Genomic DNA, 225227 nt, shown 5'->3' with positions numbered 1-225227 from the left:
AGCGGTTGGCGATGGCCTGCACGCGCTTGGCGTTGGCGCTGGTCTTGTCCAGTTGGCCCTTGCTGCTGGCCTCCCCCAGGGTCTGCTGGTAGGACTGGGCATACATCTGGTCGACTTCCTGGCTCGACAGCATGCTGAACATGTACTGCTTGCGCTCTACCCCGACAGCGCCGCCGCTGGTGGTATTGACCGACTGACACCCGGCCAGCAGCATCGCCGCGACCAAACCACTTATCACCAATGACTTCTTCATCAACACTCTCCCTGATAGCAAGCCCTTAAACATGGCGCGTATCGTAGGCGCACATTTGTATCGACGCCAGATACACCTGACATGTAACCGCTGACTTTCCGATACATCTCACACGCCAGCGGCGGCGCCGAGCATTCTGTTTGCGACACAGCCCCCTATTTTGCCGGGCGCCCCCCTCATGCCCACCTCGCCCTCGGCCGATACACAGGACAGGCCCTCTCCCCTGCGCCCGGAGCTTTCATGAAATTCAAGTCGATTCAATTTTCTGTCGCGGCCCTGGCCGGGGCCATTGTCCTGAGCGTAGTGGCGGTGCTGGTGCTCTACGCCTTGTTTGCCGGCGCGCGCACCCAGGAGATGGTGCAGAAGCGCACCCAGGTGCAGTTCGAACAGATTATCGAACAGCGCCTCACCGCCCTGGCGCAAACCCAGGCCACGCTGATCCAGCGTGAATTGGAAGCGCCGTTGGTAACCGCCAAAAGCCTGGCCACTACCAACGCACTGCTCGGCATGAAAGACGCGAAGGGTGAACCCGCCCTGCAGCTTGGCCGCGAGCAACTGATCAACCTGCTGCACGAAACCGTGGTACGCAACCCCAAAATCCTCGGCGCCTACATCGGCTGGGAGCCCAACGCTATCGATCACAACGACGCGGCCTACGTGAACAGCCCGATTGTCGGCATGGGCGCCGACGGACGTTTCCTGCCGTGGTGGTACCGCAACGCAGATGGCAGCCTGGGCATGGATAAACTGGCCGATGTGGCCGACCAGAAAATCCTCTCCACAGGCGTGCGCGCCAGCGAGTACTACCTGTGCTCCAAGGAAAGCAAAAAGGCCTGTGTCATCGACCCCGCGCCCTACAAGGTGGGCAACGCGATGGTGATGCTGGCCTCATTTATCGAGCCAATCATGATCGATGGCACGTTCCAGGGCATCGTCGGCGCCGACCTGTCGGTGAACTTCATCCAGGACATGCTGACCGGTGCCGACCAGAAACTCTACAACGGCGCCGGTGAACTGGCGCTGATCTCCAGCAACGGCCGCCTGGTGGCCTACACCCAGGACGCCAGCAAACTCGGCGAAAAGGCCAGCGACCTGCTCGACAGCAATGAACTGGCCAACCTCGGCCAACTGAAAATCGGCGAAGTGCGCTACGACATCGACAAGGAGCACGGGCATATCGAGTTGTTCCTGCCGTTCAACATCGGCCAGACCGATGCGCGCTGGACCCTGATGATGCAGCTGCCTTTGAGTGCCGTAATGGCCGACTCGCAGAAACTGCAAAGCGACCTGGAAACCCAGCGCAAGACCGACATTTTCGGCATGACCATCGCCGGCCTGCTGATCGCCGGTATCGGCCTGCTGGTGATCTGGCTGGTAGGCCACGGCATCGCCCGGCCACTCAAGCAAATGGTCGCGATGCTCAATGACATCGCCCAGGGCGAAGGTGACCTGACGCGGCGCCTGACCAGTGATCGCGCCGACGAACTGGGCGCGATTGCCAACGGTTTCAACACCTTCCTGATCATGCTGCAAGGCATGATCACCCAGGTGGTGAGTTCGGTGCAGAAGGTCAGCGACTCGTCGGAGCACACCGCTGATATCGCGATCCGTACCAACCAGGGTGTGCATAAACAGATGGTGGAGATCGACCAGGTCGCCACCGCCGTGCATGAGATGACCGCCACTGCGCAAGACGTTGCACGCAACGCCACCCAAGCCGCACAGGCCGCCAGCCATGCCGACCAGGCCGCGAGCCAGGGCATGCGTATTGTGCGTGACACCTCCACCTCCATCGGCGCGCTCGCCGAGGAAATCGGCAAGGCAGTCGGTGTGGTGCAAACCCTGGCCAAGGACAGCGAAAACATCAACGCCATCCTCACGGCGATTCGCGGGATTGCCGAGCAGACCAACCTGCTGGCACTCAACGCCGCCATCGAGGCGGCGCGGGCCGGCGAGCAAGGTCGTGGTTTTGCCGTGGTCGCCGACGAAGTGCGCAACCTGGCGCAGAAGACGCAAAAGGCCACTGAAGAAATCCAGACTATGATCCAGCAGTTGCAACAAGGCACGCGGGATGTGGTGCGGGTGATGGAGGACAGCCAGAACCGCACCGATGAAAGCGTGCAACACGCGGCCAAGGCGGCCGAAGCACTGGAGACCATCACCCAGGCGGTGTCGGTGATCAACGACATGAACACCCAGATCGCGAGTGCCGCCGAGGAGCAGAGCGCGGTGGCCGAGGACATCAATCGCAACGTGATCAATATCGGTCAGGTGGCCAATGAAGTGGCGGGCGGCGCGGATGAATCCAGTGCGGCCAGTGCCGACTTGACCAAGTTGGCCGAGCAGCAGCGCCGGCTGATCAATCAATTCAAGGTTTAAGCCGGGGTCAGGCACTCCGGCCCGTTAAGCTTGGGATCATTGACCATGTTGGCCAGGACCCGCTCGCGCAACGCGCTCGGCTCGCTGGCCAGCAGGCCTTGCAACACATGCAACGGCGTCTCGGGGTCGAGCCAGGCTGCCTGTCCGGCCTCATCCAGAATCAGTGGCCGACGCTGGGCCTGCGCAGCCTGGGTCACTACCGCGGTGCTCAGCCACACCTGTTCCTGCACCGGGTAGGCCTCCCAGATCGCGGCAAAAAACAACGTGGAGCCCTCCCCCGGTGTCAGCCAGTACGGGCGCTTGCGCTGGGTGCCACGCCATTCGTAGAACCCATTGGCCGGTAGCAGGCAGCGACGCTGGCGGAACGCTTCGCGAAACATCGGCTGTTCGGCCAGGGTTTCGGCGCGGGCGTGGGCGGGGGTACGGGAAAGATCGGTCAACCAGGGCGGGGTGAGCCCCCAGCGGGCGCGAGCCAGGGTGCGCTGGCCGTCGGCGGCGCGCTGGATCAGCACAGAATCATTCGGGGAAATGTTCCACTGGGCCTGCTGGTCGGCCGGAAAGCCCGGCAGGGCAGCAAAAGCGGGGGTCCAGCGAAACAGGGCATAACGTCCACACATGGGGTAACACGACTCTTGGGTAAACCGACCGACAGCCTAACAGACCAGCACGTCGGGGAAGCTGTCGGGTTCGTCGCCCGGCAACGGTTGTGCGCCGATATAGGCGGTAATCAACTCGCGGGCATACAGGGCGCGGTCATTATCCACCTCCAGGCCCAGCAGGCCGAAGATGGGCAATTCGCCGGTGCCGCCGAGCAAATGACGACCCACCAGGTGCGCCTCGATACCTTCGCTGGCGAGCATCTGTTGCAGCAGCTCGCCCTCCATCAGGTTTTCCGGTTCGTAGATTCGTTGCATCAGCGTCCCCGCTATTCGTTTTCACTACGGGTTTCAAGCATCCATTCTTCGCCATGTACCTGCAGATCGAAAATGATCGGTCGGCAGCACACCTGGCAGTCCTCTATATAAACCTGATCCCCCCCGGACAAATCCACCGTTGTCTCGACCACTTCACCGCAATAAGGACAATCGTACGTCGCGTTTTCCAGCATCGCAGCCTCCAAGGTGACTTGTGCGTATAATCGCCGGTCTATTTACAGGGCTATTTTTGGCCGAGCCCATTACTCGGGCCGCACCCTGGTATTTCCTTTACTTACCCTAGCCGTTTCTAACAAGAGAGCATGATGGGCGAATTCGATACCATCCGACCTTACAACGACAGCGAAGTCCCGGCAGTGCTGGCACGTCTGTTCAGTGACAAGGCCTTTCTGGACATCCTGACCCACTTCCGCTTCCCGCGCTTCGCCGGCGCCCTGGGCTGGCTGCTCAAGCCGATGATCGCCCGCAAACTGCGCCGTGAATTCGCCGGCGTCACCACCGTGGCCACGCTGCAGGACAAAGTCGAGTACTACGTCGACCACACCATTGACCGGGCGACCGACGGCGTGACCTACACCGGGGTCGAGCAGCTCAAGTCCGGCACCGCCTACCTGTTCCTGGCCAACCACCGCGATATCGTGATGGACCCGGCCTTCGTCAACTATGCGGTATACCACGCCGGCCTGCCGACACCTCGCATCGCCATTGGCGACAACCTGCTGCAGAAGCCGTTTGTCAGCGACCTGATGCGCCTGAACAAGAGTTTCATCGTGCACCGCTCGATCACCGGGCGCAAAGAGAAGATGGCGGCGTATCAGCTGCTGTCGGCCTACATCAACCATTCGATCCGCAACGACGGTGCGTCGATCTGGATCGCCCAGGCCGAAGGGCGCGCCAAGGATGGAGATGACCGTACCGAGTCGGCGATCCTCAAGATGTTCCACGTCAGCCGCAAGGACGAGCCGTTTGCCGAGGTGATCCAGTCGCTGAACCTGACGCCGGTGTCCATCAGCTACGAATACGACCCGTGTGATTCAGCCAAGGCCCGCGAGCTGTACATCCGCGCGACCACCGGCACCTACGTCAAGGCGCAGGGCGAAGATGATGTGAGCATTGCCCTGGGCATCACCGGCTACAAGGGTCGCGTGCACATTAACTTCGCGCCGCCGATTACCGAGCGTTTCGAAGACACCAAGTTGCTGGCCGCAGAAATGGACCGGCAGATTCTGGGGGGCTACCGGTTGTTCCCGGTGCATTACCTGGCCTACGCCCAGTGGAACGACGCCGACCCTCAATTGCAGGTGCCGACGGCGGCCGAAGTGTTCCCGGCTGATGAACTGGCCAAGGCGAAGGCGGAGTGGGAGCGGCGTCTGAACGACTGCCCGGCTGAGCACCGGCCGTTCCTGGTGGTGCAATATGCGACGCCGGTGCGCAATCAGTATCGGGTCAAGGCTGGAATACCCCTCTAAACACCGATTCAAAAATGTGGGAGGGGGCTTGCCCCCGATAGCGGTGTATCAGTCAATCAGCTGTCGACTGAAGCTCCGTCATCGGGGGCAAGCCCCCCTCCCACATTTGTTTTGTGGTGTTCTTAAAGGCGGGTGCTGAGCCAGGAGATGGCCAGCGCCACGCCCAGGCAGGCAAACCCGACGCGGTAAGCCAGGCGATGCGCCCGTTCGGTGCGCACATCCAGAAACAACATCGGCTGATCAATTGCGCGATCTTCGCTCTGCGCGGTGAGGTCGGCCATGGCGCGCTGTTCGCGCAGGCGGGTAATGAACAGCAGTGCCGCGCCCGGACAGGCCACGGCCAAAGCAACAACATTGGTCAAAAGTGCGGGCAGCGCCATCGCAAACCTCGGCAAAACAGTGTTTTGGTATCGGTTCAGATACAAACATGAACGATAGTGGCCTCCGGCGCCTGAAATGCTCCCTCCCCCATTGACGGCTAATGTATCCAGTAATTTACGGCGTCACCTGAACGTCACCTTAACAAGCCACTCTGTTGCCCTTTGACGTTTCAGGAGCTTGTCATGCTGCATGCGCACAACCAGGATCGGCTGTATCTGATCGCCCCGAGCGATGAGCAGGAAGCGCTGATCGGCGGCCTGGCCTTCAACGTCCAGGACCGCCACTGGCTGGTGTATTGCGCCCTTGGCGGACACCAGCATGCCGACCTGCCGGAGGCCGATCTGTTGACCGGGGTGAGCCTGCTGGATTTCTGTATCGACACGGCTGCATGAAACTGAAGACGAAAAAAAACCGGGCTCAGTGATGAGCCCGGCTTTTTTAAGGACCGGTTATTGCGCGCTGAGCAACGAACCGATGCTTGGGTCCTTGAACAGGCGGGTCAAGGCATCGCTCAGCACGTCGCTGACCAACTTGGTGTTGGTTTCCTGGTTCGGCGACATGCCGAAACGCTGGTTCAGGGACGCACCGTAGCGGCCGCTGTAGCGACGGGTGCCGGCGGTGACGTCGGACTTGAAGGTGGCGCCGATGGATGCTTCGGTCACGTACAGGCCGTCTTTAGGCGACTGGTACTTCAATTCGGCCAGGGTGATCGTCAACTGCGGAGCACCCGGCGCGTTGGGGCTCGGGGTGAAACCCAGCAGGCGCACGGCAGCTTCGGCCTGGGCCTGCAGCTTGGGCAGTACGTCTTGAGCGTTCACCGAGACCAGGGCGGTTTCCGGATACAGGCCGCCGCGCGAACCGAGCGTAGGCGACGGACGACCATCCACCACACGCACCGACACCGGCTGGCCGTGACCCACGGGGGCCAACTGCGTGGTGATTTTTGGTTCCGGGGTCAGTTGTTGCGGGCTGTTGGCGCAGCCAACCAGGGTCAAACTGGTCACAGTGATCAAACCGAACAACAGGCGTTGCAACATGCTCTTCTCTCCAGAAATCGGGTACCGACAGGCGGGCAGTATAGCGGTGCGCCAGTGCCGGGAACTAGCGCCAGTTACAACCTGAGACCTGCACAGACTGTAGCGGTTCGATGTCACTGATATGTCACGGCTGATACACAGAGCCGTCATGCCCGACAGGCAAGCTTGACCCCAATCCCAAGAGGTCTGTCGCCATGCAATTTCTCTGGTCACTGTTCACGCGCAAACCCGCCCTTCGCCAGTTCGCCCTGCTCGATGTGCAAGGCCGTTGCCAGGCCTTCAAAGAGTGCTGCCAGCCTCCTGTAGGCGACGGCTGGGTGGAAATCGATGAAATCCGCCTGAGCTGGATGCACCACCCGCTGCCGGCCAGCGCCCGTGTCAGCCCACGTGCAGCGCAGCCGTCGCGTCACCAACCGTTGGCCGCCTGACCGAACGCCTAATAAAAGTCATAAAACACGCCCATTTCCCTGGCGTTCTTCGCTACAATCTCCCCCCGATTATAAGGACGTCTCCTGATCGGGCCTCGCAGCATCGTTAATGCCTCGGCATTAGCCCCAAGAATCGCCCACAGAGAGCCGCCCACACAGATCGAGTGAAGCTGGCGCGCTTGCTGTTTTCTTTGCAAACCACCCGCCTTTACCGAATCTGCCAGAGCTGCCATTGCGCTCGGCCACTTGAGTTGTTTGCCCGTTTTGCCGCGTGTCGGCTAGGGGCCAGGTGCCAGGCTGGGGCAGCCCTTTTTTGAGGTTCACGTCTTCAAAAGAGCGTGAAAAAACGGGTTTTCACAACTTCACAAGAGTGTGGCGAGCAAATGAATAGTTTGGCGTTTGTACAAGCACCATCAGCGTCTGGAACAGCCCAACCACACAGGATCGAGTACTCCTCAACAACGGGAGCTTGAGCCTGTCCGCTACGGATTGGTTGCACGAATCGCACGCTTTGACCATAAGTCGAATTGCCACAGGCGCCCATGAATGCGTTCATAGGCAGATTAGCCCGGCAGGAAGCGTGCGCTGAACATGCAAAGAATTGCGAATCGGACATGGCGATCCTGGCCATGGGTAACCTGGGGCAACACGTGAACCGCCCCATCACTCCTGGCAGCCATGCCGTCAATTTGGTGCTGCAGATTTTGGAGACGCGTTAAATGGCGCATAACGAAGCAGTCGACGTAGTACTGGTAGGGGCCGGCATCATGAGTGCCACCCTGGCCGTACTGCTCAAAGAGCTCGACCCCGGCCTGAAGCTGGAAGTCGTTGAGCTGATGGATTCGGGTGCCGCGGAAAGTTCCAACCCGTGGAACAACGCCGGTACCGGCCACGCCGGGCTGTGTGAGCTGAACTACACGCCGCAGGCCGCCGATGGCTCCATCGACATCAAGAAAGCCGTGCACATCAACACCCAATTCGAGGTGTCGAAGCAGTTCTGGGCGTACCTGACCAAAAAGGGCACCTTTGGCTCGTCCAGGTCCTTTATCAGCCCGGTGCCGCACCTGAGCTTCGTGCAGGGCGAAAAAGGCGTGTCCTTCCTCAAGAAGCGCTTTGAAACCCTCAGCCAGCACCACGCGTTTTCGGACATGCACTACACCGAAGACCGTAGCGAGATGGCCGAGTGGATGCCGCTGATGATGCCGGGCCGTCCGCTCGACGAAAAAATCGCAGCCACCCGTGTGATGAACGGCACGGACGTGAATTTCGGCGCGCTGACCAACCAGCTGCTCAGCCACCTGACCAGCTCGGCAGACGCCCAGGTCAAGTACAGCAAGCGCGTCACCGGCCTCAAGCGCAACGGCGCGGGCTGGACCGTAAGCATCAAGGACGTCAACAGCGGCAGCAGCCGCGAAGTCGACGCCAGGTTCGTGTTCCTCGGCGCCGGCGGCGCGGCCCTGCCGCTGCTGCAAGCCTCGGGCATCGAAGAAAGCAAAGGCTTTGGCGGCTTCCCGGTCAGCGGCCAGTGGCTGCGTTGCGACAACCCGGAAGTGGTCAAGCACCACCAGGCCAAGGTCTACAGCCAGGCTGCCGTGGGTTCGCCGCCGATGTCCGTGCCGCACCTGGACACCCGCGTGGTCGATGGCAAGAAGTCCCTGCTGTTCGGGCCTTACGCCGGTTTCACCACCAAGTTCCTCAAGCACGGCTCGTTCCTCGACCTGCCGCTGTCGGTTCGCGCCGGCAACATCGGCCCGATGCTGGCCGTGGCCCGCGACAACATGGACCTGACCAAGTACCTGGTCAGCGAAGTGATGCAGTCCATGGAACAGCGCCTGGAATCCCTGCGCCGCTTCTACCCCGAGGCGAAAGCCGAAGACTGGCGCCTGGAAGTGGCCGGCCAACGGGTGCAGATCATCAAGAAAGACCCGAAAAAAGGCGGCGTGCTGCAATTCGGCACCGAGCTGGTCGCGGCCAAAGACGGCTCGCTCGCGGCGCTGCTGGGCGCGTCCCCAGGTGCTTCGGTGACCGTTTCGATCATGCTGGAGTTGATCGAGAAGTGCTTCCCGGAAAAAGCCGCCGGTGAGTGGGCTGCCAAACTGCACGAGATCTTCCCGGCCCGTGAAAAGGTCCTGGAAACGGATGCCGAGTTGTATCGCAAGATCAACGCGCAGAACAACATCAGCCTGGAACTGGTTGAGCCTGCCGCCGAGACCGAGAGCTACGCTTGAGGCCTTGAGGCAATAAAAAACGCCCCGCTCTCGGCATGAGAACGGGGCGTTTTTTTGTGTATCGGATAATCAGCCGCGAGCGTTTTCGATCAGTTCGATGTACTCGTCCGCGTTGCGCTGGTCCTTGATCAGCTCGACGAAGGTCTGGCCATGCGCATCCTTGCCGTCGAGGTCCAGGCCGGCTTCCTTGAAGAAGCCCAGAAACCGCTCGAAATCGTCGATACGCAGGCCACGGTAGGCCTTGATCAGCTTGTGCAGGGACGGAGAAGTTGCGTCGACCGGCTCGAAGTCCAGGAACAACTTGATCTGATCGTCGCCGATCTCGTCACCAATCACCTGTTTCTTATCTTTACGCATTACCGACTCCAGCCTGCAGACATTTACACGGGGTTTGAAGTCTACCTGCGGGGCGCGGGCTTGTGTAGGCGGGGCCTACCTGGCTTTAACCGCACCCGTATGCAAATCCGCCCAGATATGCCCGTTGGCATAACTGAGGAACTGTACATACACCGTGTCATTGCGCAGCAGGTCGACAATCACCCGGTATTGGGCCAAGGGGTAAGACAGCGTCAGGGTTTTGCTGGAGTCGTCATACACCGGCTTTTTCAGGCTTTTGCTTTCGGCGTCGAAATTGAGCACCACCTGGGCGATGGTCGCACCTTTGTTCAGGGACTTGCCCTTGAGACGGATCATCAGCGGCGAGGTCACCGGGATCGGCTGCTGGCTGGACTGACGCTGGTTGCCCACCACCACCGCGTAGTCGGTGACTTGCAACAGTTGCTGCTGCTCCGGCGCTTCAGCGCGCAGGGTCAGGTCGTCCGAAGGCAGGAATTGGCTGTGCATCGGCGCTGGCGCGGCAGCCAGCGGCAAACTGAGGGTCAGCGCCAGGGCGGCGCAGGTGCGTATCAACAGGCTCATGGGCCGCTCCGGCAAGGTGGGCCCAGCACTGTAGCTCAATCGAACTGGGCAAGCATCCAGCGTTGGTACTCGGCCACACCGGCCTCGCCTTCGCGGGGCGCCCAGTCGGGCTGTTCGCCCTCGCCCACCGGACGATAAGGCCCGGCCTTGCACTCGAACATCACCGTGTCGGGCTCCAGCACCACCAGGCCATGGAACACCCCCGACGGCAGATCGACACCGGCGCATTCACCGCCAGCCTGCATGACACGCCTGGCAATGACCTCGCCGGTTTCGTTGAAGACCAGCAAGCCCAAGCGGCCCTGCAGCACCAGCAAGGTTTCTGCCTTGTCCGCGCTCAGGTGCCGATGCGGCGGTACATAAGTGTCAGGTTGCAGGCCTACCGCCAGGCGATGGCAGGGTTCTTCCATCTGGTGGAAGTTATGGTGGTGCCGGCCACGGGGGTGGGTGGCCGCTTTCTCGGCCAGTTCGGCAAACAGCGTCTGATCAAGAAAACGGGCCATGGCTTACATTCCTTTGACGGCGAAAATCCCGTTGGCGTTGCGCCAGTAGCCTTTGTAGTCCATGCCATAACCGAAGATGTAGCGGTCGATGCACGGCAGGCCGACGTAATCGGCTTTCAGGTCCGGACGCGCCTTGCGGTCGTGGTCTTTGTCGATCAGCACGGCGGTGTGCACTTTGCGCGCGCCGGCGTGTTTGCAGAAGTCGATGATCGCGCCCAGGGTGTGACCTTCGTCGAGGATGTCGTCGATGATCAGCACGTCGCGGTCGATGAAGGAAACTTCCGGCTTGGCCTTCCAGAACAAGTCGCCGCCGCTGGTTTCGTTGCGATAACGGGTGGCGTGCAGGTAGGACGCTTCCAGCGGGAATTGCAGGTGGGTCAGCAATTTGCCGGCGAAGATCAGGCCGCCATTCATCACGCAGAAGACCACCGGGTTGGTGTCGGCCATTTCGCGGCTGATGTGTGCGCCGACCTTGGCGATCGCTTCTTCGACTTGCGCTTCGGTGTACAGGCAGTCAGCCTCGCGCATGATTTGACGGATATGCTCGAGATCAGCGGACATGGCGCTCTCCAAGGGGGTGCTGTGGCAAGAAAAGCGGGCGAAGGTACGCTTCTCGTGCGCTCCGAGCAAGCCTTAATGGACTAACGTACTAGATGTCTATAGGACAACACCCTCGGATAGATTAATCTAGGCCGGTTTTTTTGCCCGCCGCCGGAGCCTTTCCCATGCCCACTCGCGAGATCCGCCACCCGCTGATCCGACACAAGCTCGGCCTTATGCGCCGCGCCGACATTAGCACGAAGAACTTCCGTGAGCTTGCTCAGGAAGTCGGAGCGTTGCTCACCTACGAAGCGACCAAGGATTTACCTTTGGAGAGCTACGAAATCCCTGGTTGGGCCGGTCCCGTCCAGGTCGAGAAAATCGCCGGTAAGAAAATCACCGTGGTGCCGATCCTGCGCGCCGGTATCGGCATGCTCGAAGGCGTCCTCAGCCTGATCCCGGGCGCCAAGGTCAGCGCCGTGGGCGTGGCCCGCAACGAAGAAACCTTGCAGGCCCACACCTACCTGGAAAAACTCGTCCCGGAAATCAACGAGCGCCTGGCGATGATCATCGACCCGATGCTCGCCACCGGCAGCTCCATGGTTGCCACTATCGACCTGCTGAAAAAAGCCGGCTGCAAGGACATCCGCGCCATGGTGCTGGTGGCCGCGCCCGAAGGCATTGCCGCCGTCGAGAAGGCCCACCCGGATGTGCAGATCTACACCGCCTCCATCGACGAGCGCCTGAATGAACACGGCTACATCATCCCAGGCCTGGGCGATGCCGGTGACAAGATCTTCGGCACCAAGCAGAAGGACGCGTGAGCATGCAGGATGAATTCAACGACCCGCTTTGGCGCCAGATCCTGTCTGGCGCACAAATGCTCTTCGTAGCATTTGGTGCGCTGGTGTTGATGCCACTGATCACAGGTCTTGATCCAAACGTCGCGCTGTTCACCGCAGGCCTGGGCACGTTGCTGTTCCAGGTGGTGACGGGGCGGCAGGTGCCGGTCTTCCTGGCGTCGAGCTTTGCCTTCATTACCCCGATCATTCTCGCCAAGGGCCAGTTCGGCCTCGCGGCGACCATGGGCGGGGTGATGGCGGCGGGTTTCGTGTACACCTTCCTGGGCCTGGCGGTGAAGATCAAAGGCACCGGGTTTATCGACCGGTTGCTGCCGCCCGTGGTGATCGGGCCGGTGATTATCTCCATCGGCCTGGCCATGGCGCCGATTGCCGCGAACATGGCGATGGGTAAAACCGGTGATGGCGCTGAGCTGATCCATTACCAGACCGCGATGATGATCTCGATGCCTGCTCTGCTGACCACCTTGATCGTGGCGGTGTTCGGCAAAGGCATTTTCCGCCTGGTGCCGATCATCTCCGGCGTGCTGGTGGGCTTCGCCATGTCGTTCTACTTTGGCGTGGTCGACACGGCGAAGATCGCGGCGGCCCCCTGGTTCGCCCTGCCCCACTTCACCGCGCCGGAATTCAACTGGCAGGCGATCCTGTTCATCGTCCCGGTGGCCCTGGCCCCGGCAATCGAACATATCGGCGGCGTGATTGCGGTGGGCAGCGTGACCGGTCGCGACTACTTGAAGAAGCCCGGCCTGCACCGCACCCTGCTGGGTGACGGCATTGCCACCACGGCTGCCGGTCTGTTCGGCGGCCCACCCAACACCACCTACGCCGAAGTGACCGGCGCGGTGATGCTGACCAAGAACTACAACCCGAAGATCATGACCTGGGCAGCGGTGTTTGCCATCAGCCTGGCGTTCATCGGCAAGTTCGGCGCGTTGCTGCAGAGCATTCCGGTGCCGGTGATGGGCGGGATTCTGTGCCTGCTGTTCGGCTCGATTGCCGCGGTGGGGATGAACACGCTGATCCGCCACAAGATCGACCTGGGCGAAGCGCGCAACCTGGTGATTGTGTCGGTGACCCTGGTGTTCGGGATTGGCGGTGTGCTGGTCGGCACCGGCACCGGCCCGGATGACTTCGGCCTCAAGGGCATCGCCCTGTGTGCGGTGGTGGCGATTGGGTTGAACCTGCTGCTGCCGGGCAATGATGGCTGGAAGAACAAGAAGTCGGATGAGCCGTTGCTCTAACCAGCACTGCGAAACCCAATGTGGGAGGGGGCTTGCCCCCGATAGCAGTGTGTCAGTCAATGCATTAGCTGACTGATACACCGCAATCGGGGGCAAGCCCCCTCCCACATTTTGCTCTTCAGTGTGGCTTAGAGCTCACCGAGCCCATCGATCAACGCCTGGTTCTGCTCCGGCGTACCGATGCTGATCCGCAGGAACTGGGCAATCCGCTCCTGCTTGAAGTGCCGCACGATCACCCCTTGCTCACGCAACTTGGCCGCCAGGCCCGCAGCGTCGTGCCGTGGGTGACGGGCAAAGATGAAGTTGGCAGCCGACGGCAGCACTTCAAAGCCTTTCTCTTCCAGTTGCGCGACCAGCTTGTCGCGACTGTCGATCACCAACCGGCACGTCTTCTCGAAATACTCACGGTCCTCGAACGCCGCCGCCGCGCCAACAATCGCCAGGCGGTCCAGTGGATAGGAGTTGAAGCTGTTCTTGACCCGCTCCAGCGCCTCGATCAAGTCCGGGTGGCCCACGGCCAGGCCCACACGCAAACCGGCCAGTGAGCGCGATTTGGACAGGGTCTGGGTGACCAGCAGGTTCGGGTAGCGATCCACCAGGCTGATCGCGGTTTCACCGCCGAAGTCGATATAGGCTTCATCGACCACCACCACCGAATCCGGGCTGGCCTTGAGGATCTGCTCCACCGCGTCCAGCGCCAGCACGCAGCCGGTCGGCGCGTTCGGGTTGGGAAAAATGATCCCGCCGTTGGGCTTGGCGTAATCCGCCACGCGAATCTGGAACTGGTCATCCAGCGGCACCGGTTCGGACTTGATGCCATAAAGGCCGCAGTAAACCGGATAGAAGCTGTAGCTGATATCCGGGAACAGCAGCGGCAGGTCGTGCTGGAACAAACCGTGGAAGATGTGCGCCAGCACTTCGTCGGAACCGTTGCCGAGGAAGACTTTAGCGGCGTCGATCCCGTAATGCGTGGCCACCGCCTGTTTGAGCAGGTCGCTGTTGGGGTCCGGGTACAGGCGCAGGTTGTCATTCAACTCGGCCTGCATTGCCGCCAACGCTTTGGGCGACGGACCGTAGGGGTTTTCATTGGTATTGAGCTTGACCAGTTTGGTCAGCTTCGGTTGTTCACCGGGCACGTAAGGCACGAGGTCCTTGACGAAAGGGCTCCAGAATTTGCTCATGTCTCAGTTCCCCTTCTCTTCAAGGATGCGGTATTCGGCGCTGCGGGCGTGCGCGCTGAGGGATTCGCCACGGGCCAGCACCGAGGCAGTCTTGCCCAGCTCGGAAGCGCCCTGCGGCGAGCAGAAAATGATCGACGTACGCTTCTGGAAGTCATACACCCCCAGCGGCGACGAGAAACGCGCGGTGCCGGAAGTCGGCAGCACGTGGTTCGGGCCTGCGCAGTAGTCGCCCAGGGCCTCGCTGGTGTGGCGGCCCATGAAGATCGCACCGGCGTGGCGAATCGACGGCAGCCAGGCTTGTGGGTCGGCGACGGACAACTCCAGGTGCTCCGGCGCGATGCGGTTGGCCACGTCGATGGCTTGCTCCATGTCGCGCACCAGGATCAGCGCACCACGGCCATTGATCGATTTCTCGATGATCTCGGCGCGCTCCATGGTCGGCAGCAGCTTATTGATGCTGGCCGCGACCTTGTCGAGGAACTCGGCGTCCGGACTGACCAGGATCGCCTGGGCGTCTTCGTCGTGCTCGGCCTGGGAGAACAGGTCCATGGCGATCCAGTCCGGATCGGTCTGACCGTCGCACACCACGAGGATTTCCGAAGGGCCGGCGATCATGTCGATACCGACCTGGCCGAACACATGGCGCTTGGCAGTGGCAACATAGATGTTGCCGGGGCCGACCACTTTGTCGACCTTCGGTACGCTTTCAGTACCATAGGCCAGGGCGGCAACGGCTTGGGCACCACCGATGGTGAAAACCCGATCGACACCGGCGATGCAGGCCGCTGCCAGCACCAGCTCGTTGATTTCACCACGCGGCGTTGGCACCACCATGACCACCTCGGTCACGCCCGCCACTTTGGCCGGGATCGCGTTCATCAGCACCGATGAAGGGTACGAAGCCTTGCCACCCGGCACGTACAAACCGGCGCGGTCCAGCGGCGTGACCTTCTGGCCCAGCACAGTACCGTCGGCCTCGGTGTAGCTCCAGGAGTCCTGTTTCTGTTTTTCGTGGTAGCTGCGCACACGCGCCGCCGCCACTTCCAGGGCTTCGCGCTGCGGCGCGGTGATGCGCGTCAGGGCCAGCTCCAGGCGTTCGCGGGGCAGGATCAGGTCAGCCATGGACTTGACGTCCAGACCGTCAAACTGGCGGGTGAAGTCCACCAGCGCCGCATCACCGCGCTCGCGCACGGCCTTGATGATGTCGAGCACCCGCTGGTTGACCGAATCGTCGGACACGCTTTCCCAGCTCAGCAGATGATCCAGATGATGGGCGAAATCCGGGTCGGCAGCGTTGAGTCGGGCAATTGCAGTGGACGTGGTCATAGCGAGGGCCTCATAGGATTGGCAAAATGCTCAGGCGCCGAACGTTAGCAGTCGATCCGCTTGGGCACCTGAGAATTCTGGCTATGAGGCGGATAGACGGGCGCGACCCTGGGCCGCGCGGGTAGGTCAACCGCGGTGTCGCGACTCCACTGCCTTGCGCAGCGTGTCGATCAACGCCTGGATACGGGCGTGCTGCATCTTCATCGATGCCTTGTTGACGATCAGACGGGAGCTGATGTCGGCAATGAAGTCCTGCGGCTCAAGACCGTTGGCGCGCAGGGTGTTACCGGTGTCGACCACGTCGATGATCTTGTCAGCCAGGCCGATCAACGGCGCCAGCTCCATCGAGCCGTAAAGCTTGATGATGTCGACCTGGCGGCCTTGCTCGGCGTAGTAGCGCTTGGCGACGTTGACGAACTTGGTCGCCACGCGCAGGCGGCCCTTCGGCTCCACATCACCGACACGGCCGGCGGTCATCAGCTTGCACAGGGCGATACGCAGGTCCAACGGCTCGTACAGGCCCTGGCCACCGTATTCCATCAGCACGTCTTTACCGGCGACGCCGAGGTCGGCCGCGCCATGTTCAACGTAGGTCGGCACGTCGGTAGCGCGCACGATCAACAGGCGCACGTCGTCCTGGGTCGTGGGGATGATCAGCTTGCGGCTCTTGTCCGGATTCTCGGTCGGCACGATGCCCGCTTCAGCCAGAAGCGGCAACGTGTCGTCAAGGATGCGGCCCTTGGACAGTGCGATGGTCAACATGGGAAACGTCAATCCTTTATCAGGCTATTGCGGTCCGGTCGCAAACGGCGCCGGACACAGATCGAGGCCATTACAGCCTCGACTTGAAACAAATCCTGTGGAGAGAGATTACCCTCCCCCCACCGTTACAGCTTCCGGGACTAGCCCGGTACGCGGCGGATTTTCGCGCCGAGCATCTGCAGTTTTTCTTCAATGCACTCGTAACCACGGTCTATGTGGTAGATGCGGTCGATCAGGGTGTCGCCTTCGGCGATCAGCGCCGAGATCACCAGGCTGGCCGATGCACGCAGGTCGGTGGCCATGACTGGCGCGCCCTTGAGTTTTTCGGTGCCGGTGACGATGGCGGTGTTGCCTTCGACCTGGATCTTCGCGCCCATGCGGTGCAATTCGTACACGTGCATGAAGCGGTTTTCGAAGATGGTCTCGATCACGGCACCGGTGCCTTCGGCAATCGCGTTCAGGGAGATGAACTGCGCTTGCATATCGGTCGGGAACGCCGGGTACGGAGCGGTACGCACGTTGACGGCCTTGGGACGCTTGCCGTGCATGTTCAGCTCGATCCAGTCTTCACCGGTCGTGATTTCCGCACCGGCTTCGCGCAGCTTTTCCAGGACCGCTTCCAGGATGGTCGGATCGGTGTCCTTGACCTTGACGCGGCCACCGGTGACGGCGGCGGCAACCAGGTAGGTACCGGTCTCGATGCGGTCAGGCATTACCTTGTAGGTGGCGGTGTGCAGACGCTCTACGCCATCGATGGTGATGGTGTCGGTGCCCGCACCGGAAACCTTCGCGCCCATGGCGTTCAGGAAGTTGGCCAGGTCGACCACTTCCGGCTCGCGCGCGGCGTTTTGCAGGACGCTGCGGCCTTTGGCCAGGGCAGCGGCCATCATGATGTTCTCGGTGCCGGTCACACTGACAGTATCAAAGAAGAAATTGGCGCCACGCAGGCCGCCTTCCGGCGCCTTGGCCTTGATGTAGCCGCCTTCGACGTCGATAACGGCGCCCATGGCTTCAAGGCCACGGATGTGCAGGTCAACCGGACGCGAGCCAATGGCGCAACCGCCAGGCAGGGCGACTTCGGCTTCGCCGAAACGGGCAACCATCGGGCCAAGCACCAGGATCGACGCACGCATGGTTTTCACCAGTTCGTACGGTGCTATCAGGGTCTTGATGGTGCGCGGGTCGATTTCGACAGCCAGTTTCTCGTCGATCACCGGCTCGATACCCATGCGACCGAACAACTCGATCATGGTGGTGATGTCGTGCAGGTGCGGCAGGTTGGCCACGGTCACCGGGCCATCGCACAGCAGGGTCGCTGCCAGGATCGGCAAGGCGGAGTTTTTTGCACCGGAGATGCGAATCTCGCCATCAAGGCGGGCACCGCCGGTAATAATCAATTTATCCATAAGAATCTCGACGCCTTGGGGGCTCAGGTGCGCTCGGCCCAGGCCGCGCGGCTGAAAAATTTCATAGTGACCGCATGGATGCTGCCATCGGTGATCCACGGGTTCAAATGGGCATAGATCTGCTGCTGACGCTTGACCGGGCTGAGTGCCGCCAGTTCATCGCTAATCACGTTCAGCTGGAAGTTGCAGCCTTCGCCTTCAACTTCAACGGTCGTTTCCGGCAGCTTTCCTTCAAGAAAGCTCTTAACTTCTAGGGCCTGCATGCTCAACCTCTATCGGCGCCCAGTGCGCGCGGGTCGCACATCATACAAAAAAGCCCCGCGCCTGCGAACCCCGCATAGCAGGACTCTGACGGGGGGCTTCTTTAATAATGTGTATTAAGGATGCGCCAGCAGCTCGGTCAGACCGGAAACTTCGGCGATTTCGCGCATGTCTTCGGGCAATGCCCGGATGCTGACCGGCTTCCTGGCCGCCTCAGCATCACGCATGAAGCACAGCAGCAGCGACAAGCCGACGCTGCTGGACTTGGTCACGGCAGAACAATCCAGCACCAACGCGGGCGCAGTGCTGGTCTTGATCAGCGCCTGACCCTGCTTGCGCAGCTCAGGCCCGGTGCGGTAATCCAGCACGCCGCTGAGGAACAACTCACCGGCGTCGCCAAGACGAACAGCCGACTCGGTCATTGCACAGGCTTCCCGGCTTCTTTATCGGATGTTTCCTTGGCTTTGGCGACTTCACCGGCCCAACCGTTGATGGTTTTGTCCAGGTCGTTGCCATTACGCTGCATCGCGTCAGCGAACTGATCACGGAACAGCTTGCCGATGTTGATACCGTTGATGATCACGTTGCGCAGCTTCCACTCGCCGTTGACCTTCTCGAGCGTGTATTGCACAGGGTAGACGGCACCGTTATTGCCCTTGACGCTCATGTTGACGCTGGTGCGATTACCCGACTCGTCCCCGGCAGGCGCAACGGTAATGCCCTGGTTGTTGTACTCGAGCAGCGCGTTGCCGTAGAACTGGAACAGGCCTTTCTTGAAGTTTTCCTGGAAGGTCTGCATCTGCGCAGGCGTCGCCTTGCGCGAATACTTGACCGTCATGATGCTGCGGGAAATGCCTTCGGCATCGACCACCGGGCCGACAATGGTGTTGAGCGCGTTGTAAAACTTACTCGGATCTTGCTTGTACTGCTCTTTATTGGCAGTGAGGTCAGCCAGCATTTTGTTGGTCGTGTCCTGCACCAGATCGTGCGCAGAACCTGCCGCGTTAGCCATCAGCGGCAGCGCTGCCAACAGCACCAGCAGGCCGCGTCGCAAGGTAGAGATCATGAACAGATTCCTCATTTGGCGTCTTTATTGACCGTATTAAGCAGGAATTTACCGATCAGGTCCTCAAGCACCAGCGACGACTGTGTGTCGTGGATTGTCGAGCCATCCTTGAGCAGGGCTGTTTCCCCACCCACGCTGATACCGATGTATTTCTCGCCCAGCAGACCCGCAGTGAGAATAGATGCAGTGGAGTCAGTCGGCAGATTATCTACCTTCTTGTCCAGTTGCATCGTCACTCGGCCGGTGAAGCTGTCGCGATCCAGATCGATTGCCGTGACCTTGCCGATGGTCACACCGGCCATGGTCACTTTAGCTCTGACAGTCAAACCGGCGATATTGTCGAAGTATGCGTAAAGTTTATAAGTGTCGGCAGTGGGGCTGGCCGACAGGCCGCTGACGCGCAGGGCCAACAAGAGTAAAGCCAGGATGCCAGCCAGCAAGAAAAGGCCGACACCGATTTCCACAGTGCGGTTTTGCATCAGAAATCTCCAAACATCAAGGCGGTCAAAATGAAGTCAAGGCCCAGTACCGCCAGCGAGGCGTACACAACGGTCTTGGTGGTGGCGCGACTGATCCCTTCTGAGGTGGGCTCACAGTCATAGCCTTGGAATACGGCGATCCAGGTGACAACAAAGGCGAACACGATGCTCTTTATGATGCCGTTGAGCACGTCGCCAGTGAACGTCACGCTGTTCTGCATGTTGGCCCAGTAGGAGCCGTCGTAGACGCCCAGCCAGTCCACCGCCACCCACGAACCACCCCAGATCCCGACCACGCTGAAGATCATCGCCAGCAGTGGCAGGGAAATGAAGCCGGCCCACAGGCGTGGGGCAACAATGTACTTGAGTGGGTCCACGCCAATCATTTCCAGGCTGGACAGCTGTTCGGTGGACTTCATGTTGCCGATTTCGGCGGTCAGCGCGGAGCCCGCGCGCCCGGCGAACAGCAGAGCGGTCACCACCGGCCCCAGTTCACGCAACAGCGTCAGGGCGACCATCTGCCCCACCGCCTGCTCCGAACCATAGCTGGACAGGATATTGAAGCCCTGCAACGCCAGCACCATGCCAATGAACACCCCGGAGACCACGATGATCACCAGGGACATCACGCCCACCGAATGCAACTGCTTGACCAGCAGGCCAAAGCCGCCGCCAATGCCGCCACGGCCGAGCAATGCGTGGAACAGGAAAATCGTCGAACGGCCCAGCACTTCGACGATGTCGATGCCCGAACGACCGAAAAGGCGAACCTTCTCGATAAGAGATGTCTTGCGCATCAGCGCTTCCCCAGAAGATCTGAGCGGTAATCCGCCGCCGGAAAGTGAAAAGGCACCGGGCCATCAGGATCGCCGGTCATGAATTGGCGAATGCGCGGGTTGTCGGCGTTCATCAGCTCTTCGGGCGTGCCCTGCCCCAGCACCTGGCCATCGCCCACTACATAGAGGTAATCGGCAATGCTCGCGGTTTCTGCAAGATCGTGGGAGACCACGATGCTGGTGATGCCCAGTGCATCGTTGAGCAGACGGATCAGACGCACCAGCACGCCCATGGCGATGGGGTCCTGACCGACGAAGGGCTCGTCGTACATGAGAATCTGCGGGTCGAGGGCGATGGCACGCGCCAGCGCCACACGGCGCTTCATCCCACCAGACAATTCATCGGGCATCAGGTCGATGGCGCCGCGAAGGCCTACGGCCTGCAGTTTCAGCAACACAATGTCACGAATCATTTCATCGGACAGCTGGGTATGCACCCGCAGCGGAAAAGCCACGTTCTCGAAAACATCAAGGTCGGTGAACAGCGCACCGCTCTGGAACAGCACACCCATGTGCTTGCGTGCATCGAACAGATCGCTGCGCGACAGCGTCGGCAGGTTCTGGCCGTTGACCCACACCTCTCCCGCACTGGGGCGCAATTGCATGCCCATCAGGCGCAGCAGCGTGGTCTTGCCGCAACCGGAAGGCCCCATGATGCCCGTGACCTTGCCGCGCGGAATGCGGATATCGACGTTATTGAAGATGCTGCGCGTCCCGCGCTTGAAGGTCAGTCCCTTCAGCTCGACCGCGTAGGCGTTATCGGCACTCATCTAAACTCCTTGGGATGCAGCCTCTCACTCAGACACCACGCTTGCTACAAACGTTTGCAACCGTTGTGCAATAGTTGGCCACGTGGGCTGGGCGGACCGAACTGGCGGCGAACTATATCACTGCTGGTACTAGGCGCCCAAGGCCGGAACAGTGCTTGTTCAGATTGGGGACAGGGAAAAATCGTTGCTGGGGTTGAATCTCAAGCACATTGCGAACAAACCCTGACGAACTTGCGTGAGGGAATTGATCATTACCGCTATAATCGCCGACTTTTCGTCAGGCTATACGATTTCAGACATGAGCCAATCCAGCGACCTTATTCAATCCGCACAACGCACCATCCGCCTCGAGCTTGAAGCCGTAGAAGGCTTGCTGGCGCATATTGACGCGGATTTCGTACGCGCCTGCGAGATGATTCTGGCCAGCAAGGGCCGCGTTGTGGTGGTCGGCATGGGCAAATCCGGCCACGTCGGCAACAAGATCGCCGCCACCCTGGCCAGCACCGGAACCACCGCGTTTTTCGTGCACCCGGCCGAAGCCAGCCACGGCGACATGGGCATGATCACCAAGGATGACATCATCCTTGCCCTGTCCAACTCCGGCACGACTAACGAAATCGTGACCCTGTTGCCGCTGATCAAACGCCTGGGCATCAAGATGATCAGCATCACCGGAAACCCGGAGTCGACGCTGGCCAAGGCCGCCGAAGTGAACCTGAACGTCCACGTGGACCACGAGGCCTGCCCGCTGAACCTGGCACCGACCTCCTCCACCACCGCCGCACTGGTCATGGGCGATGCCTTGTCCGTAGCACTGCTGGAAGCCCGGGGGTTTACCGCCGAAGACTTCGCGTTTTCCCATCCAGGCGGCGCCCTGGGCCGCCGCCTGCTGCTGAAAGTGGAAAACGTCATGCACTCGGGCGATGAATTGCCTCACGTCCAGCGCGGCACCCTGCTGAAAGACGCGCTGATGGAAATGACCCGCAAGGGCCTGGGCATGACCGTGATCCTCGAGGCCGATGGCCGCCTGGCCGGGGTCTTCACCGACGGCGACCTGCGCCGTACCCTCGACCGCACGATTGATATCCACACCGCCACCATCGACGCGGTAATGACACCCCACGGCAAGACCGCGCGCCCCGAGATGCTGGCAGCCGAAGCCTTGAAGATCATGGAAGACCACAAGATCGGCGCGCTGGTGGTGGTTGATGGCGACGACCGCCCGATTGGCGCCCTGAACATGCACGACTTGCTGCGTGCAGGAGTGATGTAGATGACCAGCGACCTGTTGCAACGCGGCAAAAATATCAAACTCGCGATTTTCGACGTTGACGGTGTGCTGACCGACGGCCGCCTGTACTTTCTCGAAGACGGCAGCGAATTCAAGACATTCAACACGCTGGACGGCCAAGGCATCAAAATGTTGATGGCGGCGGGCGTGCAAACGGCAATTATCAGCGGCCGGAAAACGCCCGTTGTGGAACGGCGTGCACAAAACCTGGGGATTCCTCACCTGTATCAGGGCCGCGAGGATAAACTGGTGGTTCTGGACGAGCTTCTTGGCCAACTCAACCTAAGCTATGAGCAGGTCGCCTACTTGGGTGATGACCTGCCAGACCTGCCGGTGATTCGCCGAGTAGGCCTGGGCATGGCCGTCGCCAATGCGGCGGCGTTTGTTCGCGAACACGCCCATGGCATCACCAGCGCCCGCGGTGGCGAAGGTGCCGCCCGCGAGTTCTGCGAGCTGATCCTGCGTGCCCAGGGCAGCCTTGAAGCGGCCCACGCCGCCTACTTATAGAGCGTTTTATGCCGAGCAAAAAGATTCGCAACTTCCTGTTATTCGGGGTCATCGCCGCGCTGTTCCTGGCGGTGGGCTACTGGAATATCAGCCCGGAGCGCTTTCTCGACCAGCCTGCTGCGCAGGTTGACGAGGGCGCTATCGACTATTACGCCATCAATGCCAAAAGCGTGCAGTTCCTGCCTGACGGCAAGGTGCAATACGAGATGACCTCGGACAAGGTCGAGCATGTGAAGGCCACCGAAGTCACCCTGCTGACCAACCCGGACATGAACATTTACCGCGGTACCGAGTTCCCATGGCACGTCACCAGCAAGCGTGGCGAGGTCAACCCGGACGGTACCGAGGTGGAACTGATCGACTCGGTGCGCATTGCGCGCACTGACGATAAAAGCCGTGAGACCGTGATCACCAGCAGTCGCATGACCGTATTCCCGCAGAAGCAATATGCGCAGACCGAGCAAGACGTTAGAATCGACGGCGCTGGCGGTGTATCGACTGGCAAGGGAATGAAAGCGTATTTGAAAGAAAGCAGGATACACCTGCTATCGAACGTAAGAGGACAGTATGAGGCTCGTTAAAACTCTCCCTATTTTGCTCGGCCTGGGCGCAGCACTGGGAAGCGTGAGCGCCTGGGCTCTGCCGAACGATAGCCAGCAGCCGATCCACATTTCAGCTGACGATGCGCAACTGGATGACAAGCAAGGCGTGGCCACCTACACCGGCGGCGTGATCATCACGCAGGGCTCGATGAAAATCACCGGCAATACCGTGACGCTTACGCGCACCAAGACCGGCGATATCGATGTCGTGACCTCGGTCGGCAACCTGGCTTACTTCGAACAGAAGCAGTCCGCGACCGATACCGGACCGATGAAGGGCTACGGCAAGACCATCCAGTACCATGCCCAGCAGAACCGCATCGTCCTGATCGACCAGGCCAAGGTGCTCAGCCCCGATGGCAACTCCACGGAAGGTGAGAAGATCACCTATGACACCGTGAAACAGATTGCAAACGCCGGTCGTGCCAATGGCAACAAGGTCACCGCGCCTCGTCCACGCATCGACATGGTTATCCAGCCGAAGAAGAAGGCCGAGTAATGGCAACCCTGAAAGCCCAGCATCTGGCCAAGGCCTATAAAAGCCGTCAGGTCGTGCGCGACGTCAGCCTGTCGATCGACAGCGGCCAGATCGTCGGCTTGCTCGGCCCCAACGGCGCCGGCAAGACCACTTGCTTCTACATGATCGTTGGCCTGGTCCAGGCGGACCAGGGTCGCGTGCTGATCGATGACCTGGACGTGAGCCACCAGCCAATGCACGGCCGCGCCCGTGCCGGTATCGGCTATCTTCCACAGGAAGCGTCGATCTTCCGCAAACTGTCGGTGTCGGACAACATCATGGCGATCCTCGAGACCCGCAAGGAACTCGACCGTGACGGCCGTCGCAAGGAGCTGGAAAGCCTGCTGCAGGAGTTCCACATCAACCATATCCGCGACAACCTCGGCATGAGCCTGTCCGGTGGTGAGCGTCGCCGTGTGGAAATCGCCCGCGCCCTGGCCACTGCACCCAAGTTCATCCTGCTGGACGAGCCGTTTGCCGGCGTCGACCCGATCTCGGTCGGCGACATCAAGCAGATCATCCATCACCTCAAGGCCAAGGGCATCGGCGTGCTGATCACCGACCACAACGTCCGTGAGACGCTCGACATCTGCGAAACCGCCTATATCGTCAATGACGGCCAGCTGATTGCCGAAGGTGATTCCGCCACAATCCTGGCCAATGAACTGGTCAAGGAAGTGTATCTGGGTCACGAGTTCCGCCTGTAAACACCGTGGTGTCACGGCGTTCGCCAAGGTGCGCGGGAGTCAATGAAAACCTCCGGATTTTTATTGTTACCGCGCTCTAGGCAAAGCACCCGACATCAGGCATATAATTTGCTTATGTTTGGCGCTCACGCGCCCTGTCGTGGATGGCGCATTGCGCCGGCGAATAAGGTGTTAAGCCCCTGCCATGAAACCATCGCTAGTCCTGAGAATGGGCCAGCAGCTGACGATGACACCGCAGCTGCAACAGGCCATCCGCCTGCTCCAATTGTCGACCCTGGACCTGCAACAGGAAATCCAGGAGGCCCTGGAGTCCAATCCGATGCTCGAACGCCAGGAAGAAGGCGACGACTTCGATAATGCAGACCCGCTGGCCGATAACATCGAGCAAAAACCCAATTCCGATGTGCAGGAACCCTCCTACCAGGAAACCGCCCCCACGGTGGACAACCTTGAGGAAGGCGAATGGAACGAACGCATTCCCAACGAGCTTCCGGTCGACACCGCCTGGGAAGATGTCTACCAGACCAGCGCCAGCAGCCTGCCCAGCAACGACGATGACGAGTGGGACTTCACCACCCGCACCTCTGCCGGCGAGAGCCTGCAGAGCCATCTGCTATGGCAACTGAACCTGGCACCGATGTCGGACACCGATCGCCTGATCGCCGTAACCCTGATCGACTGCATCAACAATCAGGGTTATCTAGACGAGACGCTTGAAGAAATTCTTGAAGCCTTCGACCCCGAACTGGATATCGAACTGGACGAGATCGAAGCCGTCCTGCACCGCATCCAGCAGTTCGAGCCTGCCGGTATCGGCGCGCGCACCCTCAGCGAATGCCTGCTGCTGCAATTGCGCCAGCTGCCGGCCAAGACCCCATGGCTCGCCGAGGCCCAGCGCCTGGTCACCGACTATATCGACCTGCTGGGCAGCCGCGACTACAGCCAGTTGATGCGTCGCATGAAGCTCAAGGAAGACGACCTGCGCCAGGTCATCGAGCTGGTACAGAGCCTCAACCCGCGCCCCGGCTCGCAAATCGAGTCCAGCGAAGCCGAATATGTCGTCCCCGACGTGATCGTGCGCAAGGACAACGAGCGTTGGCTGGTGGAACTGAACCAGGAGTCGGTGCCACGCCTGAGGGTCAACCCGCAATATGCCGGTTTCGTCCGCCGCGCCGACACCAGCGCCGATAACACCTTCATGCGCAACCAGTTGCAGGAAGCCCGCTGGTTCATCAAGAGCCTGCAAAGCCGCAACGAAACCCTGATGAAAGTCGCCACCCAGATCGTCGAGCACCAGCGCGGCTTCCTGGAATACGGCGACGAAGCGATGAAGCCGCTGGTACTGCATGACATCGCCGAAGCGGTGGGCATGCATGAATCGACCATTTCACGCGTGACCACGCAGAAATTCATGCATACCCCACGGGGTATTTATGAACTGAAATACTTTTTCTCCAGCCACGTCAGCACCTCCGAAGGCGGTGAATGCTCGTCCACGGCGATCCGCGCGATCATCAAAAAACTGGTTGCCGCGGAAAATCAGAAAAAGCCATTGAGTGACAGTAAGATCGCTGGTTTACTGGAGGCACAAGGCATTCAGGTCGCCCGTCGAACCGTCGCCAAGTACCGCGAGTCCCTCGGGATCGCGCCTTCCAGCGAGCGTAAGCGTTTGATGTGACGGGCGGGCCACAGCGTTCCAGTGGCAGGCGCCTTTGCCTGCCGCTTTATGCACTGGCAACGAAGGAGAAGCTGTATGCAAGTCAACATCAGTGGACACCAACTGGAAGTGACCAAGCCCCTGCGTGAGTACACCGAAAGCAAGTTGAACAAGCTTGCAGGGCATTTTGACAAGATCACCAACGTGCAGGTCATCATGGAGGTCGATAAGCTCAAGCAGAAAATCGAGGCCACCCTGCACGTACCGAATGCCAAGCTCGTCGCCAATGCGGAACATGAAGACATGTACGCGGCGATCGACTCGCTCTACGACAAGCTGGACCGCCAACTCATAAAGCATAAGGAAAAGAATCTGCACCTGATGCAAGGTACAGGTCGTTAACTCTCCCCCCATGATCCGACTTGAAACCATCCTGACCCCCGGCCGTTCCCTCGTGAACGTGCCGGGCGGCAGTAAAAAGAAAGCCCTCGAACAAATTGCCAACCTGATCGCGCGCGAAGTGCCGGATCTGGAGATGCAGGATGTCTTCGATGCGCTGATTGCCCGTGAAAAACTCGGTTCCACGGGTTTTGGCAACGGCATCGCCATTCCTCACTGTCGCCTCAAAGGCTGCGAAACACCTGTCAGTGCCCTGCTGCACCTGGAAGCCCCCATCGATTTCGACGCCATCGACGGTGCGCCGGTAGACCTGCTGTTCGTCCTGCTGGTCCCGCAAGCCGCTACCGATGCGCACCTGGAACTGCTCCGGCAGATCGCCAGCATGCTCGACCGCAAGGAAGTACGCGACAAACTGCGTAGCGCCAGCAGCAATGAGGCGCTGTACCAGGTTGTCCTGGATGAACAGAACGGGCAGTAACCATGCGCTTGATCATCGTCAGCGGCCGCTCCGGCTCGGGTAAAAGCACCGCCCTCAACGTTCTTGAGGACAACGGGTTCTATTGCATCGACAACCTGCCCGCCGGCCTGCTGCCAGAGTTGGCGGAACGCGCCTTGATCCATACCGAACTGGCCCAACCGCTGGTCGCCGTTTCAATTGATGCCCGTAACCTGCCCAGCCACCTCGAGCGATTCCCGCAATTGCTCGAGGAAGTGCGGGGCAAGCACATTCATTGCGACGTGCTGTACCTGGACGCCGACGAAGAGACCCTGCTCAAACGCTTCTCCGAGACCCGCCGGCGCCACCCCCTCAGCAGCCCCCATCGCTCTCTGGCCGAAGCCATCGAAGACGAAACCAAGCTGCTGGGACCGATCATTGACCTCGCCGACCTCAAGATAAACACCACCAGCCTCAACCTGTACCAGTTGCGCGATGCCATCAAGCTGCGCCTGCTGAACCAGCCGGAGCCGGGCACGGCGTTCCTCGTGGAGTCGTTCGGGTTCAAGCGCGGCATGCCGGTCGACGCCGACCTGGTGTTCGATGTGCGCTGCCTGCCTAACCCGTACTGGAAACCGGAGCTGCGTGACCAGTCCGGTCTGGATCAGCCCGTGGCCGATTACCTGGCGGCGCAACCGGATGTGGAGGAGATGTTCCAGGATATTTCCACCTACTTGCTCAAATGGCTGCCACGCTTTGCTGCAAGCAACCGCGCCTATGTCACCATTGCCATCGGCTGCACTGGCGGCCATCACCGCTCCGTCTACCTGACCGAGCGCCTGGGCCAGGTGCTGCAACAAACCCTCAAGAACGTCCAGGTCCGCCACCGCGACCTTAGCTGAAAGGAACACCCCCGCGATGCCCGCTCTGGAAATTGAAATCATCAACAAGCTGGGCTTGCACGCCCGCGCCTCGGCCAAGTTCGTGGGCGTAGCAGGGCAGTTCCCCTGCCAGATCCGCGCCGGGCGTACACCGGAATCCATGGTCGACGGCAAGAGCATCATGGCCATGATGATGCTGGCGGCCGGCAAGGGCACCCGGATTCACTTGAAGACGGAAGGCGAGCAGGAAGACGAAGCAATGGCCGCGCTGGTGGCGCTGATCAACAATTACTTCGACGAAGGTGAATAACCCTATGTGGAAGCGAGCTTGCTCGCTCCTACAGTAGACTTTACCTACCCCAAAGCGGTGTCCATCACCATCATCAAGCAAAAACCGATGCACAGGCCCAGGCTGGCGAGTTTTTCGTGACCATTGCGTCGCGACTCGGGGATGACTTCGTGGGTCACCACCAACAGCATTGCGCCAGCAGCCAGGGCCAACCCCAAAGGCAACAACACTTCGGCCAGGCTGACCAGCCAGCCGCAGAGCACAGCGAATACGGGCTCCACCAGACCTGATGCAGCGCCGATCAGGAACGCCTTGACCCGCGACATTCCCGCCCCGGCCAACACCAACGCAATCACCAGTCCCTCGGGCACGTCCTGCAACGCGATGCCCATGGCCAGGCTGTCGGCATCCGGCATGCCACCACCGGCGGAAACGCCTACCGCCATGCCTTCGGGGATGTTGTGGGCGATGATGGCAAACACGAATAACCAGATACGCGGTGGAATTACCGGCTTGTCCGGCGTGCCCACCAGCATTTCCGGACTCGCCCCGGAGACCTTACGGTCAACCAAGTACAACCCGAATGCCCCCAGCATGATGCCAAAGCTGATCAAACCACTGGCACCCCACGGTGAGAGCCCCAGGCTTTCAGCTGCGGCAATGCCCGGGACGATCAGCGAAAACGCCGTCGCCGCCAGCATCACGCCTGCACCAAAACCCAGCAATGTGTCGCTCAGCGCCACCGGCATGCGTCGGATCACCAGTACCGGGACCGCGCCCAGCGCCGTCCCCAGGGCGCAAATGGAGCCGCCTTGCAGGGCGCGCAGGATGCGCGGTTCCAGGTTCAGCCAGGCCAGCCCGTGGGCCACCAGCAATGCAGTACCTGCCAATAGCAGCAGCGAGCCAAACGCATAACGAAACATTCGTCCGCTGCTGATCGCCAGTGTGTCAGTCCCCATAGTCGGCCTTAGATCTTGTCGAGGGTGGTTTTCAGGCCAAAGCGGCCTGATAGCGGGCGGCAACTTCTGGCCAGTTGATAACACTGTAGAAGGCATTGATGTATTCGGGGCGGCGGTTCTGGTACAGCAGGTAGTAGGCATGCTCCCAGACGTCCAGACCGAGGATCGGTGTATTGCCGTTCATCAATGGACTGTCTTGATTACCACTGCTCTCCACCACCAGAGTCTTTTGCGGGGTGACGCTCAACCAGGCCCAACCGCTTCCGAAGCGCGTCAAAGCGGCTTTGGTGAAGGCTTCCTTGAAACTCTCAAAACCACCCAACTGTTCGTCGAGGGCTTTGCCCAACGCACCTTCGGGCTTGCCACCGCCTTTGGGCGACATCACCGCCCAGAACAACGAGTGGTTGGCATGGCCGCCGCCCTGATTGATCACCGCTGCGCGCAGTTTTTCCGGCAGTTGCTGCACGCTGGACACCAGTTTCTCGACCGGCCAGCCCGCGAACTCGGTGCCTTCGACCGCCGCGTTGAGGTTATTGATGTAAGTCTGGTGGTGCTTGGTGTAGTGAATCTCCATGGTTTGCGCATCGATATGCGGTTCCAGGGCGTCATACGCGTAAGGCAAGGCAGGCAAGGTGTAAGTCATTTCAATGTGCTCCGTAGTGGGGCGTGGCGAGCTGCGCCGCAGTACCGCCCAGCAAGCGATGGGTGCGAGGGTATTCGCCGTGATCGCTGATGAAATTCAACAGTTCGACATAGGTTTTGCTGCTCTGGCGCAGCGCCGCTTCCCGCAACTGCGGGCTCAGGCGCGGGTCCTGCATGGTCTGCAACAGACGCTGGTGGATCGCGCAAAGGTATTCCGCGCTTTCTTCCGGCTGGTTCAGCCGCAGGTGCAGGTCCGCCAGGTTGTGATGGGAAATGACGCAAGCCGCCACTGCTTCGTCGGCATCCGCCCAGCGCTCGAACAGCACTTGGGCCAGGGCCAGGGCTTGCAAGTAAGCCTCGCGAGCGTCAACCAATTCACCCGCCATAAAGCAGCGATTGGCCCGTTCGATCGTGCGTTTCCAGTGCTCCATGGTGAGCCTCCAAAGCAGAGTCGGTGATTACACGCCGCCGGCCGTGAGCTTTTCCGGATCCAGCAGGATTTCCAGTTGGCTGCGCGGCAAGTCGGTGTGCTCAAGGGCGACATCAATCACCGGACGGCCCTGCTGATAGGCCTTCTTGGCGATTTCAGCGGCCTTTTGGTAACCGATGATCGGGTTGAGTGCGGTGACCAGGATCGGGTTGCGCGACAGCGCTTCCTTGAGCTTGGCCTCATTGACCTTGAAGCTGGCAATGGCCTTGTCTGCCAGCAAACGACTGGAGTTGGCCAGCAACTCGAGGCTGCTGAGCAGGTTATTGGCGATGATCGGCAGCATCACGTTCAGTTCGAAGTTGCCCGACTGGCCGGCGACCGTGATGACCGTGTCGTTGCCGATGACTTGTGCGGCCACCATCGCGGTGGCTTCAGGGATCACCGGGTTGACCTTGCCGGGCATGATCGACGAACCAGGCTGCAGGCCTTCCAGCTCGATTTCCCCCAGGCCTGCGAGTGGGCCGGAGTTCATCCAGCGCAGGTCGTTGGCGATTTTCATCAGCGACACGGCGGTGGCTTTCAACTGCCCGGACACAGCGACGGCGGTGTCCTGGGAGCCAATCAGGGCGAAGAGGTTCTTGCCCGGAGTGAATTTCACACTGGTCAGGCTGCTCAATTGCTGACTGAAACGCACCGCGAATTCCGGGTGTGCGTTGATTCCGGTGCCGACCGCAGTACCGCCCTGAGCCAACGCCTGCAAACTCGGCAGAAGGTCCTGCAAATGCCCGATATTGGCCTTGAGCTGCTGCGCCCAACCGTTGAGCACCTGGCTCATGCGCACCGGCATGGCGTCCATCAAGTGAGTGCGGCCAGTCTTGATGAACGGGTGAACCTCTTGCGCCTTCTGCTCGATCACCTGCACCAGATGCAACAGTGCGGGCAGTGTTTGCTCATGCAGCACCAGCGCGGCGCTGACGTGGATCGTGGTCGGAATGATGTCGTTGCTGCTTTGGCCGCAATTCACGTGGTCATTTGGGTTGACCGGCTCACCCAGCAAGCGGCTGGCAAGGGTCGCAATCACTTCGTTGGCGTTCATGTTGGAGCTGGTGCCGGAGCCGGTCTGGAAGATGTCCACCGGGAAGTGCTGCATGAAGTCGCCTTCCAGCAAGCCTTGGGCGGCATCGACGATGGCCTTGCCCTGCCCTTCGCTGATCTGCTTGAGATCAACGTTAACCTTGGCAGCAGCTGCCTTTGCCAGGATCAGAGCGCGAATGAATTGCGCGGGCATACGTTGATGACTGATGGGGAAGTTGTTCACCGCGCGCTGGGTTTGTGCGCCATACAAGGCTTCGGCAGGCACCTGCAGTTCGCCCATGCTGTCGCGTTCGATACGGGTGTTACTCATCGTTAGATCCTTGCACCAGGTCAGAAAAAGAAATGGAAGGCAGCAATTCGCAGGTCGCCAATTGCCAGGCAAAGGTCTGCCAGCGCTTGAGGCGGCAGGCACAGTGGGAGAGTTTTTCCAGGTCGCGCAGCGGGCGCCAGGCCTGGTCCAGGCACAGGGAACGCCAATGCCACGGCAGTGCAATATCGCTGGCAGTGTCGAGCAACAGGCGGAATGAGGTTTCAGCGATCGTCCACGGATGGGTCGCGGTGCAGCACGCCAGGTATCGACCCTCGTTGAGGTAGTGTTCGATCAGGCGCGGCTCGTTGGGGTCGAGGCCGCAACGAATCTGGCGACTCATCCAGCGCCAGCTCTCCAGGTAAGGATCCTCATGCAGGACAGAACTCATGATCCACGCTCACTCGGTAATGATATTTATTATTAAATGATATTGAGAATCAAAACAAGAGTAGCAGGATAATCCTCCTGACACGCAGCCACAAAAAAAGGCGCGCCATCTATAAAGATGGCGCGCCTTCTTGTTGAAGCGCGTCTGAAGGATCAGCTGCCGGCGACGGTCATCCGCTCGATCAACACCGAACCCGTGCGGATATTGCTACGCAACTCCAAGTCGTTTCCGACAGCGACGATCTGCTTGAACATATCGCGCATGTTGCCGGCAATCGTCACCTCTTGAACGGCAAACTGAATCTCGCCGTTTTCCACCCAGAAACCCGCTGCACCACGGGAGTAGTCGCCCGTAACCATATTCAGGCCATGGCCCATCAACTCGGTCACCAGCAGGCCACGCCCCATGCGCCGCAGCAGCGCCGCCTGGTCTTCATCACCATGGGTAACGAACAAGTTGTGCACGCCACCGGAGTTTGCGGTGCTTGGCAGGCCCAATTTACGACCGGCGTAAGTGCCCAATACGTAGGACACCAATTCCCCGTTCTCGACAAACGGCTTGGCATACGTGGCCAGACCATCACCGTCGAACGCCGAACTGCCCATGGCGCGCATCAGGTGCGGACGCTCATCGATGGTCAGCCATTCGGGGAACAGCTTCTGGCCGATCGCACCTTCAAGGAACGACGACTTGCGGTACAGGTTGCCGCCGGAAATCGCCCCCAGGAAACTGCCGAACAAGCCGCCGGCCAACTCCGCCGAAAACAACACCGGCACCTCGCAGGTTGGCACCGGGCGCGCGCCCAGACGGCTCGCCGCACGCTGCGCAGCGCGCTGGCCAATGCTGACCGGGTCAGCCAGCAAATCGCCCTGGCGGTTCACGTCATACCAGTAATCGCGCTGCATCTGGCCGTTGGCCTCGGCGATCATCACGCAGCTCAGGCTATGGCGAGTGGACGCATAACCACCGATGAAACCATGGCTGTTGCCATATACGCGGCAGCCCTGATGAGTACTCAACGTGGTGCCATCAGCGTTCTTGATGCGGGCATCGGCGTCGAACGCAGCGGCTTCGCAGGTCAGCGCCTGCTCGATGGCCTGCTCCGGCGTGATATCCCAGGCGTGGAACAGATCGAAGTCCTTCAGCTCCTTGGCCATCAGCGCCTTGTCGGCCAGGCCCGAGCTTTCATCCTCGGACGTGTGCTTGGCAATCGCCAGCGCAGCGGCGACTGTCTCGCGAATCGCTTCCGGGCCACTGGCCGAGGTGCTGGCCGAACCTTTGCGCTGCCCCACATACAAGGTGATGCCGAAGCCCTGGTCACGATTGAACTCGACAGTTTCCACTTCCCGCTGGCGCACCGACGTCGACAGCCCCTGCTCCAGCGACACCGCCACCTCACAGGCACTGGCGCCTTGGCGCTTGGCCTCGGCAAGGATCTGCTCGACTTGTTCCTGCAGTGCCGGTAACGCTTGCGGACCGACGCTTTGGGCTGCACTCATGGTTTTCTCCACTCAAATTCTGCTTTCGGTTAAGGCCATCGAGCGACCGGGCCGGACAAGCGGCCCCCGACTGGTTATCATGGCGGCGTTTCTTTGCGGACTGCCACCATGGTTGATTCTTACGACGACTCCCTCGATGGGGAGAAAAGCAAAACCCAGGTCAAACGCGAGCTGCATGCGCTGGTTGACCTCGGCGAGCGCCTTACAACGCTCAAAAAAGATTTGATTGCAAAACTGCCACTGACCGACGAAATGCGCCGGGCCCTGGCCGATGCGCCCAAGCACACCGCGAATATCGCGCGCAAACGGCACATCATGTTTATCGGCAAGCTGATGCGCGACCAGGACATCGACGCCATTCTGACTTTGCTCGATCAAACCGATGCCTCCACTCGCCAGTACAACGAACGCTTCCATAACCTGGAACGTTGGCGTGACCGCCTGATCTCGGGCGATGACGCGGTGCTGGAGAAATTCGTGCTGGACTACCCGGACGCGGACCGCCAGCAACTGCGCTCCCTGATCCGTCAGGCCCAGCACGAGCTGGCGCATAACAAGGCGCCGGCCACCAGCCGTAAAATCTTCAAGTACATCCGTGAGCTGGACGAGACTCAACGCGGCCTGCGTTGATGCCCTTCCCCGGGTGGCGGCCTTCGCCACCCGAAGCTCCACCGCTTAAGACCCCGTGCCACCCACGGTGATCGCATCAATCTTCAGCGTTGGCTGGCCGACACCCACCGGTACCGACTGCCCATCTTTCCCGCATGTGCCCACGCCGCTGTCCAGCGACAGGTCGTTACCGACCATCGACACCTTGCTCATGGCTTCCGGACCGTTACCGATCAAGGTTGCGCCTTTGACCGGCGCGGTGATCTTGCCGTCTTCGATCAGGTAAGCCTCGCTGGTGGAGAACACGAACTTGCCGCTGGTGATATCCACCTGGCCACCCCCGAGGTTGGCGCAGTAGATGCCGCGCTTCACCGAGGCGATGATTTCAGCCGGATCGCTTTCGCCACCCAGCATGTAGGTGTTGGTCATGCGCGGCATCGGCAGGTGCGCATAGGATTCACGACGACCATTACCGGTACGCGCCACGCCCATCAGGCGGGCGTTGAGCTTGTCTTGCATGTAGCCCTTGAGCACACCGTTTTCGATCAGGGTGGTGCACTCGGTCGGCGTGCCTTCGTCGTCGACGCTCAGCGAGCCACGGCGCCCGGCCAGGGTGCCGTCATCCACGATGGTACAGAGCCTGGACGCAACCATCTCGCCCATGCGCCCGCTGTAGGCCGAACTGCCCTTGCGGTTGAAGTCACCTTCCAGGCCGTGGCCGACTGCTTCGTGCAGCAATACGCCGGACCAACCCGAGCCCAGTACCACCGGCAATGTACCTGCCGGTGACGGGATGGCTTCCAGGTTGACCAGCGCCTGGCGCAGCGCTTCACGGGCATAGCCCATGGCACGGTCATCGGTGAGGAAATAACGATAGTCGGTACGCCCGCCGCCGCCATGGCCGCCGCGCTCGCGGCGGCCGTTCTGCTCGACGATCACACTCACGTTGAAGCGCACCAGCGGCCGCACATCCGCCGCCAGGCCGCCATCGGTGGACGCCACCAGGATGCGCTCCCACACGCCGGCCATGCTCACGGTGACCTGCTGGATACGCGGGTCCAATGCACGGGTCGCGGCATCGACACGCTTGAGCAAGTCGACTTTCTCGGCACGGGTCATCACTTCCAACGGGTTGTCCGGCCCGTACAACTGGGTCACATCCTGGGTGCTGAACGCCTGCACCGTGCCGTTTTGCCCGGCACGGGAGATCGAGCGTGCGGCACGTGCGGCCAGGCCCAAAGCCTCCAGGGTGATCGCATTGCTGTAGGCAAAACCGGTTTTCTCACCGGACTGCGCCCGCACGCCCACACCCTGGTCAAGGTTGAAACTGCCTTCCTTGACGATGCCGTCTTCCAACGCCCAGGACTCGGAAATCTGCCCCTGGAAATACAGGTCGGCCGCGTCGATGCCCGGCCCGGCAAGATCGCCCAGCACGGTTTGCAAGCTTTCGATGGTCACGCCACCGGGTGCCAGGAGGTGTTCACTGACTGAGGACAACAACTCGCTCATAGGTATGGCCTTAAATTCATCGTTCCGAAGCAGGTCGCTGTGCGCCCTGCGAGAAAAAGCGCCGATGGCTGACCACCGGCATGCGCGCCCTTATCGACGCCTGTTCACTGCTATCGCGTTCGGCCAGCAACACCGCTTCGCCTTGATCCTGTTGTGTCAGCACGCGCCCCCAGGGGTCGACAATCGCCGCATGGCCATAGGTTTCCCGCGGTCCCGGATGCACACCCCCCTGGGCGGCCGCCAGCAGATAGCACTGGGTCTCGATGGCCCGTGCACGAATCAGCACATCCCAGTGCGCGGCGCCGGTCACCGCGGTAAACGCCGACGGCGCCGTGATCAATTCAGCCCCCGCCGCGCGCAATTCGCTGTACAGCTCGGGGAAGCGCAGGTCGTAGCACACGGTCAGGCCCAATCGGCCGACCGGCGTATCCGCAACCACCACATTGCTCCCGAAAGCATAGTCGTCCGATTCGCGATAACGACCGCGAGCGTCGGCAACGTCCACATCGAACAGGTGCAGCTTGTCGTAACGGGCAACGATTTCGCCCTGATCATCGATCAGCAGCGAGCAGGCGTTGGACTTGGCGTGCGGTTGGTCCTTGGGCGGCAATGGCAAAGTACCGGCCACTATCCATAAGGTGAGGTCGCGAGCAGTCTGTTTCAACCATGGCAGGATCGGGCCTTCGCCCAGCGCCTCGGCGCGGCCGATATCGGCCACGTCACGACGGCCCATGGCGGCGAAGTTTTCCGGCAGTACCGCCAGCTTCGCACCACCAGCCGCCGCGTCTTCCAGCAAGCGACGGGCCTGGGCCAGGTTGGCCAGCACGTCGCTCTGGCTGACCATTTGAATTACCGCAAAGGACATGGGCCGACACTCCATAAAGGGCATGGGGCCATGCTACTCCACAGCCTCTCAGTTTGGCTTTTCAAATGGCTTGTCGAAGGTGATTTTCGGGTCCTTCCACGGGCCTTCGACCTTGTACTGGACACTGGCGAAGCGTGAAACACGGTCGCCGATCAGCTTGTCGATCAGGAACAACGCACCACCAATGGCCGGCGCACCCACGATCAACGCCGCGATCGGCAGGTTGTTGGTCACCGGCAGCGTTACCAGCAGCTTGGCATCGACGCGGTCAGCCACCAGGTCCAGGGTACCGTTGAGCTCGAGGTTGCTCGACGGCCCCGTCATGGTGATCGGTTCGCGGGTCACGAACACGCCATTGCTGGCGGCCAGCAGGCCTTTGACCCGGTCATAGCTCAAACCCTTGCCAAGCAGGTCCGAGAAATCCAGGCGCAACCGCCGCCCGATGGAGTTGAAGTTCAGCAGGCCGAATACCCGCAGGGCCTGGGCTCCGCCTTCCACTTCGACGAACTGGCCGTTGCGGAACGCCGCATCCAGGCTGCCGGAGAAACGCTTGGGCCCTACATAGGCCGGAGAACCAGGCCAACGGCCGTCCACATCCAGATGGAAATCCTGGCTGGTGACGGTCGGCGCATACCCCCACCCCTTGAGTACATCGCCAATATTCTTGCCGTCCAGGCGCCCCTTGTACCAGCTGCTGCTGTCTCCCGCCGCGCCCTCCCAGCCACCCGCACCCTTGAGCTGCATACCCTTGAGGCCCAGATCCAGGTTGTTGAAGGCCAGGCCCTTGGCGGTCGGGCGGATTTTCAGCGACCAGGCGCCGATCAGGTCCGGGCCCTGGAACAATTGGTCAATGGCGATATCCAGCGCCGGAATATCCTTGGGGTCGATGTTCGCCAAGGGGTCCGGCGCGTTTTCATCCGCCAGTACCGTTGGGTCCATCGCCGGCAGCCTCACGTACTGCAGGTTGATCGCAATCGGCGCGCCCTTGGCGTCCGGCAGGTTGACCGAGCCCTTGGCCTGCTGGCTGTCGAGCTGCACGCCCCACGCCGCAGGCTTGCGGTCCAGTTGCAAATTGACTTGATCGAACTGCGTGCCGAAACCGGTCAGCTTGCCGATCTTGAAGTCAGCGCCGCTGAGCAATTGCTTGGCACTGCCGCCCGGGTCATTGCCCGCATAACGATCCACCAGTTTCTTCCACGGGTCGATATCCAGCTCCGACAGCACCCCACGAATGCGCAAGCCCTTGGCGCCCGGCAGCACAGCATCGCCATCACCGAGGAACAGCTCGCCGCGCCCGTCATTGAATTTGTCCGGCGGTGCAGCAAAGGTAAAGTTGGCCAGCTCGCCATAATCGAACCAATAGCGGCGCTCGGCGCCCTGCAAGGTCATGCGGAACACACTGTCACGCCCCTGGCTGGCCGGCATGCCGAACGGCGCCGGCAGGTCCACAGCCACGCCCTTGAGGTTGGAACTGACCATCAGTTGGCTGTCGGCGCCATCCAGGGTCACCTGCAACTGGTACGGAATATCGCCGGATACCGGTAACGGCTGGCTGATTTTCAACCAGTCGGTCAGCCGCTTGACCGTAACCTGACCCTTGGCATTCACACGGGTGCTGATATTGCCGGGCTTGCCGTCGGCAACGATCTGCGCGGTGATCGGCCGATCAAACGCCTGGGCGGTGATGTTCTGGCCACTCAGGCCCTTGGCGCTGTCGAAACGGAACTCGCCCTTGAGCTGGGTCAGGTCCAGGGGCGGCTCGGCCAATTGCAGGCGCGCCTTGTCGGTCTTGAAGTCCACCACGATTTTCGGTTCGGCGCCCTTGGCCAACGGAATATCCAGGTCAAGGCCGCCTTGCAGGTCGCCCTCGCCCTTCCAGCCAGAAAAGGTCGACGCAGTGCCGATCGGCGCTTCCTGAAGGATTTTCAGGCCGTCGCCCAAGCCACCGGCAAAACCGCCCGTAAGCAGCAGATGACTGTCCTTGCCCGCAGGTGCATGGGGAATATTGACGTAGATGTCCTTGACCTTGGTATCGAGCAACTGGCCCTTGCTGGCCAGGATGCGCACACCGCTCTCCTCGACAAACACTTCGCCGTTGACCTTGCTCACATGAGGCCAGCCCGGCTGGAACGCCAGCTCGGCATCATGCACCTTGAAGAACAGGCTGATATTGCGTGAAGCCGGCAGCGCATCGTGGTTCAACGAACCCTGATACTGGAAGAAGCCTTGATCCACCGCGCCCTTGAGAATCGCGGTACGCAGCCATTCATCCAGGGCGGGGCTCAACACCGCCGGCAGGTATTTGGGGGTGAAGCGCCCGTCGCCATCGACCATACCGACCCGCAGGTCCATGTAGTCTTCCTGGTTGTGGTCGAAATGCAGACGGATCAGGAAGTCGGCGGCGATCTTGCCCTCCTCGCCCAGCACCTTGATGTAAGGGGCGATCAGGGTGAAGCCTTCTTTGTCCAGCTTCCACGTCAGGCGTGCATTGGCCTGGAGGTACTGCCAGGGCTTGGCGAAGATCGGGTCGAGGTGCAGGGAAAAGTCCTTGCTGTCCATGCGCAACTCGCCCTGGCCCAAGTCGCCGCTGATGCTGCCGGACACGTTACGCGCAGCCGGTGCGCCGAAGTAGGCATCGAAGCCGATGCGTTCGAGGTTGGCGGCGAAGCTGACCTTCTTATCGGTCGTGTCCTGGGGACGGAAGTCCACCAGCACATTACGCAGCAGGCCAGTGGCCTTGAGGTGCTCGACCGTCTTGGCAAAACCTTCCGGCAGCGGCGCCAGCGCATTGAGCAATGGTGTGATAGGCGTCAGGTCCAGGCGGTCGGCCTGGAGCTTCCAGACTTCCAGGTCCTTGTCGGTGGCCAGGGTCTGCCGCAATTGCAGGCGGGATTCCCAGCGAGTCTCGCCCAGGCTCATCGCCAGCGAGTCGAACAGCACGCTGAGACCGGTGTCACTGCGTTGCAGGTAGGCCGTAAGCGCGAGGTTTTCGATGTGCACAGGCTTGCGCTCGGCGTATTGGCCCTTCACCTGTGGCGAGTTGAGGCGCACTACCGCACTCTGCACGGTGCCTTTGGCCCAGGTCAGCCAGAATTCGCCGCCCGCCTTGAACTGCGTGAGCTTCCACTGTTGAGTCAGTTTCGCCGGGATCCACCTGGCCCAGTCACTCTGGGGCAGGCTCAGATAAGCCTGGACTTCGCCGTCCTTCCACTGGCTGGCGCGGATGCGGGTGCGCAGGCTCATGGCGAGGGGCTGGCCATCGGGCAGGGTCAGGCGTGCATCCAGGCGTTGGCGGGTGACGCCGGTGTGCAGGTTCAGACCGACATACGTCAGGGTCACCGGCGCCTGGTCGAACGGTTGCAGTGTCACCTGGCTGTCGAGCAGTGACACGCGCTTGACCTTCTGCATGTTCGTGAGCAACTGCTCAGGGTCCAGCGGCTGGTCGTCCTGAACCGGCAGGCCTTGCAAGGCCCACTTGCCGTCCTTGTCTTCCTTGACGCTGAGTTGCAGGCCACTGACTTGCAGGTGGGCAATCCGCACTTCGCGCGCCATCAGGCTGGCCCAGACATCGGGCACCACCTCGACCTGGTCCAGGCGCAAGGCACTGCTGCCCTCGCCCAGCATCACATCATGGGCCAGCAATACCGGCGCGAAGCCGCTCCAGCGGCCTTCGAGGCTGCCGATATGCAAAGGCATGTCCACGGCTGCCTGGGCCTTGGCTTCGACTTCGGCACGGTACTCGGCCACCAGCGGCGTCAATTCACGCCCCAGGCTCACGTACACCGCCGCCAATACCAGCGACAACGCGCAGAGGCCCAGCCCCCAACGGGTCAAAGCGGCAAAAAAGCGTATCAGACGCTCCATGTCAGGCGACCCTCAAGGCAGTAGTCGGACGGCAGATCAAGGCCTGCCTGTCTCATAAAAGGAAAGCGAATGGGGATCAGAGCAGCACCACGTCGTATTGTTCCTGGGAATACATGGTTTCAACCTGGAAGCGTATCGTGCGCCCGATAAATCCCTCCAGCTCGGCAACGTTGCCGGACTCTTCGTCCAGCAGTCGGTCGACCACTTTCTGGTTGGCAAGCACTCTATAACCTTCGGCCTGGTAGGCACGCGCTTCACGCAGGATCTCGCGAAAAATCTCGTAGCAAACCGTTTCCGGGGTCTTCAACTTACCGCGCCCCTGGCAACTGCTGCACGGCTCGCACAGCACTTGCTCGAGGCTTTCTCGGGTGCGTTTGCGGGTCATCTGCACCAGGCCCAACTCGGTAATGCCGATAATGTTGGTCTTGGCGTGATCACGCTCCAGCTGTTTCTCGAGGGTCCGCAGCACCTGGCGCTGGTGCTCTTCGTCTTCCATGTCGATGAAGTCGATGATGATGATGCCACCCAGGTTGCGCAGACGCAGTTGGCGAGCAATCGCGGTAGCCGCTTCGAGGTTGGTCTTGAAGATGGTTTCTTCGAGGTTGCGATGGCCCACGAACGCACCGGTGTTGACGTCGATGGTGGTCATGGCTTCCGCCGGGTCCACCACCAGGTAGCCGCCGGACTTGAGCGGCACCTTGCGTTCCAGGGCTTTCTGGATTTCGTCTTCGACGCCATACAGGTCGAAGATCGGTCGCTCGCCGGGGTAGTGCTCCAGGCGGTCGGCAATTTCCGGCATCAGTTCGGCGACGAATTGCGTAGTGCGCTGGAAGGTTTCCCGCGAGTCGATGCGAATTTTCTCAATCTTCGGGCTGACCAGGTCGCGCAGTGTGCGCAGGGCCAGGCCCAGGTCTTCATAAATGACGCTGGGCGCGCCGATGGTCTTGATCTGGGCGTCGATCTGGTCCCACAGACGCCGCAGGTAGCGGATGTCCATGAGGATTTCATCGGCGCCGGCGCCCTCGGCAGCGGTGCGCAGAATAAAGCCGCCCGCCTCCTTGATGCCTTCGGCGGCTACGCAATCGCTGACCACCTTCTTCAGGCGCTCACGCTCGGCTTCGTCTTCGATCTTCAATGAAATGCCGACATGCGCCGTACGCGGCATGTACACCAGGTAACGCGACGGGATCGACAACTGCGTGGTCAGGCGCGCGCCCTTGGAACCGATGGGGTCCTTGGTGACTTGCACCACCAGGCTCTGCCCTTCGTGCACCAGCGCACTGATGCTTTCCACCGCAGGGCCTTCGCGCAGGGAAATTTCCGAGGCATGGATAAATGCGGCACGGTCCAGGCCGATATCGACGAATGCCGCTTGCATCCCCGGCAGTACACGCACCACCTTGCCTTTGTAGATATTGCCGACGATCCCGCGCTTCTGGGTGCGCTCAACATGGACTTCTTGCAGAACACCGTTCTCTACCACCGCCACGCGCGATTCCATCGGCGTGATATTGATCAGAATCTCTTCACTCATGGCTGGGTCTCGTTCAGGCGTTTTCACAATAGTGACCGATCGCTAAAGGCTGGGCGCTGGGGAACGGCGATCAGCGCACGGTAAGATTTTGCCAACAGGGTATGCCGAATTGATGGAGCAGTTGTGCGGTTTCGCACACCGGCAGGCCGACGACCGCCGAATAACTGCCATTGAGCCCGGCCGCAAACACCGAGCCCAGGCCTTGGATAGCATAGCCGCCCGCCTTGTCCTGGGGTTCGCCACTGTGCCAGTAGGTTGTAGCCTCCTCGACAGAAATGTCGCGAAAACGTACACGACTGCTTACACAAATACACTCGCAGCGCTGGCCGTCGGTGAGGGCAATGGCGGTGAGCACCTCGTGCTCACGCCCCGACAAGGCCATCAACATCGCCAAGGCATCGGCCTGGTCAACGGGCTTACCGAGGATCTGACCATCAACGATCACAGCCGTATCAGCCCCCAGCACACAGGCGCCAGACGTATTTGAGAGCACAGCAAAACCCGCCGCAGCCTTACCGCGCGCCAAGCGCTCGACGTAGGAAACGGCGGATTCATTTGTAAGAGGGGTTTCATCAATAGCGGCGCTGACCACGGTGAAGGGCACACCGATCTGGGTCAACAGTTCACGCCGCCTCGGAGAGCCCGAGGCCAGGTAAAGCGAATTCATTGCAGACTCTCCCTGTAGGGCTCGATAACCAGGCAGAGCCTCGCAATCCATTCAATTGATTTTGTAGCGACGACGCAACCCACGCAGACCGAAGCTGACCCATGGCCACAGCAACGCACTGACCAGGGCCGGCAGCACCAACGCAAGGGTGGGCTGGCGGTTACCGGTCAAGGCACTGAGCCACAGCTGAACCAGTTGTGCCAGGCCGAAGATCACCAGGATCACCAGGCACTGTTGCCACATCGGGAACATGCGCAAACGCTGCTGCAACGACAGCACCAGGAAAGTGATCAACGTCAGGATCAACGCGTTCTGGCCCAGCAAGGTGCCATAGAGCACATCTTCCGCCAAGCCCAGGAACATTGCAGTGACCATGCCGACTTTGTGCGGCAGGTTCAGCGCCCAGAACGCCAGCAGCAACGCCAGCCAGAGCGGGCGCAGGATTTCCATGAACTGTGGCAGCGGCGAAACGCTGAGCAACAAACCGATGGCAAAGGTCAGCCAGACGATCCAACCGTTACGCGAATGAGTACCGGCCATTATTCTTCCCTCTGCCGCGTGGTGGTCGCAGCGGCCGCTGGAGGCTTGGCTGCAGGCGTGGCGGCCGGTGGCTTGGTCGCCGCCGGCTTGGCCGGGCGAGCGTTGTGGGCGGCCGGCTTGACCGGCGTGGCCACAGGCGCGGCCGGGGCAGCGGCGGGTGCGGGCGGCCCCACGAATGCAGGCTTGGGCACCGTCGCAGGAACGATCGGCGCGATGCCATTTCGCTTATCTTCTGCTTCCTGGGCCTGGGCGGCGTCGTTGGCGCGCTCTTCCGGGGTGCGGTTGTCGCTGAATACCAGCAGCAGGTAGCGGCTGCGGTTCAGGGCTGCAGTCGGCACGGCACGCACAATGGCAAATGGCTGGCCGGAATCGTGGATCACTTCCTTGACCGTCGCCACCGGGTAGCCGGCCGGGAAACGCTGACCGAGGCCGGAACTGACCAACAAGTCGCCTTCCTTGATGTCGGCAGTGTCGGCCACATGGCGCAACTCCAGGCGCTCGGGGTTGCCGGTACCGCTGGCAATCGCGCGCAGGCCGTTGCGGTTTACCTGCACCGGGATGCTGTGGGTAGTATCCGTCAGCAACAACACCCGCGAGGTGTAAGGCATCAGCTCGACCACCTGGCCCATCAGGCCACGGGCGTCGAGCACCGGCTGGCCGAGGACCACACCGTCGCGCTCACCCTTGTTGATGATGATGCGATGGGTGAAGGGGTTGGGGTCCATGCCGATCAACTCGGCCACTTCGACCTTTTCATTGACCAGCGCGGAAGAATTGAGCAACTCGCGCAGCCGAACGTTCTGCTCGGTGAGGGCCGCCAGCTTCTGCATACGCCCCTGCAACAGCAGGTTTTCGGTCTTGAGTTTTTCGTTCTCGGCGACGAGCTCGGTGCGGCTGCCGAACTGGCTGGCCACGCCCTGGAACAGACGTTGCGGCAGGTCGGTGATCCAGTAGGTCTGCATCAACACCAGCGACATCTGGCTGCGCACGGGCTTGAGCAGTGCAAAGCGGGCATCGACCACCATCAGCGCGACCGAAAGCACGACCAGCACCAACAGGCGCACGCCCAATGAGGGGCCTTTGGCGAAAAGCGGTTTAATAAGCCGCTCCTCCCAGGCAAATGTTCTCTTTATTCATACGGCATCTAACCGGCCTGGATGCAGATTGAAGAAGATAAACGCCAACAGGCAGCACTGCAAAGTGCTGCCTGCGGGCGAAACATGGGCTCATCAGCAAAGGCTTATTCGCTGGAAAGCAGGTCCATGGTGTGTTTATCCATCATTTCCAGTGCACGACCACCACCGCGAGCAACACAGGTCAGCGGGTCTTCGGCGACGATCACCGGCAGGCCGGTTTCCTGGGCCAGCAATTTGTCGAGGTCACGCAGCAAGGCGCCACCACCGGTCAGTACCAGGCCACGCTCGGCGATGTCGGAAGCCAGTTCCGGCGGCGATTGCTCCAGGGCACTCTTCACGGCCTGAACGATGGTCGCCAGGGACTCCTGCAGAGCCTCCAGCACTTCATTGGAGTTCAGGGTGAAGGCACGTGGCACGCCTTCGGCCAGGTTGCGACCGCGAACATCGACTTCGCGTACTTCGCCGCCTGGATAGGCGGTGCCGATTTCCTGCTTGATGCGCTCTGCGGTGGATTCGCCGATCAGGCTGCCGTAGTTACGGCGCACATAAGTGATGATCGCTTCGTCGAAGCGGTCGCCGCCTACACGGACGGACTCGGCATACACCACACCGTTCAGGGAAATCAGGGCGATTTCAGTGGTACCACCACCGATATCCACCACCATCGAACCGCGCGCTTCTTCAACCGGCAGGCCGGCACCGATCGCAGCAGCCATTGGCTCTTCGATCAGGAACACTTCACGGGCACCGGCACCGAGGGCCGATTCACGGATGGCACGACGCTCAACCTGGGTGGACTTGCATGGAACACAGATCAGCACACGAGGGCTGGGCTGCAGGAAACTGTTTTCGTGAACCTTGTTGATGAAGTACTGCAGCATCTTCTCGCAGACACTGAAGTCTGCGATCACGCCGTCTTTCATCGGACGAATGGCAGCAATATTGCCTGGTGTACGGCCGAGCATGCGCTTGGCCTCGGTGCCGACGGCAACGACACTTTTCTGATTACCATGGGTCCGAATGGCCACAACCGATGGCTCATTCAGGACGATACCGCGCTCGCGCACGTAAATAAGGGTGTTGGCAGTGCCCAGGTCAATGGAAAGATCGCTGGAAAACATGCCACGCAGTTTCTTGAACATGGGAAAGGGACCCTAGGCAACGCGTGGGTAAAAAAGTGCGGCAAACTCTAACAACGACAGGGATTTTGGGCAAGGCGCCAATGTGCTAAATTGGCCGACTTTCTGTGCACCTAACCCCACAATCGCGGCCGTAAGACCGTAGAAATGCGGTAGTGTTCCGACAATCTAACACACGGACAGCCTCCGTTCTGTTTTCCACTGGAGATTCCCATGACGCTTGAACGCTCCGACGTGGAAAAAATCGCTCATCTGGCCTGCCTGGGCCTCAATGAAGTCGATCTTCCACAGACCACCGCCGCCCTGAACAGCATTCTCGGGCTGGTCGACCAAATGCAGGCCGTGAATACCGACGGCATCGAGCCCCTGGCTCACCCACTGGAAGCCAGCCAGCGCCTGCGCGCTGACGTCGTGACCGAGAGTAATAATCGCGAGGCCTACCAGTCCATCGCGCCAGCGGTCGAAAACGGCCTGTACCTGGTTCCGAAAGTCATCGACTAAAGGGAAAGAGCCTGCAATGCATCACATGACTCTGGCCGAGATCGCCCGCGGTCTCGCCGACAAAAAGTTTTCTTCCGAAGAGCTGACCAAGACCCTGCTGGCGCGTATCGCCGAGCACGACCCCAAGGTCAACAGCTTCATCAGCCTCACCGAAGAGCTGGCCTTGAGCCAGGCCAAGGCCGCCGACGCACGTCGCGCCAACGGTGAAAATGGCCCACTGCTGGGCGCCCCGATTGCCCACAAAGACCTGTTCTGCACCCAGGGCATTCGCACCAGCTGCGGCTCGAAGATGCTCGACAACTTTAAAGCCCCCTACGACGCCACCGTGGTGTCCAAGCTGGCTGCCGCCGGGGCCGTGACCCTGGGCAAGACCAACATGGACGAATTCGCCATGGGTTCGGCCAACGAGTCGAGCTACTACGGCGCGGTGAAAAACCCGTGGAGCCTGGAGCACGTGCCCGGCGGTTCGTCCGGTGGTTCGGCTGCAGCCGTCGCCGCACGCTTCCTGCCGGCCGCCACGGCCACCGACACCGGTGGTTCGATCCGCCAGCCTGCCGCGTTCACCAACCTCACCGGCCTGAAACCGACCTACGGTCGCGTTTCCCGCTGGGGCATGATCGCCTACGCGTCCAGCCTCGATCAGGGCGGCCCCCTGGCCCGCACCGCCGAAGACTGCGCGATATTGTTACAAGGCATGGCCGGTTTCGATAAACAGGACTCCACCAGCATCGATGAGCCCGTGCCGGACTACAGCGCCAGCCTGAACACCTCGCTCAAGGGCCTGCGCATCGGCGTGCCGAAGGAATACTTCAGTGCCGGCCTCGACCCGCGCATCGCCGAACTGGTGCACAACAGCGTCAAGACACTGGAAGGCCTCGGCGCGGTGATCAAGGAGATCAGCCTGCCGAACAACCAGCACGCGATTCCTGCGTACTACGTGATCGCGCCGGCAGAGGCCTCCTCCAACCTGTCGCGTTTCGACGGCGTGCGCTTCGGCTACCGCTGCGAAAACCCGAAAGACCTCACCGACCTGTACAAACGTTCCCGTGGCGAAGGCTTCGGCGCCGAAGTGCAGCGCCGCATCATGGTCGGCGCTTACGCCCTGTCGGCCGGTTACTACGACGCGTACTACCTGAAGGCGCAGAAAATCCGTCGCCTGGTGAAGAACGACTTCATGGCCGCCTTTGAACACGTCGACGTGATCCTGGGCCCAACCACGCCGAACCCGGCCTGGAAACTCGGCGCCAAGAACGGCGACCCGGTGGCTGCGTACCTCGAAGACCTCTACACCATCACCGCCAACCTCGCGGGCCTGCCGGGCTTGTCCATGCCCGCCGGTTTCGTCGATGGCCTGCCGGTCGGTGTGCAATTGCTCGCCCCGTATTTCCAGGAAGGCCGCCTGCTCAATGTGGCGCACCAGTACCAGTTGAACACTGACTGGCACACTCGCACCCCTACCGGCTTCTGAGGAGAACACTATGCAATGGGAAGTCGTGATCGGGCTGGAGATTCATACCCAGCTCGCCACCCAATCGAAGATTTTCTCCGGTAGCGCCACCACGTTCGGCTCCGAGCCCAACACCCAGGCCAGCCTGGTCGACCTGGGCATGCCCGGCGTACTGCCGGTGTTGAACCAGGAAGCGGTGCGCATGGCGGTGATGTTCGGCCTGGCGATTGACGCCGAAATCGGCCAGCACAACGTGTTCGCGCGCAAGAACTACTTCTACCCGGACCTGCCCAAGGGCTACCAGATCAGCCAGATGGAATTGCCGATCGTCGGCAAGGGCCACCTGGACATCCCGCTGGAAGACGGCACCATCAAGCGCGTCGGCGTGACCCGTGCGCACCTGGAAGAAGACGCCGGCAAGAGCCTGCACGAAGAATTCCCCGGCGCGACCGGTATCGACCTGAACCGTGCCGGTACGCCGCTGCTGGAAATCGTATCCGAGCCGGACATGCGCAGCGCCAAGGAAGCCGTGGCCTACGTCAAGACCATCCACGCGTTGGTGCGCTACCTGGGCATCTGCGACGGCAACATGGCCGAAGGCTCGCTGCGTTGCGACTGCAACGTGTCGATCCGTCCAAAGGGCCAGGTTGAGTTTGGCACTCGCTGCGAGATCAAGAACGTCAACTCGTTCCGCTTCATCGAGAAAGCGATCAACAGCGAAGTGCGTCGCCAGATCGAGCTGATCGAAGACGGCGGCAAGGTCATCCAGCAAACTCGCCTGTACGACCCGAACAAAGACGAAACCCGCGCTATGCGCAGCAAAGAGGAAGCCAACGACTACCGTTACTTCCCCGATCCGGACCTGTTGCCGGTGGTGCTGGAGGACTCGTTCCTCAACGAGATCCGCGCCACCCTGCCGGAACTGCCGCAGCAGAAACGCGAGCGCTTCCAGGAACAGTTCGGTCTGTCGGTCTACGATGCGAGCGTCCTGGCGTCCAGCCGCGAGCAAGCCAACTACTTCGAAAAAGTCGTGAACATTGCTGGTGACGCCAAGCTGGCGGCCAACTGGGTGATGGTTGAGCTGGGCAGCCTGTTGAACAAGCAAGGCCTGGAAATCGACGAGGCCCCGGTCAGCGCCGAGCAACTGGGCGGCATGCTGCTGCGCATCAAGGACAACACTATCTCCGGCAAAATCGCCAAGACCGTGTTCGAAGCCATGGCCGGCGGCGAAGGCAGCGCCGACGAGATCATCGAGAAGCGCGGCCTCAAGCAAGTCACCGACAGCGGCGCGATCTCGGCTGTGCTGGATGAAATGCTCGCGGCCAACGCCGAGCAGGTCGAACAATACCGTGCGGCAGACGAAGCCAAGCGCGGCAAGATGTTCGGCTTCTTTGTGGGCCAGGCAATGAAAGCCTCCAAAGGCAAGGCCAACCCGCAACAGGTGAACGAATTGCTGAAAAGCAAACTCGAAGGCTGACAGCGGTGAAGAGACCGAGTGAGACCTCATGCTCAACTCGGCCTACTGTGGGAGGGGGCTTGCCCCCGATGAGGGTGTATCAGCCAGCAATTCTATTGACTGACGCGCCGCTATCGGGGCAAGCCCCCTCCCACATTCAATAGGGGGATAACCTGGAAATGAAGCGTCTACTCGGCCTCCTGGCCCTGTTCTCCCTGTTGGCCGGCTGCGCCAGCGGCCTCATCGACCCCAACGGCTACGACGAAACCGGCACTGCGTCCTACTACGGCGCCAAACACCACGGCAAGAAAACTGCCAGCGGTGAACCCTTCAACCAGAACGCCCTGACCGCCGCCCACCGGCGCCTGCCCTTCGGCACGCAGGTCAAGGTCACCAATCTCGACAACGACCGATCCGTGGTTGTCCGCATCAATGATCGCGGCCCGCATACACGTGGGCGCTTGATCGATCTTTCACGCAAGGCCGCCCAACAGCTGGGTATGATCGGCAGCGGTACGGCGCGAGTTCGCGTGCAAGCCCTGAGCAATTGAAAACGGAGCCCTGGCCATTTTCGGATTAACCGCCCTCTCGCCCTGGAGCCTGCTGGAATTGGTCAGCGGCCTGGTGCTGCTGATCCTCGGTGCCGAAATCCTGGTGCGTGCCGCCGTGCGCCTGGCCGCCAGCCTCAAGGTGCGGCCACTGATCATCGGCCTGACCATCGTCGCCTTCGGCAGCAGCGCACCGCAAATGACCGTCAGCCTGCAAGCCACCCTGGCCGGCAATACCGATATCGCCGTGGGCAGCGTGATCGGCAGCAGCATCTTCAACATCCTGGTGACCCTGGGCCTGTCGGCGCTGATTATTCCGCTGCGGGTCTCACGCCAGTTGGTGCGCCTGGACATCCCCGTGATGATCCTGGCCGGGCTGCTGGTGTTCACCCTGGCGGCCAACGAAGAACTCACGCCCATCGACGGCCTGATGCTGCTTGTTGCCCTGCTCGCTTACCTCGGCGTATTGCACTACCAGACGCGCCACTCCCGCCGCCCGCGCACCCTGGACACGGTGGCCAGGGCGCCGTGGCTGAGCAGCGTGCTGCTGATGATCGGTGGTTTTCTGATCCTGGTGCTGGCCGGGCATTTGCTGTTGGGCGCGGCGGTGGATGTGGCGAGCGACCTGGGCCTGTCGGAACGTGTGATCGGGCTGACCTTGATCGGTGTCGGCACCTCCCTGCCCTGCCTGGCGACGTCACTGATCGCCGCCTTGCGCGGCGAGCGGGACATTGCCGTGGGTAACGTGATCGGCAGCAACCTGTTCAACCTGCTCGGCGTGTTGGGCCTGACCGCCCTGCTCGCCCCGTCTCCGCTGTCGGTGTCGCCCAATGCCCTGGATTTCGACCTGCCGGTGATGCTCGGCGTGGTGGTGCTGTGCCTGCCGGTGTTCTACACCGGTTACCGCGTGACCCGCGCCGAAGGCCTGGTACTGCTGGGCCTGTATCTGGCGTACGGGCTGCACGTGATGGCGTTCACCACGGGCATGCCCCTGGCCAACAAGCTTGAACAACTGATGCTGTATTACGTCCTGCCAGTGCTGGTGGCTTTCCTGGTGTTCAGCACGCTGCAAGCCTGGCGCCGCCAACACAAGAGGGAACCGCAATGACCGATCAGAAGAAGCCCGGGGTACAAATGCGTCGCCAGGTCATGGGCGATACGTTCGTCGACCGCGCCCTGGGCAATGCCACCGAGTTCAGCCAGCCGTTGCAGGATTTCGTCAACGAACATGCCTGGGGCAGCGTATGGAACCGCGAAGGGTTGCCGCTGAAGACCCGCAGCCTGATCACCCTCGCCGCCCTGACCGCGCTCAAGTGCCCGCAGGAATTGAAGGGCCACGTGCGCGGCGCACTGAACAACGGTTGTACCGTGGAGGAAATCCGCGAAGCACTGCTGCATTGCGCGGTGTATGCCGGCGTGCCGGCGGCGATTGATGCGTTCCGTGCCGCGCAGGAAGTGATCGACGCGTATCAGACCGATCAGCAGTGACGGTCAGATAGCTATCGGGGGCAAGCCCCCTCCCACATTGAATGTGCTCGCCCGTCCAATGTGGGAGGGGGCTTGCCCCCGATTGGCCCTCACAGGCACCCGGGCGTTCAGATCCAACCACCCGCCTGCAACACAAAGATCCCGATATTCGTGGTCACCGCCGCCATCAAGGTGGTGATCACGATAATCGCTGCCGCCAGTTCATGGTTGCCCTCGGCCGCCCTGGCCATCACGAAGCTCGCCGCGGCGGTCGGTGCGCCGAAGTACAGGAACAGAATCCCCAACTCCGCCCCGCGAAAGCCCAGCAGCCAGGCGCCCAGGGTGGCGACCACCGGCAGCCAGACCATCTTCATCAGGCTTGCGCTCAATGCCATGTTGCCGCTCTTGCGCAAAGCCGTCAGTGACAAGGTGCCGCCGATGCAGATCAATGCCAGCGGCAAGGTAGTGTCCGCCAGGTACTGCATGGATTTTTCCAGCCAACCGGGCAGGCCGATCTGGAAATAGGCGAACGGCGCCGCCGCGATCACGCTGATGATCAACGGATTGGCCAGTACACTCTTGCAGATGCTCCACGGGTCGGACTTGATCACCGGGCTGTACACCGCCAGCACGATGGTCGACAGCGTGTTGTAGAACAGGATCACCAGCGCTGCGAGGATCGCGCCGAGGGAGATGCCGTAGTCACCGTACATGCTGGCGGCCAGCGCCAGGCCAATCACGCCGTTATTACCGCGAAACGCCCCCTGGGTGTAGATGCCCCGGTCTTCACGCGGGCAACGAAAGATCGCCCAGCCCCAGGCCAGGGCAAAGCTGAGCAAGGTGGCGACGGCAAAATAGATCAGCAAACCCGGCTTGAGCGCCGAATGCAGGTCGGCATGCAGGATGCCGAGGAACAGCAACGCCGGCATGGTGACGTTGAACACCAGGGACGAGGCCGTATGGATGAAGTTGTCGTTGATCCAGTTGATGCGCTTGAGCAGCACACCGAGGAACAGCATGGCAAACACCGGCGCGGTGATGGTGAGGGTGGAGAGGAAAATTGCCAGCATGCCGGGGAGAACCTTGGTGAGCGTCGTTAGGTGGCTAATGATAAGCCAGTGCAGGCCGCTTCGTCTGGTCTACCGCTATCGGGGGGCAAGCCCCTCCCACCTCTGACGGTGCTCACCGTTCAAAATGTGGGAGGGGGCTTGCCCCCGATGCAGGCGACTCGGTCTCAGGTAATAGGCGCCGGGTTAAACAAGGTGATGTCGTTATGCAGCTTGTGGTGTTCCGCCCATGTCTGCTTCTTGCCGCTGGCCACATCCAGGTAGAAGTGAAACAGCTCCCAGCCCAGCTCCTCGATAGTCGCACGCCCGGTGGCAATGCGCCCGGCGTCGATATCGATCAGGTCCGGCCAGCGCTGCGCCAGCTCAGTACGCGTCGACACCTTCACCACCGGCGCCATCGCCAGGCCGTACGGCGTGCCACGCCCGGTGGTGAACACGTGCAGATTCATCCCCGCCGCCAGTTGCAAGGTGCCGCACACAAAGTCACTGGCCGGCGTTGCGCAAAAGATCAGGCCCTTGCCCTTGAAACGCTCACCCGGACCAAGCACACCGTTGATCGCGCTGCTGCCGGACTTGACGATGGAACCCAGGGACTTCTCGACAATGTTCGACAACCCGCCCTTCTTGTTGCCCGGCGTGGTATTGGCACTGCGATCCGCTTCGCCCTTGGCCAGGTAACGGTCGTACCAATCCATTTCCCGGACCAGCTCCTGGGCAACGTCCTTCGTCTCTGCACGCGAAGTCAGCAAGTAGATGGCATCCCGTACTTCAGTGACCTCGGAAAACATCACCGTCGCCCCGGCCCGCAGCAGCAAGTCCGAGGCATAGCCCAGCGCCGGGTTGGCGGTGATGCCAGAGAACGCATCACTGCCGCCGCACTGCATGCCCAGGATCAGCTCGGACGCCGGCACTGTTTCGCGACGGCGCTGGTCGAGCTTCTTCAAGCGCACCTCCGCCAGCTCCATGATCTGCTCGATCATCTCGGTAAACCCGTGGCTGGAGTCCTGCAGGCGATACAGCCAGGGCTCACTCAGGTCCACCGAGCTGTCGTTGTCGTGCATCACCTGCCCGGCCTGCAATTTCTCGCAGCCCAGGCTGATCACCAGGGCCTCGCCCCCCAGGTTCGGGTTGCGCGCCAGATTGCGCACGGTGCGGATCGGGATGTAGGCGTCCGTCGCAGTGATCGCCACGCCACAGCCGTAGCTGTGGGTCAGCGCCACCACGTCATCGACATGCGGGTACCTGGGCAGCAATTCATCCTTGATTCGCTTGACCGCATGGTCCAGCACGCCCGTGACGCACTGCACCGTGGTGGTGATGCCGAGAATATTGCGCGTACCCACGGTGCCGTCGGCGTTGCGATACCCCTCGAAGGTAAAGCCCTCCAGTGGCGCCTGGGTTTCAGGCACCTCGGTGGACAGCGGCAAGCTGTCCAGCGGCGGCGCGGTGGGCATGCGCAGTTGATCTTCCTGCACCCAGCTGCCGCGTGGAATCGGTGCCAGCGCATAACCGATGATCTGGCCGTAGCGAATGATCTGGCCACCTTCGGGGATATCTTCCAGGGTCACTTTGTGGCTCTGGGGGATGAAATCCACGGTCACCAGGCCGTCCGGGAACTCGGTCCCGGCCGGGACGCCCTGGTCATTGACCACGATCACCACGTTGTCGCGCTCGTGCAAACGAATCGAGCGCGGCGAGTCGGCATGTTCAATCAACTGCATTACATCGCCCCTCAGGAATGCGCTTCGGTTAGGTGGGTCAACTCAGGCCCCTTGGTGGGCGGCTCTTTGAGTACTACACGCTTGATCGGCCCAACGATGACCAGATAGCTGAACACCGCTACCAGTGCGTTGGCGCCGACGAACACCAGGGCCCATTTGAACGAACCGGTGGTGCTGATGATGTAGCCGATGACAATCGGCGTGGTGATCGACGCGAGGTTACCGAAGGTGTTGAACAAGCCGCCACTGAGGCCGGCGATTTGTTTCGGCGAGGTGTCGGACACCACCGCCCAACCCAGTGCGCCAACGCCCTTGCCGAAGAAGGCCAAGGCCATGAAGCCGACCACCATCCATTCGATATCCACGTAGTTGCACGCCACGATGCTGCTGGAGATCAGCAGGCCACCAATGATTGGCGCCTTGCGCGCGAAGGTCAGGGAATGGCCCTTGCGCAGCAGGTAATCGGAAATTACCCCACCGAGCACGCCACCGATAAACCCGCAGATTGCCGGCAACGAAGCAATGAAACCGGCTTTGAGGATGGTCATGCCCCGGTCCTGCACCAGGTACACCGGGAACCAGGTGAGGAAGAAATAGGTGATGCCGTTGATGCAGTACTGGCCCAGGTAGACGCCGAGCATCATGCGGTTGGTCAGCAACTGGCGGATGTAATCCCACTTCGGCCCGTCGGTTTTCTTGCCCTTGCCTTTGTCCTGGTCCATATCGACCATGGCGCCGTTGGCCGCGATATGGTTGAACTCGGCTTCGTTGATCATCGGGTGCTGGCGCGGGCTGTGGATCACTTTCAGCCAGATCAGCGAGAAAATGATGCCGATCACGCCCATCACGATAAACACGTGCTGCCAGCCGAAGCGGTAGACAATCCAGCCCATCAGCGGCGCAAACAGCACGGTGGCAAAGTATTGCGCCGAATTGAAAATCGCCGATGCCGTACCGCGCTCGGCGGTAGGGAACCAGGCGGCCACAATCCGAGCGTTGCCGGGAAAGGACGGTGCTTCGGCCAGGCCCACCATGAAGCGCAGCATGAACAGCGCAACCACGGCGGTGGAGACCCCGAATTCACCGACATAGCCTTGCAGCACGGTGAACAGGGACCAGGTGAAGATGCTCAGGGCATAGACTTTTTTCGAGCCGAACCGGTCCAGCAGCCAGCCACCGGGGATTTGCCCGGCCACGTAGGCCCAACCGAATGCAGAGAAGATATAACCGAGGGTGACCGCGTCGATGCCGAGGTCTTTTTGCAGGCTGGAACCTGCGATGGCGATGGTGGCCCGGTCGGCGTAGTTGATCGTGGTCACCAGGAACAGCATGAGCAGGATCAAATAGCGGACGTGGGTCGGCTTGGTCGCTTGCATGTAGAAGTACTCCCACTAATTATTTTTTTTGCGGGTAATGGTTTTCTGTTTTTAGTGTGGGAGCCGGCAGGCATCCGGCTCCCACAAGGTGATGCGTCTTACGAACCGATGTAACTGGTCTTCACCACGGTGTAGAACTCTTGCGCATAGCGACCTTGCTCACGCGAACCATAGGATGAGCCCTTACGGCCACCGAAAGGAACGTGGTAATCCACACCGGCAGTCGGCAGGTTGACCATCACCATCCCGGCCTGGGAATGGCGCTTGAAGTGGTTGGCGTATTTGAGCGAGGTGGTGGCAATGCCCGCCGACAGCCCGAACTCGGTGTCGTTGGCCATGGCCAGCGCCGCTTCGTAGTCCGCCACGCGCACCACGTTGGCCACCGGGCCGAAGATCTCTTCACGGCTGATACGCATCGCAGCTTCGCTGTCGGCAAACAGCGTCGGTGCCAGGTAGTAGCCTTCGGTGTCGCAGGTCACCAGGCCGCCACCGCTGACCAGCCGCGCACCTTCGCTCTGGCCGATGTCGATGTACTTGAGGTCCTGGTCCAACTGGGCCTGGGACACCACCGGGCCGATGTCCGTGCCGCTCTTGAGTGCATGGCCGACCTTGATCGACTTCATGCGCTCCGCCATGGCCGCGACGAACTGGTCGTGGATACCCGCGGTCACGATCAGGCGGCTGGAAGCGGTGCAACGCTGGCCGGTGGAGTAGAAAGCGCTCTGTACCGACAGCTCGACGGCCTGCTTGAGGTCGGCGTCGTCGAGGATGATCTGCGGATTTTTGCCGCCCATCTCCAACTGCACTTTGGCCTGGCGCGAGACGCAGCTGACGGCGATCTGGCGCCCAACACCCACAGAACCGGTGAAACTGATGCCATCGACCTTCGGGCTGTTGACCAGCACATCGCCAACCACGCGACCGCTGCCCATCACCAGGTTGAATACACCGGCGGGGAAACCGGCACGGGAAATGATTTCGGCCAGGGCCCAGGCACAGCCCGGCACCAACTCGGCAGGCTTGATCACCACGCAGTTACCGTAGGCCAGGGCCGGGGCGATCTTCCACGCGGGGATGGCGATCGGGAAGTTCCACGGCGTGATCAGGCCGACCACACCCAGGGCTTCACGGGTGACTTCAACGTTGACGCCTGGGCGTACCGACGGCACGTAGTCACCGGACAGGCGCAGGCATTCACCGGCAAAGAACTTGAAGATATTACCGGCACGGGTCACTTCACCGATGGCTTCGGGCAGGGTCTTGCCCTCTTCACGGGCCAGCAGGGTGCCGAGCTCTTCGCGACGGGCGAGGATCTCGCTGCCGACTTTATCCAAGGCATCGTGACGCGCCTGGATCCCGGACGTAGACCAGGCTGGGAATGCGGCACGGGCGGCATCAATGGCAGTGTTGACCTGAGCGACATCCGCCTTGGCATACTCGCCAATGACATCGGACAACTCCGACGGGTTGAGGTTGACGCAATAGTCGGCACCGGCCACCCACTGGCCATTGATGTAGTTATCGAAACGTTGGGCTTGGGACACAAATCTTCTCCTGACGCAAAAGGCCGCTGATTGCTCAGCGGCCTTGTAGATAGGTTATTGCGCGCCTTGCTTGTCGATCAGCGCGGCCAGGGCTTCGTACTCTTCCGGCAGCAAGTCGGTCAGCGGCGTGCGCACCGGGCCTGCGTCGTAGCCGGCGATTTTTGCACCTGCCTTGACGATGCTTACCGCGTAACCGGCCTTGCGGTTACGGATATCCAGGTACGGCAGGAAGAAGTCGTCGATGATCCTGGCGACGGTGGCGTGATCGTCCTTGGCAATCGCGTGGTAGAAATCCATCGCGGTTTTCGGGATGAAGTTGAACACCGCCGAGGAGTACACCGGCACGCCCAGGGCCTTGTAGGCAGCGGCGTAAACCTCTGCCGTCGGCAGGCCACCGAGGTAGCTGAAACGGTCACCCAGGCGACGGCGGATCGACACCATCAACTCGATGTCACCCAGGCCATCCTTGTAGCCGATCAGGTTCGGGCAGCGCTCGGCCAGGCGTTCCAGCAGCGGCGCAGTCAGGCGGCACACGTTGCGGTTGTAGACCACCACGCCGATCTTGACCGACTTGCACACCGCTTCAACGTGAGCAGCAACGCCGTCCTGGCTGGCTTCGGTGAGGTAGTGCGGCAGCAGCAGCAGGCCCTTGGCACCGAGGCGTTCGGCTTCCTGGGCGTATTCGATGGCCTGGCGGGTCGAACCGCCGACACCGGCCAGGATCGGCACGCTGGTGGCGCAGGTATCTACGGCGGTTTTCACCACCTGGGAATATTCGCTGGCGGCGAGGGAGAAAAACTCACCGGTGCCGCCGGCAGCGAACAAGGCAGTGGCGCCGTAAGGGGCGAGCCATTCCAGGCGCTTGATGTAGCCCGCCTGGTGGAAGTCACCCTGGGCGTTGAAATCGGTCACCGGGAAAGACAGCAGACCGTGGGAGAGGATGGACTTCAGTTCTTGTGGATTCATTATTCGAACACCCTGGGCGAAGACTTTCTATCGAAAGGTTGTTGTTGGTTTTGGTGATGTCGTACGTCATCGTACAACTATAAAAAGATTCGTCAACTGCAATTGATCAGACTTCATTCAACGAGGGGTTAAAGGGCGCCGTCTTGACGTAGGAAGTTTTTCCTCTATGCTCGCAACAACTGTATATGCATACAGCCATTACGGAAGATTCCTACGACATAGCAAGGAGCTAACATGTCAGGTCTTGATCTCGCAGTATCCGAAAAGAAACCACCTGTCCTGCGTTTCGAAGGGGGTGAACACACCGCCATCGGCGACGACACCCTGCTGCGCTTCGCCAAGGACGCCCCGGCAATTCCCGCCCGCCAAGTCGAGCTGCACCTGCCCAACGGGCTGGCGTTGACCTATGGCCAGGTCATTGCCTTGGGCGGCGACTTCTATGGCATCCCCGGCCAACCCATCAGCGATGGCACCTCCCCGGCCGAACGCGTGCAACGTTTTACCGCTGCTTTCAACACGCTCGCCGTGCTGCCCGCTTCACGGGAAGAAGCGCACAAGATCCTCGCGGTGATGCAAAAGGAGATCAACGCGGTCAAACAGGCGATCAAGGATGGCAAGCAAGCCCATGAAGCCTACGACGCCTTGGGTGATACGTTGTCTGAGGAATGGAACCGCATCACCGGCGGTGGCAGCGCGGTGTCGGCGCTGATTCCACTGGGGCGCTATTTGAAGTTGGCGGCGGACAATGCCGATCACTTCGGCGAATGGGCGCTGTCCGCGTACCTGGCAGGGCATACGGCGGCGTTGCAACAAGCCGTCGTGGCCCATCAGACCGGTACCGACCAGGCGCTGGAACTGGCCTATGCCATGAACAGTTTTGCCGATCATTTTTTGACCGATCTGTTCTCCGCAGGCCACTTGCGTGTACCGCGCAAACAACTGGCAGCGGTGGTGACACCCGGTGAACTGGGCTCGCTGATCAGTCGTTTCATGCATGACGAAGACAGCAAGTTCGGGCTCAACGTACGCAATGCCATGGGCGATCAATGGCATGCGTATGGGGACAAGCGCTACTTCGATGATATCGATGCGGACAACCGGATGCAGGTCAAACGTGCGGTGCAAGCCTCAGCCGATGAGATCTTCGATACGTTTATCAGTAGTGCCGCGCCCTCCCCGGCCAACTTCAAGGCACCGCTGTATGTGCCCGACCTGACTGCGGCACAGAACCCGGCGAACAACTTTTCGCCGCTGTTCAAGATGGAGGGAGACAAGGTGCTGCGCCGCAAGGATGTGAATGACCTGAACGACAAGCGCTGGACGAATGATTGGTGGGGGTGGAGTACTTACCTGCTGCTCAAGGACTACAAGCCAAACACCCCGACAAACTGACAACCGCGCCTACAGGCAGCACTTCTAGATGCGCTGCGCCTCCGCCTCTTCATGGGCATGGCGCAGCCGCTCACGGCTGTTGGTCAAATGCAATCGCATCGCCGCCCGCGCCGCATCCGAATCCTGGCGGGCAATCGCCTCATAGATCTCTTCGTGTTCGCGGCTCAAACGGCTCATGTAGTGCTGCTGGTCATCATGGGCCAGGCGCGCTGAATTCAGGCGGGTGCGCGGAATGATGCTGGTACCGAGGTGGGTCATGATGTCGGTGAAGTAGCGGTTGCCGGTGGACAGGGCAATTTCCAGGTGGAAGGCAAAGTCGGAGGCCACCGCGTCGCCTGCGTGGGCCGCGCTTTCATTCAGGGCATCGAGCGCAGCGCGCATGGCGGCCAGTTGTTCGTCGCTGCGACGTAGAGCTGCAAGACCGGCGGACTCCACTTCCAGGCTGATACGCAGCTCAAGAATCGCCAGCACATCACGCAATGTCACCACAGTGGCCGGGTCGATGCGAAAGCCGCTCGGGCTCGGCGTGTCCAGCACAAAGGTGCCGATACCATGACGGGTTTCCACCTGTCCCGCCGCCTGCAGACGTGAGATAGCCTCCCGCACCACCGTGCGGCTGACCCCATGGGCCTCCATGATCGCCGACTCGGTGGGCAACTTGTCGCCCCGCTTGAGCTGGCCATCGCGGATCTGCTCGGACAACACCGTGACCAATTCCTGGGCAAGGCTGCGGCGCTTGCGGGGAAGACGAGGGGCGGTGTGGGCGTTTTCCATGATGAATCATCTTTCTCGGTGAACGTGAGCACGCATCATAGCCCATGGTGGTTGTACGATCACCGTCCGGGCGCGACTTTCATCCACATCCTTCACGCAAAAAAATGCCCCGACACAAGTCGAGGCATTTTTTCGGCAAACCCCGAGGGGAACGCCGTTTATTTCACCACTTTCAGGCTCGGCCGGCCGCTGGGACGCGGTGGCTCGGAATCCGGTGGCGGTTGATCATCGCCCTGTTCGCTTTCGATCGATTCGTCGTCCTCGAAAGGCGACTCCAGATCGAACACCATGCCTTGGCCATTCTCCCGGGCATAGATGCCGAGGATGGCGCCAATCGGCACGTACAGCGTATGCGGCACGCCGCCGAAACGCCCTTCGAAGCTGACCGCTTCGTTGTCCATGTGCAGGTGGCGCACGGCACTGGGTGATACGTTCAGCACAATCTGCCCGTCGCTGGCAAAACCCTGCGGTACCTGAACCGCAGGAAATTCGGAATTGACCAGCATGTGCGGGGTGCAATCGTTGTCCACAATCCACTCATAGAGCGCACGGACCAGGTAGGGTCGACTGGAGTTCATCAGCGGCTCCTTAAGCCTTAGCGCATATCGCGTTCGACACCAGACAGACTCGCCTGGAAAGCCTCACGCGCAAACTGGCGCTCCATGTAATCAAGCAGCGGCTTGGCTGGCCGCGGCAGTTCAATACCAAGAATCGGCAAACGCCAGAGTATCGGTAATAGGCAGCAATCCACCAAACTTTGTTCCTCACTGAGGAAAAAAGGCTTATCGGCGAACAGCGGCGAAACGCCGGTCAGGCTTTCGCGCAACTCCTTACGCGCCTGTACACGTGCCGCCTCTTTACTGCGGGTATCCAGGATCAGATCCACCAGCCCGCACCAGTCACGCTGGATCCGGTGGATCAGCAGGCGGCTGTTGGCACGCGCCACCGGGTACACCGGCAGCAAGGGTGGATGCGGGTAACGCTCATCCAGGTATTCCATCACGACGGTCGACTCCCACAACGCCAGGTCACGATCGACCAGGGTGGGCAAGCTGCCGTAGGGGTTCACTTCGATCAGTTTGGGTGGATGACGACCTGCTTCCACACTGATGATCTCGGCGCTGACACCCTTCTCTGCGAGCACGATGCGTACTCGGTGGGAATAGTGGTCGGCGGGGTCGGAGTAACAGGCCAACCGGTTGGTCACGCCCATGGCGGTCCTCCTCGCTTGTTGAAATTATCGAAAGCTCAAAAACGAGCGCGCCCAGAGAGCATCTCTGTAACGCCTGGAACAACCAGACCGCTACGTATTCAGAGATGCCGCTGGGCGCGCAAGATTAACAGCAATTGCTTACGGTTGGATCAATGCACATCCTTCCAGTATTCGCGTTTGAGCAGATAGGCGAATACGAAGAAGAACGCCAGGTACAGCAACACATAGGTACCGATGCGCTGATGCTGCAGTTTGACCGGGTTGGCCGAGTAGGCCAGGAAGGTCACAAGGTTCTTGACCTTCTCGTCGAACTGCTCGTCTGTCAACGAACCTGGGGTTTCTATCTTCAGTTGATCGCACGCTTCATGGGTCAAAGGTGTGCCGGTCAACGGATCGTATTGCTTCTTGCCGTCTTCAACGACCTGAATCTGCTTGCATCCTACCACTTGCTTGCCTTGCAGGCCGACCAGAACGTTAGGCATGCCGACGTTCGGGAACACACGGTTGTTCACGCCATAAGGGCGCGCCGGGTCTTCGTAGAAGGATTTCAGGTAGCCGTAGAGCCAGTCGGTGCCGCGTACACGTGCCACCAGGGTCAGGTCGGGCGGTGCCGCGCCGAACCAGGTCTTGGCGTCGGCGGGCTTCATGCCGATGGTCATGTGGTCGCCGATCTTGGCACCAGTGAACACCAGTTTCTCCAGCATCATTTCATGGGGGATACCGAGGTCATCGGCCACCCGCTCGTAACGCTGGAACTTGGCGCTGTGGCAGCCCATGCAGTAGTTGGCGAACGTACGCGCGCCGTCTTGCATGGCGGCCTTGTCAGACACGTCGATATCGACTTTTTCCAGCGCCGGGCCACCGTGCTCGGCGGCGAAGGACAGGAGCGGCAGCGCCGCAAGCATCAAAGCAACGAATAACTTTTTCATCAGCCAGTCACCCTTTCCGGAACCGGTTTGGTCTTCTCGAGCCGGGTGTAGAACGGCATCAGAATGAAGTAGGCGAAGTACAGGAAGGTGCAGACCTGCGACAGCAACGTACGCTCTGGGGTTGGCGCCAATACACCGAGGACGCCCAGGATGACGAAGGCAATGCAGAACACCCACAGCCAGATCTTGCTCAGCCAGCCCTTGTAGCGCATGGACTTGACCGGGCTACGGTCGAGCCAAGGCAACACGAACAGCACCGCGATGGCCGCGCCCATGGCGATCACGCCCATGAGTTTGTCGGGGATCGCGCGCAAGATCGCGTAGAACGGCGTGAAGTACCAGACCGGAGCAATGTGCTCGGGCGTCTTGAAGGCGTTGGCCTGTTCGAAGTTAGGCTTCTCCAGGAAATAACCGCCCATCTCCGGGAAAAAGAACACGATCGAGCAGAACACGAACAGGAACACCACCACACCGACAATGTCTTTCACGGTGTAGTAAGGGTGGAACGGAATGCCATCCAGCGGGATGCCGTTTTCGTCCTTGTGCTTCTTGATGTCCACGCCATCCGGGTTGTTGGAGCCGACCTCGTGCAACGCCAGGATGTGCAGCACCACCAGGCCCAGGATCACGATCGGCAGGGCCACAACGTGCAGGGCGAAGAAGCGGTTCAGGGTGATGCCGGAGATCAGGTAGTCACCCCGGATCCACTGGGTCAGGTCGTTGCCGATCACCGGGATCGCACCGAACAGCGAGATGATCACCTGGGCGCCCCAGTACGACATCTGGCCCCACGGCAGCAGGTAACCCATGAAGGCTTCGGCCATCAACGCCAGGTAGATCAGCATGCCGAACACCCACACCAGCTCACGCGGCTTCTGGTACGAGCCGTAGAGCAGGCCACGGAACATGTGCAGGTAGACGACGATGAAGAATGCCGAGGCGCCGGTGGAGTGCAGCAGACGCAGGATCGAGCCGTACTCGACGTCACGCATGATGTACTCGACGGAGGCGAACGCCTCTTCCGCCGACGGCGTGTAGCTCATTGTCAGCCACACACCGGTGACGATCTGGTTGACCAGCACCAGCAGGGCCAGGGAGCCGAAGAAATAGAAGAAGTTGAAGTTTTTCGGCGCGTAATATTTGCTGAGATGGTCTTCCCACATTTTAGTGGCGGGGAAGCGCGCATCCACCCAATCCATGAACTTGCTCATCACGCGTTCTCCTTATCGAGGCCAATGACAATGAGGTCGTCAGTTTCGTAGGTGTGCGGAGGAACCGGCAGGTTCAGGGGAGCAGGCTGGGATTTGTAGACGCGGCCAGCGAGGTCGTAGTGTGAGCCGTGGCAGGGGCAGAAATAACCGCCGACCCAATCCTTGCCCAGGTCGACAGGGGCCACTTCCGGGCGGAAGGTTGGCGAACACCCCAGGTGGGTACACAGACCGACCAGCAGCAGGATCTCTGGCTTGATCGAACGCACTTCGTTTTTGGCGTAGGCGGGCTGGTCGGACTTCTCGGATTTGGGGTCAGACAACTGGCCTTCGATCTTCTTGAGATTCCCCAGGATTTCCTCGGTACGACGAACAATGAACACCGGCTGGCCGCGCCACTCAGCAATCATCTGCTGGCCTGGCTCGATCTTGCTGATATTCACCTTCACCGGTGCACCTGCGGCTTTCGCCTTGGCACTGGGAAACCATGACCCCACGAACGGGACCGCAGCCCCCACCGCTCCTGCAGCACCCACCACGGATGTGGCTGCTACCAAGAAGCGACGCCGGCCTGCATTCACGCCGTCATTGCTCATTCAGTCCTCTCCCATCAGCTTTTTGGCCTGTTAAATCAGGCGTCTACTAAGTGTTGAATCTTTACTTATAAAAATTTTGCCGAATGGTAATGAAAAGCCCCACGTCTGACAAGGGAATTGCCCGGGGCTCAGCCTCCAGGCCTTGTAGTATAGGGGGTCTACGGATGTGGCAAGTTGTCACGGCGATTTTTCTGCATAAATCGCAGGCAATAAAAAACGCCCAGCTCCGTGAGGAGGCTGGGCGTTTTTGTGGAACGTAAAGCGAATTAACGCTTCGAGTACTGCGGACGCTTACGCGCTTTACGCAGACCGACTTTCTTACGTTCAACTTCACGAGCATCGCGAGTCACGAAGCCAGCTTTGCGCAGAGCGCCACGCAGGGTTTCGTCGTACTGCATCAGAGCGCGAGTGATACCGTGGCGGATTGCGCCAGCTTGACCACTTACACCGCCACCGATAACGGTGACGTAGATGTCGAACTTTTCAACGGTCTCGGTCAGTTCCAGCGGCTGACGAACTACCATGCGGGCAGTTTCGCGGCCGAAGAAGTTGTCCAGGGAGCGGTTGTTGATCGAGATGTTACCAGTACCCGGACGCAGGAAAACGCGAGCGGTTGCGGTTTTGCGACGGCCAGTGCCGTAATTTTGAGTCGCCGACATAATGAACTATTCCGTTAAAACTTCAGTTCTTGGGGCTGCTGAGCAGCATGAGGGTGTACAGCGCCCGCATAGACTTTCAGCTTGCGAAACATATCGCGACCCAGTGGGCCCTTAGGCAGCATGCCTTTGACCGCGATTTCGATCGGGGCTTCAGGCTTCTTGGCAATCAGGCCTTCGAAGTTGGAAGACTTGATACCGCCTGGGAAACCGGAGTGACGGTAGTACATTTTGTCGCTTGCTTTGTTGCCGGTTACACGAACCTGCTCAGCGTTGATGATCACGATGTAGTCACCGGTGTCAACGTGAGGGGTGTACTCAGGCTTGTGCTTGCCACGCAGACGGCTGGCGACTTCAGTGGCCAGACGACCCAGGGTCTGACCAGCGGCGTCGACGACAAACCAGTCGCGCTGAACTGTTTCCGGTTTTGCAGTAAAAGTTGTCATTCTTTAATAGCCTCAGGGGCCGCCCTGTAAATTAGACGGCGGATCTTACTGAATAGTGCGTACTTTGACAAGTCAAAGGCAGCCGGATACAGACGCTATCGGGGGCTCGGGTCGGCGCGTCCGTTCAACGGCAAGATTCTTCGGCAGGCGGCGCATCACTTCCACTGCAGAAAGAGGTGGGCAATTATGCAGATTGCGAAAAAAAATTCAACCTGCTTTTATGATTGTTTTCCCTGAAGGAGTACCCGATGGATTATCGACAGCTGGGCCGTACGGATCTGAACGTGAGCGCGATAGCCCTGGGCACCATGACCTGGGGCGAGCAGAACAGCGAGGCAGAGGCCTTCGCGCAGATCGAGCGGGCCAAGGGCGCGGGGATCAACTTCCTCGACACCGCTGAAATGTACCCGGTGCCGCCCAAGGCCGACACCTATGCCACCACCGAACGCTACATCGGTAATTACTTCAAGAGCCGTGGCGACCGTGCCGACTGGATCCTCGCCAGCAAGATCGCTGGCCCCGGCAACACCATCGATTACATCCGCGACGGTCACCTGCGCCACAACCGCAAGCACATCGTCGAAGCCCTGGACGCCAGCCTCAAGCGCCTGCAGACCGACTGGATCGACCTCTACCAACTGCACTGGCCGGAACGCAGTACCAACTTCTTCGGCCAACTGAGCTACAAGCACAAGGACGAAGACAACCTCACCCCGCTGGAAGAAACCCTCGAAGCGCTGGATGAGCAGGTGAAGGCCGGCAAGATCCGCCACATCGGCCTGTCCAACGAAACGCCGTGGGGCACCATGAAGTTCCTCGCCCTGGCCGAAGCCCGTGGCTGGCCGCGTGCGGTGTCGATCCAGAACCCCTACAACCTGCTCAACCGCAGCTTTGAAGTGGGCCTGGCGGAAGTCGCGATTCGCGAGCAATGCGGCCTGCTGGCGTATTCGCCCCTGGCGTTCGGCATGCTCAGCGGCAAATATGAGAATGGCGCCCGCCCAGCGAAAGCGCGACTGACGGAATACAGCCGCTTCAGCCGTTACTTCAACCCGCAGTCGGAAGCGGCATGCAGCCGCTACGTTGCACTGGCGCGGGAGCATGGGCTGGACCCGGCGCAGATGGCGCTGGCGTTTGTGACGCAGCAACCGTTCGTGACCAGCAACATCATTGGCGCGACAAGCCTGGGGCAACTGGACAGCAACATTGCCAGTGCGGATCTGAAACTGTCGAAAGAGGTATTGGAAGGGATTGAGGCGATTCAGAAGGATCACCCGAACCCAGCGCCTTGATTGATCTTAAGACCGCTATCGGGGGCAAGCCCCCTCCCACATTTTGATCTGTGAATACATTCAAGTGTGGGAGGGGGCTTGCCCCCGATTTGGCCATCAGCAGAACCGCCCAATCAAAGCGCCCGCGCAATGATCTCCTTCATGATCTCATTGGTCCCCGCATAAATCCGCTGCACCCGCGCATCCGCCCAGGCCCGGGCAATTGGGTATTCCCACATGAAGCCGTAGCCTCCGTGCAACTGCACGCACTCATCGAGCACCTTGCATTGCAGGTCGGTAGCCCAGTACTTGGCCATCGCCGCCGTGGGCACATCCAGCTTGCCTTCCAGGTGCAACGCCATGCACTTGTCGACAAACACACGGCCAATCTGAATCTCGGTCGCCATCTCCGCCAGCTTGAAGCGGGTGTTCTGGAAATCGGCAATCGCCTTACCGAACGCCTGGCGTTCACGGGTGTACGCCAGGGTCCACTCCAACGCCGCCTCGGCTGACGACAAAGCGCCAATCGCCACGGTCAACCGTTCCTGAGGCAGCTCCTGCATCAGATAGGCGAAGCCCATGCCGGCCTGGCCGAGCAGGTTTTCCTTGGGCACCCGCACATCCTGGAAGAACAGCTCCGAGGTGTCCTGGGCCTTCATGCCCACCTTCTCCAGGCGCTTGCCCTTGTCGAAGCCCGGCGTGTCGGCCTCCACCAGGAACAGGCTGGTGCCCTTGGCGCCGGCCTTGGGATCGGTCTTGGCGACCACGATGACCAACTCGGCCAGGTAGCCGTTGGTAATGAAGGTCTTGGAGCCGTTGATCACGTACTCATCGCCGTCCAGCACCGCCGTGGTCTTCACGCCTTGCAAGTCGGAACCGGCGCCCGGCTCGGTCATGGCAATCGCCGTGACCAGCTCGCCGGAGATCAACTTGGGCAGGTATTTGTGTTTCAGCGCTTCACTGCCGTAATGCAGGATATAAGGCGCCACAATGTCCGAATGCAGGGAAAAGCCGATGCCGGTCAGGCCCAGCCGGCTGATCTCTTCGATCACCACCGCACTGTATAAAAAGTCCGCGCCCAGCCCGCCATATTCTTCCGGCAGGTGAGAGCAGAGCATGCCCGCCTCCCCCGCCTTGCTCCACAAATTGCGGTCGATGTAGCCCTGTTTCTCCCATTGCCCATGGAACGGCGCGGCGTCCTTTTCGAGGAAGGTGCGCACGCTCTCGCGGAAGAGTTCGTGTTCCGGGCTGAACAAGGTTCTGGGAATCATGGGTCACCTGCATGGATTGTCGGACAAGAGCGAGCCCACAGAGACTATGCCGCGAAGGCAGCACGGGACACTGGACACATGCGACAAAAAATAAGACGATCCAGCCGTCTGGTGACCACTTTCCCCTATAAGAATAAATGAAATTATGTCTAACCAAATCTCCACGCCCTTGCGGCGCGTCAGCATTTTGGCCATTGATCGGGTATTCGCTTCCACCCTCATGCAAGCCAAGGATTTCTTCCACCTCGCCAGCCTGCGTTACGGCAAGCAACAAGGCCTGGGCCTGACGCCAGGGTTTGAAACACGCCTGGTCAGCCCCGATGGGCAATCGGTGTGCAGTTTCAGTGATGTGATCATGCCGGTGGACGGCGGCCTCGAAGACGCCGACATCATCGTGCTGCCGGCCTTCTGGGATGACTTCGACACCTTGTGCGCCCGCTACCCGCAAGTGCTGCCGTGGCTGCGCGAACAGCATGCACGCGGTGCTGTGTTGTGCGGCGAAGCCACCGGGGTATTCTGGCTGGCCGAAGCCGGCCTGCTCGATGGCAAGGAAGCGACCACCTACTGGCGTTTCTTCAATGCGTTCGGCGAACGTTTCCCCAAGGTCCAGCTCAACCAGGACAAGCACCTCACTGACGCCGACAACCTGTATTGCGCCGGCGGCACCACCTCGGCATGCGACCTCTACATCTACCTGATCGAACGCTTCTGTGGCGCCAACATCGCCCAGGCCGTGGCCCGCGATATCCTCTACGAAGTGCAGCGCAGCTATTCGCCAGGACGTATCGGGTTTGGCGGTCAGAAGCTGCACCAGGACGTGATCATCCTGCAGATCCAGCACTGGCTCGAAGAGCATTTCGCCGACAAGTTCCGCTTCGAAGACGTCGCCCGGGAACACGGCATGAGCATCCGCAACTTCATGCGCCGCTTCCAGACCGCCACCGGCGACAAGCCGCTGCATTACCTGCAACGCCTGCGGATCGAGACGGCCAAGGGCCTGCTCTCGGGCAGCCGCAAGAGCATCAAGACCATCAGTTATGAGGTGGGTTACGACGATGCGAGTTTCTTTGCGCGGTTGTTCAGGCAGCACACTGAATTATCACCGAACCAGTATCGCCAGCAATTCCAGCAGGCTGCCTGAGTCAGAGCGTACACAAGGCAAATGTGGGAAGGGGCTTGCCCCCTCCCACAGTTTGATCTACATCGATCTTAGGGTTTGTGTCCGCGCGAGAGGAACTCGTGGGACTGCATTTCCAGCAAGCGGCTCAACGTGCGCTGGAACTCGAAGTTCAGGCGCCCGCCGGTATACAGGTCCTTGAGCTCGACTTCCGCCGAGATGATCAGCTTGACGTTACGGTCGTAGAATTCGTCGACCATGTTGATGAAACGTCGCGCGATGTCGTCGGTGGTGACGCTCATCTGTTCCACGCCGCTGAGGATCACCGCGTGGAAGATCTTGCCCAGCTCGATGTAGTCGTTCTGGCTGCGCGGGCCGTCGCACAGTTGGCGGAACTCGAACCAGGCCACGTCGTCGCAGGTGCGCAGCGCGATGATTTCGCGGTTCTCGATCACCAGCTTGTCGTTTTCCACCGCCTGGGTGCATTCCGGCGTGAGGGCGCGGAAGCTCTTTTTCAGGCTTTCGTGGGCCGCCTCATTGAGCGGGAAGTGGAACAGCTCCGCTTGTTCCAGGTGACGCAGACGGTAGTCGACGCCGCTGTCGACGTTGACGATCTCGGTATGCTGCTTGATCAGCGCAATGGCCGGCAGGAAGCGTGCGCGTTGCAGGCCGTCCTTGTACAAGCCGTCGGGCACGATGTTCGAGGTGGCGACCAGGGTCACGCCGTTCTTGAACAGCTCTTCCATCAGGGTGCCGAGGATCATGGCGTCGGTGATGTCGGAGACGAAGAACTCATCGAAGCAGATCACCCGCGCTTCTTCGGAGAAACGCTTGGCGATGATGGTCAGCGGGTTTTTCTCGCCCGGCAGGGTCTTCATCTCTTCGTGCACGCGCTTCATGAAGCGGTGAAAGTGCGTCCGGACCTTTTCCTTGAACGGCAGCGCTTCGAAAAAGGTGTCCACCAGGTAGGTCTTGCCCCGGCCCACGCCACCCCAGAAGTACAGGCCCTTGACCGGCGTGTGGTCTTTCTTGCCAAACAGCTTGCTGAACATCCCTGGCTTGCTTTGCGAGGCCGCGAGCAGGTCATCGTACAGGCGCTGCAGATGACGCACCGCCGTTTCCTGGGCCGCGTCATGGAAGAATTCAGGGCGTTTCAGATCAGCTTGATATCGTTCTAGGGGCGTCATAATTTCGTTAGCAAGGCAACAAAAACGGGCCGTCACTGTAACGACGGCCCTGGATAATGGCAATCAACCCTTGGTCGGGTTAATCCTCGAGGGGGGTCAACGCAACGCGCAGGGCGGCGATGGCGGCATCACGCGATGCCTCGTCGGCGAACTCGGCGCTATCGGCCACGGCGGCACCGTCCAGCCATACGCTGAAACCCAGTGCCTCGGTGCGCAGGTCCAGCGCGTCGCCGCTTTGCAGTTGCTTGGTCACGGCACCGGCCGCCTTGCCGTCGGCAAAGTTGCGCGACAGCAACAGTTGCTCGCCATCTGCGGCCAGCAGACGGAAGCGGAAGCTACCATCGTCTTCGCGAAAGCTCACGAAGCGCGCGGCTTTCGCCGCCTTCTTCTTGGCGGCGACCGGTGCCGCAGCCTGGTTGACAAACGAACGCAGGCCCACCGCTTCACGCAGTTCAGCCAGGAACGGCGCCGCCACGGCACGGGCCTTCTTGGCGCCGATCAGCAGCAGGTCTTCCATGTCAGAAGGGCGCGACATCAGTTGATGGTAGCGCTCGCGGGCTTCACCCAACTGGCCGTCCAGCAGGTGGAACAGGCGGTTCTTCGCCTCGCCCCAACCCAGCCCTTGCAGCAGTTCGGCACGGAATTCTTCTTCCTGCGCCTTGGTCGCAAACGCCTGGTACAGGGTGAACAGGTGCGAATTGTCCGGGTCCTTGGCTTCGCCCGGGGCGCGGGAGTCGGTGACGATCCGCGAGATGGCGTCCTTCATGTCCTTGGCGCTGGTGAACAATGGGATGGTGTTGTCGTAGCTTTTCGACATCTTGCGGCCATCCAGGCCCGGCAAGGTGGCGACGCTTTCTTCGATCAACGCCTCGGGCATGGTGAAGAATTCTTTACCGTTGCCGAACAGGTGGTTGAAGCGCTGGCCGATATCACGGGCCATTTCCACGTGCTGGATCTGGTCGCGCCCCACCGGCACTTTGTGTGCGTTGAACATCAGGATGTCCGCCGCCATCAGCACCGGGTAGCTGTACAGGCCCATGCTGATGCCCGCATCCGGGTCTTCGCCGGCTTCCACGTTCTTGTCCACCGAGGCCTTGTACGCGTGGGCGCGGTTGAGCAGGCCCTTGGCGGCCACGCAGGTCAGCAGCCAGGTCAGCTCGGGGATTTCCGGGATGTCCGACTGGCGATAGAACGTCACCCGGTTCACATCCAGGCCACCGGCCAGCCAGGTCGCGGCGATTTCCATGCGCGAGCGCTGGATGCGCTGCGGGTCATCGCATTTGATCAGGGCGTGGTAGTCGGCCAGGAAGTAGAAAGAGTCGGCATTGGCGTCCTGGCTGGCGAGGATCGCCGGGCGAATCGCACCGGCATAGTTGCCCAGGTGCGGCGTGCCGGTGGTGGTGATGCCGGTGAGGATACGGGTACGAGTCGTCATGGGTAATCGCTTATCAGACTGCTATCAATTCGAGAGGCGCGGCAGCACCAGATCCTTCAGATCGGTGAGCTTGCCGTGAAAAAAGTGTCCGCATTCTGCCACTTTCAGCAGCTCATGGGGGCGATTCAAGGCGGCGGACCAGTCGTAGACGATCTGCGGGTCGACCACTTCGTCGGTTTCCGGCTGGATAAGGGTCAGTGGGCAGGCCTGGGGCAGTTGGTCGCTGTCACGCAGGCGCATCACCGCGGCGGCAACCATGAACAGGTGCGAGAGTTTTTCGCCCTTGGCCTCCAGGCGGCCACCCAGGCTCGCGGCCACGTAGCCTCCGAAGGAAAACCCGAGCAAGGTGATCGGCAGGTCGGGGTGTTTTTCCCGCAACCAGGTAGCAGCCGCTTCAGCATCGTCCACTTCACCGGTGCTCATGTCGTGGGTGCCGGCACTCGCGCCGACGCCACGGTAATTGAAACGCAAGGTGATCAAACCGGCATCGCGGGCGGTGCGTTGCAAGGTCGATACAACTTTATTGAGCATGGTCCCGCCCTGCACCGGGTTAGGGTGACAGATCAGCGCCAGGCCACGTGGCTCGGGGTGATCCAGGTACAGGGCTTCCAATTGGCCTACCGGGCCATCGATCAAAACGGGGGTTTCACGCATGAGCAAGGAATGAACTCCGTGACCTCTCAAAGGGTCGACTCGTCTAGCTAAAAGTCTGTGCTTGGCATGATTGCGAGCTTAATCGCGGTATACAGCGCAGGTTTGAGCCGTTAACGTAAAGCAAAGCCGTTTATAGAGGAAGGACTCGTGGAACACTCGCTCTTAGTTTGGTTGTTGCCGACTCTTGCCCTGGTTGCCGGTGTCGCCATTGGTTTCCTGGTTGCTCGCTTGCTGCCGAATGCCGCGCCTAACCGCACGCAGCGTCAGCTGGATGATATCCAGGAACGTTTTGACAGTTATCAGAACGAGGTTGTTACCCACTTCAACAGCACCGCGACCCTGGTCAAGAAGCTCACCCAGAGCTACCAGGAAGTACAGGATCATCTCGCCGATGGCGCCAACCGCCTCGCCCTCGACGACATCACCCGCCAGCGCCTGCTGGCCGCGTTGCATTCCGATGCACCGCAAACCCCACGGGAGCGCCTGACCCCACCGCGGGAAAACCAGGAGCCGCCACGGGACTACGCGCCAAAAACGCCGAACGCCCCTGGCATGCTGGATGAGCATTACGGTTTGAAGAAGTAAGTCGTCTTCAAGTATAAAAAAGCCCGGCTGATCAATGATCAGCCGGGCTTTTTTTGGGGTGTACCTGCTCGACTGGAATCGCTGCCGGCCGCTAAAAACGGGGCTTAAATCATAGCCTGGTCAACGACTCGTGGCTGGACCTGTGATTGCAACCGTCCTGCTTGTTCATCAGATGAATCACCGACGTTGCCAGTCGAGCCAGTGAATTCACGACACTGGCCGCAACCGGCCCGGTGCAACCGCTCATGCACCCGCTGTTTTTCTCTTCGGTGGCCATTGCACGGGTAGGCTCAGGCTGGGGAGCGGCTGAAGGTGTGGCACTCTGGGCGGTAGCCGCGTAATAGGAAGGCTGGGTGGTTGAAAAAGCATTCACCGAATTCATAAAAAACCTCTGGATCAGTAGGAAAAATAGGGGATCCCCTCACCCCTTGAGTGAGTGTCCTCCCCAAAACGGTTCCTTTTCTGACCCGGCCTCACATCATACTGGGACTTGTTCCTGCAACTGCCCCCCCTCGATACGCACATGCCGTCCATGGAAGCGCTTGAGGCTGCTGCGATGGCCGACGCTGACGATGCTCAGCCCCGGCAACTCATCGATCAACGCCTGATACAAGGTCGCCTCATCCTCTTCGTCCATGGCCGACGTCGCTTCGTCCATGTACAGCCATTGCGGCGCGAACAGCAACGCGCGGGCAAAGGCCAGGCGTTGCTGTTCGCCCGGCGAAAGCATGCGCTGCCAGTGGTTGGCTTCCTCCAGTCGGTCGATCAGATGGGGCAGGCGACAGGTTTCCAGGACCTGTGCATAACGTTCTGCCGGGTAGACGCTGTCGTCCTGTGGATAACTCAACACCGCCTTCAACGTGCCAATCGGCAAGTAGGGTTTCTGCGGCAGGAACAGATAGCGCTCGGCCGGCAGGCGAATATTGCCGTGACCGTTGGGCCACAGGTTGCCCATGGCCCGCAGCAACGTCGACTTGCCGCTGCCGGAGCGACCGCTGAGCATCAGGCGCTCGCCCTCGGCAACGGTCAGGTCGGCGCCTTGCAGCAGGTGACGGCCGTCGGCCAGGTCCAGGTTCAGGTCCTTGACCTGCAAACCTGCGCCCTGATGCTGCAAGCCAATGCCCATGGTGCGGGTTTCGTTGTCTTGCATGGCCTGGCCGAAACTCAGCAGACGATCACAGGTGGCGCGCCAACTGGCCAGCAACGTATAGGCGTCGACAAACCAACTGAGGCTGCCCTGCACGCTGCCGAACGCCTGGGCCACCTGCATCAGCACGCCCAGTTCGATCTTGCCGGCGAAGTAACGCGGCGCCGCCACCACAAAAGGAAAGATGATCGCGATCTGCGAGTAACCGCTGGTAAAGAAACTCAGACGCTTCTTGAGCTGCATGATGCTCCAGAAGTTGCTCCATACCCGTCCGAAACGCGCGCTCAATTGATGGTGTTCGTTAGGCTCACCGTTGAACAGCGCGATGCTTTCCGCGTTCTCCCGCACCCGCACCAGACTGAAACGCAGGTCCGCCTCAAAGCGTTGTTGACGGTTGCTCAAGCCGATCAGTTTTCGACCAATCACATGCGTCAGCCAACTGCCGATCACCGCATACACCAGCGCGGCCCAGAACATATAGCCGGGAATCGTGATGCCCCACACCTCGATGCTGCCGGACACCCCCCACAGGATCACCGAGAACGACACCAGGCTCACCAGGTTGCTGATAAAGCCCAGCCCCAGGGTCAGGGTGCTGGCGGTAAATGCATTGAGGTCTTCGGAAATACGCTGGTCGGGGTTATCGGTGTAACCGCCGTATTCCAGGTGGTAGTAATTCTTGTGGCCCAGCCATTGGGCAAAGTAGCGTTCCGTCAGCCAGCGGCGCCAGCGGATGGTGAGCATCTGTTGCAGATAGGACGTGAACACGCCGGTCACAATCGCCACCACCGCAATCACGCTGAAGTACATCAGCAGGTGGGTAAAAGCGTCGTAGTCCTTGTGCTCCAGCGCGTTGTAGAAATCGCGGTTCCAACTGTTGAACCACACCGATACGGCGACGCTGAACAGCGAAAGCCCCAGCACCACCAACAGCAGCAGCCAGGCGATGCCCTTCTCTTCACTGCGCCAGTAGGGAGTAATCAACCCCCACACCCGCCGTAGGAATTGCCCACGCACCGCGTCGTTGACCGCGGAATACTCAGCGTTCTGATTCATTGTTTCGCTCGGCGCAGTAGTGTGAATGGATCATAAGATAGGCTTTAGCGCAGCGGGCAATTCGATGTCGCTCATTCAGTCAGCGTTCAGTATTTAATTGACTTACATCGGCTGGAAACCAGGACTCGAAACCGTCCCACTTACTCTCGGCACCTTGGAACACGCTCAGAGAGAAAAATCCTATATGACCCTTCCCACGTCGATACAATTTGTACGCCTGCCCCCACAGACCATGCCTACCGTCCAGGAGCACACCATAGATGACTCCAGACAACTGCCCGCCTCGCCCGGACGGATCACGGAAGTCTATGAAACAGTCGACGCGTCCCACAGTAGCCAAAGCGTTGAACGCCTTATAAAAAATGCCAGCCAAACCATCCTGACGCCGGCACAGGAAACCTCACAAATAATTGCGCAAGCGTTGCGCAAAAAATTCAACCTGCAGCTGAACCCCGACCATACCTATATCGTAACGACCAACTACGACACCACCAAACCGGCACCGCCGGATGGCAAGATACTCAACCAAATTAGCCTGACCGAGGCCGCACTGACCAACGTACGCAGGAAAAACAATGACGATGAATCGCCTACCGGACTGGCGCGGACGCACCCGACAGCCTCAAGACTGTTGAATATTCTTCATTCCTTTCCTCTCGTGTCAGCCATCCAGACGGCCCACGATCTCATGAACCCGACATACGAGTACGTCGTTCGAGGCACAGACACCTCAAAGGACTCAGTACCGAATCTGTCGTCAAAGGTCTCGCTTACGCCACAACAATTTCGGGATCTGGTATGGGAAACCGAGCTGATTACGCCTTACAAATCCTACTTGGACACGTTCTGGGCAACCCATGAAAAACCCTACGAGCTACTCACCAAGATAGCCCTCGTTCAAGCTGCCCTTGCACAGCAAAAGGACGGTAGCCTGAGCAATGAAGAAACCCGCCTGGTCCTACGTGCATCGGGCCTTCAACCTGGAAAGCCTTGGTCTGAAACCAGTGTCAAGAACCTGGAAGCCCCGTATGCCAAGGACCCCGACGTCGACGTTGGTCTACTGTCGATCAATGGCGACGTATCTACCGACCTGCTGTACATCATCGACAAAAAGACCCGCCTGGACAGCCACGGCAAACCGATTAAAACCACCCTGCTGCATATTCCGGGCAACTCATCACCGCTGCACAGGTTTGATAACCCCGAAGCCATGAAAACCTGGCTGGCCGACCAGGCGGCTGACCCGATCAAGCGGACGGCGTTGCTTAACCACTTCACCAAAAACGACCAGGACGACAAGTTTTTTTCTGACGGTGTGAAGCAGTCCCTCGTGGGACTGGGTGGCTGGACCGAAGCACAAAAACCCAATGCGCTGGGCTTTACCTCACTCAGTGATTGGGATCCTCAGCGCTATATCGCTCTGGAGCCCCTGAACGGCGACCCGTTCAAGGCCATGACCCAGCGTCAAAAAGAGCGCGCCTACGCCGACGCCGATCACGACATCACTACCGATGGCGATGTAATCAAGGACGCCGCACTGAAACTGGCAGAGGCCGCTACTGCCACAGCGTTGCTGCTGACCCCATTGGCGTTTGTCATGCCGGAGGTAGGCCTGGCGCTGGATGCGATCTACACAGGGGCCGGTATCACAGAGGTGGGCGTCGGTATCGATGATCTGGCCCACGGCAAATCCCGCGGGACCGACCGGATCGTGTTTGGCGTGCTCAATGCAGTGCCCGGTATCGCCGGCAGCGCATCCAAGCTCGACAGCGGGACGGCGTCGATTGAATCGGCGGTGGCAGACGAGGCTATAAAAGCCCCCAACAGCCCTCCAACCGAAGACGTGACAACGCCGGCACCCACCGAAGCCGCCAATCGCCTGCGCCCCTCTGAATCTAACAACATCAGTGCCCATGCCGTCGAAGACGGCGAAAGGCTTATAGAGCACGCAACGAAGAACGCCAACAACATCTATCACCTCCGTGACGCCGACGGCCTGGACCGGTGGTTCATTCGACACACCGATCATTCGGAGATAGAACGGGTATATGAACTCAAAAGCAATTTTAAACTCACCGATCACTACGCCGAAATTATTGACCCCACCTCCAGACAATCGATCATGACTGTGCATCTCGACAAGGAGGGCATTTGGGTACAACTGGACAAAGGCGCAGGTATAAATTTCCCATGGAATGCCAGTAACTCCTCTGCCAAAGCTCAACTTGCGCAAGACATCAGCCGGATAGACAAAGACGAAAATGCCCTGAGTAGCGCAGAGCGCGAGCGGGTGCTGGACGAGTTGACCCGCTTGACGCAGACGTCCAGGGCTGAAGATTACGAGAGCCTGAACGAGTACACCGAAGCCGGTTCGGGCGAAATCAATGAAATCCTTCGCACGGAGGCCGATCCAAGCAAGTACCCACCGAATGTGAGCGAATTCCTGTCCGACCTGGATGAACAAGCCGAATACAGCGGCAAGGCCTTTCGCTACGCCTTTGTTACATCGGAGGGCGCTGACAAACTCAAAAACGGTGTTGGCAGAGTATTCAGGGACAGCGGCATCCAATCGGCGTCAACCCAGGCCTTCAACGCCAAGGGCTGGGCAACCTGGGCAAAAGACACGCTGCCCGTAAAAAACCGCCAACCGGTAATTTATATCTTCGATGAATCGATTGCCAAAAAGAACCTCTCCAGCAGCATCCTCCCTGACCACGTTGCGATCGAACCGCAAGCCTCACTCCAAGTGAGCGCTGCCAAGATAAAAGACGGTATTTTGTATGTATCCTTCAAAGCCCCGGCCAAGTTGCCGGATCAGCGCTATAACCTGTTCGACGGCCGTGTTGCCTTTCCCTACTGAGTAACCACTCTGGCGAAGAAAAAGCCCGGAAAGTCCGGGCTTTTTTGATCCAGCATTGCTCAACGCCGTACCGGACGCTTCTGCAACTTGCGCTGCAAGGTACGGCGGTGCATGCCCAGGGCGCGAGCGGTGGCGGAGATATTGCCTTCGTGCTCGGTCAGCACGCGCTGGATGTGCTCCCATTGCAGGCGGTCCAACGACATCGGGTTTTCCGGCACCAGGGTGTCGAGGTCGGCGTGTTCGGAGAGCAAGGCGGCCAGCACATCGTCGGCGTCCGCCGGCTTGCACAGGTAGTTGCAGGCACCGCGCTTGATCGCCTCGACGGCGGTGGCAATGCTGGAGTAACCGGTGAGGATCACCACGCGCATTTCCGGGTCGAGTTCCAGCAGCTTGGGCAGCAGCACCAGGCCGGAATCGCCGTCCATCTTCAGGTCGAGCGCGGCGTAGTCCGGCAGGTCGGCCTGGGCGATGGTCAGGCCCTCTTCGGCGGAGCCAGCGGTGCTGACGCGGAAACCGCGACGGCTCATGGCGCGCGCCATCACGCGGGTAAAGGTGGCATCGTCATCTACCAGCAACAGGTGCGGCAGTTCTTCGCCTTCGACTTGGATCTCGTCACTCATCGATATCTCCTCGTGCGACACGGGGCAGGCGCAGCTCGGTGAGCGTGCCACCTTCCTCATGACTATAGAGCTTCACTGAGCCGCCCGCGCGGGTCACGCTGGCCTTGCTCAAAAACAGGCCAAGGCCGAAGCCTTTGCCCTTGGTGGTAAAGAAGGGCTTGCCGATCTGCTCGGCAATGGCCAGCGGCACACCTGCGCCGTGGTCGCGAATGCTGATGGTCACGTCTTCGGCATCCCAGTCCAGCTGCACACCCAGGCCTTCAGGGCAGGCGTCGGCGGCATTGTTCAACAGGTTGAGCAGCGCCTGGGTCAGATCTGGTGGTGGCGCCATGCGCGGCACCGTGCCCTGCCCTAATAGATGAAAACGGTAACTGGCTTCGGGGCGCATCAGGTGCCAGCGGTTCAGGGCTTCATCGAGCCATTGGGTCACGTCCTGCATCTCTACCGCCAGGCGGCGATTGGCCTCGGCGGCGCGTACCAGTTGCTGCAAGGTCTGCTTGCATTGCTTGACCTGTTCGCGCAGCACGCCGAGGTCTTCCTGCAACGCCGGATCGTGGTGGTCCTGGGTCATTTCGTTGAGCAGCACGCTCATGGTGGCCAACGGTGTACCCAATTCATGGGCAGCGCCGGCGGCCTGGGTAGCGACAGCCAGCAGTTGCTGATCGCGCAGGCCTTCTTCACGGCGAATGGCGCGCAGCTCTTCCTGGCGGCGCAGTTCTTCGGCCATCCGTGCGGCGAAGAAGGTGATGACGGCGGCGGACAGCGCAAAACTCAGCCACATTCCGTAGATCTGCAGGTTTTCCCGGGCGATGGGGAAGGTTTGCAGCGGGTAGAAGCGCGCCAGCAACAGGGTGTAGAGGGTCAGGGCGATGCCCGACAGCACTACCGAATACCGCCACGGCAAGGTCACGGCGGCAATGGTCAAGGGCACCAGGTAATAAGAAACGAACGGATTGGTGGAACCGCCGGAGAAATACAGCAACACACTGTGGATAAACAGGTCGCAAGCCAATTGCAGGGCGTACTCCAACTCGGTCACCGGCCAGGTGGTGCGCAACCGGATAGCGGTGAACACACACAGCACGATGGAGAAACCCAGGGTCACGCCCAGTTGCAGCCACGGCAGCGGCAGCAGGTCGAACCAATAGGCGAGCCCGACGGAGCCGGCCTGTGCGGCCAGCACCAGCGTGCGGATGAACGTCAGGCGCCAGAGGTTCTGGCGGGTGGCGGAAGTCAGTTTTACGGCGGCGAGCATGAGCTCTCCCGGTGAGCGCTGCAGGCGGATCGGCAGGAGTATAAACGAAGCAGGCCCACCGGCACGGCGCGTGTGGCTCTTTGCCGCAGGCCGGGCAAATGACCGTTCGTCGGCATCGCTACAACATGTAGGTAATGTGTAAACCCGAAGAACCCGGTGCCACCGTCTACAGTCATACCGAACACGATCACCTCAAGGAGCTTTCATGTCTCGTTTCACTCGCAGTGCAGCTGTTATCACCCTCGGCGTCGCCACCCTGGCCAGCCTTCCGGCCGTGGCCGCCGAAGGACTGAACTACAACCAGATTTCCCTGCGCGCCGAGGTCAGCCAGGAAGTGGCCCGCGACAAGATGATCGTTACCCTGTACACCGAGTCCCAGAACAGCGACCCGGCCAAGCTCGCCGCCGAAATCACCACCACCATGAACAAGGCCCTGGGCCAGGCCCGCGAAGTCAAAGGCGTAACCCTGCGCCAGGGCAGCCGCAACAGCTACCCGATCTACGACAACAAGAACCAGAAGATCACTGGCTGGCGCGAGCGCGCCGAGCTGCGTCTGGAAAGTGCGGACTTCCCGGCGCTGTCCAAGCTCACTGGTGAACTGCAGAGCACCCTGAAAATGGAAAACATGGAGTTCTCCATCGCCGACACCACGCGCAAGTCCAGCGAAGATGCGCTGCTCAAAGATGCAGTCGCCGCATTCAAGGCTCGCGCCCAACTGGCCACCGATGCGCTGGGCGGCAAGGGCTACAAGATCGTCAACCTGAACTTCAACACCAATGGCTACCCGATGCCTTACGCCCGTGGCGGGATGATGATGAAAGCCGCGATGGCTGATTCAGCCCCCACACCTGAAGTGGAAGCCGGCACCAGCCAAGTCAACATGAGCGCCGATGGCGTGATTGAAGTGCAGATGCCGTGACCCCTACCTGATAGACCTGAACGGCGTTACCCTCGGTGGCGCCGTTTTCGTTTGGGCAGCTTATATACACCTGCCACTTCAGGGGTCTCCATGGAAAGAATTGCCTTAAAACCGCTCCTCCTCGCCGCCGGACTGCTGGCCTTCATGCCAGTGGCCCACGCGGCCAGTACCCTGGTCTATTGCTCCGAAGCCAGCCCCGCCGGCTTCGACCCCAGCCAGTACACCAGCGGCACCGATTTCGATGCTTCGGCCGAGACCGTGTTCAACCGCCTCACGCAGTTCAAGCGTGGCGGCACCGAAGTCGAACCTGGCTTGGCGACAAGCTGGGACATTTCCAAAGACGGCCTGACCTACACCTTCCATCTGCGCGATGGCGTCAAGTTCCACACCACCGATTTCTTCACCCCTACCCGCGATTTCAACGCGGATGATGTGCTGTTCACCTTCAATCGCCTGCTGGATGCCGACAGTCCGTTCCGTAAGGCCTACCCCTCCGAGTCGCCGTACTTCACCGACATGGGCTTGAACACCACGATCAAGAGCGTCGAGAAACTTGACGACCATACCGTGCGCTTCAACCTGAACAACGTCGATGCGTCGTTTGTGCAAAACCTGGCCATGAGCTTCGCCTCGGTGCAATCCGCCGAGTACGCCGCGCAACTGCTCAAGCAGGGCAAGGCCGAAGAGATCAATCAGAAACCGGTGGGCACCGGACCGTTTGTGTTCAAGCGCTACCAGAAGGATTCGCAGATCCGCTACGTAGCCAATAAACAGTACTGGAAACCCGAGGATGTGAAGCTCGACAACCTGGTGTTCGCCATCACCCCGGATGCTGCGTCGCGCCTGCAGAAGCTCAAGGCCGGCGAATGCCAGGTCAGCGGCTACCCGCGCCCCGCCGATATCGACGTGATGAAGCAGGACCCGAACTTGCGCGTGCTGCAGCAGGCCGGTTTCAACCTGGGCTTCCTGGCCTACAACGTGACCCACCCGCCGCTGGATCAGCTCAAGGTGCGCCAGGCCCTGGACATGGCCATCGACAAGCCGGCGATTATCAAGGCGGTGTACCAGAGTGCCGGACAATTGGCGCAGAACGCCCTGCCTCCGGCGCAGTGGTCTTATGACCCCACCCTCAAGGACGCCCCCCATGACCCGGTCAAGGCCAAGGCGCTACTAAAAGAAGCAGGGGTTGCACCAGGAACTACCATCAACCTGTGGGCAATGACCGTGCAGCGCGCTTCAAACCCGAACGCGCGCATGTCGGCACAAATGATCCAGCAGGATTGGGAGAAGATCGGCATCAAGGCCAATATCGTCAGCTATGAATGGGGCGAATACATCAAGCGCGCCAAAAATGGCGAGCATGAGGCCATGATTTATGGTTGGACGGGCGACAATGGCGACCCGGATAACTGGCTCGGCGTGCTCTACAGTTGTGCTGCGGTGAAGGGCAGCAACTACGCCAAATGGTGTAACCCGGCCTACGACAAATTGGTGCAGCAGGCCAAGGTCAGCAACGACCGCGAACAGCGCATCAAGTGGTATCAACAGGCACAAAAAATCCTTAAGGAACAAGTACCTATAACGCCTATTGCAAACTCGACGGTTTTCCAGCCCCTGCGCAAGGAAGTGCGGGACTTCAAGATCAGCCCCTTTGGCCTGACACCGTTCTACGGCGTGAGTCTAGATAAGTAACAGAAGCGCCCCAACCGAGTGCACCAGACGCCTCGGCTGGGTCTTTTTGGTGCGACGGATGCACCGAAAAAACCCTCGAAATATACGCAAATATGTCGAAACTTTCATAATTGCGACATTCCTGTACGTTCGTACCACTGTTTCAGCCTCGCAACGGTTCAGCATCTTGCAATGGGTATGGCGCCTGCATAAGTATCCGCAGGCCGACTCACGAGGTCGCCCTCACCACCAAAAATGACAACAAATCATGAGGCCAACATGCTTAAACACGCAGTCATTCCGTTAATTGTTAGCGCTGGCCTTATGGCCGCAGCTCCTTTCGCCCAAGCGGCGACTAACCTGGTGTTCTGCTCCGAAGGGAGCCCGGCCGGTTTCGACCCAGGCCAGTACACCACCGGAACAGACTTCGATGCCTCGGCCGAAACCATGTTCAACCGCCTGACCCAGTTCGAACGCGGCGGCACCGCTGTGATTCCTGGGCTGGCTACCAGCTGGGACGTGTCCCCGGATGGCTTGACCTACACCTTCCACCTGCGTGATGGCGTCAAGTTCCATACCACCCCGTACTTCAAGCCGACCCGTACCTTCAATGCCGATGACGTGCTGTTCACGTTCAACCGCATGATCAACAAGGACGATCCATTCCGTAAGGCCTACCCCACCGAGTTCCCGTACTTCACGGACATGGGGATGGACACCAACATCAAGAACATCGAGAAAGTCGATGACCATACTGTCAAGTTCACCCTTGGCACCGTGGACGCCGCCTTCATCCAGAACCTGGCGATGAGCTTTGCCTCGATCCAGTCGGCTGAATACGCCGCCAAACTGTTGAAAGAAGGCAAGGCTGCGGACATCAACCAGAAGCCGGTCGGCACTGGCCCGTTCGTGTTCAAGAGCTACCAGAAAGACTCGAACATCCGCTACACCGGCAACAAGGACTACTGGAAACCTGAAGACGTGAAGATCGACAACCTGATCTTCGCCATCACCACCGACCCGTCGGTGCGCATCCAGAAGCTCAAGAAAAACGAATGCCAGATCACCCTGTTCCCACGTCCGGCCGACCTCAAGGCGCTGGAAGCGGACAAGGACCTGAAACTGCCGAACCAGGCCGGTTTCAACCTGGGCTATATCGCCTACAACGTCATGGACAAGGTCAAGGGCAGCGACCAGCCAAACCCATTGGCTGACCTGCGCGTACGCCAGGCGCTGGACATGTCGGTGAACAAGCAGCAGATCATCGATTCCGTGTACCAGGGCGCCGGCCAACTGGCCGTCAACGCCATGCCGCCGACCCAATGGTCGTATGACACCACCATCAAGGACGCCAAGTACGACCCTGAGAAAGCCAAGTCGCTGCTCAAGGAAGCCGGCGTCAAGGAAGGTACTGAAATCGTTCTATGGGCCATGCCGGTTCAGCGTCCGTACAACCCGAACGCCAAGCTGATGGCAGAAATGCTGCAAAACGACTGGAAGAAGATCGGCCTCAACGTGAAGATCACCAGCTACGAGTGGGGCGAGTACATCAAGCGCTCCAAAGGTGGCGAGAACCAGGCCATGATCATTGGCTGGAGCGGTGACAATGGTGACCCGGACAACTGGCTGAACGTGCTGTTCGGCTGCGACTCGCTGGCCGGTAACAACTTCTCCAAATGGTGCGACAAGAAATTCGATGGCATCGTGAAAGAAGCCAAGGCCACGTCGGACGTCGCCAAACGCACCGAGCTGTACAAGCAGGCGCAACATATCCTCAAAGATGCAGTCCCGATGACACCTATCGCGCACTCGACGGTGTATCAACCCATGCGCAACACCGTACAGGACTTCAAGATCAGCCCGTTTGGCTTGAACTCCTTCTATGGCGTGAGCGTAAGCGGCAAGTAAGAAGCCATGACGGCGACGTTTCATAACGTCGCCGTTATTGCATCCGCCTGGCCCGTAGGAAACAGACCACGCTCGCAATCGTTGCCTCCTACAGCAACGAACTGCGATGCACGGCGCCGTTGCCTACAGGGTCAATCCGATTTGGCGTATTTACTGCGAAGTCCGCGACCCATAACGTCGTAGGACAGCAGAGGCTCCAAACTCGGAAAGGCACTTGCTGCGTGTGGGATCAGTGATGTCCCCCTGGCTGAATGCCGGGGTGATTGCTCGCTGATGACAACTACAAACAAGGATCGGGATCGTCATGCGCCATACCACCGCTCTATCCGCAATTTTTGGTACCGGCCTGCTGGCTGCGGCCACAATGGGCCACGCCGCCGACAAGCGCAGCCTGGTGTTCTGCTCGGAAGGCAGCCCGGCCGGCTTTGACACTGCGCAGTACACCACCGCCACCGATAACGATGCGGCCGAGCCGCTGTATAACCGCCTGGTTGAGTTTGAAAAAGGCGAGACGGGTGTCGTACCTGCGTTGGCAACCAAGTGGGATATTTCGCCGGACGGCCTGACCTACACCTTTCACTTGCGTGAAGGGGTGAAATTCCACAGCAACAAGGAATTCAAGCCGACTCGGGACTTCAACGCCGACGACGTGCTGTTCACCTTCAACCGCATGCTTGACCCCGACCATCCGTTTCGCAAGGCCTACCCCACCGAGTTTCCGTACTTCAACGGGATGAGCCTGAACAAGAACATTGCCAAGGTCGCGAAAACCGACTCGCACACCGTGGTGATCACCCTGAACACGGTCGATGCCGCGTTTATCCAGAACATTGCCATGAGCTTCGCCGCGATCCTGTCGGCCGAATACGCCGAGCAACTGCTCAAGGCCGGCAAGCCCAGCGACATCAACCAGAAGCCGATCGGCACTGGCCCCTTCGTGTTCCAGCGTTACCAGAAAGATTCGCAGATCCGCTATGTGGCCAACAAACAGTACTGGGACCCGAGCAAGGTCAAGCTCGACCAGCTGATTTTCGCCATCAACACCGACGCCTCGGTGCGCGTGCAAAAACTCAAGGCCGGCGAATGCCAGGTGACCCTGCATCCGCGCCCGGCTGACGTCGACGCACTCAAGGCCGACCCGAACCTGAAACTGCTGACCAAGCCGGGGTTCAACCTCGGCTACATCGCCTACAACGTGCGCCACAAGCCGTTCGACCAGCTTGAAGTGCGCCAGGCGCTGGACATGGCGGTGAACAAGCAGAGCATCCTGAACGCCGTGTACCAGGGCGCCGGGCAATTGGCCGTAAACGCCATGCCGCCGACGCAGTGGTCCTACGACGAGACTATCAAGGACGCCGCCTACAACCCGGAAAAAGCCAAGGAACTGCTCAAGGCTGCCGGCGTGAAGGAAGGCACCGAAATCACCCTGTGGGCGATGCCGGTGCAACGGCCGTACAACCCCAACGCCAAGCTGATGGCCGAGATGCTGCAAAGCGACTGGGCCAGGATCGGCCTAAAGGTCAAGATCGTCAGCTACGAGTGGGGCGAATACATCAAGCGCACCAAGAACGGTGAGCACGATGTGAGCCTGATCGGCTGGACCGGCGATAACGGTGACCCGGACAACTGGCTGGGCACCCTCTACAGCTGTGACGCCATCGGCGGGAACAACTACTCCATGTGGTGTGACCCGGCGTACGACACGCTGATCAAGCAAGCCAAGGTCGTGACCGACCGCGAACAACGGACTGTTCTGTACAAACAGGCGCAGCAACTGCTTAAAGCGCAGGTGCCGATCACGCCCGTCGCCCACTCGACGGTCAACCAGCCGCTAAGCGCCAAAGTCGAAGGGTTCAAGGTCAGCCCCTTCGGCCGCAACGTGTTCTCGGGCGTCAGTATCACCCCATAAGAAAATAACCGGATTGCGCAGGGCGGCCCCCGCCTTGCTGCAAACGCGCGGCCTTTTGTTGGGATTTTTCCTACGCCAAACGTTTGCAATGGCTTGAACGAGTTACACACCCAATAGCCGGATCACCAAAAAAGACCGGCATTAAAAAGAGAACCAAAGGAGCTTCAACCCATGAAACTGAGCAGCAAAGCGCTTCTGGCCCTGGCCATCAGCAGCATCACGGCCACCGCCTACGCGGAACCCGCCAGCCAGGACTTCGTGCCGACCACGTTGGCCGGCACCAGCGCGCAAAGCGAGGCGAAAGGCTTCATCGAAGATTTCAGCCTGGGCGGCACCACGCGTAACTGGTTCTCCCATGAGAGCAAATACCGTGGCGGCACCTTCAGCTACAAAGAGCACGGCGTGACCAAGACCGACCGTAACCGTACCAACTGGGTACAGGGCACCATCCTCAACGCCAGCTCGGGTTTCACCCAGGGCACCGTAGGTGTCAAGACCGAAGTGGCGGTATACAACGCCCTGGTACTGGATCGCAGCAAGCGTGACATCAAGGGTGGTTCCAACCGTACCCTGGCTGACTCCGACGGCAATGCCGTAGACCAGTGGAGCAAACTGGGTCTGGCCAACGTGCAGTTCCGCGTGTCGAACACCACCTTGACCGCCGGTCGCCAGAACTTCAGCAGTGGCATCGTCGACACCATCGGCAACCGTGCGCTGCCTTCGAGCTTCGAAGGTGTAAGTTTCAACAGCGAAGAGTTCAGCAACCTGTCGTTCCAGGGTGGCGTGTTTGACCGCGTGTCGCCACGTACCGAGCAGAGCCTGTCGAAATTCCGTTCGGAATACGGCAATGGCACGCAGGAAACCGACAAGGTCTCCACGCTGGGCCTGAACTACCAGCCGCTGAAAAGCCTGAAAGTCAGCGTCTTCGGCGCCAACGTGAAGGACTTCTGGAACCAGTACTACTTCGGCGCAACCCACGAGCTGGGTGATGCACAGCAACTGGCGCTGACCACCGGTTTCAACTACTACAAGACTGTCGATGAAGGCAAAAAAGAGATGGGGGAAATCGACAACGATACCTACTCCCTGTCCCTGGGCCTGGCCCACCAGGCACACAGCCTGACCTTCTCCTACCAGGCGGTGAACGGTAACGAATACTTCGACTACCTGCACGAAACCAACGGCATCTACCTGGCCAACTCCCTGACCTCCGACTTCAACGGTCCGAACGAGAAATCCTTCCAGATCGCCTACGGCATCAACATGGCCGAATACGGCGTACCAGGCCTGAAGTTCAATATCTACTCCGCGCGCGGCTGGGGCATCGACGGTACCCACTACACCGGTAACAACGGTCGGGCCAAGTTCGCCTACGACGGCATCCAGAGCCAAGACGGCGAAAAACACCAGGAATACGGTGTAGGCGCCTCTTACGCCATCCAGAGCGGCCCGCTCAAAGCCACCGCGATTCGTGCAACCTACGTTGAGCACCGTGGCAGCGAGAACCAGTCCGACGGCAGCATTAAAGAGTTCCGCCTGGTCACCACCATCCCGTTCAACATTCTTTAATCAGCGCCAAGTAAGCGGCGGGCTCAGGACGAGCCCGCCGTCTACGCTTGTCTGGTCCCATCGATTGCAGAGGGCTCCGAATGAAATTGCTCCCACTACAAGCCGCCATGGCTGCCGCGCTGTTGAGCGTGGCCATCGGCGTTTCGGCCAAACCACTGGTGGTCTGCACCGAAGCCAGCCCGGAAGGTTTCGACCCGGTCCTGTACACCACGGCCGTGACGGCTGACGCCGCTGCTGAAACCATGTTCAACCGCCTGGTGGATTTCAAGCCCGGCACCACCGAAGTGATCCCCGCGCTGGCCAAGGCCCTGCCGGAGATCAGCGCCGATGGCCTGACCTACACCTTTCACCTGCGTGACGATATCAAGTTCCACACCACCGACTATTTCAAACCCACACGCAACATGAACGCCGACGACGTGCTTTGGAGCTTCCAGCGCCAGCTGGACCCGAATCATCCGTGGCATAAAAAGTCCCTCGTGGGCTATCCGTATTTCGAAAGCATGGGCTTCAAGGAACTGCTCAAGAGCGTCGAGAAGCTCGACGATCACACGGTTGTCTTCACCCTGACCCGTCCTGAAGCACCGTTTTTGGCCGACCTGGGCATGGCCTTCTCTTCGATCCACTCGAAGGAATACGCCGACCAGTTGCTCAAGTCCGGCAAGACTGAAGACCTCAACGCCAAGCCCATCGGCACAGGCCCGTTCGTCTTCAACCGTTATCAGAAAGATGCCCAGGCGCGATTCAAGGCCAACCCCGACTACTTCCGCGGCAAACCGGCGGTAGACCCGCTGATCCTGGCAGTCACCACCGACAACAACGTGCGCCTGCAGAAACTCAAGGCCAACGAATGCCAGATCGCGTTGTTTCCCAAGCCGGATGACATTCCAAGCATCAAGAAAGATCCGAACCTGAAAGTCGATGAACTGGCGGCGATGACCACCAGTTACACCGCGTTGAACACCACCCACAAATACATGAGCGATGCGCGGGTGCGGCACGCGATCAACATCGCGTTCGACAAGGCCGGCTATACCGAAGCCCTGTTCGGCAAAGGCAATGCGGTGGTAGGCACTGGCCCCTATCCCCCGACCTTGCTGGGTTTCAGCGAAAAACTGAAGAACCCGCCCCGCGATCTGGACAAGGCCCGCGCCCTGCTCAAGGAAGCCGGTGTACCGGAAGGCACCGAATTCACCCTGTTCACCCGCAACGGCGGTGGCCCGACCAACCCCAACCCGATGCTCGGCGCCCAGCGCATGCAAGCGGATCTCGCGCAGATCGGCCTGAAAGTGAACATCAAAGTCATGGAATGGGGCGAAATGCTCAAGCGTGCTAAAAACGGCGAGCACGACATGGTTTCGGCCGGCTGGGTCGGTGACAACGGCGACCCGGACAACTTCCTGACACCCAACCTGAGTTGCGACGCTGCGAAAAACGGCGAAAACTACGCACGTTGGTGTAACAAAGAGTTTCAAGACTTGATCGACAAGGCCCGCGCCACCGCTGAACCCGGCCAGCGCGCTGCACTCTATGAACAAGCACAGGACGTTTTCGAGAAAGACCAACCATGGCTTCCCATGGCTTACCCGAAACTGTTCACCTCCATGCGCAAGAACGTAGAAGGCTTCACCCAAAGCCCTCTGGGGACCAATAACTTCGCCACCACCCAGGTGAAGTAAATAAGAAAAACGCTCGGCGCCGTCGACATTGACGGCGCCGGACCTGCCTAACCGGCTGATTGAGGTACACGACAAGATGTTTAGTTTTATTGCCCGCCGACTGGGGTTATTGATCCCCACGTTTTTCGGCATCACGTTGCTCACGTTTGCGTTGATTCGCATGATCCCTGGCGACCCCGTCGAAGTCATGATGGGCGAGCGGCGCGTCGACCCCGAGATGCACGCACAGGCAATGGAACGCCTCGGCCTTAACAAGCCGCTGTATGCGCAATACCTGGATTACGTCGGCAAACTGGCCCAGGGTGACCTTGGCGAATCGCTGCGTACCCGCACCAGCGTGTGGACTGAATTCACCGCCCTGTTCCCCGCGACCCTGGAACTGTCCATGGCCGCCCTGTTGTTCGCCGGTATCCTGGGCCTGTTGGCCGGGGTGATCGCGGCCCTGAAACGAGGATCCCTGTTCGACCATGGGGTGATGGGCATCTCCCTCGCGGGATATTCGATGCCGATCTTCTGGTGGGGCCTGATCCTGATCATGTTCTTCTCGGTGAGCCTGGGCTGGACCCCGGTTTCCGGGCGTATCGACCTGCTCTACGACATCGAGCCGCGCACCGGCTTCATGCTGATCGACACGCTGCTGGCTGACGAGCCGGACGCGTTCTTCGACGCCCTGCACCACCTGATCCTGCCGGCCATCGTGCTCGGCACCATCCCGCTGGCGGTGATCGCGCGGATGACCCGTTCGTCGATGCTCGAAGTGCTGCGCGAAGATTACATCCGCACCGCCAAGGCCAAAGGCCTGTCGCCGACGCGCGTGGTGTTCGTGCACGGCCTGCGTAACGCACTGATCCCGGTGTTGACCGTGGTCGGCCTGCAAGTCGGCACGCTGCTGGCCGGTGCGGTCCTGACCGAAACCATCTTCTCGTGGCCCGGCATCGGCAAATGGCTGATCGAAGCCATTGGCGCGCGGGACTACCCGGTGGTGCAGAACGGCATCCTGCTGATCGCCTGCCTGGTGATCCTGGTGAATTTCGTGGTGGATATCCTCTACGGCTTCGCCAACCCACGCATCCGTCACCAGCGCTGAGATCATGACCATGACCACACCTACTCCAGTGTCAGCAGTCGATCAAAGCCTGCTGTACCCGTCCCCGTACAAAGAATTCTGGCAAGCCTTTTCCAAGAACAAAGGCGCGGTTGCCGGCCTGCTGTTCATGTTGCTGATCGTGTTCTGCGCGATCTTTGCCCCATGGGTGGCACCGCATAACCCGAGCGAGCAATACCGCGACTTCCTGCTGACCCCGCCAGCCTGGCTGGAGGGTGGGCAGATGCAGTTCCTGCTCGGCACCGACGAGCTGGGCCGTGACCTGCTCTCGCGCCTGATCCAGGGCTCGCGCCTGTCGTTGCTGATCGGCTTGTCGTCGGTGGTGATGTCGCTGATCCCGGGCATTCTGCTGGGTCTGTTCGCCGGGTTCTTCCCGCGCTTGCTCGGCCCGACCATCATGCGTCTGATGGACATCATGCTGGCCCTGCCGTCGCTGCTGCTGGCCGTTGCCATTGTGGCAATCCTCGGCCCTGGCCTGATCAACACCGTAATCGCCATCGCCATCGTCTCGCTGCCGTCCTACGTGCGCCTGACCCGCGCGGCGGTGATGGGCGAACTGAACCGCGACTACGTGACCGCCGCGCGCCTCGCCGGTGCCGGCCTGCCGCGCCTGATGTTCATCACCGTGCTGCCCAACTGCATGGCACCGCTGATCGTCCAGGCCACCTTGAGTTTCTCTTCGGCGATCCTCGATGCCGCGGCCCTCGGCTTCCTCGGCCTTGGCGTACAACCGCCAACCCCGGAGTGGGGCACCATGCTGGCTTCGGCCCGTGACTACATCGAACGCGCCTGGTGGGTGGTAAGCCTGCCGGGTCTGACCATTTTGCTCAGCGTGCTGGCAATCAACTTGATGGGCGACGGCCTGCGCGATGCGCTGGACCCGAAACTCAAGAACGCCGCCTGAGGAGATTCCCATGTCACTGTTAGAAATCAAGAATCTCAACGTGCGCTTCGGCGACAAGACCGCCGTGCCGGTGGTCGATGGCCTCGACATTTCCGTCGACAAAGGCGAAGTACTGGCCATCGTTGGCGAGTCGGGCTCGGGTAAATCCGTGACCATGATGGCGCTGATGGGCCTGATCGAGCACCCCGGCATCGTTACCGCCGACGCCCTGAACTTCGACGGCAAGGACATGCTCAAGTTGAGCAATCGCCAGCGTCGCCAGATCGTCGGCAAAGACTTGGCGATGGTGTTCCAGGACCCGATGACCGCGCTGAACCCCAGCTACACCGTGGGCTTCCAGATCGAAGAAGTGTTGCGCCTGCACCTGAAAATGTCCGGCAAACAAGCGCGCAAACGCGCCATCGAACTGTTGGAAAAGGTTGAAATCCCGGGCGCTGCCAGCCGTATGGATGCCTACCCGCACCAACTGTCCGGCGGTATGAGCCAGCGTGTGGCAATCGCTATGGCGATTGCCGGCGAGCCGAAACTGCTGATCGCGGATGAGCCCACCACCGCACTGGACGTGACCATTCAAGCGCAGATCATGGACCTGCTGCTGGCCCTGCAGAAAGAACAGAACATGGGCCTGGTGCTGATCACCCACGACCTCGCGGTCGTGGCGGAAACCGCCCAGCGCGTGTGCGTGATGTATGCCGGCCAAGCGGTGGAAGTCGGCCAGGTGCCGCAACTGTTCGACATCCCGGCGCACCCGTACAGCGAAGCCCTGCTCAAGGCGATCCCGGAGCACAGCCTGGGCGCCACGCGCCTGGCCACGTTGCCCGGTATCGTACCCGGCCGCTATGACCGTCCGCAGGGCTGCCTGCTGTCGCCGCGCTGCCCGTACGTGCAGGAAAACTGCCGGAGCCAGCGCCCCGGCCTTGATCCGAAAACCAACAGCCTTGCGCGCTGCTTCTACCCCTTGAACCAGGAGGTGGCGTAATGGCCGTCGTTCTTACCGCCCGCGACCTGACCCGTCACTACGAAGTGTCCCGTGGCCTGTTCAAGGGCCACGCCACTGTGCGCGCCCTCAATGGCGTGTCCTTTGAGTTGGAAGCCGGCAAGACCCTCGCCGTTGTAGGCGAGTCGGGTTGCGGCAAATCTACCCTGGCCCGTGCGCTCACATTGATCGAAGAGCCGTCTTCCGGGTCCTTGAAAATCGCTGGCCAGGAAGTGGCCGGCGCCGACAAGGCCCAGCGCAAGCAATTGCGCAAAGACGTGCAGATGGTATTCCAGAGCCCGTACGCGTCGCTCAACCCACGGCAGAAAGTTGGCGATCAACTGGGCGAGCCGTTGTTGATCAACACCAACCTGTCCGCCGCCGAACGCCGCGAAAAAGTGCAGGCGATGATGAAGCAAGTGGGCCTGCGCCCCGAGCATTATCAGCGCTACCCGCACATGTTCTCCGGCGGCCAACGCCAACGCATCGCCCTGGCCCGCGCGATGATGCTGCAACCGAAAGTGCTGGTGGCGGATGAACCGACCTCGGCGCTCGACGTATCGATCCAGGCCCAGGTGCTCAACCTGTTCATGGACCTGCAGCAGGAATTCAACACGGCCTACGTGTTCATCTCCCACAACCTGGCGGTGGTGCAGCATGTCGCCGATGACGTGATGGTGATGTACCTCGGCCGCCCGGTGGAAGTGGGCCCCAAGGAAGATATCTACGCACGCCCGCTGCACCCGTACACCCAGGCGCTGCTGTCGGCCACCCCGACCATCCATCCGGACCCGAACAAGCCGAAGATCAAGATCGTCGGCGAGTTGCCTAACCCGCTGAACCCGCCGCCGGGCTGCGCGTTCCACAAGCGTTGCCCGTACGCGACGGCGCGGTGCAGCAGCGAGGAGCCGCAACTGCGGGCCTTGGATAACCGCCAGGTGGCTTGCCATTATGCAGAGCAATTCGTGGCGTGACCCGCAACAAAAATGCCCTGGGTGAAGGTGCCCAGGGCATCGCAAAGCGTTCTACCGCCCTTCCCGTCAGGTTGCGCATCAGCCTGGTGGGAGGGGCTTTCTTTTGGGCGATGCCTATGTCTGGCTGTCGCCTTCGGCGTCCGGATCATCACTGTCCGGCTCGTCGGTGGTGGAGTCATCGTCGTCCTCACTGCCACCCTGGCCCTTGTCGCCAGGCTCCGCCTCGGACTTCGCCAGTTGCAGATCCTGGCTGTGCCCCGAAGCCACAACACCGCTCTGCACCGGGTTATGCGCCCAGGCCGACGACATCCCCAACGACAACAGCACCAGCACTTTTATCAACAGCACGACTCGTTGAAAAATACTCATGGTTGATTCCGTCCAGTCAGTAGGTCAATCCCGCGCGACAGCCGTCTACCGCCGCCAGTATTGACGCTAGCCCCGATGCCGGGTTTACGCCAGGTCTCAGGTCTCACCGTCGTCGAAGGTAGCACTGTCCTCCCCCTCGTTATAGGGATTTTCCGCATCCTCCTTGGGCGCAGGCTGGGCCTGGGGCTGCCAACTGCCAGAGTTGACCTCCTGCTGTTTTTTCTTGGTGACAGGGCCCGTGTCCTTCCATTGGGGCGTGCCGGCGCCAGCCAGGGCCAATGAGGCGAACAAGCCCAAAGCCCCCAGCAGCACCAGTTGAATGACGCGTTGAGTTATACGCACGGTGGCCTCCTATTCCGTCGATGGGTGAGTGAAATACTTCAAACGCTAGACGGGATGTGGGTTTCTCGCCAATAGCCCTGATCGATGAAGATCAAGATGTGGGAGGGGCGGTGCGACGATTCGACTTGCCCCCGATGGCGGCGTACCAGCCAGCGGATTTATTGATTGACCCACTGATATCGGGGGCAAGCCCCCTCCCACATTTTAATTTCTGTTTGGCCAATAAAAAGGGCGAAGCCATCACAGCTTCGCCCTGTTCTTTACCGCTCAGACCTTAATGGTGCTCACGGGTCGCGCGGAATTTCACATCCGGCCAGCGTTCTTCCATCAGCGCCAGGTTCACCCGGGTCGGCGCCAGGTAGGTCAGGTGCCCACCGCCGTCCACTGCGAGGTTTTCCACGGCCTTGTTGGAGAACTCTTCCAGCTTCTTCTTATCGCTGCACTCGATCCAGCGCGCGGAGTACACGGTGATCGGCTCATACGAGCACTCCACCTTGTATTCCTCTTTCAAGCGGCTGGCCACCACATCGAACTGCAGCACACCGACGGCGCCGAGGATGATGTCGTTGCTGCGCTCGGGGAAGAACACCTGGGTGGCGCCCTCTTCCGCCAGTTGCTGCAAGCCCTGGCGCAGTTGCTTGGATTTGAGCGGGTCGCGCAGGCGTACACGGCGGAACAGTTCCGGGGCGAAGTGCGGGATACCGGTAAAGCCCAGCGCTTCGCCTTCGGTGAAGGTGTCGCCGATCTGGATGGTGCCGTGGTTGTGCAGGCCGATGATGTCACCGGCGTAGGCTTCTTCGAGCTGTTCACGCTCGGAGGAGAAGAACGTCAGGGCGTCGCCGATGCGCACGTCCTTGCCGGTGCGCACGTGGCGCATCTTCATGCCTTTTTCGTATTTGCCGGAGCAGATGCGCATGAAGGCAATGCGGTCGCGGTGTTTTGGGTCCATGTTCGCCTGGATCTTGAACACGAAGCCCGAGAACTTCTCTTCTACTGGCTCTACGGTGCGCTCGTTGGCCACGCGTGCCAGTGGGCGCGGCGCCCAGTCGACGACCGCATCAAGTACGTGGTCGACACCGAAGTTGCCCAGGGCAGTCCCGAAGAACACCGGGGTCAGCTGGCCGTCGAGGAATTCCTGCTGGTTGAACTCGTGGCAGGCGCCCTGCACCAGTTCCAGCTGGTCGACAAAACGATCGTACTCGTCACCCAGGTGGGCGCGGGCTTCGTCCGAGTCGAGTTTTTCGATGATCTTGGTTTCGGTGCGCTCGTGACCGTGTCCGGCGGTGTAGACAATGATGTAGTCATCGGCCAAGTGGTACACGCCCTTGAAGTCGCGGTAGCAACCGATCGGCCAGGTGATCGGCGCAGCCTTGATCTTCAGGACGGCTTCGATTTCATCCAGCAGCTCGATGGGGTCGCGGATATCGCGGTCGAGTTTGTTGATGAAGCTGACGATCGGCGTGTCACGCAGACGGCACACGTCCATCAGTGCGATGGTGCGTGGCTCGACGCCTTTACCGCCGTCGAGGACCATCAGCGCCGAGTCCACCGCCGTGAGGGTGCGGTAGGTATCCTCGGAGAAGTCTTCGTGGCCCGGGGTGTCGAGCAGGTTGACCATATGGTCGCGATACGGGAACTGCATGACCGACGTGGTAATGGAGATACCCCGTTGTTTTTCCATTTCCATCCAGTCGGAGGTGGCATGGCGGTCGGATTTGCGGGATTTCACCGTGCCGGCCACTGCGATTGCCTTGCCCATCAGCAAGAGCTTCTCGGTGATGGTGGTTTTACCGGCATCGGGGTGGGAAATAATGGCGAAAGTGCGGCGTTTCGCGACTTCGGCGGCCTGGTGGGTCATGGGAAATCGCCTGGCAGGTGAGTCAAAAAAGGGCGGCGAGTATAGCGCAAACCCGGGAGGACGGACCACCGTTCAGCCCATTGGGGGTGGCTAAATGCTGCCAAGTGTGGAACCTTTTAAAAGGTAGAGACGTCCACTCCCCTGCTACCGCACTCGGAACAGGGGCTGATAAATCAGCAAGTTAGCCTGACGAGGCTGCGCTCATGGCTCGATCGCATACCGCGTTGCCGGTATCGGCGAGCTGCATTTCGCGACCACATTCAGAGGCAGCCAGGAATGGCATTGCCGCCGGAGAATGTGGGCGCCGACAGAAGAAAAAAGGAGTCCGCCTGTGGCTATTCGCTATGGCAAAGGGCTGATAGGAGGAGCGGTTGTCGTCGCCCTCTTGGCCCTGCTGGTCCACTGGATCGGCATCAACACGATCGAACTGTACCGCGACGATTTGTTGTTTTACCTGCAAGCTCATCTGATCCTCGTTCTTGTCTCCATGCTGGCCGCCCTGATTGTGGGCATCCCCGCCGGTATCCTGCTCAGCCGACCGCACATGGTCGGGCGCGCAGAACGCTTCATGCAGATCTTCAACATCGGCAACACCGTCCCGCCCCTGGCCGTACTGGCCATCGCCCTCGGCGTTCTTGGCATCGGCAGCGGCCCGGCCATCTTCGCGCTGTTCCTCGCCTCCCTCCTGCCTATCGTGCGCAATACCTACGAAGGCCTGAAAAACGTCCAGGGCTCCCTGAAAGAAGCCGCCACCGGCATCGGCATGACGCCGCGCCAAGTGCTGTTTCGCGTGGAATTGCCCAACGCCGTGCCAATCATCATTGGCGGTGTGCGTGTGGCCCTGGCGATCAATGTCGGCACCGCGCCGCTGGCGTTCCTGATCGGTGCCAACAGCCTGGGCAGCCTGATCTTCCCCGGCATCGCCCTGAACAATCAGCCGCAATTGCTGCTCGGCGCTGCGTGCACCGCGCTGCTGGCGTTGTTGCTCGACGGTCTGGTGACTCTGGCCAGCCGCCTCTGGCTGGAACGCGGGTTGCGTGCGTCTTAAGGAACCGACATGAAAAAACTGACATTGATAATGAGCTGCGTCCTGCTCTTGGCAGGCGTTGCACAAGCCGCCGAAAAACCGGTGATCCGCATCGGCGCCCGGGTGTTCACCGAACAGACCCTGCTCGCCGAAATCACCTCCCAGTACCTGCGCACCAAGGGCTATGACACCCGCGTGACCGGCGGGCTGGGCAGCAACCTGGCGCGCAGTGCCCAGGAAAGCGGGCAACTGGACCTGATCTGGGAATACACCGGCGTGTCGCTGGTGGCCTACAACCATGTCGACGAGAAACTCGACAGTGAACAATCCTACGCTCGGGTGAAAGAACTCGACGCGAAAAAGGGCCTGGTCTGGCTCTCTCCATCGCGCTTCAGTAACACCTACGCACTGGCATTGCCGGAGAACGTGGCGAAGGAATTCCCGCAGATCAACAGCATCAGCGACCTGACCCAGGCCCTGGCGGAAAAAACCAAAGGCACACGCCTGGTCGCCCTGGACACCGAGTTCGCCAACCGTTCCGACGGCCTGGCCGGCATGGTCAAGCTGTACGACATGAACCTGACCCGCAAGAACACCCGGCAGATGGACGCCGGCCTGGTCTATACCGCGCTGCGTAATGGCCAGGTGTTCGCCGGTTTGGTCTACACCACCGACGGCCGCCTGAATGCCTTCAAATTGAAGTTGCTGGAAGACGACAAGCATTACTTCCCCGACTACACCGCCGCGCCGGTGGTGCGCCAGGTTTATCTGGATGCGCACCCACAACTGGCCGCCGAGCTCAAGCCGCTGGCCGCGCTGTTCGACGACGAAACCATGCGCCAGCTGAACGCCCGGGTCGACGTCGACCATGAAAGCCCTTCCACTGTTGCCGCCGATTTCCTGCGCCAGCATCCGATCAATCAATAAGAGGAGAAGACATGGAATTCCTGAACGCCTTTTCCCATCTTGATTGGGCCCAAGTCCTGCACCTGACCGGGCAGCACATCACCCTGGTCGGCATTGCCGTGATCCTCGCGATCCTGATCGGCGTGCCCCTGGGCATCCTGATGACGCGTTTCCCGACGCTTGCAGGCCCGCTGCAAGCCAGCGCCACGGTATTGCTGACCGTACCGTCCATCGCCCTGTTCGGCCTGCTGCTGCCGTTCTACTCCAAATTCGGCCAGGGCCTGGGGCCGATGCCGGCGATCACCGCCGTGTTCCTCTACTCCCTGTTGCCGATCATGCGTAACACCTACCTCGCCCTCACTGGCGTGGAGCCGGGCATTCGCGAAGCCGCCAAAGGCATCGGCATGACCTTCGGCCAGCGCCTGCGCATGGTCGAGTTGCCCATCGCCGTGCCGGTGATTCTCGCCGGTGTGCGCACCGCCGTAGTGATGAACATCGGTGTGATGACCATCGCCGCCACCATCGGCGCCGGTGGCCTGGGTGTACTTATTCTGGCTTCCATCAGCCGCAGCGACATGTCGATGCTGATCGTCGGCGCCGTGCTGGTCAGTCTCCTGGCCATCTTCGCCGACCTGCTTCTGCAATGGCTGCAACGCTCGCTGACTCCAAAAGGACTGCTCAAATGATCGAACTTCAAAACCTGTCCAAGACCTTCCAAAGCAACGGCAAGACGGTAACGGCCGTGAACGATGTAAGCCTGACCGTCAACGAAGGCGAGATTTGTGTGTTCCTCGGCCCATCGGGTTGCGGCAAGAGCACCACGCTGAAAATGATCAACCGCCTGATCAAGCCCACCTCGGGCAAGATCCTGATCAATGGCGAAGACACCACCGATCTCGACGAAGTGACCCTGCGCCGCAACATCGGTTATGTGATCCAGCAGATCGGCCTGTTCCCGAACATGACCATCGAGGAAAACATCGTGGTGGTGCCCAAGCTGCTCGGCTGGGACAAGCAGAAATGCCACGACCGCGCCCGCGAGTTGATGAGCATGATCAAGCTGGAGCCCAAACAGTACCTGCATCGCTACCCGCGTGAGCTGTCCGGTGGCCAGCAACAGCGCATCGGCGTGATCCGTGCACTGGCGGCCGATGCGCCGCTGCTGCTGATGGACGAGCCGTTCGGCGCAGTCGACCCGATCAACCGCGAGATGATTCAGAACGAATTCTTCGAGATGCAGCGCGCGCTGAACAAGACCGTGATCATGGTCAGCCACGACATCGACGAGGCCATCAAGCTGGGTGACAAGATCGCCATCTTCCGTGCCGGCAAATTGCTGCAGATCGACCATCCGGACACGCTGCTGGCGCACCCTGCCGACGAGTTCGTCAGCAACTTCGTGGGCCAGGACAGCACCCTCAAGCGTCTGCTGCTGGTGAAGGCCGAGGATGCTGCGGACAACGCGCCGTCGGTGAGCCCGGAGACCCCGGTGGCCGATGCCCTGGAGCTGATGGACGAAACCGACCGCCGCTATGTGGTCGTCACTTGTGCCGAGAACAAGGCGCTGGGTTATGTACGCCGTCGCGACCTGCACCGTCAGACCGGCACCTGCGGCCAGTATCTGCGCGAGTTCAACGCCACGGCGGCGTACGACGAGCATTTGCGCATCCTGCTGTCACGCATGTACGAGTTCAACCGCTCGTGGTTGCCGGTGATGGATGCGGAACGGGTGTTCCTCGGGGAAGTGACCCAGGAGTCGATTGCCGAGTACCTGAGCTCTGGTAAGTCGCGTGGGGGCAAGACCAGTATCGTGTCGCCAGCTGAAACTGCGTTGGCCTGACACAACACAGGTCAACATGTGGGAGGGGGCAAGCCCCCTCCCACATTTGGCTCTATGGTGGGCCAAGGAAATCCCGCTGATTTGCCCCATTCGGGGAACATCATTCCGTCACACCGGTCGGTTACATAAGTAGCTGCACGGGTTCGCGCGACGAACGCGTGCAAAAACGCGACATTTTTAGTTGATCTCAAGCCCCTCACGTCCTAAAGTTCGCGCCGAACGTCCATGCTGGAAACGATCCATCCGGCTCAAGTACTGACGACGAGACAGCAAGGCCAAGGGAAGCGGTTGATCCCATGGCCTTTTTGCTTTCGGCGACATGCCTTGGGAAGTAGGCGAACCAAAGTGGGGATACGGAGGACGTTCATTTGCACCCATTGACTAAATCAGTTTGCCCTTAGGAGTTCCCAGCATGTCGATCAACGTCGAAGATTATTTCGCGCGCGCCACTTTTGACAAAATGAAGGCGTTCGCCGACAAGCAAGAAACCCCGTTCGTGGTGATCGACACCGCGATGATCAGCCAGGCCTACGATGACCTGCGCGCCGGTTTCGAATTCGCCAAGGTCTATTACGCGGTCAAGGCCAACCCGGCCGTCGAGATCATTGACCTGCTCAAGGACAAAGGCTCGAGCTTCGACATCGCTTCGATCTACGAGCTGGACAAGGTACTGGGCCGCGGCGTCAGCCCTGACCGTATCAGCTACGGCAACACCATCAAGAAGTCCAGGGACATCCGCTACTTCTTTGATAAGGGCGTACGCCTGTTCTCCACCGACTCCGAAGCCGACTTGCGCAACATCGCCAAGGCCGCGCCGGGTTCGAAAGTGTATGTGCGTATCCTCACCGAAGGCTCGACCACGGCTGACTGGCCGCTGTCGCGCAAATTCGGCTGCCAGACCGACATGGCCATGGACCTGCTGATCCTCGCCCGCGACCTGGGCCTGGTGCCGTACGGCATCTCGTTCCACGTCGGTTCGCAGCAGCGCGACATCAGCGTATGGGACGCGGCGATCGCCAAGGTCAAAGTGATCTTCGAGCGCCTGAAAGAAGAAGACGGCATCCACCTCAAGCTGATCAACATGGGCGGCGGTTTCCCGGCCAACTACATCACCCGCACCAACAGCCTGGAAACCTACGCCGAAGAAATCATCCGCTTCCTCAAGGAAGATTTCGGCGACGACCTGCCGGAAATCATTCTGGAGCCGGGCCGTTCGTTGATCGCCAACGCCGGTATCCTGGTCAGTGAAGTGGTATTGGTTGCACGTAAATCCCGTACTGCCGTCGAGCGTTGGGTGTACACGGACGTGGGCAAGTTCTCCGGCCTGATCGAAACCATGGACGAAGCCATCAAGTTCCCGATCTGGACCGAGAAGAAAGGCGAGATGGAAGAAGTGGTCATCGCAGGTCCCACCTGCGACAGCGCCGACATCATGTACGAAAACTACAAGTACGGCCTGCCGCTGAACCTGGCGATTGGTGACCGCTTGTACTGGCTGTCGACCGGTGCGTACACCACCAGCTACAGCGCGGTTGAGTTCAATGGCTTTCCGCCACTGAAATCGTTCTACGTGTAAAACGGCCGCACATAAAAAACCCATGACATGTCATGGGTTTTTTTACGCCTCAAGAAAGGCTTACCGCGCGTTGTTGATAGGCACCGGCCATCGCCCGGATCCGCGGATCATTCGCCGCTACCAGGGCCTTGTGCGCCACCCGCAAGAACTTCAGGTTCCCGCCCGCCAACGCCTTGCGCAACCATTCCAGCGCCGCGTCGATCTGACCTCTGTCGGCCAGCACCGCCGCATAGCTGAACTGCCCGCGAAAATCACCGGCCTCGGCTGAGCGTCGATACCAGTCCACAGCGGCGTCCAGGTCCTGTGGGCAGAACCGACCATCTTCCAGGTAACGCCCCAGCAGGTTCATCGACTTGGCATGCCCCTGCTCGGCCGCCCGGCGATAACAGGCCAATGCTTGTCGTTGGTCCTCGGCGACACCGCGCCCCGTGGCCAGCAGATTGGCGTAGTTGTACTGCCCCCAATCCAACCCTGCGTCGGCAGCCGCCCGATATTCCCGCGCCGCCGCCGCCTCATCGACATCACATCCCCAGCCATGCTCGCGGCAACGCCCAACCATGTTGCGGGCCATCAAATGCCCGCTGTGCGCGGCGATCTGGAACCAGCGCAAGGCCAGTGTCTCATCGCGTGCGATGCCGCGCCCTTCGAGCAGGATTTGCCCGAGCAACGCCTGGGCATCGACCACTCCTTCCTTCGCCGCCATCAGGATTGCCTGGGCAGCGCGCACGGGGGAATCGTCGAGCATCGCTTGCAGTTGCTCAACGTTGAGCACCTCTTCCCGACGCAATAAAAAGCCCATGTCAGACCTCGACCCAACGGCGCAACAGGTTGTGATACGTACCGGTGAGTTGAATCAGCGCGGGGTGGTCAGGCACATCGGCGGTCAGTTGCTGGATCGCACCGTCCATTTCAAACAGCAGGGTGCGCTGGCTGTCTTCACGTACCAGGCTCTGGGTCCAGAAGAACGAGGCATAGCGTGCGCCACGGGTCACGGCGTTGACTTTGTGCAGGCTGGAGCCGGGGTACAGCACCATGTCGCCGGCCGGCAGCTTCACGCGCTGCAGGCCGAAAGTGTCCTGGATTTCCAGTTCGCCGCCGTCGTATTCGTCCGGGTCGCTGAAGAACAGCGTCGATGACAGGTCGGTGCGGACCCGCTCGTGGCTGCCCTTGGGTTGGCGCACGGCGTTGTCGATATGAAAGTCAAAACTGCCGCCCGCCGTGTAGCAATTGAGCAGCGGCGGAAACACCTTGTGCGGTAACGCCGCTGACATAAACAGCGGGTTCTGCCAAAGCCGTTCAAGCATCGCCGCGCCGATTTCCTTGGCCAGCGGGTGGCCCTCGGGCAACTGCAGGTTGTGCTTGGCCTTGGCGGACTGGTGCCCGGCGGTGATTTTACCGTCGGCCCACTCGGCGTTTTCCAGGGCCTGGCGGATGCGCTGCACCTCCTCACGAGAGAACAGGCCGGGGATGTGCAGCAGCATGGGGCAGTACCTGAATTCAGAGAGGCGCCAATGGTATTGATTCTTATCCGCCCTGTAAAACGCCAGGACGAACGAGATCGTAAAAACCGTAAGCAAAAAGTGTAAAGAATGTAAATTCAATGCAATTAGCAATGTATCGCAATTGATAGAAAGTCTTGTTCGCCCTATATTCCGCGACCTCACATCCTTGGGGAAAGGACACGTCATGTCGCGCACCACTACAAAAATACCTGCCGGTTCACCACGCATGCTGGCTTCAGCCATCGGCGTTGCCCTCAGCGCCAGCTCTGTCGCCCATCTGGCACAAGCTGCCGAAGACACTGAACAAAAAGGCCAGCGCAACAGCATTTCCCTGGGCGCCACCAGCATCACCGGGGAAGCGCAGGACAACACCTCCTACCAGGTCGAAAAAGCCACGTCGCAGAAATACACCGCACCGCTGGTAGATACCCCGCGCTCGGTCACCGTGGTGCCGCAACAAGTCCTCAAGGACACCGCCGCCACCTCGTTGCAGGATGCCTTGCGCACCGTGCCGGGCATCACCTTTGGCGCGGGCGAAGGCGGCACCCCCCAGGGCGACCGCCCGTTCATCCGCGGTTTTGATGCCCAGGGCGACACCTACCTGGACGGCGTACGCGACACCGGTGGCCAGAGCCGTGAGATCTTCGACATCGAGTCGATTGAAGTCAGCAAAGGCCCGAACTCTTCGTTCGGCGGTCGCGGTTCAGCCGGCGGCAGCCTCAACCTGGTGAGCAAGACCCCACAAGCGCGGGACTTCACCAACGGCGGCTTCACCTACGGTTCCGACCAGACCCGCCGCTACGTACTCGACGTAAACCGCCAGTTCCTCGATGACAGCGCCGCGTTCCGCCTGAACCTGATGAGCCATGAACAGAACGTGGCTGGCCGCGACGCGGTCAATTACGACCGTTGGGGCGTGGCACCGTCGCTGACCTTTGGCCTGGGTACCCCGACCCGCGTCAACCTCAGCTACTACCACCTGGAAAGCAACGACCTGCCGGATTCGGGGATTCCCTACGGCTATGGTTCGTCGACCGCCACCGCCCATGTGCATGACAAGCCCAACGATGGCGGCGACAGCAATAATTTCTACGGTTTGAAGGACCGCGACTTCCGCAAGACCCGCGCCGATATCAGTACGTTCTCCATCGAGCACGACCTGAACGACACCATGACGCTGAAAAACACCCTGCGCCATGGCAGCACCGGCCAGGACTACATTCTTACCCAGCCGGACGACAGCAAGTTCAACGTCAACCGCTACGGCACCGTGTGGCGTCGCGCCAATAGCCGGGTTTCGACCACGACCACCACCACCAACCAGACCGACCTGTTCGGCAAGTTCCAGGCCCTGGGTTTCAAGCACAGCTACTCCACCGGCCTGGAGTTCACCGGTGAAGAAACCCGCGTCAGCAGCTACACCATCAGCCCCAACGCCAACCCAGTGTGCACCGTGGCCAAAGGCAGCCTGGGCGGCCAGTGCACCTCCCTGAGCAATCCGAACCCGGATGACGCCTGGACCGGCAGCATTGCCCGCAACTACTACGGCACCGCCACCAAGGCCACCAGCCGTGGCGCCTATGTGTTCGACACCATCGAGTTGGACCCCAAATGGTTGCTGAACGTCGGCCTGCGCTACGACACCTTTGACACCGTGGCCAACACCGACTCGGCCACCGGCCGCAGCAAAATCAAGGAAGACAGCCAGTTCTTCAACTGGCAGGCCGGCCTGGTCTGGAAGCCAGTGGAAAACGCCAGCATCTATGCGTCCTACGCCACATCGGCGACACCTGCCGGTGGCCTGGTCGGTGAAGGGTCGGACGGCAACCCACTCTCAGCCGGTGCCGCCACCAGCGACCTGCAGCCCGAAGAAACCGTCAACTACGAGTTGGGCACCAAGTGGGACCTGTTCCACGATCGCCTGTCCCTCACCGCTGCGGTGTTCCGCACCGAAAAGAAAAACACGCGCATCCTCGTGGACGCGCTCACCTATCAGAACGCCGGCGAATCCCAGGTCGACGGCCTGGAACTGTCCGCCAGCGGCAAGATCACCGACCAGTGGCAAGTGTTCGCCGGCTACAGCTACCTGGACAGCGAGCTGGTCAAATCCGGCCTCAACGGGCGTAACGGTGTCGTCAGCGCGGGTTCGAACAAAGGCAACCAGATGCCGAATACGCCGAAGAACACCTTCAGCCTGTGGACCACTTACGACGTCACCTCCAAGCTCACCCTCGGTGGCGGTGCGTTCTACGTCGACCAGGTTTATGGCGACGCCGGCAACACCGTCTATGTACCGTCCTACACCCGCTACGATGCCATGGCCAGCTACAAACTGACCAAGAACGTCGACCTGCAACTGAACGTACAAAACCTGACCGACAAGGTTTACTACGACAAGGCCTTCTCGACACACTTCGCCAACCAGGCGGCCGGTCGTACGGCCCTGTTGACCACCAGCTTCCATTTTTAAGCAGCAGCGTCGCGCAGCAGAGGGCCCCACGCATCGGATGCGTGGGGCTTTTGCGTGTAAAACAGAATGTTTCTCGACAAGCCACGGCATAATGCGCGCCGTGCCCTACATATCCGGATAGACGAGGCGGTCAGACGTGTTGAAGAAAACCCTGTTTCAGTTGCACTGGTTCTTCGGCATCACTGCCGGGCTGGTGCTGGCCTTGATGGGGATCAGCGGGGCTGCGGTCTCGTTTCAGGATGAAATACTGCGGGCGCTCAACCCCAGCGTGCTGACCGTGGAAAAACGCGAAGCCGGTGTGCTGCCGCCCGCCGAACTGGTGCGCAAGCTGGAGGCCACCGAAGGCCAGACCGTGGCCATGCTGTTCGTCGAAAGCGAAAGCGGCAACGCCGCCCGCGTGTTCTTCACCGCGCCGCCCGGCGAGCGCCGTGGCCAACTGCGCTATTTCGATCCCTACACCGGCGACTACATGGGCGACGTGCTCGGCCAGGATGTCTTCGGCTTTCTGCTGCAGTTCCACCGTTTCCTGGTGATGGGCGATACCGGGCGCAACATCACCGGCGCGTGCACGCTGATCCTGGTGTTCTTCTGCCTCTCCGGCCTGTACCTGCGCTGGCCGCGCCAGGTGGCGAGCTGGCGGGCCTGGCTGACGCTGGACTGGCGCAAAAAAGGCCGTGCCTTCAACTGGGACCTGCACTCGGTGTTCGGCACCTGGTGCCTGCTGGCTTACCTGCTGTCGGCGTTGACCGGCTTGTATTGGTCCTACGACTGGTACAGCCAGGGCCTGACCAAGCTGTTGTCCGACGCCCCGCAAAACGAACGGGTGCGCAAGCGCGGCCCGGCGCCCGAGGGTGCGGCGCCGGTGGCCAACTACGATGCGATCTGGAGCAGCATCTACAGCAACGCCGGCCCGGGCTTGAGCGCCTATAACATCCGCATGCCAGCGGTCGCCGGGCAACCGGCCATCGTCTACTACCTGTTGAAAAACTCGCCCCATGACCGGGCGCTGAACCAGATCAATCTCGACCCGGCCACCGGCGAGGTCAAATCCCACGACCAGTACGCCAGCAAAAGCCTCGGTTCCAGACTGCTAACCAGCGTCTATGCGCTGCACACCGGCAGTTACTTCGGCTTGATCGGGCGGATTGTCCTCACGCTCAGCTCGGTGCTGATGCCGCTGTTCTTCATCACCGGCTGGCTGCTGTACCTGGACCGCCGGCGCAAAAAACGCCAGGTGCGAGATGCGCGCAAAGGCCTCACAACCAACCCCAGTAACGCCCCGGCCTGGCTGATCGGTTTTGCCAGCCAGAGCGGTTTCGCCGAACAGCTTGCCTGGCAAACGGCCGGGCAATTGCAGGCCGCCGGCCTGCCAGTGAAGGTGCAGCCCCTGGGCAGCGTCAGCCAGGACGACCTGCGCCAGTCGGAAAACGCGCTGTTTGTGGTCAGCACCTTCGGCGACGGCGAAGCGCCTGACAATGCCCGTGGTTTCGAGCGCAGCGTGCTCGGCCAGGACCTGTCCCTCAAGGGCCTGAACTACTCGGTGCTGGCCCTGGGTGATCGCCAGTACGAACATTTCTGCGGCTTTGCCCGCCGCTTGCATTTCTGGCTGACCCATCAGGGCGGCAACCCACTGTTTGCGCCCGTGGAAGTGGACAGCGGCGACACCGCCGCCCTGCTCCACTGGCAACAACAACTCGGCCAACTGACCGGCCACGCCCCGGCATCCGCCTGGCCGACGGCCCAATATGAAAACTGGACGCTCAGCCACCGCTCATTGCTCAACCGCGACAGCAGCGGCTCGGACGTCTACCTGCTGGGCCTCACCTCGCCGTCGCCACAAAGCTGGCAAGCCGGCGACCTGGTGGAAGTGCTGCCACGCAATTGCCCGTGGGCCATCGAACACTTCCTCGAAGGCCTGGGCCTGGCCGGCAGTGACAGCGTATTGATCGACGGCATGGCGCATACGCTCGACCAGGCCCTGGCCACCCGCCAGTTGCCGACCCATCGCGCGCACCTGGTCGGCCTGCACGCCCAGGCGCTGGTGGACGCGTTGGTACCGCTGGGCATGCGCGAATACTCCATCGCCTCGATTGCCAGCGATGGCGTGCTGGAACTCATCGTGCGCCAGGAACGTCACCCCGACGGCAGCCTGGGCCTGGGCTCGGGCTGGCTGACCGAGTACGCCGCCCTCGGTTCGAGCATCAGCCTGCGTCTGCGCCGCAACAGTGCGTTCCACCTGCCACAGGCGCCGGTGCCGCTGATCCTGCTGGGCAACGGCACCGGCCTGGCGGGTCTGCGCAGTCTGCTCAAGGCCCGCATCGCCGACGGCCAGCAGCGCAACTGGCTGCTGTTTGGCGAGCGCAATATCAAGCATGACTTCCTGTGCCAGGACGAACTGCAAGGCTGGTTGGCCAGCGGCGATCTGGCGTTGCTCGACCTGGCGTTTTCCCGCGATCAGGAGGAGAAGATCTACGTGCAGGACCGCCTGCGCGAGTCAGCGGATGTGCTGCGTAAATGGCTGGCCGACGGCGCGGCGATTTATGTGTGCGGAAGTCTGCAGGGAATGGCGACGGGGGTGGACCAGGCGCTGGTGGACATCCTCGGCAGTGAAGCCGTGGCGCGGTTGATCGAGCAGGGGCGTTATCGCCGCGACGTGTACTGACCCCCTGAACGAACAACACTCAACCTGTGGGAGGGGGCTACACCCCTCCCGCAATTTTTAATGCATTCCAAGTCAGGTGGGCTGGAGTTTTTGTTCGAACACCGAGACGCCATCCAGGTCCCGCAGCACCACACTCAACTCCGCCGTCTGCCCATCAATGTTCACCTCGCCAAAAAACTGAAACCCCGCCAGCGGCGAGGTGTTCTGCGCCGGCGGTGCCTTCTCGAACACCACTTCGGGGCCAAAGGTCTTGTCCAGCGGATTAGGCCCGAAACTCCCGGCGTTCAACGGCCCGGCGACAAACTCCCAGAACGGTTCGAAATCCTGGAACGCCGCACGATCCGGGTGGTAGTGATGCGCGGCGCAGTAGTGCACATCGGCGGTCAGCCACAGGTGGTTGCGCACGTTTTGCGCCCGTAGAAAGCCCAGCAGCTCGGCGATTTCCCATTCGCGGCCTTGCGGCGCACCGGGATCGTTGTTGGCGATGGCTTCCCAGCGCGGCACGCCGGGGCTGACTTCACCGTCGGGCACGCCAAGGCCGATGGGCATGTCGGCGGCGATGACTTTCCACTGCGCCTGGGAGCCCTTGAGTTCACGCTTGAGCCAGTCCAATTGCGCACGCCCGAGGAAGGGTTTTTCGCCGCCGAGGTTGTCATCGTTGGGCCCGCGATAACTGCGCATATCCAGCACGAATACATCCAGCAGCGGACCGTAGCTGAGCTTGCGATAAATCCGCCCGCCGCCGTCCGCTGCCTGGCGGCGCATCGGTGAGTATTCCAGCCACGCCTGGCGCGCACGGCCGACCAGGGTGTTGATGTCCTTGACCCGGTAACGCTCATCCAACTGCTTGCTCGGGGACCAGTTGTTCACCACTTCATGGTCGTCCCACTGCCAGATCTGCGGCACCTCGGCGTTGAAGCGGCGCACGTTTTCATCCATCAGGTTGTAGCGGTAATTGCCGCGATACTCCTCCAGGGTTTCAGCGACTTTACTCTTGGCCTCCGTGGTGATGTTGCGCCAGATGCGCCCGTCTTCGACGGTGAGCTGCGCGGGCACCGGGCCGTCGGCGTAGATGGTGTCGCCACTGTGGATAAAAAAGTCCGGCAGACGCAGGCGCATGGCTTCGTAGATACGCATGCCGCCGATGTCCGGGTTGATACCGAAGCCTTGGCCGACGGTGTCGCCGCTCCACACAAACCGAATGTCACGGCGCTGTTGCGGCACGCTGCGCAGGTGGCCGAACCAGGGTTCGCTGGCGATGCCGGTCTGGGCGTCCTCGAAGTGCACGCGGTAGAAGATCGCCTGGTCGACAGGCAGCCCGGTGAGCTCGACGCGGGCGGTGAAGTCGCTGCGCTGGTCGGCCAGCGGCGAAACAAAACGACGAGGGTTGCTGAACACGCTGCGGGTGTCCCACTCCACCACCATCTTGGCCGGGCGGTCGCTGCGGCTCCAGATCATGGCGCGGTCGCCGAGCAGGTCGCCGGACTGCACGCCATCGGTGAGCTGCGGCCGGTCCTTGACCGAAGCGATCACCGCCGGCGCCAGGCCCGGCAACAACAGGCCGGCGCCGACGGCTTGCATCACGCGGCGGCGGCCGAGATCGAAGTGGCTCATGCAGGTGCCCTCTTGAGTATCAAAAGGGCCACTAAAGCACGCCCCGATGAAGCAGAGATGACACCTATACAGCGATCAACGGTGGGAGGGGGCTTGCCCCCGATGGCAGAGTGTCAGCCAGCACATTTATGGCTGACCCACCGCTATCGGGGGCAAGCCCCCTCCCACATTTTCTACGCCGCCTCAGGCGGTCACGGTCAGTTCTTGCGCTTCGGGGCGTTTGATCAACGCGTAGACCAGACCGGTCAGCAGGCTGCCGGCGACAATCGCCAGCAGATACGGCAATGCATGGTTCATCGCATTCGGGATCACCAGCACAAACAGGCCACCATGGGGCGCCGCCAGTACGCAGCCGAAGTACATGGACAGGGCACCGGTCAATGCACCGCCGGCGATACTGGCCGGAATCACGCGCAACGGGTCCTTCGCGGCAAACGGGATCGCGCCTTCGGAGATGAAGCACAAGCCGAGGATCATCGCCGCCTTGCCCGCTTCGCGTTCGGTCTGGGCGAACTTGCGGCGCGCCAGGAACGTGGCGATGCCCATGCCGATCGGCGGCACCATGCCGGCCGCCATGGTCGCGGCCATCGGCGCACCGCTGTGGGCCGCCAGCAGGCCGACGGAAAATGCGTAGGCCGCCTTGTTGATCGGCCCGCCCAGGTCGACACACATCATGCCGCCCAGCAGGATGCCCAGCAGTACCGCATTGGTCGTGCCCATGGTGCTGAGAAAATCAGTCAGCCCCACCAGCATGCGCGCGACCGGCGGCCCCACCAGGTAGATCATCGCCAGGCCGGTGAACAGACTCGCCAGCAACGGGATGATCAGGATCGGCTTGAGCGCCTCCAGGCTCTGCGGCAATTTCACTGCGCGGGTGATCAACTTGACGCAATAACCGGCGAGGAAACCGGCGAAGATGCCACCGATAAATCCAGCACCCAGGGTGCCGGCCAGCAGGCCGCCAATCATGCCCGGCGCGATGCCCGGACGGTCGGCAATCGAGTAGGCGATGTAGCCCGCCAGCAGCGGCACCATCAGCATGAAGGCGCGGTCGCCGACGGTTTTCAGCGCAGCCGCCAGGGTGCCTTCCTGTTCAAAGGCGTGAATGCCGAACACGAACGACAAGGCGATCAACAACCCGCCTGCCACCACCATCGGCAACATGAACGACACACCGGTGAGCAGGTGTTTGTACACGCCGGTTTTTTCCGGCTTGGCCACCGCGCCGCTGGCCGCGCTTTCCACCGCACCTTCGGCAAGGGCCTTGTTGAGGGTGGCTTCGGACTGCTTGAGCGCAATACCGGTGCCGCACCGGTAGATCTTCTTGCCGGCGAAGCGCTCGGTGGCGACTTCGATATCGGCGGCCAACAACACCACATCGGCATTGGCGATTGCTTCGGCGCTCAATGGCGTACGGGCACCAACCGAGCCCTGGGTTTCGACCTGCAAGTCATAACCCAGGCGCTTGGCCGTCTGCTGCAAGGCTTCGGCAGCCATGAAGGTGTGGGCGACGCCGGTCGGGCAGGCGGTGATCGCAACGATGCGCGGCGCGTTCCTGGCCGGGGCTTCAGCAGCGACATACACCTGCGCCTCTTCGGCGCCACGACGCAATACGGCGTCGACATCCGCCAACGCCTGGGCCGGTGTGCTCTGGAACACGCGCTTGCCGACAAAGCGCTGCATATCCACCGGGGTGCTGCTGACCAGCAACACCCATTCGGCGTCGTCGATGACCGACTGGGACAATTGGCGCTCCGGGCGCTGCACATCCACCACTTCAACGCTGGTACTCCAGCCCTGGCGCTGCGCGGCGGCGTCCAACAAGCGGGCGCACAGCACACTGGTGACCATGCCGTTCGGGCAGGCAGTAACAATGGCTAACTTCATCACAAACCCTCTTATTGTTCTGTCAGCGTGCGCACGTGGACGCCGCTTTCGAGGCGCGCCAACTGCGCGTCATCGCTGATGCCAAAACCGATCTGCGTCACGGCCATGGCGGCAATTGCCGTGGCGCGGCGCAGGGTCTGTTCCGGGGTATCGCCGCTGAGCAGGCCGTGCAGCATGCCGGCCAGCAGCGAGTCACCGGCCCCGACGGTACTGGCCACCGTCACCTTTGGCGGCGTGGCCTGCAGCGCCGCGCCTGGGCGGTACCAAGTGACGCCGGCAGCGCCATCGGAAACCACCACATGTTCCACGCCTTGCCGATGCAGTTGGCTGATTGCATCCGGGGCATGCCCCAGGGCATCGGCCAGTTCTTCAGTGTTGGGCTTGACCATCCACGGCCCCGCTTTCAAACCGGCGCGCAGCGCTTCGCCGCTGGTGTCCAGGGCGACTTTCAACCCGAGGTTTTTCAGTTGCGCCAACAGCCCCTGGAACCACTGCGGGCTGATGCCACGCGGCAGGCTGCCGGCCACCACCACCGCATCGAATTGCGCACCGATATCGGCGATGCGCTTGAGCAGCGCAGCTTGCGCCGCGTCACTGACCACCGGCCCCGGCGCATTGATATCGGTGACACGGCCTTGCTGTTCGGCAATCTTGATATTGCTGCGGGTTTCGCCCGGCACGCGAATGAACGCGTCACCAAACCCACGGCGGGCGATCAGTGCCTCGAAGGCCTGGGGGTTCGCCTCGCCGAGGAAACCGCCCACGCTCACCTGATGGCCCAAATCCGCCAGCACCTGCGCCACATTCACACCCTTGCCGGCGGCATGGGTCAGCAGGGTTTCGCTGCGGTTCACTTCACCCGGTTCCAGGTGCGCCAGGCGCACCGTCAGGTCCAACGCCGGGTTCAGCGTCAGGGTCAGAATCCTTGCCATCTACACGGCCTCCACTAGGGCACGCACTTCGGCGGGCGAACCCACCGCCAGTGCTTGTTGCGCCAGGCCCTGGGCCTCGCTCAGACTGAATTCACGCACCCGCGCCTTCACTTCCGGAATGCTGCGGGCCGACACGCTCAACTCATCCACACCCAGGCCGATCAGCACCGGCACCGCCAGCGGGTCCGCCGCCAGCTCGCCGCACACCCCCACCCATTTGTCATGGGCATGGGCGGCGCGCACGGTGATGTCGATCAGTTGCAGCACCGCCGGGTGCAGGCCATCGGCCTGGGCGGACAAGGTGGGGTGACCACGGTCGATGGCCAGGGTGTACTGGGTCAGGTCGTTGGTGCCGACGCTGAAGAAATCCACTTCCTTGGCCAGCACCGGCGCGAGCAAGGCCGCCGACGGCACTTCGATCATGATCCCCAGTTGCAGGTCCGCCACCGGGATTTCCAGGCGCAGGCGCTCGGTCATATCACGGGCGGCACGCCATTCGTCGACGCTGCCGACCATGGGGAACATGATGCGCAGCGGGCGGCTATCGGCGGACCGTAACAGCGCGCGCAATTGTGCTTCCATGATCTGCGGGCGTTGCAGGGTGAGACGGATGCCGCGCACGCCAAGGAAGGGGTTTTCTTCCTCGGCAATCGGCCAATACGGCAACGGTTTGTCGCCGCCCACATCGAGAGTACGCACCACCAGCGGGCGACCGCCAAGACCGTCGAGCACGCGGCGGTATTCGGCCTCCTGGGTGGCTTCGTCCGGCGCCTGCGGGTGGGCCATGAAAATCAGTTCGGTGCGCAGTAGGCCGATCCCTTCGGCGCCCTGTTCCACCGCGCCGGCAACCCCAGCGCTTTCGCCGATATTGGCGAACACTTCCACGGCATGGCCGTCGCGGGTCAGCGCCGGTTCATGGCGTTGCGCCGAAGCGGCTTGCAGGCGTTGTTCGCGGGTGTCGCGCTCGACCGTGGCGCGTTGCAGGGTGGCGGCGTCGGGGTCGACATGCAGGCGACCGCGCTGGCCATCCAGCAGCAAGGGGGTGCCGGAGGCCAGCAGCAACACCGCCGGGCCGGCGCCGACCAGCGCCGGGATACCGAGGGCACGGGCGACGATGGCGCTGTGGGCCGTCGCGCCGCCTCGGGCGGTGAGGATGCCGGCGACGCGCGCGGGATCAAGACGCGCCACGTCCGACGGACCGACCTCGTCCATCACCAGAATGTAGGGTTCGCTCGGCTCCTGGGCGGTTTCGACGCCGCACAGTTGCGCCAATACACGGCGGCCGATATCACGCAGGTCGGCGGCGCGCTCGGCGAGCAAGGCGTCCTGCAACGATTCCTGCTGCCTGGCGGCCGCTTCGATCACACTCATCCACGCGGCTTCGGCGCTCTCGCCTTGCTTGAGGCGGGTGTCGACTTCGTCGGTGAGTTCCGGGTCGTCGAGCATTTCCTGGTGGGTGATGAAAATCTCGCGGATCGCCTTGGAAGGGTTGCGCTCGATCAGGCCCTGGATGTCGCGGCGCACTTCGCCCAGGGCACTGTGCAGGCGCTGGCGCTCAATAGCGGAGGATTCGCCGCGCAGGGGGTAATCGAACGTTTGCTGAACCTGGATATGCGCGGGGCCAATAGCGATGCCCGGTGCGGCGGCAATGGCCTGGACCTGGCTGCCGCTGGTCGGCGCATTGACAACCGGCTCGATATCCAGGGCTGCCGGTTGGACGCTGACCGTCGGTAGCGGCTCGACCTCTTCACCGAGGCCTTCCTCCACAGCGGCGAGCAACGCGGGCAGCGCATCGCCGGCAATCGTCGGCTCGGCGACAAACTCCAGCACCTGGCCACGCCGCGCGCCGAGGCTCAACAGCTTGCTCAGGCTTTTCACCGACACGGCGCCGACCGGACCGTCAACGATGCGCACGCGGATGTCGGCTTCAAAACTTTTCGCCAACTGCGCGAGGATCTTCGCCGGACGTGCATGCAGGCCATGGGCGTTGGCCAGGGTGACGCGGGCGCTGGGCCAGTCCGGAGGCAGTTCGCCGCCAAGCACTTCGAGCACGGCACGGCTGCTGGTGGCGCGGCCCAGTTCCTGGCCGCGACCTTCGATGAGCAAGGCGCACAGGCGCTCCAACAGCGCTTGGTGGGCTTCACCGAGGCTGGCCAGACAGAACAGGCCATGGAGCGGCTGGCCGAGGTAACGCATGGGCTTGTCCGGGGTGACAAACGCCAGGCCCGGGCGCTTGACGGTCTGTTCACTGTGCAACCACCACAGGCCATCGCCCAGGGGCAGCGCGTCAACCTGCTGCAACACGGCGGCGAAACCATTGCTCACACAATCGGCCTGGCGCAACAGGCGTGCGCCGCGCCAGACCAACTCTTCGAAGTCGTCGGCGGACACACCCAGGCTGATCATCTGCGCATCCAGCGCCAGTTCCTGCGGTGCGCCTTGCAGCAGTTTCAGCAGGACTTCGGCGCTTCCGGCACGGCGCAATGCCTGGCCCAGGTCGGTTTCGCCAAGGGCACGGGTGAGCAGTTGCAACAGGCGCAGGTGTTCGTCAGATTTGGCGGCAATGCCAATGGCCAGGTACACGATCTGGCCGTCGCCCCAGTCCACCCCTTCGGGGAACTGCAGCAGGCGCACGCCGGTAGAGAACACCTGGTCGCGGGTTTCGGGGGTGCCGTGGGGGATGGCAATACCTTGGCCGAGAAAGGTCGAGCCCTGGGCTTCACGGGCCTGCAAGCCACTGAGATAACCCTCGGCGACCAGGCCATCAGCCACCAGTTTGTCAGCGAGCAGGTGCAAGGCAGCAGATTTATCCACAGCCACCTGGCCCATGGAAATCTGCTCTACAGTGAGCTCAAGCATGCCGTTCTCCTAGTTAGTGCGATGACCGCACTAGGTATTGTTTTAAACAAACAGTGTAATGGGTGTGCATCAATAGCTGACTGAGCAGTCAGTTGGCAGTAGCTACTCAGTCGCGAACGTCGTAAAAATACGCTGGCTGAAACGTTTAATCTAGAATTTATGGCAGATTACGCGTTAATTGCGCATCCTTGAACAACCACTCGGCACTTGAGCTGAGACATTAGTCGAGTGCTGGAATCGGTTACGATTGGACAAAATGTCGGGGCAAGCTCCAGAAAACAAGGAAATCCCGGTTTGAAACTCAGTGATATCGCCCGTCTGGCCGGTGTGTCCGTGACCACCGCCAGCTACGTCATCAACGGCAAGGCCGAACAGCAACGCATCAGCAACGCCACCGTCGAACGGGTGCGGGCTGTCGTCGAAGCCCATGGCTTTACTCCTAACCCACAGGCCGCCGGGCTGCGCAGTCGGCACACGCGCACCCTGGGTTTCATCCTGCCCGACCTGGAAAACCCCAGTTACGCACGCATCGCCAAGCTCCTGGAGCAAGGTGCACGGGCGCGGGGCTATCAGTTGCTGATCGCCAGCTCCGACGATGACGCCGACAGCGAACGCCAGTTGCTGCAACTGTTCCGCGCGCGGCGTTGTGATGCGCTGTTCGTCGCCAGTTGCCTGCCGGCCAGCGATGACAGTTATCGCGAGCTGCAAGCCAAGGGGTTGCCGGTGATTGCCATCGACCGGGTGATGGGTGCGGATCAGTTCTGTTCGGTGGTCAGCGACGACCGCCAGGCGTGCGAGCAATTGACCAGCAGCCTGCTGCAACCGTTGCCCAAGCAGATCGTGCTGATCGGCGCACGACCCGAGCTGAGCATCAGCCACGAACGTGCCGCTGGTTTCCGCGAAGCCCTTGCCGGGTTCACCGGCGAGGTGATCGTCGAACACGCAGAAGCCTTCAGTCGCGATTGCGGCCGACAGCTGATGGAGCAACTTCTACAGCGACTGGGGCATTTGCCTGACGCGCTGGTGACCACGTCCTACGTGCTGCTGCAAGGCGTGTTCGACGCACTGCATGACTTCCCGCTCAAGTCGCGCCCGCTGCGCCTGGGAACCTTTGGTGATACCCAGTTGCTGGACTTCCTGCCGCTGCCGGTCAACGCCATGGCCCAGCAGCACCAACTGATCGCCGATACCGCCCTGCGCCTGGCCCTGGCGGCGATCGAAGAAGAACAGTATCAACCCGGCGTGCATGCCATCGGCCGGACGTTCAAGCAGCGTATTCACGAGGCTTGAGCGTGGAGCTGATCGACACCCATACACACCTGGACTTCCCGGATTTCGACAGTGATCGCCGGGAAGTCCTCGCCCACAGCCGAGCATTGGGCGTGCGGCGCATGGTGGTGTTGGGGGTGTATCAGCAGAATTGGCAAAGAGTGTGGGACCTGGTGCAAGCGGACGAAGGTTTGTTCGCCGCCTTTGGCCTGCACCCGGTGTACCTCGACGATCATCGCCCATCTGACCTGACGGCGTTGGGCGATTGGTTGATGCGCCTGCACGGCCATCGGCAACTGTGCGCCGTGGGGGAAATAGGCCTGGATTACTTCCTCGAACAACTGGACCGCGAACGCCAGCAAAGCCTGTTTGAAGCCCAACTCAAACTGGCCGTGGACGTCCAACTGCCGGCGCTGCTGCACGTGCGTCGCAGCCACGCCGCCGTGATCGCCACCCTCAAGCGCATCCGCCTGCCCCGCGGCGGCATCATCCACGCGTTTGCCGGCAGCCACGAAGAGGCTCGCGAGTACATCAAGCTCGGCTTCAAATTGGGGTTGGGCGGCGCCCCCACCTGGCCCCAGGCCTTGCGCATGCACAAGGTGCTGGCGCAACTGCCGCTGGACGCGGTGGTGCTGGAAACCGACTCACCCGATATGGCGCCGGCCATGTTCCCGGGCCAACGCAACAGCCCCGAACACCTGCCGGCCATCTGCACCGCCCTGGCCGAGCGCATGGGAATCAGCCCGCTATCGTTGGCTGAGGCGAGCACACGCAATGCGTGCCAGCTGTTCAATTGGTAAGACTGGCGCGACCACTTGCAGATCCAACGTGATCCGCTGCCGGTAACGGGCATAGCGCAGCGCCAGGAAATGCACCAGCAGCACCACCAGTGACACGTTGAACTGCCCGACTACTGTGATCAACCCCACCCATTCGGCGACCAGTGCCACGATCAGCACCATGCAGGTGAACACCGCCATGCTCGGCTGCACCAGCGCCCAATGCCCCAACAACTTGAACGCCCGCAATTGCCGAGGGCAACTCAACTGCAGGAATTGCTGGCAATACGGGCAATCGAACGGCTCTTCGATGGCGATGGCATTCAACTGCCAAGGCTTGAGTTCAAACCTGATATCACAATGGGCGCAATGCCCTTTGATGCCGACCGCAATGGTCATCGCCGTGCTCCCTGAACTTGAATTTGTCTGAAACAAATTCTCACCCATTCACCCAGCCAGAAAAGACACCCACGGAAATCAGGACAAGCGCTACACCGGCAAGCAATACGCCCTACCTACATTTCCTACACTCGAAACGCACCGATCAATTGCTTCAACTCAATCACCTGCATCGATAGCTGCCGGCTCGCCGCTTCGGTCTGGTGTGCGCCCTGGGCCGCATGCTCGCCGGCGCGGTTGATTTCGACGATGTTCTGGTCAATGTCGTGGGCGACGGCGGTCTGTTGCTCCACGGCGGCGGCAATCTGCTGGTTCTGGTCGACGATCATACCCACGGCGCCAAGAATATTTTCCAATGCCTGCTGGACCTTTTCCGACTGCCCGACCGTGCCACTGGCCATGGAATGGCTGGTGCCCATGGTTTTCACGGCGGCTGCCACACCGCTGTGCAGGCGGCTGATCATCTGTTCGATTTCTTCAGTGGAATGCTGAGTGCGCCGGGCCAGGGTGCGCACCTCGTCGGCCACCACTGCAAAACCACGCCCCTGTTCACCGGCCCGCGCGGCTTCGATGGCCGCATTGAGTGCCAGCAGGTTGGTTTGCTCGGCAATGCTTTTGATCACCTCCAGTACGCTGCTGATGGACTGGCTGTCAGTGGCCAACTGGTTGATCACCCGTACCGACTCATCGATCTCCGAGGCCAGCCGCGCGATGCTGCCCTGCTGGGATTGCACCAGGCCACGGCCGCTGACGGTTTCGTCGTTGACACTGTGGGCACTGCTGACTGCCGCCGCCGCGCTGCGCGCGACTTCCTGGGCAGTGGACGACATCTGGTTCATGGCCGTTGCCACCTGCTCGATCTGGCTACGCTGCCCGGACACCGCCTGGTTGCTTTGAGCCGAGATCGTTTCCACCTGGCCGGCCTGGAGCTCGACCTGGCTGACGGTGTGCCCGACGCGCTCGATCAGGTCGTGGATCTTCGCCACGGTGCCGTTGAACACCTGGCCCAGGTCGCCCAACTCATCGCGACTATGCGCAACAAAAGTGACGGTCATGTCGCCGGCCGCCACCTTGTCCATCATCGCCCCCAGGCGCCGCAGCGTGGTGCGGGTGGACGCGTAGAAACCGGCGTACAAATAGAAGATCAGCAAGAACACGGCGCTCAGGGCCGACACGAGCACCACCATGTGCGTGCGGTTTTGCGCCAGGCGTTGCTCCAACTGCTGTCCGAGGAACGCCAGGGTGGCGTCATCCAGCTGATAGGTCTGGGCCATCAACTGGCTGACGCCGTCGTAGAAGCCCTGCCAGGGTGCGTCGAGGGTTTCGGCCATCACCACCTGCTCTTCAAACAACTCGCTGCCATGCTTGAGGCTGGCGTTGCTGGCCGTGGCGAGGTTGTCGAGTGCCGCGTGGGCTGCGGTACTGGAGCCCAGGGCATCCTGCAACTTCAGGCCATATTCGGCCTGGAGTTTTTCCAGTTGCTGCAAAAGCTCGTCAAACCGTGTGCTTGACGAAGAATTGAGAAAACCCTGGCCCAGGGAATACGCGCCCATCGCCCGGCCTTCGCCCAGGGCCTGGGTGACTTGCGGGGTGACGCTGGTGATCAGCTCGCTGAGTTGGCGCAGGTCACTCTGGGCGTCTCGGCTGAGCCCGGATTGGCTGGCGACGATCTGGCTGAGCATCTGCGCCTTGTTGAGCAACTTGCCGATCAATGCACTTTTGCTCAGCAGCGACGTTTCCTGTTGCTGGGTCTTGAAGGCCGAAATCAACTCGTCGCGCTTGGCATTGAAAGCCGCAATCTGCTCGGGCTCGGTGGCCATAGCGTTGAGGCCTTGCAGGCGGTTGAGCACACTTTGTTCCAGGGCGCTGATCTTGCCGTCAAGATCGCCGGCCTTGCCGGACTGGCCGAGGGTGGCGTTGATCTGTACCTGGTTGTTGAGGGTTTCCAGGTCGCGGCGCAGGGCCAGGCTGCTGCCAAGTAAATCAAGGCTTTGCAGTTCGACGCGAGTGCCCTGGAATTCACGCCATGACTCACGCACCAAGTAATAGTTGGTTGCCAGCATCGGTAGCAGGAACAACACGCTGATCAGGCTGAACTTCATGCCGAAGCTCAGGCGATTCATCAAGGCGACGGCGGGATAGAGCAAGCTCTTCACAGGTGAACTCCCTTTCTTTTATTTTTATTGAGGTGCAGGGCGGCAGTTAGCCAGCATCTGTATAGCTCAATTTGAGAGGGAGTTTTGTAACTTAAGGTTAATGGTTGGTGGGGCTGCTTCGCAGCCCAGCGCGGGGCAAGCCCGCTCGCCACAAGCAAGCCCGCTCGCCACAGGCGAGACTGCTCACTACGGCGAGCCGGCTTCTACAGGGTCAGGGTAGGACGGTCCAGATGGCGAAGCCGGCGTACCACAGCACCGCTGCGCGTAGCAGCAGTTCCCAGAGTCGGTCCAGGCTGTTGATGCCATCGGGACCGACCGCAGGGGGTGGGATTTCGGCGGCGACCAGGCCGACTTTTTCCACCAGTTGGGCGGCGCTGATGTCCCAGCTCAGCAGTTCATGGAGCATCACACGGCTGACCGCAACGAAATTTCCGACCAGGGCAAAGCTGGCGGCCAGCAGGCGTACCGGCAGCCAATCGAACGCGTGGCGCAGTTGCCCGGCCCGCTCGGCTACCAAAGGGTTTTTGCTGTGTTCACTGGCCAGTGCGAGCAGCCGATAAGCCAGTGCGGCAACCGGGCCCAGCAGGAAGTACCAGAAAATCACCGCGAAAAAACTCTGGTAGGCCTGCCATAACAGATGACCCTGGACGCGTTCGAGCAATTGCTCGCCACTGTCGGCGCTCAGGCTCAGGTCACGTTCGGCCACATGCTCGGCGGCCTGCAGGTCACCCCGTCGCCAGGCATCGCGGAACGGACCAAGCCCGGCGAGCAAGTCACCACGACCCAGGCTGTAGATCACCACCAACAGGTGCACCGGTAGCGCCAGCAGCCCGTACGCCACCGGCTCCAGCACCAGCAGCAACAGCGCCAGCAAGGCCACCGGCAACAACACCAGCAACGCCAGAATCAGCCAGGGCTGCTTGCCCATGCGCGGGCTCGATTCCAGATTGGCCAGTTCGCGCAACCAACCACCATCTCGCTGCAACCGCTGGCGCAGGGCCGAAAACTTCTCGATCCATACAGCCAGCACCAACACCAGGAAACTCATCGTGCGTGTCCTCCATCCTGCAGGGCGCTGCGAAAGCGCGTCCAATCAAAAGCGGGGCCGGGATCGGTCTTGCGTCCCGGAGCGATATCGCTGTGACCACAAATGCGCTCGGGGGTGATGCCTGGGTAAGCCACCAGCAACTGGCGGGTCAGGTCGATCAGTGCGGCATATTGAGCGTCGGTGAACGGCAGATCATCCGTGCCCTCCAGCTCTATCCCCAGGGAAAAATCATTGCAGGTGTCCCGCCCCTCGAAATACGACACCCCGGCATGCCAGGCACGGTGGATGCAGGATACAAACTGCGTCACGGCGCCATCACGCTCAATCAGAAAATGCGCTGATACCCGTAGGTCGGCAATCCCTTCAAAGTAGGGATGTTCCGTGACATCCAGGCGGTTCTGGAAAAATTCCTGCACTTTGCCGGTGGCGAACTGCGCCGGTGGCAGGCTGATGTTATGCACCACCAACAGTGAGATTTCGCCGGCGGGGCGCTCGTTGAAGTTGGGCGACGGGCAATGACGGATGCCCTGGCACCAACCGCTGGTGGGGTCCAACTGCATACAGGTTCCTTGAACGATACAAAGTGTGACCAGTATGCCGCGTTAGACCCTCCGGTTGCGATCACTTGCCGCGATTGAGTTGACGCAGCTTGTCCACCACAGCAGTCAGGGCGCGCTCGAACAGGGGCCCGTCTTCCAGCGTGTGCAGTGCACCACGCTTGAACGCCATTGCCAGTTGGCCCGCGCTCTTTTCCAACACCTTGAGCCCCGTGCGGCTGATGAACACATAAGTGTTGGCCGGCGCCATGATCGCTGTCAGCTTGCAGCGCAGCGTGCTGGCCTGGCCTTCCTGGAAGAGTACCCAGTCGCCCACCTTGAGTTGGAGAGCCTTGTACAGGTCAGGATCGTTACCCGGCAGCTCGGTGACCGGGTCGGGTGACGCCGTACTCAGCACAAATGGCTCACGCACCTCGATCAGCTCATCAACGCCTTCAGGTGCCTGGATATGCAACGCCTGCAAGCGCACAAAGAATTCTCGGGTGCTGAAGGGGTCAAACGCCGCGCTGGTCAAACCGTCGCGCAAGGCCTTGAGCAACCCCGGCAGTTGTTCCAGCAAACGTCGCCCGGCCTCGGTGTCCTGCTGCAGGCCGACGCTCCAGATCAACTCGTCCATGGTGCGCAGCCCAGCTTGCCATTGCACTGACTGCTCGCCGTGCTTGAGGCTCGCCAGCAGCAACACCTGGCTCCAGGCCTGTTGCAGGAACTGCACCACAGGACGCGGCAGGACCTTGCCCAACAGCCGTTTATTCAGCACATCAGCCACACGCTGGCGGGCGGCTTCAGTGCGCACACGCCCGGCTTCGGCATCGCGGGTGTGCTGTTCGAGCAAGTCGCTGCGCCGGCGTTCATCGGCGGCAAACGCGCTGAACTCGGCGAGCAATTGAGAAAAAATCGCCGGATCTTCGACAAATTCGTTGAGCAGGCGCTGCACCACTTGCTCGATGCGCAGGTAGAGAGGGTCGCATGCCTGGCTATCACACGGGCTGCAGCCCATGGCGACGGTCGCGACTTCATTGAGCAGGCGCCGCGCCGGATGGCTGGCGCGACTGAAAAAACTCTTGTCCAGCAACGCCACTTTCAGCAGCGGGATCTGCAAGCGGCCGATCAGGGCCTTGAAGGCATCGGGCACGGTACGGTCATTGAGGATGAACTCAAACAGCAGCGCAACCAGATTGATCACGTCTTCGTCTGCGTCCTCCACCACCCGCGACTTACCACTCTTGACGCTGATACGGGTGAGCAATTGTTCAAGCTGGCTGCGCAGGTCGAAATCGTCCTCCGACTCAGGCTCCGGCACGTACTGCTGCAAATGGGAGAGCAGGCGCAGCAGGTCCTGGGTGGAAATGGGCAACGGCTCGGCGCTGGCCTCAAGCGTCGGCGCCACACTGCCACGCACCGCTGTCAGCAATGGCTGAAGCGCGGCGAAGGCTTCCTGGCCATTTTCGTCACCGGACCGGTCGGCGACTGGCGGGGTTGCTTCGCGCGGATGCTCGGGTGCCGCACGCCCATCGATGCGCCGTGACGGTACGGCCTTGAGTTCAGGCAAGACGCCGGTTGCGACCAGCAGTTGATTGGCTTCACCGTATAGCTGGTCGGCGTCACTGAGCACGTATTTTTCAAAGAGCTTGAGCATGACCAGTTTGACGCGGATCTCCACGCCCAGGCTGCGCCCCGCCCGCAGGAAAAACTCACACAGCAGCGCCGGCCCCAGCGGGTTCTCACGATCATCCAGACGGTTGCCCAGTAAAGCGCTCAAGCGTGCCGTAAGTTGCGCAAGAGCCAGGCCGTCACGGTGGCGCACCCGACCCAACATGGCTTCAAGCGCCACGGCTTTTTCCAGGTCGTCCCTGGTCGAACCCGGCACGCCGTCGTAGGAAACCACCGGCACCAGTTGCAGCTCGCCCCGCCCTGCCTGGCCCAGACTGGCAAAGGCGTCGAAAAGACGCTCCATGAACACACGTTCGAAATTCTTGCGCTTGAGGCGCAGATCACGCATGGCTTCAAAGAAAATATGGTGATCGAGGTTGTTGCGCGCCTTGTCGGCCATTTCGAACAGTGTGTCGTCGGCGTTATCGAACAGCTCCTGCAACCCTTGCTGCAACTGTTGCGCCGCCTTGTCGCGAACCTGCAGCAACACCACCGGCAGTCGGGCGAGCGGCGATGGCGTGGCATGCGCCTTCTTGATTGGCACCACCTTTCCGTCATTGTGCATCCTGGCCTCCTGAAACGGCGGTATTGGGCGAGACGTCAAAGCTATGACGCCAATTGCAAGGCGCGAGATTATCTTGCAAACAAGGGGGGTTGCGCCAGCACACTCTGTCATTTGGCGGTAAATGAGCAGGTCGCTGGGTTCAGACGCGCACTGCCCCTATAATCGGGGCACTTTGTCTGTGGAGCCTGTTATGCCGAATCTCCGTCTTGCCGACCTCACCGCCGAAATCGAAGCCAACGTGCGCCGCGCACTGCTGGAAGACATCGGCAGCGGCGACATCACTGCGCAGTTGATCCCGGCCGAACGGCTGGCCACGGCCACCATCATCACCCGCGATGCCGCAGTGATCGCCGGCACCGCCTGGGTGGATGCGGTGTTCCGCCAGCTGGACCCACGGGTAGCCGTGCATTGGCAGGTGGCCGATGGCGAACGCGTCAGCCCCAACCAGGTTCTGTTCCACCTTGAAGGCCCGGCGCGCTCACTGCTCAGCGGCGAACGCTGCGCACTGAATTTCCTGCAACTGCTGTCCGGCGTCGCCACGCGTGCCCAATTTCTGGCGGATTTTGTTTCCAGCACCCAGGTCAAGCTGCTGGATACCCGCAAAACCCTGCCGGGCCTGCGACTGGCGCAGAAATACGCAGTGACCTGCGGCGGCTGCCACAACCACCGCATTGGTTTGTATGACGCTTTTTTGATCAAGGAAAACCATATCGCGGCCAGCGGCGGCATTGCCCAGGCGATTGCGGCCGCACACCGGATCGCACCCGGCAAGCCGGTGGAAATCGAAGTCGAAAGCCTGGATGAACTGCGCGAAGCCCTGGCCGCAGGTGCGGACATCATCATGCTGGATGAATTGAGCCTGGAAGACATGCGTGAAGCCGTGCGCCTGAACGGCGGCCAGGCCAAGCTGGAAGCCAGCGGCGGGATCAATGAAGACACCCTGTTGCCCATCGCGGAGACAGGGGTGGACTACATCTCGATTGGCGCGATGACCAAGGATGTGAAGGCGGTGGATTTGTCGATGCGCCTGAGTATCTAGACCGTTGCAAGCGGTAGTGAGCGGGGGCAGCCCGCTCACTACACACTTCAGACTACAAGGTCATTCATCTCGCAGTATTCTTCCCATTCGACACCCAGCACTTCGGCCGCCTCTTTGTGCAAGGCCAGTCGTGCCGCTTCGAATTCTTCCGGTGTCGAGGTGTACTTGAGGGTCAGCTCCCAAGGCTGATAGCCCTGGCTCTCGGCTTCATCCTCGAATGCCCACTGGATCTGGTCGCGCTGATCATCGGCGCTCAGGTCCTTGATCTCTTCTTTAAGCTGCGGCGATTCCTCGAGGTATTTTTCGAGGGCTGCTTGATGCCGAACTTCCTGGGTCATTTCAGTCGTGGTCATGTTGTTCTCTTAGATCGAGGAATGGGGATGCATCTGGGTCATCAAGGTTGCGCAGATACAAAAGAGCAGGCTCAAATGCCGGCTCGTCTGGCCTTCAGAACCATTCTGGGATCATCTGAAAACGGTGTTGCCATGGTGCCTTTTTGCCCGAGACAGGAATCGAACCTGCGACCTTCGCGTTACGAGTGCGCTGCTCTACCGACTGAGCTACACGGGCGGTGGGCTAAAGCTAGCACTGCATTGGGAGTCCGGCAACTTGCGGCCTTCAGCGCGCAATCACGCCCTGGGCCCAGAAACGGGGTTGCAGCAGGTCGACATGAGTGCCCAGGTACTGCTGCTGGGCTTGCTTGATGTGAGGCACATCGCGAGCTGCGATAAAAACCAGCAGACCGACGGCCAGCACACTCAGCACTTTCCAGGCTGCCCAGGCCAGTGGCAACGCGGCGGTTCCCGGGGTTTTCCACACATGCAACGCCATCAGCCAGCCCACCACCAGCGCCAGCCAGACCTGGGAATTGGGCATCACCATCACGCCGTCGACCATGGACTGCACCAACGCCCCTACCAAGGCCGCAAACAGGCATAGCCGCAACAGATCAGCACGAGTGTTGGAAAGCGCTCGTTCACGCAACACGCTGAACGTCGCCCAGCCGCCTCGCCACGCCAGAGCCACCACGCACAAGGCCGATGGCACACCCCATTCACTCGCCCATTGCAGGATGGCCTGGTGCGGATGAGCGGCGATTTCATTGGCAATATCGGCAAAATGCATCGGTCCGAAGCCCAACCATGGACACTCCACGATCATATGCCAAGCCTGCCACCAGATCGGACCGCGGCCCGACAGGGAGGTGGTGAGGCGGTCACTGGCGCTCTTGGAGACCTCGACCCCCAGGTAATCCGCCACTACCGTAAACACCAGCCAGTACAGCAGCAGCCCGCCAAACATCGCGGCCAGTTGCCAACCCAGCCATCGTCGCCCCGAGGCGCCAAGTACCGCCAGCACACCTGCGGCCACACACATGCCAAGCCAGGTACCGCGCGTACCACCGGCGATCGCAATCATCCACCACACGCACAGCAACGCGAACACCGCCCCCTTGAGCGGACGCGAGATCACAGGGATCAACAAAGGAAGCGCCAACAGCGGCAGCGTGAACGTCTGAAACTGGCCGTAGAAGCGCTTGTTGGAAAAGCCGGACAGCAGCAGGTCAGGGTCCAGCGCACGTTCAGCGCTGATAAACACAAGTGTGCCTGCATACAGGTATTGAATCGACTTGATCAAACACAGCAGCACCACCACCATGACCAAGGCGCGATCCAAAGGCTCACCGCCCTGGCGACGCAGCAAGGCAAACGCCACGGCAATCGACCCGCAACTGACAAACAGCGCCATTTCGGCAAGTGCCCAGAGCGGCTGATGGGCCAGCATGGATGACACCAGGCCAAGCACGATAATCAGTATCAGGCCCAGGGCGGTTGGCCTGTCCAACAACTGGCCGACAGGGACGATGGACAACCCATACAGCACCGCACACGCCCCTATGGCAATCTGCATAGCTCGCTGCAAATCATGCCCACTGAAGGGTGCACATATTCCGACCACCAGCAGGCAAACCACTGTCACCAGGAAAACACTGCCACGCTGCTGTATAGATAAAGCCATCGGCCGCCTCAACTTCCCTGTGGATGGTTCAGCAACTATGCCCCGTCGGCGCCGCAGCCCTTGGCAACATATTTCGCTTCAGCGGTGGTACTGCATTTCCAACCGGTGGTGGCGTTGCGCGTCAGGCTGATGGTCTTGCCCAACACCGGCGCAGGGGCGTCGAGTATTTCGCAACTGATGGTGCCCGCGCCGGTAGCCACATCCCCTGTCACGTTGATCGTGCAATTGGCCGTGGGGCTAGTGCCGCCGATCAATGCCAAGGTCGGCACTGTGCCCTGGTTGAGGGTGTCTTCAAACCCGGGCTTCAACGCGGTGATTTCAGCCAGGCCTGCAGTGAATTTGGCCTTGGCCTGGTGCGTGGTGTACATGGGCAGGCCAATGGTGGCCAAAATGCCGATGATTGCAACGACAATCAGCAGCTCGATCAGGGTAAAACCTTTTTGACGTCTCACATTCACTCTCCAGGATAGAACTCATGACAAGGCGCTTCCTGCGCCCCGTGTTGTGCAGCGGCGCCAGTGTACTCATCCGCAGGCCGTCAATCGCGCACAGGACGCACATTCTGACATTTTATCCGCCACCGTCCGCCTGTCCGAATCCGTCACCTGACTAAGCTATACATCTTCAACGACCTCTGTGCGGAACGGTGACATGGACAACGCTTCAACGATCTACGCTTGGGAAGGCATCAACCGCAAAGGGCGCAGGGTGTCCGGGCACAGCACCGGGCACAACCCTGCCCTGGTCAAGGCTCAGCTGCGCCGACAAGGCATCAGCCCAGGGCTTGTACGCAAGCATTCTCCAGTTCTAGCGGGCCTCAAGCCATCTATCAAATCAGCGGATATCACCCAGCTCACGCGCCAACTGGCAACCTTGCTGAAGGCCGGGATTCCTCTGCTGCAAGCCCTCGACATCATCAGCGAAGGCTTTGACAACGCTACGCTGCGCGAGCTGCTACAGGGGTTGCAACAGTCAATCGCCGCTGGCACCAGCCTTGCCGACGCGTTGCGCAAGCATCCGCGCTGTTTCGATGAGCTGTATTGCAACCTGGTGGCGGCCGGCGAACAGGCCGGTGCCCTTGAAACCTTGCTGGAGCGCGTAGCGATTCATAGGGAAAAGAGCGAGCAGTTAAAGGCCAGGATCAAAAAAGCCATGACCTATCCGATCACCGTGCTGATAGTCGCCAGCCTGGTCACCGGCGTGCTGCTGGTCCACGTAGTGCCGCAGTTCCAAAGCCTGTTCGCCGGAGTCGACGGCAAACTGCCCGGCTTCACCTTGCAGGTGATCGCTTTGTCCGAGTTCATGCAGCGAGCCTGGTGGGGCGTGGCACTGGGCCTGCTTGCCGCGGGTTTTGGGTTGCGCCACGCCTACCATGCCTTACCGGCTTTCCAGCTGTGGCTGGATGCCGGTTTGTTGAAAGTGCCCGTGGCAGGCAAACTGCTGAGAAAATCGGCCGTGGCCCGCTACGCCCGCACGCTGTCCACTACCTTCGCCGCCGGTGTTCCGTTGGTGCAGGCCCTGGACTCGGTGGCCGGGGCCGCCGGTTCTGAGCCGTTCAGACAGGCAATCGAGCATATGCGACACGACGTATCCACTGGCATGCAACTGAATCAATCCATGGCCGTCAGCGGCCTGTTTCCCGGCATGGCCATCCAGATGACGGCCATCGGCGAAGAGTCGGGCACGCTTGACCGCATGCTGGAGAAGGTCGCCAACCAGTACGAGGCCGATGTGGACACCCTGGTCGATCACCTCACTAGCCTGATGGAGCCTCTGATCATGGTGATACTGGGGGGCATCGTCGGCGCGCTGGTGATTGCCATGTACCTGCCGGTATTCCAACTGGGGAGCGCATTTTGAGCCTGCTGCTGGGCGAGCATCCCTGGGCGTTTGTTGCGATAGCGTCGGTGCTGGGGCTGATCGTCGGCAGTTTTCTCAACGTGCTGGTGTGGCGCCTGCCGAAAATGCTCGAGCGGGAATGGCGCGCCCAGGCCAATGAAGTGCTGGGCTTGCCAGCAGAACCAGCCGGGCCGACCTACAACCTGATGCAGCCCAACTCCTGCTGCCCACACTGCAACCATCCCATACGCCCATGGGAAAATATCCCGCTGCTCAGCTACCTGTTCCTGCGCGGCCGCTGCGCGCATTGCCAAGGGGCGATCAGCATCCGCTACCCCCTCACGGAACTGGTGTGCAGCTTGATCTCGGCCTGGGTGGCCTGGCATTTCGGAGTTGGCTGGCAGGCAGGAATGGTGATGGTGCTGAGTTGGGGGTTGTTGGCGATGAGCCTGATCGACGCCGACCATCAACTGCTGCCGGATGTGCTGGTAATGCCGCTGCTGTGGCTGGGACTGATCGTCAACAGTCTCGGCCTGCTGACAACATTGGCCGACGCCCTGTGGGGCGCCGTGATTGGCTACATGAGCCTGTGGAGCGTGTTCTGGTTGTTCAAGCTGGCCACCGGCAAGGACGGCATGGGCCACGGCGACTTCAAGTTGCTGGCGCTGCTCGGCGCCTGGGGTGGCTGGCAGATCCTGCCGATGACGCTGTTGATGGCGTCACTGGTCGGGGTATTTGTCGGCTTGATCCTGATGCGCCTGCGCAACACCCTGGCGTCGGCACCGATGCCTTTTGGACCGTATCTGGCGACTGCCGGCTGGATTGCATTGCTCTGGGGTGGTCAAATAAGCGACTTCTATTTGCAGTCTGTCGGTTTCAGATGACCACTCATGTTGCAACACCCTGGATTCTTGGCCTTACCGGCGGCATCGGCAGCGGCAAAAGCGCGGCGGCCCAACACTTTATCGACCTGGGTATCGACTTGGTGGACGCCGATCACGCCGCCCGCTGGGTAGTAGAGCCTGGTCGGCCGGCATTGGAGCGCATCGCCGAGCACTTTGGTGCTGGCGTACTGCAGCCGGACGGCCAGCTGGACCGCGCCGCATTACGCAAGCTGATCTTTGAAGTACCCGAAGAGCGGCGCTGGCTCGAAGCCTTGCTGCACCCGTTGATTGGCGAGGAAATCCGCAGCCACCTGGCACGCGCAAAATCGCCTTACGCAATACTGGTGTCGCCGCTGCTGATCGAATCCGGCCAGTACAGCATGACCCAGCGCATCCTGGTGATCGACGTGCCGCAATCGCTGCAGATTCAGCGTACCCTGCAGCGCGACGGCATCAACGAGCAACAGGTGCAGGCGATCCTCAAGGCCCAATCCAGCCGCGAAGACCGCCTGAAACATGCCGATGATGTACTGGTCAATGACCAGGACCTTGCCTGGCTGCACAGCGAGGTCGAGCGACTGCACCACTTTTACCTTACTTTGCGTGGAGGCCGATCATGAGCCAACCCTTGACCGTCGACTGCCCGACCTGCGGCGCACCCGTGGAATGGAAAGCGACCAACCTCAACCGGCCGTTCTGCTCGGACCGCTGCAAACTCATCGACCTGGGCGCCTGGGCCGCTGAAGAACACAAGATTCCCGTAGCCCCGGATGCCGAAGACGAGCTGTTTTCCGAAGACCTGCCGCCGCGCCACTAAGGGCGCATGAAGGCGTATTCCTGCTGGTCGTCGAGGTTCTCTGCAAGGTATTGCAGCTCGTCGGCCAGGTCTTCGAAACTGCGCACACCCTTGCTCTGCTGCACCACTGCGCTGAGCATGGCGCGCAAGGTCAGGCCTGGGTCAAAACCGATTTCCTGTGCCGCATCCTGGCTTCTGCGCAACTCCTGCCGAGCCCATTCGTACACACTCATGATCCGCGCTCCTGGAAAAATTTCGCAGAGCATGGGCCTGCTCGGCGGCGCGGGATTTGATCCAGGTCAACGCTGCGAATCGTCATCCTTCCAAGGTGCCGAGAGGTAGCGCGTGCGGTTGAAGGTCTCCAGCCATTCGGGGCAAAACACCACCAGGGCACTGATGACCATGCCGTTGATAAAGGCCTCGGGGAAGATGATCAACCACAGGTAGCCGACGAAATCCTCCAGCCATTCCGGCATGGCGAAACGCCCGTCGAACCACAACAGCCCCAGCCCACACAGCAGGCACAAGAGCGTCGACAGGGCTGCCGCGAAAAAACCGGAACAGAAGATATACACGAAGGGATTGCGTGGTTGGGCACGCTCGACCAGCAGCGCGCAGGTTTCAGTGACCAGCACCGGTAACCCGATAAGCAACAGGCCATTGACGCCCAGGGCAGCGAGATCCTGGCGCCCCAACAGCATCAAGCCCAACTGGGCGGCAAAACCGCCGACGATTGCCAGGGGCCAGTCCAGCAACAAGGTCACGGCCGTCATACCGATGAAGTGGTAAGACACGCCGGTATCAAAATCCCGCCGCACCAGCCACAGCATGAACAACGCGAACACCGTGCCGAACAGCAAATGCTGGCGGCGCCGGTCGGCGAACAACTCGACCCACGGCGAACGCAGGATCGCCCACAGTACCACCGGCGCGTACAGGAGCCAGCCGATGCTCATGGTTGTCGGCGCCAACATGGCGGCACTGATCACGGCGATACTCCCCGGGTCGAATAGAGTCGGATGATCAGTCTACACCGACGTTTCACAGGGGTACTTCCTGCGGTCATCGTTTGGGCGCTAAGCTGCTAGCTATGGATGACTCAGATTACTTGCGCCTGCTCACCGTAGCGGCCGAACAAGCCAACGCGTTCTTGTCCAATGCCCGCAAATGGGAGCGTGAGCGTTGGGTCTGCCAGCGCCTGCTGCAAGGCTTGAACGTGCCCTACCGTGCCGAAGAATTCCACGCCGCCGGGCAAGAGCCGCCGGACGTGCTGTTTCGCGACGCCAGCTTCGAGGTGTTTTTCGTGCTGGACGAGGGTCGCCGCCTGAATGACGAATGGCGCGATGAACTGCTGCGTCGGCGCAGTGCGTTTTCCCTGAGCCAACTGGTACGGCGCGAAGCCAAGCCGAGGCGCATCCCGGCCCACGAGTTTCTGCTGCGTCTGGCGCCCACGCTGCGCAAGAAGGCGCATAACTATAAAGAGCGCGGAATGGACCTGGGCGAGCTGGATATCGTCGCCTTCACCAGCCTCAAGCGCGAAGTGCTCGACCTAAACAGCCATTTTCCGCCGCCCACGGAATACCTGCGCCAGGGTTGGCGCTCGCTGTCGCTGGTGGGGCCGACCTTTGCACGGGTGCTGTTCGCTCACCCCGACGCACCGGATTTCTTGCGCAACAACCTGGGCCGCAGCATAGTGTTCGACGTAGGTATCAGCCTCTGAGCCCACCCGGACTGTAACGTGGCGCCCTTTTGCAACGTCTACCTGACGAGGCCTTTATGACCAGCCGCCTGAACCCCGATGACCAACAGCATGTCGAAGAGTACCTGCAACTCTCCCAGAACCGAGTCGAGCGCAAGCCTTTCCGGCCGTGGCTGCTCCTCGGCGTGGTGCTTGCCGTGGTAATCGGCCTAGGCTTGCTGAGTCGCCTTTTGAGTTACCTGACGCTATGAGCTGCCTGGCGCTCGCGGGGGTAACTGCTCCGATTTCTTTTAGCCTTGCGAGATATCCCCATGACCCATCGTATTATTATCGTCGGCGGCGGCGCCGGCGGCCTGGAGTTGGCTACCCGCCTGGGTAAGACCCTGGGCAAGCGCGGCACCGCCAGCATCACGCTGGTGGACGCCAACCTGACCCATATCTGGAAGCCACTGCTGCACGAAGTGGCGGCCGGCTCGCTGAACTCTTCGGAAGACGAACTCAATTATGTCGCCCAGGCCAAATGGAACCACTTCGAGTTCCAACTGGGGCGCATGAGCGGGCTTGATCGTGAACAGAAGAAGATCCAGCTGGCCGCCACCCTCGACGAAGAAGGCCGTGAACTGGTGCCCGCGCGCGTGCTGGGCTATGACAGCCTGGTGATTGCGGTCGGCAGCACCACCAACGACTTCGGCACCGAAGGTGCGGCGCAGCACTGCCTGTTCCTCGACACCCGCAAGCAGGCCGAACGTTTCCACCAGCAGCTGCTCAACCACTACCTGCGCGCCCATGCCGGGCAGACTGACGTGGTAGAAAAAATCAGCGTCGCCATCGTCGGCGCCGGTGCCACCGGGGTCGAGCTGGCCGCCGAACTGCATAACGCCGCCCATGAGCTGGCGGCCTATGGCCTGGACCGTATCAAGCCGGAAAACATGCACATCACCCTGATCGAAGCCGGCCCACGAGTACTGCCGGCCCTGCCGGAGCGTATTGGCGGGCCTGTGCATAAAACCCTGGAAAAGCTTGGGGTGACGGTACTGACCAACTCGGCGGTCAGCGAAGTGACGGCCGATGCGCTGATCACCAGCAGTGGCCAAGTGATCCCGGCCAGCCTCAAGGTATGGGCTGCCGGCATTCGCGCGCCGGGTTTCCTCAAGGACATCGATGGCCTGGAAACCAACCGCATCAATCAATTGCAGGTTTTGCCAACGCTGCAAACCACCCGCGACGAGAACATCTTCGCCTTCGGCGACTGCGCCGCCTGCCCGCAACCGGGCACCGACCGCAACGTGCCGCCACGGGCCCAGGCGGCTCACCAGCAGGCCTCGTTGCTGGCCAGGTCGCTGAAGCTGCGTATCGAGGGCAAGGACCTGCCTTCCTACAAATATACCGACTACGGCTCGTTGATCTCGCTGTCGCGGTTCTCGGCGGTCGGTAACTTGATGGGCAACCTCACCGGCAGCGTGATGCTGGAAGGCTGGCTGGCGCGGATGTTCTATGTGTCGCTGTATCGCATGCACCAGATGGCGCTGTATGGGTTCTTCCGTACGGCAATGCTGATGCTGGGGAGCAAGATTGGGCGTGGCACCGAGCCGCGACTCAAACTTCACTGACAACTCGGCCCCTGAGGGCACTCAATAAATGTGAGAGGGGGCTTGCCCCCGATTGCGGTGAAGCAGTCACTGATTTTTCGACTGACACACTGCCATCGGGGGCAAGCCCCCTCTCACATTTGATTTTCACCGGACTTGAGTTTTGCACGCACAAAAAAAATCCCCGTATCTTTCGATACGAGGATTTTTAATATGGTCGGGGTAAGGGGATTCGAACTCCTGACATCCTGCTCCCAAAGCAGGCGCGCTACCGGACTGCGCTATACCCCGGTAAAAAAAAGGCGACCTCTCAGTCGCCTTCTTCGATCAGTGCTTTTGGCCTCTGATCTTAAGATTCGATTCCAGCGCTAACTGGTCTCAAAAATGGTGGGTCGTGTGGGATTCGAACCTACGACCAATTGGTTAAAAGCCAACTGCTCTACCAACTGAGCTAACGACCCAAATATGGTCGGGGTAGGGGGATTCGAACTCCCGACATCCTGCTCCCAAAGCAGGCGCGCTACCGGACTGCGCTATACCCCGATATTGAAATTGGCTCCGTGACCAGGACTCGAACCTGGGACCCAATGATTAACAGTCATTTGCTCTACCGACTGAGCTATCACGGAACTACATATTTCAAAGTACTACGTTGCTGCTTACTACCTTCTCTTCGACTTGCCCGTATCGCTACGTTCATGTCTCTGAGGCGCGCTATTCTACAATCTTAAAAACCCCTGTCAACCCCTTAAATTGCTTTTAAGACAATGATTTGCGCTTGTTTCTGATTTCTTCTTGGGGAGAAGAAACCCGTGGGCTGACGTTGCTGCGGGGCGCACTTTACAAGCCTTTGCCTTACAGTTCAACGCCCTATCGAAAAAAAAGGCCCCGCAATGCGGGGCCTTCCATTTTTGCTTTGCCCTTTGGGCTTAGTGGAAGACGATCTCGTCGTTTTCCACGGTCGCCTCGACGCTGGTGCCCGGCATGAAGCTGCCCGATAGGATCAACTGGGCCAGCGGGTTCTCGATCCAGCGCTGGATCGCACGCTTCAAAGGCCGTGCGCCATACACCGGGTCGTAACCCACCGCGATCAGCTTGTCCAACGCCTCCTGGCTCAGGTCCAGGGACAGCTCGCGCTCTGCCAGACGGCCGCGCAGACGACCCAGCTGGATCTCGGTAATGCCCGCGATCTGATCCCGCGCCAGAGGCTCGAAGATCACCACTTCGTCGACCCGGTTGATGAATTCCGGGCGGAAGTGCGAAGTCAGCGCATCCATCACCGCCGCACGTTGCGCTTCACGATCACCCACCAGTTCCTGGATCTGCGCCGAGCCCAGGTTGGAGGTCATCACGATCACCGTATTACGGAAATCCACGGTACGCCCGTGACTGTCGGTCAGGCGGCCGTCTTCCAGCACTTGCAGCAGGATGTTGAACACATCCGGATGCGCCTTCTCGACCTCATCCAGCAGGATCACCGAGTAAGGCTTACGCCGCACGGCTTCGGTCAGGTAACCGCCCTCCTCGTAGCCCACGTAGCCTGGTGGCGCACCGATCAAGCGAGCCACCGAGTGTTTCTCCATGAATTCGGACATATCGATCCGCACCATGGCCTCTTCGGTATCAAAGAGGAACTCGGCCAAGGCCTTGCACAGCTCGGTCTTACCCACGCCGGTCGGGCCGAGGAACATGAACGAGCCACTCGGACGGTTCGGGTCGGACAACCCGGCCCGCGAACGCCGTACCGCGTTGGACACCGCCACCACGGCCTCTTCCTGGCCGATCACGCGTTGGTGCAACAGGCTTTCCATCTTCAGCAGCTTGTCGCGCTCGCCTTCGAGCATTTTCGACACGGGAATCCCGGTCCACTTCGAGACGACTTCGGCAATTTCTTCCTCGGTCACCTTGCTGCGCAGCAGTTGGTTCTCAGGCTTGCCGTGCTGGTCGACCATCTGCAGGCTGCGCTCCAGGTCCGGGATCACCCCGTACTGCAACTCGGCCATGCGGTTCAGGTCACCTTTACGGCGTGCCGCTTCCAGTTCCTGGCGCGACTGCTCGATCTTTTGCTGGATCTGCGCAGAGCCCTGCACTTCGGCTTTTTCCGAGGTCCAGATTTCTTCCAGGTCCGAATACTCGCGTTCCAGGCGGACGATTTCTTCCTGGAGTTTTTCCAGGCGTTTCTTCGCCGCGTCGTCTTCTTCTTTCTTCAGGGCCTGGGACTCAACTTTCAGTTGAATCAGGCGTCGATCCAGGCGATCGAGCACTTCCGGCTTGGAGTCGATCTCCATACGGATGCGGCTGGCCGCTTCGTCGATCAGGTCAATGGCCTTGTCGGGCAACTGACGGTCGGTGATATAGCGATGGCTCAACTTGGCCGCCGCAATAATCGCACCATCGGTGATCGCCACCTTGTGGTGGACCTCATAACGCTCTTTCAGGCCACGCAGGATTGCGATGGTGTCTTCTTCGCTCGGCTCTTCCACCAGTACTTTCTGGAAACGACGCTCAAGGGCCGCGTCCTTTTCTATGTACTGGCGATATTCGTTGAGCGTGGTAGCACCGACGCAATGCAACTCACCCCGCGCCAGGGCCGGCTTGAGCATGTTGCCGGCATCCATGGAGCCCTCGCCTTTACCGGCGCCGACCATGGTGTGCAGTTCGTCGATAAACAGAATGATCTGCCCTTCCTGCTTCGACAACTCATTAAGCAGGGATTTCAGGCGCTCCTCGAACTCGCCACGGAACTTGGCACCGGCGATCAAAGACCCCATGTCCAGGGACAGCAGGCGCTTGCCTTTAAGGCCATCCGGCACTTCACCATTGATGATGCGCTGGGCCAAACCTTCGGCAATCGCGGTTTTACCCACGCCGGGCTCACCAATGAGCACCGGGTTGTTCTTGGTGCGACGCTGCAGGACCTGGATGGTGCGACGGATTTCATCGTCACGGCCGATCACCGGATCAAGCTTGCCCTCTTCGGCGCGCTTGGTCAGGTCGACGGTGTATTTATCCAGGGCCTGGCGCGACTCCTCATGGTTGGGATCGTTGACCGCATCACCGCCACGCAGGTTGTTGATAGCGTTTTCCAGGGCTTTCTTGCTCACACCCTGGCCCAGCAACAACTTGCCGAGCTTGCTGTTCTCGTCCATGGCGGCGAGCAGCACCAGTTCGCTGGAGATGAACTGGTCACCCTTCTGCTGGGCCAGACGGTCCGCCTGGTTGAGCAGGCGCGCCAGGTCCTGGGACATGTTCACGTCGCCAGTCGGGTTTTGGATTTTCGGCAGTTGGTCGAGCTCTTTGCTCAACTCCTTGCGCAGGCTGTTGACGTCAAAGCCCACCTGCATCAGCAAGGGCTTGATAGAACCACCTTGCTGTTCCAGGAGCGCCTGCATCAAGTGCGCAGGCTCGATGGCCGGGTGGTCGAGGCCCACCGCCAAGGATTGAGAGTCAGACAGTGCCAACTGCAATTTGCTGGTTAAACGATCAATACGCATTAGTCACCTTCCTTTTGAGCAGGCCGGAGCTATAAAACATCCTGAATGAAGAAACCTGCCAGATACCCTTATAGATGGGGTGGATTCTGGAAGATTCAAGCGAGCGACGGCGGATATGGACCGGGTTTGACCCAGATCAAAGGAGTCTAGCGTTCAAGCCAGACAAGGGAGGCAAAACGTCCGGTGCGGGGGCTACGCCGGTAGGAAAAGAAGCGCGGGTCGGTCACGGTGCAGTACCCGCCACCATAGACAGCAGTAACGCCGCGCGCAGCGAGGCGCAGGCGCGCGAGCTTATAGATGTCGGCCATGAACTTGCCTGGGTTATGGCTGGGCACGAACGCTTCGGCAGTGATCGGCAACGGCTGCATGAAGGCTTCGCGGACTTCCGGGCCGACTTCGAAGGCTTGTGGGCCAATCGCCGGGCCAAGCCACACCAGTACGTCTTCAGGTTCGGCGCCGAGGCTTTCGAAAGCCGCTTCCAATACCCCTGCCGCCAGGCCACGCCAGCCAGCATGGGCCGCAGCCACGCGGGTGCCGGCGCGGTTGCAGAACAATGCGGGCAGACAGTCAGCGGTCATTGAGGTGCAGGCGATGCCAGGGGTGCTGGTCCAACTGCCATCGGCTTCGGCAATGCGTGACGGGTCAGCCTCGACCACGCTTATCCCGTGGACTTGGCGCAACCAGGCAGGCTGAATATTAAATGCGTCGGTAAGACGGCGGCGGTTTTCGAGGACCGCTTCGAGGTTATCCTCAACATGATCGCCCAAGTTGAGACTGTCGAACGGCGCCAGACTGACGCCGCCCGCTCGAGTGGTGACGCAGGCTTTCACCTGAGCCGGCGCGGGCCAGTCAGGTATCAGCCAGTCACTCATCCGACAAACGCCTCGCGATCCTGCTTGAGCAGCGTCAACAACCAGACCAAATCGTCCGGCAGAGGCGATTCCCAGCTCATCCGCTTACCGCTCGTCGGATGATCCAATTCCAGGAAGCGTGCATGCAACGCCTGGCGCGGGAAGTTTTTCAGCGATTCAACCATGGTCTGGCTCGCCGCCGGTGGAATGCGGAAGCGCCCCCCGTAGGCCGGATCACCGACCAACGGGAAGTTGATGTGTGCCATGTGCACGCGAATCTGGTGGGTACGGCCGGTTTCCAGCTTGACCCGCACGTGGGTGTGGGAGCGGAAACGTTCGAGTACTCGGTAATGGCTGACGGCCTGCTTGCCACCTTCCATCACCGCCATACGCTGGCGTTGCTGGCCGTGACGACCGATCGGGGCGTTGATCTTGCCGCCGGCTACCACCACACCAATCACGATGCATTCGTAGATCCGGCTGACGCTGCGGCTCTGCAACTGTGTAACCAGCTGCGTCTGCGCCTGAATGGTCTTGGCCACCACCATCAGACCGGTGGTGTCCTTGTCCAGGCGGTGCACGATGCCGCAGCGTGGCACATTGATGATGTCCGGCACATGGTGCAACAAGGCATTGAGCAGGGTGCCATCAGCGTGCCCGGCTGCCGGGTGAACCACCAGGCCTGCGGGTTTGTTGATGACCAGGATGTCGTCGTCTTCGTAGACGATATCCAGCTCGATGTCCTGGGCGACCCATTCTCCCTGGGCTTCCTGCTCGGCAGTCAGCTCAAGAATCGCACCGCCATGGACTATGTCTCGCGGGCGGATAACCGCTCCATCCACAGTCAGGCGGCCGTCTTTGATCCAGGCGGAAAGGCGCGAGCGCGAGTGCTCAGCGAATAATTGTGCGGCGACTTGATCGAGGCGTTGGCCGCCCAATTCGGACGGCACCTCTGCGCGAAGTTCAATTTTATCGGACATGCTCAGACTAGGCGTGGCACAGCCTTTGGTTTCGGCTGCGCGCTTGTGGTTAAATACGGCGTCTTTTGCCCCGAGGCTTTCAACGGGGCGCTCATCATAACAGGACGGCCCCGCCCAAGACAGCGGCCGTCATAGGGACGCAAGCCGCCATGCAAGTGAAACACCTGCTGCTGATCGCCATCCTCGCCATGACTGCTGCTTGCTCGTCAACAAAGGAAGTCGTCGACGAAAACCTGAGCGAAGTCGAGTTGTACCAACTGGCTCAGAAAGACTTGGACAATAATAGCTACACCAGCGCCACAGCGAAGCTGAAGGCCCTGGAGTCGCGCTATCCGTTCGGGCGCTATGCCGACCAGGCCCAGCTCGAGCTGATCTACGCCAACTACAAGAACGCCGAGCCGGAAGCCGCCAAGTCCGCCGCCGAGCGTTTTATCCGCCTGCACCCGCAGCACCCGAACGTCGACTACGCCTACTACATGAAGGGCCTGACCTCGTTCGACCAGGACGTTGGCCTGCTGGCGCGCTTTCTGCCGCTGGACATGACCAAGCGTGACCCGGGCGCGGCCCGCGATTCCTACAACGAGTTCGCCCAGCTGACCAGCCGCTACCCCAACAGCCGCTACGCGCCGGACGCCAAGCAGCGCATGATCTACCTGCGCAACCTGCTGGCTTCCTACGAGATCCATGTGGCCCACTACTACCTGACCCGTCAGGCATACGTGGCCGCCGCTAACCGTGGCCGCTACGTTGTGGAAAACTTCCAGGAAACCCCTTCCGTAGGTGACGGCCTTGCCGTGATGACCGAGGCTTACCAGCGCCTGCACCTGGACGAACTGGCCAGCACCAGCCTGGAAACCCTGAAGCTCAACTACCCGGACCACCCAAGCCTGAAAGACGGCCAGTTCGTGCCTCAGGTGGCCGAAGCGGACAACCGCTCGTGGCTGAGCAAGTACACCCTGGGCCTGATCGAATCCCGTCCACCGCTGCCGCCGGGCGAAACCCGTGCCAACCAGGACGTGATCAAGCAGTACCAGGACGCCAAGGACGCAATTCCTTCGGAGCTCAAGCCCCACGACGAGAACGGCGACGTGATCGAAGAGGAAGAACCGCAGGCCCTGGGCAATAACCAGGACCGCTCGTGGTTCAGCTACATGACCTTTGGTGTGTTCGACTGACTGCACCCGGCGTCATCAAGAAGGAGCCTTGCGAGGCTCCTTTTTTGTGGGTGGTATTATTGCGCTGTGCGCCTGGCACGTCCTTGGCTAAACTGGCGCATTCCTTGTCGAGAAACTGCCCATCATGCTTCGTCTACTGTTCTGGATTGCCGTCATTGCCGCCGCAGTATGGTTCTGGCGCAAGTTCAAAAGCCCGGCCGCCAGGCCGCAGCGGGCCAGCGAGCCCGACGCGGCCCTGATGGTGCGCTGCGCTCACTGCGGCGTGCATTTGCCGCAGGATCGCGCCTTGAGCTCACGCCAGGAGTGGTATTGCACCCAGGCGCACCTGGAGCAAGGGCCGAAATCTATCCAGCGTTGATCCGACCTTCCGGCGCATAAGGCGCAGGGTCGATGATCGGCGCACGTGCCAGTAGCAGGTCAGCAAACAATTGGCAGGACGCCGGCGCAAGCACCAGGCCGTTGCGGTAATGCCCGCAGTTGAGCCAGAGGCCATTGAAGCCCGGCACCCGGCCTATATAGGGAATGCCTTCCGGCGAACCGGGGCGTAGCCCGGCCCAATGTCCGGCCACCTCGGCGTCCGCCAGGGCGGGGATCAACTCCACCGCTGACGCTTTGAGGCTTTCCAGCGCGGTCAGGGTGGGGGTCTTGTCGAAGCCTTCATGTTCCAGGGTACTGCCGATCAGAATGTGCCCGTCCCGCCGAGGAATCGCATAGCGGCCCTTGGCCAAGACCATGCACGACAGGAAGTCCGAGGCGCATTTGTACAGAATCATCTGGCCTTTGACCGGTTCGACCGGCAGCGACAGGCCCAACGTGCCGAGCAACTCACCGCTCCAGGCGCCGGCGGCCAATACGACCTGATCGCCGAAGATCGACCCATCAGCTGTGTTCACGCCCACGACATTACCCGCATCCAGGACAAAACCAGTCACTTCGCACTGTTCATGAATGGTCACGCCAGGCAGCGCCAGCAGGGCAGCCTTGAGGGATTTGACCAGGCGCGGGTTGCGTACATTGGCGACATCGGCCATGTAGATCGCCTGGGAGTAGCCGCCACCCAAGACCGGAACGGCGTCATGAGCGGCCGACACGTCCACTTTGCTCAAGGGTCGGCCTTCACGCGCGGCCCAAGCCAGCGCTTCGGCTTCGTCGTCCAGGTCCAGCCAGTACAGCCCAGTGGTGTGAACCTCCGGGTCAACGCCCGTCGCAGCAAACAGACGCTGCGCCAGCTGTGGATAAAAATCCTGGGACCAATGGGCCAGGGCCGTGACCGCCGGGCTGTAGCGCCACGGATACAGGGGCGAGACGATGCCGCCGCCCGCCCAGGAAGACTCCTGGCCCAACCCTGCGCGCTCCAGCAGCACCACCGACTGCCCCTGCGTGGCGAGGTTGAACGCCGTCAACAAGCCGATGACTCCGCCACCGACAATCACTACCTGCTGTTGCTTTGCCATCATTTGATCCAGCCGATAAATAGGAACAAGCGCACCCGGCGCCCAATCGTCGAGCACCCTCATCATTGCCCCCAGCACAGCTTGCGCGACATCTCCGGTGCAGCGCCCGGGTTGGTTCGCGTGCCCGTGCCGGTCAGGCCGAAGTCACCGCAAGGATCGCCAGCCATCACCGAGTCGGTGACCGGTGTGGCCACCAGTTGGAAGTCCTGAGGGTTCAATGCAGCGGTGATTCTATAGTGATCATTGCCTGCACTGACGCCGCCTGCATCAATAAAACTGCCGTTCCTCGCATAAAAACGCTCCAGGTGCTGGGCTTGCTCGGTCAACAGCGCGACGATTTCAGCGCGATAGACTTTTTTCAGATAGCCGGTGTATCCGGGGTAAGCAATCCCGGCCAGAACCGCAATGATCATCACGGCAATCAGTAACTCGATCAGGGTAAAACCCTGGCTGTCCATGCCCATTCCACTACTCCTTATTGAAGTTGTCGCCATGCCACTCGCCGAAACCGCGAGCCACCCTCCTCTTCTACCCGCGCATAGGTACTCTCCAGCACGGTGCGCAATTGCCCGTGCAGCCCGACTGCCGTCACTCGATACACCGCTGCTGGGATTTGCGCTGGCAAATGCGCGAGCCCTACCGCAGGCCCGAGGGATTGAACCCCGTATAAGCCGCCTTTCAGTGCCACCCAACTGATGCCTGAAACAGGGTCCACTCCAGGCCCGACCACCGAAAATGCCGCCTCCGGCGGTGCACAGTCGACGATCGATTGACATAACGGCAACGCTGCAAATGAACGCTGTATGGCAGATTCCCCGCGTCTCAGGCCACTCTCGGCACTTTGCAGCGACTGATTACGGTGCCAGAAACTACCGGCAATCTTTTGCTGAGTGAGCGCAGCCTGCATCGAGGACAAGCCGATCAGCGATAACAGCAGCAGCAACACCAGGCTGACCAGCAGCACCATGCCTGCCTGTCGTAGACGAAAACCTTCTGCAAGTGTCATGGCAGCCCTACCCCAGCCGGTTCCGCAGCGCCGCCACGACGGCGTAGGTCTGGTCTTTCACCCGGGCAGTCGGGTCTTGCAGCGTCATCACAATGCGCACGCTGCGTATCAAGGATTCGTCGGCGGGGCCGGCGTCGTAGCGCACCACCTCCGTTGACGCAGGCTTGGCCGACACACCAAAACTGATATCGAACGCCTTCACGTTATCCACCAATACCGCCTTGGCGGGTGATGCAGGCGTACTGAATTTCAACTGCCCTGCTTCGAAGGTGTAGGTAACTTGGCGTAACGCAAAACGGATTTGCCCGGGTGCCGATGCCGGGGCGCTTCCAGCGTAGGCCTGGGCGCTGCCAGTGCAATCGGACAACACAGTCCAGTCAGGCGTGCCGCCCCCAACGGCGACATCCGCGGTCACCAGCGTCAGCGAGGTTGATCCACCTCCGACACGCCAAGCGACAGGCCGGTCAAAAGCGGGCGGGGCGTTGTCGATAAACGCTGTCGCCAGACAGCCGAACATGCCCGCCTGACGGATATCCTGGAGCAGCTTGCCCAGCACAAACCGCGCATCATCCTGCATCAACAAAGCGGCCTGCTGGCTGGCGTTGGAGGCCCTGGTGTTGATTGCCACCTGGCTGGCCCAGAGCACCAGTACCAACCCCATCGCCAAGGCCAGCAGCAACTCCATCAGGCTGAAACCTCGAACAAGACACCTCATTGCGTCACTCCCGGTTCATCGCGGATGCGACTGGTCAGGGTGAAGGTTTCCCGGGCGCCCGGCCTGCCAGTACCTCGACTGTCATCCCAACTGATGCTGACCGTCACCTCGTCGCTACCGATCGACACCGATCCTTTGGCGCTCTCCCCGGCAAAACCGCGAATGTTGGCCTCGAAATCATGCAAGTCCAGGTCGCGCACACTGGCGGTAACGTTGCTGGCCAAGGCACGCTCGGTGCGCCCCCACGTGTAGTCGGCACCGGAATTGGCACGGATCCGGTCGAGCATGTCGTAGGCAATGAAACTGGCCTGGCTGATCATCCTGGAACTGTCGGTGTACTTGAGCGCATTGAGCTGGATCACCGCCGCGCCAAGCAGGCCAATGGTGAGAATCGACACTGCGACCAGCACTTCGATCAGTGTCGTACCGGCTTGGTCGCGGGATAAGGCATTGGGCAAAAAGGGGTTCGTACAGGCAAGCATTACCGTCGTCATCCGTGTCGAGGTCCAAAAAAAGAGCAGTTAAAACCTGCTGTGCGGCCCAAGACTAGCGCCGGTTTTTCACCTGCGCTGCAACCGGAACAAAGGGAAATACTTTGGACATGAAGGCCATCATCCGCCCCCCAGACGGGACGCTATACCTAGGACTGCACCCAAATCCACGGAGGGATGGCCCATGCAACAACGAGGTTTCACCTTGATCGAACTGCTGCTCGGGCTGATCGTGAGCGGCATCCTGGCCAACATGGCGCTGCCCAGCTTCAAGAGCCTGCTGGAATCACAGCAGCGACAGAGCGCGGCACATGCCTTGGTGCAAGGCCTGCGATATGCACGCACCGAAGCCATCGCACGCAACCGGGCGGTGGTTATTTACGCATTGAAGGACAATTGGGGCCTGGGGTGGCGGGTCATCGTGGACATCAGCGGGCGCGGCCCCCAGGACGATGACAACCCGGTGCTGCTGGAGCGCCAGGCCAGTGGGCAAGTGCTGATCGTGGGCAATGGGCCGCTCAAGACCCAGGTGCGCTTCAGCGGGCTGGGTGAACCCATCTTTTCAGGAGGAGGCTTCCGTGCCGGCACCGTGCATGTGTGTGCCACGGACCAGGCGCAGAGCCTGCACCAGGTAGTGCTGGCGCCCAGCGGGCGTATCAGCCTGCGCAGCGAGCGTGCCGAGCAGGCATTGTGCCGGAGTTGATCCGGCACACCGGGTCGTCACAGCAGCGAGCGAACCCGCAGCTCCTTGGGCATGGAGAACGTAATGTTTTCTTCGCGGCCAGCCAGTTCATCGGCACCGGTGGCGCCCCAGGCGTGCAACTGCTGGATAACGCCGCGCACCAGCACTTCCGGAGCGGAAGCACCCGCCGTGATGCCAATGCGCTCGACGCCATCGAACCAACTGCGCTGCATATCTTCGGCACCGTCGATCAGGTACGCCGGTGTTGCCATGCGCTCAGCCAACTCACGCAGGCGGTTGGAGTTGGAACTGTTGGGGCTGCCGACGACCAGGACCACATCACATTCGTCTGCCAGTTGCTTGACCGCGTCCTGGCGGTTCTGGGTGGCGTAGCAGATGTCGTCCTTGCGCGGGCCGCCAATGGCCGGGAAGCGACTGCGCAGCGCGTCGATCACGCGACTGGTGTCGTCCATGGACAGGGTGGTCTGGGTCACGAATGCCAGGCGCTCGGGGTTCTGTACCTGCAGGTTGGCGACATCCTTTTCGTCTTCCACCAGATAAATGGAGCCGCCATTGCTGGCATCGTACTGCCCCATGGTGCCTTCGACTTCCGGGTGGCCGGCGTGGCCGATCAGGATGCACTCGCGCCCGTCACGGCTATAGCGCGCGACTTCTATGTGCACCTTGGTGACCAGTGGGCAGGTAGCATCGAAGACTTTCAGGCCGCGGCCTGCCGCTTCGGTACGCACCGCCTGGGATACACCGTGGGCGCTGAAGATGACGATCACATCGTCTGGCACCTGGTCGAGCTCTTCGACAAAGATGGCGCCACGTGCACGCAGGTCTTCGACCACGAATTTGTTGTGGACGACTTCATGACGCACGTAAATCGGCGGCCCGAAGACTTCCAGGGCGCGGTTGACGATTTCGATCGCCCGGTCCACACCGGCGCAGAAGCCACGGGGGTTGGCGAGTTTGATTTGCATGCTGTGCCTCGTGTCTTGCCCTGTAGGAGCGAGCTTGCTCGCGAAGAGCGTTAACGGCGTCGCGTCCATTCTGGATAAATGCAGCGCCTTCGGGTCTTTCGCGAGCAAGCTCGCTCGTACAGTAGGCCAGAGTCGTCAGTTAGAGCGCTTTAACGTGGATGATTTCAACGTCAAAGGTCAAGGTTTTACCGGCCAACGGATGGTTGAAGTCGATGGTCACTTGCGCGTCATCAAAAGCTTTCACCACACCCGGCAGTTCGGTATTGGCCGCATCGTTGAAAATCACCAGCAGGCCTTCCGACAGGTCCATGTTCTGGAACTGCGAACGCGGGATGATCTGCACGTTTTGCGGATTGGGCTGGCCAAAGGCGTTTTCCGGCTGGATCTGCAGGGTGCGCTTGTCGCCGGCCTTGAAGCCGAACAGGGCCGCTTCGAAACCCGGCAGCAGGTTGCCGTCGCCGACCTTGAAGGTGGCCGGGGCTTTGTCGAACGTGCTGTCGACCGTGTCGCCATTCTCCAGGCGCAGTGCGAAATGCAAAGTGACTTCCGTGTTCTGGCCGATGCGTTGCTCAGCCAATACCTGATCAGTCATTGACGGTCTCTCCGGTTTTCTTGCTTTTGAACATATCCAGCGCCAGCATGATTGCACCGACGGTGATGGCGCTGTCGGCGAAGTTGAACGCCGGGAAGTAATGGCGGTTCTGCCAATGCACCAAGATGAAGTCGATCACATGGCCCAGGGCAATGCGGTCATACAGGTTGCCGAGCGCGCCGCCCAACACCAGGGCCAGGGCGATGGCCAGCCAGGTGTCATCGCGACCCAGGCGCTTGAGCCACACCACCAGCACCGCACTGACCACCACGGCGATCAGGGCAAACAGCCAGCGCTGCCAGCCACCGCTGTCAGCCAGGAAGCTGAAGGCGGCGCCGGTGTTGTAGGCCAGGGTCCAGCTGAAGTAATCCGGGATCACCACGATTTGCTGGAACATCTGCAGGGAGCCTTCGAAATGAGCCTTGCTGACCTGGTCGATGACCAGGACCAGCACACTCAGTACGAGCCAGCCCAGACGTCCGAAACGACTGGCGTTAGGCATAGTGGCGAACCTCGCCAGCGCCCGAGATATTGTCGACGCAACGACCGCAGATTTCCGGATGCTCAGGGTTCACGCCAACGTCCTCACGGCAGTGCCAGCAACGGGCGCATTTAGGGAAGGACGACTTGACGACTTTGAGCTTGAGGCCCGGCACTTCGGTGGCAACCGCGTCCGCCGGGGCCTGGGCGAATGGCGCCAGGCTCGCGGTTGAAGTGATCAGCACGAAACGCAGTTCGTTGCTCAGCTTGGCCAGGTCGGCGGTGAGACCGTCTTCGGCAAACAGGGTGACTTCGGCTTGCAGGTTGCCACCGACGGCCTTGGCCGCACGCTGTACTTCCAGCTCCTTGTTCACCGCAACCTTCACGGCCATCACGCCTTCCCAGTACTCGCGGCCCAGTTCGAAGTCGGCTGGCAGTTCGGTCAGGCCTTCGTACCAGGTATTGAGCATCACCGACTCATTGCGCTCGCCCGGCAGGTATTCCCACAGTTCGTCGGCGGTGAATGCCAGGATCGGCGCGATCCAGCGCACCAGCGCTTCGCTGATGTGATACAGCGCGGTTTGCGCCGACCGGCGCGCCTTGCTGTTGGCGCCGGTGGTGTACTGGCGGTCCTTGATGATGTCGAGGTAGAAACCACCCAACTCCTGCACGCAGAAGTTGTGGATCTTCGAGTAGACGTTCCAGAAACGGTATTCGCCGTAGTTTTCCTGCAACTCGCGTTGCAGCAACAGGGTACGGTCCACCGCCCAACGGTCCAGAGCAAGCATATCCTCGGCCGCCAGGCGGTCGGTGGCCGGGTTGAAACCGGTCAGGTTCGACAACAGGAAGCGCGCGGTATTACGGATACGACGGTAGGCATCGGCGCTGCGAGCCAGGATCTGGTCCGACACGGCGATCTCGCCCGAATAGTCGGTCGACGCGACCCACAGACGCATGATGTCGGCGCCCAGGGTGTCGTTGATCTTTTTCGGCTCGATCACGTTCTTCAGCGACTTGGACATCTTGCGGCCCGTCTCGTCGACGGTGAAGCCGTGGGTCAGCAGTTCGCGGTACGGCGCATGGTTGTCGATGGCGCAACCGGTCAGCAGCGACGAGTGGAACCACCCGCGGTGTTGGTCCGAACCTTCCAGGTACAGGTCGGCACGCGGGCCGGTTTCGTGCCCCATCGGGTGCGAGCCGCGCAGCACATGCCAGTGAGTGGTGCCCGAGTCGAACCACACGTCGAGGGTGTCGCTGATCTTGTCGTACTGCGGCGCTTCATCGCCCAGCAGTTCGGCGGCGTCCAGCTTGAACCAGGCTTCGATACCTTCCTGTTCGACGCGCTGGGCCACTTGTTCCATCAACTCGACGGTGCGTGGGTGCAGCTCGCCGCTTTCCTTGTTCAGGAAGAACGGGATCGGCACGCCCCAGTTACGCTGGCGCGAGATACACCAGTCAGGGCGGTTGGCGATCATCGAGTGCAGGCGCGCCTGGCCCCAGGCCGGGACGAACTTGGTGTCTTCGATGGCCTTGAGCGAGCGGACACGCAGGGTGTCGCCACTGACCGGCTCTTTGTCCATGCCGATGAACCACTGCGCGGTGGCGCGGTAGATCAGCGGGGTCTTGTGCCGCCAGCAGTGCATATAGCTGTGCTTGATGGTTTCGGTGTGCAGCAGCGAGCCGACTTCCGACAGTTTTTCGATGATCGAATCGTTTGCCTTGAAAATGAACTGGCCGCCGAAGAACTCCAGCGACGGTGCGTACACGCCGTTGCTCTGCACCGGGTTCAGGATGTCATCGTTGACCATGCCGTAGGCTTTGCAGGTCACGAAGTCGTCCACGCCATAAGCGGGCGCGGAGTGAACGATGCCGGTGCCGGCGCCCAGTTCAACGTAGTCCGCCAGGTAAACTGGAGACAGACGGTCATAGAACGGGTGACGGAAATTGATCAGTTCCAAAGCGGAGCCGGTGGTGGTGGCGATGACCGACCCTTGCAGCTCGTAGCGGGCCAGGCAGGCTTCGACCATTTCTTCGGCCAGCACCAGCAGGCGGTCACCGACGTCCACCAGGGCGTAGGTGAATTCCGGGTGCACGTTCAGCGCCTGGTTGGCCGGGATGGTCCACGGGGTGGTGGTCCAGATCACGATGGCGGCTGGCTTGGCCAGCGAAGACAGACCAAAGGCCTCGGCCAGCTTGGCGTCGTCGGCGATCGGGAAGGCCACGTCGATGGTCGAGGACTTCTTGTCTTCGTACTCGACTTCCGCTTCAGCCAGGGCCGAACCACAGTCGAAGCACCAGTTCACGGGCTTGAGGCCCTTGAACACGAAACCGCCCTTGACGATTTCGGCCAAGGCGCGGATTTCACCGGCCTCGTTCTTGAAGTTCATGGTCTTGTAGGGGTTATCCCACTCGCCGAGCACGCCCAGGCGGATGAACTCGGACTTCTGTCCTTCGATCTGCTCGGTGGCGTAGGCACGGCACAGTTCGCGGGTTTTATCCGCGCCCAGGTTCTTGCCGTAGGTCACTTCGACTTTGTGTTCGATCGGCAGGCCGTGGCAGTCCCAACCCGGGACATAAGGCGCGTCGAAGCCCGACAGGGTTTTCGAACGCAGGATCATGTCCTTGAGAATCTTGTTCAGCGCATGACCGATGTGAATCGTGCCGTTGGCATAAGGAGGGCCGTCGTGCAGGACGAATTTCGGACGATCCTTGCCAATCTCGCGCAACTTTCCGTACAGGCCAATACTGTCCCAGCGCTGCAGGATCTGCGGTTCGCGCTGTGGCAGGCCGGCCTTCATTGGGAAGGCGGTGTCCGGAAGGTTTAGCGTGGCTTTATAGTCGGTCATTTAAGGCTCTTCGGTTAGCGATGGGCGCTAGGTGCGGCTAGTGCACGGGCGGCGGCGACATCCGCATTGATCGCCGTTTTCAACGCCTCAAGGGAGGCGAAACGCTGCTCTTCACGCAGCTTTTGGTGGAAAACCACCGTCAAACGCCGGTCATACAGATCACCGGCAAAATCCAGCAGGTGTACTTCCAGGTGGGCCTTGCCATCACCTGCAACCGTGGGCCTGACGCCTATGTTGGCGACTCCCGGCCACGATTGGCCTTCGATGTCGACGCTCACCAGGTAAACCCCGGTCAGCGGCACACGACGGCGCTTGAGTTGCACGTTGGCGGTTGGCGTGCCCAGTTGGCGTGCCAGCTTCTGGCCGTGCAGGACCCGTCCGGCAATGCGGAACGGACGACCGAGCAAACGCTCGGCCAAGGCGAAGTCGGCAGCGGCCAGTGCGTTACGCACCTGGGTACTGCTCACGCGCAGGCCGTCCAATTCGACGGTTTGCGCGGCTTCGACGGTAAAACCCTGGTTGACGCCGGCTTGTTGCAGGAAATCGAAATCCCCGACGCGGTCGCAACCGAAACGGAAGTCGTCGCCGACCTCCAAATGCTGTACGCCCAGGCCATCGACCAGGATGCGGTCGACGAACTCGGCCGCACTGAGGCTTTGCAAACGCTGGTTGAAAGCCAGGCAGAGGACGCGGTCCACGCCCTCTTCAGCCAGCAACTGCAGCTTGTCGCGCAGACGGGCCAGGCGTGCCGGCGCAGTCTCGGGCGTAAAGTATTCGCGCGGCTGCGGCTCGAAAATCACCACGCAGCTGGGCACGCCCAACTCGACCGCACGTTCGCGCAGCCGGGCCAGGATAGCCTGGTGGCCACGGTGAACACCGTCAAAGTTGCCAATAGTGGCGACGCAGCCCCGATGCTCGGGGCGCAGGTTGTGGAGACCTCGAACCAGCTGCATAACGCGCTTCTTGCTCATAAAGTGGTCGATTATAACCACACCCGGCCCCGGACGACAGGCAACTGAACAGGCCAAATGGGTCGAATCGATAAAACAACCGTTTTATCGCGGCAAACTCTCTAACCCAGGGACTTGCGATTGAAATCCCGCAGGCGGAAGCCTTGCAGCAGCAACATCCCGAAGTACACCACCACACCGGCAACGACCAGCGCACCCAGGCGCAGGAAGCGCTCCAGCATATGGCCCTCATCCCAAGCGGGCATGAAGTGCATCAACCCCAGCAACACGGCCGACATCGCCCCGACCGCCACCAGCAGCTTGAGGGTGAACAGACACCAGCCGGCCTGTGGCTGGAACATCTGCTGCTTGCGCAACTGGTAAAACAAAAGCCCTGCGTTGATGCACGCGCCCGCACTGATGGCCAGGGCCAGGCCGGCATGGGCCAGCGGACCGATAAACACCAGGTTGAGCAGTTGCGTGACGATCAGCGTGAAAATCGCGATTTTCACTGGTGTACGGATGTTTTGCTGGGCGTAGAAGCCTGGGGCGAGCACTTTGATCACGATGATGCCGAGCAAGCCAACGGAATAGGCGACCAAGGCATGTTGCGTCATCAGTGCGTCGTGGGCATCGAATTGGCCGTATTGAAACAGTGACACAGTCAGCGGCTCAGCCAGGATCCCCAGGGCCAGTGCGCACGGCAACACCAGCACGAAGCACAGGCGCAGGCCCCAATCGAGGATGCGCGAGTATTCCTGGCGGTCCTTGCTGGCGTAGGTGCGCGACAGGGTCGGCAACAAAATCGTGCCCAGGGCCACGCCGAGCACGCCGGACGGCAGCTCCATCAGGCGGTCGGCGTAGTACATCCACGACACCGAGCCCGATACCAGCAGCGAGGCGAACGCCGTGTTGATGATCAGGGAAATCTGGCTCACGGAAACACCCAGGATCGCCGGCAGCATATTGCGCATCACGCGCCATACGCCAGTGTCCTTGAGGTTCAGGCGTGGCAATACGAGCATGCCGATCTTTTTCAGGTGTGGCAGTTGGTAGAGCAGTTGCGCCAGGCCACCGGCCAATACGGCCCAGCCGAGCGCCATCACTGGCGGGTCGAAGTACGGCGTGAGAAACAGCGCGAAGATGATCATGCTGACGTTCAGCAGGGTCGGCACGAAGGCTGGCACCGAGAAGCGGTTCCAGGTATTGAGGATCGCCCCGGCCAGGGATGACAGGGAGATCAGCAATATATAAGGAAAGGTCACTCGCAGCAGATCAGTGGTGAGCGCGAATTTTTCCGGGGTATTGGCAAAACCGGGGGCCGTGGCCCAGATCACCCAGGGGGCGGCGAGCATGCCAAGGATGGTCACCAGCATCAGCACCAGGGTCAACAGGCCGCAGACGTACGCGATGAAGGTACGGGTGGCTTCTTCGCCTTGCTGGGTCTTGTACTCGGCCAGGATCGGCACGAATGCCTGGGAGAACGCACCTTCAGCGAAGATCCGCCGCAGCAGGTTGGGCAATTTAAACGCAATAAAGAAGGCATCCGTGGCCATGCTGGCGCCAAAAATGCGCGCCAGCAGGGTGTCACGCACAAACCCCAGGACCCGGGAGATCATCGTGATAGAGCTGACGGCGGCCAACGATTTGAGCAGATTCATTGAAAGAGTTTGCGCCTTTAGATAAAGAGCAGGCGTACAAAGCGCCCACTTATGCGATACTGCGCGCCTGCAACAGCACAGAGCCAAAGCTCGCGAGTTTACAGGTCAAGCGCCGGAAATAAATCACCCGCCTCTTCAGATCGACCACTCAGCAGTTCGCATCAGCCGCCCTTGACAACCCATCAAGTCATCGGCATGATTCGCGGCCTATTTTGTTTGCTATTTCCTAAAAAGTCTTTCGAGGAGCTCGACGGTGGCCAACACACCTTCCGCCAAAAAACGTGCAAAACAGGCTGAGAAGCGTCGCAGCCACAACGCCAGCCTGCGTTCCATGGTTCGTACCTACATCAAGAATGTAGTTAAAGCCATCGACACCAAAGACGCTGAAAAAGCCCAAGCTGCTTACGTTCTGGCTGTGCCAGTTATCGACCGTATGGCCGATAAAGGCATCATCCACAAGAACAAGGCCGCTCGCCATAAGAGCCGCCTGAATGGCCACATCAAGGCTCTGAGCGTTGCTGCTGCAGCCTAAGTGGTAACAACTGCCACGCAGCCCCGGTTGCGAAACAGTTAAGAAATGCCCCGTACCGAAAGGTCCGGGGCATTTTTGTTGTGGGAGGTGGCAAGCCCCCTCCCACATTTTTTCAAGCGCAAAAAAACGCCCCGAACCAGTCGGGGCGTTTTTGCTACCGATTGATCAAACCACAATCAATGGTGGTGACCGCCTTCACCGTGAACGTGGCCGTGAGCCACTTCTTCCTGGGAAGCGTCGCGGATGGCAACGATCTTCACTTGGAAGTTCAGGCGCTGACCAGCCAGCGGGTGGTTGCCGTCGACGGTGACGTCGTCGCCGTCCAGATCACGGATGGTGACGATCTGCATTTGGCCGTCCGGCGCGGAAGCGTGGAACTGCATGCCCACTTCCAGCTCGTCGACACCTTCGAACATGCTGCGGCTCAGGGTGCTGACCAGTTCGGCCGAGTACTCGCCGTAGGCATCTTCAGGTTCTACGGCAACGGTCAGCTCATCACCGACGCTCTTGCCTTCCAGGGCCTTTTCCAGGCCTGGGATGATGTTACCTGCGCCTTGCAGGTAGACCAGCGGCGCGCCGCCGGCTGAGCTGTCGATGACCTCACCAGCGTCGTTGGTCAGGGTATAGTCGATGGAGACAGCCTTGTTAGCGGCGATCGTCATGGGGCGAGACCTTTTGCATAAGAATGAAGAACGGACAAGTCTAAACAAGGATTTGCCCGAAAGCGAACAGAACCCGGACAGACGGGGCCGATCAACGGCATCCTTCATCATCGGGTTCCACCAGGACGACGACCAGCACTGGGTTGCCGAGCTGTCCTGCGGCCACACCCAGCACCTGCGCCACCAGCCGCCGTGGCAGTCACGCGCCTGGGTGCTGGACCCCGTGCAACGTATTGAAAAAATAGGCCAGCCCTTTGCCTGCGGCTGGTGTGCGCGGGAGCGCGAATAACGATAACCTTGGCGCCTGATTCGCGGTAGACGCTCAGCCATAGAGCGCCACCCAAGCCATGCACCTCCAGAGAATCCGCATGCAGACTTTTTTTATCGCGCCCACCGATTTTGGTGTGGGTCTGACCTCCATCAGCCTTGGGCTGGTGCGTACCCTTGAACGGGCCGGGCTGAAAGTCGGTTTTTTCAAGCCGATTGCCCAGCCGCACCCCGGCGACACCGGCCCCGAGCGCTCCACCGAACTGATGGCGCGCACTCACGGCCTCAAGCCGCCGCAGCCGCTGGGCCTGGCCCACGTAGAGCGCATGCTCGGCGACGGCCAGCTCGACGAGTTGCTCGAAGAGATCATCACGCTGTACCAGCAAGCCGCCGTGGGCAAGGACGTATTGATCGTCGAAGGCATGGTGCCCACCCGCAGCGCCAGCTATGCGGCGCGGGTCAACCTGCACCTGGCCAAGAGCCTGGATGCGGAAGTGATCCTGGTGTCTGCCCCGGAAAACGAGGTGCTCACCGAACTCTCAGGTCGCGTGGAATTGCAGGCCCAACTGTTCGGCGGCCCGAAAGACCCGAAAGTGCTCGGCGTGATCCTCAACAAAGTGCGCACCGACGAAAGCATGGAAGCCTTCTCGGCTCGCCTGAAAGAACATTCGCCGCTGTTGCGCAGCGGTGATTTCCGCCTGCTCGGCTGCATTCCCTATCAACCGGAACTCAACGCACCGCGTACCCGCGACGTGGCCGACCTGATGGGCGCGCAGATCCTCAACGCTGGCGACTACGAAACCCGGCGCATGACCAAGATCATCATTTGCGCGCGCACCATGCGCAACACCGTGGAGCTGCTCAAGCCCGGCGTGCTGGTGGTGACCCCCGGCGACCGCGACGACATCATCCTCGCCGTCAGCCTGGCCGCGATCAACGGCGTCCCCCTGGCCGGCCTGCTGCTGACCAGCGACACCCTGCCCGACCCACGCATCATGGAGCTGTGCCGTGGCGCGTTCCAGGCCGGGCTACCGGTGCTGTCGGTGAGTACCGGCTCCTACGACACCGCCAACCAGCTCAACAGCCTCAACAAGGAAATCCCGATTGATGACCGCGAGCGCGCGGAAATCATCACGGATTTCGTCGCCAGCCACCTCGATGCGCGCTGGCTGCACCAACGTTGCGGCACACCACGGGAAATGCGCCTGTCGCCGGCGGTGTTCCGCTACCAGCTGATCCAGCGCGCCCAGGCTGCCAACAAACGCATCGTGTTGCCCGAAGGCAGCGAGCCGCTGACCGTGCAAGCCGCCGCGATCTGCCAGGCACGGGGCATTGCCCGGTGCGTGCTGCTGGCCAAGCCGGCTGATGTGGAAGCGGTTGCCCGCGCCCAGGGCATCGAATTGCCCGAAGGCCTGGAGATTCTCGACCCGGACCTGATCCGCCAACGCTATGTCGAGCCGATGGTGGCGCTGCGCAAGAGCAAAAGCCTCAACGCCCCCATGGCTGAGCAACAGCTGGAAGACACCGTGGTGATCGCCACCATGATGCTCGCACTGGATGAGGTGGACGGCCTGGTGTCTGGCGTCATTCACTCCACCGCCAACACCATCCGCCCTGCCCTGCAGCTGATCAAGACCGCACCGGGCTGCACCCTGGTGTCATCGGTGTTCTTCATGCTTTTCCCCGAGCAGGTGCTGGTGTACGGCGACTGCGTGATGAACCCGCACCCGAGCGCCGCCGAACTGGCGGAGATCGCCCTGCAAAGCGCTGACTCGGCGGCTGCGTTCGGCATCACCCCGCGCGTGGCGATGATTAGCTATTCCAGCGGCGATTCGGCCAGCGGCGAGGAAGTGGAAAAAGTCCGCGAAGCTACCCTGCTCGCCCACGAACAGCAAAGCTCGCTGCTGATCGACGGCCCGCTGCAATACGACGCCGCCGCCAACGAAAACGTGGCCCGGCAATTGGCCCCCAACAGCCAGGTCGCCGGCAAGGCCACAGTGTTTGTGTTCCCCGACCTGAACACCGGCAACACCACGCACAAGGCCGTGCAGCGCAGTGCCGATTGCGTGAGCCTGGGGCCGATGCTCCAGGGCCTGCGCAAACCGGTCAACGACCTGCCGCGCGGCGCCCAGGTGGACGACATCGTGTACACCATCGCACTGACTGCGATCCAAGCCGCCAACCGACCTATGGATATCTAAATGCTGGATTTTCTACCTGCCGCCGTGCGCGGGGTGATCGCGTCGCTGTTGTTGGCGCTGAATACGATCCTGTTGTGTTCGTTCCTGTTTATCGTGGCGTTGTTCAAGGCCTTGCCGTTTGCCAAGCGCTTCAGCGAATGGCTGATGAACCACACCCATGAGGCCTGGGTGACCAACAACAAGGGCTGGATGAACCTGGTACGGCGCACCCGCTGGCACATCACCGGGCTGGAAGGGCTGGACTACCAGCACTCGTACCTGGTGACCAGCAACCACCAGAGCTGGGTCGACATCATGGTGCTGCAATACGTGCTGAACCGGCGGATTCGCCCACTGAAGTTCTTCCTCAAGCAGGAGCTGATCTGGGTGCCGGTAATTGGCCTGGCGTGGTGGGCGCTGGGCTTCCCGTTCATGAAGCGCTACACCAAGGCCTACCTGGAAAAACACCCGGAAAAGAAAGGCAAGGACCTGGAAACCACCCGCAAGACCTGTGCGAAGTTTCGCGACAACCCGGTGGGTATTTTCAACTTTGCCGAGGGCACACGGTTTACTGCCGGTAAACATGCCCAGCAGAAATCGCCGTTCCGCTACCTGCTCAAGCCCAAGGCCGGAGGCATCGCGTTTGTGCTGGATGCCATGGGGGAGCAGTTGAAGTCACTGGTGAACGTGACCATTCACTACCCGGCTGGGCGCCCAGGTTATTGGGATTTGCTGTGCGGGAATGTGCGGGACGTGGTGGTGCAGTTTGAAGAGGTGCAGATCCCGGCCGAATTCATTGGCAAGAATTATGAGCAGGATGGGGATTATCGGTTGGCGTTCCAGGGGTGGATCAATCGGTTGTGGGAAGACAAGGACCAACTGCTGGAAAAGCTGCACAAAGACTTCCCAGGTAAACAGTGATCAAAATGTGGGAGCTGGCTTGCCTGCGAAAGCGGTGGATCTGTTGTAAATATATCAACTGGCAGACCGCTATCGCAGGCAAGCCGGCTCCCACATTGGCAGTGTGCACATTTGTTAATATGTAAAAAGCCCACCACCGATCACTCGGTGGCGGGCTTTTTTGTGGCCGCGAGGGTTAGATCGCGCCGCGCTGGCGCAACAGCTCCAGCACTTGCTTGACGCTCTCTTCCAGCGACAGGGCCTGGGTGTCGATGACCAAATCGGCATTCAACGGCACGTCGTACGGGAAGGACTCGCCAGGGATGTTATCCCCACCAGCAGCGTACAGCCCCTGCGGATCACGCTCGGCGCACACCAGTGGCGAGGCCTGCACATAGACAGTCAGCAGGCGATCGTCGCCGATCAACGCCTTGGCCTGTGCACGGCCTTCGGCATCCGGCGCAACGAACGCAGCCAGGGTCAGCAGGCCCGCTTCGTTGAACTGACGCGCCACATGCGCGGCACGACGCCAGTTCTCGGTGCGACCGGCACGGTCCTGCGGCAAGCCCTTGTTCAGGTCGTGGCGCAGGTTCTGGCCATCCAGCACAAATACCGCACGACCCATGTCGAACAGCTTGCGCTCGACCGCATAGGCCAGGGTGCTCTTGCCGGCGCCAGACAGGCCGCTGAACAGCACGGTCGCCGGTTGCTGGCCGAAGCGCAGTGCGCGCTCCTCGGTGGCGACATGCGCGAGGCTGCCGTGTTGCGCAGAGCCGCCATGATTGACCGGCGGCGCGATGATCATGCCCGCAGCCACCGTGCCATTGGTCAGGCGGTCGATAACAATGAACGCGCCAGTGGTGCGGTTGCTGTCGTAGCCGTCCAAGGCGATGGCCGCGTCAAGGCTGACCTTGACCCGGCCGATCTCGTTCAACTGCAACGAACTCGCCGGGCCTTCCGCCAGGGTGTTCACGTCCACGCGATGCACGATGCTGGTGATGGAACCCGGCACGTAGCTGGTGGCGCGCTTGATGTCGTATTTCTTGCCCGGCAGCATCGGTTCTTCGGCCATCCACACCAGCATGGCGTCGAAGGCGTCGGTCACTTGCGGCACGTTGTCGGCATGCACCAGCAGGTCGCCACGGGAGATGTCGATCTCGTCTTCCATGGTCAGCGTCACCGCTTGACCAGGGCCGGCGTGCTCCAGCTCACCTTCGAAGGTGACGATGGATTTGACGCGGCTGCTCTTGCCCGACGGCAGCACCACGACTTCATCTCCCTTGTGCACGATGCCGCTGGCCAGGGTGCCGGCGAAACCACGGAAGTTCAGGTTCGGACGGTTGACGTACTGCACCGGGAAACGCAGGTCGGTGTAGTTGCGATCGTTGGCGATCTCGACGGTTTCGAGGATCTCCATCAGCGACTGGCCGGTATACCAAGGCGAACGCTCGCTCTTGTTCACCACGTTGTCACCCTTGAGCGCCGACATCGGCACAAAGGCCAGGGTGCTCGGCTTGAAGGCGATACCGTCGGCGAACTTCAGGTAATCGGCCTTGATCTGCTCGAATACGCTTTGGTCGAAGCCATTGATGTCCATCTTGTTGACGGCCACCACGATGTGCTTGATGCCCAGCAACGAGGCGATGAAGCTGTGACGACGGGTCTGGGTCTGCACGCCATAGCGCGCGTCGATCAGGATGATCGCCAGGTCACAGGTGGAGGCACCGGTGGCCATGTTGCGGGTGTACTGCTCATGGCCGGGGGTGTCGGCGATGATGAATTTGCGCTTGGCGGTGGAGAAGTAGCGGTAGGCGACATCGATGGTGATGCCCTGCTCCCGCTCGGCCTGCAGACCGTCGACCAGCAAGGCCAGGTCGATGTCGTCACCGGTGGTGCCGGATTTCTTCGAATCGCGGGTGATGGCTTCCAGGTGATCTTCGTAGATCATCTTGGAGTCGTGCAGCAGGCGCCCGATCAAGGTGCTCTTGCCGTCGTCGACGTTGCCACAGGTCAGGAAGCGCAACATTTCCTTGCGCTCGTGCTGGCCCAGGTAGGCGAGGATGTCCTCGCTGATCAAATCAGATACATGCGACATGACAGCCCCTTAGAAATAGCCTTGACGTTTTTTATCTTCCATCGAGCCTGCGCCATCGTGGTCGATGACACGGCCCTGGCGCTCGGAAGTTCGCGTCAGGAGCATTTCCTGAATGATGTCCGTCAGCGTTTCGGCTTCGGACTCCACCGCGCCCGTCAACGGGTAGCAGCCAAGGGTACGGAAACGTACTTTCTTTTTGACGATTCGGGCTTTGTCTTCGTCGGACAGGTGCTCGAGGATGCGGTCGTCGTCAATCATGATCAACGTGCCGTTCTTTTCGATCACTTCACGTTCGGCGGCGAAGTACAGCGGCACGATTGGAATGCCTTCCAGGTAGATGTATTGCCAGATGTCCAGCTCGGTCCAGTTGGACAGCGGAAACACGCGGATCGACTCGCCCTTGTTGACGTTGCCGTTGTAGACGTTCCACAGCTCGGGGCGCTGGTTCTTCGGGTCCCAGCGGTGCTTGCTGTCGCGGAACGAGTACACGCGCTCTTTGGCGCGGGATTTCTCTTCATCGCGACGGGCACCGCCAAAGGCTGCGTCGAAACCATGCTTGTCCAGGGCCTGCTTGAGGCCTTCGGTCTTCATGATGTCGGTGTGCTTGGCGCTGCCGTGGGTGAACGGATTGATGCCCTGCGCCACGCCGTCCGGGTTGACGTGGGTGATCAGGTCCAGGCCCAGTTCTTCGACCATCTTGTCGCGGAACTTGTACATCTCCTGAAATTTCCAGCGGGTGTCGACGTGCATCACCGGGAACGGCAGCTTGCCCGGGAAGAAGGCTTTGCGCGCCAGGTGCAGCATCACGGCGGAGTCTTTACCGATCGAGTAGAGCATCACCGGGTTGTCGAACTCGGCGGCGACCTCGCGGATGATGTGGATGCTTTCCGCCTCCAGCTGTTTCAGATGCGTCAGTTTGTCGACCATGGTTACTCACGGAAAAACGATCTTATGGACGGCCAGCGGGCCGTGTTCGAGCGGGGCATGCTAGCACAGCACCTGCTTCTATTCAGGGAGCCAGCTAGATCGAAACGGTATATGGATATACCACGGAGTTTGGGGTTAATCGCGGTCAAGTGTGGGAGGGGGCTTGCCCCCGATAGCGATGTGTCAGTCACTGCATGAGTAGCTGATCCACCGCCATCGGGGGCAAGCCCCCTCCCACATTTGTTCGGTGGTGTTTGTTAGATTGGGTTGGGGCAGTCGATGAACAAATGCTCCAACGCGAAGCGCCGCGCCAGGTAATCGCCCAGCGCCTGTACGCCGTAGCGCTCAGTGGCATGGTGACCGGCGGCGATGAAGCTGATGTCGTTTTCGCGGGCGCTGTGGAAGGTTTGCTCGGAAGCCTCGCCGCTGAGGAACAGGTCGACACCGGCCGCAATCGCGTCGTCGATGTAGCCCTGGCCACCACCGGTGCACCAGCCGACGCGGCGGATCATCTCGCTACCTTCGATCAGCAACGGCTCGCGGCCCATGACGTCCTGCACGCGGCGTGCAAAGTCGCGGGGCGACAGGGGCTCGGCGAGCGAGCCGACCAGCCCGACGGTTTTGGGATTGCCCGGGTCCAGCGGGCCCTCGACGGTAATGTCCAGTTGACGGGCCAACTGCACGTTGTTGCCGACCTCGGGGTGCAGGTCCAGCGGCAGGTGGTAGGCCAGCAGGCTGATGTCATGCTTGAGCAACGTCTTCAGGCGGCGCTGCTTCATGCCAGTGATGCAAGGGTTTTCGCCTTTCCAGAAGTAACCGTGGTGCACCAGGACCAGATCAGCCTGGGCTTCGACGGCCGCGTCCAACAGGGCCTGGCTGGCGGTCACGCCGCTGACGATGCGCATGACCTGGGGCCGGCCCTCGACCTGCAGGCCATTGGGGCAGTAGTCGGCAATTTTCGCGCTGCCGAGGTAGCGGTCTGCTTCCTCGACGAGGGTGGTAAGGGGGACGGCCATAAAAGACTCCTAAATATCCGGTTCGCAGGCGTCACAGCCTCGTATAATGCGCGACATTATGGGCGCTCTCCCGCCCCCTGCAACCTGTCAGGACTTACTTGATGCTCAAGGCGCTGCGTTTTTTTGGATGGCCATTGCTGGCTGGCGTGCTGATCGCGATGCTGATTATTCAGCGTTACCCCGGGCTGGTGGGTCTGCCCAGCCTGGATGTGAACCTGCAACAGGCGCCGCAAAGCAACTCGGTGGTGCAAGGCCCGGTGACCTACGCCGATGCCGTGGTGATCGCCGCTCCTGCCGTGGTCAACCTGTACACCACTAAAGTCATCAACAAACCGGCCCATCCACTGTTTGAAGACCCGCAGTTCCGCCGTTACTTCGGTGACAACGGGCCCAAGCAGCGTCGCATGGAATCTAGCCTGGGTTCCGGGGTAATTATGAGCCCCGAAGGTTACATCCTCACCAATAACCACGTGACCACTGGCGCCGACCAGATTGTGGTGGCCCTGCGTGACGGCCGCGAAACCCTGGCCCGCGTAGTGGGCAGCGACCCGGAAACCGACCTCGCGGTACTGAAGATCGACCTGAAGAGCCTGCCGTCCATCACCCTCGGCCGTTCCGACGGTTTGCGCGTGGGTGACGTGGCGCTGGCCATCGGCAACCCGTTCGGCGTAGGCCAGACCGTGACCATGGGCATTATCAGCGCTACCGGGCGCAACCAGTTGGGCCTCAACAGCTACGAAGACTTCATCCAGACCGACGCCGCGATCAACCCAGGTAACTCCGGCGGCGCATTGGTGGACGCCAATGGCAACCTGACGGGCATCAATACGGCAATCTTTTCCAAGTCCGGCGGCTCCCAGGGCATCGGGTTTGCGATCCCGGTGAAGTTGGCGATGGAGGTGATGAAGTCGATCATCGAGCATGGCCAGGTGATTCGCGGCTGGCTGGGGATTGAAGTACAACCATTGACCAAGGAACTGGCCGAGTCGTTTGGCTTGACCGGACGCCCAGGCATCGTGGTCGCCGGGATCTTCCGCGATGGCCCCGCACAGAAAGCCGGCCTGCAACTGGGAGATGTGATCCTCAGCATCAACGGCGAACCGGCCGGTGATGGCCGCAAGTCGATGAACCAAGTGGCGCGAATCAAGCCGACCGACAAGGTGGCGATCCAGGTCATGCGCAACGGCAAAGAGATCAAGCTGCTGGCGGAAATCGGGCTGCGTCCGCCGCCTGCGCCGGTCAAGGAAGAGCAATAAGCCACCTTGAACAGGTGCCCGCTCTCGGGCACCTGTAAACGGATATTTCAAAGCAATTCATTCTCATTAGGCATGTTATATTGTTTCAATATCGCTATTGGAACGCTCTATCATGCCGTCTCGAAGAATCGCCCCCTTGGCTGGCCTGGCCTTGGGTTTGTTGCTCGACCCCGCCTTCGCCGAAGAAAACACCTTGGAGCTCGATACCATCAGCGTCACCACCGATGCCTATGAGTCCACCACCGGCCCGGTCAAAGGCTACCGTGCCACCCGCTCCGCCAGCGCGACAAAAACCGACGCCGCCATTCGCGACATCCCGCAATCCATCAGCGTGATTCCCGCCACTGTGCTCAAGGACCTGGGCAGTACCAGCGTGGAGCGGGCCCTGGAATTTGCCGGCGGCGTGTCCAAGCAGAACAACTTCGGCGGCCTGACCCTCTACGAGTACAGCGTGCGTGGCTTCACCACGTCGGAGTTCTATCAGGACGGCTTCAGCGCCAACCGTGGCTACCCGAGTACACCGGACGCGGCGAACATCGAGCGCATCGAAGTGCTCAAGGGCCCCGCCGCCAGCCTGTATGGGCGCGGCGATCCCGGTGGCACGGTGAATATCGTTACCAAGAAGCCCCAGCCTGAAGCCTTCACAACCTTGCAAACCAGCGCCGGCAGTTGGGACCGCTATCGCACCGCCGTGGACGTGAACACCCCGCTGGACAGCGAAGGCAACGTGCTGTCGCGGGTCAACCTGGCGGTGGAAGACAACCACAGTTTCCGCGATCACGTGCAGAGCAAGCGGGTATTCGTCGCGCCGTCGTTCAGTTGGCAACTGGACCCGGATACCAGTCTGCTCGTCGAGAGTGAATTCGTCCGCCACAGCTCTACCTTCGACCGTGGCATCGTCGACGCCCCCGGCGTATCTCGCTCCACCTTCCTCGGCGAACCCAACGACGGCGATATCGACAACCACAACAACCGTCTCCAGGCCACCCTTGAGCATCACCTCAACGATGCGTGGAAACTGCGCCTGGCCAGCCACTACAAACAAGGCAGCCTGTGGGGTGACGCCTCGGAAAACCGTGCGCTGAACATCGACGGTCATACCGTTAACCGCCGCTACCGCGAACGCTCAACCGGTTGGCACGACAGCATTACCCAACTCGAACTGCGCGGCCTGTTCGACATCGGCAGTTGGCAGCACGAACTGCTGGTCGGCACCGAATACGAGGACTACCGCAAGAAGGAGCGCGTGACCACTATCGCCGGCAGCCCCTACGCCATCGACATCTACAACCCGGTCTACGGCCAACCCAAGCCCAACGGCCAGCGCTCCGGCACCGACTTCTTCGAACAGACCAAGAGCCATGCGCTGAACCTGCAAGACCAGATCGTCTTCACCGATCGCCTGCGCGGCATGGTTGGCGCGCGCTTCGAGCATTTCGAGCAGAGCACCGATGACTTCACGCGCAACCACATCAAGAGCCGCCAAACCCACGACGCCTTGACCCAACGCGCCGGCCTGCTTTACCAGCTCACACCGCAAGTCGGGGTGTTCGCCAATGCCTCCACCTCGTTCAAACCCAACAGCGGCCTGGACGCCAACGGCAAAACCTTCAAACCGGAAGAAGGCGTGGGTTACGAAGTCGGGATCAAAAGCGAACTGTTCGATGATCGCCTCAGCACCACCCTCGCCGCGTTCCATATCGAAAAGGAAAACGTGCTCGCGCTGGACCCGTCCACCAATACCAACCGCGCCATGGGCAAGGCACGTAGCCAGGGCTTCGACCTGCAACTGTCGGGGCAAGTGACGGAGGCCGTACGCGTAATAGGTGCCTTTGCGTACATCGACGCCGAAGTCACCAAGGGCGACACGACCATTCCCGCCGGCAGCCGGATTCTCGGCGTGGCCAAGCGCAGCGGCAGCCTGTTGGGGGTGTATGAGTTCCAGGATGGCGCGTTGCGGGGTTCAGACCTGGGGGCGGCGTTCACCTATGTAGGGGATCGCTCCGGCGAGGCTGGCACGGGCTTCGAACTGCCGGCCTACCACACGGTTGATCTGCTGGCCCATTACAAGGCCACCGACAACATTACCGTGGGCTTGAACCTCAATAACCTGTTTGATGAGAAGTATTACGAGCGGTCGTACAGCAACTACTGGATCAGCCCGGGCGAACCGCGCAATCTTACGGTCAGCCTGACCCTCAACCTGTAACAAAACCAAATGTGGGAGGTGGCAAGCCCCCTCCCACACCTTGATCTTCACTTTGTTCGGTTACAGCGCCGTCGGTGCGCGCTCGCAAAGGGTATTGAGCGCCTTCGCCCACTGCGGATCATCATTCAGGCACGGCACCAGCACCAGCTCCTCGCCCCCGGCCTCGCGGAACTGCTCCAGCCCGCGATCGCCGATTTCTTCCAGCGTCTCGATGCAATCGGCGACGAACGCCGGGCACATTACCAGCAGCTTTTTCACGCCCTGCCGGGCCAATGCTTCAAGGCGAGCCTCGGTGTAGGGTTCGATCCACTTGGCGCGGCCCAGGCGCGATTGGAAGGCCACCGACCACTTGTCTTCGGGCAAGCCCAGGCGTGTGGCAAAGTCGCGGGCGACGCTGAAGCACTGCGCGCGATAGCAGGTCTTGAGCACCTCGGCGGACGCATTCTTGCAGCAGTCGGCATCCTTGAAGCAGTGCTGGCCGGTAGGATCGAGCTTGGTCAGGTGGCGCTCAGGCAAGCCGTGGAAACTCAGCAGCAGATGGTCGTAATCCTGTTCCACGTAGGGCCGCACGCTGGCGACCAGGGCATCGAGATATTCGGGCTGGTCGTAGAACGGCTGCAGGATCGAGAATTGCACGTCGAGCTTTTTGTCGCGCACCACACGCTTGGCTTCCTCGATCACCGTGGTCACGGTGCTGTCGGCAAATTGCGGGTACAACGGCGCCAGGGTGACCTTTCGGATGCCTTGGGCTGCGAGGCGGGTCAGCACGCTTTCAATCGATGGCTCGCCATAACGCATAGCCAATTCCACCGGGCCCTGGGTCCACTGCGCGGTCATCTGCTGTTGCAGGCGACGACTAAGTACCACCAGCGGCGAACCCTCGTCCCACCAGATGGAGGCGTAGGCATGCGCCGACTGCTCGGGGCGCTTGATCAGGATCAGCGACACCAGCAAGCGCCGCACCGGCCACGGCAGGTCGATCACATAAGGGTCCATCAAGAACTGATTGAGGTAGCTGCGCACATCCGCCACCGAAGTGGACGCCGGCGAGCCCAGGTTGACCAGTAACAACGCGTGATCCGTCATGCAACATCCTATCTTTAGAGGCGGCCGGACAAGTCATCCAAAGCCGCACGCAACTCAGTGAACTGAAAAGTGAAACCGGCAGCCAGCAAGCGCTCGGGCAGCGCCTTCTGCCCGCCCAGCAACAGGCCGGACAACTCACCCAGGCCCACCCGCAATGCAAAGGCCGGCATCGGCATGAATGCCGGGCGGTGCAGCACCTGGCCCAGGGTTTTCGCAAACTCGCGATTGCGCACCGGGTGTGGCGCGCAGGCATTATAGGGACCGCTGGCGTCAGGCTGGTGCAGAAGAAAATCAATCAGGGCGATTTGATCCCTGATATGCACCCACGGCATCCACTGCCGGCCACTGCCGATAGGCCCGCCCAGCGCCAGTTTGAACGGCAGCAACAGCCGCGACAAAAAGCCGCCCTGCGCCGCCAGCACCAGGCCGGTACGTACCAGGACCACACGAATCCCCAGGGCTTCGGCGCGCTGGGCGGTTTCTTCCCAGGCGATGCACAACTGACTGGGGAAATCGTCCTGCACCGGGCCGCTGGCTTCGGTCAATTCGCGCTCGCCGCCGTCGCCGTACCAGCCCACCGCCGAACCGGAAATCAACACCGCTGGTTTTTGCTCCAGGCCCTCAAGCCACGCCAGCAAAGTCTCGGTAAGGCTGATGCGGCTGTTCCACAACAACGCCTTGCGCTTGTGGGTCCAGGGGCGGTCGGCAATAGGCGCGCCCGCCAGGTTAATGACCGCGTCGACCGGGCCGATAACCTCTTCAAGGCGGCTGACTCCCGACACCTGGGCGCCGCATACCTTCGCGACTTGGTCCGCGTGGCGACTCCACACGGTCAGGCGATGGCCCTGGGTGAGCCAGTGTTGGCAGAGTTGGCGGCCAATCAAGCCAGTACCGCCGGTCAGCAAAATATGCATGGAACGCTCCTCATGTAACGTTCGCCGCCGATCACTGGTCTATTTTATAAACAGGGATCATTTGTTAGCAGGCGTAACGCTGGCTTAAGCCTCAGCTTTAACCATAGGTTACGCCGTTAGAACTGGTACGCCAAAACTTATACCAAAAAACAATATTGTACAGCTATTGGTGTCCGCGTAGTCTGTGCACAACGGTAAAACGAGGCCTCCCATGACTGTTCCCATCGCGATCATCGGCACCGGCATCGCCGGTCTCTCCGCCGCCCGAGCGTTACGAGACGCGGGGCACGCTGTACAACTCTTCGATAAAAGCCGCGGCAGTGGTGGCCGCATGTCCAGCAAGCGCAGCGATGCCGGCTCCCTGGACATGGGCGCGCAATACTTCACCGCCCGCGACCGGCGCTTCGTCAACGAAGTGCAGCGCTGGCAAAGCAACGGCTGGGCCGAGCAATGGAAACCCCAGCTGTACAACTTCAAGTCCGGCCAACTCACCCCGTCTCCCGATGAACAGATCCGCTGGGTCGGCACGCCGCGCATGAGCGCGATCACTCGCGCTCTGCTCGACGACCTGCCAGTGGAGTTCGGTTGCCGCATTACCGAGGTGTTCCAGGGCAAACACCACTGGAACCTGCTGGACGCGGACAGCGAAAACCATGGCCCCTTCAGCCACGTGATCATCGCCACGCCTGCGCCCCAAGCCACCGCCCTACTGGCCGCCGCGCCCAAGCTGGCGAGTGCCGCCGCCGGGGTGAAAATGGACCCGACCTGGGCCATCGCCCTGGCCTTCGATAAACCCCTGGATACCCCCATGGAGGGCTGCTTCGTGCAGGACAGTCCCCTCGATTGGCTTGCCCGCAACCGCAGCAAACCTGGGCGCGATACCACCCTCGACACCTGGGTGCTGCACGCCACCAGCGCATGGAGCAAGGCCCACCTGGACCTGCCCAAAGAGGCGGTGATCGAGCACCTGCACGGCGCCTTCGCCGAACTGCTGCACAGCGCGATGCCGGCGCCGTCGTTCAGCCTGGCCCACCGCTGGCTCTACGCACGGCCGTCCAGCAGCCACGAATTCGGCGTACTCGCCGATGCCGACCTGGGCCTGTACGTGTGTGGCGACTGGTGCCTGTCGGGCCGCGTGGAAGGGGCCTGGCTCAGCGGCCAGGAAGCCGCGCGACGCTTGATCGAGCACCTGCAATGAACCGCATCAACCCCGCCAAATTGCTGCTGTCGAAATGGACAGCAGCCCACCCTCGCAACAAAGAAAAACACTTTCTGGTCACCGAGCTGTTTCGTGATGAAGAAGGCACGGTGCTCGACATTGAACTGCAAGCCGTGATGACGCACCGCAGCGAACGCCTGCCCTGGCAAACCCTGCGGGATATGGAAGCCTGGAAAGTCGGCTGGAAATAGATCACTCGCAAAACTTGTACAAATAATTTGACTTGTACAGCATCGAACCTATGATGAGATTTAGTTGTACAGGATTTATATCTTGTATAGGAATCTTGCAGAGGGTTCGTGTATGTCCAGCACCACCAAACCGAAGATCGCCATCAGCGCCTGCCTGCTGGGCGAGAACGTGCGCTTCAACGGCGGCCATAAACAATCCCTGTTGTGCAGCCAGACCCTCGCCGACTATTTCGACTTCGTGCCGCTGTGCCCCGAAGTCGCCATCGGCCTGGGCATTCCACGCGAACCGATCCGTCTGGTGGGCGATCCCGCCCACCCACAGGCCGTCGGCACCGTGCACCGCGAGCTGAATGTCACCCAACCGTTGGACGAGTACGGCCAGCAGATGGCCGCGGAACATACCGACCTGTGCGGCTATATCTTCATGCAGAAATCGCCGTCATGCGGCCTGGAGCGGGTCAAGGTCTACCGCGACAACGGCACCCCTGTGGACGGCGGTGGGCGCGGCATCTACGCCCAGGCCTTCTGTGCGCGCCATCCCAACCTGCCGGTGGAAGAAGACGGTCGGCTGAACGACCCGGTGCTGCGGGAAAACTTCCTGACCCGGGTATTCGTCTACGCCAGCTGGCAGAAACTGTTGGCCGAAGGCCTGACCCGTCACCGCCTGCTGGCCTTTCATTCGCGCTACAAGTACCTGCTGATGGCCCACAGCCCGGCGCACTACAAGCGCCTTGGCCACCTGCTGGGCAGCATGACCAAGGATGCCAACCTCGACGAGTTGGCGGCGGGTTACTTCAGCGACCTGATGTCCGGCCTCACCAAGTGCGCCACCCGTGGCACCCACACCAATGTGCTGCAACACATCAGCGGTTACCTCAAACAGGTCATCAGCGCTGATGACAAGCAAGAAATGCAGACCGTCATCGGCCAGTACCGCCACGGCATCGTGCCGTTGGTAGTGCCGCTGACCCTGCTCAAACACCACTTTCGCCAACACCCGGACCGCTACATCGCGCAGCAGGCCTACCTGCAACCGCACCCGGAAAACCTCAGCCTGCGAAATGCGATCTAGACCATGAAAGCTGCCCTGCTAGACGAACCCGGCGACGACATCGCCCAAGCCCTCGAAGACGGCTGGCTGCCGATCCGCGAAGTGGCGCGCCAGACCGGCGTCAACGCCGTGACCCTGCGCGCCTGGGAACGCCGTTACGGCCTGATCGTGCCCCAGCGCACGCCCAAGGGCCATCGGCTGTTCAGCGCCGAGCATGTGCAGCGCATCCATACCATCCTCACCTGGCTCAATCGCGGCGTGCCGGTGAGCCAGGTCAAAGGCCTGATCGACTCGGCCCAGTCTCTTCCCGAGGCGGTGGAAAACGAGTGGCACAGCCTGCGCCAGAACCTGGTGCACGCTATCAGCGAATTGACCGAACGCCGGGTCGATGACGCCTTCAACCAAGCCATGGCGCTGTACCCGCCACGCACGTTATGCGAGCAACTGATGCTCCCGCTGCTGCGAGAGTTGGAACAGCGTTGGCAAGGCCAGTTCGGCGCGCAGATGGAGCGGGTGTTTTTCCTCTCATGGCTGCGCAGCAAATTCGGCGCACGCATTTACCACAACAATCGCCAGTTGCACGGCGCACCGTTGTTGCTGGTCAATCAGTCCGACCTGCCCCTGGAGCCACACCTGTGGCTCAGTGCCTGGCTCGCCAGCAGTGCCGATTGCCCGGTGGAAGTGTTCGACTGGCCGTTGCCCGCCGGCGAACTGGCCCTGGCGGTGGAGCACCTGCAACCGCGGGCCGTGCTGCTGTATTCGAGCAAGGCTCTGCATTTGTCGGGTCTGGAAAAACTTTTGGGCGGCGTCCGTTGCCCAAAGTTGGTCGTCGGACCAACGGTATGCATCCACCAGGCCGAGTTGGCCGTATTAGCCCAGGACATCCCTGAATTGTTCGTCGCCGAAGAGTTGTTGTCGGCCCACCAGCTACTGATCCAGCGTGGACTCGTTTAAATGCATTTGATCTGGCTGCGCACCGACCTGCGCCTACACGACAACACCGCCCTGACCGCCGCGAGCCAGCGGGGCCCGATCGCCGCCGTGTACCTGATCACGCCCGAACAATGGGTGGCCCATGACGATGCACCGTGCAAGGTGGATTTCTGGCTGCGCAACCTGGATGACCTGAGCAAGACACTCGGCGAACTGAACATTCCCCTGCTGATCCGTACGGCAGCCACCTGGGACCAGGCACCCGACGTGCTGGGCACGCTGTGCCGTGAACTGGCCGTGGAGTCGGTGCACGTCAACGAGGAATACGGCATCCATGAAAGCCGTCGTGATGCGGCCGTGTCCAAGGCATTGGAGTCGGCGGGCATCAGCTTCCACAGCTACCTGGACCAACTGTTCTTCCAGCCCGGCAGCGTGCTGACCAAGACCGGCACTTACTTCCAGGTGTTCAGCCAGTTCCGCAAGGTCTGCTACAGCCGTCTGCACAGCGCCCTGCCCCGGATAGTCCCGGCCCCCAAGGCCCAGGCTGCGCTCAAGCTGAAAAGCGACCCGATCCCAAAGACAGTCGACGGTTTCGAGCCACCCAGCGAGACCCTGCGTGCCCTCTGGCCCGCCGGTGAAGACGAAGCCCGGCGCCGCCTCGACGCTTTCACCGACCAACAGATCAGCTACTACAAGGACGAACGCGACTTCCCCGCCAAGCCCGGCACCAGCCAGCTGTCGGCGTACCTCGCCGCCGGCGTGGTGTCGCCGCGCCAGTGCCTGCACGCTGCACTGCAGACCAACGGCGGCGAGTTTGAAAGCGGCGACATGGGCGCCATCACCTGGATCAACGAACTGCTGTGGCGTGAGTTCTACAAGCACATCCTGGTGGGTTACCCCCGGGTGTCGCGCCACCGGGCGTTCCGCCCCGAAACCGAAGCCGTCGCCTGGCGCAACGCGCCCAAGGACCTGGCCGCCTGGCAGCAAGCGCGCACCGGCCTGCCGATCATCGACGCCGCCATGCGCCAACTGCTTGAAACCGGCTGGATGCACAACCGCCTGCGCATGGTCGTGGCGATGTTCCTGACCAAGAACCTGCTGATCGACTGGCGCGAGGGCGAGCGTTTCTTCATGCGCCACCTGATCGACGGCGACCTGGCGGCCAACAACGGCGGCTGGCAATGGAGTTCGTCCACCGGCACCGACTCGGCGCCATACTTCCGGATTTTCAGCCCCTTGAGCCAATCGGAAAAATTCGACAGCGAAGGTGTATTCATCAAGCGCTGGCTGCCGGAACTGGCCGCGTTGAATAAAAAGGAAGTGCACAACCCCGAAGCCGCCGGTGGTTTGTTCGGCGTGGCCGATTACCCGCGTTCGATTGTCGACCTGAAAAAGTCCCGTGAACGCGCCCTGGCCGCCTTCCGCAGCCTGCCCTCGCGACAAGCCGCAGGGGGCGAGTATGAGTGACTTTCTGCGCCGCTTCGCCCAGGCCTTTTCCACGCTGGACAAGCACAACCTGCACCTGCTCGACAGCCTGTACAGCCAGGACATCCGCTTCGCTGATCCACTGCATGAAGTGCAGGGCCTGCCCGCCCTGCACCGCTACTTCGCCGAGTTGTACAGCAACGTCAGCCAGTTACGCTTCGACTTCCACGGTTTCGATCAGGTGGCCGAAGGTGAAGGTTACCTGCGCTGGAAAATGAGTTTCTGCCACCCACGCCTGGCCAGCGGCAAGGTGATCCGGGTGGAAGGTTGTTCGCACTTGATGTGGCGTGACAAGGTGTACCGCCACCGCGATTATTTCGATGCCGGCGCCATGCTGTACGAACACGTGCCCGTGCTGGGCAGCGTCGTTGGCTGGCTGAAAAGGAGAATGGGATGAGCGGTACATTGCCTCGACGTTATTGGCTGACCGGCGCCAGCAGTGGCATCGGTGCCGCGCTGGCCGTAGAGTTGCTCAACAGCGGCGCCCACGTCGCCTTGAGCTCACGCTCGAAAGGCCCGCTGGAAGCGCTCGCCCACCGTTACCCTGGCCAGGTGCTGGTGGTGGCCGGCGACCTGACCAACAGCCAGACCGTGCGCGAGATTGGTGAACGCATTGGCGAGGCCTGGGGCGCCCTGGACACGGTCATTCTCAATGCTGGCACCTGTGAATATGTGGATGCCCGACAGTTTGACTCATCGATCATCGAGCACGTGGTGCGTACCAACCTGCTGGCCAGCAGTTATTGCATCGAAGCCGCCTTGCCGCTGCTGCGCGCCGGGCGCACCCCGCACCTGGTAGGCGTCGCCAGCGCCGTGACCTACCTGCCGATGCCGCGCGCCGAAGCCTATGGCGCGTCCAAGGCGGGTCTGCGCTACCTGTTCGAATCCCTGCGTATCAGCCTGTCGCCGGAAAACATCGACGTCACCGTGATCAGCCCGGGCTTTGTCGACACACCGCTGACCGAGCGCAATGACTTCCCCATGCCGCTTAGTTGGTCAGCGGATAAAGCCGCACGGCACATTTTCGCCAAGCTGGAAAAGCGCCCGCTGGAAATCGCCTTTCCTGCACTGTTCATCGCTACGTTATGGCCCCTGTCGAAACTGCCGAACCGTGCGCAACTGATCATCGGCAAGCGCATGTTGCGCAGCCCGCCGCCGAAAAAGGACGACCTGTGAAGATCGCCATTATCGGCAGCGGCATCGCCGGCCTGACCAGCGCCTATCTGCTCAGCCGCCGTCACGACATCACCCTGTTCGAAGCGGGCGACCGCATCGGCGGGCATACCCACACCGTCAATGTCACTGTCGAGGGTAAAAACTACGCGGTCGACACCGGCTTCATCGTGTTCAACGACTGGACCTACCCCAACTTCATCCGCTTGCTGGGGCAGATCGGGGTGGCGTTCAAACCGACCGAGATGAGCTTTTCGGTGTGCGACGAGCACACCCGGTTCGAGTACAACGGCAACAACCTCAACAGTTTGTTTGCCCAGCGTCGCAATATTTTGTCGCCGGGGTTCTGGGGCATGTTGCGCGATATCCTGCGCTTCAACCGCCAGGCGCCGCTGGACCTGCAGCAGCAGCGCATCAGCGCCGACATGACCCTGGGCAGCTACCTCACCGCCGGCGGCTACGGCGAGCGGTTTGTCCGGCACTACATCGTGCCGATGGGCGCGGCGATCTGGTCGATGTCCCTGGCCGATATGCTGAAGTTTCCGTTGCAGTTCTTTGTGCGCTTCTTCAAGAACCACGGGTTGCTCTCTGTGAACAACCGCCCGCAATGGTGCGTGATCGAAGGGGGATCAAGCCGCTACATCGAGCCGTTGACCCGCAGCTTTCGCGAACGGATCCGCCTCAATTGCCCTGTGCATAAAGTGGCACGTACCGACGACGGCGTGGTTATCCACAGTCCGGCCGGCAGTGAGGCATTTGATCGCGTGGTATTCGCCTGCCACAGCGACCAGGCCCTGGCGTTGCTGGCCGACCCGAGCCAGGCCGAACAGGAGATCCTCGGCGCCATGCCCTACGCCGATAACGACGTGGTATTGCACACCGACACGCGCCTGCTGCCCGACCGCAAACTCGCCTGGGCCAGTTGGAACTACCGGCTGACCGGCAATCGCCAGGCACAGGCGGCGGTGACCTATGACATGAACATCCTGCAAGGCATCGACAGCACCACCACGTTTTGCGTCAGCCTCAACCAGACAACCATGATCAACCCGTTGAAGGTCCTGGCCCGCTACACCTACGCCCACCCGCAATACAGCCTGGCGGCGGTGGCAGCGCAGGCGCGTCGCGAAGAAATATCCGGCGTGAACAATACCTTCTACTGCGGCGCCTACTGGGCCAACGGCTTTCACGAAGACGGTGTGGTCAGCGCACTGCGCGTGGCCGAAGCCTTTGGGGAAACCCTGTGAACAGCGCCCTGTACAGCGGGTGGATCGCCCATCGGCGGTTTGCGCCCAAGGCCCATGCCTTTCGCTACCGCATCGGCCTGCTGTACCTGGATTTGAGCGAAGAACACCAAGTGCTGGGGCTTTCGCCCCTGGCCGGGCGCAGCCGCCTGGCCCCCTTCGGTTTTCGTCAGCAGGACTACCTGCGTGAATGGACGCGCAGCGGCATGAACTTGAGCGATGCCGTGCGCCAGGAAGTCGGCAAGGCACTGGGGCGTACACCCCGGGGCGTTATCTGCCTACTGACCCAGGCCCGCAGTTGGGGCCTGGCTTTTAACCCCGTGAGTTTCTTCTACTGCTTCGAGGCCGACGGACGTCTGGCCGCGATCCTGTGTGAAGTGACCAACACCCCATGGCGCGAACGCTATCACTACGTGCTGCCGGCCCAGGCCCTGGACGCCGATGAACACCAGCATTTCGCCGTGGCCAAGGCCTTCCATGTGTCGCCGTTTCTACCCCGCGACCTGGAATACCGCATGAGCTTCAGCCCTCCCGCCGCCAGGCTGGGCGTGCACATGGCCGATTGGCAGGGCACGCAGAAAATCTTCGACGCCACGTTGAGCCTGGAGAAAGAAACGCTGGATCGCGCCAGCCTGCATCGCTACCTGTGGCGTTTCCCCTGGATGACCGCCAAGACCTGCCTCGCTATTTACTGGCAGGCCCTGCGCCTGTTGCTCAAACGCACGCCGATTTTTTCCCACCGGGCCGCCGATGGCGCCTCTCGCACCGCAGTCGGTTACACCAAGGATCGCCGCCATGAAATCCCCTAGCTTATCGGTCAAGACTCACCGCCTGAACGTCAACGGCATGACCGCCGCGCTGCTGCGCAAGGCGGTGTTGCGCCAACTCAGCCAACTGCGCCATGGCCAACTGGTGGTGATCGAGGACGGCGAGCGCCAAGTGTTCGGCGCACGGGAAGCGCACTTGATGGGGGAAATCCAGATCCTGGACTCTGCCGTGTGGGGCCTGGTGGCGGCCAACGGCTCCATCGGCGCAGGCGAAGCGTTTATCCACGGTTACTGGACCAGCCCGGACCTGACCGCCGTGGTGCGCGTGATGGTCAGCAACCTGGACGTGCTCGATGCAATGGAAGGCGGCCTGGCACGCCTGGCGCGGCCGTTCACCCAGGGCCTGCACTGGCTCAACCGCAACACGCGCAAGGGTTCACAGAAAAACATCGCCGCCCACTACGACCTGGGCAACGACCTGTTCGAAGAATTCCTCGACCCGACCATGATGTACTCCGCGGCACAGTTTCTGACGCCCGACGACACCCTCGAACAGGCGCAGTTGAACAAGCTGGAGCGCATCTGCCAGAAGCTCGCCCTCAAACGCACCGACCACCTGCTGGAAATCGGCACCGGTTGGGGCAGCATGGCGCTCTATGCGGCGCAGCATTACGGCTGCCAGGTCACCACCACGACCTTGTCCAAGGAACAGTTCGCCTACACCCGACAGCGCATCGACGCCCTGGGGTTGCAAGGCCAGGTCACGCTGCTGCTGCAGGATTACCGCGACCTCACCGGTCAATACGACAAGCTGGTGTCCATCGAGATGATCGAGGCGGTGGGCCATCGCTTCCTGCCGACCTACTTCAAACAGTGCGCGCACCTGCTCAAGAACGATGGGCTGATGTTGCTGCAGGCCATCACCATCCGTGAGCAACGCTTTGAACAGGCCAAGCGCAGCGTGGATTTTATCCAGCGCTATATCTTCCCCGGCGGCGCCCTGCCCTGTGTGCAGAACATGCTGCACATCGTCAGCCGCGACACCGACATGAACCTGCTGCACATGGAGGATTTCGGCCTGCACTACGCACGAACCCTGCGCCTATGGCATGAGAACTTTCGCCGCGCCCACGGTCGCCTCGCCGAGCTGGGCTACGACCAGTATTTCCTGCGCCTATGGGAGTTCTACCTGTGCTACTGCGAAGGCGGCTTCATGGAGCGCACCATTGGCACCGCGCAATTGCTGCTGGCCAAGCCATCGGCGATCAACCCGCCGCTGCTCGGGCGCTTCAATGCTTAAGACGCTGGCCAATGCCGTGCTGTTTCAGTGCGGTTGGTTTGCCTGTGTGCTTGGTGGGGACAGCGCGTGGTTAATGGTGGGGCTTGCCGTGCTGGCAGTTCACCTGCTGTGGATAAGTTCGTGGGCTGAAGACGGCAGGTTGATCCTGGCCGTGATGGTTCTGGGCACCCTATTGGACACCGCGTTGCGCATGCTGGGGGTGTTTGAGTTCACGCAACCGGGCACGTTGATTCCCTTCTGGTTGATCCTGCTATGGGCATTGCTGGCGACGACGTTGCGCCATTGCCTGGCCTGGAGTGCCCGTCCCTGGTGGCGTGCCGCTGTGCTGGGCGCGCTGGGCGGCCCGCTGTCTTATTACGCCGGTAGCCAACTGGCCGGGGTGCAGTTTGGTTTCGGCTTCGCGCCGACAATGGTTGCGCTGGCGTTGCTGTGGGCGATGGTGTTTGTGGGTTTGCATCGGCTGGCGCGCTGACGTCCGTCAGCCGTTTCACACGTGCGTCACCCGCTTGCCTTACACTGCACGCCTATGACCAACATCCCCCACACCCAAATCGCCGAACCCGCCGTCACCTGCTCGACGTGCGCGGCCTGCTGCTGCCAGCTGGAAGTGATGCTGATCACCGACACCGGCGTGCCGGAGCGCTATATCGATACCGATGACTGGGGCGGTGAAGTGATGCTGCGCCTGGATGACGGCTGGTGCGCGGCGCTGGACCGGGACACGATGATGTGCACGATCTACGAGCGACGACCGCTGATTTGCCGGGAATTCGAGATGGGCGCGCCGGAGTGCCTGGAAGAGCGACAGGGTATCGCTACCGCCTACCGCTGATGCTGAATGTGGGAGGGGCTTGCCCACTCCCACATGGGTTTTGCAGTGTTCTGAAGGCTTACAACGGCAAGGTGTAGTGCAACGAGTAGCTCTCTACCCCGTCGTTATTGCTGCTGATACCCGCGTTGGAGTAATGCGTGGCACGAATGCCCACCTCATGCCCACCCGCGAAGCGCAGGCCGAAACCCAGACGGTCTTCGAACTGAAAGGCCTGGCCGATGTTGTTGTCTTCCAGCTTGGTGCGGGAAAACACCGCCACCCCGATCCCTGCCTCGATATAAGGCTTCACCGATTCCCCGGCAAATTCATACACAAACACCGGCGAGAACGACAGGCTGCTGGCGCTGGCTCGCTTGTCCCCATCCCAATAGGTGTAGGCGCCGCTCCAGTAGCCGGTCAATCGACCTGTATCGCTCTGCCACCAGCTTTTATCCCAGTCCGATGTCAGCCCCAAGCGATAGGTCATGGTCGAATCACTGGTGCTCCCCACCCCGAACTCCAGGCCAGCAGCTTGTGCCGAAACAGAGTGCCCCACTACAGCGGCCGCAATCGCAGCCAAACAGAACAAGCGCTTCATAAGAAACATCCTTCCAAACGAAGTTATATGGTTGTGTACAGGCTATCTCGCTATAGAAGCTGGCGTGTAACCAGAAGTTCCAGCTAATAACGCAGGTATTTCACGAAATTTTCACGAGTCGAAGCTTCTCACAACGCCCGGATATTTCCATAGTGTCGGTAGGATATTTCTTAGGTGATACACATCACCGCTGGTCCAGAACTGTGCCGGTGCTGGATTGCCGACGGCCAACAGGTCGCGCTCACCCAGCAAACGCTTGAGCTGACGGGCCACGGCGGCGCCGGTGTCGATGAGGATAATGCTGGGGGGCAGCATCTGCGCCAGGAGCGGCCTGAGGAAGGGATAGTGGGTGCAGCCGAGGATGATGGTGTCGCAACCGGCGCTGAGCAGCGGGTCGATATACCCCTGCAACAACTGGCGCAAGGCCGGGCTGGTCAGGTCACCGCTTTCAATCAGCTCCACCAGGCCCGGGCATGGCTGGGTGATGACCTTCACATCGGTAGCGAAGCGGTCGAGCAACGCGGCGAACTTGGCGCTTTGCAGCGTGCCGGTGGTGGCAAGCACCCCAACCACGCCGCTGCGGGTGGCTGCCGCCGCCGGTTTGACAGCAGGCTCCATGCCCACCAGCGGCCAATCGGGAAAATCCCGACGCAGATCAGCCACGGCGGCAACCGTAGCGGTATTGCAGGCAATCACGAAGGCTTTGGCGCCCTGCGCCTGGAAAAATGCCGCCACCTGCCGGGAGCGCTCAAGGATAAACGCCGGGCTTTTCTCGCCGTAGGGGATGTGCCCGCAATCGGCCACGTACAGCAGTGATTCCTGGGGCAATAGCTGCTGGATTTCATCCAGCACGGTCAAGCCGCCGATACCGGAATCGAACACACCGATCGGCGCGCCCTTAACCATGTGGCGCCCCGCACACAGTGCAACCGGGGTCACGCTTGACGCGCAGTTCGCGAAAACGTGTGGCCAAGGCGTCGATCAGCAACAAGCGTCCCACCAACGGCTCACCGAAACCGGCCAGCAGTTTCAAGGCTTCCAGGGCTTGCAGGCTGCCGACCACACCGACCAGTGGGCCGACCACGCCAGCCTCACTGCAGGTGAGTTCGGTATCGCTGCCGTGCCCATACAGGCAGTGATAGCACGGGCTCTCGGCGCGACGCGGGTCGAACACCGACAGTTGCCCTTCAAGACGGATCGCAGCGCCGCTGACCAAAGGCTTGCCGGCACCGACACAGGCCGCGTTGACGGCTTCGCGGGTGGAGAAGTTATCACTGCAATCGAGCACAACGTCTACCGCTTCGACCGCCGCAGCGAGGGAATCGGCATCCAGCGCACTGCGATGGGCCATCAGTTTGATTTCAGGGTTGAGGGCGGTCAGGCGACGCAGGGCCGAGTCGACCTTGGTCTGCCCGACGCTGTCGGTGTCATGGATGATCTGGCGCTGCAGGTTGGTCAGGTCGACCGCGTCGAAGTCCGCCAGATGCAACTCGCCGACGCCGGCGGCAGCGAGGTACAACGCGACGGGCGCGCCCAGGCCACCAAGACCTACGATCAGGGCCCGGCCGTTTTTCAGGCGCAATTGGCCGTCTATGTCGACATGCTGCAACAGAATCTGTCGGCTATAGCGCAACAGCTCCTGATCAGTCAGCACGGCCGGCGCCCCAGGGTGATGCGTTCGTGGCCACCGAGGTCGATGCGGCTGTGCACTTCTTCGAAACCTTCACTCAACAGCAGGTCGCGCACCGCCGGGGCCTGGTCGTAACCATGTTCCAGCAGCAACCGCCCACCGGCATTCAGGTGGGCCGGAGCCTCCTTGATGATCAGGCGCAGGTCGTCCAAGCCATCATGACCGGCCACCAGTGCGCTGGCTGGTTCGAAACGCACGTCGCCGGCCACCAGGTGCGGATCGTTGGCGGCAATGTACGGCGGGTTGCTGATGATCAGGTCATAGCGATGACCTTGCAGCGCGCTGAACCAATGGCTGTTCAGCACCGTAGCGTTAGCGAGGTGCAACCGCTGGCGATTGCGCTCGGCCAGGGCCACGGCTTCCAGCACACGGTCGACGGCGGTGACCTGCCAGGCCGGGCGTTCACTGGCCAGGGCCAGGGCGATGGCGCCGCTGCCGGTGCCCAGGTCGAGGACCTTGGCGAGGGTGGCGGGCAACAATTCCAGGGCGGTTTCCACCAGCAACTCGGTATCTGGCCGCGGGATCAGCGTGTGAGGCGCGACCTCCAGGTCCAGCTTCCAGAAGCCTTGCTGACCGAGGATATAGGCCACCGGCTCACCACCACGACGGCGCTGCAGGTAGCCGGCAAAGATCAGCGCATGCTCGCTGCTGACGATTTTCTCGGGCCAGGTGTGCAGGTAGCTGCGGGACTTGCCCAAGGCAGCCGCCAGCAACAATTCGGCATCCAGGCGTGCCGTGGGCGAATCGGGCAGGTCGGCGGCGCGCAGCAGGCTGGCGATGATGGTCATTTATTCACCTATCGCGGCCAGTTGATCGGCCTGGTATTCGGCGAGCAACGGTTCGATCACCGCGTCCACACCACCGGCAAGGATTTCGTCCAGGGAGTAAAGGGTGAGGTTGACCCGGTGGTCGGTGACCCGGCCCTGGGCAAAGTTGTAGGTACGAATGCGCTCGGAGCGGTCGCCCGAACCCACCAGCAACTTGCGCTCGCTGGCAATCGCGTTGGCGGCGGCGCTGGTCTGCTGGTCATTGAGCTTGGCCGACAGCCAGGACATGGCCCGCGCACGGTTCTTGTGCTGGGAGCGCTCTTCCTGGCACTCCACAACGATGCCCGACGGCAAGTGGGTGATGCGGATCGCCGAGTCGGTCTTGTTGACGTGCTGGCCACCGGCGCCCGAGGAGCGGTAGGTGTCGATGCGCAGGTCGGCCGGGTTGATCTCGATGGCCTCCTGTTCGTCCGGCTCGGGCAATACCGCCACCGTGCAGGCGGACGTGTGAATACGACCTTGGGATTCAGTCGCTGGAACCCGCTGCACGCGGTGCGCGCCGGACTCGAATTTGAGCTTGCCGTAGACGTTGTCGCCCTCGACCCGCGCGATCACTTCTTTATAGCCGCCGTGTTCGCCTTCGTTCTCGGACAGGATCTCTACCCGCCACCCGCGACGTTCGGCATACCGCGAGTACATACGGAACAGGTCGCCGGAGAAGATCGCCGCCTCGTCACCGCCGGTGCCGGCACGGATTTCGAGGAACACGTTGCGCCCGTCGTTCGGATCCTTGGGCAGCAGCATGCGTTGCAGGTCGCCCTCCAGCTCGGCGAGTTTTTCCTTGGCTTCGCGGACTTCTTCCACGGCCATTTCGCGCATGTCCGGGTCGCTGTCCTTGAGCAGTGCCTGGGCACCTTCAAGGTCCGCCTGCACTTTCAGCAGGTTTTTATAGGTGGCGACCACGGGCTCAACTTCGGCGTATTCCTTGGAATAGGCACGGAACCTGGCCTGATCGGAGATGACCTCGCCATCGCCGAGCAGGGCGGTCAGTTCTTCGAAACGGTCCTGGAGCACGTCCAGTTTATTGAGCAGTGACGCTTTCATTGCGGTTTTTTATCCGAAGAGCTATCTGACGCGCCCTCACCGAGGGCAAAGAGTTCCTGGGCCATGGCCAGCGCATCGAGGCGGCCTTCGGCGGTAAGCTTTTTCAGTTGCACGCTGGGTGCATGCAGCAATTTGTTGGTGAGGCCACGGGCCAATTGCATCAGCACTTCTTCGGCGCTGCTGCCATTGGCCAGCAAGCGCTGGGCCTTGATCAATTCCTCGTCGCGCAGGCGTTCGCCTTGCTGACGATAGGCCTTGAGCACGTCCACCGCCGCCAGTTCACGCAGGCGCACCATGAAGTCTTCGGCGCCGGTGCTGACCATTTCCTCGGCGGCCTGGGCAGCACCCTGGCGGCTCTTGAGGTTTTCGGCGACCACTTCGTGCAGATCGTCGACGCTATAGAGGTAAACGTCGTCCAACTCGCCGACTTCGGGCTCGATATCCCGGGGAACAGCAATATCCACCATGAAGATCGGCTTGTGCTTGCGCAGCTTCAGCGCGCTCTCGACCGCGCCTTTGCCCAGGATCGGCAGTTGGCTGGCGGTGGAGCTGATGACGATATCGCTGCGTACCAGCTCCGCCGGAATGTCCGCCAGTAACACCGCATGGGCGCCGAACTGCTCGGCGAGGATGCTCGCGCGTTCCAACGTACGGTTGGCGACCACGATACGCTTCACGCCCAAGTCATGCAGGTGGCGGGCGACCAGGGTGATGGTCTCGCCGGCGCCGATCAGCAGGGCCTGGCTGCGTTGCAAGTCACTGAAAATCTGTTTGGCCAGGCTGACGGCGGCAAACGCCACGGACACCGGGTTTTCACCGATGGCAGTGTCGGTGCGCACCTGCTTGGCGGAATTGAAGGTGGCCTGGAACAGCCGCCCCAGCAGCGGGCCGACGGTGCCGGCCTCGCGCGCCACGGCGTAGGCGGATTTCATCTGCCCTAGAATCTGCGGCTCGCCCAACACCAGCGAATCGAGACCGGCCGCCACACGCATCATGTGACGAACTGCCGCATCCTCTTCGTGCACATAAGCGCTGGCGCGAAGGTCATCGAGGTCCAAATGATGGTAATCGGCCAGCCAGCGCAGTACGACATCCGCTGAAAGATGCTCCTGCTCTATATAAAGCTCGCTGCGATTGCAGGTCGAAAGGATCGCAGCTTCGCGACTGTCGGTGAGCCGGCAGAGCTGCTGCAGGGCCTCAACCAACTGCTCCGGCGTAAACGCCACGCGCTCGCGCACGTCTACGGAGGCAGTCTTGTGGTTAATACCGAGTGCGAGGAAGGCCATTCAATATCGCTGATGATGTCGGGAAGCCGACAATTGTCCTACTTCGAAAGATTCAGAACAACCACCGTCGTCTATTGTCCTAATGCCTTGTGTCTATAAAGGCATCAACTGAGACTCGGTTATGTTTGGCCGAAGGCTTGTGTCATGATGATCCGACCGCAGGTTAGTCGTCCTCTTCCTATATGAATAGATCTTCCGCGTTGCTCCTCGCCTTTGTCTTTCTCAGCGGCTGCCAGGCCATGGCCCCCGTGTCGCCGGACGGTACGCCACCGGTGGAAGACAGCGCCCCCGCCCCTGAAAAGCCCAAGGTTTATTCTTCGTTCACCGAAGAAACGGTGTACAGCCTGCTGACTGCGGAACTGGCCGGCCAACGCAATCGCTTCGACATTGCGCTGGACAACTACGTGACCCAGGCCATCAACACCCAGGATCCGGGGATTTCCGAGCGGGCCTTCCGCATCGCCGAGTACCTGGGGGCCGATCAGGCTGCGCTGGACTCCTCGCTGATCTGGGCGAAAAACGCCCCGGACGACCTGGAAGCACAACGGGCGGCGGCCATTCAACTGGCACGCGCCGGGCGCTATGACGACTCCATGGTCTATATGGAGAAAGTCCTGCAAGGCAAAGGCGACACCCATTTCGACTTCCTCGCGCTGTCGGCCGCCGACACCGACCAGGACACGCGCAATGGCCTGATGAAGAGTTTCGACCGCCTGCTGCAAAAGCACCCGAAGAACAGCCAGCTGATTTTCGGCAAGGCATTGCTGCTGCAACAGGATGATGAAGCCGACGCCGCACTGAAGCTGCTGGAGCAGAATCCGCCGGAAGAAGGCGAAATCGCCCCGATACTGCTGCGTGCACGCCTGCTTCAGAACCTCAACCGTGGCAAGGAAGCGATTCCGCTGCTGGAAAAAAGCCTCAAGAAGTATCCGGACGACAAGCGCCTGCGCCTGACTTACGCCCGCATGCTGGTCGAACAGGACCGCATGGAGGACGCCAAAGTGCAGTTCGCCAACCTGGTCCAGCAATACCCGGACGACGACGAATTGCGTTATTCCCTGGCACTGGTTTGCCTGGAAGCCAAGGCTTGGGACGAGGCCAAGGGTTACCTGGAAGAGCTGATCCAGCGTGAAAGCCATGTAGATTCGGCACACCTGAACCTCGGGCGCATCGCCGAAGAGCGCAACGATCCGCAAGCCGCCCTGCTCGAGTACGCCCAGGTCGGCCCCGGCAACGACTACCTGCCCGCCCAATTGCGCCAGGCCGATATCCTGATGAGCAACGGCCGCACCGACGAGGCGGAGAAACGCCTGGCCGCCGCACGGGATGCCGAACCGGATTACGCGATCCAGCTCTACCTGATCCAGGCCGAAACCTTGTCGGCCAACAATCAGGGCGAGCGCGCCTGGAAGCTGCTGCAACAAGCGTTGCTGCAATTCCCGGACGATTTGAACTTGCTATACACCCGCGCCATGCAGGCGGAAAAACGCAATGACCTGGCGCAGATGGAAAAAGACCTGCGCCTGATCATCAAGCGCGATCCGGACAACGCCATGGCCCTCAACGCCCTGGGCTACACCTTGTCCGACCGCACCACGCGCTACGACGAAGCCAAGGTGTTGATCGAGCAAGCCCACAAGCTGAACCCGGAAGACCCGGCCGTGCTCGACAGCCTGGGCTGGGTGAATTACCGCCTGGGCAACCTGGACGAGGCCGAACGCTTGTTGCGCCAGGCGCTGGAACGCTTCCCCGACCAGGAAGTCGCCGCGCACCTGGGCGAAGTGCTGTGGGCCAATGGCAAACAGCGTGAAGCACGGCAAATCTGGGAGAAATTCCTCAAGGAACAACCCGAAAGCCCCATCCTGCGCGGCACCATCAAGCGCCTGACCGGATCCGAGACCCTTTAAACCTATGTTTTTGCGCCATGTTGTTATTTTCAGCTTCATCGCCCTGCTCGCCGGTTGTGCGGGCATCGGCAGCCGCGAATCCGTTGAAGGCCAGGGCAACCCGGCGCAATGGAAGCAGCACAAGGACCAGCTCAGCAGCATCGATGGCTGGCAGATCGAAGGCAAAGTGGGGGTTCGCGCGCCGAAAGACTCCGGCAGCGGCACCTTGTTCTGGCTGCAGCGCCAGGACTACTACGATATTCGCCTGTCGGGTCCACTGGGCCGTGGCGCCGCACGTCTGACCGGCCGGCCGGGGCAAGTCAGCCTTGAAGTGGCCAACCAGGGCCGTTATGAGGCAACCTCGCCGGAAGCGTTGCTGGAAGAACAGATCGGCTGGAAACTGCCGGTGTCTCACCTGGTGTGGTGGGTCCGTGGCCTGCCAGCGCCTGATAGCAAGAGTCGCCTGAGCCTGAACGGCGACAGCCGCCTGGCCAGCCTGGAGCAGGATGGCTGGCAGGTCGAATATTTGAGCTACGTGGAGCAAAGCGGCTATTGGTTGCCCGAGCGCATCAAGCTGCATGGTCCCGACCTTGATGTCACGCTGGTGATCAAGGACTGGCAACCACGCAAACTGGGGCAATAACGTGTCCGTACAAAAATTGACCCTGCCCTCCCCGGCCAAGCTCAACCTGATGCTGCACATTCTCGGTCGCCGTGAAGATGGCTATCACGAGCTGCAGACGTTGTTTCAATTCCTCGACTATGGCGACGAGCTGACCTTCGCCGTGCGCGACGATGGCGTGATCAGGCTGCATACCGAATTCGAAGGCGTGCCTCACGACAGCAACCTGATCGTGAAGGCCGCAAAAAAACTTCAGGAGCAATCCGGCTGTCCGCTCGGCATCGATATCTGGATCGATAAAATCCTGCCCATGGGTGGCGGCATCGGTGGTGGCAGCTCGAATGCCGCGACAACTCTGCTGGGTCTGAATTACTTGTGGCAACTGGGTTGGGACCATGATCGCCTGGCCGCGCTGGGCCTGACGCTGGGTGCCGACGTCCCGGTTTTCGTGCGTGGGCACGCGGCTTTCGCCGAGGGCGTGGGGGAGAAACTCAGCCCGGAATACCCCGAGGAGCCGTGGTATGTCGTGCTTGTTCCGCAAGTATCTGTAAGTACAGCAGAAATTTTTTCAGATCCGTTGTTGACACGTAACTCTTCTCCCATTAAAGTGCGCCCCGTTCCCAAGGGAAACAGTCGAAATGACTGCTTACCGGTTGTAGCAAGGCGTTATCCAGAGGTACGTAACGCTTTGAATTTGTTAGGTAAATTTACCGAAGCAAAATTAACCGGAACTGGAAGTTGTGTGTTTGGGGGCTTCCCAAGCAAAGCTGAAGCTGATAAAGTCTCGGCCCTTCTTACAGAGACCCTTACAGGGTTTGTAGCAAAGGGAAGCAACGTTTCGATGTTGCATCGCAAGCTGCAAAGTCTGCTCTAAAGGAATCGAGTGTCAGGCACTCGTTGCAACAGATACAGGGGCGTCGCCAAGCGGTAAGGCAGCAGGTTTTGATCCTGCCATGCGTTGGTTCGAATCCAGCCGCCCCTGCCATTTTCCTATACTCATCCAGGTTACCCTCAGCCTCTAGGTACTGCGCGTGTCCAAGATGATGGTCTTTACGGGGAACGCCAACCCCGATCTGGCTCGACGTGTCGTACGTCAGCTGCATATCCCTCTCGGTGACATCTCTGTCGGTAAATTCTCCGACGGCGAAATTACAGCCGAGATCAATGAAAACGTTCGCGGTAAAGACGTCTTCATTATTCAGCCGACTTGCGCTCCGACCAACGATAACCTGATGGAACTCGTCGTGATGGCTGATGCCTTCCGCCGCTCCTCAGCGACTCGAATCACAGCTGTAATCCCTTACTTTGGTTATGCCCGTCAGGATCGCCGTCCGCGTTCCGCACGTGTGGCCATCAGCGCGAAAGTCGTTGCTGACATGCTGACCGTGGTAGGCATCGACCGTGTTCTCACGGTTGACCTGCACGCTGACCAAATCCAGGGGTTCTTCGATATTCCGGTAGATAACATCTACGGCTCCCCCGTATTGGTGGATGACATCGAAGACCAGCGCTTTGAAAACCTGATGATCGTGTCCCCGGACATTGGTGGCGTCGTGCGTGCACGGGCCGTTGCCAAATCCCTGGGCGTGGACCTCGGGATCATCGACAAACGCCGCGAGAAAGCCAATCACTCTGAAGTGATGCATATCATCGGTGATGTCGAAGGGCGTACCTGTATTCTGGTTGATGACATGGTCGACACCGCCGGCACCCTGTGCCACGCGGCGAAAGCCTTGAAAGAGCACGGTGCGGCCAAAGTCTTCGCCTACTGCACACACCCTGTGCTGTCGGGCCGAGCGATCGAGAACATCGAGAATTCCATGCTGGACGAACTGGTGGTGACCAACACCATCCCGTTGTCCGCTGCTGCTCAAGCCTGTTCGCGTATCCGTCAACTGGATATCGCACCGGTTGTTGCCGAAGCGGTCCGCCGCATCAGCAATGAAGAATCGATCAGCGCGATGTTCCGCTAAGGGTCAAACCTTCGGCACATCCCACTGACGAAAAGCGCCCCGCCCCGACATTCTGTTGGGGCGGGGCTTTTTTGCCCATGTCGAGGCCGGCGCTGGTCGCAAACGCCGCTCGATGATGGCTATTTTGGAGATACAAAATGACTGACTTTACTCTGAACGCCCAAGCGCGTACTGACCTGGGGAAAGGTGCGAGCCGCCGCCTGCGTCACGCCGCCAACATCCCAGCCGTTGTATACGGTGGTAACAAGCCTGCTGAATCCGTGACCATCCTGGCCAAGGAAATCGCCAAGCTGTTTGAAAACGAAGCGGCCTACAGCCACGTTATCGAGCTGAACGTCGACGGCGCCAAGCAGAACGTCATCGTTAAAGCGATGCAGCGTCACCCTTCCAAGCAATTCATCATGCACGCTGACTTCGTTCGCGTTGTAGCTGGCCAGAAACTGACCGCCATCGTGCCTGTGCACTTTGTGGGTGAAGAAGCTCCGGTCAAGAAAGGCGGCGAGATCTCGCACGTCCTGAACGAAATCGAAGTGACCTGCCTGCCGAAAGACCTGCCTGAGTTCATCGAAGTCGACCTGTCGGCTCTGGAAATCGGCGCTATCGTTCACCTGTCCGACCTCAAGGCACCTAAAGGCGTTGAGTTTGTCGCACTGGCTCACGGTGATGACAAAGCAGTTGCCAACGTTCACGCTCCACGCGTTGCTCCAGAAGCTGAAGAAGGCGCTGCAGAGTAATCCACTCTGTATTGCCGGAGCTTGAGGAAACATCGCGGACCGAAACGTAGCGAGAAAGCGGGCGATAACGCGGCGTTTACTCTTGAGTAAATGATGTAGTGTCGTCCACTTTCGCCGCACTCAGGTCTGGCGATGTTATCCACAACTCCAAAGGAAGGGCCCCTGTCGTGACTGCCATTAAACTGATCGTTGGCCTGGGAAATCCAGGCGCCGAATACGAACAGACCCGGCATAACGCGGGGGCCCTTTTTGTTGAGCGCATCGCCCACGCACAAGGTGTAAGCCTTGCGGCCGATCGCAAATATTTCGGCCTGACCGGGCGCTTTTCGCACCAGGGTCAGGATGTTCGTCTACTGATTCCCACCACCTACATGAACCGCAGCGGCCAGGCTGTCGCGGCGCTTGCGGGCTTCTTCCGGATCAAACCCGAAGAAATCCTGGTGGCCCATGACGAACTGGACCTGCCACCCGGCGTTGCCAAGCTCAAGCTCGGCGGCGGGCATGGCGGGCACAACGGCCTGCGCGACATCATCGCGCAGCTGGGTAATCAGAATAATTTCTACCGCCTGCGGCTCGGCATTGGCCACCCAGGCGTCGCCAGTATGGTTTCAAATTTCGTCCTGGGTCGTGCGCCACGCGCCGAACAGGAAAAACTCGATGCCAGCATCGACTTTGCCCTCGGCGTGCTGCCGGATATCTTCGCCGGTGAATGGAACCGCGCGATGAAAAACCTGCACAGCCAGAAGGCCTGACTCTTACCGAGGGGAAACACCATGGGATTCAATTGCGGCATCGTCGGCCTGCCCAACGTCGGCAAATCCACCCTATTCAACGCCCTGACCAAATCCGGTATCGCAGCGGAGAACTTCCCCTTCTGCACCATCGAGCCCAACAGCGGTATCGTGCCGATGCCGGATCCACGCCTGGACGCCCTGGCGGCCATCGTCAACCCCAAGCGCATCCTGCCGACCACCATGGAATTCGTCGACATCGCCGGCCTGGTCGCCGGTGCGTCGAAAGGTGAAGGTCTGGGCAACAAGTTCCTCGCCAACATCCGCGAGACCGATGCCATCGCCCACGTGGTCCGCTGCTTTGAAGACGAGAACGTGATCCATGTCTCCAACAGCGTCGACCCGAAACGCGACATCGAGATCATTGACCTGGAACTGATCTTCGCCGACCTCGACAGCTGCGAGAAGCAACTGCAGAAAGTCGCGCGCAACGCCAAGGGCGGCGACAAGGACGCAGTGGTCCAGAAAGGTCTGCTGGAGCAACTGATCGCGCACTTCACCGAAGGCAAGCCGGCACGCAGCCTGATGAAGAACATGGGCGCTGACGAGAAGGCCGTGATCAAGGGCTTCCACCTGCTGACCACCAAGCCGGTGATGTACATCGCCAACGTCGCTGAAGACGGTTTCGAGAACAACCCGTTGCTCGACGTGGTCAAGGCCATCGCTGACGAAGAAGGTGCCATCGTGGTGCCGGTGTGCAACAAGATCGAAGCAGAAATCGCCGAGCTGGATGACGGCGAAGAAAAAGACATGTTCCTCGAGGCCCTGGGCCTGGAAGAGCCTGGCCTGAACCGCGTGATCCGCGCCGGTTACGAAATGCTCAACCTGCAGACCTACTTCACCGCCGGTGTCGAAGAGGTCCGCGCGTGGACCGTCAAGGTCGGTGCTACCGCACCACAGGCTGCTGGGGTGATCCACACGGACTTCGAAAAAGGGTTCATCCGCGCCGAAGTGATTGCCTACAACGACTTCATCCAGTTCAAGGGTGAGGCCGGTGCCAAGGAAGCCGGTAAGTGGCGTTTGGAAGGCAAGGAATACATCGTGAAAGATGGCGATGTGATGCACTTCCGTTTCAACGTGTAAGTGCTGGCAGCGATTTACACGGCAACTAAAAAGCCGATGCATTGCATCGGCTTTTTTGTGCACGTTTTTCAAGGTTAAACACATGTGTTTACTCTGAGCTTTTACTCTGTGCACGAGAAAATCGGCAAATAAACGTCATGGCAGCCTTTAAGTTCGTTCAGCTTTAACTTCTCGCTCACCACTGACAGCTTTTTCCTGCATCTGGCCTCGGCAAATTACGCTCTACTGAGCAGTACTGCATTGCAGCACTGCTAAGCAATAGTGGAGTGACTAACAGCATGTCTGCCTCTGACCATCAGGAAAGTGAAGTACGTATACCGTTCATTGAGAACCCCGATGTTTACGCCGCGCTCAAGACTACGGCAGCCTTGAATATTGACGTTCTTCTACTGGGTGAAACCGGCACAGGCAAGGACACTCTGGCACAGCGAATTCATCGTTTATCCGGGCGGCGCGGTCACTTTATCGCGGTGAACTGCGCAGCCATCCCGGAGACCCTGGCGGAGAGTCAGCTGTTCGGCGTCAACAGTGGCGCTTATACCGGTGCTATTCAGTCAAGGGCCGGATTTATCGAGGCGGCACACCTAGGCACCCTGTATCTGGATGAAATCGACAGCATGCCACTCACCCTGCAAGCCAAACTTCTGCGTGCGCTGGAATCACGTGGCGTCGAGCGTCTAGGGTCGACCCGTTTCATCCCGGTCGACATGCGCGTGATAGCATCCGCCCAGCAATCACTGAATGACATGGTCGAGCAAGGCACCTTTCGACGTGACCTGTACTTCCGCCTGAATGTCGTGACCATCAACCTCGCCCCGCTGCGAAGCCGACTGGAATACATCATTCCACTGTTTAAGGACATGGTTGCCCAAGAAGCCAAGCTCTTCGACTGCCCAATCCCCGCGCCGTCTGAAACACTGCTCCAGCAATTGCTGTGTCACCACTGGCTTGGCAACGTAAGAGAATTGCGCTCTGCCGCCAAGCGGTTTGTACTGGGCATGCCACCTCTTGGTTCATCGGAGTCGAATGCACAGATAATACCCCTGAAGATTAGGTTGCAGCAGTTCGAAAAATCATTGATCGAAGAATCGCTCAAACGTCATGCCGACTGTGTGGAGCATGTCGCCGCTGAGTTAGGCGTTGCCAAACGCACGCTGTACTACCGTTTGAAGTACTTGAACATACTTACATGACGCGATTGCTCGGCACCTGCATTTGCGACACATCTCGAAATAACAAATCATTTTCGCGCTGGAACCACCCCCCTGTCGTCCACCACCCATGTTTCGAGCGAAGGCTCTCTAGAGAAGGCCAGACACTCGACACTTTATCAATATGAAAGGAAGGTACTTTTATGCCTATTGAACCTAACTATCCGGGCATTGGCGCAAATTATGGCGGCGTCGACAACGCAGAAGCAAAAGCCATTCAGGATCAGTTGCAGAGAGAAAAGAACGCGCAAAACATTAAGCAAACCATCGACAGCATGCTGCTCGACTACAGCACCAAAGTGATGGCGCAAATCGGCTCTGCCCGGGCCTAAGCATCAAAACACTTGCCTCCTCTGTTCATTTACAGAGGGGGCACTTTCTCGCTTTTGCCTGGGGAGCCTCAAATGCTTTCGAAAACCGAATGGGGCGCACAGCCTCAGATGCGTCTGCAAAAAAACGAAGCGACAACGCTTGTTGATAACTCCATCGATAGTCATTTTTTTGCGTCAGCGCTGATCGGGGAGAACCGCTCCCCCCCTTCGACGCCGGCCATCGGCACGTACTTTCTCGCCGAGCAATCGGTGTTCCTCAAATCCAAGAACGAGAAGTTTTCCAGAGGGTTGAAGGATCTGGCGCAAAGCAAGCACTCGATAAAATCGGTGGAAGTGCCCATGGCCCTGGTCGAGAGCAAAGAGCGCCTGACCGTGTCGGTGAAAATCATAAAACACTGCATTTCGATGGTAGAAAAAACCATCAACCTGCAGTAGGAAAGTTATGCGCAAACCTCTCGTCACCTGCCTGCTACTCACACTGGCACTGCTCCTGGCCGGCTGCGGTGAACGAATCGAACTGCACCGCCAATTGTCCGAACAGGAAGCCAACGATGTCATCGCCGAACTGGCAGACAAGCAGATCCGCGCCCAGAAAGCCTTGGAAAAGGATGGCGTAGTCGTTCGGGTAAAGAGCCGTGATATTGCCCGCGCGGTGCGAACACTGGAAGCTGCCGGCCTGCCGAAAATCGCGCGCTCGACCCTGGGGGATATATTCCGCAAGGAAGGCGTCATCTCTACACCGCTGGAGGAAAGGGCCCGTTACATCTACGCGTTGTCCCAGGAACTGGAAGCAACCCTATCCAACATCGACGGGGTCATCGTGGCCCGCGTCCACGTGGTACTGCCGGAACGGGTGGCGCCCGGCGAACCCGTACAGCCGGCATCAGCCTCGGTATTCATCAAACACGACCCCCGGCTGGACCCCGACAACATCAGGCCACGTGTGCGCAGAATGGTGGCCAGCAGCATTCCCGGTATGACCACCACGGCGGATAACCCGCAAAAACTCACCGTTACCTTTGTACCAGCGGCCGCTTATATTGAACGGGAGCGTCTAGTCTATCTCGGAGCTTTTCTGGTACCCGAAAACGACCTGATGTTCTGGCAAACAACCCTGACATCACTGTTTATAGTCTTGGTGCTTGCAGTCGCGGCGACCGTAGTCTGGCTTCGAAGGAAGCGCCACCCGACCCACGCTTCACCGAGCTTAGAATCCAATGGATGACCTGTTCAGGTGGGTCAATTGGTGGACCCGCCCATGGGAGCAGGCACAACATGGCTGGGCGCCGTTCGACCTCGCCTCACCCGCCGGCACTGCGATCTGCCGTGGCCAGCATGAGCGGGTCAGCCAGGCACTGGGCATCTCCCCTTGCCTGCCCGTTGAGCCATCACCTGCCCTGCTGCACCTGGTACTGGCGCCACCCGCAAAACGTGAACTGATGTTGGCCCTGGTCGATGGGATCTACCATCCTCAGCATGAACTATCGTTGAGCCCCGACCAACGCCAGTGGTGCGCCCGCCTGTCCCGGGCATTACCTGCCGTTCCCCATGAACCCGGCAACGACCCTCTGCACTATCTGCGCGCCTGGGTCGATCAGCCGATATGGCAGCGCCTGCGGCTCAGCTTCGCCCCGCAACGCGTTGATGCGCTGGAAGGCATCCCTGCGCCGCCACCCGGAAGCAAACTCGACACTGTCTGGCAGGCCGTCATATGGCGCGCTACCGCCCCGACCAACGATGCCCCCACTGCTGGCGAGACCCATTCCAATGTTGTACCGCTGCAAGATTAAACTGTCGACCCCCGCTGCAAGCTTGCCAAACGCTCTGATCCCCAGAGAGCTGCTTGCCGACAGCCTGCGTGCACAGCATTTGCTGAGCGACGCCCAGGCACAGGCTGAAGCGATCCTGCAACAAGCGCGTGAACAGAGTGAGCAGTTGCTGAAGCACGCACAGGACGAGTTTTGGCAGCGCGCCAACCGCCAACTTGAATGCTGGGAGACCGAGCGGCAGAACATGTGCGAGCAGCTTGAAAAAATCGCTACGTCAGTAACCCATCAGGTGGTGGGCAGTCTGCTGGAGCTGACGCCTCCCGCGGAGCGAATCAGCGCCCTGCTCAAAAAGCTGCTAGCCGCAGAAATACCCACCATTAACGCCACGCTGGCCTGTCATCCACAGGATCAGCCGGAGGTGGTGCAATGGCTGCAAATGAACAGCAATGCCCCCTGGAGTCTGCGTGTGGATGATCTCCTCAGCGTCCAGTCGCTGGTTCTGGAAACAGACGAGGGCAGCTTTCATATTGATTGGAAGTCGACCGTTGACAGCTTGTTCCTGTTGGAAATGCCACAGAGCCGCAAGTAGGGAATTTCCGACAATGTTCACACGCAGTCTTTCATGACGCCGTGTGTGGAACTGTTGCCAGGTATGAACCACATACATGGGCAATTCACTGGAGGATGCCCCATGACCTTTGATTATCGGCTGAGCCGACAGCATTACAGAGAGCTGGACACTGTCAAAAAACACATAGACCAAATGGGTAAGGCCGCCTACGAGGCGACCGATAATGAGACGTTCGCAGCACTGATGGATCAAGCGCTGGAGATGAAAATGACGTCGAACCAGCTTTTGACCTCTATACAGGCCATGACCAACTACAGGGCCGATCAGGGAAAGATCATCTTCGATGGCATCCCCTGATGGTGCGAGGCCGGGTGATGCAGGTACTCGTGAATCGACGACTCGGGGCTGTCACTGCCCGCCGACCATCACCCGTCTCACACGCTGCGTCCAAGACACGCGCCCGACTTCGCAGCATCCGCTCTCGTACCAAACAGAGAACCACTTATGAAGAACAAGACCTACAAGCCTGGCTGCTTGCGTTATGTCTCGTCCGGACTTTCGCAAAAACGCCCTGCCTGGCGCTACCTGCTCGCGCTGCCATGGCTGCTGACGCTTTCGCAAACCACATTGGCCGCCATCCCCAACGAATGGAAAAACACGGCCTACGCCTATGAAGCCGAGCACAAGCCCGTGCGGGAGGTACTTGAAGATTTCGCCCAGACGTTCGGTACGCAGCTTCAGATCGAAGGCCTGCTTGAGGGTTCGGTCAATGGAAAAATCCGCGCCAACACCCCTCAGTCCCTACTCGACAGACTGGGTGTGGAGCATCGCTTCCAGTGGTACCTGTACAACAACACGCTCTATATCAGCACGCTGGATCAGCAGCAATCCGCGCGCCTGGAAGTATCGTCGGAATCCATCTCGGACTTGAAGCAGGCACTGACCGATATCGGCCTGTTGGAAAGCCGCTTTGGCTGGGGCGAGTTGCCAGAGGACGGCGTCGTTCTGGTCTCTGGCCCCAGGGGTTACATAGAGAAGATCAAGCAGTTCAGCAGCCAGCGAAAGTCGGCAGATGAAAAGCAGAGCGTGTTGACCTACCCGCTGAAGTTCGCCAACGCAGCAGACCGCGTGATCGATTACCGGGGGGAAAAAATCACCATCCCAGGGGTTGCCACTATGCTGCGCGGGTTGTTGGAACCACGCCCGACGTCCGTCATGGCGACACGCTCCACAACCGCGGCGCAACCCTCGCCACTGGCTCCCACAACCGGCGCCCGGTTGAGCAACCCGCTGCTTGGGCAAATGCTGGGAACACCCGCGGGCGCGGGCTCATTGGACACCGGCGCGTCGCTCACTCCCCGCGCGCCGGTGAACGCCAGCAAAATCAGGGTCGAGGCGGATGTGCGCAATAACGCGGTACTGATTTATGACCTGCCCGAGCGCCAGGCCCTTTACAGAGAGCTGATCACGCAACTCGACGTGGCCCGCAAGCTGGTGGAAATCGACGCAATCATCCTGGATATCGAGCGCAGTCAATTGCGCGAATTCGGGGTCAACTGGGGGTTTCAAAACAGCCGTTTTCGAGGCGAATCGATCATGGCACCCGGCAGCTCTTCACAAATCAATATCGGCAATCGCGACCGTTTCTATGCTGAAATCCGCGCCCTGGAAAGCCGTGGCCTGGCCACTATCGTGTCGAACCCATCGGTGCTGACGCTGGAAAACCAACCGGCGGTGATTGATTTCAACCGGACCCAATACCTGGTAGCCGGCACAGAGAACGCGACTATTCTGCCCGTCACCGCAGGTACCAGCTTTCAAGTAGCCCCCAGGGTCATCACCAGCAAAGGCAGCCACCAAGTCCATTTGGTCGTGGATATTGAAGATGGCAATTTTAACGATTCCAACGTCTCAATCGGTGGACTGGATGTGCGCCGAGGCAAGGTGAGTACCCAGGCCGTAATGGCAGAAAAAAGCTCACTGGTGGTGGGTGGGTTTCACGTAACGGAAAACACCGACACCCAGAGAAAGGTGCCTGTGTTGGGAGACATTCCATTGCTAGGCAAGGCGTTGTTCTCCTCCACGAAACGCGAGAACAACCGACGGGAACGCCTGTTCATCCTGACACCCCGTGTGATCGGAGACCAAGCCGACCCTTCACGTTACCTGCCAAAAGCCGATCAGGCCGAATTACAGGCTGCACTAGCCCCCTTGGCCCGACGCAATGCACCCTACCCGCCAGTGATCCAGCGAAGCGAAATCACCAGCACGCTGGCGCATCTCGTGAGTGGCGAGGTGCCCAAGGCGTTCAAGGCGGCCGCGATGCCCCTGGGGTTGGATACATTGTGCTCGACACGTGAGCTGCTGGCTCTCAATACCCAGCGCAGCCAGTGGTATACAGGGCCACACTTCAACGTAGCAATCATCGTGTTGCGCAATCAGTTCAAACGCAATGTGCGCATTGATGAAAAGGAGTGCAGCAACGCTCAGACCCTGGCAGTAACCGTGTGGCCACGAGCCTGGCTCAAGCCGGGCGAAGAGGCTGAGGTTCTTATCGCCATGCGCCCCGTAGTGAAAGATGAACACATCGGCGTGCCCCGCCCGTCCCTTCTCACCCCAGCCCGGAAAGACATGCGATGAAACGCACCCTGTTCAGCGTCACTCTCATCATTACGGTATTGCTCAGCGTCGGCTGTACTGCAACGTGCAAAGGTGATTCATGCTCTCGTCCACAATCGAGCGAGTCTAAAATGGTGGTCTGGTGGCCGTCGCACATGCGTGCCGAGCCTGGCCCCGCAGGAGAACGCTCGGATTATCAGACGATCTCGCTGGAACGATGAGCCAATGCGGCTGGCCAAGCCTTCAGGCCCTGGCCAGTTGCACCTGACGTCGATTACCGCTGCGCAAGCTCGGGCAGTTCCAGGGTTTCGCGCTTGGCTTCATCGTCCAATTCACGCAGAGTCCGGTAGATCAGCGCCACAGCTTGCAAGGTTTCACGCGGGATGCCGGCACCCAGTTTCTTTTCATAGAGCGTACGCGCCAGCCATACGCACTGGATCACCGGCACATCAGCCGCTTTCGCCCGATCGATCAATGCGCGCGCTTGGTCATCGGTGCCCTTGTCCACCAGCAGCGGCAAAGGCGTTTTACCGGGTCGGTAATACAAGGCGACGGCAAAGTGTGTTGGGTTGACCACCAACATGTCGGACTCTTCCAACTTGGGCAGCTTGACCTGCGGTTCTTCCTGGGCGAGTTGATAAGCCAGTGAACGCCGTTGCCCTTTGATGTGAGGATCGCCCTCCGAGTCCTTGTACTCCTTCATCACCTCGACTTGCGTCATCCGCATGCGCTTGGCAAAAAAGTGTTTCTGCAACGCCAAGTCGATCAGCGCCAGCACCAGCAACAAACCCAGACAGGCATGCAGCAGGTGGCGAAATAAAATGATCAGGGCTTTGACATAACTCTGCAAGTCGCTGTTGGCCAGGTTGATCAACACGCCAAGTGAAGGGCTGATCACCACATAGAGGACCAATGCCAAAAGCACGGCCTTGGTCAGACTCATCAGCAGGTTCATCACCTGCTGAGCGGAGAACATCTGTTTGATCTGGCTGAGTGGGTTGAGACGGCTGAAGTTCAGCTTCAAGCTTTCGGGCGCAAACAGAACACCGAACTGCATCCAAGCACTGATCAATTTCACCGTGATCGCCACGGCGGCCATCATCAGGGCAAACGCAAAGAACATCAGCAGCGCTTCCAGCAGCACTTCTTCCAGCGCCCGTGCAAAGGGTTGGCCAATGCGGGACATGGGCAAGACCAACAGTTGCTGGAAACGCTGCATGCTGGGCTCGGCCGTGAACAAGGCTATCTCGCTCAAGGCGGTCAGTACCAACAGCTTGCCGACATCCTGGCTCTGCGCGACCTGGCCCTTCTGGCGCTGATCACGCAGTTTCTTGGGGGTGGCCGCGTGTTTTTTCTCACCTGAATCACTCATGATGCCGAGACCTGGAACATTGCAAGCAGGGATTGCTTGAGATCACCCAACAGGCTCATGCGCCCGACGATCAAATCCTGCAACAACGGCAGGTACAGAATCAGAATCATCAGGCCGGCCAGGCATTTGACCGGTGGTGCCAGAGTCGAGACTTGCAACTGCGGGCTATAAAGCCCCAGCAACGCAACGCCAAACTCCAGCAGCAGCAACACCGCTATAAATGGCGCGGCGTAGAGCATCATATGGGTGAACGTGTCCGCCAGCAGAGTGGTAAACACACTGAAACCGTTCACTCCAACGAAAGGTAGCCAAGCGGTCGGGGACCAGATTACATAACTGTCCCAGATCACTTGGGTCATCGCCCCGAGCCCGAGGGTGGCGATCAACAGGTAGATCGCCAACTGTTTGAACAGATGCCCCACCGGCGTTGCGTCCGGTCCCAGCGACGGGTTGAGTTGGCCACCGGCGAGCGCGCCGCGCTGGTTGTCGAGTAATGCCCCCACCGACTCGAACATCCAGAACGGCATGCTCAATAAGACCCCGAGCAAAAGGCCCAGAGCCACCTCCTTGAAAATCAGGGCACCGATCATCAGCAATGAGTAGTCGTGCGCTTTTAGCACCGTGTAAATGCCGGGAGCCGGAATCAGCCCCAGCACCATCACGATGATGTGCCGAGGCATACCACGCAGATGTTGAAAACAGAAGGCAGGCACCAGGAATACACAAGGATAGATTCGCGCCATAGCGACCAGAAGGCTGGGCAGGTAATCAATGAGTTGCAGCACGCGGGTTACCTCAGCTCAGCGCCGAACGGGCAATCATGTCGAACGTCAGGTTGATCAATTGCACCAGTTCCACACCAATCCAGCGCCCGGTCAGAATCAAGGTGACACCCACAGCTACCAACTTCACACCAAAGGGCAGGGTCTGGTCTTGTATCTGCATCAATGCCTGCAGGAGGGAAGTCAGTACACCGATAACCACGGCCACGATAAGCGGGGGTGCCGACAGCACCACCACCAGCAACATGCCTTGCTTGAACAGCACGATCGGCTCCATAAGCTACTCAGAGATAAGAAAGGAACAGGCTGTCGAGCAAGCGTGACCAGCCCGAGACGAGTACGAACAACAACATTTTGAGCGGCAGCGAAATCGTCATCGGCGAGACCATTTGCATGCCCAGCGCCAACAGCAGGTTGGAGACGATCAAGTCAATGACGATGAACGGAATGTAGATCAGGAACCCTATCTCGAAACCAGCCTGCAACTGCGACAGGACGAAGGCTGGCATCAGCAGGATCAAGTCTTCGCGCTGAACCTCATGGGCCATTTCAGACGGCCACATTCGGACGGTGTTTTCCTTCAGGTGCGTCAGAATGTCCGGGTCGGTGTTGCGACTCATGAACGTGCGCAACGGTTGTATGGCTACCAGGCCGGTGGTTTGCATCGCGTGCACGCTGCTGAGGTCCAGAGGTGCCGCCTTCAGCGTCACGGAGATCTCGTAGCCTACGGGCGCCATAATGAATAGCGTTGCCGCCAGGGCAATGCCGTTGATTGCCATGCTCGGCGGTACTTGCTGCACACCGATGGCGTTGCGGGTGATCATCAGCACAATGACAATTTTCAGGAACGCCGTGCACACGACCAGCAACATCGGCATCAGCGACAGCCCACCGAGAAACAGGGCGAGTACGAGCGGGTCCACTCCCTGGAAAGTCATCGAGAAAACGTCATGCGGGACAGTTGCAAGCCGAGGCACCCGTCAACCTCGACCAACTGCCCCACGCCAATCGGGCGATCACCGTAGTAAAGCCCGGCCATGCCGGGTGCATAGCCGGAGATACCCAGCACGGCTCCGGGGGACAGGTTGCGCAACTCCCCCAGCGTCAGGTTCAAGGTTCCACACCGCACGTTGAGCGCCATGCTCAATTCATCGAACGGCTCATGGCCAAATACGTCCGCTACCGGTTGTTCATCCCCGGATTTCGGGAAGTCGTGTACTGCAAAGTCCTCGTCCACAGAGGTTTCCTCAAGAGATGCAAGTGTCAAACACAAATGCCCGGATGCATCGTCGATATGCCCATGCAGGCGGCGTTCACCCACCTGCAGATACCCGACACCCCGCGCGTTGAAAAAGGCCTGTTCGATTACCACGACATCGCCCGACCGAGCGGTGCGCAAATGAGCAATGGACAGTTGCAGCCGCCCCAGCGTTACGGCGATTGCCACCTGAAAACGCTCAGGCAGCGGAGCAGCGATCGAGCGCCATGGGCCGGCATCACACACCGCCAGAAAGCTCTCGTGAGTCAGCCACAGGTATGCCGAAACCTGGGACATCCCCAAGGTCACAGTAAGCCGGCAGCCAAATGGCAATGAGTGACTACCCCCCAGCAATCGCAGGTGCCCCAACAGCTTCCTGACCTGCGGGCTGAGGTGGTACAGGAACAGATCCCAGAACCACGAATCCGGATCGTTGTCGGCCAGGGCCAGCGTCACAGGGCACTCTCCCAGCAAGCTCAACAGCGGACCGGGCTCACTGAAACCCAGCACGCCGCAGGCCGTTTCGAAGCAGACAGGTGTAGCACTTCCTGGTGGTCGCCCAGGCTCCAGCAAGAGTTCACCCTGCTGGCTTGAGACCTGAAACGGCATACGTATGCCACAGCCCAACCGGCGCCGGGCCGCGACGGCCTCAGCCTTGACCTGACGTAACGCCAACAGCGGCATCATCATGCCGAGGCCATATGAACCAACGTGAGATCGACCGGCTGTCCCAACGTGTTGGCGATGCGCTCCTGACAACGCTGGCGCATGCCGCAGAGCCAGTTCGTCGTGCGATCGCACTCAGCGTCCAGTTCGACGCTCCAGACTCCCGGCTCGCGCCGGATACTGGCTTTGATGCGCCCTAGACGAGGCACGTACAGCACCACCTGCAGTGGCCACTGCGATGATCCTTGAAAATGGGGGGCCAGTTGTTCAGTCAACGATTCGAGCAGGGGGCTATCGTTCGCCATTTTCGTGCTCGCCGCAGAGCTGCCAAGGTCGGTGGTGACCAGCAACGCAAACCGCAGCGCCTGCTCCAAGGGCACCACGGCGCTCATTCCCATCTCACGTGTATCACTGAGTTCACGCATGCGCTCAGTCTTGCCAATTGAAACCTGGGTCATGCTTGCTCCTGAGCCAATAAACCGGATAACTCTTGAAGTTTTTCCACCTCGAGCAAACAGCGGGTGACGTGCTTCTGGGCATCTCCTACCGCCAGCGTCTGCTGGTCTTTTTGCACGTGCAACGCTTGCAATTGGCTCTCCTCTCGTCGGGTGCTGGCAGACAGGTTGTGCTCTTGGGTGCTCCAGGCTTTCAGTGCCTGCAGTGTCATGACTTGGCCCTGATTCTCCTTGAGCAACTGCGCACACTGCCGCGCCTCTTCGCGTCGGCTCTGCTCAAGCGCCTCTTCAGCCTGTTCGATCTGTCGAAGCACAGTACGCTGGGCTTTCTTGGCGGCACTCAGTGCCCGCTCGGCACGGTCTGCCCGATGCCTGCGCAAGCGTCGCAATATCTCGACTTCAGCGATAAGCGATTCAGAAGGGCACATAAGCCGTCAGCTCCTTCAGTTGCTCCAGGGTCGTCGCGATGGGTGACGGCTCGCGCAGGTCCTGGCGCAAAAAGCTGTCGACCGCCTGGCGGCTGTCTACCGCCATATCAGTCAGCGCATCACTGCCGGCTTGATACTCACCCAGCTTGAGCATCAGCTCGATCTGTTGATACGCCGACAACAGGCGCCGTAATGCCGTACCGGCCTGGATATCTGCAGAATCGGCCACATTGCTCAAGATTCGCGACAGGCTGGCCAGCACATCGACCGCCGGATAGTGTCCCCGCTCGGCCAATTTACGTGACAGCACGATATGTCCATCCAACAGCGACCGGACTTCATCCGCCACCGGATCGTTCATGGAGTCCTGTTCGATAAGCACCGTGTAAATCGCGGTAATCACGCCGTTGCGTGTCAGCCCGGCGCGCTCCACCAAACGCGGCAACAGGCTGTACACCGACGGAGGCAAACCACCGCGCCCCAGTGGTTCCCCGGCCGCCAAGCCAATTTCGCGCTGGGCCCGGGCAAACCGGGTCAAGGAGTCGATCAGCAACAAAACCCGTTGGCCCTTGCTTCGGAAGCCTTCGGCCAGGGCGGTGGCGGTAAAAGCGGCACGGGCACGCTCCATGCTGGACCGATCCGAGGTAGCGCACACCAGCACCGCCTTGGCACGCAGTTGTTCATCCAACTCATGGTCGAGGAACTCACGCAGCTCACGACCTCGTTCCCCGATCAGGCCGAACACAATGACATCGCATTCCACATTGCGCGCGATCTCGGCCAACAACGTGGTTTTTCCGCAACCGGCACCGGCAAACAATCCCACACGCTGGCCCTCGCCCAGGGTCATCAAGCCATCAATCGAACGCACTCCGGTGGCCAGCGCCCGACTGATCCGAGGCCGCTCCGTGGGCAACGGCGCTTCGCACAATACGGTTGTTGCGTCGGGCGTATCGACGCCGGCGAAGGCACTCGGGCCGTCGCCGGCAATGGGTCGACCAAACCCATCCAGCACCTGACCCAGCAGCTCATCGCTGACCCGTACCCGATGGGGTACGCCGAGCCGCTCCACACTGGCCCCCACACGCACACCTTCAAGGTTGCCCAGCGCACTGAGCACTGCGTCCTGATGGTCAAAGCCGATGATCTCGGCAAGCATGTTCTCACCTGGATTTTTCTCGACCTGGCACAGATCTCCAATCCGCGCATGGGGCAAACGACACTGCAACAGCATGCCGTTGACGCGCTGGACCCGCCCCCGCATCGAAACAGGCGCGAAACGCGTCAGCGCCTCCGACTGCCTTGACTGCCAAGCCTCCAGGCGCTCCCGCAGCAGGTCGCTCACCAGCGCACCTCGTAGCGTTGCTCGCCGTCGAATACCACTTTGCTGTTATCGATCAATACCAGGCGCAAGCCGTCAATCTCATCGCCTACAAACAATCTATCCCCGGTTTCCAGCACAACGTGACCATTGGGTCCGCTGACAATCTGCAAAATCTTGAACGGAATCGTGCTGTCACGTACCCGTACACGGCTCATGACGGGCACTGCGGTTTCGAACTGCTCGCCAAAACGGATGAGCATGCGTGCGACCAGCTCCACGTCGTCTTGAGTGACTAAGCCGTCGAGTGCAATCTGGCCGTTGATCACTTGCAAACTGATGTGCTGGCCCAGCTCACGCTCGTTAAGCATCTTCAGCAGTATCTGGCGCACTTCGAACGGTGACGCGAGCTCGGTCTTGCTCGGCGCGCTCGGCATCAGCGACGCCTGGGCCGTGCGTTCCCCGGAAGAGACCATGCCGACAACCATGATGACGACCGCACACACCAGCACCAGGCTAAGCAAACGTTTTTGCTGGACCGAAGAGATAGAAGACAGCATCAGTGGCCGCGGCGGTTCAATGCTAGATTCAGGCGGCACGGCGCGGGGAACCGATGGTTGAGGCCAGGGCTGTTCGGCCAGGCTTACACACAAGCACACCCCACCCACCGAGAATAAGGCATTGAGTGGCAAGTGACCGATTTGCGCCAGTACCTGCCCATTGCTATCAGACAATAGCCCTGCCTTGGCTTGCACCGACCAACAGGCGTCGATCAGATGCAGGTGCGCATGGTGCTCGGCGATTCCCGGATCGCTGAGTACAAGGTCCGCATCCGCGTGTGCACCGATGCTCCACTGTTCACCGAACAGTGGCAGTGCCGCGCCCTGGTGCAAGCCGTCCAGAACTCGTAGCTCGTACATTATCGCGCCTCTCCCCGTGCGCACTGCAACGACCGACTCATGCCACTGCCCCACGCATCAACTCTTCCTGGCCAAGATCAAAGCGCCCCAGTACCCTGACCTTGGAAGTACTTCCAAGCTCAGCAAAGGACAGCACCGGCACGTGGTTGAATTCGTCCAGCAACAAAGTGCGCAAAGGGCTGCGCAGGTCCTGCGCCACCAACATCACGCTCTTGGTCTTGGAGCGCTGGCTGAACGCCTGATTGAGCAGGTTGACTAGCGAAGCGCTGCTGTCGTTGTCGAGGGCAAAGAACACTCCGGTCTGAGTCTGACGCAGTGCTTCACGCAGGATGTTTTCAGTCTGGGGCGACAGCAGCCAGGCATGCAGACCGTCAGGTTCGCTGTATTGGTGGAAAATCTGCGCCTTAAGGGCGATGCGCGCATAGTCGGCCAGCGCTTCCGGCTCACGTTCATGCTGGCCGTACTCGATCAGCGACTCAACAATCAAGCGCACCGCACGCAGCGGAACGCCTTCGCTGGCCAGACGCTGCAACACCGATGAAAACCTCGATAGCGGCATGATTCGCTGCAGCTCCTGCACCAGTTCGGGCTGGTTCTGTTCAAGCCAACTAAGGATTGCCTTGCTCTCCTGGATCCCAAGAAATCGGGGCCCACTGAGCATCATTGCGCTAGTCATGCGCTCAATGATCAGGCTTTGGGCGCTGAAGTGTTCAACCGCAGGGTCGTCCAGCAATGGATCATCCGGAGCGAACCACAGCCAGTCCTGTTCATCCCGCTCGACCATGCCCAGCTCAGCATGTTCCGGAGGCTCGGCCAGCGTCACCCTCTCGACGGCGACTCGTTCACTGAAGGTGGCCTTCATTACCGGAACTTCGTGGACGCAAAAACGCATTTCGTCGAGGGCCAGTGAATCGCTGAACTCCGCTTCGAAGGGGGGTAATGTCAAACCGATGTTGGCTACTAGCGCATTTCGCGCCTTGCGCACCCTCTGAACGATGTCAATGACCTGTGGCGTGCCATACAGCGCCGGGTTGAATTGAAGCAAGTAAGGCCGGGAAGGATCAAAGCCGCGCAGGTCTGCATCGCCGTTATCTTCCGGGCGAACCGCGGTGCCCGGTTCGGCCGATGGGGCCTCCTGCCGCTGACGCTGGCGCACAAGGTAATAACCCAAGGAGCCGGTCATCATTGAGATAAGAATAAACACCCCGGTGGGCATGCCCGGCACCACCGCGAACGCGAGCATACCCACCGAAGCAATCACCCAGCTCTTGGGCTCGCTGGTCATTTGCCGGGCGATTTCGGCTCCCATATTACTGACGCCCTTGCGCCCGTCCGGCGCTACGCGGGTGATGATCATGCCGGCCGTCAAGGAGATCAGCAGGGCGGGAATCTGAGCAATCAGACCGTCGCCGATGGTCAGTACCGAATACAGCGCCATGGAGTCGGCCGCACTCAAACCGTGCTGAAACATACCCGTCGAAAAACCACCGAGCAGATTGACCACAACAATGATCAGGCCCGCAACAGCATCGCCCTTGACGAACTTCATGGCCCCGTCCATAGCGCCGAATAACTGGCTCTCGCGAGACAATTGCTCGCGCTTGTCCCGTGCTTGCCCACCGTCGATCAAGCCGGCACGCAGGTCACTGTCAATGGACATCTGCTTGCCAGGCATCGCGTCCAGGCTGAAGCGCGCTGCCACCTCGGCCACACGCTCGGACCCCTTTGTGATCACCAGAAAGTTCACCAGCGTCAGAATCAGGAAGATCACCATCCCCACGGCGAGGTTGCCGCCGACCACAAAATTGCCAAACGCCTCAACGATGTCGCCAGCGTCCTGCTCCAGCAGGATCAGGCGTGTAGTCGCAATCGAAAGCGCCAGGCGGAACATGGTGGTCAACAGCAGAATCGACGGGAAAGAGGAAAAAGCCAGCGGGCCCGGCAGATAAAGCGCCAACACAATCAACAGGCACGAGATGCAGATGTTGAGCGCGATCAGAATGTCCACCAGCCAGGTGGGCAGCGGCACGATGAAAATGAACACGATGGCCATCACCACCACGGCGCCCAGCACTTCGGCGCGCTGCGCGACTTTCAGCAAAAACCGGTTGATGGCCGACAGCGCAGTCACGCAAGAGTCTCCGGCGTTGCCGTGGCTTGCAGGTACTCACGCTCCATTTTCGTGAGTTCCCCCGCTCTTACCAACAGGTTGTGCAGAAGCTCCTCACGTGTCCGGTTGTCAAACCACAACGCCAGAGGGAACTTGTTGAATACCGCGTAAATGGCATTGAGGGCTATCAAGGTGCGGCTGAGTTGGCTGCCCGCTTCCAGTTCTTCCAACAGTCGTTGAAATTCCTGGGAGTCGATGCCTGTAGTGGTGTAGCCCAACAAGCGCTGCATCAGCTTCGACGTAACGCGCTCTATCCTCAGACGCTCGATCAATGCCTGGCACAGGGCAAATACTCCACCCAACTGCCAACAGCTTTGCAGGCCCAGGAGCAAGGTACGCAAATGCGCCGAGGGCAATGATGACACCTTCGCCGCGATATCGTCCGCCAAGGCTTTTTGCATCACCTTGAGCCCTTTTGAAAACCGTTCGTCACCGTATACATCCAGCAGTGCCTGCAGGATCTTCACCAGGGATTGGCGCGAAACCACGTTGGTGTAATAGAGCATTCGCAGCGCCTGACGCTCTTGCAGGTCGGCACATCCCGCCCGAAGTGCAGCCACAGTATTCAGACCTGCCTGGATCTCCCCTCTGAAACGCGCCTCAAGCTTGATGATTGCATCGCGTGCCAAGGTTGCTTCGGTGCCCGACTGGGCTTCCACATTCTTGAGCACAATAAAGGTGAGAGCGGGGTCGCCCTCGCAAAGCCCCAGCAACTTTTCAACCCCGACAAGCATTCGCAGCTGCTGCTTGAATTGCAATGTGGCCATTGCCAACGTCTTCTTGGCGGGATGACCCCATTGATCATAAAGCTGGTTAAGCAACTGAACCGCAGCCACAGGCAGGATGAGCTGCCGCCGATTCAGTGCCCGGCTGCTGGCTCCCACTTCCTCGTTGAACAGAAGAGCCAGGTCATCGGCTACCTGGCTTGCAGTAGGTGTGGAGGTATGACTGACACTTGGCCGATCCTCGTTGCGAATTTTTTGCAGTTCGGAAGGGAAATCAACCATGACTGGACCTGAACAGGAAGAGTATTTCCCTGTGTGGCAAAAGCAGCCAAAGCAGTTCCATCAACAAATGGCCCACTGCACATTTGAAAAAACTTGCACAAGCCTTCAACGCTTTCTGCAAGCACTTGCACAAAAGCGCGCAAACAAAAAATATTTATCCATATAAATCAATAGATTATGAAATTTTTCCGCCTGGCACAGCCAGTGCAAATGGGGTTCTCGTCGACACCTTTCGACTGCGTCTACTCCAAGGAAAAATCCATGAATATCCCTATTGATGCTTTAGCGCACCTGGTTGGCAGCTCGCCTCAATTCATGCTTCACCTGACAGACGACCAGCAAAAAAAACTTCGGCGCTTCATTCACAAGCGCGTACTCAACCCCGAAGATGCAGACGATCTGCTGCAATTGACGTATCTGGAAGCCTGGCGCAACCGTGAGCGTTTCAGCGGGAACGCCACGCTGAGCACCTGGATGTGCGGAATCGCGCAAAACCTCATACGCAACCACTTCAGGCGGCTGTACGCCAAGCCCGTGCATTGCGAATTCGACGAATCGCTATGGCATGGACAGGAAGAGAACCATAACTTGGACTGGGAATTTGAAATCAATCGGCGCCTGGAGAAAACCTTGAGCGCCATCGACCACCTGCCGATAGAGATGCGAAAGACGCTGTACGCCTCACTGGAAACCGACGGCAGCTATCAGGACACCGCCGACGCACTGGACATTCCGATCGGCACGGTTCGCTCGCGCCTCTCCCGGGCGCGTGAACAGCTTAAACGCGCCACTCACAACGCGAAGTTCCCTTAATATCAGCCCCCCGCGTTGGGCGGCAGGGATATCTGCCCAACGCGATCAGGCTTTTCTTGCTGTGCAGACGGGTGAATCGCGAACCACTCGTCGCCCGATCCGGCAATTTCGCTTAAACAGTTGAAAGCGTAGATAAAAATTCAAAATAAATACTTGACGCGTTGCCGTTCTACGCGAATAATGCGCGCCACTTGGCTACATAGCTCAGTTGGTTAGAGCATAGCATTCATAATGCTGGGGTCCGGGGTTCAAGTCCCTGTGTAGCCACCAAGTACTAAAAACGGCTTACCGAAAGGTAGGCCGTTTTTTTATGCCTGGAGAAAAGTGCGGGGCATACTCGAAGCGCTCCTCCCCCTACGGCCCAGAGTTGCATCCGAAAAAAGGCACCATCTGTATTTTGACGCTCCCTTGACCCGCTGTTAGTGTCCAGCCTCCCCTCTAAGCACGGAGTGCTCCACGGTGAAACTGGACATCTACCAAGTCGACGCTTTCAGCCAGTCCCCCTTCGGCGGTAACCCCGCGGCAGTCTGCCCGCTCACCGAATGGCTCAGCGATGAGCAACTGCAAGCCATCGCCGCCGAAAACAACCTCTCCGAAACGGCCTATTTTGTACCTCGCGGCGAATGCTACGAATTGCGCTGGTTTACTCCCGAAATAGAAGTGGACCTGTGCGGCCATGCCACGCTTGCGGCGGCGTGGGTGTTGATTCACCAACTGGCGGACGCGCCAGAGGTATTGCGCTTTGCCACGCGTAGCGGCGAACTTCGGGTGACGCGCAATGGTGATGAACTGGCGATGGACTTCCCCGCCAAGCAACCGCAACCCTGCGAACCGCCCGATGGCATGTTGAGCGCGCTCGGCATTGAACAGGCCGACGTGTTCAGCACTGATGACTACATCGTACTGCTGGAAGACGAAGCGCAAGTCGCCGCACTGACACCAGACTTCGCCCGCCTCAAGGGCCTGCCCAAACGCGGCATCGCCGTGACGGCCAAAAGCGCGAGGTTTGATTTTATCTCCCGCTGGTTCGGGCCGAATGTGGGTGTGAATGAAGACCCAGTGACCGGTTCGGCCCACACTTCATTGGCGCCATTCTGGGCTGAGCGCCTGGGCAAGAACCGGTTGACCGCCGAACAGGGCGGCAAGCGCCGTGGCCAACTGCGCTGCGAGCTCAAGGGTGATCGCGTGATCATTTCCGGCCACGGGGTGCTCTACCTGCAAGGCACGATTTACCTGTAAAAAGCACTACCCCAAGGACAACAGATCATTCTCAAAATGAACGGAGTTCAGCGCGTGTTTTCGATTTCCCGCCGTCAACTGTCGGTGATTGCCACAGCCTTCACCCTGGCTGCCTGCCATACCCCGGTCAACCAACAGCCTCCGGCACCGGAGCTGGGTTCCGGCTATCGCACCGACCTCACTACTCAACACGCCGAGCGCCATATGGCCGCGGCGGCCAACCCGCTGGCAGCCGAATCCGGACGCGAGATGCTGCGCATGGGCGGTTCGGCAATAGATGCGGCGATTGCAATGCAGGCCGTGTTGACGCTGGTGGAGCCGCAGTCCTCCGGCATCGGCGGCGGCGCGTTCATCATGGTGTGGGACGGGAAAAACGTACACGCGTATGACGGCCGTGAAACCGCGCCGGCCGGGGCCACCGAGCGTTTGTTCCTGAGGGGCGACGGCACGCCGATGGCGTTTCCAGAAGCGCAAATTGGTGGACGCTCAGTCGGTACGCCTGGAGTACTGCGCGCGCTCGAAATGGCGCACAAGAAGACCGGCCGGTTGCACTGGGCCACGCTGTTCGAGCCGGCGATCCGCCTGGCGGAACAGGGCTTTGCGATTTCGCCACGCCTGCATAGCCTGATCGCGGCTGACCGTAACATCCCGCAGTCACCGGATATGGCGGCGTATTTCCTGAATGCCGATGGCACACCAAAAGCCACCGGTACCGTGTTGAAAAACCCGGCGCTGGCCAATGTGTTCAAACGCATCGCCAAGGAAGGCCCGGACGCGCTGTACCAAGGGCCGATTGCCGATGAGATCGCGCGCAAGGTGCAAGGCCATCGCAACGCGGGCAGCCTGTCCCAGGCAGACCTCAAAGGCTATACAGCCAAGGAGCGCCCCCCACTGTGCACCGATTACAAGCAGTGGAAAGTCTGCGGCATGCCACCGCCGTCGTCGGGCGGGATCGCCGTCGCGCAAATCCTGGGCACCTTGCAGGCGCTGCAAACCAACGACATCGCAGCGATGCCGCCGGTAAAAAGCGCATCGCCTGCCGGCCATGAACCAACGCCCGACGCCGTACACCTGCTGGCCGAAGCCGGTCGCCTGGCCTTTGCTGATCGCGGGCTCTACGTCGCTGACGCAGACTTTGTACCCGTGCCTGTCGCGGGCCTCGTCGCACCGGAGTACCTGGCCAAGCGCGCCGCGTTGATCGGCGAGCGCAGCATGGGCATCGCCAAACCGGGCGTGCCGGCGGGTATCCAGGTGGCCTATGCGCCGGACCGCTCGCCGTTGCGCATCTCCACCTCACAAGTGGTGGCGGTGGATGACCAGGGTGGCGCCGTGTCGATGACCACCACGGTTGAGGCGGCATTTGGCTCCCATCTGATGGTCCAGGGTTTCTTGCTCAACAACCAGATGACCGACTTCTCGTTTATCCCCGAGGAAAATGGCCAGCCGGTGGCCAACCGCGTCGAGCCCGGCAAGCGTCCACGCTCGGCCATGGCGCCGACGCTGGTGTTCGACCGCAACAGCGGCGAGTTGCTGGCCACGGTCGGCTCGCCCGGCGGCTCGCAAATCATCGAGTACGTCAGCAAGTCCCTGGTGGCGATGCTTGACTGGAAACTTGACCCGCAAGCGGCCATCAGCCTGCCGAACTTCGGCAGTCGCAATGGTGCCACCGAGCTGGAGGCCGGCCTGTTCAGTCCTGCACTGAAACAGGCCCTCAAGGACAGAGGCCATGCCCTGAGCGAGATCGATATGACCAGCGGCATCCAGGCCATCGTTCGCATGCGGGATGCCCAGGGCAAAGTGTCGCTCAGTGGCGGCGCCGACCCTCGGCGTGAAGGCAAAGCGGTCGGCGACTGAACACTTCAAACATCGGAGAAAGCGCTCGTGCAACAGGCAGATAATCTCGGCGCCATCCCAGGCGTCGACCACGGTTTTTGTTCGATCAATGATCCGCTGCGCCCCGATGGGGTGTTCATCTGCAAGCAGGTGCATAGCGCCTCAGTGATCGAGTGGCAAGCCGACCAGGTGCCCAATACCGTTGAAGCGGACGGGGTGTGCACAGGTGAGCACAAGCCCATCGCGGTGATCACCGCTGACTGCCTGCCCCTTCTGATTGCCGCGCAGAACGGCAAAAAGGTCGCTGCGGTGCATGGAGGATGGAAGGGGCTGCAAAGCGGGATCATCGCCAATGCAATCAAGCGTTTTACCGACGAAGGGATTGCAGTCGACCAGTTGCGCGTGGCGATCGGACCGTCGATCAAACCGTGTTGCTATGAGGTGAGCGAGGGGTTTGTTGCGCAGTTCCAGGCTGACCAGGGGCACCTGTGGTCAACCGGGCGGGCGCCGTGGAGCGCAGCGCAACCCGCACCGTTATTGCCCGCGCAAATTGCACCGCCCCACGCCAGGCAAGCAGCAAGCGCGTGGTTTGACTTGAGCGGGTATGGCGTGATGTTGCTGCAAGCGGCCGGCATCCGGCGTGAACAAATCGAGGTGAGTGAGGTGTGCACTTACTGCACCTCCCCCACCTTTGCCAGCTACCGCCGAAGGACGCATCACCCGGAGGAAGTGAAGACACTGATTTATTCGTGGATTGCTCGCATCACCGACTGATCTTCAACCCCTTGCGCCCCGCATGCCGCTCCAGCGCCAGCTCGATCAGGCGGCTCACCAGTTCGCTGTAGCTCATGCCCGCCGCCTGCCACAGCTTGGGGTACATGCTGATGCGGGTGAAGCCGGGCAGTGAGTTGATTTCGTTGATCAACACTTCGCCATCGTCGGTAAGGAACACATCGACCCGTGCCAGGCCGGAACAGCCCAGCACCTCGAAAGCCTCAATGGCCAACCGGCGAATACGCTCGCTGGCGTCATGACTGATATCGGCCGGCACCACCACCTGGGCGGCCTGGTCGTCGATGTACTTGCTGTCGTAGGAATAGAAACCGCTGCTCACCACAATCTCGCCGCAACCACTGGCGATGGGGTGATCATTGCCCAGCACGGCGCATTCGATTTCGCGGCCTTTTACCGCCGATTCGACCAGCACTTTTTCATCGAAGCCCAGGGCCAGTTCAACGGCAGCATGGTACTCGGCTTCGTCGCCGACTTTGCTCACGCCCACCGATGAGCCTTGGTTGGCAGGTTTGACGAACATCGGCAGGCCGAGCGTGTTCACCGCGGCCTCAAACGAAGTACGCGCCGCATTGCTGCGGGTCAGGGTGATGAATGGGGTGACGGCAATCCCGGCATCGCGCAGCAAGCGCTTGCTGATGTCCTTGTCCATGCACACTGCCGAGCCGAGTACGTCAGAGCCCACGAAAGGCAAGTCGGCCATGCGCAACAGGCCTTGCAGGCAACCATCTTCGCCGAGGGTGCCGTGGACAATGGGGAAGATCACGTCGACATGTTCCAGCAGGCCGCTGCCGGAAGTCTCCACCAATTGCTGGCTGGCCTTGCCGGGCACCACCGCCAGTTCGCGGTTGGACTGGTTGAGGGCGATCAACGCCGGGTTTTCCTGGTTGAGCAGGAAGTTCGAGGTGTCGTTGAGGTGCCAATGGCCGGCCTTGTCGATACCGATCAACACCGGCTCGAAACGCGAGCGGTCGAGCGCATCGACGATATTGCGCGCCGATTGCAACGACACTTCGTGCTCAGCCGAACGACCACCAAAAATAATTCCTACCCGCACCTTGCCCATGACCCGACCTCACTGTTGAACGTAAGGCTTCTTACCACGGGCCGTCAGCGATTCGCTACCAGATGTGCACCGAACAACACATAGCAGCCACCAGCAAAGCGGTCGAGCCACTTGCGCGATCGGCTGTAGAGCGTGGCCATGCGTTCGCTGGAAAACACCAGTGCCACGCTGGAATACCAACTGAACGACAAGGTGGCCATGGTGATTACCGCCAGGGTCAGCAGCATCGGCGACGGCGAAGGCGGCATGGTTGACGCGAAGATGGTGGCAACAAACAAAGCGGCCTTGGGGTTGGACAGATTACCCAGCAACCCCAGGCGCCACGCGGAAAACAGCGAGCGCCGGGCGTCGTCCGGCAGCACGTTCTGGCTCATGTTCGGTGAAGACCGCTTGAACAGTTTCAACCCGAGGTAGATCAGGTAGCAGCCGCCGATGATCTTGAACGCCAGGTACAGCATCGGTGCCGCCGTAAACAGCGACTTGATGCCCAGGCCACCCGCCAGGCCCCACATGATCGTACCCGTGGCCACTCCGGCCGATGCCACCACACCATGACGGCGCGAACAGCTGGCGGCCAGTTGCGCCGTGTTGAAAAAATTGGGGCCAGGCGTGACCACCGCGACGGTCCACAGCAAGGCCAGGGAAACCAGGGGCGTCACATAGGCCGGGTTGAGAAAATCCATGGTGGGCAGCTCCATCAGCGCGAGGCACGAGCGACGATCATAGGCCTCTGCCCTACCCTGCACAATCGTACAAGACCCCGGCAGACAAGGGATGCAGACTGGGTTAACGTATTTCCCTCTCTTTTTTGTGACCCCTTACCATGGGCAAACCCACCGCCACCCTCGACTGGTTGCACCGCGCGCCCCATGCCAGTGGCCTGGACCGTATCGAGGCATACTTTGCCGGCTTTGCCTTCGACCCGCATCGCCACGACACTTACGCCATCGGGCGTACGTTGACGGGCGTGCAGAGCTTTCACTACCGCGGCGACATGATCCACAGCGTGCCGGGCACAACCATGGTGCTTCACCCCGATGAAACCCACGACGGCCACGCCGGCAGTGAAGAGGGCTTCAAATACCGGATGATTTACGTAGAGCCGTCGCTGATCCAGCAGATTCTCGGCGGCAAGCCGTTGCCGTTTATGCCGGGCGGCCTGTCCACCGACCCCAGGCTGTTGCGCGCCAGCGAAGTGCTGCTGCAGAACCTGGACAACCCCATCGACCCATTGCAGGAACAGGACGCCCTGTTCGACCTGGCCCATGCGCTGAACAACGTCTCGGGCGGGATCATCAGCCGCAAGACTTTCGACTACGTGGCCGCCGAGCGCGCCCGGGAGTTCATCCACAGTGCGCTGGGCCGCAGCATCACCCTGGATGACATGGCCGACCACGCCGGCCGTGACCGCTGGGCCTTGTCGCGGGATTTTCGCCTGCTGTTCGGCACCAGCCCCTATCGCTACCTGACCATGCGCCGCCTGGACCTGGTGCGCAGCCTGCTGGCCCAGGGCCAATCGCTGGTGGACGCGGCGATGACGGCCGGCTTCACCGACCAGAGCCACATGACCCGGCAGTTTCGCAGCACCTACGGCATGCCGCCGTCGCGCTGGGTGAAGATGCTCGGGCGCTGACTAGGCTTAGAGCGCGTGCCCATCAATCGGCTGGCCGATGGTGAGAAAATGCCCGCCCGCCACATGGTGCAAGGTGCGCAGTTCATCATGCCCTTCGAAGTGCCAGCGGCCGTCGCTGAATACGCGTTCGTCGGCATAGGCCGCGACCACTTCGCCGAGGAACAGGTCGTAGGTCTGCTGATTATGCGGCTCGGGCAGCAGGCGGCATTCCAGCCAGGCCACGCAACCCTCCAGCAGCGGCACGTCGATATGTTCACCGCTGAACGTGTGCAAGCCGTAGGCGGCAAATTTATCCATGTCGGCACCCGTGGTGTTACCCACGGTTTGCACAAGGTCGGCCTGGCTCGCGCAAGGCACCTGCAACACAAAGGTGCCGGCGCCTTCCAGCAGTTGGCGGGTCCAGGTGGCCTTGTCCAGCACCACCGCTACCTTCGGCGGTTCGAAATCCAGCGGCATGGCCCAGGCCGCGGCCATGATATTGCGCTGGCCGTTGTGCGCGGCGCTCACCAGCACCGTAGGGCCGTGGTTGAGCAAGCGGTAGGCCTTGGACAGCGGGACGGGGCGACGGTGGGTAGGGCTCATGGACAGTCGACTCTTGATACCAGAAAGCCCCTACGATACCTGAAGCCCTAAGCTCAACTCGACAGTTGGTTGGCGAACTGGCCCACCGCGCTGACCACCTTCTGCGCCCCGTCCTGGATCTCCACGATCACCGTGCCCGCTTCGGCAGCCAGCGCCAGGCCCTGTTCGGCTTGCAGGCGACCGTCGGTCATCAGGGCGACCGCGTCGCGGGCCATGTCCTGGTTCTGACGGACCACGCCGACAATCTCCTCAGTGGCCTTGCTGGTGCGCGAGGCCAACTGCCGAACTTCATCGGCGACCACCGCAAAACCACGACCTTGTTCGCCGGCACGCGCCGCTTCGATGGCGGCGTTGAGCGCCAGCAGGTTGGTCTGCTCGGCAATGCCGCTGATGGTCTTGACGATGGTGCCGATCACTTGGGATTGGGCGTTGAGCGCCTCGATACCGTCACCGGCCTGTTGCATGTGCCTGGCCAGGTCGCGCATCACATCCACCGCCTGGGTCACCACGGTGGTGCCGCGCTGGGCGCTGTTGTCGGTTTGCAGCGAGGTGCTGTAGGCAATGTTCGCCGCGTCGGCGACCGCCTGTTCCTGGTTGACCTGGTCGGTGATCACCGTGGCGAACTTGACCACTTTGTACAATCGGTCATTGGCGTCCAGCACCGGGTTGTAGGTCGCCTCCAGCCACACCACGCGGCCATGGCTGTCGACCCGTTTGAAGCGTGCCGCGACGAACTCACCGGCGTTCAAGCGCTTCCAGAAGTCCTGGTACTCGGTGCTGTTGTATTCCTCCGGCTCGCAGAATATCCGGTGATGTTTGCCCTGGATCTGCGCCAGGCTGTAACCCATGCCCCCGAGGAAACGGTCATTGGCGCTCAGCACGTGCCCGCCGAGGTCGAACTCGATCACGGCGGTAGAACGCACCAGCGCGTTCATGAGGTTTTCATGCTCGCGGGAAGCCTCGATGGTGCGGGTGAGGTCGCTGGAATAAATCGAAAAATGCTTGATGCGCCCATCGGAGCTGCGCACCGGTTGCAGAATCGAGCGCAGCCAGGCTTCCTGGCCATTGCCCCGCATCAGGCGCACGGTGCCGGCGAAATGCTCGCCGCGCACCAGGGCGTTCTTGAAGCGTTGCTGGAACTCATCCCTGCGCACGTGGGCCGGCTCCAGGTCTTCGATCGCACGCCCCAGCAGTTGGCCACTCTGGTAGGCCAGCTCCTGCAGGAAGTTGGCATTGGCCCATTCCACCCGGCCTTCGGCGTCCAGCGTCAGGCACAGCATTTCACTTTCCAGGCTCTCCTTGACCTGATTCAAGCTGGACAACTCTTCGCGAAGAGCCGACAGCTCCTGCTTCAAACGGGTGTTGAACATGGGGCACCGAGGATCAAATGAGGGAGATGAATCCGACCTGCATCGGCGCTGCCGGCATTTTCTTAAGCGAGCTTGAGGCCCTCGCCCAAGTATTTTTTCGGCCACATCAGCTGCCGTTGTTTCGGCACACGCCCATCACTTGATACTCAAGGGTCTTGAGCTTGCCGCTGGAGTCTTCATAGGTCATGCGCGACGGCACCGCGTTGCACGAGCGGATCGGCGGCGTGACGTTGACCACCTTGGCGATGTCCAGCTTCATGCCGTAGCGATAGGCCTGCACCTCGGGCGCCGGCTTGCCCTTTTTGGCGGCGTAGTCGGCCATGGCTTTTTCATTACGCTCCATCATCAGTGCGAACGTACGGTCCCCCCCACCTTCGGCCAACGCACCGAACGACAGGATGACGGTTAAAACACCCAGCGCGACTTTATGAAACTTCATGATTAGTTCCTCGACTGAAAGATTCAGTGCGCAGACTAACCAACTGACCCTGACGCAAACTTCACCAGAACATTACTTATTTGTTAGATAAGTGTGAGTTTCCAGAATTGTAATCTTTGTACCACTTCTTCGTTATCTGCGGTTTGCAACTATCAGCCCGGGCCAGATCAATAAGAACGCCCACTCTCATAAGAAGCTGAAACTGCCAAGCACCAGGAGCGAACCATGCGTATCCGTCACTACAGCCTTCCCCTTTCACTGTGCGCCGCTTTCCCGCTGGCCGCCGTGGCCGTGGAGGACCCGCCCGAGGGCTTTATCGAAGGCAGCCGCTTCAATGTGCTGGCGCGTAATTTTTACTTCAACCGCGATGATCGCAAAGGCCAGTCCAGCCCCACCGGCAATGGCTATTCAGAGGCCTGGGCACAGGGTTTGATCGGCCGCTTCGAATCTGGTTTTACCCAAGGCACCGTGGGCTTTGGCGTGGATGCGTTCGCCATGGTCGGCATAAAGCTGGACTCGGGCACCGGCCGCAGCGGCGGCAAAGGCTCGTTCGGCGTGCTGCCGGTGGACAGCGAAAACCACCCCGAGGACACCTACAGTAAAGTCGGCGGCGCCGCAAAACTGCGCATGCTGGATACCGTCATCAAGGCCGGCGACGTCTTCCCGCTGACCCCCGTCGTGGCCTACGGCGATTCACGCGTGTTGCCGGAAAGTTTTCGTGGCGTGACCGCACAGAACACCAGCCTCGAGGGCCTGACCCTGCAAGGCGGGCGCTTGAGCGGCATGAGCCAACCGAGCGAAAGCGGCATGAACAAAGGCTTCGCGACCTTTTACGCAGGCCCGGTCGACTCGCCCTGGGTCGGTTATTTCGGCGGTGATTACACCGTCAACCAACACCTCAGCGTCAGCCTCTACGGCAGCCGCTTGAAAGATGCCTGGGACCAGTACTACGTCGGCAGCGTCGTCAGCTATCCGCTGGGTGAAGACGTCTCGCTGTTCGGCGACGTCAACTACTACAAGGCGGTGGACGAGGGCCGGAAAAAGCTCGGTGAATTCGATAACGCCATCTGGAGCGCCCGGCTCGGGGTGAAGGTCGGCGCCCACAGCCTGGCCCTCTCCCACCAGCGCAACAACGGCGATGACGACTTCGACTACCTGCGCCAGTCCGACTCGATCTTCCTCAACAACTCGATCCAGTACAGCGACTTCAACTCGCCCAAGGAACGCTCATGGATGGTGCGCTATGACCTGGACATGCAGGCATTCGGCATCCCCGGCCTGTCGTTCATGACCCGCTACGGCAAAGGCACTGGCGCCGATTACAGCAACGCCAACGCGGTGTACATGCGTCGCGATGCAGCCGGCGCCCCACTGACCGACCAACGCCGCTGGGAGCGGGATATCGAGGCCAAATATGTGGTGCAAAGTGGAAACTTGAAGGATTTATCACTGCGGTTGCGCCAGGCGACCGTGCGCTCAAGTGCATTCGAGTCGGACTTGGAAGAAGTTCGGCTGATTATCGAGTACCCCATTGCGGTGCTTTAAGGTAGGCCAATTACATTCACTTGCCGATGCGCTACATCTCTTCACAGGTTGAAGTCTGTCAGAACTGTAATATTGGTCTCACCTTCTCGTTAAGTTGCACTTTCTACACTGCACACCGAACACCTCTCATCTCTGCGGCTTTCGTGTAGCTCCTTTGGAACAGAGATGAATTTTTGCGCCCCGGTCGGGGCGTTTTTTTGTGTGCAGGCTCAGTGACGAATCGTCGCACCTGTCTGACATGGCTTGACCCTAAAGCTACTTCACGGCCCAGAGTTTTCCTACAGCCTCCCCCGCCTCGCCATGAGGCCATGCCCTTTTCGTTTTCTTTGAAGGTAACTCCCCATGCGTATCCTTGTGGTTGAGGACGAGCAAAAAACCGCCGACTACCTGCAGCAAGGCCTGACCGAAAGCGGTTATGTCGTCGATTGCGCCGCCAGCGGCATCGATGGCCTGCACCTGGCCCGGCAGCACAGCTACGAATTGGTGATCCTTGATGTGAACCTGCCCAACACCGACGGTTGGGAAGTGCTGGAGCAACTGCGCCGCGACGGCAATCAGCGCGTGATGATGCTGACCGCACGCGGTCGGCTGGCCGACAAGATCAAGGGCCTGGACATGGGCGCCGATGATTACCTGGTCAAACCCTTTGAGTTTCCCGAACTGCTCGCTCGCGTGCGTACGTTGCTACGGCGCAGCGAGCACATCCCGGTGCCGGACGTGCTGCGCGTCTCGGACCTGGAACTGGACCCGCGCCGGCATCGCGCCTACCGCGGCAACCGCCGGATCGACCTGACCACCAAGGAGTTCGCCCTGCTGCATGTGCTGATGCGCCAGTCCGGCGAGGTGATGACCCGCACGCAGATCATCTCGCTGGTGTGGGACATGAACTTTGACTGCGACACCAATGTGGTGGAGGTCTCCATCAGCCGCCTGCGCGCCAAGGTCGATGACCAGAGCGAGGTGAAGTTGATCCACACCATTCGCGGCGTGGGGTATGTGCTGGAGGCGCGGCCATGAAGACCAGCAGCCTGTCGATGCGCCTGGGGTTGACCGTCAGCCTGATGGGCGCCGGGCTGGTTGTGCTGCTGGCAACCCTGGCGTACCTGGCCCTGACCCACGAGTTGGACAAGCTCGCGCGCAAGGGCCTGGAAAACAAAATGGAGCAACTGGCCCATACCCTCGGCCAAGGCCTCGATGAACACCGCATCACCAACCGCCCCCATTCACTGCTGGACCTGGTGATGGGCCACGACAATATCTACCTGACCATCATCGGCGCACGGCCCGATGCACCGGTACTCCTCAGCGTCGGCGCCAGGCCCCAGCAACCGCTGTTGCTCGACGTGCCCACCGGCAAGAACCTGGCCTATTTGAACTGGGTCGATGGCCAGGGCAATCGTATACTCAGTGCGACGCGCCTGATGCCCCTGCAAGGGGGCGAATACGTACGCGTGTTGTTGTCGCTGGACCGTTCCGATGATGAAGCGTTGCTCAGTGCCTACCTGCGCTCCACGGTAATCGCCCTGCCGATGCTGCTGATCCTGATCGGCATGGGCGCCTGGTGGCTGGTGCAACGCGGGCTTGCGCCCTTGCAGCAGTTCAGCCGGGTGGCGGCCAAGGTCAGCACCCAGGACCTGACCCATCGCCTGGCCCTGGACAACCTGCCCAAGGAACTCGGCGAATTGGCCCAGGGCATCAATTTCATGCTGCATCGCCTGGACGCCGGGGTGCAGCAGCTGTCGCAGTTCTCCGACGACCTGGCCCACGAACTGCGCGCCCCGCTGACCAACCTGATGGGCAAGGCCCAGGTGACCCTGTCCCGCGAGCGGCCTTCGGCGGAGTACAAGGCCGGCCTGGAATCCTGTACCGAGGAAATGGAGCGTCTGTCGCGCATCGTCTCCGACATGTTGTTCCTCGCCCAGGTCAGCCACCCGGCAGCACGGGCCGGGTTTGCCCCGGTGTCGCTGGCCGAGGAAGCGCAACGGGTGATGGCACTGTTCGCGCTCAGCGCCGAAGACAAGCACTTGACCCTGAGCCTGCGCGGCGATGCCTGGGTAACGGGCGACCGCTTGATGATCCAGCGCGCCATTTCCAACCTGCTGTCCAATGCCATCCGCCACACCCCCTGCGACTCCAGCGTGTTGCTACTGGTGGAAAGCTACGACCGGAGCGTGGCGCTGTCGGTCGGCAACCCTGGGCGCGGTATCGAGGCCCATCACTTGCCCCACCTGTTCGAACGTTTCTACCGCGCCGACAGCAGCCGTACCCGCGCGGAAGGCGGCACCGGCCTCGGCCTGGCGATTGTGCAGTCGATCATGCACCTGCATCAGGGGCACGCCGAGGTCAGCAGCCAGCCGGGCCGGTTCACACGGTTCAGCCTAGTGTTTCCTCTTCCTTGCGATGGGCCCACTGATACAGCGCGGGCAGTACCAGCAGGGTCAGCACCGTCGAGGAAATGATCCCGCCGATCACCACCGTCGCCAGCGGCCGCTGCACTTCGGCGCCGGTGCCGGTGGCGAGTGCCATGGGGATAAACCCGAGAGACGCCACCAACGCCGTCATCAACACCGGGCGCAACCGGGTCAGCGCGCCTTCATTGATCGCCATCGACAACGAGCGCCCTTCCTCACGCAGGTTGCGGATAAAGGCGATCATCACCAGGCCGTTCAGCACCGCCACGCCGGACAAGGCGATAAAGCCCACCCCCGCCGAGATCGACAGCGGAATATCCCGCAGCCACAGCGCCATGATCCCACCGGTCAAGGCGAACGGAATCCCGGTGAACACCAGCAGGCCGTCCTTCAGGTTGTTGAACATCATGAACAACAGGCCGAACACCAGCAGCAATGCCACCGGCACCACGATGCGCAGGCGCTCGGAGGCTTCCTTCAACTGTTCGAACTGGCCGCCCCAGGTGGTCCAGTAGCCCGCCGGTACTTTCACCTGGGCGATCAAGGCAGCCTCGGCCTCCTCGACAAACGAGCCGATATCCCGCCCCCGCACGTTGGCGCTGACGATCACCAGGCGCTTGCCATTCTCGCGGCTGATCTGGTTCGGGCCGAGCACCAGGTCCAGGCTGGCGACCTGGGACAAGGCGATAAACCCCAACTGGCCAGCCGCGTTACCCGGCACCGGAATCAACAGCCGAGACAGCCCGTCGATATCGGTGCGCAACGCGTCGGACAAACGCACGACCATGTCGAAACGCCGGTCACCTTCATACAACGTACCGGCCTGGCGCCCACCGACAGCGACAGCAATAGTGTCCTGCACATCGCCCACATTCAGGCCAAAGCGCGCAGCCTTGTCGCGGTCGATATTGATGGTCAGCACCGGCAGGCCGGACGTCTGCTCAACCTTCACTTCCGAGGCGCCATCAAGCTTCTGCAACGTCTCGGCGATTTCCCCGGCGGTGGTGTTGAGCACGCCCATGTCATCGCCGAACACCTTCACCGCCACATCACTGCGCACCCCGGAAATCAGTTCGTTGAAGCGCAGTTGGATCGGCTGCGACAACTCGTATGCACTGCCTGGCACAATCGCACTGGCACGCTGGATATCAGCGATTAACGCTTCCCGGGACTTCTTCGGGTCGGGCCATTGGTCCTTCGGCTTGAGCATCACGTAGCTGTCGGAAATATTTGGCGGCATCGGGTCTGAGGCAATTTCCGCGGTGCCGGTACGCGCAAACACCCGCTGGATTTCCGGCACCTGGGCCATCAAGGTTTTTTCCAGTTGCTGCTGCATCTGCACCGATTGCGTCAGGCTGGTGCCGGGCACGCGCAAGGCCTGCTGGGCGAAGTCGCCTTCACTGAGGCTGGGGATAAACTCGCTGCCCATGCGGCTGGCAACAACGCCGGAGGCGACGATGGTCAACACGGCCAAGCCGAACACCAGCGGTCGGCGCGCCATCACCCAGTCCAGCACCGGTGCGTAGACCCGGCGCGCGGTGCGCATCACACCATTCTCTTCTTCCTTGACCTTGCCAGTGACGAACAGCGCAATCGCCGCCGGCACGAAAGTCACCGACAGGATCATCGCGCCCAACAGGGCGATCACCACGGTAAACGCCATCGGGTGGAACATCTTCCCGGCCACCCCGGTGAGGGCGAAGATCGGCAGGTACACGACCATGATGATCAGTTGCCCGAAGATCAGCGCCCGCCGCGCTTCCTTCGCCGCCGCGAACACCTCATGCAGGCGTTCGCTGCGGGTCAGCAGGCGACCATGACGCTGTTGCGCGTGGGCCAGGCGGCGGATGGCGTTCTCGACGATCACCACTGCGCCATCGACGATAATGCCGAAGTCCAGCGCGCCGAGGCTCATCAAGTTGGCACTGACCTTGTTGGTGAACATTCCGGTAAAGGTGAACAGCATCGCCAGGGGAATCACCATGGCCGTGATCAGCGCAGCGCGGATATTACCGAGGAACAGGAACAGCACCGCGACCACCAGCAACGCACCTTCGAAGAGGTTTTTCTTCACGGTGGCGATGGCTTTTTCGACCAGGTGGGTGCGGTCGTAGACCGTGACCGCCACCACGCCTTCGGGCAGCGAGCGGTTGATCTCTTCGAGTTTTTCCGCCACAGCCTGGGATACGCTGCGGCTGTTTTCGCCGATCAACATGAACACCGTGCCGAGCACGACTTCACGGCCGTTTTCGGTGGCGGCGCCGGTGCGCAGTTCGCGGCCGATCTCGACCTGGGCCACATTGCGCACGCGAATCGGTGTGCCGTCCGAGCTGGTGATAACGATGTTGGCGATGTCATCGATGGACGCCAACTGGCCCGGTGCACGGATCAACAGTTGCTCGCCACTGCGCTCGATATAGCCGGCGCCGACGTTGGCATTGTTGCGCTCCAGCGCCGTGACCAGGTCATTCAGCGTAAGGTTGTAGGCCGCCAGGCGCTTGGGGTCGGGGGCAATCTGGTACTCCTTGGCGAAGCCACCAATGGTGTTGATCTCGGCCACGCCCGGCACGTTGCGCAGTTGTGGCTTGATGATCCAGTCCTGGATGACCCGCAGGTCGGTGGGCGTGTAAGGCGTGCCATCGTCTTTGCGTGCGCCGTCCTCGGCCTCGACGGTCCACAGGAAAATTTCCCCGAGGCCGGTGGAAATCGGCCCCATGGCCGTTTCGATGCCGCTGGGCAATTGTTCGCGGGCCACTTGCAGGCGCTCGTTGACCAGTTGGCGGGCGAAGAACAGGTCGGTGCCGTCCTTGAAGATCACCGTTACCTGGGACAACCCGGAGCGCGACAACGAACGGGTTTGCTGCAACCCGGGTAAACCGGCCATGGCGGTCTCAATGGGGAAGGTGATGCGCTGTTCGGTTTCCAGCGGTGAATACCCGGCCGCCGCCGAGTTGATCTGCACCTGTACGTTGGTGATGTCGGGCACCGCGTCGATGGGCAATTTCTGATAGCTGGCGATGCCGACACCGGCCATCAACAGCACCGCCAGCAGCACGATGATGCGCTGCTCGATGGCAAATTGGATAAGGCGCTCAAACATGGGGAATCACTCGCAGGATCAATGGGCGTGCTCGGCCGAGCCTTTGCCCAGTTCGGACTTGAGGATGAAGCTGCCGACCGTGGCCACCTGCGCCCCGGCATCGAGGCCCTGGCGCACTTCGACGTAGCCGTTTTCGCTCGCACCAAGCTCCAGGTGACGGGTGATGAAGCCCTCCGGGGTACGTACGAATACCGAGGGTTTGTCCTCGACGGTCTGGATCGCGGCCTGCGGGACGGTGACCTTCGCCGGGTAAGAATCCGTCGCCAGTTGCACGCTGACAAACAGCCCAGGGCGCCAGGCGTCATCGGGGTTGGGCACACTGATGCGCACGGTGGCCGTGCGCGTCTGCTCACCGAGCAGGTTGCCGACGTATGCCACAGTGCCCTGCACTTGGGTGCCCATTTCGGTTGAGCTGACGGTGACCGGTTTGCCGACCCGGACCTTGTTCAAGTCCTTGGGAAACACACCGAAGGTCACCCACACCTGGGACAGGTCCGAGAGGGTGAAAGCGTTGCTGGTTTCGCTGACGACTTCACCGACGCCCAGGTGTTTTTCCACCACCACACCGGCGAACGGTGCGCGCAACTCGTAGCGATTGCCACCAACCAGCACAGCGCTGCCGCTTAATGCGGTCATCTTTTGACGAGCGTTGTTCAGGGCAATCTCAGCTTCCTGCAGGGCCTGGCGCGCCAGCAGGTAATCCTGTTCGGCGGAAATCTTGTCCTGCCACAACTGGCGTTCCCGCTGGAAGGTGGTGCGCGCCAATTCAACCCGGCGCTCGCTGGCGGCCAGCTCACTGCGCTGGTCGGAGATCTGCTGGCTGGCAATCACCGCCAACAGCTCACCCTTCTTCACCGATTGGCCGAGGTTGGCCTTGACCGACTCCACCACACCCGCCACACGCGGGATGATGTGGGAGGTGCGGTCTTCGTCGAAACGCACCTCGCCCGGCAATACCAGCATCGTGCTAAGAGTGCGGGGCTCGGCCTGGGCCAATTGAATGCCAGCGGCCTGGATCTGCTGCTCGGTGAGTTCGAGTGTGCCTTCTTCTTCATCGGCCCAGGCAACGCCGGACAGCATCAGGCCCAGGGCAATGGCAAGTGCCACACCGTGTCGGTTGTTCATAAAGGACTCCAAAGACAATCAAAACCGGGCGAGGTCGCCGTAGATCCGTTCGATACGCACCCAGGCGTCAGTGGCCTGGGCGGTGGCGGTGAGGTACTGGGTGCGCGCAGCGATCAGTGTGCGCTGGGCGTCGAGCACGTCGAGGTAGCTGAACTTGCCCATCTCGAAACCACGGGTGGCGCTGTCCACTGCACTTTGCGCGGCGGGCAGGATCTGCTGGTTGAACGCGCGCACTTCGGTATTAGCGGTTTGCCACAGGTCCAGCGCCTGGCGGGTTTCAGTGCGCAGGCGCAGTTCGGTGGCGTTGCGCAGGTCACGGGCCTGGTCGGCGCGGCGGGTGGCGGCGAGCACGTTGCCCTGATTGCGGTTGAACAGCGGGATCGGCATCGACACGCCCACCAGGTTCACGCGCTCGCGCACACTGGCGTCGTACTGGCTACCGATGGACACATCGAGGTCGGGAATGCGTTGGGCTTTTTCCAGGCCGACGCTGGCTTCGTTTTGCAGGATGTTCAGCTCGGCCAGGCGCAGTTCAGTGGTCTGCTCAAGGCGCGTCAACAACTGTGCAAGCGGCGGCAGGGGCGGTGTGGATTGGGACGGTGTAGCGACGGCCTGGAAATCCGCGCCGGCACTGCCGGTGCTGGCGGCCAGGCGGCGATAGGCGTCGGTAAGGCCGACCTGTGCGCGGTTCAATTCCAGGCGCATTTCCGATAGTTGCACCTGCGCACGGGTTGCCTCTACCGGCGACGCTTTGCCCGCCGTGACGCGACCATTGGCAACGCCCAGGCCGCGCTCGGCCACGGCCATGGAACGCTGCGCCAGGTCGAGGCGTTCCTGCGCACGCAGCGCGCCGTAGTAGTTGTCGATGACGTCGGCGCGCAGTGTGTTGCGGCGCTGTTCCAAGGTCAGGGCGGCGGCGTCCTGGGCACGGCTGGCCACGTCAATGCGTGCACCACGCTTGCCGCCCAACTCCAGGGCCTGGCTGAGCTTGATGGAGGTGGTGCGAGAGTTGCGACGGGTGTCTTCGGCGTCCCAGGAGAGCACCGGGTTGGGGATCAACCCGGCCTGCTGGCGGCCGCCCTGGGCGATGTCGATTTCCCATTGTGCAGCCGCCAGGTCAGGGTTATTGGCGAAGGCGGTTTGCAGGGCTGAATCGAGTGTGAGGGTCTGTGCCTGGGCAGCGCCGGCAACCAGCCACAACACACCCGCCCCCATGAGTTTTCTAACGGAAATTGCCATAACGAGAGTTCCACGCCCATGAAGTACAAGCGCAGGCAATGTAGCGGCCGCGACTTATCAGGGCGGTGGAGCAAAGATTACAAATCCGACAGCAATGGCTCTGCGGCGGGCATTTCGACCGCCCGCCGCTGATCGCACCAAAACGGTACATAAGCACTTGGCCAGCGCGGTATCGGGTATGCTTTTCGGACAGGAAACAAAAAGAAACAATTTTCCCAACCTGTTCGATAAGGAGTCCCGCCTTGGAGTTATCGACTGCCGCGTGGATGGTTCACGACACTCGCCTTATGTTTTGTGTACTGCTGGCCATCGCCAGCATCATCGTGCTGATCAGCGCGACCAAGTTGCCGCCATTTCTGTCGATCCTGATCGGCACCTTTATCGCCGGTGTCGGCGCCGGCCTGCCGCCGGAAGAAGTGGCCAAGGCCTTCAGCAAAGGCGCCGGGGCGATCCTCGGTGAAGCCGGGATCATCATTGCGCTGGGCTCGATGCTCGGCGCGTTGATGGCCGAATCCGGCGCGGCCGACCGCATTGCCACCACTCTGCTCGGGCTGGGCAAGGGCAAGTCATTGCCGTGGGTGATGGCGCTGGTGGCGATGGTGATCGGCCTGCCGTTGTTCTTCGAAGTGGGCCTGGTGATGATGGTGCCGATCATCTTTGTGATGGCCAAGCGTTCAAACCAGCCGCTGTTGAAAATCGCCATCCCGGCACTGGCCGGCATGACCACCCTGCACGCTCTGATGCCGCCGCATCCGGGGCCGCTGATTGCGGTAGGCGCCTTGCACGCCGACCTCGGCCTGACCAT

218 protein-coding genes, 7 tRNA genes and 5 pseudogenes (2 of these 230 only partly in view) are annotated in these 225227 nt (G+C 60.6%); 106 read left to right on the top strand and 124 right to left on the bottom strand.

Annotated elements, in window-relative coordinates; translation table 11 throughout:
* Positions 1-253, bottom strand: partial view of a M48 family metallopeptidase gene (locus tag LUU92_RS04785; protein WP_071491170.1) — the beginning only. 566 nt of this gene lie to the left of the window's left edge; only the first 253 of its 819 coding nucleotides appear in the window; its start codon is at positions 251-253; the stop codon falls past the left edge of the window.
* Positions 254-493: 240 nt separating this feature from the next.
* On the opposite strand from LUU92_RS04785, the pseudogene LUU92_RS29125 reads away from it, so the two are divergent.
* Both LUU92_RS29125 and LUU92_RS29120 read left to right on the top strand, forming a co-directional pair.
* A pseudogene (locus tag LUU92_RS29125) lies at positions 494-1774 on the top strand (methyl-accepting chemotaxis protein); the annotation flags it as partial.
* A gap of 3 nt (positions 1775-1777) precedes the next feature.
* A complete protein-coding gene (locus LUU92_RS29120) occupies positions 1778-2632 on the top strand; it encodes a methyl-accepting chemotaxis protein (RefSeq protein WP_371322045.1) in 855 nt (284 codons plus the stop codon).
* Here the strand turns inward: LUU92_RS29120 and LUU92_RS04775 are convergent.
* Genes LUU92_RS04775 through LUU92_RS04765 form a run of 3 tightly spaced genes read right to left on the bottom strand, consistent with a single transcriptional unit; the run spans position 2629 to position 3740 of the window.
* Positions 2629-3249, bottom strand: a complete 621-nt coding sequence (locus LUU92_RS04775; RefSeq protein ID WP_071491168.1) for an SOS response-associated peptidase — start codon at positions 3247-3249, stop codon at positions 2629-2631. The two genes, LUU92_RS29120 and LUU92_RS04775, sit on opposite strands and share 4 nt — an antisense overlap.
* Before the next feature lie 36 nt (positions 3250-3285).
* Entirely contained in the window at positions 3286-3546 is a 261-nt protein-coding gene (locus LUU92_RS04770; RefSeq protein WP_071491167.1) for a putative signal transducing protein, read from the bottom strand.
* An 11-nt stretch (positions 3547-3557) separates the two neighbouring features.
* Complete coding sequence (locus LUU92_RS04765) at positions 3558-3740, bottom strand: CPXCG motif-containing cysteine-rich protein (RefSeq protein ID WP_071491166.1); 183 nt, start codon at positions 3738-3740, stop codon at positions 3558-3560.
* 132 nt (positions 3741-3872) lie between these two features.
* Here LUU92_RS04765 and LUU92_RS04760 point away from each other — a divergent pair, with 132 nt between their 5' ends.
* Entirely contained in the window at positions 3873-5036 is a 1164-nt protein-coding gene (locus LUU92_RS04760; protein WP_257103228.1) for a 1-acyl-sn-glycerol-3-phosphate acyltransferase, read from the top strand.
* Between the two features lie 122 nt (positions 5037-5158).
* Here LUU92_RS04760 and LUU92_RS04755 read toward each other — a convergent pair whose 3' ends face one another.
* Positions 5159-5416, bottom strand: coding sequence for a hypothetical protein (locus tag LUU92_RS04755; protein WP_071491164.1), 258 nt, complete (start codon positions 5414-5416; stop codon positions 5159-5161).
* A gap of 183 nt (positions 5417-5599) precedes the next feature.
* Here LUU92_RS04755 and LUU92_RS04750 point away from each other — a divergent pair, with 183 nt between their 5' ends.
* Positions 5600-5809, top strand: coding sequence for a hypothetical protein (locus LUU92_RS04750; RefSeq protein WP_071491163.1), 210 nt, complete (start codon positions 5600-5602; stop codon positions 5807-5809).
* A 57-nt stretch (positions 5810-5866) separates the two neighbouring features.
* On the opposite strand, the gene LUU92_RS04745 is transcribed toward LUU92_RS04750, so the two are convergent.
* Complete coding sequence (locus LUU92_RS04745) at positions 5867-6454, bottom strand: YajG family lipoprotein (protein WP_071491162.1); 588 nt, start codon at positions 6452-6454, stop codon at positions 5867-5869.
* Positions 6455-6648: 194 nt separating this feature from the next.
* Between LUU92_RS04745 and LUU92_RS04740 the strand changes: the two genes are divergently transcribed.
* Positions 6649-6882 (top strand): hypothetical protein, encoded by a 234-nt coding sequence (locus tag LUU92_RS04740; RefSeq protein WP_071491161.1) that lies wholly within the window; start codon positions 6649-6651, stop codon positions 6880-6882.
* Positions 6883-7601: 719 nt separating this feature from the next.
* The gene (mqo, locus tag LUU92_RS04735; RefSeq protein ID WP_092240758.1) at positions 7602-9110 is read left to right on the top strand and encodes a malate dehydrogenase (quinone); all 1509 of its coding nucleotides are present in this window, start codon (positions 7602-7604) and stop codon (positions 9108-9110) included.
* A 69-nt stretch (positions 9111-9179) separates the two neighbouring features.
* Here the strand turns inward: mqo and LUU92_RS04730 are convergent, their stop codons facing one another.
* From LUU92_RS04730 to LUU92_RS04715, 4 genes are all read right to left on the bottom strand, one after another.
* A complete protein-coding gene (locus LUU92_RS04730; RefSeq protein ID WP_257103227.1) occupies positions 9180-9467 on the bottom strand; it encodes a PA4642 family protein in 288 nt (95 codons plus the stop codon).
* Between the two features lie 75 nt (positions 9468-9542).
* Entirely contained in the window at positions 9543-10028 is a 486-nt protein-coding gene (locus tag LUU92_RS04725) for a hypothetical protein (protein ID WP_071491159.1), read from the bottom strand.
* Positions 10029-10063: 35 nt separating this feature from the next.
* A complete protein-coding gene (locus LUU92_RS04720; RefSeq protein ID WP_257103226.1) occupies positions 10064-10531 on the bottom strand; it encodes a WbuC family cupin fold metalloprotein in 468 nt (155 codons plus the stop codon).
* A 3-nt stretch (positions 10532-10534) separates the two neighbouring features.
* On the bottom strand, positions 10535-11092 hold the full coding sequence (locus tag LUU92_RS04715) for a hypoxanthine-guanine phosphoribosyltransferase (RefSeq protein WP_058422982.1): 558 nt from the start codon (positions 11090-11092) through the stop codon (positions 10535-10537).
* A 164-nt stretch (positions 11093-11256) separates the two neighbouring features.
* Here LUU92_RS04715 and upp point away from each other — a divergent pair, with 164 nt between their 5' ends.
* The gene (upp, locus tag LUU92_RS04710) at positions 11257-11895 is read left to right on the top strand and encodes a uracil phosphoribosyltransferase (RefSeq protein WP_024073483.1); all 639 of its coding nucleotides are present in this window, start codon (positions 11257-11259) and stop codon (positions 11893-11895) included.
* 2 nt (positions 11896-11897) lie between these two features.
* Positions 11898-13172 (top strand): uracil-xanthine permease family protein, encoded by a 1275-nt coding sequence (locus tag LUU92_RS04705; protein WP_071491157.1) that lies wholly within the window; start codon positions 11898-11900, stop codon positions 13170-13172.
* A 128-nt stretch (positions 13173-13300) separates the two neighbouring features.
* Here LUU92_RS04705 and hisC read toward each other — a convergent pair whose 3' ends face one another.
* The 10 genes from hisC to LUU92_RS04655 form a co-directional block, all read right to left on the bottom strand.
* The gene (gene hisC, locus LUU92_RS04700; protein WP_257103225.1) at positions 13301-14353 is read right to left on the bottom strand and encodes a histidinol-phosphate transaminase; all 1053 of its coding nucleotides are present in this window, start codon (positions 14351-14353) and stop codon (positions 13301-13303) included.
* 3 nt (positions 14354-14356) lie between these two features.
* On the bottom strand, positions 14357-15679 hold the full coding sequence (gene hisD, locus LUU92_RS04695) for a histidinol dehydrogenase (protein ID WP_257103224.1): 1323 nt from the start codon (positions 15677-15679) through the stop codon (positions 14357-14359).
* 126 nt (positions 15680-15805) lie between these two features.
* The gene (hisG, locus tag LUU92_RS04690; RefSeq protein WP_003188599.1) at positions 15806-16441 is read right to left on the bottom strand and encodes an ATP phosphoribosyltransferase; all 636 of its coding nucleotides are present in this window, start codon (positions 16439-16441) and stop codon (positions 15806-15808) included.
* Positions 16442-16581: 140 nt separating this feature from the next.
* Positions 16582-17847: a UDP-N-acetylglucosamine 1-carboxyvinyltransferase gene (gene murA, locus LUU92_RS04685; protein ID WP_010213103.1), complete on the bottom strand. Its 1266-nt coding sequence runs from the start codon at positions 17845-17847 to the stop codon at positions 16582-16584.
* Between the two features lie 23 nt (positions 17848-17870).
* The gene (locus tag LUU92_RS04680) at positions 17871-18110 is read right to left on the bottom strand and encodes a BolA family protein (protein ID WP_003188597.1); all 240 of its coding nucleotides are present in this window, start codon (positions 18108-18110) and stop codon (positions 17871-17873) included.
* A gap of 114 nt (positions 18111-18224) precedes the next feature.
* The gene (locus LUU92_RS04675) at positions 18225-18530 is read right to left on the bottom strand and encodes an STAS domain-containing protein (RefSeq protein ID WP_071491154.1); all 306 of its coding nucleotides are present in this window, start codon (positions 18528-18530) and stop codon (positions 18225-18227) included.
* Positions 18527-19174: an MlaC/ttg2D family ABC transporter substrate-binding protein gene (locus LUU92_RS04670; protein WP_071491153.1), complete on the bottom strand. Its 648-nt coding sequence runs from the start codon at positions 19172-19174 to the stop codon at positions 18527-18529. The genes LUU92_RS04675 and LUU92_RS04670 overlap by 4 nt, the downstream gene beginning before the upstream one ends.
* An 11-nt stretch (positions 19175-19185) precedes the next feature.
* Positions 19186-19653, bottom strand: a complete 468-nt coding sequence (mlaD, locus tag LUU92_RS04665) for an outer membrane lipid asymmetry maintenance protein MlaD (RefSeq protein ID WP_017845975.1) — start codon at positions 19651-19653, stop codon at positions 19186-19188.
* Positions 19653-20450 carry a lipid asymmetry maintenance ABC transporter permease subunit MlaE gene (mlaE, locus tag LUU92_RS04660; protein WP_003188592.1) on the bottom strand — a complete coding sequence of 266 codons (798 nt, stop codon included), beginning with the start codon at positions 20448-20450 and terminating at the stop codon, positions 19653-19655. Before mlaE ends, mlaD begins: the two co-directional genes overlap by 1 nt.
* Positions 20450-21259, bottom strand: coding sequence for an ATP-binding cassette domain-containing protein (locus tag LUU92_RS04655; RefSeq protein WP_003171811.1), 810 nt, complete (start codon positions 21257-21259; stop codon positions 20450-20452). Before LUU92_RS04655 ends, mlaE begins: the two co-directional genes overlap by 1 nt.
* 298 nt (positions 21260-21557) lie before the next feature.
* On the opposite strand from LUU92_RS04655, the gene LUU92_RS04650 reads away from it, so the two are divergent.
* The 10 genes from LUU92_RS04650 to LUU92_RS04605 all read left to right on the top strand — a co-directional run bounded on the left by LUU92_RS04650 (position 21558) and on the right by LUU92_RS04605 (position 28566).
* Complete coding sequence (locus tag LUU92_RS04650; RefSeq protein WP_071491152.1) at positions 21558-22532, top strand: KpsF/GutQ family sugar-phosphate isomerase; 975 nt, start codon at positions 21558-21560, stop codon at positions 22530-22532.
* Positions 22533-23057: a KdsC family phosphatase gene (locus tag LUU92_RS04645; protein ID WP_058414321.1), complete on the top strand. Its 525-nt coding sequence runs from the start codon at positions 22533-22535 to the stop codon at positions 23055-23057. It abuts the gene before it with no gap.
* Positions 23058-23065: 8 nt separating this feature from the next.
* The gene (gene lptC / locus LUU92_RS04640; protein WP_071491151.1) at positions 23066-23638 is read left to right on the top strand and encodes an LPS export ABC transporter periplasmic protein LptC; all 573 of its coding nucleotides are present in this window, start codon (positions 23066-23068) and stop codon (positions 23636-23638) included.
* Positions 23625-24158: a lipopolysaccharide transport periplasmic protein LptA gene (gene lptA / locus LUU92_RS04635; protein ID WP_032893554.1), complete on the top strand. Its 534-nt coding sequence runs from the start codon at positions 23625-23627 to the stop codon at positions 24156-24158. The genes lptC and lptA overlap by 14 nt, the downstream gene beginning before the upstream one ends.
* Complete coding sequence (gene lptB / locus LUU92_RS04630) at positions 24158-24883, top strand: LPS export ABC transporter ATP-binding protein (RefSeq protein ID WP_016974288.1); 726 nt, start codon at positions 24158-24160, stop codon at positions 24881-24883. The genes lptA and lptB overlap by 1 nt, the downstream gene beginning before the upstream one ends.
* A 184-nt stretch (positions 24884-25067) precedes the next feature.
* Positions 25068-26561, top strand: a complete 1494-nt coding sequence (locus tag LUU92_RS04625) for an RNA polymerase factor sigma-54 (protein WP_016974289.1) — start codon at positions 25068-25070, stop codon at positions 26559-26561.
* A gap of 75 nt (positions 26562-26636) precedes the next feature.
* On the top strand, positions 26637-26942 hold the full coding sequence (gene hpf / locus LUU92_RS04620) for a ribosome hibernation-promoting factor, HPF/YfiA family (protein WP_003171804.1): 306 nt from the start codon (positions 26637-26639) through the stop codon (positions 26940-26942).
* 10 nt (positions 26943-26952) lie between these two features.
* Positions 26953-27417, top strand: a complete 465-nt coding sequence (ptsN, locus tag LUU92_RS04615) for a PTS IIA-like nitrogen regulatory protein PtsN (protein WP_061435337.1) — start codon at positions 26953-26955, stop codon at positions 27415-27417.
* Between the two features lie 2 nt (positions 27418-27419).
* Positions 27420-28277 carry an RNase adapter RapZ gene (gene rapZ, locus LUU92_RS04610; protein WP_058422992.1) on the top strand — a complete coding sequence of 286 codons (858 nt, stop codon included), beginning with the start codon at positions 27420-27422 and terminating at the stop codon, positions 28275-28277.
* Positions 28278-28293: 16 nt separating this feature from the next.
* Positions 28294-28566: an HPr family phosphocarrier protein gene (locus LUU92_RS04605; RefSeq protein ID WP_058422993.1), complete on the top strand. Its 273-nt coding sequence runs from the start codon at positions 28294-28296 to the stop codon at positions 28564-28566.
* Between the two features lie 44 nt (positions 28567-28610).
* On the opposite strand, the gene LUU92_RS04600 is transcribed toward LUU92_RS04605, so the two are convergent.
* The 6 genes from LUU92_RS04600 to pmbA form a co-directional block, all read right to left on the bottom strand.
* Positions 28611-29504, bottom strand: a complete 894-nt coding sequence (locus LUU92_RS04600) for a ZIP family metal transporter (RefSeq protein WP_257103223.1) — start codon at positions 29502-29504, stop codon at positions 28611-28613.
* Between the two features lie 31 nt (positions 29505-29535).
* Positions 29536-30147, bottom strand: coding sequence for a superoxide dismutase (locus tag LUU92_RS04595; protein ID WP_071491149.1), 612 nt, complete (start codon positions 30145-30147; stop codon positions 29536-29538).
* A gap of 1 nt (position 30148) precedes the next feature.
* Positions 30149-30577, bottom strand: coding sequence for a DUF2753 family protein (locus tag LUU92_RS04590; protein WP_071491148.1), 429 nt, complete (start codon positions 30575-30577; stop codon positions 30149-30151).
* Positions 30578-30604: 27 nt separating this feature from the next.
* Positions 30605-31981: a class II fumarate hydratase gene (locus LUU92_RS04585; RefSeq protein WP_071491147.1), complete on the bottom strand. Its 1377-nt coding sequence runs from the start codon at positions 31979-31981 to the stop codon at positions 30605-30607.
* Positions 31974-32369, bottom strand: a complete 396-nt coding sequence (locus LUU92_RS04580) for a FagA protein (protein WP_257103222.1) — start codon at positions 32367-32369, stop codon at positions 31974-31976. Before LUU92_RS04580 ends, LUU92_RS04585 begins: the two co-directional genes overlap by 8 nt.
* A 152-nt stretch (positions 32370-32521) precedes the next feature.
* Positions 32522-33868, bottom strand: coding sequence for a metalloprotease PmbA (gene pmbA / locus LUU92_RS04575; RefSeq protein WP_071491145.1), 1347 nt, complete (start codon positions 33866-33868; stop codon positions 32522-32524).
* 108 nt (positions 33869-33976) lie between these two features.
* On the opposite strand from pmbA, the gene yjgA reads away from it, so the two are divergent.
* Entirely contained in the window at positions 33977-34498 is a 522-nt protein-coding gene (yjgA, locus tag LUU92_RS04570; RefSeq protein WP_058423000.1) for a ribosome biogenesis factor YjgA, read from the top strand.
* Between the two features lie 45 nt (positions 34499-34543).
* Here yjgA and tldD read toward each other — a convergent pair whose 3' ends face one another.
* From tldD to mreB, 8 genes are all read right to left on the bottom strand, one after another.
* Positions 34544-35986 (bottom strand): metalloprotease TldD, encoded by a 1443-nt coding sequence (gene tldD / locus LUU92_RS04565; protein ID WP_257103221.1) that lies wholly within the window; start codon positions 35984-35986, stop codon positions 34544-34546.
* Between the two features lie 16 nt (positions 35987-36002).
* Positions 36003-36851 (bottom strand): carbon-nitrogen hydrolase family protein, encoded by an 849-nt coding sequence (locus LUU92_RS04560; protein ID WP_071491143.1) that lies wholly within the window; start codon positions 36849-36851, stop codon positions 36003-36005.
* 48 nt (positions 36852-36899) lie between these two features.
* Positions 36900-40715 carry a YhdP family protein gene (locus tag LUU92_RS04555; RefSeq protein ID WP_257103220.1) on the bottom strand — a complete coding sequence of 1272 codons (3816 nt, stop codon included), beginning with the start codon at positions 40713-40715 and terminating at the stop codon, positions 36900-36902.
* 76 nt (positions 40716-40791) lie between these two features.
* Positions 40792-42249 carry a ribonuclease G gene (gene rng / locus LUU92_RS04550; RefSeq protein ID WP_071491141.1) on the bottom strand — a complete coding sequence of 486 codons (1458 nt, stop codon included), beginning with the start codon at positions 42247-42249 and terminating at the stop codon, positions 40792-40794.
* A 70-nt stretch (positions 42250-42319) separates the two neighbouring features.
* Complete coding sequence (locus LUU92_RS04545; RefSeq protein WP_257103219.1) at positions 42320-42916, bottom strand: Maf family protein; 597 nt, start codon at positions 42914-42916, stop codon at positions 42320-42322.
* 51 nt (positions 42917-42967) lie between these two features.
* Entirely contained in the window at positions 42968-43456 is a 489-nt protein-coding gene (gene mreD, locus LUU92_RS04540) for a rod shape-determining protein MreD (RefSeq protein ID WP_071491139.1), read from the bottom strand.
* Positions 43456-44556: a rod shape-determining protein MreC gene (gene mreC, locus LUU92_RS04535; RefSeq protein ID WP_083351538.1), complete on the bottom strand. Its 1101-nt coding sequence runs from the start codon at positions 44554-44556 to the stop codon at positions 43456-43458. Before mreC ends, mreD begins: the two co-directional genes overlap by 1 nt.
* Before the next feature lie 140 nt (positions 44557-44696).
* Complete coding sequence (gene mreB, locus LUU92_RS04530; RefSeq protein ID WP_002555108.1) at positions 44697-45734, bottom strand: rod shape-determining protein MreB; 1038 nt, start codon at positions 45732-45734, stop codon at positions 44697-44699.
* A gap of 210 nt (positions 45735-45944) precedes the next feature.
* On the opposite strand from mreB, the gene gatC reads away from it, so the two are divergent.
* From gatC to LUU92_RS04500, 6 genes are all read left to right on the top strand, one after another.
* Positions 45945-46232 (top strand): Asp-tRNA(Asn)/Glu-tRNA(Gln) amidotransferase subunit GatC, encoded by a 288-nt coding sequence (gene gatC, locus LUU92_RS04525; RefSeq protein WP_071491137.1) that lies wholly within the window; start codon positions 45945-45947, stop codon positions 46230-46232.
* Between the two features lie 16 nt (positions 46233-46248).
* A complete protein-coding gene (gene gatA, locus LUU92_RS04520; RefSeq protein ID WP_257103218.1) occupies positions 46249-47700 on the top strand; it encodes an Asp-tRNA(Asn)/Glu-tRNA(Gln) amidotransferase subunit GatA in 1452 nt (483 codons plus the stop codon).
* A gap of 10 nt (positions 47701-47710) precedes the next feature.
* Positions 47711-49156, top strand: coding sequence for an Asp-tRNA(Asn)/Glu-tRNA(Gln) amidotransferase subunit GatB (gene gatB, locus LUU92_RS04515; RefSeq protein ID WP_071491135.1), 1446 nt, complete (start codon positions 47711-47713; stop codon positions 49154-49156).
* Between the two features lie 158 nt (positions 49157-49314).
* Positions 49315-49686 carry a septal ring lytic transglycosylase RlpA family protein gene (locus LUU92_RS04510; protein WP_071491134.1) on the top strand — a complete coding sequence of 124 codons (372 nt, stop codon included), beginning with the start codon at positions 49315-49317 and terminating at the stop codon, positions 49684-49686.
* A 58-nt stretch (positions 49687-49744) separates the two neighbouring features.
* Positions 49745-50791, top strand: a complete 1047-nt coding sequence (locus tag LUU92_RS04505) for a calcium/sodium antiporter (protein ID WP_257103217.1) — start codon at positions 49745-49747, stop codon at positions 50789-50791.
* The gene (locus LUU92_RS04500) at positions 50788-51171 is read left to right on the top strand and encodes a carboxymuconolactone decarboxylase family protein (RefSeq protein ID WP_071491132.1); all 384 of its coding nucleotides are present in this window, start codon (positions 50788-50790) and stop codon (positions 51169-51171) included. Before LUU92_RS04505 ends, LUU92_RS04500 begins: the two co-directional genes overlap by 4 nt.
* A 107-nt stretch (positions 51172-51278) precedes the next feature.
* Here LUU92_RS04500 and LUU92_RS04495 read toward each other — a convergent pair whose 3' ends face one another.
* From LUU92_RS04495 to kdgD, 5 genes are all read right to left on the bottom strand, one after another.
* The gene (locus LUU92_RS04495; RefSeq protein ID WP_071491131.1) at positions 51279-52220 is read right to left on the bottom strand and encodes an AEC family transporter; all 942 of its coding nucleotides are present in this window, start codon (positions 52218-52220) and stop codon (positions 51279-51281) included.
* A gap of 164 nt (positions 52221-52384) precedes the next feature.
* Entirely contained in the window at positions 52385-53938 is a 1554-nt protein-coding gene (gene garD, locus LUU92_RS04490) for a galactarate dehydratase (protein ID WP_071491130.1), read from the bottom strand.
* Positions 53939-53949: 11 nt separating this feature from the next.
* Positions 53950-55314 carry an MFS transporter gene (locus tag LUU92_RS04485; RefSeq protein WP_071491129.1) on the bottom strand — a complete coding sequence of 455 codons (1365 nt, stop codon included), beginning with the start codon at positions 55312-55314 and terminating at the stop codon, positions 53950-53952.
* Between the two features lie 98 nt (positions 55315-55412).
* Positions 55413-56858, bottom strand: a complete 1446-nt coding sequence (locus tag LUU92_RS04480) for an aldehyde dehydrogenase family protein (protein ID WP_012722211.1) — start codon at positions 56856-56858, stop codon at positions 55413-55415.
* A 54-nt stretch (positions 56859-56912) separates the two neighbouring features.
* Positions 56913-57824 carry a 5-dehydro-4-deoxyglucarate dehydratase gene (gene kdgD / locus LUU92_RS04475; RefSeq protein ID WP_092240718.1) on the bottom strand — a complete coding sequence of 304 codons (912 nt, stop codon included), beginning with the start codon at positions 57822-57824 and terminating at the stop codon, positions 56913-56915.
* Between the two features lie 234 nt (positions 57825-58058).
* Between kdgD and LUU92_RS04470 the strand changes: the two genes are divergently transcribed.
* A complete protein-coding gene (locus LUU92_RS04470) occupies positions 58059-59216 on the top strand; it encodes a phospholipase (RefSeq protein WP_257103216.1) in 1158 nt (385 codons plus the stop codon).
* Positions 59217-59240: 24 nt separating this feature from the next.
* Here LUU92_RS04470 and LUU92_RS04465 read toward each other — a convergent pair whose 3' ends face one another.
* From LUU92_RS04465 to rplM, 8 genes are all read right to left on the bottom strand, one after another.
* A complete protein-coding gene (locus LUU92_RS04465) occupies positions 59241-59990 on the bottom strand; it encodes a FadR/GntR family transcriptional regulator (RefSeq protein ID WP_071491125.1) in 750 nt (249 codons plus the stop codon).
* Positions 59991-60148: 158 nt separating this feature from the next.
* Entirely contained in the window at positions 60149-60568 is a 420-nt protein-coding gene (locus LUU92_RS04460; protein WP_071491124.1) for a ClpXP protease specificity-enhancing factor, read from the bottom strand.
* Between the two features lie 17 nt (positions 60569-60585).
* Positions 60586-61203 carry a glutathione S-transferase N-terminal domain-containing protein gene (locus LUU92_RS04455; RefSeq protein WP_049710008.1) on the bottom strand — a complete coding sequence of 206 codons (618 nt, stop codon included), beginning with the start codon at positions 61201-61203 and terminating at the stop codon, positions 60586-60588.
* 149 nt (positions 61204-61352) lie between these two features.
* The gene (locus tag LUU92_RS04450) at positions 61353-62132 is read right to left on the bottom strand and encodes a cytochrome c1 (RefSeq protein WP_071491123.1); all 780 of its coding nucleotides are present in this window, start codon (positions 62130-62132) and stop codon (positions 61353-61355) included.
* Positions 62132-63343 (bottom strand): cytochrome b, encoded by a 1212-nt coding sequence (locus LUU92_RS04445; RefSeq protein WP_003171746.1) that lies wholly within the window; start codon positions 63341-63343, stop codon positions 62132-62134. The genes LUU92_RS04450 and LUU92_RS04445 overlap by 1 nt, the downstream gene beginning before the upstream one ends.
* Positions 63343-63936 (bottom strand): ubiquinol-cytochrome c reductase iron-sulfur subunit, encoded by a 594-nt coding sequence (gene petA, locus LUU92_RS04440; protein ID WP_016976232.1) that lies wholly within the window; start codon positions 63934-63936, stop codon positions 63343-63345. Before petA ends, LUU92_RS04445 begins: the two co-directional genes overlap by 1 nt.
* A 266-nt stretch (positions 63937-64202) precedes the next feature.
* Positions 64203-64595, bottom strand: coding sequence for a 30S ribosomal protein S9 (gene rpsI / locus LUU92_RS04435; protein ID WP_002555064.1), 393 nt, complete (start codon positions 64593-64595; stop codon positions 64203-64205).
* A gap of 14 nt (positions 64596-64609) precedes the next feature.
* Positions 64610-65038 (bottom strand): 50S ribosomal protein L13, encoded by a 429-nt coding sequence (gene rplM, locus LUU92_RS04430; protein ID WP_003188508.1) that lies wholly within the window; start codon positions 65036-65038, stop codon positions 64610-64612.
* Between the two features lie 248 nt (positions 65039-65286).
* Between rplM and LUU92_RS04425 the strand changes: the two genes are divergently transcribed.
* The gene (locus tag LUU92_RS04425) at positions 65287-66327 is read left to right on the top strand and encodes an NADP(H)-dependent aldo-keto reductase (protein ID WP_071491122.1); all 1041 of its coding nucleotides are present in this window, start codon (positions 65287-65289) and stop codon (positions 66325-66327) included.
* A 113-nt stretch (positions 66328-66440) separates the two neighbouring features.
* Here the strand turns inward: LUU92_RS04425 and LUU92_RS04420 are convergent, their stop codons facing one another.
* Entirely contained in the window at positions 66441-67577 is a 1137-nt protein-coding gene (locus tag LUU92_RS04420; protein ID WP_071491121.1) for an acyl-CoA dehydrogenase family protein, read from the bottom strand.
* Positions 67578-67797: 220 nt separating this feature from the next.
* Between LUU92_RS04420 and LUU92_RS04415 the strand changes: the two genes are divergently transcribed.
* A complete protein-coding gene (locus LUU92_RS04415; RefSeq protein WP_170856032.1) occupies positions 67798-68718 on the top strand; it encodes a GlxA family transcriptional regulator in 921 nt (306 codons plus the stop codon).
* 68 nt (positions 68719-68786) lie between these two features.
* Here the strand turns inward: LUU92_RS04415 and zapE are convergent, their stop codons facing one another.
* The 3 genes from zapE to LUU92_RS04400 form a co-directional block, all read right to left on the bottom strand.
* Entirely contained in the window at positions 68787-69881 is a 1095-nt protein-coding gene (zapE, locus tag LUU92_RS04410; protein WP_071491119.1) for a cell division protein ZapE, read from the bottom strand.
* Positions 69882-69960: 79 nt separating this feature from the next.
* Positions 69961-71316, bottom strand: coding sequence for a tryptophan--tRNA ligase (locus tag LUU92_RS04405; RefSeq protein WP_071491118.1), 1356 nt, complete (start codon positions 71314-71316; stop codon positions 69961-69963).
* Between the two features lie 24 nt (positions 71317-71340).
* Positions 71341-71970, bottom strand: a complete 630-nt coding sequence (locus tag LUU92_RS04400) for an alpha/beta hydrolase (protein WP_071491117.1) — start codon at positions 71968-71970, stop codon at positions 71341-71343.
* A 147-nt stretch (positions 71971-72117) separates the two neighbouring features.
* Between LUU92_RS04400 and LUU92_RS04395 the strand changes: the two genes are divergently transcribed.
* Entirely contained in the window at positions 72118-72555 is a 438-nt protein-coding gene (locus LUU92_RS04395; protein ID WP_003171734.1) for a Z-ring associated ZapG family protein, read from the top strand.
* 478 nt (positions 72556-73033) lie between these two features.
* Here the strand turns inward: LUU92_RS04395 and LUU92_RS04390 are convergent, their stop codons facing one another.
* The gene (locus LUU92_RS04390) at positions 73034-74758 is read right to left on the bottom strand and encodes an ABC transporter ATP-binding protein/permease (RefSeq protein ID WP_257103215.1); all 1725 of its coding nucleotides are present in this window, start codon (positions 74756-74758) and stop codon (positions 73034-73036) included.
* Positions 74759-74942: 184 nt separating this feature from the next.
* Here LUU92_RS04390 and LUU92_RS04385 point away from each other — a divergent pair, with 184 nt between their 5' ends.
* Positions 74943-77618 carry a dermonecrotic toxin domain-containing protein gene (locus LUU92_RS04385; RefSeq protein ID WP_257103214.1) on the top strand — a complete coding sequence of 892 codons (2676 nt, stop codon included), beginning with the start codon at positions 74943-74945 and terminating at the stop codon, positions 77616-77618.
* Between the two features lie 59 nt (positions 77619-77677).
* On the opposite strand, the gene LUU92_RS04380 is transcribed toward LUU92_RS04385, so the two are convergent.
* Both LUU92_RS04380 and LUU92_RS04375 read right to left on the bottom strand, forming a co-directional pair.
* Positions 77678-78238 (bottom strand): response regulator transcription factor, encoded by a 561-nt coding sequence (locus LUU92_RS04380; RefSeq protein ID WP_257103213.1) that lies wholly within the window; start codon positions 78236-78238, stop codon positions 77678-77680.
* Positions 78231-79493, bottom strand: coding sequence for an ATP-binding protein (locus tag LUU92_RS04375; protein ID WP_058423028.1), 1263 nt, complete (start codon positions 79491-79493; stop codon positions 78231-78233). Before LUU92_RS04375 ends, LUU92_RS04380 begins: the two co-directional genes overlap by 8 nt.
* Before the next feature lie 205 nt (positions 79494-79698).
* Between LUU92_RS04375 and LUU92_RS04370 the strand changes: the two genes are divergently transcribed.
* From LUU92_RS04370 to LUU92_RS04325, 10 genes are all read left to right on the top strand, one after another.
* Positions 79699-80412, top strand: coding sequence for an SIMPL domain-containing protein (locus LUU92_RS04370; RefSeq protein WP_071491113.1), 714 nt, complete (start codon positions 79699-79701; stop codon positions 80410-80412).
* A 90-nt stretch (positions 80413-80502) separates the two neighbouring features.
* Entirely contained in the window at positions 80503-82104 is a 1602-nt protein-coding gene (locus LUU92_RS04365) for an ABC transporter substrate-binding protein (protein WP_257103212.1), read from the top strand.
* A gap of 258 nt (positions 82105-82362) precedes the next feature.
* A complete protein-coding gene (locus LUU92_RS04360) occupies positions 82363-83991 on the top strand; it encodes an ABC transporter substrate-binding protein (RefSeq protein WP_257103211.1) in 1629 nt (542 codons plus the stop codon).
* A gap of 304 nt (positions 83992-84295) precedes the next feature.
* Complete coding sequence (locus tag LUU92_RS04355) at positions 84296-85900, top strand: ABC transporter substrate-binding protein (protein ID WP_257103210.1); 1605 nt, start codon at positions 84296-84298, stop codon at positions 85898-85900.
* A gap of 171 nt (positions 85901-86071) precedes the next feature.
* Positions 86072-87469, top strand: a complete 1398-nt coding sequence (locus LUU92_RS04350) for an OprD family outer membrane porin (protein ID WP_071491109.1) — start codon at positions 86072-86074, stop codon at positions 87467-87469.
* Positions 87470-87549: 80 nt separating this feature from the next.
* On the top strand, positions 87550-89148 hold the full coding sequence (locus tag LUU92_RS04345; protein ID WP_257103209.1) for an ABC transporter substrate-binding protein: 1599 nt from the start codon (positions 87550-87552) through the stop codon (positions 89146-89148).
* Between the two features lie 76 nt (positions 89149-89224).
* Positions 89225-90235: an ABC transporter permease subunit gene (locus tag LUU92_RS04340; protein WP_025856266.1), complete on the top strand. Its 1011-nt coding sequence runs from the start codon at positions 89225-89227 to the stop codon at positions 90233-90235.
* A gap of 10 nt (positions 90236-90245) precedes the next feature.
* Positions 90246-91157, top strand: coding sequence for an ABC transporter permease subunit (locus LUU92_RS04335; protein WP_010213191.1), 912 nt, complete (start codon positions 90246-90248; stop codon positions 91155-91157).
* A 10-nt stretch (positions 91158-91167) separates the two neighbouring features.
* The gene (locus LUU92_RS04330) at positions 91168-92136 is read left to right on the top strand and encodes an ABC transporter ATP-binding protein (RefSeq protein WP_071491107.1); all 969 of its coding nucleotides are present in this window, start codon (positions 91168-91170) and stop codon (positions 92134-92136) included.
* On the top strand, positions 92136-93107 hold the full coding sequence (locus tag LUU92_RS04325; RefSeq protein WP_016971590.1) for a peptide ABC transporter ATP-binding protein: 972 nt from the start codon (positions 92136-92138) through the stop codon (positions 93105-93107). Before LUU92_RS04330 ends, LUU92_RS04325 begins: the two co-directional genes overlap by 1 nt.
* 114 nt (positions 93108-93221) lie before the next feature.
* Here LUU92_RS04325 and LUU92_RS04320 read toward each other — a convergent pair whose 3' ends face one another.
* From LUU92_RS04320 to LUU92_RS04310, 3 genes are all read right to left on the bottom strand, one after another.
* A complete protein-coding gene (locus LUU92_RS04320) occupies positions 93222-93476 on the bottom strand; it encodes a hypothetical protein (RefSeq protein ID WP_071491106.1) in 255 nt (84 codons plus the stop codon).
* Positions 93477-93572: 96 nt separating this feature from the next.
* Positions 93573-93818: a hypothetical protein gene (locus tag LUU92_RS04315; RefSeq protein WP_071491105.1), complete on the bottom strand. Its 246-nt coding sequence runs from the start codon at positions 93816-93818 to the stop codon at positions 93573-93575.
* A gap of 274 nt (positions 93819-94092) precedes the next feature.
* Entirely contained in the window at positions 94093-95676 is a 1584-nt protein-coding gene (locus LUU92_RS04310) for a peptide chain release factor 3 (RefSeq protein ID WP_071491104.1), read from the bottom strand.
* A gap of 295 nt (positions 95677-95971) precedes the next feature.
* Here LUU92_RS04310 and LUU92_RS04305 point away from each other — a divergent pair, with 295 nt between their 5' ends.
* The 5 genes from LUU92_RS04305 to LUU92_RS04285 all read left to right on the top strand — a co-directional run bounded on the left by LUU92_RS04305 (position 95972) and on the right by LUU92_RS04285 (position 101025).
* The gene (locus tag LUU92_RS04305) at positions 95972-96724 is read left to right on the top strand and encodes an ABC transporter permease (RefSeq protein ID WP_371322033.1); all 753 of its coding nucleotides are present in this window, start codon (positions 95972-95974) and stop codon (positions 96722-96724) included.
* Positions 96725-96733: 9 nt separating this feature from the next.
* Positions 96734-97630 (top strand): glycine betaine ABC transporter substrate-binding protein, encoded by an 897-nt coding sequence (locus LUU92_RS04300; RefSeq protein WP_071491103.1) that lies wholly within the window; start codon positions 96734-96736, stop codon positions 97628-97630.
* An 11-nt stretch (positions 97631-97641) separates the two neighbouring features.
* Positions 97642-98295, top strand: a complete 654-nt coding sequence (locus tag LUU92_RS04295; RefSeq protein ID WP_058423040.1) for an ABC transporter permease — start codon at positions 97642-97644, stop codon at positions 98293-98295.
* Entirely contained in the window at positions 98292-99449 is a 1158-nt protein-coding gene (locus LUU92_RS04290; protein WP_071491102.1) for an osmoprotectant ABC transporter ATP-binding protein OsmV, read from the top strand. Before LUU92_RS04295 ends, LUU92_RS04290 begins: the two co-directional genes overlap by 4 nt.
* A 412-nt stretch (positions 99450-99861) precedes the next feature.
* Positions 99862-101025 (top strand): type III PLP-dependent enzyme, encoded by a 1164-nt coding sequence (locus tag LUU92_RS04285; RefSeq protein ID WP_257103208.1) that lies wholly within the window; start codon positions 99862-99864, stop codon positions 101023-101025.
* Positions 101026-101074: 49 nt separating this feature from the next.
* On the opposite strand, the gene LUU92_RS04280 is transcribed toward LUU92_RS04285, so the two are convergent.
* Both LUU92_RS04280 and LUU92_RS04275 read right to left on the bottom strand, forming a co-directional pair.
* Positions 101075-101824, bottom strand: a complete 750-nt coding sequence (locus tag LUU92_RS04280; RefSeq protein ID WP_071491100.1) for a tetratricopeptide repeat protein — start codon at positions 101822-101824, stop codon at positions 101075-101077.
* Position 101825: 1 nt separating this feature from the next.
* The gene (locus LUU92_RS04275) at positions 101826-102506 is read right to left on the bottom strand and encodes a Fe2+-dependent dioxygenase (RefSeq protein ID WP_071491099.1); all 681 of its coding nucleotides are present in this window, start codon (positions 102504-102506) and stop codon (positions 101826-101828) included.
* A gap of 205 nt (positions 102507-102711) precedes the next feature.
* Here LUU92_RS04275 and LUU92_RS04270 point away from each other — a divergent pair, with 205 nt between their 5' ends.
* Positions 102712-104997, top strand: a complete 2286-nt coding sequence (locus LUU92_RS04270) for a TonB-dependent receptor (RefSeq protein ID WP_257103207.1) — start codon at positions 102712-102714, stop codon at positions 104995-104997.
* 136 nt (positions 104998-105133) lie between these two features.
* Complete coding sequence (locus LUU92_RS04265; protein WP_257103206.1) at positions 105134-107659, top strand: sulfite reductase flavoprotein subunit alpha; 2526 nt, start codon at positions 105134-105136, stop codon at positions 107657-107659.
* Between the two features lie 72 nt (positions 107660-107731).
* Here the strand turns inward: LUU92_RS04265 and LUU92_RS04260 are convergent, their stop codons facing one another.
* The 4 genes from LUU92_RS04260 to ptsP all read right to left on the bottom strand — a co-directional run bounded on the left by LUU92_RS04260 (position 107732) and on the right by ptsP (position 114951).
* A complete protein-coding gene (locus LUU92_RS04260; protein ID WP_257103205.1) occupies positions 107732-109273 on the bottom strand; it encodes an alkaline phosphatase D family protein in 1542 nt (513 codons plus the stop codon).
* A gap of 183 nt (positions 109274-109456) precedes the next feature.
* On the bottom strand, positions 109457-111160 hold the full coding sequence (locus LUU92_RS04255) for a PTS fructose-like transporter subunit IIB (RefSeq protein WP_257103204.1): 1704 nt from the start codon (positions 111158-111160) through the stop codon (positions 109457-109459).
* 11 nt (positions 111161-111171) lie between these two features.
* On the bottom strand, positions 111172-112092 hold the full coding sequence (gene pfkB / locus LUU92_RS04250) for a 1-phosphofructokinase (protein WP_222540974.1): 921 nt from the start codon (positions 112090-112092) through the stop codon (positions 111172-111174).
* Positions 112093-114951: a phosphoenolpyruvate--protein phosphotransferase gene (gene ptsP, locus LUU92_RS04245; protein WP_257103203.1), complete on the bottom strand. Its 2859-nt coding sequence runs from the start codon at positions 114949-114951 to the stop codon at positions 112093-112095.
* 294 nt (positions 114952-115245) lie between these two features.
* On the opposite strand from ptsP, the gene cra reads away from it, so the two are divergent.
* Both cra and LUU92_RS04235 read left to right on the top strand, forming a co-directional pair.
* Complete coding sequence (gene cra / locus LUU92_RS04240) at positions 115246-116241, top strand: catabolite repressor/activator (RefSeq protein ID WP_257103202.1); 996 nt, start codon at positions 115246-115248, stop codon at positions 116239-116241.
* 2 nt (positions 116242-116243) lie between these two features.
* Positions 116244-117020, top strand: a complete 777-nt coding sequence (locus tag LUU92_RS04235) for a TatD family hydrolase (protein ID WP_257103201.1) — start codon at positions 116244-116246, stop codon at positions 117018-117020.
* On the opposite strand, the gene LUU92_RS04230 is transcribed toward LUU92_RS04235, so the two are convergent.
* The 5 genes and pseudogenes from LUU92_RS04230 to LUU92_RS04210 all read right to left on the bottom strand — a co-directional run bounded on the left by LUU92_RS04230 (position 116967) and on the right by LUU92_RS04210 (position 123374).
* Positions 116967-117398 (bottom strand): hypothetical protein, encoded by a 432-nt coding sequence (locus LUU92_RS04230; RefSeq protein ID WP_071491090.1) that lies wholly within the window; start codon positions 117396-117398, stop codon positions 116967-116969. The two genes, LUU92_RS04235 and LUU92_RS04230, sit on opposite strands and share 54 nt — an antisense overlap.
* Positions 117399-117523: 125 nt before the next feature.
* Positions 117524-118042 (bottom strand): annotated as a pseudogene (locus LUU92_RS29115) (methyl-accepting chemotaxis protein); the annotation flags it as partial.
* Between the two features lie 1723 nt (positions 118043-119765).
* Positions 119766-120602 (bottom strand): regulatory signaling modulator protein AmpE, encoded by an 837-nt coding sequence (gene ampE / locus LUU92_RS04220; RefSeq protein ID WP_222540970.1) that lies wholly within the window; start codon positions 120600-120602, stop codon positions 119766-119768.
* Complete coding sequence (ampD, locus tag LUU92_RS04215) at positions 120599-121162, bottom strand: 1,6-anhydro-N-acetylmuramyl-L-alanine amidase AmpD (RefSeq protein ID WP_071491087.1); 564 nt, start codon at positions 121160-121162, stop codon at positions 120599-120601. The genes ampE and ampD overlap by 4 nt, the downstream gene beginning before the upstream one ends.
* 61 nt (positions 121163-121223) lie before the next feature.
* Positions 121224-123374 (bottom strand): DUF1631 domain-containing protein, encoded by a 2151-nt coding sequence (locus LUU92_RS04210; RefSeq protein ID WP_257103199.1) that lies wholly within the window; start codon positions 123372-123374, stop codon positions 121224-121226.
* Positions 123375-123564: 190 nt separating this feature from the next.
* Here LUU92_RS04210 and nadC point away from each other — a divergent pair, with 190 nt between their 5' ends.
* On the top strand, positions 123565-124413 hold the full coding sequence (gene nadC / locus LUU92_RS04205) for a carboxylating nicotinate-nucleotide diphosphorylase (protein WP_071491085.1): 849 nt from the start codon (positions 123565-123567) through the stop codon (positions 124411-124413).
* 47 nt (positions 124414-124460) lie between these two features.
* Here the strand turns inward: nadC and LUU92_RS04200 are convergent, their stop codons facing one another.
* The 4 genes from LUU92_RS04200 to LUU92_RS04185 form a co-directional block, all read right to left on the bottom strand.
* Positions 124461-124766: a DUF6388 family protein gene (locus LUU92_RS04200; protein WP_033903347.1), complete on the bottom strand. Its 306-nt coding sequence runs from the start codon at positions 124764-124766 to the stop codon at positions 124461-124463.
* Between the two features lie 144 nt (positions 124767-124910).
* Positions 124911-124983, bottom strand: a tRNA-Thr gene (locus tag LUU92_RS04195).
* Between the two features lie 48 nt (positions 124984-125031).
* Entirely contained in the window at positions 125032-126432 is a 1401-nt protein-coding gene (locus LUU92_RS04190) for an O-antigen ligase family protein (RefSeq protein WP_257103198.1), read from the bottom strand.
* A gap of 35 nt (positions 126433-126467) precedes the next feature.
* Positions 126468-126890, bottom strand: a complete 423-nt coding sequence (locus tag LUU92_RS04185; RefSeq protein ID WP_083351537.1) for a pilin — start codon at positions 126888-126890, stop codon at positions 126468-126470.
* Between the two features lie 193 nt (positions 126891-127083).
* On the opposite strand from LUU92_RS04185, the gene LUU92_RS04180 reads away from it, so the two are divergent.
* Genes LUU92_RS04180 through yacG form a run of 4 tightly spaced genes read left to right on the top strand, consistent with a single transcriptional unit; the run spans position 127084 to position 129972 of the window.
* Positions 127084-128292, top strand: coding sequence for a type II secretion system F family protein (locus tag LUU92_RS04180; protein WP_222540967.1), 1209 nt, complete (start codon positions 127084-127086; stop codon positions 128290-128292).
* Entirely contained in the window at positions 128289-129155 is an 867-nt protein-coding gene (locus LUU92_RS04175; RefSeq protein ID WP_257103197.1) for a prepilin peptidase, read from the top strand. The genes LUU92_RS04180 and LUU92_RS04175 overlap by 4 nt, the downstream gene beginning before the upstream one ends.
* Positions 129152-129775, top strand: coding sequence for a dephospho-CoA kinase (coaE, locus tag LUU92_RS04170; RefSeq protein ID WP_257103196.1), 624 nt, complete (start codon positions 129152-129154; stop codon positions 129773-129775). The genes LUU92_RS04175 and coaE overlap by 4 nt, the downstream gene beginning before the upstream one ends.
* Entirely contained in the window at positions 129772-129972 is a 201-nt protein-coding gene (gene yacG / locus LUU92_RS04165; RefSeq protein WP_003188437.1) for a DNA gyrase inhibitor YacG, read from the top strand. Before coaE ends, yacG begins: the two co-directional genes overlap by 4 nt.
* Here yacG and LUU92_RS04160 read toward each other — a convergent pair.
* The gene (locus LUU92_RS04160) at positions 129969-130184 is read right to left on the bottom strand and encodes a hypothetical protein (protein ID WP_003171680.1); all 216 of its coding nucleotides are present in this window, start codon (positions 130182-130184) and stop codon (positions 129969-129971) included. The genes yacG and LUU92_RS04160 overlap by 4 nt on opposite strands.
* Positions 130185-130250: 66 nt before the next feature.
* Entirely contained in the window at positions 130251-130940 is a 690-nt protein-coding gene (locus LUU92_RS04155; protein ID WP_257103195.1) for an energy-coupling factor ABC transporter permease, read from the bottom strand.
* 101 nt (positions 130941-131041) lie between these two features.
* On the opposite strand from LUU92_RS04155, the gene LUU92_RS04150 reads away from it, so the two are divergent.
* Genes LUU92_RS04150 through LUU92_RS04140 form a run of 3 tightly spaced genes read left to right on the top strand, consistent with a single transcriptional unit; the run spans position 131042 to position 133260 of the window.
* Positions 131042-131671 carry a DUF1780 domain-containing protein gene (locus tag LUU92_RS04150; protein WP_010213242.1) on the top strand — a complete coding sequence of 210 codons (630 nt, stop codon included), beginning with the start codon at positions 131042-131044 and terminating at the stop codon, positions 131669-131671.
* Between the two features lie 56 nt (positions 131672-131727).
* A complete protein-coding gene (locus LUU92_RS04145) occupies positions 131728-131901 on the top strand; it encodes a DUF3094 family protein (RefSeq protein WP_046034083.1) in 174 nt (57 codons plus the stop codon).
* Between the two features lie 60 nt (positions 131902-131961).
* Positions 131962-133260, top strand: a complete 1299-nt coding sequence (locus LUU92_RS04140) for an NAD(P)/FAD-dependent oxidoreductase (RefSeq protein ID WP_071491077.1) — start codon at positions 131962-131964, stop codon at positions 133258-133260.
* Positions 133261-133453: 193 nt separating this feature from the next.
* Here the strand turns inward: LUU92_RS04140 and LUU92_RS04135 are convergent.
* The 7 genes from LUU92_RS04135 to rluD all read right to left on the bottom strand — a co-directional run bounded on the left by LUU92_RS04135 (position 133454) and on the right by rluD (position 138564).
* Positions 133454-133530, bottom strand: a tRNA-Pro gene (locus LUU92_RS04135).
* A 94-nt stretch (positions 133531-133624) separates the two neighbouring features.
* Positions 133625-133700, bottom strand: a tRNA-Lys gene (locus LUU92_RS04130).
* Between the two features lie 5 nt (positions 133701-133705).
* Positions 133706-133782, bottom strand: a tRNA-Pro gene (locus LUU92_RS04125).
* A 10-nt stretch (positions 133783-133792) separates the two neighbouring features.
* Positions 133793-133868 (bottom strand) — tRNA-Asn (locus tag LUU92_RS04120).
* Positions 133869-134168: 300 nt separating this feature from the next.
* Positions 134169-136733: an ATP-dependent chaperone ClpB gene (gene clpB, locus LUU92_RS04115; RefSeq protein WP_058423066.1), complete on the bottom strand. Its 2565-nt coding sequence runs from the start codon at positions 136731-136733 to the stop codon at positions 134169-134171.
* Between the two features lie 146 nt (positions 136734-136879).
* Positions 136880-137605 (bottom strand): peptidoglycan editing factor PgeF, encoded by a 726-nt coding sequence (gene pgeF / locus LUU92_RS04110; protein ID WP_222540963.1) that lies wholly within the window; start codon positions 137603-137605, stop codon positions 136880-136882.
* The gene (gene rluD / locus LUU92_RS04105; RefSeq protein WP_058423068.1) at positions 137602-138564 is read right to left on the bottom strand and encodes a 23S rRNA pseudouridine(1911/1915/1917) synthase RluD; all 963 of its coding nucleotides are present in this window, start codon (positions 138562-138564) and stop codon (positions 137602-137604) included. The genes pgeF (LUU92_RS04110) and rluD overlap by 4 nt, the downstream gene beginning before the upstream one ends.
* 149 nt (positions 138565-138713) lie before the next feature.
* Here rluD and LUU92_RS04100 point away from each other — a divergent pair, with 149 nt between their 5' ends.
* Both LUU92_RS04100 and LUU92_RS04095 read left to right on the top strand, forming a co-directional pair.
* Entirely contained in the window at positions 138714-139739 is a 1026-nt protein-coding gene (locus tag LUU92_RS04100) for an outer membrane protein assembly factor BamD (protein WP_058423069.1), read from the top strand.
* Positions 139740-139863: 124 nt separating this feature from the next.
* Positions 139864-140097, top strand: coding sequence for a PP0621 family protein (locus LUU92_RS04095; RefSeq protein WP_058423070.1), 234 nt, complete (start codon positions 139864-139866; stop codon positions 140095-140097).
* Here LUU92_RS04095 and thiO read toward each other — a convergent pair.
* The 5 genes from thiO to pilV all read right to left on the bottom strand — a co-directional run bounded on the left by thiO (position 140084) and on the right by pilV (position 143396).
* Entirely contained in the window at positions 140084-141193 is a 1110-nt protein-coding gene (thiO, locus tag LUU92_RS04090) for a glycine oxidase ThiO (protein WP_257103194.1), read from the bottom strand. The genes LUU92_RS04095 and thiO overlap by 14 nt on opposite strands.
* A gap of 62 nt (positions 141194-141255) precedes the next feature.
* Positions 141256-141657, bottom strand: a complete 402-nt coding sequence (locus LUU92_RS04085) for a type IV pilin protein (protein WP_071491074.1) — start codon at positions 141655-141657, stop codon at positions 141256-141258.
* An 11-nt stretch (positions 141658-141668) separates the two neighbouring features.
* Positions 141669-142199 (bottom strand): pilus assembly PilX family protein, encoded by a 531-nt coding sequence (locus tag LUU92_RS04080; RefSeq protein WP_071491073.1) that lies wholly within the window; start codon positions 142197-142199, stop codon positions 141669-141671.
* A 7-nt stretch (positions 142200-142206) separates the two neighbouring features.
* On the bottom strand, positions 142207-142914 hold the full coding sequence (locus LUU92_RS04075; RefSeq protein WP_071491072.1) for a PilW family protein: 708 nt from the start codon (positions 142912-142914) through the stop codon (positions 142207-142209).
* Positions 142911-143396: a type IV pilus modification protein PilV gene (gene pilV, locus LUU92_RS04070; protein ID WP_071491071.1), complete on the bottom strand. Its 486-nt coding sequence runs from the start codon at positions 143394-143396 to the stop codon at positions 142911-142913. Before pilV ends, LUU92_RS04075 begins: the two co-directional genes overlap by 4 nt.
* A gap of 193 nt (positions 143397-143589) precedes the next feature.
* Here pilV and LUU92_RS04065 point away from each other — a divergent pair.
* Positions 143590-144172: pseudogene (locus LUU92_RS04065) on the top strand (GspH/FimT family pseudopilin).
* On the opposite strand, the gene ispH reads toward LUU92_RS04065, so the two are convergent.
* The 6 genes from ispH to murJ form a co-directional block, all read right to left on the bottom strand.
* On the bottom strand, positions 144126-145073 hold the full coding sequence (gene ispH / locus LUU92_RS04060; RefSeq protein WP_071491070.1) for a 4-hydroxy-3-methylbut-2-enyl diphosphate reductase: 948 nt from the start codon (positions 145071-145073) through the stop codon (positions 144126-144128). The pseudogene LUU92_RS04065 and the gene ispH overlap by 47 nt on opposite strands.
* 139 nt (positions 145074-145212) lie before the next feature.
* Positions 145213-145650: an FKBP-type peptidyl-prolyl cis-trans isomerase gene (gene fkpB, locus LUU92_RS04055; protein ID WP_173668615.1), complete on the bottom strand. Its 438-nt coding sequence runs from the start codon at positions 145648-145650 to the stop codon at positions 145213-145215.
* Positions 145651-145657: 7 nt separating this feature from the next.
* The gene (gene lspA, locus LUU92_RS04050; protein WP_058423077.1) at positions 145658-146167 is read right to left on the bottom strand and encodes a signal peptidase II; all 510 of its coding nucleotides are present in this window, start codon (positions 146165-146167) and stop codon (positions 145658-145660) included.
* Positions 146160-148991, bottom strand: a complete 2832-nt coding sequence (gene ileS, locus LUU92_RS04045) for an isoleucine--tRNA ligase (protein ID WP_071491068.1) — start codon at positions 148989-148991, stop codon at positions 146160-146162. Before ileS ends, lspA begins: the two co-directional genes overlap by 8 nt.
* A gap of 14 nt (positions 148992-149005) precedes the next feature.
* Positions 149006-149944, bottom strand: a complete 939-nt coding sequence (gene ribF / locus LUU92_RS04040) for a bifunctional riboflavin kinase/FAD synthetase (RefSeq protein ID WP_071491067.1) — start codon at positions 149942-149944, stop codon at positions 149006-149008.
* Positions 149945-150063: 119 nt separating this feature from the next.
* Positions 150064-151602, bottom strand: coding sequence for a murein biosynthesis integral membrane protein MurJ (gene murJ, locus LUU92_RS04035; protein WP_071491066.1), 1539 nt, complete (start codon positions 151600-151602; stop codon positions 150064-150066).
* 253 nt (positions 151603-151855) lie between these two features.
* Between murJ and rpsT the strand changes: the two genes are divergently transcribed.
* Positions 151856-152134 carry a 30S ribosomal protein S20 gene (gene rpsT, locus LUU92_RS04030; protein ID WP_016976313.1) on the top strand — a complete coding sequence of 93 codons (279 nt, stop codon included), beginning with the start codon at positions 151856-151858 and terminating at the stop codon, positions 152132-152134.
* 176 nt (positions 152135-152310) lie between these two features.
* Here rpsT and LUU92_RS04025 read toward each other — a convergent pair whose 3' ends face one another.
* Positions 152311-152796: an FKBP-type peptidyl-prolyl cis-trans isomerase gene (locus LUU92_RS04025; RefSeq protein ID WP_027606858.1), complete on the bottom strand. Its 486-nt coding sequence runs from the start codon at positions 152794-152796 to the stop codon at positions 152311-152313.
* Between LUU92_RS04025 and LUU92_RS04020 the strand changes: the two genes are divergently transcribed.
* From LUU92_RS04020 to yihG, 3 genes are all read left to right on the top strand, one after another.
* Positions 152795-153085, top strand: coding sequence for a DUF3565 domain-containing protein (locus LUU92_RS04020; RefSeq protein WP_071491065.1), 291 nt, complete (start codon positions 152795-152797; stop codon positions 153083-153085). The two genes, LUU92_RS04025 and LUU92_RS04020, sit on opposite strands and share 2 nt — an antisense overlap.
* Positions 153086-153164: 79 nt before the next feature.
* Entirely contained in the window at positions 153165-155264 is a 2100-nt protein-coding gene (gene pta, locus LUU92_RS04015) for a phosphate acetyltransferase (RefSeq protein WP_071491064.1), read from the top strand.
* Positions 155265-156164, top strand: a complete 900-nt coding sequence (gene yihG, locus LUU92_RS04010; protein ID WP_222540955.1) for a 1-acylglycerol-3-phosphate O-acyltransferase, YihG family — start codon at positions 155265-155267, stop codon at positions 156162-156164.
* A gap of 175 nt (positions 156165-156339) precedes the next feature.
* Here the strand turns inward: yihG and cysN are convergent, their stop codons facing one another.
* The 3 genes from cysN to LUU92_RS03995 all read right to left on the bottom strand — a co-directional run bounded on the left by cysN (position 156340) and on the right by LUU92_RS03995 (position 160181).
* Complete coding sequence (gene cysN, locus LUU92_RS04005; protein ID WP_257103193.1) at positions 156340-158238, bottom strand: sulfate adenylyltransferase subunit CysN; 1899 nt, start codon at positions 158236-158238, stop codon at positions 156340-156342.
* A gap of 9 nt (positions 158239-158247) precedes the next feature.
* Entirely contained in the window at positions 158248-159165 is a 918-nt protein-coding gene (gene cysD, locus LUU92_RS04000) for a sulfate adenylyltransferase subunit CysD (protein ID WP_005784641.1), read from the bottom strand.
* A 257-nt stretch (positions 159166-159422) separates the two neighbouring features.
* Entirely contained in the window at positions 159423-160181 is a 759-nt protein-coding gene (locus LUU92_RS03995; protein ID WP_257103192.1) for a Nif3-like dinuclear metal center hexameric protein, read from the bottom strand.
* 101 nt (positions 160182-160282) lie between these two features.
* Between LUU92_RS03995 and algW the strand changes: the two genes are divergently transcribed.
* Positions 160283-161437: a Do family serine endopeptidase AlgW gene (gene algW, locus LUU92_RS03990; RefSeq protein ID WP_071491060.1), complete on the top strand. Its 1155-nt coding sequence runs from the start codon at positions 160283-160285 to the stop codon at positions 161435-161437.
* Positions 161438-161549: 112 nt separating this feature from the next.
* Complete coding sequence (locus LUU92_RS03985; RefSeq protein WP_257103191.1) at positions 161550-163646, top strand: TonB-dependent siderophore receptor; 2097 nt, start codon at positions 161550-161552, stop codon at positions 163644-163646.
* A 60-nt stretch (positions 163647-163706) separates the two neighbouring features.
* On the opposite strand, the gene hemH is transcribed toward LUU92_RS03985, so the two are convergent.
* Positions 163707-164732: a ferrochelatase gene (gene hemH / locus LUU92_RS03980; protein ID WP_222540952.1), complete on the bottom strand. Its 1026-nt coding sequence runs from the start codon at positions 164730-164732 to the stop codon at positions 163707-163709.
* A 14-nt stretch (positions 164733-164746) separates the two neighbouring features.
* Positions 164747-165646 carry a TIGR01777 family oxidoreductase gene (locus LUU92_RS03975; RefSeq protein ID WP_071491057.1) on the bottom strand — a complete coding sequence of 300 codons (900 nt, stop codon included), beginning with the start codon at positions 165644-165646 and terminating at the stop codon, positions 164747-164749.
* Between the two features lie 211 nt (positions 165647-165857).
* Here LUU92_RS03975 and LUU92_RS03970 point away from each other — a divergent pair, with 211 nt between their 5' ends.
* The 12 genes from LUU92_RS03970 to LUU92_RS03915 all read left to right on the top strand — a co-directional run bounded on the left by LUU92_RS03970 (position 165858) and on the right by LUU92_RS03915 (position 175841).
* A complete protein-coding gene (locus LUU92_RS03970; RefSeq protein WP_071491056.1) occupies positions 165858-166844 on the top strand; it encodes an NAD(P)/FAD-dependent oxidoreductase in 987 nt (328 codons plus the stop codon).
* Positions 166841-167056: a TIGR02450 family Trp-rich protein gene (locus tag LUU92_RS03965; RefSeq protein WP_257103190.1), complete on the top strand. Its 216-nt coding sequence runs from the start codon at positions 166841-166843 to the stop codon at positions 167054-167056. Before LUU92_RS03970 ends, LUU92_RS03965 begins: the two co-directional genes overlap by 4 nt.
* A gap of 112 nt (positions 167057-167168) precedes the next feature.
* Positions 167169-168128, top strand: a complete 960-nt coding sequence (locus tag LUU92_RS03960; protein ID WP_071491054.1) for a YbgA family protein — start codon at positions 167169-167171, stop codon at positions 168126-168128.
* 3 nt (positions 168129-168131) lie between these two features.
* Positions 168132-169061: a MerR family transcriptional regulator gene (locus LUU92_RS03955; RefSeq protein ID WP_071491053.1), complete on the top strand. Its 930-nt coding sequence runs from the start codon at positions 168132-168134 to the stop codon at positions 169059-169061.
* A complete protein-coding gene (gene phrB / locus LUU92_RS03950) occupies positions 169062-170507 on the top strand; it encodes a deoxyribodipyrimidine photo-lyase (RefSeq protein WP_257103189.1) in 1446 nt (481 codons plus the stop codon).
* The gene (locus tag LUU92_RS03945; protein ID WP_071491051.1) at positions 170500-170922 is read left to right on the top strand and encodes a nuclear transport factor 2 family protein; all 423 of its coding nucleotides are present in this window, start codon (positions 170500-170502) and stop codon (positions 170920-170922) included. The genes phrB and LUU92_RS03945 overlap by 8 nt, the downstream gene beginning before the upstream one ends.
* Entirely contained in the window at positions 170919-171701 is a 783-nt protein-coding gene (locus LUU92_RS03940) for an SDR family NAD(P)-dependent oxidoreductase (protein WP_071491050.1), read from the top strand. The genes LUU92_RS03945 and LUU92_RS03940 overlap by 4 nt, the downstream gene beginning before the upstream one ends.
* A complete protein-coding gene (locus tag LUU92_RS03935) occupies positions 171698-172945 on the top strand; it encodes an NAD(P)/FAD-dependent oxidoreductase (RefSeq protein ID WP_071491049.1) in 1248 nt (415 codons plus the stop codon). The genes LUU92_RS03940 and LUU92_RS03935 overlap by 4 nt, the downstream gene beginning before the upstream one ends.
* Positions 172942-173751, top strand: coding sequence for a DUF1365 domain-containing protein (locus LUU92_RS03930; protein WP_071491048.1), 810 nt, complete (start codon positions 172942-172944; stop codon positions 173749-173751). Before LUU92_RS03935 ends, LUU92_RS03930 begins: the two co-directional genes overlap by 4 nt.
* Complete coding sequence (locus LUU92_RS03925; RefSeq protein ID WP_071491047.1) at positions 173738-175009, top strand: SAM-dependent methyltransferase; 1272 nt, start codon at positions 173738-173740, stop codon at positions 175007-175009. The genes LUU92_RS03930 and LUU92_RS03925 overlap by 14 nt, the downstream gene beginning before the upstream one ends.
* Entirely contained in the window at positions 175002-175481 is a 480-nt protein-coding gene (locus LUU92_RS03920) for a DUF2878 domain-containing protein (protein ID WP_071491046.1), read from the top strand. The genes LUU92_RS03925 and LUU92_RS03920 overlap by 8 nt, the downstream gene beginning before the upstream one ends.
* 54 nt (positions 175482-175535) lie before the next feature.
* Positions 175536-175841: a YkgJ family cysteine cluster protein gene (locus tag LUU92_RS03915; protein ID WP_071491045.1), complete on the top strand. Its 306-nt coding sequence runs from the start codon at positions 175536-175538 to the stop codon at positions 175839-175841.
* A gap of 58 nt (positions 175842-175899) precedes the next feature.
* Here LUU92_RS03915 and LUU92_RS03910 read toward each other — a convergent pair whose 3' ends face one another.
* The 6 genes from LUU92_RS03910 to hemA form a co-directional block, all read right to left on the bottom strand.
* On the bottom strand, positions 175900-176418 hold the full coding sequence (locus LUU92_RS03910; RefSeq protein WP_071491044.1) for an acyloxyacyl hydrolase: 519 nt from the start codon (positions 176416-176418) through the stop codon (positions 175900-175902).
* Between the two features lie 111 nt (positions 176419-176529).
* Positions 176530-177324 carry a glutamate racemase gene (gene murI, locus LUU92_RS03905; protein ID WP_071491043.1) on the bottom strand — a complete coding sequence of 265 codons (795 nt, stop codon included), beginning with the start codon at positions 177322-177324 and terminating at the stop codon, positions 176530-176532.
* Entirely contained in the window at positions 177317-178072 is a 756-nt protein-coding gene (moeB, locus tag LUU92_RS03900; protein ID WP_222540946.1) for a molybdopterin-synthase adenylyltransferase MoeB, read from the bottom strand. Before moeB ends, murI begins: the two co-directional genes overlap by 8 nt.
* A complete protein-coding gene (gene prmC / locus LUU92_RS03895) occupies positions 178066-178896 on the bottom strand; it encodes a peptide chain release factor N(5)-glutamine methyltransferase (RefSeq protein ID WP_071491041.1) in 831 nt (276 codons plus the stop codon). Before prmC ends, moeB begins: the two co-directional genes overlap by 7 nt.
* Positions 178897-179979: a peptide chain release factor 1 gene (prfA, locus tag LUU92_RS03890; RefSeq protein ID WP_071491040.1), complete on the bottom strand. Its 1083-nt coding sequence runs from the start codon at positions 179977-179979 to the stop codon at positions 178897-178899.
* Entirely contained in the window at positions 179976-181265 is a 1290-nt protein-coding gene (gene hemA, locus LUU92_RS03885; RefSeq protein WP_058423108.1) for a glutamyl-tRNA reductase, read from the bottom strand. The genes prfA and hemA overlap by 4 nt, the downstream gene beginning before the upstream one ends.
* Before the next feature lie 182 nt (positions 181266-181447).
* Between hemA and LUU92_RS03880 the strand changes: the two genes are divergently transcribed.
* The 17 genes from LUU92_RS03880 to hrpT all read left to right on the top strand — a co-directional run bounded on the left by LUU92_RS03880 (position 181448) and on the right by hrpT (position 195077).
* Positions 181448-183172: a tetratricopeptide repeat protein gene (locus LUU92_RS03880; protein ID WP_071491039.1), complete on the top strand. Its 1725-nt coding sequence runs from the start codon at positions 181448-181450 to the stop codon at positions 183170-183172.
* 4 nt (positions 183173-183176) lie between these two features.
* A complete protein-coding gene (gene lolB / locus LUU92_RS03875) occupies positions 183177-183794 on the top strand; it encodes a lipoprotein insertase outer membrane protein LolB (protein WP_222540945.1) in 618 nt (205 codons plus the stop codon).
* Between the two features lies 1 nt (position 183795).
* Entirely contained in the window at positions 183796-184647 is an 852-nt protein-coding gene (ispE, locus tag LUU92_RS03870; protein ID WP_071491037.1) for a 4-(cytidine 5'-diphospho)-2-C-methyl-D-erythritol kinase, read from the top strand.
* A 36-nt stretch (positions 184648-184683) separates the two neighbouring features.
* Positions 184684-184758 (top strand) — tRNA-Gln (locus LUU92_RS03865).
* Between the two features lie 46 nt (positions 184759-184804).
* Positions 184805-185746, top strand: coding sequence for a ribose-phosphate pyrophosphokinase (locus LUU92_RS03860; RefSeq protein WP_003208392.1), 942 nt, complete (start codon positions 184805-184807; stop codon positions 185744-185746).
* A 137-nt stretch (positions 185747-185883) separates the two neighbouring features.
* Complete coding sequence (locus LUU92_RS03855; RefSeq protein ID WP_071491036.1) at positions 185884-186480, top strand: 50S ribosomal protein L25/general stress protein Ctc; 597 nt, start codon at positions 185884-185886, stop codon at positions 186478-186480.
* Positions 186481-186647: 167 nt separating this feature from the next.
* Positions 186648-187232 (top strand): aminoacyl-tRNA hydrolase, encoded by a 585-nt coding sequence (gene pth / locus LUU92_RS03850; protein ID WP_071491035.1) that lies wholly within the window; start codon positions 186648-186650, stop codon positions 187230-187232.
* Between the two features lie 21 nt (positions 187233-187253).
* Positions 187254-188354, top strand: coding sequence for a redox-regulated ATPase YchF (ychF, locus tag LUU92_RS03845; protein WP_003171595.1), 1101 nt, complete (start codon positions 187254-187256; stop codon positions 188352-188354).
* Between the two features lie 278 nt (positions 188355-188632).
* Positions 188633-189547 (top strand): sigma 54-interacting transcriptional regulator, encoded by a 915-nt coding sequence (locus LUU92_RS03840; RefSeq protein ID WP_257103188.1) that lies wholly within the window; start codon positions 188633-188635, stop codon positions 189545-189547.
* 161 nt (positions 189548-189708) lie between these two features.
* The gene (locus LUU92_RS03835; RefSeq protein WP_222540943.1) at positions 189709-189897 is read left to right on the top strand and encodes a hypothetical protein; all 189 of its coding nucleotides are present in this window, start codon (positions 189709-189711) and stop codon (positions 189895-189897) included.
* Positions 189898-189969: 72 nt separating this feature from the next.
* Positions 189970-190332, top strand: a complete 363-nt coding sequence (locus LUU92_RS03830; RefSeq protein ID WP_071491032.1) for a hypothetical protein — start codon at positions 189970-189972, stop codon at positions 190330-190332.
* Positions 190333-190339: 7 nt separating this feature from the next.
* The gene (gene sctJ, locus LUU92_RS03825) at positions 190340-191122 is read left to right on the top strand and encodes a type III secretion system inner membrane ring lipoprotein SctJ (protein ID WP_071491031.1); all 783 of its coding nucleotides are present in this window, start codon (positions 190340-190342) and stop codon (positions 191120-191122) included.
* Positions 191115-191687 carry a hypothetical protein gene (locus LUU92_RS03820; RefSeq protein ID WP_071491030.1) on the top strand — a complete coding sequence of 191 codons (573 nt, stop codon included), beginning with the start codon at positions 191115-191117 and terminating at the stop codon, positions 191685-191687. Before sctJ ends, LUU92_RS03820 begins: the two co-directional genes overlap by 8 nt.
* Positions 191665-192255: a type III secretion system stator protein SctL gene (gene sctL, locus LUU92_RS03815; RefSeq protein ID WP_071491029.1), complete on the top strand. Its 591-nt coding sequence runs from the start codon at positions 191665-191667 to the stop codon at positions 192253-192255. The genes LUU92_RS03820 and sctL overlap by 23 nt, the downstream gene beginning before the upstream one ends.
* Before the next feature lie 102 nt (positions 192256-192357).
* Entirely contained in the window at positions 192358-192594 is a 237-nt protein-coding gene (locus LUU92_RS03810; RefSeq protein WP_071491028.1) for a hypothetical protein, read from the top strand.
* Between the two features lie 147 nt (positions 192595-192741).
* Positions 192742-194877 carry a type III secretion system outer membrane ring subunit SctC gene (gene sctC, locus LUU92_RS03805; protein ID WP_071491027.1) on the top strand — a complete coding sequence of 712 codons (2136 nt, stop codon included), beginning with the start codon at positions 192742-192744 and terminating at the stop codon, positions 194875-194877.
* Positions 194874-195077 carry an HrpT family type III secretion system protein gene (gene hrpT / locus LUU92_RS03800; protein ID WP_083351535.1) on the top strand — a complete coding sequence of 68 codons (204 nt, stop codon included), beginning with the start codon at positions 194874-194876 and terminating at the stop codon, positions 195075-195077. Before sctC ends, hrpT begins: the two co-directional genes overlap by 4 nt.
* A 53-nt stretch (positions 195078-195130) precedes the next feature.
* Here the strand turns inward: hrpT and sctU are convergent, their stop codons facing one another.
* From sctU to sctW, 11 genes are read right to left on the bottom strand one after another with little or no spacing between them, the layout of a single operon-like run.
* The gene (sctU, locus tag LUU92_RS03795; protein WP_071491026.1) at positions 195131-196228 is read right to left on the bottom strand and encodes a type III secretion system export apparatus subunit SctU; all 1098 of its coding nucleotides are present in this window, start codon (positions 196226-196228) and stop codon (positions 195131-195133) included.
* Positions 196225-197013, bottom strand: a complete 789-nt coding sequence (gene sctT / locus LUU92_RS03790; protein WP_071491025.1) for a type III secretion system export apparatus subunit SctT — start codon at positions 197011-197013, stop codon at positions 196225-196227. Before sctT ends, sctU begins: the two co-directional genes overlap by 4 nt.
* 10 nt (positions 197014-197023) lie before the next feature.
* A complete protein-coding gene (gene sctS / locus LUU92_RS03785; RefSeq protein ID WP_071491024.1) occupies positions 197024-197287 on the bottom strand; it encodes a type III secretion system export apparatus subunit SctS in 264 nt (87 codons plus the stop codon).
* A 7-nt stretch (positions 197288-197294) separates the two neighbouring features.
* The gene (sctR, locus tag LUU92_RS03780; RefSeq protein ID WP_222540940.1) at positions 197295-197948 is read right to left on the bottom strand and encodes a type III secretion system export apparatus subunit SctR; all 654 of its coding nucleotides are present in this window, start codon (positions 197946-197948) and stop codon (positions 197295-197297) included.
* On the bottom strand, positions 197945-198958 hold the full coding sequence (locus LUU92_RS03775; RefSeq protein WP_071491022.1) for a FliM/FliN family flagellar motor switch protein: 1014 nt from the start codon (positions 198956-198958) through the stop codon (positions 197945-197947). The genes sctR and LUU92_RS03775 overlap by 4 nt, the downstream gene beginning before the upstream one ends.
* A complete protein-coding gene (locus LUU92_RS03770) occupies positions 198955-199392 on the bottom strand; it encodes a type III secretion system HrpP C-terminal domain-containing protein (RefSeq protein WP_257103187.1) in 438 nt (145 codons plus the stop codon). The genes LUU92_RS03775 and LUU92_RS03770 overlap by 4 nt, the downstream gene beginning before the upstream one ends.
* Positions 199389-199817 (bottom strand): type III secretion protein, encoded by a 429-nt coding sequence (locus tag LUU92_RS03765; RefSeq protein ID WP_071491020.1) that lies wholly within the window; start codon positions 199815-199817, stop codon positions 199389-199391. Before LUU92_RS03765 ends, LUU92_RS03770 begins: the two co-directional genes overlap by 4 nt.
* Positions 199804-201162: a FliI/YscN family ATPase gene (locus LUU92_RS03760; RefSeq protein ID WP_305430977.1), complete on the bottom strand. Its 1359-nt coding sequence runs from the start codon at positions 201160-201162 to the stop codon at positions 199804-199806. Before LUU92_RS03760 ends, LUU92_RS03765 begins: the two co-directional genes overlap by 14 nt.
* Complete coding sequence (locus LUU92_RS03755; protein WP_222540938.1) at positions 201159-202058, bottom strand: FHA domain-containing protein; 900 nt, start codon at positions 202056-202058, stop codon at positions 201159-201161. The genes LUU92_RS03760 and LUU92_RS03755 overlap by 4 nt, the downstream gene beginning before the upstream one ends.
* 37 nt (positions 202059-202095) lie before the next feature.
* A complete protein-coding gene (sctV, locus tag LUU92_RS03750; RefSeq protein ID WP_257103186.1) occupies positions 202096-204189 on the bottom strand; it encodes a type III secretion system export apparatus subunit SctV in 2094 nt (697 codons plus the stop codon).
* Positions 204186-205235 carry a type III secretion system gatekeeper subunit SctW gene (gene sctW, locus LUU92_RS03745; RefSeq protein WP_257103185.1) on the bottom strand — a complete coding sequence of 350 codons (1050 nt, stop codon included), beginning with the start codon at positions 205233-205235 and terminating at the stop codon, positions 204186-204188. The genes sctV and sctW overlap by 4 nt, the downstream gene beginning before the upstream one ends.
* Between sctW and LUU92_RS03740 the strand changes: the two genes are divergently transcribed.
* From LUU92_RS03740 to pgeF (LUU92_RS03715), 6 genes are all read left to right on the top strand, one after another.
* Positions 205234-205401: a hypothetical protein gene (locus LUU92_RS03740; RefSeq protein ID WP_156792152.1), complete on the top strand. Its 168-nt coding sequence runs from the start codon at positions 205234-205236 to the stop codon at positions 205399-205401. The two genes, sctW and LUU92_RS03740, sit on opposite strands and share 2 nt — an antisense overlap.
* 95 nt (positions 205402-205496) lie before the next feature.
* Positions 205497-206048 carry an RNA polymerase sigma factor gene (locus tag LUU92_RS03735; protein WP_071491015.1) on the top strand — a complete coding sequence of 184 codons (552 nt, stop codon included), beginning with the start codon at positions 205497-205499 and terminating at the stop codon, positions 206046-206048.
* A 193-nt stretch (positions 206049-206241) separates the two neighbouring features.
* Positions 206242-206318: transfer RNA gene (locus LUU92_RS03730), tRNA-Met, on the top strand.
* Between the two features lie 189 nt (positions 206319-206507).
* Positions 206508-207287 (top strand): PhzF family protein, encoded by a 780-nt coding sequence (locus tag LUU92_RS03725; protein WP_257103184.1) that lies wholly within the window; start codon positions 206508-206510, stop codon positions 207285-207287.
* Positions 207288-207323: 36 nt separating this feature from the next.
* Positions 207324-209141 (top strand): gamma-glutamyltransferase, encoded by a 1818-nt coding sequence (ggt, locus tag LUU92_RS03720; protein WP_257103183.1) that lies wholly within the window; start codon positions 207324-207326, stop codon positions 209139-209141.
* 27 nt (positions 209142-209168) lie between these two features.
* Positions 209169-209894 carry a peptidoglycan editing factor PgeF gene (pgeF, locus tag LUU92_RS03715; RefSeq protein ID WP_257103182.1) on the top strand — a complete coding sequence of 242 codons (726 nt, stop codon included), beginning with the start codon at positions 209169-209171 and terminating at the stop codon, positions 209892-209894.
* Here the strand turns inward: pgeF (LUU92_RS03715) and ddlA are convergent.
* Together ddlA and LUU92_RS03705 are read right to left on the bottom strand one after the other, a co-directional pair.
* Positions 209884-210978, bottom strand: a complete 1095-nt coding sequence (gene ddlA, locus LUU92_RS03710) for a D-alanine--D-alanine ligase (protein WP_257103181.1) — start codon at positions 210976-210978, stop codon at positions 209884-209886. The two genes, pgeF (LUU92_RS03715) and ddlA, sit on opposite strands and share 11 nt — an antisense overlap.
* A gap of 44 nt (positions 210979-211022) precedes the next feature.
* Positions 211023-211661 carry a LysE family translocator gene (locus LUU92_RS03705; protein WP_092240541.1) on the bottom strand — a complete coding sequence of 213 codons (639 nt, stop codon included), beginning with the start codon at positions 211659-211661 and terminating at the stop codon, positions 211023-211025.
* A 140-nt stretch (positions 211662-211801) separates the two neighbouring features.
* Here LUU92_RS03705 and LUU92_RS03700 point away from each other — a divergent pair, with 140 nt between their 5' ends.
* Positions 211802-212611: an AraC family transcriptional regulator gene (locus tag LUU92_RS03700; protein ID WP_257103180.1), complete on the top strand. Its 810-nt coding sequence runs from the start codon at positions 211802-211804 to the stop codon at positions 212609-212611.
* Between the two features lie 6 nt (positions 212612-212617).
* On the opposite strand, the gene LUU92_RS03695 is transcribed toward LUU92_RS03700, so the two are convergent.
* The 4 genes and pseudogenes from LUU92_RS03695 to LUU92_RS03685 form a co-directional block, all read right to left on the bottom strand.
* Complete coding sequence (locus LUU92_RS03695; RefSeq protein WP_257103179.1) at positions 212618-213193, bottom strand: flavin reductase family protein; 576 nt, start codon at positions 213191-213193, stop codon at positions 212618-212620.
* 53 nt (positions 213194-213246) lie between these two features.
* Positions 213247-213678 (bottom strand): annotated as a pseudogene (locus LUU92_RS29110) (methyl-accepting chemotaxis protein); the annotation flags it as partial.
* A 108-nt stretch (positions 213679-213786) separates the two neighbouring features.
* Positions 213787-214473 (bottom strand): annotated as a pseudogene (locus LUU92_RS29105) (PAS domain-containing protein); the annotation flags it as partial.
* Positions 214474-214669: 196 nt separating this feature from the next.
* Positions 214670-215002 carry a DUF2790 domain-containing protein gene (locus tag LUU92_RS03685; protein ID WP_257103177.1) on the bottom strand — a complete coding sequence of 111 codons (333 nt, stop codon included), beginning with the start codon at positions 215000-215002 and terminating at the stop codon, positions 214670-214672.
* Between the two features lie 225 nt (positions 215003-215227).
* Between LUU92_RS03685 and LUU92_RS03680 the strand changes: the two genes are divergently transcribed.
* The 3 genes from LUU92_RS03680 to LUU92_RS03670 all read left to right on the top strand — a co-directional run bounded on the left by LUU92_RS03680 (position 215228) and on the right by LUU92_RS03670 (position 219006).
* Positions 215228-216547: an OprD family porin gene (locus LUU92_RS03680; protein ID WP_257103176.1), complete on the top strand. Its 1320-nt coding sequence runs from the start codon at positions 215228-215230 to the stop codon at positions 216545-216547.
* Positions 216548-216889: 342 nt separating this feature from the next.
* Positions 216890-217564 carry a heavy metal response regulator transcription factor gene (locus tag LUU92_RS03675; RefSeq protein ID WP_071490997.1) on the top strand — a complete coding sequence of 225 codons (675 nt, stop codon included), beginning with the start codon at positions 216890-216892 and terminating at the stop codon, positions 217562-217564.
* Entirely contained in the window at positions 217561-219006 is a 1446-nt protein-coding gene (locus LUU92_RS03670) for a heavy metal sensor histidine kinase (RefSeq protein ID WP_071490996.1), read from the top strand. Before LUU92_RS03675 ends, LUU92_RS03670 begins: the two co-directional genes overlap by 4 nt.
* Here LUU92_RS03670 and LUU92_RS03665 read toward each other — a convergent pair.
* Genes LUU92_RS03665 through LUU92_RS03655 form a run of 3 tightly spaced genes read right to left on the bottom strand, consistent with a single transcriptional unit; the run spans position 218921 to position 224422 of the window.
* Positions 218921-222058, bottom strand: a complete 3138-nt coding sequence (locus LUU92_RS03665) for a CusA/CzcA family heavy metal efflux RND transporter (RefSeq protein ID WP_071490995.1) — start codon at positions 222056-222058, stop codon at positions 218921-218923. The two genes, LUU92_RS03670 and LUU92_RS03665, sit on opposite strands and share 86 nt — an antisense overlap.
* Before the next feature lie 18 nt (positions 222059-222076).
* The gene (locus LUU92_RS03660) at positions 222077-223183 is read right to left on the bottom strand and encodes an efflux RND transporter periplasmic adaptor subunit (RefSeq protein WP_222540927.1); all 1107 of its coding nucleotides are present in this window, start codon (positions 223181-223183) and stop codon (positions 222077-222079) included.
* A gap of 18 nt (positions 223184-223201) precedes the next feature.
* Positions 223202-224422, bottom strand: coding sequence for a TolC family protein (locus tag LUU92_RS03655; protein WP_222540926.1), 1221 nt, complete (start codon positions 224420-224422; stop codon positions 223202-223204).
* A 242-nt stretch (positions 224423-224664) separates the two neighbouring features.
* Here LUU92_RS03655 and LUU92_RS03650 point away from each other — a divergent pair, with 242 nt between their 5' ends.
* Positions 224665-225227, top strand: partial view of a GntT/GntP/DsdX family permease gene (locus LUU92_RS03650; RefSeq protein WP_102591649.1) — the 5' end (the start) only. Its footprint extends 808 nt past the window's final position; the window shows 563 of its 1371 coding nt (coding positions 1-563); the start codon lies at positions 224665-224667; its stop codon lies off the right edge, out of view.

Origin of the sequence: Pseudomonas extremorientalis, from assembly GCF_024584605.1 — a bacterium.
GTDB lineage: Bacteria > Pseudomonadota > Gammaproteobacteria > Pseudomonadales > Pseudomonadaceae > Aquipseudomonas > Aquipseudomonas extremorientalis.
The sequence above is the reverse complement of the archived record's forward strand: the minus strand, read 5'-3'. Positions and strand labels throughout refer to the sequence as shown.

Bases quoted from the DNA above. Each gene is read 5' to 3' on its own strand.
- LUU92_RS04360 (WP_257103211.1), top strand. From the start codon at position 82,363: ATGCTTAAACACGCAGTCATTCCGTTAATTGTTAGCGCTGGCCTTATG.
- cysN (WP_257103193.1), bottom strand. From the start codon at position 158,238: ATGTCGCATGTATCTGATTTGATCAGCGAGGACATCCTCGCCTACCTG.
- sctS (WP_071491024.1), bottom strand. From the start codon at position 197,287: ATGGAGCCGATCGTGCTGTTCAAGCAAGGCATGTTGCTGGTGGTGGTG.
- gatC (WP_071491137.1), top strand. From the start codon at position 45,945: ATGACGCTTGAACGCTCCGACGTGGAAAAAATCGCTCATCTGGCCTGC.
- LUU92_RS04300 (WP_071491103.1), top strand. From the start codon at position 96,734: ATGAAAAAACTGACATTGATAATGAGCTGCGTCCTGCTCTTGGCAGGC.
- LUU92_RS04755 (WP_071491164.1), bottom strand. From the start codon at position 5,416: ATGGCGCTGCCCGCACTTTTGACCAATGTTGTTGCTTTGGCCGTGGCC.
- kdgD (WP_092240718.1), bottom strand. From the start codon at position 57,824: ATGAATCCACAAGAACTGAAGTCCATCCTCTCCCACGGTCTGCTGTCT.
- LUU92_RS04750 (WP_071491163.1), top strand. From the start codon at position 5,600: ATGCTGCATGCGCACAACCAGGATCGGCTGTATCTGATCGCCCCGAGC.
- LUU92_RS03770 (WP_257103187.1), bottom strand. From the start codon at position 199,392: ATGACCCAGGTTTCAATTGGCAAGACTGAGCGCATGCGTGAACTCAGT.
- LUU92_RS04150 (WP_010213242.1), top strand. From the start codon at position 131,042: ATGGATGACTCAGATTACTTGCGCCTGCTCACCGTAGCGGCCGAACAA.
- murJ (WP_071491066.1), bottom strand. From the start codon at position 151,602: ATGAATCTGCTCAAATCGTTGGCCGCCGTCAGCTCTATCACGATGATC.
- ptsN (WP_061435337.1), top strand. From the start codon at position 26,953: ATGATCCGACTTGAAACCATCCTGACCCCCGGCCGTTCCCTCGTGAAC.
- LUU92_RS04355 (WP_257103210.1), top strand. From the start codon at position 84,296: ATGCGCCATACCACCGCTCTATCCGCAATTTTTGGTACCGGCCTGCTG.
- LUU92_RS04140 (WP_071491077.1), top strand. From the start codon at position 131,962: ATGACCCATCGTATTATTATCGTCGGCGGCGGCGCCGGCGGCCTGGAG.
- LUU92_RS04445 (WP_003171746.1), bottom strand. From the start codon at position 63,343: ATGAGCAAGTTCATGGATTGGGTGGATGCGCGCTTCCCCGCCACTAAA.
- rpsI (WP_002555064.1), bottom strand. From the start codon at position 64,595: ATGTCGGCGACTCAAAATTACGGCACTGGCCGTCGCAAAACCGCAACC.
- LUU92_RS04720 (WP_257103226.1), bottom strand. From the start codon at position 10,531: ATGGCCCGTTTTCTTGATCAGACGCTGTTTGCCGAACTGGCCGAGAAA.
- LUU92_RS04375 (WP_058423028.1), bottom strand. From the start codon at position 79,493: ATGCTCGCCGCCGTAAAACTGACTTCCGCCACCCGCCAGAACCTCTGG.
- LUU92_RS04775 (WP_071491168.1), bottom strand. From the start codon at position 3,249: ATGTGTGGACGTTATGCCCTGTTTCGCTGGACCCCCGCTTTTGCTGCC.
- LUU92_RS04255 (WP_257103204.1), bottom strand. From the start codon at position 111,160: ATGAAGTTAGCCATTGTTACTGCCTGCCCGAACGGCATGGTCACCAGT.
- LUU92_RS03700 (WP_257103180.1), top strand. From the start codon at position 211,802: ATGGGCAAACCCACCGCCACCCTCGACTGGTTGCACCGCGCGCCCCAT.
- hisG (WP_003188599.1), bottom strand. From the start codon at position 16,441: ATGTTGACCATCGCACTGTCCAAGGGCCGCATCCTTGACGACACGTTG.
- sctR (WP_222540940.1), bottom strand. From the start codon at position 197,948: ATGACTTTCCAGGGAGTGGACCCGCTCGTACTCGCCCTGTTTCTCGGT.
- LUU92_RS04345 (WP_257103209.1), top strand. From the start codon at position 87,550: ATGAAATTGCTCCCACTACAAGCCGCCATGGCTGCCGCGCTGTTGAGC.
- LUU92_RS04655 (WP_003171811.1), bottom strand. From the start codon at position 21,259: ATGAGTGCCGATAACGCCTACGCGGTCGAGCTGAAGGGACTGACCTTC.
- LUU92_RS04465 (WP_071491125.1), bottom strand. From the start codon at position 59,990: ATGGAAAACGCCCACACCGCCCCTCGTCTTCCCCGCAAGCGCCGCAGC.
- LUU92_RS03830 (WP_071491032.1), top strand. From the start codon at position 189,970: ATGCTTTCGAAAACCGAATGGGGCGCACAGCCTCAGATGCGTCTGCAA.
- LUU92_RS04365 (WP_257103212.1), top strand. From the start codon at position 80,503: ATGGAAAGAATTGCCTTAAAACCGCTCCTCCTCGCCGCCGGACTGCTG.
- LUU92_RS03915 (WP_071491045.1), top strand. From the start codon at position 175,536: ATGACCAACATCCCCCACACCCAAATCGCCGAACCCGCCGTCACCTGC.
- LUU92_RS04280 (WP_071491100.1), bottom strand. From the start codon at position 101,824: ATGGGCTTTTTATTGCGTCGGGAAGAGGTGCTCAACGTTGAGCAACTG.
- hemA (WP_058423108.1), bottom strand. From the start codon at position 181,265: ATGGCCTTCCTCGCACTCGGTATTAACCACAAGACTGCCTCCGTAGAC.
- LUU92_RS03680 (WP_257103176.1), top strand. From the start codon at position 215,228: ATGCGTATCCGTCACTACAGCCTTCCCCTTTCACTGTGCGCCGCTTTC.
- garD (WP_071491130.1), bottom strand. From the start codon at position 53,938: ATGCAGTTGATTGAACATGCCGACTCGCCGCGCTCGATTCGTTTGCAC.
- lptC (WP_071491151.1), top strand. From the start codon at position 23,066: ATGCCGAGCAAAAAGATTCGCAACTTCCTGTTATTCGGGGTCATCGCC.
- LUU92_RS04595 (WP_071491149.1), bottom strand. From the start codon at position 30,147: ATGACTTACACCTTGCCTGCCTTGCCTTACGCGTATGACGCCCTGGAA.
- sctU (WP_071491026.1), bottom strand. From the start codon at position 196,228: ATGAGTGATTCAGGTGAGAAAAAACACGCGGCCACCCCCAAGAAACTG.
- pmbA (WP_071491145.1), bottom strand. From the start codon at position 33,868: ATGAGTGCAGCCCAAAGCGTCGGTCCGCAAGCGTTACCGGCACTGCAG.
- murI (WP_071491043.1), bottom strand. From the start codon at position 177,324: ATGGTTAAGGGCGCGCCGATCGGTGTGTTCGATTCCGGTATCGGCGGC.
- LUU92_RS04340 (WP_025856266.1), top strand. From the start codon at position 89,225: ATGTTTAGTTTTATTGCCCGCCGACTGGGGTTATTGATCCCCACGTTT.
- mreB (WP_002555108.1), bottom strand. From the start codon at position 45,734: ATGTTCAAGAAACTGCGTGGCATGTTTTCCAGCGATCTTTCCATTGAC.
- LUU92_RS04305 (WP_371322033.1), top strand. From the start codon at position 95,972: ATGTGGGCGCCGACAGAAGAAAAAAGGAGTCCGCCTGTGGCTATTCGC.
- pta (WP_071491064.1), top strand. From the start codon at position 153,165: ATGCAGACTTTTTTTATCGCGCCCACCGATTTTGGTGTGGGTCTGACC.
- upp (WP_024073483.1), top strand. From the start codon at position 11,257: ATGCCCACTCGCGAGATCCGCCACCCGCTGATCCGACACAAGCTCGGC.
- ispH (WP_071491070.1), bottom strand. From the start codon at position 145,073: ATGCAAATCAAACTCGCCAACCCCCGTGGCTTCTGCGCCGGTGTGGAC.
- ychF (WP_003171595.1), top strand. From the start codon at position 187,254: ATGGGATTCAATTGCGGCATCGTCGGCCTGCCCAACGTCGGCAAATCC.
- LUU92_RS04590 (WP_071491148.1), bottom strand. From the start codon at position 30,577: ATGGAGCACTGGAAACGCACGATCGAACGGGCCAATCGCTGCTTTATG.
- lptA (WP_032893554.1), top strand. From the start codon at position 23,625: ATGAGGCTCGTTAAAACTCTCCCTATTTTGCTCGGCCTGGGCGCAGCA.
- LUU92_RS04285 (WP_257103208.1), top strand. From the start codon at position 99,862: ATGTCGATCAACGTCGAAGATTATTTCGCGCGCGCCACTTTTGACAAA.
- LUU92_RS03655 (WP_222540926.1), bottom strand. From the start codon at position 224,422: ATGGCAATTTCCGTTAGAAAACTCATGGGGGCGGGTGTGTTGTGGCTG.
- LUU92_RS03985 (WP_257103191.1), top strand. From the start codon at position 161,550: ATGCCGTCTCGAAGAATCGCCCCCTTGGCTGGCCTGGCCTTGGGTTTG.
- LUU92_RS03995 (WP_257103192.1), bottom strand. From the start codon at position 160,181: ATGGCCGTCCCCCTTACCACCCTCGTCGAGGAAGCAGACCGCTACCTC.
- LUU92_RS03960 (WP_071491054.1), top strand. From the start codon at position 167,169: ATGTCCAGCACCACCAAACCGAAGATCGCCATCAGCGCCTGCCTGCTG.
- LUU92_RS04330 (WP_071491107.1), top strand. From the start codon at position 91,168: ATGTCACTGTTAGAAATCAAGAATCTCAACGTGCGCTTCGGCGACAAG.
- hpf (WP_003171804.1), top strand. From the start codon at position 26,637: ATGCAAGTCAACATCAGTGGACACCAACTGGAAGTGACCAAGCCCCTG.
- rplM (WP_003188508.1), bottom strand. From the start codon at position 65,038: ATGACAACTTTTACTGCAAAACCGGAAACAGTTCAGCGCGACTGGTTT.
- LUU92_RS03705 (WP_092240541.1), bottom strand. From the start codon at position 211,661: ATGGATTTTCTCAACCCGGCCTATGTGACGCCCCTGGTTTCCCTGGCC.
- gatA (WP_257103218.1), top strand. From the start codon at position 46,249: ATGCATCACATGACTCTGGCCGAGATCGCCCGCGGTCTCGCCGACAAA.
- LUU92_RS04425 (WP_071491122.1), top strand. From the start codon at position 65,287: ATGGATTATCGACAGCTGGGCCGTACGGATCTGAACGTGAGCGCGATA.
- LUU92_RS03810 (WP_071491028.1), top strand. From the start codon at position 192,358: ATGACCTTTGATTATCGGCTGAGCCGACAGCATTACAGAGAGCTGGAC.
- LUU92_RS04765 (WP_071491166.1), bottom strand. From the start codon at position 3,740: ATGCTGGAAAACGCGACGTACGATTGTCCTTATTGCGGTGAAGTGGTC.
- cysD (WP_005784641.1), bottom strand. From the start codon at position 159,165: ATGGTCGACAAACTGACGCATCTGAAACAGCTGGAGGCGGAAAGCATC.
- LUU92_RS04680 (WP_003188597.1), bottom strand. From the start codon at position 18,110: ATGCAGGCCCTAGAAGTTAAGAGCTTTCTTGAAGGAAAGCTGCCGGAA.
- phrB (WP_257103189.1), top strand. From the start codon at position 169,062: ATGCATTTGATCTGGCTGCGCACCGACCTGCGCCTACACGACAACACC.
- LUU92_RS04400 (WP_071491117.1), bottom strand. From the start codon at position 71,970: ATGCGTGAAACCCCCGTTTTGATCGATGGCCCGGTAGGCCAATTGGAA.
- LUU92_RS04625 (WP_016974289.1), top strand. From the start codon at position 25,068: ATGAAACCATCGCTAGTCCTGAGAATGGGCCAGCAGCTGACGATGACA.
- LUU92_RS04025 (WP_027606858.1), bottom strand. From the start codon at position 152,796: ATGACGATCGCCGCTAACAAGGCTGTCTCCATCGACTATACCCTGACC.
- pfkB (WP_222540974.1), bottom strand. From the start codon at position 112,092: ATGGCAAGGATTCTGACCCTGACGCTGAACCCGGCGTTGGACCTGACG.
- LUU92_RS04715 (WP_058422982.1), bottom strand. From the start codon at position 11,092: ATGTCCGCTGATCTCGAGCATATCCGTCAAATCATGCGCGAGGCTGAC.
- LUU92_RS04180 (WP_222540967.1), top strand. From the start codon at position 127,084: ATGGACAACGCTTCAACGATCTACGCTTGGGAAGGCATCAACCGCAAA.
- LUU92_RS03835 (WP_222540943.1), top strand. From the start codon at position 189,709: ATGCCTATTGAACCTAACTATCCGGGCATTGGCGCAAATTATGGCGGC.
- LUU92_RS03765 (WP_071491020.1), bottom strand. From the start codon at position 199,817: ATGTGCCCTTCTGAATCGCTTATCGCTGAAGTCGAGATATTGCGACGC.
- LUU92_RS04495 (WP_071491131.1), bottom strand. From the start codon at position 52,220: ATGCTGGCAATTTTCCTCTCCACCCTCACCATCACCGCGCCGGTGTTT.
- LUU92_RS04730 (WP_257103227.1), bottom strand. From the start codon at position 9,467: ATGCGTAAAGATAAGAAACAGGTGATTGGTGACGAGATCGGCGACGAT.
- LUU92_RS04675 (WP_071491154.1), bottom strand. From the start codon at position 18,530: ATGACCGAGTCGGCTGTTCGTCTTGGCGACGCCGGTGAGTTGTTCCTC.
- LUU92_RS03735 (WP_071491015.1), top strand. From the start codon at position 205,497: ATGAATATCCCTATTGATGCTTTAGCGCACCTGGTTGGCAGCTCGCCT.
- rng (WP_071491141.1), bottom strand. From the start codon at position 42,249: ATGAGTGAAGAGATTCTGATCAATATCACGCCGATGGAATCGCGCGTG.
- LUU92_RS04380 (WP_257103213.1), bottom strand. From the start codon at position 78,238: ATGAGTGACGAGATCCAAGTCGAAGGCGAAGAACTGCCGCACCTGTTG.
- LUU92_RS03955 (WP_071491053.1), top strand. From the start codon at position 168,132: ATGAAAGCTGCCCTGCTAGACGAACCCGGCGACGACATCGCCCAAGCC.
- LUU92_RS03665 (WP_071490995.1), bottom strand. From the start codon at position 222,058: ATGTTTGAGCGCCTTATCCAATTTGCCATCGAGCAGCGCATCATCGTG.
- LUU92_RS03910 (WP_071491044.1), bottom strand. From the start codon at position 176,418: ATGAAGCGCTTGTTCTGTTTGGCTGCGATTGCGGCCGCTGTAGTGGGG.
- LUU92_RS03925 (WP_071491047.1), top strand. From the start codon at position 173,738: ATGAAATCCCCTAGCTTATCGGTCAAGACTCACCGCCTGAACGTCAAC.
- LUU92_RS04725 (WP_071491159.1), bottom strand. From the start codon at position 10,028: ATGAGCCTGTTGATACGCACCTGCGCCGCCCTGGCGCTGACCCTCAGT.
- LUU92_RS04705 (WP_071491157.1), top strand. From the start codon at position 11,898: ATGCAGGATGAATTCAACGACCCGCTTTGGCGCCAGATCCTGTCTGGC.
- LUU92_RS04295 (WP_058423040.1), top strand. From the start codon at position 97,642: ATGGAATTCCTGAACGCCTTTTCCCATCTTGATTGGGCCCAAGTCCTG.
- LUU92_RS04230 (WP_071491090.1), bottom strand. From the start codon at position 117,398: ATGACCATTGCGGTCGGCATCAAAGGGCATTGCGCCCATTGTGATATC.
- LUU92_RS04075 (WP_071491072.1), bottom strand. From the start codon at position 142,914: ATGAGGTGTCTTGTTCGAGGTTTCAGCCTGATGGAGTTGCTGCTGGCC.
- LUU92_RS04145 (WP_046034083.1), top strand. From the start codon at position 131,728: ATGACCAGCCGCCTGAACCCCGATGACCAACAGCATGTCGAAGAGTAC.
- LUU92_RS04740 (WP_071491161.1), top strand. From the start codon at position 6,649: ATGCAATTTCTCTGGTCACTGTTCACGCGCAAACCCGCCCTTCGCCAG.
- sctJ (WP_071491031.1), top strand. From the start codon at position 190,340: ATGCGCAAACCTCTCGTCACCTGCCTGCTACTCACACTGGCACTGCTC.
- LUU92_RS04350 (WP_071491109.1), top strand. From the start codon at position 86,072: ATGAAACTGAGCAGCAAAGCGCTTCTGGCCCTGGCCATCAGCAGCATC.
- gatB (WP_071491135.1), top strand. From the start codon at position 47,711: ATGCAATGGGAAGTCGTGATCGGGCTGGAGATTCATACCCAGCTCGCC.
- coaE (WP_257103196.1), top strand. From the start codon at position 129,152: ATGACCACTCATGTTGCAACACCCTGGATTCTTGGCCTTACCGGCGGC.
- LUU92_RS04275 (WP_071491099.1), bottom strand. From the start codon at position 102,506: ATGCTGCTGCACATCCCCGGCCTGTTCTCTCGTGAGGAGGTGCAGCGC.
- hrpT (WP_083351535.1), top strand. From the start codon at position 194,874: ATGAAACGCACCCTGTTCAGCGTCACTCTCATCATTACGGTATTGCTC.
- LUU92_RS04420 (WP_071491121.1), bottom strand. From the start codon at position 67,577: ATGATTCCCAGAACCTTGTTCAGCCCGGAACACGAACTCTTCCGCGAG.
- ampD (WP_071491087.1), bottom strand. From the start codon at position 121,162: ATGCAGTTGGACCCCACCAGCGGTTGGTGCCAGGGCATCCGTCATTGC.
- LUU92_RS03660 (WP_222540927.1), bottom strand. From the start codon at position 223,183: ATGAACAACCGACACGGTGTGGCACTTGCCATTGCCCTGGGCCTGATG.
- LUU92_RS04210 (WP_257103199.1), bottom strand. From the start codon at position 123,374: ATGCACAATGACGGAAAGGTGGTGCCAATCAAGAAGGCGCATGCCACG.
- mlaD (WP_017845975.1), bottom strand. From the start codon at position 19,653: ATGCAAAACCGCACTGTGGAAATCGGTGTCGGCCTTTTCTTGCTGGCT.
- LUU92_RS03740 (WP_156792152.1), top strand. From the start codon at position 205,234: ATGACTGGACCTGAACAGGAAGAGTATTTCCCTGTGTGGCAAAAGCAG.
- yjgA (WP_058423000.1), top strand. From the start codon at position 33,977: ATGGTTGATTCTTACGACGACTCCCTCGATGGGGAGAAAAGCAAAACC.
- LUU92_RS04415 (WP_170856032.1), top strand. From the start codon at position 67,798: ATGCAAGCCAAGGATTTCTTCCACCTCGCCAGCCTGCGTTACGGCAAG.
- clpB (WP_058423066.1), bottom strand. From the start codon at position 136,733: ATGCGTATTGATCGTTTAACCAGCAAATTGCAGTTGGCACTGTCTGAC.
- murA (WP_010213103.1), bottom strand. From the start codon at position 17,847: ATGGATAAATTGATTATTACCGGCGGTGCCCGCCTTGATGGCGAGATT.
- petA (WP_016976232.1), bottom strand. From the start codon at position 63,936: ATGAGCAATGACGGCGTGAATGCAGGCCGGCGTCGCTTCTTGGTAGCA.
- LUU92_RS03855 (WP_071491036.1), top strand. From the start codon at position 185,884: ATGACTGACTTTACTCTGAACGCCCAAGCGCGTACTGACCTGGGGAAA.
- mqo (WP_092240758.1), top strand. From the start codon at position 7,602: ATGGCGCATAACGAAGCAGTCGACGTAGTACTGGTAGGGGCCGGCATC.
- LUU92_RS04545 (WP_257103219.1), bottom strand. From the start codon at position 42,916: ATGAATTCGCTTTACCTGGCCTCGGGCTCTCCGAGGCGGCGTGAACTG.
- LUU92_RS04335 (WP_010213191.1), top strand. From the start codon at position 90,246: ATGACCACACCTACTCCAGTGTCAGCAGTCGATCAAAGCCTGCTGTAC.
- LUU92_RS03940 (WP_071491050.1), top strand. From the start codon at position 170,919: ATGAGCGGTACATTGCCTCGACGTTATTGGCTGACCGGCGCCAGCAGT.
- algW (WP_071491060.1), top strand. From the start codon at position 160,283: ATGCTCAAGGCGCTGCGTTTTTTTGGATGGCCATTGCTGGCTGGCGTG.
- LUU92_RS03820 (WP_071491030.1), top strand. From the start codon at position 191,115: ATGGATGACCTGTTCAGGTGGGTCAATTGGTGGACCCGCCCATGGGAG.
- LUU92_RS03840 (WP_257103188.1), top strand. From the start codon at position 188,633: ATGTCTGCCTCTGACCATCAGGAAAGTGAAGTACGTATACCGTTCATT.
- yacG (WP_003188437.1), top strand. From the start codon at position 129,772: ATGAGCCAACCCTTGACCGTCGACTGCCCGACCTGCGGCGCACCCGTG.
- LUU92_RS03945 (WP_071491051.1), top strand. From the start codon at position 170,500: ATGAGTGACTTTCTGCGCCGCTTCGCCCAGGCCTTTTCCACGCTGGAC.
- mreD (WP_071491139.1), bottom strand. From the start codon at position 43,456: ATGGCCGGTACTCATTCGCGTAACGGTTGGATCGTCTGGCTGACCTTT.
- LUU92_RS03670 (WP_071490996.1), top strand. From the start codon at position 217,561: ATGAAGACCAGCAGCCTGTCGATGCGCCTGGGGTTGACCGTCAGCCTG.
- LUU92_RS04085 (WP_071491074.1), bottom strand. From the start codon at position 141,657: ATGGGCATGGACAGCCAGGGTTTTACCCTGATCGAGTTACTGATTGCC.
- LUU92_RS04555 (WP_257103220.1), bottom strand. From the start codon at position 40,715: ATGGAGCGTCTGATACGCTTTTTTGCCGCTTTGACCCGTTGGGGGCTG.
- LUU92_RS04760 (WP_257103228.1), top strand. From the start codon at position 3,873: ATGGGCGAATTCGATACCATCCGACCTTACAACGACAGCGAAGTCCCG.
- LUU92_RS03675 (WP_071490997.1), top strand. From the start codon at position 216,890: ATGCGTATCCTTGTGGTTGAGGACGAGCAAAAAACCGCCGACTACCTG.
- LUU92_RS04510 (WP_071491134.1), top strand. From the start codon at position 49,315: ATGAAGCGTCTACTCGGCCTCCTGGCCCTGTTCTCCCTGTTGGCCGGC.
- LUU92_RS04200 (WP_033903347.1), bottom strand. From the start codon at position 124,766: ATGACCACGACTGAAATGACCCAGGAAGTTCGGCATCAAGCAGCCCTC.
- LUU92_RS04745 (WP_071491162.1), bottom strand. From the start codon at position 6,454: ATGTTGCAACGCCTGTTGTTCGGTTTGATCACTGTGACCAGTTTGACC.
- LUU92_RS03975 (WP_071491057.1), bottom strand. From the start codon at position 165,646: ATGCATATTTTGCTGACCGGCGGTACTGGCTTGATTGGCCGCCAACTC.
- LUU92_RS04270 (WP_257103207.1), top strand. From the start codon at position 102,712: ATGTCGCGCACCACTACAAAAATACCTGCCGGTTCACCACGCATGCTG.
- LUU92_RS04100 (WP_058423069.1), top strand. From the start codon at position 138,714: ATGCAAGTGAAACACCTGCTGCTGATCGCCATCCTCGCCATGACTGCT.
- ribF (WP_071491067.1), bottom strand. From the start codon at position 149,944: ATGCAGCTGGTTCGAGGTCTCCACAACCTGCGCCCCGAGCATCGGGGC.
- LUU92_RS04585 (WP_071491147.1), bottom strand. From the start codon at position 31,981: ATGAGTAACACCCGTATCGAACGCGACAGCATGGGCGAACTGCAGGTG.
- LUU92_RS04460 (WP_071491124.1), bottom strand. From the start codon at position 60,568: ATGAACTCCAGTCGACCCTACCTGGTCCGTGCGCTCTATGAGTGGATT.
- sctC (WP_071491027.1), top strand. From the start codon at position 192,742: ATGAAGAACAAGACCTACAAGCCTGGCTGCTTGCGTTATGTCTCGTCC.
- hisD (WP_257103224.1), bottom strand. From the start codon at position 15,679: ATGACCACGTCCACTGCAATTGCCCGACTCAACGCTGCCGACCCGGAT.
- LUU92_RS04405 (WP_071491118.1), bottom strand. From the start codon at position 71,316: ATGACGACTCGTACCCGTATCCTCACCGGCATCACCACCACCGGCACG.
- LUU92_RS04500 (WP_071491132.1), top strand. From the start codon at position 50,788: ATGACCGATCAGAAGAAGCCCGGGGTACAAATGCGTCGCCAGGTCATG.
- lspA (WP_058423077.1), bottom strand. From the start codon at position 146,167: ATGCCTAACGCCAGTCGTTTCGGACGTCTGGGCTGGCTCGTACTGAGT.
- LUU92_RS04645 (WP_058414321.1), top strand. From the start codon at position 22,533: ATGACCAGCGACCTGTTGCAACGCGGCAAAAATATCAAACTCGCGATT.
- zapE (WP_071491119.1), bottom strand. From the start codon at position 69,881: ATGACGCCCCTAGAACGATATCAAGCTGATCTGAAACGCCCTGAATTC.
- LUU92_RS04605 (WP_058422993.1), top strand. From the start codon at position 28,294: ATGCCCGCTCTGGAAATTGAAATCATCAACAAGCTGGGCTTGCACGCC.
- LUU92_RS03685 (WP_257103177.1), bottom strand. From the start codon at position 215,002: ATGAAGTTTCATAAAGTCGCGCTGGGTGTTTTAACCGTCATCCTGTCG.
- LUU92_RS04385 (WP_257103214.1), top strand. From the start codon at position 74,943: ATGACCCTTCCCACGTCGATACAATTTGTACGCCTGCCCCCACAGACC.
- rluD (WP_058423068.1), bottom strand. From the start codon at position 138,564: ATGTCCGATAAAATTGAACTTCGCGCAGAGGTGCCGTCCGAATTGGGC.
- LUU92_RS03920 (WP_071491046.1), top strand. From the start codon at position 175,002: ATGCTTAAGACGCTGGCCAATGCCGTGCTGTTTCAGTGCGGTTGGTTT.
- hemH (WP_222540952.1), bottom strand. From the start codon at position 164,732: ATGACGGATCACGCGTTGTTACTGGTCAACCTGGGCTCGCCGGCGTCC.
- nadC (WP_071491085.1), top strand. From the start codon at position 123,565: ATGCCGAATCTCCGTCTTGCCGACCTCACCGCCGAAATCGAAGCCAAC.
- LUU92_RS04600 (WP_257103223.1), bottom strand. From the start codon at position 29,504: ATGGGGACTGACACACTGGCGATCAGCAGCGGACGAATGTTTCGTTAT.
- LUU92_RS03695 (WP_257103179.1), bottom strand. From the start codon at position 213,193: ATGAGCCCTACCCACCGTCGCCCCGTCCCGCTGTCCAAGGCCTACCGC.
- LUU92_RS03965 (WP_257103190.1), top strand. From the start codon at position 166,841: ATGAACCGCATCAACCCCGCCAAATTGCTGCTGTCGAAATGGACAGCA.
- LUU92_RS04160 (WP_003171680.1), bottom strand. From the start codon at position 130,184: ATGAGTGTGTACGAATGGGCTCGGCAGGAGTTGCGCAGAAGCCAGGAT.
- thiO (WP_257103194.1), bottom strand. From the start codon at position 141,193: ATGGCAAAGCAACAGCAGGTAGTGATTGTCGGTGGCGGAGTCATCGGC.
- ggt (WP_257103183.1), top strand. From the start codon at position 207,324: ATGAACGGAGTTCAGCGCGTGTTTTCGATTTCCCGCCGTCAACTGTCG.
- LUU92_RS04650 (WP_071491152.1), top strand. From the start codon at position 21,558: ATGAGCCAATCCAGCGACCTTATTCAATCCGCACAACGCACCATCCGC.
- LUU92_RS04470 (WP_257103216.1), top strand. From the start codon at position 58,059: ATGTCAGGTCTTGATCTCGCAGTATCCGAAAAGAAACCACCTGTCCTG.
- LUU92_RS04450 (WP_071491123.1), bottom strand. From the start codon at position 62,132: ATGAAAAAGTTATTCGTTGCTTTGATGCTTGCGGCGCTGCCGCTCCTG.
- LUU92_RS04260 (WP_257103205.1), bottom strand. From the start codon at position 109,273: ATGAGCCACTTCGATCTCGGCCGCCGCCGCGTGATGCAAGCCGTCGGC.
- rapZ (WP_058422992.1), top strand. From the start codon at position 27,420: ATGCGCTTGATCATCGTCAGCGGCCGCTCCGGCTCGGGTAAAAGCACC.
- LUU92_RS04020 (WP_071491065.1), top strand. From the start codon at position 152,795: ATGGGGCGAGACCTTTTGCATAAGAATGAAGAACGGACAAGTCTAAAC.
- LUU92_RS04190 (WP_257103198.1), bottom strand. From the start codon at position 126,432: ATGGCTTTATCTATACAGCAGCGTGGCAGTGTTTTCCTGGTGACAGTG.
- lolB (WP_222540945.1), top strand. From the start codon at position 183,177: ATGTTTTTGCGCCATGTTGTTATTTTCAGCTTCATCGCCCTGCTCGCC.
- LUU92_RS04455 (WP_049710008.1), bottom strand. From the start codon at position 61,203: ATGGGCGTGACCAACCGGTTGGCCTGTTACTCCGACCCCGCCGACCAC.
- prmC (WP_071491041.1), bottom strand. From the start codon at position 178,896: ATGACCATCATCGCCAGCCTGCTGCGCGCCGCCGACCTGCCCGATTCG.
- LUU92_RS29120 (WP_371322045.1), top strand. From the start codon at position 1,778: ATGCTGCAAGGCATGATCACCCAGGTGGTGAGTTCGGTGCAGAAGGTC.
- ddlA (WP_257103181.1), bottom strand. From the start codon at position 210,978: ATGGGCAAGGTGCGGGTAGGAATTATTTTTGGTGGTCGTTCGGCTGAG.
- ptsP (WP_257103203.1), bottom strand. From the start codon at position 114,951: ATGCTTGAGCTCACTGTAGAGCAGATTTCCATGGGCCAGGTGGCTGTG.
- yihG (WP_222540955.1), top strand. From the start codon at position 155,265: ATGCTGGATTTTCTACCTGCCGCCGTGCGCGGGGTGATCGCGTCGCTG.
- LUU92_RS04390 (WP_257103215.1), bottom strand. From the start codon at position 74,758: ATGAATCAGAACGCTGAGTATTCCGCGGTCAACGACGCGGTGCGTGGG.
- LUU92_RS04580 (WP_257103222.1), bottom strand. From the start codon at position 32,369: ATGAGTTCTGTCCTGCATGAGGATCCTTACCTGGAGAGCTGGCGCTGG.
- LUU92_RS04485 (WP_071491129.1), bottom strand. From the start codon at position 55,314: ATGCAAGCGACCAAGCCGACCCACGTCCGCTATTTGATCCTGCTCATG.
- sctL (WP_071491029.1), top strand. From the start codon at position 191,665: ATGTTGTACCGCTGCAAGATTAAACTGTCGACCCCCGCTGCAAGCTTG.
- LUU92_RS04325 (WP_016971590.1), top strand. From the start codon at position 92,136: ATGGCCGTCGTTCTTACCGCCCGCGACCTGACCCGTCACTACGAAGTG.
- mlaE (WP_003188592.1), bottom strand. From the start codon at position 20,450: ATGCGCAAGACATCTCTTATCGAGAAGGTTCGCCTTTTCGGTCGTTCG.
- LUU92_RS04670 (WP_071491153.1), bottom strand. From the start codon at position 19,174: ATGATCTCTACCTTGCGACGCGGCCTGCTGGTGCTGTTGGCAGCGCTG.
- LUU92_RS04560 (WP_071491143.1), bottom strand. From the start codon at position 36,851: ATGTCCTTTGCGGTAATTCAAATGGTCAGCCAGAGCGACGTGCTGGCC.
- LUU92_RS03970 (WP_071491056.1), top strand. From the start codon at position 165,858: ATGACTGTTCCCATCGCGATCATCGGCACCGGCATCGCCGGTCTCTCC.
- pgeF (WP_222540963.1), bottom strand. From the start codon at position 137,605: ATGAGTGACTGGCTGATACCTGACTGGCCCGCGCCGGCTCAGGTGAAA.
- pilV (WP_071491071.1), bottom strand. From the start codon at position 143,396: ATGCTTGCCTGTACGAACCCCTTTTTGCCCAATGCCTTATCCCGCGAC.
- lptB (WP_016974288.1), top strand. From the start codon at position 24,158: ATGGCAACCCTGAAAGCCCAGCATCTGGCCAAGGCCTATAAAAGCCGT.
- LUU92_RS04370 (WP_071491113.1), top strand. From the start codon at position 79,699: ATGTCTCGTTTCACTCGCAGTGCAGCTGTTATCACCCTCGGCGTCGCC.
- LUU92_RS04770 (WP_071491167.1), bottom strand. From the start codon at position 3,546: ATGCAACGAATCTACGAACCGGAAAACCTGATGGAGGGCGAGCTGCTG.
- prfA (WP_071491040.1), bottom strand. From the start codon at position 179,979: ATGAAAGCGTCACTGCTCAATAAACTGGACGTGCTCCAGGACCGTTTC.
- LUU92_RS04080 (WP_071491073.1), bottom strand. From the start codon at position 142,199: ATGACACTTGCAGAAGGTTTTCGTCTACGACAGGCAGGCATGGTGCTG.
- hisC (WP_257103225.1), bottom strand. From the start codon at position 14,353: ATGAGCAAATTCTGGAGCCCTTTCGTCAAGGACCTCGTGCCTTACGTG.
- LUU92_RS04310 (WP_071491104.1), bottom strand. From the start codon at position 95,676: ATGACCCACCAGGCCGCCGAAGTCGCGAAACGCCGCACTTTCGCCATT.
- LUU92_RS03880 (WP_071491039.1), top strand. From the start codon at position 181,448: ATGAATAGATCTTCCGCGTTGCTCCTCGCCTTTGTCTTTCTCAGCGGC.
- sctW (WP_257103185.1), bottom strand. From the start codon at position 205,235: ATGGTTGATTTCCCTTCCGAACTGCAAAAAATTCGCAACGAGGATCGG.
- LUU92_RS04290 (WP_071491102.1), top strand. From the start codon at position 98,292: ATGATCGAACTTCAAAACCTGTCCAAGACCTTCCAAAGCAACGGCAAG.
- LUU92_RS04320 (WP_071491106.1), bottom strand. From the start codon at position 93,476: ATGAGTATTTTTCAACGAGTCGTGCTGTTGATAAAAGTGCTGGTGCTG.
- LUU92_RS03755 (WP_222540938.1), bottom strand. From the start codon at position 202,058: ATGTACGAGCTACGAGTTCTGGACGGCTTGCACCAGGGCGCGGCACTG.
- ileS (WP_071491068.1), bottom strand. From the start codon at position 148,991: ATGACCGACTATAAAGCCACGCTAAACCTTCCGGACACCGCCTTCCCA.
- LUU92_RS04095 (WP_058423070.1), top strand. From the start codon at position 139,864: ATGCTTCGTCTACTGTTCTGGATTGCCGTCATTGCCGCCGCAGTATGG.
- ampE (WP_222540970.1), bottom strand. From the start codon at position 120,602: ATGAGTTTCCTGGTGTTGGTGCTGGCTGTATGGATCGAGAAGTTTTCG.
- LUU92_RS03775 (WP_071491022.1), bottom strand. From the start codon at position 198,958: ATGATGATGCCGCTGTTGGCGTTACGTCAGGTCAAGGCTGAGGCCGTC.
- tldD (WP_257103221.1), bottom strand. From the start codon at position 35,986: ATGAGCGAGTTGTTGTCCTCAGTCAGTGAACACCTCCTGGCACCCGGT.